This window comes from Yersinia sp. J1 (genome assembly GCF_050586585.1).
Lineage (GTDB): Bacteria > Pseudomonadota > Gammaproteobacteria > Enterobacterales > Enterobacteriaceae > Yersinia > Yersinia entomophaga.
In genome coordinates, this window is the sequence record NZ_JBOBDP010000002.1 from 1 (window position 1) to 230,686 (window position 230,686).

Sequence of the window (230,686 nt, forward strand, 5' to 3'; positions counted from 1 at the left end):
GATAGCAATACCGCAACATTGAGCTGCTTTTTATTGTTGGCTATCGGTATCAAAATAAGAGTATTTGATTAATTCACTTAGGCTTCTGTTGTGGGAGTGAATACGTACCTGTCGGATGCTCAATAATTGGAGCATAGTAACCATTTGCCATGCGCCAGGTAATATACACCGCTGAATGAGGGCTTGATTTTGCGTAAGAAACACTGCCCGTAGATATTATGCTGTTCAGTAATGGCTCCAGTTTTTCACTGCGGCGTAACTTGTTAGGCCCATATTTGATAACGTCGTTCTTTTTAAATGGAATACAACCATTAGACATGAATTTCTGATGAATCCACTGGAAAAGTTCATTCGCATCTTGCTGAAATTTATATTCAGGCGTGAACTGATAAAAGAAAGATGCGGCATGGTTGAGATACCATTCCATTATGGTAGACGCCCGTTCAAGGGTATCGAGTGAAATGATATCAGTCTCCTGACTGGAAAAGTAATGAAGCAATGCTGCGACCCGTAAAGTATTAGCATTCGCCTTCTGCACCATCTCATGAATACAGGACCACTTCTGCCCCTGCGTTGCCAGAAAGGTCCAGTCGTGGCGTTTATGTTCCCAACTCACTGCTGCTTCAGCCGAAAGTGTCAGAGTCTTCTTTTCAGTATTCCCTGAAGAGATTTGTTCCTTTTGCTTGACCAGTAATGTCTGAATCCGGGCATGGAAGTGGTGTAATGCCGTTTCGTCACGGGCAAAAGAATGATGACCATGACGGTGCCCTGTACCGAGAGAAGGGCAATGGTTATTCAGTGGAGAGGCCACCTTTGTAAATAAGAAACGAGATAAAAATCCACTGGCTTTGGCTTTATCTCCGTGCTTATTCATGTAATCGAGAAAAATAGCAGGCTGTAACATTAAAGATAACGTTAGTGTCGGCTTGAAACTACGGGGCTCTCGATGACTGCGGTTGTGTTCATACACATCACCATCCCAGGCTTTATTAAAGAATCCAGGATTATCTTTGATGCTACTTTCAAAAAAAATAATGGCTTCATCGGAAATCAGACCTGCACTTGAATACTGGCCTAATCCCTCAATGAGGGCAGTCAGAGAAGTATCACTGTAGACAAGAACGGGGGCTACAGGCCTGACTGGTTCGATAGCGGAGTGTTGTTCTAACTCAGTTTGCTCTTCATCACCGTGCTGGCCTTTTTTGACAGCCGCACGCAGGTTGCTTTCCAGAGCTTTTTGTCTGGTCTTCCAGATACCATGGTCGCGCTTGTATGCGAATAATGTCTCCTGGTACTCAATGGCTAACTGAGCTTTGAAAGCATAAAAAGGTTTCATCACCTGTTTGCTGATGGTTGATTTGCCCGTGCCTGACTCAGCAAGCGTCATAAGGAAAAGTGAAGACGGTTCTGGCATGTTCGTACAAGGATTTAGTACATCAACATGCGATTGGCAGGCAAGCGATACAGCGGCGAAAACTGCATTAGCGACCAACTCGGGTGGAAATTTCCCCCCATCCAGAAGGACGCTCATTGCATTTTGAATTACCGGTGGGAAGGCATGTGTCGGAAAAGCCGGTATGGGGGCCCATTGCTGCTGAAATGCAGGGGCTGATGGTAATTGCATCATTTCTATCTTTCCTTTTTTCAAATCAAATATGCACAAATACGACATCTCGGATGCGCCTTACCCTGCCGGATAAGGGCATTCCGTGTATGTTCCGTCGTAGTTTTCGTTAATTCAGGGGGAAGTTCACTGGCAGCTACGAACGCTGCTTGGGGTTGGTAACGCGGGTTTGCGCTGAATAACCCATTCATCAAGTTCGGACTCAAGCCAGCCAACAGATTGTTTACCCAGAGGATAAGGTTTCGGGAATGCCGGATCGTGGCGCGGTGATTTGGCATTCAGCCAGTCGTAGATAGTCGATCTTGCGATGCCAATCTTATTAACAACTTCAGGCAAACGTAGTACTTTTACATTTGGTGTGGACATTTTTTGCTTTGCTCCGGTTTGGTTGTATCTGGACAAGGCAAAGACTAGCGATGGCGTCAGCTTGGTGAAATACGTGAGCTAAAAGTAAAAAAATACATCTAGTTCGCGTAGTTTTTTTTTAAAACCTATGGATAACAATGGAATGGACGGATTATTTATAAAAATGAGCAGTGCTTGTACAGCTAAGTTCGAGCGATTAAAAAGAAGGGGGGATTCAGCTGTTGAGCTGCTGAAACTCTATGAGGAACACGCTTGTCGGTGGATTAGTGAAAAACAAAAGGAGCATAGTGAACAAGATTTCTTACAGATGGGGGAGGAATTACTAAAAATTGACTCAGCAGATGCATGGGTTAAAGGGGTGCATAAAGGGAAGTATGATTTTTATCTATATCTATCATTTGGTTATTTTCATCTCGGTATGATTAAGCATAATGCCAACCTTTCGGCTGATGGATGCAGACACCTCCAAGATGCAATGTATTACTGTGGGGCCTGGGATGGGGCTCGTGAACGTGATGAATGGGATACTCACTGGCATTCGGTTCAACTTGAGCAGATTGGGAGAGCTAAAAAGGCAGGGGAAAGCAGAGGGGAGAAATATACGTCAATCAAAGCTGAAGTCGTTCGCCTTTTGAAAGCTAAAGTACCAGAGGGTGGTTGGAAAAATAAGATCACGGCTGTTGATGAAATTACAGCTGATTTGTGGTTTTTCATTCAGAGCGAGAATGAAAAAATAAACAATGAAAATGCCCTACTTCCAAGTTATAACCAAAGAAGACAACCAATTATTATGGAAGAAAACAATTTGGGACGCACAGTACAGGATTGGTCAAGGAAGGATGAAAATATAAAAGAAGCTTTCTTCGTAGTGCTTAAGAAAGGTAGGAAGTGATAGTTATAGCGTTACCTTTTTACTCGACCAGTACGATGAAAATTTCGCGTTAATAGTTGAATATGATTGCGGTTTAAAAAGGAGAAGCCAATGGAATCTGCCCGCGATAAACACACCTGTGAAATTATCGAAGCTGAAAACCTCTGGATGCTTGATGATGTGGATACGGATGGTTATGAATGCTGGGGATGCGGTATTACAATGCAACCAGCCGCATGGGAAAAAGATAAGAAGGTCAGGGCATATTTTAAAAAGAAGCGCCACACCAAGCATCTTCCTGATTGTGACGCAGATGCTGAAAGCGCTATTGTTCGTCAAGGGCAGAAGAAGAGCGTGCGCCACATACTGGACAGTGCTCCAGGCTTATCCCCTTCAGGTTTGAAACTCATAGATAAGCGACCGACTATCGACCTCGATTTAACTGGTGGAGCAAGCAAACCAAGTTCTACACGTCCGGCATCTTCATCGTTGAGTGAAGGCAATGCGCCCACGAGAGAATCACGTCGTCAGGTTAATTCAATACGTCAGATTTGCCGCGCATTTATCCGCTTTCCTCATGACCGCGATATGTCACTTAATGTGCCCGGCGTTGCTGGAAATAACTACATGACTATCTTCAAAAAAATCAAACCTCCGATACAACTTTATCCTGATGCAAAGATTTTTTATGCTCAGCTTTTGTGGCAGAGATTAAGCTACGATGACGAACTGCTCATTATTCCTTTGTCCGGTGAATGGGAAGGCGGCAAACCATCGAAAATTTACCAGATCCATATTGAATGGGCGCACTGGTCTAAAGCTAAACGTACCGTCCTTCGTAAGGAACTGGAGGCCGCTCAAGAAGAAGCGAAAGACGCCAAAGATAAGGGGCAGCAGGATAAAGCCTGGGTCTTTTTCATGGGTGAACAAGACATTGATAATCAGGAGATCTTTTATGTGACCGACTACAGATTAATCTGTTCTATTATGGGGTATATCACTTATTCCTGAAGAGAAAATCTGCTTCGTAAGTGATTGTCGGTAAACAGGCTAACCAACATTAGAATGCAATACTCCGACATTAGCTGTCGAAATAGAAAGTCAGGATTGAGGTCATCTATATACGCTTGAGGTTTCATTGTTATTTTTGACAACTTAATACGCAGGAAGCAGAGCATATGCTAGTTAAAAATATTGAAATAGAAAATTTCCGGCTTCTAAAAAATGTATCTCTTGGGCTTGAAGAAAAAATTACGCTAATCGTCGGTCGTAATAACAGTGGTAAAACTTCAATTGCTGAATTATTTCGTAGACTTTTATCTGATAAAGGCCCTTCGTTCAGGCTTGAAGATTTTTCGCTTGGAAGTCATGAGGGCTATTGGTCTGCATTTGAGGCACTGCGAGCAGGAGAATCACGTGAGGATATTTATCATCATTTGCCGTCAATTATAATTAAGCTTGATGTGGAGTATGACGTTGAGTCCCCGGACTTAGGGCCAATAAGTGACTGCATAATCGACCTTAACCCTGATTGTAACTTTGTACGTATGGTTCTCACTTTTGGACCTAACTCGGTAGCCACTGAATCACTTTTTGCTGACGTTACTGTACTTCCTGAGGGAATGAATATTGAGCGTACAGCTCTATTCCGCGCAGTTGAGACGCGTTTACCCCAGTCGTATGAATGCAAGCTTGAAGCTGTTGATCCAAATGATTCAACCAACCGTAAAAATCTTGACCTAAAAACGATTAAGATTTTGATAAATGGTGGATTTATTAATGCTCAGCGTGGTCTGGATGATGATACTCACCGTGAACGCGATGTACTAGGAAAGATTATTGAAGTTCTTTTTCAATCAGCTTTAACTGATCCGATAGATAGTAATAAACGTACAACTGCGGCACAACTCAAAACGGCTGTTGAGCAGATTCAGACAGAGCTTCATGCTGGTTTCAATGAAAAACTGACCTCCCTATTACCCACATTTGATTTATTCGGATATCCTGGCTTAGCTGATCCTGGGCTTGTAACTGAGACCAGCTTTGATGTCGATAAGTTGCTAAATAATCACACGAAAGTCCGCTATGTCGGTGTTAATGGGATTACTCTGCCTGAGACTTATAATGGGCTCGGAATGCGTAACCTCGTTTATATTTTGCTCCAACTCCTGCGTTTTTTCCGCGAATATCAGGCAACTCCAACCGCTGCGGGAGTGCATCTCATCTTTATTGAGGAGCCAGAAGCCCATATGCATCCACAGATGCAAGAAGTCTTTATTCGCCAACTGAGTAAAATAGCAAAAGCTTTCGAAACACAGCTCAATGAGAACAAACCCTGGCCGGTTCAGTTTGTCATTAGCACCCATTCGCCACATATGGCGAATGAAGCACGTTTTGAGTCAATGCGATATTTTCTAACTCGGGAAGGCAATGATGGTTTCCGACAGTCGGTAGTCAAAGATCTGCGTAAGGGGATGGGGGATGCACCTGTTCCTGAACGTGATTTTTTATATCAATATTTGACTTTGACTAGATGCGACTTGTTCTTTGCAGATAAAGCCGTCTTGATTGAGGGCACTTCTGAACGACTGCTATTACCTGCGATGATTCGTAAAACTGATGCTGCAGCTCCAGGTGAACCACAACTTGGTAGCCAGTATTTGACAGTGATGGAAGTTGGAGGGGCTTACGCACACAGATTTTTTGACCTCTTGTCCTTTCTCGAATTACGCACGCTGATAATTACCGATATTGATTCGGTGAAGCGTAATGCAGACAACAAACGCGTTGCAGCACCTGTTGCAAATGGTGAATTCACGAGTAACGGCTGCATCAAAGCTTGGTTCGCCAATAATGATATTACACCGACCCAATTATTAACTCAGTCTCATGTGAATAAGATTGTTGATAGCCGTCGCCTTGCATATCAGGTACCTGAAATGGATGGTGGGCCATGTGCGCGCAGCTTCGAAGATGCTTTTATCTTAGCTAATTTCGAAAGCTTCGCACTTGGTGACGGTGATCGTGCAACACTTGCTTACGATCATGCCGCTGATCAAAAAAAATCAACTTTTGCATTGACCTATGCAATTGAAAATACCACGTGGAATGTGCCTCGCTATATTTCAGAAGGTTTAAGATGGCTTGCTGAAGGCAATCCAGTCGTAGTGATACCACAAGTGACACCATCAGATATTGTCGCTGCTGTAACTGGGATTGAGATGAGTGGTGAGGGGGCTTAATGACTACTGAAATTCATGAAAGCCCGGCAGATACTGCGGGACGGTTGGCATTAGAACGCATGTTTGATTGCCTTGAACAAGATCGAAGTTTTCGTCTTGAGGCTGGTGCTGGTGCAGGCAAGACATTCTCTTTGGAAAAAGCCCTCCGTTGGCTAATCGATAAACGCGGTAGCGAGTTGATTCGTAAGCGTCAACAAGTTGGCTGCATTACCTACACTAATGTTGCTAAAGACGAAATTATCTCGCGAATTAAATCGCACCCAGCAGTATGCCCTGAGACCGTACATGGATTTTGCTGGTCAATCTTGAAAGATTTTCAGGCAATGTTGCGTGAGTTTGTTCCTCTTCTCCCTGACTGGGCTGAGCGCCTTGAGCAAGTGGATGGCATCGGTGTTCGGCGAGTTCATTATGAATTGGGATATCCGAGTGTGGCTGAGCATCAAGTCTCGATCCGCCATGAAGATGTGTTGGCTTTGATGATTAAAGCAATGGATTTACCAAAATTTCGTACTGTTTTTTGTGCTCGTTACCCAATTTTATTAATCGATGAATACCAAGATACTGATTCTGCGTTTATTACTGCTTTGAAAGATTGGTTTCTGGATCGCCCTGAAGGGCCCGTCATTGGCCTTTTTGGTGATCATTGGCAAAAAATCTATGGAGAAGGTTGTGGTTTAGTCGAACACGCTTCTCTTGTAATCATTGATAAAAATGCCAATTTTCGTTCGGTTGATCCGATTGTACGTGTCTTAAATCGCATGCGTCCGGCTTTACCGCAGATGGTTAGTGAACCTGATGCACCTGGCGAGGCCCGTGTATTTCATACTAACCAGTGGGCAGGTCAACGTCGTAATGGGCAAGGCGGTGGCCACTGGACTGGTGATACGACTCCCGAAGCGGCCAAAGCGTATTTTAACTACCTCAAGTCTCACCTCATTTCTGCGGGCTGGGATTTTTCTGTCGAAAATACTAAAATTCTCATGCTTAGCCACAACGTGCTAGCCCGTGAACAAGGTTATGCCACCATTCCACCTATCTACGGTCAATACAAGGATCCATGGCTCAAGAAGGAAGATCCGCATATCAAGTTTTTGACCGATCAGCTTGAGCCTGCGTGCTCGGCTTTTATTGATCGCCGCTATAGTGACATGTTTGAGTCTTTTGGTACCAGCATGCCACATATTCGCAGGCATCAAGACAAGATCGCTTGGACTGAATCCATGAATTCTCTAATTGAGCTCAGGTTAAGAGGATCAATTGGTGAGGTTGTGGATTTTATCGCGGCACAGCCACACATGCGGCTACCTCGAGCAGTTGAGGAACGTGAGCTTAAGCTGGCGGAGAGCGGTGCCGAACCGGTAGATGAAGAACCCCGCCGAGTAACGCAATTGCGCAAATTGCGGAATGTTTCCTATACCGAAATTATTGCGCTGGACTGCTTTATTGATGGCAACACCCCATTTGCAACTAAGCATGGTGTAAAGGGCGCGGAGTTTGAAAACGTGCTCGTCATTGTTGGACGTGGCTGGAATAAATACAACTTCGTACAAATGTTAGAATGGATTGATGCAGGGCCACCGGCGGATAAGCTCGAGTTTTTTGAGAACAACCGTAATCTTTTTTATGTTGCTTGCTCGCGCCCTAAAAGACGTCTTGCAGTTCTATTTACTCAAGAGCTAACTGCTAACGCTACGATTAAGCTGACAGAATGGTTTGGTAGAGAAAATATTGTGGCGCTTCCCGCTAATCCAGAGTTGCAAGAGTTGCATTAACTAGTCTTCTCAATGAGAGGACAATTATCGGTGATCCTGAGATATTTTTTCATCACGATTTTTTCGTGAAGGCACACGCTGTGTTGGCTTATGGATTAAAACCTAGTTTTAAGTCATGATTTAAAACACCTTTGTAAGTTAATCTGAAGACACACACCATCGTTGGGAACTCTGCTATGGCTGGCGTTAACAAAACTAATCTGACCGAAACGGACATCATCACAAAATTCATCCTGCCTGCGATTCAAGAGGCGGGTTGGGATGTGATGACGCAGATACGCCAGGAGGTAAAACTCCGCGATGGCAAGGTTGTAGTGCGCGGAAAACTGGCGGCACGCCTGACGGTGAAGTCCGCTGATATTGTGCTTTACCATAAGCCGGGATTACCACTCGCAGTGATAGAAGCGAAAGCCAATAAGCATGAGATCGGCAAAGGTATGCAGCAAGGGTTGGATTACGCTCGTTTGCTTGATGTGCCTTTTGTGTTTGCTTCCAATGGCGATGGTTTTATATTTCACGACAAAACCAATCCCTCACAACTCGAATCAGAAATATCACTTGCCGATTTCCCGACACCGCAACAGCTTTGGGAAAAATATTGCGTCTGGAAAGGATTTACCGCTGAGCAGCTACCGGTTATTAGTCAGGATTATTACGATGACAGCACCGGTAAATCACCGCGTTATTACCAGCTTCAGGCGATTAACAAAACCATAGCCGCCGTCTCTGCTGGACAAAAGCGGGTACTGCTGGTGATGGCGACCGGTACCGGTAAAACCTACACCGCTTTTCAAATCATCTGGCGTTTATGGAAGGCAAAAAATAAGAAACGCATTTTGTTCCTTGCCGACCGCAATATCCTCGTCGACCAATCCAAAAATAATGATTTTCAGCCTTTCGGCACAGCAATGGCAAAAGTCACCGGAAGAAATATCGACCCGGCGTATGAAATTCAGCTGGCGCTTTATCAGGCCATCACCGGGCCGGAAGAACATCAGAAAGCTTTCAAACAGGTTGCTCCTGATTTCTTCGATCTTATTGTGATTGACGAATGCCATCGCGGCAGCGCATCAGAAGACAGCGCCTGGCGCGAAATTCTTGATTATTTCAGCAGCGCCACGCAGATCGGCCTGACGGCAACCCCGAAAGAAACTGACGAAGTGTCCAATACCGATTACTTCGGCGAACCGGTTTATACCTATTCGCTTAAAGAAGGGATTGAAGACGGCTTTCTCGCGCCTTATAAAGTGGTGCGCGTGGATATCGACGTCGATTTGCAAGGCTGGCGTCCTACTATCGGGCAGATGGATAAAAACGGTGAGCTAGTGGATGACCGCATCTATAACCAGAAAGATTTTGACCGCACGCTGGTGATTGATGAACGCACGCAACTGGTGGCACAGACCATCACCGATTATTTAAAACGCACTAATCAGATGGATAAAACCATCATCTTCTGTAACGACATCGATCATGCAGAACGTATGCGCAGGGCGCTGGTGAATCTGAACCCAGAGCAGGTCGCGAAGAATGAAAAGTATGTGATGAAAATTACCGGTGACGACGATATCGGCAAGGCGCAGCTGGATAATTTCATCAATCCGAAAAAGCCGTATCCGGTTATTGCCACCACCTCTGAGCTGATGAGTACCGGTGTCGATGCCCAGACCTGTAAACTGGTGGTACTGGACCAAAACATTCAGTCCATGACCAAGTTTAAACAGATCATCGGGCGCGGCACGCGTATCAACGAGAAATTCGGCAAACTGTGGTTCACCATTCTCGACTTCAAAAAAGCCACCGAACTGTTTGCCGATGAACGCTTTGATGGCGTGCCGGAAAAAGTGATCCGCACCACGCCGGAGGACATCTCCGATCCGGATTCTGAGTTTGATGAAATGCTGGAAGATGAATCTACGGATGAAACACCGCTTCCTGATGTCTTCGCAGCACAAGAAACACCGGGGGAATATAACGTTACACCCGATCCGGATTTCGCGCCTTTTGAACAAGATGAAGAGCGTCCAATCCGTAAATTCTACGTGAATGGCGTGCCGGTGAAAGTGCTGGCAAAACGCGTTCAGTATTACGATGCGGACGGAAAACTGGTCACCGAATCCTTCCAGGATTACACCCGCAAAACCCTGCTGAAAGACAAAGACTACGCATCGCTTGATGATTTTACCCGTAAGTGGCAGTCTGCCACCCGCAAACAGGTGATCATTGACGAACTGAAGGAACTGGGTATTTTGTGGGAAGTGCTGGCGGAAGAGGTGGGTAAAGATCTCGACCCGTTTGATCTGCTCTGCCACGTCGTTTACGGTCAGCCACCGCTGACGCGTCGGGAACGCGCGGACAACGTGCGTAAGCGTAATTACTTCACCAAATATTCCGCGCCTGCACAGAACGTCCTGAATACGCTGCTGGACAAATATGCCGATCAGGGTGTGCACGAAATTGAAGATATTCAGGTGCTAAAACTGAAACCTTTCGATACCCTTGGCCGCCCGTTAGAAATCATCAAAAACAGCTTTGGCGATAAAAAATCCTATGAAAACGCCGTGAACGAACTGGAAAACGAAATCTACCAGCCATCGCCACGCTCCGCCTGATTGCACGACACTTTTCTGCCACCGGTGGCTTTGGCTGCCGGTGGCATCATTTTTTGAAGTATGGAAACCACTATGTCTATTAGCTCCGTCATTAAATCCCTTCAGGACATCATGCGTAAAGACGCCGGTGTCGATGGTGATGCTCAACGTCTTGGTCAGCTATCATGGCTGCTGTTTCTGAAAATTTTTGATACCCAGGAAGAAGAGCTTGAACTTGAGCAGGATGATTATCGTCTGCCGATCCCGCAGCGTTATCTGTGGCGCACCTGGGCAGCCAATAATGAAGGGATCACCGGCGATGCGTTGATGGAGTTTGTTAACGACGATCTGTTCCCGGCGCTAAAGAACCTGACTGCGCCGCTTGATACTAATCCGCGCGGTTTTGTAGTGAAGCAGGCCTTCAGTGATGCCTACAACTACATGAAAAACGGCACCTTGCTGCGCCAGGTCATCAACAAGCTGAACGAAATTGATTTTAGCAACAGCAATGAACGCCACCTGTTTGGCGATATTTACGAACAGATCCTGCGTGATTTGCAAAGCGCTGGTAACGCCGGTGAGTTCTATACCCCGCGCGCCGTAACGCGTTTTATGGTGAACCGCATCGACCCGAAACTGGGCGAATCCATTATGGACCCGGCCTGCGGTACCGGCGGTTTTCTGGCCTGTGCCTTTGACCACGTCAAAGAGCATTACGTCAAAACTACCGATGACCATCAGATACTGCAAAAGCAGATTTTTGGCGTTGAGAAAAAGCAGCTTCCACATCTGTTGTGTACCACCAACATGCTGCTGCACGGCATTGAAGTACCGGTGCAAATCCGCCACGACAACACGCTGAACAAACCGCTCTCCTCATGGGATGAGCAGCTTGACGTGATTGTCACCAACCCGCCGTTTGGTGGCACCGAAGAAGATGGCATTGAGAAGAACTTCCCGGCCGAGATGCAGACCCGCGAAACTGCCGATCTGTTCCTGCAACTGATCGTCGAAGTGCTGGCTGATAAAGGCCGCGCCGCCGTGGTGCTGCCGGACGGCACCTTATTTGGTGAAGGCGTAAAAACCAAAATCAAAAAGATGCTGACCGAAGAGTGCAACCTGCACACCATCGTGCGTCTGCCTAACGGCGTGTTTAGCCCGTACACCGGCATCAAAACCAATATTCTGTTCTTCACCAAAGGCCAGCCGACCAAAGACATCTGGTTCTACGAACATCCGTACCCGGCAGGCGTGAAGAACTACAACAAAACCCGCCCGATGAAGTTCGAAGAATTTCAGACTGAAATCGACTGGTGGGGCGATGAAGCCGACGGCTTTGCCAGCCGCGAAGAGAGCCATCAGGCCTGGAAAGTGGGCATCGACGAAATCATTACCCGCAACTTCAACCTCGACATTAAAAATCCCTATCAGGGCGAAACCATCAGCCATGATCCGGATGAACTGCTAAGTCAGTATCAGCAGCAGCAAACTGAAATCAGCGAACTGCGTAACCAGCTGCGCGACATCCTCGGTGCTGCGCTGGCCGGTAAAGGAGCGAACTGATGGCTGTCGAACAACTGATCACCCAGCATATCGATACCTGGACGTCCGCCCTGCGCACCCGCTCCACTGCCGGGCGCGGAACTTCTGGCAAGATTGAGCTGTACGGCATTAAAAAGCTGCGCGAGCTGATCCTCGAACTGGCCGTGCGCGGCAAACTGGTGCCACAGGATCCGAATGATGAACCGGCTTCTGAATTACTGAAGCAGATTGCAAAAGAAAGAGATGAACTAGTTAAGAGTAAAGTGATTAGAAAGCCTAAAACACTTGAAAAAATTACAAACTCCAAAATACCCTTTGAATTACCGGATGGTTGGGAATGGTGTTATTTAAATGACATAGGTAATTGGGGGGCTGGTTCTACGCCAAGCCGCTCTAATTCAGAATATTATAATGGTAATATTCCGTGGTTTAAATCAGGCGAGCTTTCCTCAGATTTCATTTCGGATTCAGAGGAGACAGTTACAGAATTGGCTTTGCAAGAATGTTCACTCCGAGATAATAATATCGGTGATGTATTAATTGCGATGTATGGAGCTACAATTGGTAAGACATCGATCCTAAATGTTCGCGGTACTACTAATCAGGCAGTATGTGCTTGTACCCCATATAGTGGAATTTCGAATGTCTATTTATTAACTCTTTTAAAAGCTTACAAGCGGATTTTTATAGGCATGGGCGCTGGTGGAGCTCAACCGAATATCTCAAGAGAAAAACTTATTGCCACAGTGTTTGCACTTCCGCCTAAAGCTGAACAAAACCGAATTATCTGCAAAGTTCACGAACTCATGTCCCTCTGCGATCAACTTGAACAGCAATCCCTGACCAGTCTGGATGCGCATTATCAGTTGGTTGAAACGCTGCTGGCAACGCTTACCGCCAGCCAAAATGCCGAAGAACTCGCCAAGAACTGGGCGCGAATCAGCCAGTATTTCGACACGCTGTTTACCACTGAAGCCAGTATCGACGCACTTAAGCAAACCATTCTGCAACTGGCAGTGATGGGCAAACTGGTACCGCAAGACCCGAACGATGAACCTGCCTCTGAACTGCTAAATCGTATTGAGCAGGAAAAAACGCAACTGGTGAAAGAAGGGAAAATTAAAAAACAAAAACCTTTGCCGCCGATTAGTGAAGAGGAAAAACCGTTTGAGTTGCCAGTGGGGTGGGAATGGTGCCGGTTTGAAGATATTGTCGATATACAAAGTGGCATTACCAAAGGGCGAAAATTGCAGGGCAGGAAATTAGTCACAGTTCCATATCTTAGTGTTGCAAATGTCCAACGTGGTTATATTGACCTCAGCGTTGTAAAAACCACAGAAATCCCGCTTGAAGAAATGGAAAAATACAAAGTTTACAACAGTGACCTATTAATTACTGAAGGTGGGGATTGGGATAAAGTTGGTCGAACAGCGATTTGGATTGAAAATGACATGTCATATATGGCACACCAAAACCATGTGTTTAAAGCTCGTAAAATCTTGCCAGAACAGGATGTAGTTTGGCTTTCAAATTTTCTCAATGGCCCATTTGCTAGAGAGTATTTTTCAGGCTCAAGCAAACAAACGACTAATCTTGCCTCAATCAATAAAACTCAATTAAGAGGTTGTTTGATCGCCGTCCCTCCTAAAGAAGAAAAAGAAAGGATTGTTGCCAAATTCAATGACCTATTACTTATCAGTGACACTCTCAAGTCTCGCCTGCAATCTGCTCAGCAAACCCAGCTCCACCTGGCGGATGCACTCACTGACGCAGCATTAAACTAAGGAACAGACGATGCCGGTTCATCATGCTATCTGGCGGGTGGGGGATAACCCTCAGCCGCTGACCATCAGCAAACTTTCTAGCGAGCAGTTGCTGGAGAAGATGATCTTAAATGATCCTACCATCCTCTCTGACCAGTGGATGATTATCGGGCATCAGGAAAATACGCTCGATAAAGGGCGTATAGATCTGCTGGCGATTGCGCCGGATGCCTCGCTGATATTAATTGAGCTTAAACGCGACCGTACACCGCGTGAAGTGGTGGCGCAGGCGCTGGATTACGCTTCGTGGGTGGATGATTTAACCGCAGACCGTCTCTCACAGATTTATGAGAAATTTTCTGGTGGCGGTAATCTGGGCGACGCGTTTAAGCAACGTTTCAATACCGAGCTGGAAGAAGAGTCCATCAACCAGTCGCACCAAATCATCATTGTGGCAGCGGAGCTGGATCCGTCGACTGAGCGCATCGTGGACTATCTGAGTAAGAATGGTATCTCTATAAACGTTTTGTTCTTTAAGGTGTTCCAGCACGGCGAAGAACAGTTCCTAAGCCGTGCCTGGCTTATCGATCCGAGCGAAACACAAACCAACGCCGTACAAGCCACCGCAGGGGCCAGTGCCAAAACCAAGGAACCCTGGAACGGGGAGTTCTATGTCTCTTTTGGTGATCCAAACAGCCGGAACTGGGAAGAGGCCCGCCGCTATGGTTTCATCAGTGCAGGCGGTGGAAGCTGGTACAGCCAGACCTTAAAACAGCTTCAGCCGGGTGATCGTGTTTGGGTAAAAATCCCGGCAACGGGTTATGTCGGCGTCGGCATTGTGCAGAGCGCCGTTGAGCCTGCCAGCAGTTTTACGCTCAACACTGAAGACGGCGAAAAACTCGCGATGGACGTGCTGAAGCATGGCGAACTGTATCGCCAGAATGCCGATGATCCCGATAAGTCAGAGTATTTTGTCCCGGTGAAATGGCTTGAAACCCGCAGCGAAAATGAAGCTGTGAATGAGGTTGGATTCTTCGGTAATCAAAACACCGTCTGCAAACCCACTACGCCAAAATGGCGTCATACGGTTGAAAAATTGATGCGTCATTTCAAAAGCTGGGATGCGGAACTGTAATATCCTGTTATAGCTAAAAGGCCTGGCATGGCCTTTTAGCATATTTATGATTACTGTATGAATTGTATCGAGACGCGTAAGGGATTCTCGCGCCAGTCGGTTACAGTCATTCACAGTGGTAGCGGTGAGGCTTGAACATAAAGCACGGGGTTTGCTCAATGAAGAGCTGACTCATGAACGGGCGCTTATTCATGACCAGATGCCTAAATGTACAACGCTTGTAAAACTAGAAAGTGCCTATCAGATCAACCCTGAAAGTGATGTCAGAACTGCTGAACAGGCATTAGAAAAAACGATTCCAATGTTAAATTTACCCTACGAAAATGTTAGCTGGAGTCGCGCCGCAACGTTTTTACCTCAATAATTTTATTTTTAGCCGCGTTCAAATTACCACCTTCACACCTTTGATAAGAATATGAGTGAAGGTGGTAATTATTAAGTTCCAACGAGCCGTAATCCTTTAATGCCACCTTCAATTATACTTCCACTATCAGCTGCACTTACAAAATCTGCCCACCACTGCATCATGGGACGCCGTTGCTCCAGGTAGTCACTGCGGTTATAGGCACGACGCACCTCGTTTTTATCCACATGAGCAAGCGCAGCTTCGATGACATCAGGTGAAAAACCTTGTTCATTGAGTGCGGTGCTGGCAATAGACCGTAGGCCGTGTGAAACGAGTACTCCACCTAATCCGGCACGTTTAAGCGCTGCATTTACTGTTTGGCTGTTCATTGATTGAGTTGGTTTGATACGACTTGGGAATACATACTCCCTAGCACCGTTCAGTGGCTTCATCATCTCCAGAATGGCTAAAGCCTCATCTGATAAGGGGACGATATGCTCCCTGTTCATCTTCATTCTTGCCGCAGGGATTTTCCATTCTTTGGCTTCAAGGTTGATTTCATCCCAGCGGGCTTCTGAGGCCTCGGCTGGGCGCGTTATGGTGAGCAATTGCCACATGAACAAGCAGCGTGTTGAAAGTCCAATGTTTGCTGTACGCATTGTCTGCATTAGCTCGGGCAATTGGTCTGGACGAATACTGGGCATATTCTTCTTTTGAGGCTTTTCAAAGGCTTTACCGATATTAACGCTCGGAACGGCGTCAATGAGCCCGGTATTTTGAGCGTATACCATCACTTCATTAATGCGCTGGCATAAGCGCCTGACCGTTTCCAGGGCCCCTCTGGCTTGAACTGGTTGTATGGCTTTGACCAACGTATGGGCTTTGATGTCGGTAATGCAGATTTCACCAATAACAGGAAAAACGTCTCTCTCCAAAGAACGCCAGATATCTTCAGCATAATTTTCAGTTACGCTGGTTTTCTTCACATTCCACCAACGTTCGGCAATCAATTTGAAAGTGTTGGTTTTGGCTTCTTGTGAAGACCGGAGTTGCTCTTTCTGATGCTCAAGAGGATCGATCTGCTTTGCAAGTAACGCACGCGATTCTGCTCTCAGCTTCCGTGCTTCAGAAAGTGTGACCGAAGGGTAGGCTCCAAAACTCTGCTTAGTGCGTTGTTTCGTGAAAGGGCGATAGTAGCGAAATTGCCAGAGTTTACTGCCGCTCGATTTGATTAGCAGTGACAGTCCATCTCCATCATAGAGAAGATAATCTGCATCTTTAGATTTTGCTGCTTTGATTTCCGTATCGGTCAACGGCTTGGTTTGTCTTGCCATGATCAGTCTCCGCTCTTGTAGGCCCAACGAAAACCATAATAGTTTTCATTGGGCCTATCAATGGGCCCAAAAGGATTGGATTTAATTAGGTGGCTTCAGACTCGAGAGGATACAAAAAAGCCCGCAGGGCTTGCGCCATGCGGGCTTCTAGGACTTCGTTGGATGGCTCTGGTAACCATCAACCAAGAATTTGGTGGAGCTGGGGGGATTTGAACCCCCGTCCGAAATTACTACGCCGTCGGCACTACATGCTTAGTCCAGTCATTACATTCGCCGGTTAGCTGCGGACGGACACGCCACTAACAAACTATCCTGATTGGGTTTAACGCTTTCACCCCAGGCAAGGTGTCCACGCGATCTCTTTTGGGTTTGACCTCTCTTGATCCCCGTCCTAAGAGCGGAGGCTAGGGAGAGAGGGAATCTTCAGTTTCTTAGGCTGATTAAGCTGCTAAAGCAGCAGATTCGTATTGCGAGTCGTTTGCAATTATTTTTTTTGCGGTTTTTTACGAGGCCTCCGCACCTCGGCATGCACCTTGGGTTTCGCGAATCCCGTCGAATCCAGAATCAGCCCCAAAGAACTTCTGTAGTATACCAGAACTATAACCTGTTAAGCCAGAGACTTAACGATTAGAGTGTTTCATAATTCTGGCTTTATCAACCTGCCATTCGCGATCTTTAATATCATCACGCTTGTCATGGTCTTTCTTGCCTTTTGCGACGCCGATTTTAACTTTAACCCAGGCATTTTTCCAATAGACGGAAAGAGCCACTACGGTAAAACCGTCGCGATTAACTTTGCCGACCAGTGAGTCAAGCTCACGTTTATTCAGCAGTAGTTTACGGGTACGCATAGGTTCGCAAACAACGTGTGTAGACGCGACGTTTAGTGGGGTAATGGTGGCCCCAAACAGGAAGGCCTCACCGTTTCTAAACGTGACGTAGCTATCGCTGATGTTGGCTTTACCAGCGCGCAGAGATTTTACTTCCCAACCTTGCAGCGATAGGCCAGCTTCGAATTCTTGTTCGATGAAGTATTCGTGGCGGGCGCGCTTATTTTGCGCAATGGTTGCGGAACCGGGTTTGTATGCTTTTTTCTTTGTCATAGTGTTGATCATTATACTGTATGCGTTGACGAATGAAATCCTTTCCCGTGCGCTGCGGCCTTATTTTGTCGATTTTATTACCGTTTATGCGCCGTTGATTTTTTGTCAGTTGCCAGATAAATGGTATTATCCGTGCGTTTTATGTCTCTCAGGAAATGTTATGCCACAGATTAGTCGCTCTGCATTAGTGCCATTCAGTGCAGAACAAATGTACCAACTGGTTAATGATGTTTGCTCTTACCCAGAGTTCTTGCCTGGCTGCACGGGGAGCCGGGTGCTTGACGCTTGCGATAATGAAATGACGGCGGCGGTAGATGTTGCCAAAGCGGGTATCAGCAAGACGTTTACCACGCGTAATACGCTAACGGATAACCAAAGTATCAACATGCAGTTGGTTGACGGACCTTTCCGTAAGCTGATGGGCGGTTGGCATTTCACGCCATTAAGCCCTGATGCCTGTAAAGTGGAGCTGCATCTGGATTTTGAATTTACTAACAAGCTGATTGAATTGGCTTTTGGCAAAGTGTTTAAAGAGCTAGCGGGGAATATGGTGCAAGCATTCACCCAGCGTGCAAAAGAGGTCTACAGTGCCTGATCTTTACGTTGAGGTCGTTTATGCCTTGCCAGAGCGTCAGTATGTTCGGAAGGTGAGCCTCGCGGAAGGCAGCACGGTTGAGCAAGCGATTGAGGCCTCGGGGCTTTTAGCGTTGCGTACTGATATTGATCTGCAAAAAAACAAAGTGGGGATTTACAGTCGCCCCGTAAAATTGGGTGACAGAGTTAATGATGGCGATAGAGTCGAAATTTATCGTCCGTTAATTGCTGATCCCAAAGAGTTACGTCGAATCCGCGCTGAAAAAGCAAAAAAATAAGGCGCGTTGTGCGCCTCACTTTTTATCAGCCCTGAAGCATGACGGATAAAGCCAGTCTGATTGAAGATCAGCGCCAATGGCATTTATCCGTTAGCGCTATATCGAAGGTGATTCTCTATCTTCCTTCTCTACCACTAGCATGATCGACGAAAAAATTAATTTCCGCTCAGCGCTGGTTCATTTTTAATATCAGTCAGAACACCGCTGCTGTTGAACGTCAGGGTCAGCGTCTGCTGTGTAGCCTTTTCGTGTCCCGGCTGCTGGCGGAATACGTAGAACCAGGTTTGAGTTCCAAACGGGTCCTGCAGCATCGGAGTACCTAGTGTGTATGCCACCTGTTGCTGCGTCATACCTTTATGAATTTTGGATACATCGTTAGGTGACAGGTAGTTACCCTGATTAATATCAGGCCGATAGACCACCTTTTCCAGCGTGGAACAACCCGCGGTAAGCATCATTAGCATTACAGCGGCGGCAGTCAGCATTTTACAGCGCATAGTAATCACATTCCTTTAGGGCATAGGATGACGATGATAATAGACCTTGCAGCAGTTGGAAACCTTTACAAGGCTTCAATATGACCTCCTGAATGCAAAAAAGTTGAGCTTTTTTATGCAGCAAGCAGCTCTTTCGCGTTTGCCAGGGTATTTTTCGTCACTTCGCTACCGCCTAACAGGCGCGCTAATTCTTGCAAACGGGCTTTTTTATCCAGCTTATGCATCTGTGTTTCGGTTTCTGCGCCATCCGTTTGTTTACTGACAAAGAAGTGTTGATGGCCACAACCTGCAACCTGCGGAAGATGGGTCACACACATGACCTGAGTGGATTCCCCCAACTGACGCAACAGTTGACCGACAATCGCCGCCGTTGGCCCGCTGATACCGACATCTACTTCATCGAAAATGAGTGCTGGCGTATCCATTTTGCGAGCAGTAATAACCTGAATAGCTAATGCGATACGCGATAACTCGCCACCGGAGGCAACTTTAGCCAAAGGTTGCAAAGGTTGCCCTGGATTTGTGGTCACACTAAATTCTATACGGCTTGCCCCTTCTGCGCTGAGGTGTTCCGGCTCGAAATGCACACCAATGGCAAATCGGCCATGCGGCATAGAGAGCTGGTGCATGCTTTCGGTAATCAAGGTGGCCAGCTCTTCTGCATAATGCTGACGAGCCTGATGTAGCTGATTTGCCAATGCCAATGCGCGCTGATAGTGAAGATTGACCGTTTCGCTTAACTGTTCCTGATCGCTTTCCTGTTGCGAAAGGAGTTGTTGTTCATCCAGTAGCTGTTGATGAAGCTGAGGAAGTTCTTCCGGCGCAATGTGGTGCTTCCGAGCCAGATTAAGCTGGCGTGATAGTCGCTGTTCCAGTTCATATAGGCGATTCGGATCCATATCCAACTTTTCACCATAATGGCGCAATTCATCGCTTGCTTCGCTAATCTGGATCGATGCTTCTTCCAGCATATTCAATAAATTGTTGAACTGCTCATCCATGCCTGCCAGTTCGGTAATATGCTGTTTGGCGGTATAAAGCTGGCTGAGAATATTTTGTTGTTCATCATCAGAAAGCAACTGTAGAGCCTGCTGGCTGATAGAAATCAACTGACCGCTGTTAGCCAGACGCTTGTATTCAGCATCGATCTGCTCATATTCGCCCTGCACCGGCGCGAAGGCATTCAGCTCTTTAAGATGATATTGCAGCAGTTGATGACGAGCATCACGCTCAAGGGATTGCTTCTGATGCAAGGCCAGCGAACGGCAGCTCTGATGCCACAGTTGGTAGGCCGTTTTCATTTCAGCTAGCAATGCCGGTTGATCGGCATAGGCATCCAGTAGCTGTTTCTGGTGATCTGATTTCAATAACAGCTGGTGAGCATGTTGGCCATGAATTTGAATCAGGAGTTGCCCCAGCTCTCTTAGTTGAGAAAGAGGAACCGCAGTGCCGTTGATAAAGCCCCGCGAACGGCCATCGACCCCAATAGCGCGACGCAGCAGACATTCATTGCTGTCATCCAACTGGTGATGTTCAAGCCATGCGCGAGCAGTTGGGGTGTCTGCTAATGAGAAACGAGCGCAGATGTCGGCTCTGGAAGCGCCTAGACGCACCATGCTGCCATCTGCACGGCTACCCAAGCATAATCCTAATGCATCAATAGCAATAGATTTGCCTGCGCCGGTTTCGCCAGTAATTGCGGTTAATCCGGGCTGAAAATCAATTTCTAACTCGCGCACAATAGCAAAATTACTGATGGTCAGTTGGGCCAGCATGGTAAATCTCCTGTACATAAACACATGTCTGTATTTGAATACAGTATAAACTGGTTTTATATACAGTAAAGTGGCAAAATAACTTTTTAGAATAATTTTTTTGACCAACCCAACTTGGTGCTTAAGGTATTGAAATAGCTGTAGTCCTTTGGATGAATCAAATTCAGGTGGAAATCGCTGCGTCGAACCAGGACTTCTTCACCTTCCTGAATGGGTAGGGCGATCTGGCTGTCACAGCTCACTTCCAGATCGCTGCTAATCTTGGAGAATTTCAATCGAATGGTGCTGCTGCTGTTGATAACCAAGGGTCGCGCGGAAAGCGTGTGTGGAAACATGGGCACTAAAACTATGGCGTCCAGCGTCGGCGTCAATATCGGGCCGCCGGCGGAGAGTGAGTAAGCCGTAGAACCCGTCGGAGTGGCAATAATCAGGCCGTCGGATCGTTGGGAAAACGCAAAACGATCGTCGATATACACTTCGAATTCGATCATATGCGCGACTTTTCCGGGGTGTAGTACCACCTCGTTGATCGCGGTGCTCATTCTGCATTGTTGATTGGCTCGCCGAACCTGAGTTTCCAGCAAAAATCGCTGTTCGCTGAGATATTCGCCTTCCAGAACGTCAGAAAGTTGCTGTTGCGCGTTATCCGGGTCTAGATCAGTTAAAAATCCCAGATTTCCTCTGTTGACGCCAATCACTTTGATATCATATCGAGCTAAGACGCGCGCTGCGCCCAACATGTTGCCATCGCCGCCGACCACCACCGCCAGATCGGCTTTTTGACCAATTTCAGCCAGACTGCCGGTAACGGCGTTGGTTAAATTGAGGTCGCGGGCAATTTGCCGTTCAACCATAACGGCATAACCCTTGGATTTTAGCCAATGGTAGAGCATTTCGTGTGTAGCAAGAGCGGCCGGGTGACGTGGGTGACCGACAATACCAATACAGTTGAATCTTTTATTCATTGCCGTGGTTTTCCTCAGTAGAGCCTGTTTGTGCCCTACATTGTGACCGGTTCCCTTGAATCCCCGGTTTTGATCCCCATAATAAGCCAAGTAGCGAGATTAATGCTAAAACGCGGAGATATCCATGAGTAGTAAAGAACAGAAAACGCCTAACGAGCAAGTCTCGGAAGAAATGGAACAAGCAGTCGAGCAGCAAGCGGGAGCCGCACAAGAGACTAGTGACGGTGTTGATCCGCGGGTTGCAGAGCTGGAAACCCAATTGGCTGACGCCTTGCAGCGTGAGCGCGAAAGCCTGTTACGCGCGAAAGCTGAAGTTGAGAATATCCGTCGCCGTACCGAATTGGATATTGAAAAAGCGCATAAATTTGCGTTAGAGAAATTTTCATCATCCTTACTCCCGGTGATTGATAATCTGGAACGTGCTCTGGAATCAGCAGATCGCTCCAATACCGAATTGACATCAATGATCGAAGGTATCGAATTGACGCTGAAATCCTTACTGGATGCAGTGGGCAAATACGGTATCGAAGTTGTGGGTGAAACCAATGTGCCTTTCAACCCGGAAGTTCATCAGGCGATGACTATGCTTGAGTCTGCCGATCATGAGCCGAACCAAGTGATGATGGTGATGCAAAAGGGTTATACGCTGAATGGCCGTCTGTTGCGCCCGGCGATGGTTGCGGTTTCCAAAGCGAAAGCTTAAGGCTACCCAATCAAGCAAAAGGCACCTTAACGGTGCCTTTTTTACGAGTTCAATCAGGTAGTTGGAAATTTAGGTTGCCAGTCGATAGGCGCTAAATTCTGTTTTATCAATAGTTGATTGGCCTGTGAGAAGTGTTTACAGCCAAAAAAGCCGCGATGGGCGGAGAGTGGGGAAGGATGCGGGGCTTTCAAAATATGATGGCGCTGCGGGTCGATAATTTGCCCTTTTTTCTGCGCGTGAGCCCCCCAAAGTAAAAATACAATTCCTTCCCGATGCTGGTTTAATGCGGCAATCACCCGATCTGTAAAAGTTTCCCAGCCAAAATTGGCGTGTGAATGCGCTTTGCCACCTTCGACGGTGAGAACGGTGTTTAGCAGCAATACGCCCTGTTCCGCCCAGCTTTGTAAAAAACCGTGATTGGGGCGTTCAAAGCCGGGAATATCGGTAGCCAGCTCTTTATACATATTTACCAGCGACGGTGGCGCCGGTACGCCGGGCAGCACCGAGAAGGACAAACCATGGGCCTGATTTGGGCCGTGGTACGGATCCTGGCCGAGAATCACGACTTTTACCTGATCCAGTTCGGTTAACCGAAAGGCATTAAATACGTCTTTTTGCGGTGGATAGACGATTTTCCCCGCGTGACGTTCGGCGGCGACCTGAGCCAGCGTATTTTGGAAGTAGGGTTGTTGCTTTTCCTGACCAATTACGTCGTGCCAAGTGAGGGAGGTGGTCATGAGACTCTCCTTTGTTTTTGCTGAAAATTTATGTTGCTCAGCTTACCGGTTAGCGTTGAGCAGGGAAACTGTTAAAAGTTTACGGTGTAGATGTCGCTTAAAATAGCGCCAATTAATGTAATTTTTGTTGAAAATTTACAAAAATAATTGTTGCGTTGGTATTTGATAAAATTGATATAAAACATAAATTTGCCCACAGCTCGTAAAGTGCTGGGCTGTAAATCTTGATTTAAGTCAAAGAATAACGGTGATTTGACTGGTATATAGAACAATAAGAGAACAATGGTTTTACCAAATAACCAACGTCACTTTTCCATTCCTGGAATTTTAGCCGTATTACGGAGGCACCAAATGATTACTGGTATTCAAATTACTAAAGCTAACAATGAAGCCTTGCTGAACTCTTTTTGGCTGTTAGACGACGAGAAAAACGAACTGCGCTGCGTATGCGCTAAAGCTGACTATGCAGAAGATCAAATCGTTCCTGCTAGCGAATTAGGTCAGATTGAATACCGCGAAGTTCCGCTGGAAGTTCAGCCTACCGTTCGTGTAGAAGGCGGTCAGCACCTGAATGTTAACGTTCTGCGCCGTGAAACTCTGGAAGATGCTGTTAAACATCCAGAAAAATACCCGCAGCTGACCATTCGTGTTTCTGGCTATGCGGTACGTTTCAACGCACTGACTCCAGAGCAGCAACGCGATGTTATTACTCGTACTTTCACTGAAAGCCTGTAATTTATAGGGTTTTAGCCGTGAGAGTTTAATGAAAAGGGAGCTTTGGCTCCCTTTTTTATTGTGCGCCGTCTTTTCTAAGGTAAAGCCTGAGCGGCTTCACACTTTTCGGTATTCAATAAGTCATTCTTATCTTTTCTCATAAAGAACTCATCCGACCTGCCGATAGCCAAGTTACACCCGTTAGGTGTTCGCTTAATTTTGCTGTCGACAAGGAGTCGTAATGACTATGCCACTGAGTCTTTCCGTAGCTTCGCCGTTAAATACTCTGTCTAATCCAATTATTCCATCGAATTCGGTCAGAACGGCGAGCACTTCAACTGAAACTGAGTCAACTTTTTCTGCCGTTGTGACAGCCAAAAATGCGGTGTTTTCTGCTGCAACACGGGAAAGTAACGATCTCTATCAATCAATGGTTTCCGATCTTGGTTTATCCCGGAGCGAGCAGTCTGCGGCGCTAAAATCAGCTGAAGTGATAGGAAAGGGTAAAGCATCTCAGAAAAGCGATTACTCGCTGGCGCTGTTGGCTAAAGATGTTTATAGGCCAACCGGGGCTAATCTGGACGGATTCCAGCGTTTAAGTGATGCTGATCTGCTTAAAGCGGGTATCGATCCTGCTAGTTTGTCTGACCGCGCCTCTGGTTTTCAGGCTGGAATCTATTCGAATCAGCAGCAGTATGTTCTGGCTTTTGCCGGCACCAATGATATGCGAGATTGGCTGAGCAACGTTCGACAGGCCACTGGCTATGACGATGTTCAATATAATCAGGCTGTTGCCTTAGGTAAAACCGCGAAAATGGCCTTTGGCGAAGCCTTGGTGATTACCGGTCACTCGCTGGGCGGTGGATTGGCGGCAACGGCGGCATTAGCGACGGCGACCGTTGCGGTAACCTTTAACGCGGCTGGCGTATCGGATCACACGCTAAATCGTTTAGGGATCAATCCGGCTCAGGCAAAAAGTGAAGCTGAAAGTGGAGCTATTCGCCGTTATAGCGAACAATATGACATGCTCACTGACACGCAGGAATCGACGTCTATAATTCCGAATGCCATTGGCCATAAAATCACGCTGGCGAATAACGACAAGCTAAGTGGTCTGGACGATTGGTTGCCGCATAAACATCTTTCACGCAGTCTGGCTGCTCATAGAATTGATAAAGTTCTGTCTTCCATGAGCGAGCAAAAACCCTGGGAGTTGAAAAATGCCTGATAGAACACCGATGAACAGTTGCCTGCGGTATATTCGCTACACTGTTTGCGGTGTATTGATATCGCTTATGAGTTTTGAGGGATTGGCGATGACTGAGAGTAAAAATGTATTTAACGATCCACAAGTAACGCCGATTGCCGAAGCTATTTATCGTGGTGATGTCGCGCAGATACAGCAGCTCGCTTCTGAAAAAATCTTGCAGCAGCGGGGGGATCAATCGATCACTTTGCTGCAATGGGCGATCTTGAATCAGCAGCCGGAAAGCCTGGCTGCGTTACTGGAACTTCATGCCGATCCGTTCCAGCCCGGCTTGCAAGGCAACAGTGCCTTACATACTGCGGCGAGCGTTAAGGATGCTCATTATTTACAAATATTGTTAGATGGTCGGTTGAAACCGAATGCGCGCAATAGTATTACGTCGGCAACTCCGTTGGCTGCGGCGGTGATGGCTGGGCGAGAAGTGCAGGTGATGATGTTATTGGCTGCGGGTGCCGATCCTAACCTGCCGGATCGCCTGGGAGACACACCGCTGCATTTGGCTGGTAAAATCAATGCGCCAGAATTGGCGCTACGTTTGTTACAGGCCGGCGCGAATGCTGAGTTGCGTAATAAGCAGGGGGCTCATTTTCAGCAGTATTTTGCAATGACGCCGCAAAAACTACAGACCAATGAAATGCAGAGGAAATACCAGCAGTTGAATGAATGGCTACGGGCAAATAAACAGGCTGAATTATACCAGAAACAGCCTTGAGACTGCGCCGCAGCGATAGAGCAACGGCCGTGTGTTAAGTGCCTGTTTTGTAGATAAACAGTGTGGATTTAATTTGCTCGATTTTGGACGGAAATTGGGGATCTTGATGAAATTATCCTTCAGCAAGACAAAATCCGTGGATGAGTTTACCCATAAAAAAAGCCGCTTTAACAAGCGGCTTTTTGCTGTCCAGTGGAATAAACCTGCGCGTTAAGCGTCAGCTTTATTCTTTGGTTTACGGCGCTTACCGACATTTTTAGCATCGCGGTGGCGCACTTTAACCTTGGTTTTTTCTTTGTTGGCCGCCTTCAGCTCTTTACGCTTCGCTAAAACCTTTTTCGACGGTTTGCCGGTAGATTTGGCGCTTGGCTCTTTACTGGTTGGACGCAACTCGTCAATGACCCGAGGTTTCAGTGGTTCTTTCAGATAACGACCAATTCTGCCCAGCAATAAATGATCATGTGCTTCAACCAAAGAAATCGCCACGCCTTTGCGACCAGCCCGACCGGTACGGCCAATGCGGTGCAGATAGACGTCCGCTGTGAGCGGTAGGTCAAAGTTAAATACATGACTGATATCGTCGATATCCAGGCCACGAGACGCCACGTCCGTTGCTACCAATACGTTGACGCGACCATCGCTTAAACGAATAACCGCTTCGGTACGCTTGGCCTGAACCATTTCACCTTCGAGGAACCAGGCGTTAATACCGGCTTCACGTAGCCAGCTCACCAATTGGTGCACCTTTTCACGGGTACGCACGAAGATAATGGATTTCTGCACGTCCGGCTGTTTCAGTAAATGAACCAACAGGGCAGTTTTGTGTTCGATATTGTCTGCGCGATAGTACCATTGCTGGATTTTTTTACGCTCGCGGCGAGACGGATCGGCTTCCAACTCTACTGGCTCTTCGAGAATACGCTCGGCAAACTCGCGAATCGCTTCGCCTTCCAGCGTGGCTGAGAACAGTAATGTCTGCTTACGCCAGCGAGTTTCCGCGGCGATAGTTTCGATATCCTGCGCAAAGCCCATGTCCAGCATACGATCGGCTTCATCCAGAATCAGGGTTTCTACCGCACGGCAGTCAAAGTTCTCTTCTTTGATGTACTGCAGTAAACGGCCAGTGGTCGCAACCACGATGTCCTGGTTCTCGCTGAAGACTTCAGCATGGTTCATGTAGGCCACGCCACCGGTGATGGTCGCGATGTCTAACTGAGTGTGTTTGGCCAGTTCTCGGGCCTGATCGGCAACTTGCATCGCCAGCTCACGGGTTGGCGTCAGAATCAGGATGCGCGGTGGCCCGGATTTTTTGCGTGGAAAATCCAGCAGATGCTGCAAGGCTGGCAGCAAAAAGGCGGCAGTTTTGCCCGTACCTGTGGGAGCCGAACCCAATACGTCGCGTCCGTCCATAGCTGGCGGAATAGCCGCAGCCTGAATGGCGGTAGGGCGCTCATAGCCTTTGTCGCGCAGGGCGTCAATGAGGCGTTCGTCGAGATCGAGTTCGGAAAAATTGGTTACAGTCATGGTCTTCCTCTACTTGGGGCGCCGATTATAGACGGGTTAGCCGAATTCTTCACCTGTTTAAGCGGGAATGATGTCTTTTACCTTCAATCATATTGTCCTATGCTACGCCAGTTAAAGATTCTGGTGATTAATGTGAGCGAACAATTGAAAATAAAACCGAGTTTACGTCGCGGTGGTTTTACCTTTAAACAGTTTTTTGTGGCTCACGATCGCTGCGCCATGAAGGTAGGCACTGACGGAGTATTACTCGGCGCATGGGTACCGTTACAACAGGCTCGGCGCGTGCTGGATATCGGCTGTGGTAGTGGGTTGATTGCTTTGATGATCGCTCAGAGATCGTCTTCGGAAGTTTTGATCGACGGCGTCGAACTGGAAAGCGAGGCGGCGGAGCAGGCTACTGAAAACGCGCAGGCTTCTCCTTGGCACGATCGAATTCGTATTTATAGTGCCGATGTAAATGCATTCGCAGAACACCATCCTCATCAATATGATCTAATCGTCAGTAATCCGCCTTACTTTTCTCCGGCGGTGGCCTGCCGTGATGAAGCGAGAAATACTGCGCGTTATACCGGATCCCTGACTCACGAAGCGTTGTTGCGTAGCGCTGAACGATTGATCACGCCGGAAGGTCGCTTCTGCGTAGTATTACCGCACAGCATTGGTGAGGATTTGGCAGCGTCGGCCGTTCAGCAAGGTTGGTTTGTGCGGCAACAGGTTGATGTGCGAGACAGACCCGGTAAGTCATTGCACCGAATGTTGCTGGTTTTATCTCGTCAGGATGGAGAAAAGCTACATCAGCATTTACCTTTGCGTCAGGCGGAGGATGTGTATTCACCTGAATTTTGTCAGTTAATTGGTGATTTTTATCTTAACTATTAGTTGTGAAATATTCATTGTGACAAATAGATAAAGAAACTAAGGGCACTGAAGTGCCCTTAACAGAATACGGAAATATCAGGGTTGAAGGATGGTCGGGCGCGGATTTTCCAGTAGATCTGGATAATCGAGCGTATAATGCAGGCCGCGACTTTCTTTCCTTTCCATCGCACAGCGCACGATAAGTTCGGCGACTTGCACCAGATTACGCAATTCCAACAGGTTGTTGGAAATACGGAAATTCGCGTAATATTCGTCGATTTCCTGCTGCAAAGTATTGATGCGGCGCAGGGCGCGTTCCAACCTTTTGGTCGTACGTACGATGCCGACGTAATCCCACATAAATAGCCTTAATTCATGCCAATTATGTTGTATTACTACGCGTTCATCGGAGTTATCAACTCGGCTTTCATCCCACTCAGGCAGATGTTTGGCTAATTTGGCGTGGGGTAAACGCATCAAAATATCCTCAGATGCCGACCAGCCGTAAACCAGACATTCCAACAATGAGTTAGACGCCATGCGGTTCGCTCCATGCAGCCCGGTGTAACTCACTTCCCCAATGGCGTACAGCCCGTCCAAATCGGTTCGACCATGCTGATCGACCATCACGCCGCCGCAGGTATAATGCGCTGCCGGAACGATGGGAATAGCTTCCTTGGTCAGGTCGATGCCCAAAGACAGCAGTTTTTGGTAGATCATGGGGAAATGCTGCATCACGAATTCAGTTGGTTTATGGCTGATATCCAGATACATACAATCGGCACCCAGCCGCTTCATTTCATGGTCAATGGCTCGGGCGACGATATCTCGCGGTGCCAGTTCGCCTCGCGCGTCAAAATCAGGCATAAAGCGGGTGCCGTCAGGGCGTTTTAGGTAGGCTCCTTCACCGCGCAGCGCTTCGGTTAACAGGAAATTGCGCGCCTGTGGGTGGAACAGGCAGGTCGGGTGAAACTGGTTAAATTCCAGATTGGCGACGCGGCAACCGGCACGCCAGGCCATAGCGATACCATCACCGGAGGAAATATCTGGATTGGTCGTATATTGATAAACCTTAGCTGCGCCGCCGGTAGCCAACACCACGGCTTTAGCGCGATAAGTTTCCACTTTTTCCAGCTCGCGGTTCCAGACATAAGCACCCACGACCCGCTTGGTTCCCGGCAGGCCAATTTTATTCGATGTGATCAAGTCCACGGCATTGCGGCGCTCTTTCACTGAAATATTGGGGTGGGTGCTTGCTTTACCTACCAGGGTAGTCTCTACTTCTTTACCTGTAGCATCGGCTGTATGCAGAATGCGTCGGTGGCTGTGACCGCCTTCACGGGTTAGATGAAAACGTTCTTCGCCGCTGGCGTTGGTTTCGGTATCAAAGAGTACGCCCTGATCGATAAGCCATTGCACGCAGCTGCGTGCGTTACTGGCAATAAATTCGACGGCATCTTTATCGCACAGCCCGGCCCCGGCAATCAGCGTGTCATCAACATGTGAGCTGATACTGTCGGTTTCGTCAAAAACGGCTGCAATTCCGCCTTGAGCATAAAAGGTTGCGCCTTCGTTCAGCGGGCCTTTGCTCAGAACGGTAACTTTACAGTGTGGTGCAAGGCGCAGCGCCAGTGACAGGCCCGCAGCGCCGCTTCCGATGATCAATACATCGCTAACATGTTCTGATGATGATGACATAACGTATGATGTGTGCAGAAGAAGGGTGATTTTCATGGTAGCCTATCTGCCCGAGCAAAAGCTACGGGTATCAGATATTGAAAGGATATCGAAAGAAAAACAGGGCAATAGGGAACTTTGCTTTTTAATTAAACTCCAAGCAAGTGCTTGCTCAGGAAGGTAATGATATGACTGGCAGTACGATTTTTAGCGTGGGGATATATTTCGGGAGAGTTTGCCTCGGATGAGCGAGCAGTTAACGGATCAAATGCTGGTTGAGCGGGTCCAAAAAGGAGACCAACAATCGTTCAATTTACTGGTTATTCGTTACCAGCATAAAGTGGCGAGCCTTGTATCTCGATACGTACCTCAGGGCGATGTCCCTGATGTGGTACAAGAATCCTTTATAAAGGCTTATCGCGCATTGGAGTCATTCCGTGGCGATAGTGCTTTCTACACATGGTTGTACCGTATCGCCGTCAACACGGCAAAAAATTACTTAGTCGCTCAGGGACGTCGTCCACCATCCAGTGATGTGGATGCAAATGATGCTGAAAATTACGAAAATGCGGGCGCATTAAAAGAAATTTCGAACCCTGAGAACTTAATGTTGTCTGAGGAATTGAGGCAGATAGTTTTTCGTACCATAGAGTCACTCCCGGAGGATCTCCGGATGGCGATTACTTTGCGTGAGTTGGATGGTTTGAGCTATGAAGAAATAGCCGCCATTATGGATTGCCCGGTCGGTACCGTTCGTTCGCGTATCTTCCGTGCTCGCGAAGCTATCGATAACAAAGTTCAGCCGCTGATTCAGCGATAGCGGACACATAAAGGGTATTTAGGCATGCAGAAAGAAAAGCTTTCCGCTCTGATGGATGGTGAAACTCTTGATAGCGAACTGATGAGTTCTTTATCAAAAGATAACGAACTGCAACAAAGCTGGCAGAGTTATCACTTAATCCGTGACACTCTGCGCGGTGACGTTGGTGAAGTCATTCATCTTGATATTGCTAGCCGCGTGGCTGCTGCACTGAAAGATGAACCCGTCCGCTTCGCACCAGCTGCCGTGCCTGAATCTCAACCTCAGCCGCATCTCTGGCAGAAAATGCCGTTCTGGAACAAAGTGCGTCCCTGGGCTAGTCAACTTACCCAAGTTGGCATGGCTGCCTGCGTTTCTCTGGCGGTGATTGTGGGGGTTCAGCAATACAACCAGCCAGCAACAGACACTATGCAGTCTGAATCTCCGGCCTTTAATACCTTGCCAATGATGGGCAAAGCATCGCCAGTCAGTTTTGGTGTGCCGGTTGATGGAACTTTTGGCAACAGTCAGCAAAAGCAGGTTCAGGAACAGCGTCGCCGTGTCGATATGCTGAGCCAGGATTTTGAATTGCAGCGCCGTTTACCGCAGGATCCGCTACAACAAGAACAGTCTGTATCGCCGCAAGCCGCTATTCAGGTGCCTGGAACTCAGTCCTTAGGAATGCAACAGCAGTAATGAAGCAACTTTTGTTATCCGTCTGTTTACTGACGGGCGGCCTGTTCGTGCCAATAATCGCCTCTGCTCAAAATGAACCAGAGGCGTTGTTGCAAGAAATGGGCAGTGCCAGTCAGTCACTCAACTATGAGCTAGGCTATATTAATGTCAATAACCAAGGGATTGATTCTCTTCGTTATCGCCATGCTATATCTGAAGGCAAAGCGTTAGCTCAGCTATTACGCATGGATGGACCTCGCACCGAGGTTCTTCAGCGCGGTACTGAAATTAGCTATTTCGAACCTGGCTTCGACCCTTTTACTCTGGCCGGTGATCACATAGTCGATGCTTTGCCTTCCATCGTGTTTTCTAATTTCAAAAATCTGGCCAAATATTACGACTATATTGCCGTGGGGCGAGCGCGCGTAGCCGATCGCCCCTGCCAGGTTATTCGTGTTGTAGCCAAAGATGGCACGCGCTATAGCTATATTATCTGGCTAGACGAAACGACAAAATTACCGATGCGCATCGATCTCTTGGATCGCGATGGAGAAACGCTGGAGCAATTCAGAGTGATATCCATGGGGGTAGGTACGCCGATTCAAACGGTATTGCAAGGTATGAAAGCTCTTGAGCTACCACCATTGCTCGCTTTACCTGCGAAACAAAAAGTCGATTTCGTCTGGGCTCCAGCTTGGCTGCCTTCGGGAATGGTCGAAGTTTCTCGCAGCCGTCGAACTCTACCGAATCTGGATACGCCAACGGAAACTCGATTGTATACCGACGGATTGTTCAGCTTTACGGTGAACGTAAACCCGGCCGATAAGAATGCTGTGACCGGGCAATCTTTGCGTCAGGGGCGCCGTACCGTTGAAAGTGAAGTACGCAATGGCGCTGAAATTACCGTTGTAGGTGAGATTCCTCCCGCTACGGCGAAACGTATTGCCGGCAGCGTTGTGTTAAAGGCTAAGAAATAATGATGAAGGAATGGGCCACGGTGATTTCGTGGCAACAGGGTATAGCGTTGCTGCGCTGTGAGCCTCATGCCGGCTGCGGTAATTGTCATGCCCGCGGCGGCTGTGGCAGCGACCTGTTGAATAAACTTGGCCCAGAATCTCAACATCAGCTTCAAGTCGCTATCGATCAACCGCTTGAACCGGGTCAACGGGTTGAAGTGGGAATCAGCGAAGGCAGCTTGCTACGTTCGGCGATGTTGGTTTACCTGACGCCGCTTTTCGGGCTGATTGCCGGTGGCGCATTATGTCAGAATATCTTTGTGACCGAGGCAATGACCGCGGTTGGTGCGGTATTAGGCGGAATAGCCGGTTTTTTACTTGCTCGAAGGCTGGCGGCTAAGGTTGAGGAGCGGGCTGATTATCAACCGGTTGTATTGCAAATAGGTTTACCGCCGACGGCGCTGAGAATCCAGCAAGATTGATTTCAAATTAGTGATTTATCGGGCTGTGATAGGCTGGTATGCGGTTTTGAATCATATGTTGAATTAAGGCAATAAACAGATCTGCGCTGATTAATTCCGCATAATTTATCGAAAATAAAACACTCCCTTCATCATCAAGCAGGCGTATCGACTCGTTATTATTGCCCTTACTCCCAGTTTCAATTCTCCGTATATTCTCGATATCAATGACGCGTTGCTGCGTGGTTAAAGTGCGTGCGTTCAGCCTAATGGCATGGGGAATAACCTCAACCAGGTCATGATCAATAAATTGATTAAACCAAGACGGTTTTTTGTTAACCACATCAAAGTTGATTATTTCTCCCTGAAATAGTCGGGTAAGACAGGCGTCGCCAGCATGGCTAACCTGTTGATAAACGATATTTCGCATCAAGGGGTTAGCTCCCATGATATTAGAAACGATAATATTCCATTGCTGGTGGTGTGAGGCGCGAAATGCCATTGCGTTTATCTTTCCCCTTGGATTAATCCCCAAGTGGAAATGGTAAATATGCGTGATTTTATCAAAAGGAATGAAATAAACTTTTTCACTGTAATGATTAAATACCCGAACGCCATTCTCATATAAGAAATAGGTAAAGTCCGGCGTGATATATAACCGGGAATAAAGCAGGACGCTCAGGGATAATGCCGCCAGCAGAATGCACAACACCAATAATATTGAAGGCGTAGAAAATACATTGGTTGCCGTTGCCAATGTGATAATCACCAGTGTCATTACTATAATAAAGGCGACGGAAGCCAGTGTCAGTTTTGAGTTTTTCTTACTAAACTCGTGGCGGCTGAGAATTGGGCCTTCATCGATCATCAGACCTCCTTAATGGCGATAAAACGGTTTCACCATTTAGGTTATTCCAAGGTGATTTTTATATTCTAGGTGAGGCGAATATTGACGATATGAGGTTTTTCCTAAAGTGAATGGGTATTTCTGAAAAGACATCAGTTACCTCAATGAGAAAATAATAAGTGACTTAGGAGGAGAGCCAAGAAGAGAATGACGTAGGTTTCTTTGAGCATATCTCCCAAATCCGCCCAATAACCACTTTATTTAAATGGATTTAAACTCTGATATAAATCAGCAACATAAAAATACGGCGCGTTAAGCTTTAATGCGACTATCCTTTAAGCCGAGCGACTCGCGGTTCCGGTATTCATATTAATGCCAATGATGGGCCGCTATTGCTCTCGAGGAGTGTCCTGACAGAGCGACTTGATTTCATCTGAAAGCAAGGATAATAGTAAGGATTGGCATGAGGATGACTAGGTTTTCATTGTCTTGACATGTAGAATACCGCGACTTAGGCGAAAGACAGCCAACCTAACAACTTACAATACTGACTGTCGCTTTATGTCCATGCGTGTGTCCATAGGCGAATGATTCAGAAATACCAAGGCAGAAAAACTTTTATAATGAAGCATATACGAAATTTCTCCATTATTGCCCATATTGACCACGGTAAGTCGACGCTGTCTGACCGTATTATCCAGATTTGTGGCGGTTTAAGTGAGCGCGAAATGGCCGCGCAGGTTCTGGATTCCATGGATCTGGAGCGTGAGCGCGGGATTACCATCAAGGCACAAAGCGTGACCTTGGATTATCGTGCTCAGGACGGTCAAACTTATCAGCTCAACTTTATCGATACTCCCGGTCACGTAGACTTCTCTTATGAGGTTTCCCGCTCGCTGGCGGCCTGTGAAGGCGCACTGCTGGTGGTGGATGCTGGGCAGGGCGTTGAAGCCCAGACATTAGCCAACTGCTATACCGCGATGGAAATGGATCTGGAAGTGGTTCCGGTTTTGAACAAAATCGACCTGCCAGCCGCCGATCCTGAACGCGTAGCGGAAGAGATTGAAGATATCGTCGGTATCGATGCTGCTGACGCCGTGCGCTGCTCGGCGAAAACCGGTGTTGGTGTACCTGATGTGCTTGAGCGTCTGGTGCGTGATATTCCGCCGCCAGAGGGCGATCCGGAAGCTCCATTACAGGCGCTGATCATCGACTCATGGTTCGATAACTATCTGGGCGTTGTTTCTTTGATCCGTATTAAAAACGGTACCTTGCGCAAAGGCGACAAGATCAAAGTGATGAGCACTGGCCAGACCTATAACGCTGACCGCTTGGGTATCTTCACGCCAAAACGTATTGACCGCGAAGTGTTGAACTGTGGCGAAGTAGGCTGGTTGGTCTGCGCGATTAAAGACATTCTTGGCGCGCCAGTCGGCGATACGCTGACGCTGGCTCGTCAACCGGCGGAAAAATCCCTGCCGGGCTTTAAGAAAGTGAAACCGCAGGTTTATGCCGGTTTGTTCCCAATCAGCTCTGATGATTACGAAAGCTTCCGTGATGCGCTGGGTAAATTGAGCCTGAACGACGCGTCTCTGTTCTATGAACCAGAGAGTTCTACTGCGCTGGGTTTTGGTTTCCGCTGTGGTTTCCTTGGCTTGCTGCATATGGAAATCATTCAGGAACGTCTGGAACGTGAATACGATCTGGAACTGATTACCACTGCGCCAACCGTAGTGTATGAAGTGATTACCACTAGTCAGGAAACCGTTTATGTTGATAGTCCGTCTAAGCTACCGGCACTGAACAACATTGAAGAGTTGCGCGAGCCTATCGCAGAGTGTCATATGCTGTTGCCGCAAGAGTATCTGGGTAACGTTATTACACTGTGTATCGAGAAACGTGGCGTACAGACCAACATGGTTTACCACGGTAACCAGGTGGCGCTGACCTACGAAATCCCGATGGCAGAAGTGGTGCTGGACTTCTTTGACCGCCTGAAATCAACGTCACGCGGCTATGCGTCCCTGGACTATAATTTCAAGCGTTTCCAGACCTCTGACATGGTCCGCGTTGACGTTTTGATCAACAACGAACGTGTTGATGCACTGGCTCTGATTACTCACCGTGACAACGCTCAATATCGTGGTCGCGATTTGGTCGAGAAGATGAAAGAGCTGATTCCGCGCCAGCAATTCGATATTGCAATTCAGGCGGCTATCGGCAACCACATCATTGCGCGTTCAACCGTGAAACAGCTGCGTAAAAACGTATTGGCGAAGTGTTACGGCGGTGATGTTAGCCGTAAGAAAAAGCTGTTGCAGAAGCAGAAAGACGGTAAAAAACGTATGAAGCAGGTGGGTAACGTTGAGTTGCCACAAGAGGCTTTCCTGGCCATTCTGCACGTTGGCAAAGACGGAAAATAAGTTGTAAGGAGTTTGAATGGCTAACATGTTCGCCTTGATTCTGGCCGTAGCTACGCTGGTCACAGGGATTATCTGGTGTTTCGAGCGTTTCAAATGGGCGCCGGCACGTCAGGCAAAAATTGCGGCTATCAATGCCCAAACAGCGGGCACGGTAGATGAGAAAGCTTTATCTAAAGTTGCTCGTCAGCCTGGCTGGATCGAGACCTGTGCTTCGATTTTCCCGGTGCTGGCGCTGGTGTTTATCGTGCGTTCATTCATTTATGAGCCATTTCAGATTCCGTCTGGATCGATGATGCCAACTATGCTGATCGGCGATTTTATTCTGGTGGAAAAGTATGCCTACGGCATTAAAGATCCTATTACCCAGACGACGCTGATCCCAACGGGACATCCGAAACGCGGCGACGTGGTGGTATTTAAGTATCCGCTGGATCCTCGGGTTGATTACATCAAGCGTGTGGTTGGTTTGCCGGGAGATCGGGTTAGTTACGATCCTATTGCCAAACAAGTAACGGTGCAGCCAGCCTGCAATACTGGTCACTCTTGTGATAGCGCGTTAGCCATTACTTACAGCGAATCTGTGCCGAGCGAATTCGTCCAGACTTTCCGCTTCAGCGGTATGGGCGAGTCTTCGGCCGGATTCTTCCAGATTCCGACCAATAAGCCGGTTCCAGATGATGGTGTACGTTTGCGTCAGCGCAGCGAAAGTTTAGGGCCGGTTTCCCATCAGATTCTGATGGTGCCGGGTCGGAACGATCAGATTGGTGCTTATTATCAGCAGCCAGACCAGCCGCTTGGCGTTTGGGTGGTTCCGGAAGGTCACTACTTTATGATGGGTGATAACCGGGATAATAGTGCGGATAGTCGCTTCTGGGGCTTCGTCCCTGAGCGCAATCTGGTGGGTAAAGCCACTGCTATCTGGATGAGTTTTGAAAAGCAGGAAGGTGAATGGCCAACGGGTGTGCGTTTAAGCCGTATTGGTGGAATTCATTAATCTGAGCGGTATCCTGATTGACTGGCGCTGTTGGCTGGCAATAATCCGATAAATCCCGATAAGCTGATCGACATCAGCAATTTGGGCGGTGAATGCCCCAACAACGCCAGAATTTCAATTAATAAGGGTATATATAAACGCAGCATTATGTTTCCACACGTTGTAGAATAACCTTTCGAGCGATAAAAGTTGGCTTCCTGTTGGAGGCACTGCAAACGAAACAGCTTTGTGTTGGCTTGGGCGAAGCAGACCTGTTCCGTATGCTGTAGTTTTTGACGCATTCTTGATCTATTGGTAACTCATGAATCCCATCGTAATAACCAGGCTACAGCGGAAGCTGGGCTATACTTTTCAACAGCAGGATCTCTTGCTGCAAGCTCTGACTCATCGCAGCGCCAGCAGCAAACACAATGAGCGTTTAGAGTTCCTGGGTGACTCAATTCTGAGTTTTGTTATCGCCAATGAGTTGTATCACCGCTTCCCTCGCGTAGACGAGGGCGACATGAGTCGGATGCGGGCAACCTTGGTTCGAGGCAATACTCTCGCCGAAATGGCCCGTGAATTTGACCTTGGCGAATGTTTACGCCTTGGCCCGGGTGAATTGAAGAGCGGCGGTTTTCGTCGTGAATCCATTTTGGCAGATACGGTAGAAGCCCTTATCGGCGGTGTGTTCCTCGATAGCGGTATTCAAACGGTCGAACGGCTGATTTTGGACTGGTATCGTAGCCGGTTAGATGAAATCAGCCCCGGTGACAAGCAGAAAGACCCAAAAACGCGTTTGCAGGAATACCTGCAGGGTCGCCATCTGCCGTTACCTTCTTACCTGGTTGTGCAGGTTCGCGGAGAAGCACACGATCAGGAATTTACTATCCACTGCCAGGTCAGTGGCTTGAGCGAGCCGGTAGTCGGTACTGGGTCAAGTCGTCGTAAAGCTGAGCAGGCAGCAGCGGAACAAGCGCTGAAACAGTTGGAGCTTGAATGAGCGAAGTAGAAAAAACGTATTGTGGTTTTATTGCAATTGTTGGTCGTCCGAACGTGGGCAAATCAACCTTGCTAAACGAGTTGTTGGGTCAAAAGATTTCCATCACCTCGCGTAAGCCGCAGACAACCCGCCACCGGATTATGGGCATCCATACTGAAGGGCCTTATCAGGCTATCTATGTGGATACCCCGGGGCTGCATATTGAAGAAAAACGTGCCATCAACCGTTTGATGAACCGAGCGGCTAGCAGCTCGATTGGTGACGTGGAATTGGTTATTTTTGTTGTCGAAGGAACTAACTGGACCGCCGACGATGAAATGGTCGTGAATAAACTGCGCAGCTTGAAATGCCCGGTTCTGTTGGCTATCAACAAAGTGGATAACGTCACGGATAAAACCAAGCTGTTGCCACATATTCAGTTCCTGAGCCAGCAGATGAATTTCCTTGATGTGGTGCCAATCTCTGCGGAGAAAGGCATGAACGTGGACACCATCGCGGCCATCGTGCGTAAGCATATGCCGGAAGCTGAACATCATTTCCCGGAAGAATACATCACCGACCGTTCCCAGCGCTTTATGGCGTCGGAAATTATTCGTGAAAAATTGATGCGCTTCCTGGGTGAAGAACTGCCTTACTCGGTTACCGTAGAAATCGAGCAGTTTGTGCCGAATGAACGTGGTGGTTACAACATCCACGGTCTGATTCTGGTTGAACGTGAAGGCCAGAAAAAAATGGTTATCGGTAACAAAGGTGCCAAGATTAAGACTATTGGTATCGAAGCCCGTCAGGACATGGAACAAATGTTTGATGCCAAAGTGCATCTTGAACTGTGGGTGAAAGTGAAATCAGGCTGGGCCGATGACGAACGTGCATTGCGCAGCTTAGGCTATACCGACGATCTGAAATAAGACTCGTCGATGGAAGGTTGGCAGCGCGCATTTGTTTTGCATAGTCGCCCTTACAGCGAAACCAGCCTGATGCTGGATTTGTTTACCGAAGGGGAAGGGCGCATGCGAGTTTTGGCCAAGGGTGCGCGTGGCCGACGTTCCAATTTAAAAGGCTGTTTACAGCCTTTTACGCCATTACTGGTTCGCTGGGCCGGTCGTGGGGAAGTGAAAACACTACGTAATGCGGAGCCGGTTTCTCTGGCGCTGCCACTCAGCGGATCGATGCTTTACAGCGGGCTGTACGTTAACGAACTACTGTCTCGCGTACTGGAGCACGGTACTAACTATTCTGCATTATTCTTCGATTATCTCCATTGCTTACAAGCCCTTGCCGCAACGGACGGTTCCCCTGAACACGCTTTACGTCAGTTCGAGCTGGCTATGCTATCCAGTCTGGGTTACGGCGTGGATTTTCTCCATTGCGCCGGGAGTGGGCAAGCCGTCGCTGACACCATGACTTATCGCTATCGGGAAGAGAAAGGTTTTATCGCCAGTTTGGTGGTGGACCACTACAGTTTTACCGGACGGCAGCTACAGGCATTGGCCAGTCGGGAGTTTCCCGATGCTGATACATTACGTGCCGCCAAGCGTTTTACTCGAATGGCGTTGAAACCTTATTTGGGCGGTAAACCGCTTAAAAGTCGTGAATTATTCAGACAATTTGTAATAAAACCTCCTGCCGACCCGACGCAGACATCCTGATTTTATTGATTTTTAATCCGTTCTGTATCAACTTTCCCCGATCCTAACCTATCCGCTGCGCCTGCACTCGGTGTAAACTGCGGGCTGTTAACCTATCTTACTACGGGCTTTTCTGGAGGGCTGTCATGGCTGATTTGCTGCTAGGCGTTAATATCGATCATATCGCTACGTTACGAAATGCGCGTGGTACTCACTATCCCGATCCGGTTCAGGCGGCTTTCATTGCCGAACAGTCTGGTGCTGACGGTATTACCGTTCATTTACGCGAAGATCGCCGTCATATTACCGATAGAGACGTACGGATTTTGCGTCAGACCATTCAGACTCGAATGAACCTGGAAATGGCCGTCACGGACGAGATGCTGGACATCGCTTGCGACATTCAGCCACACTTTTGCTGTCTGGTGCCGGAAAAACGTCAGGAAGTGACCACCGAAGGCGGGTTAGACGTTGCCGGTCAGATCGACAAAATGACGTTGGCTGTTGGTCAGCTTACCGACGCGGGGATTCTGGTTTCGCTGTTTATTGATGCCGATATGCGCCAGATTGACGCCGCGGTGGCGGTAGGTGCACCTTACATTGAGATTCATACCGGCGCTTATGCTGATGCTAAATCCGATCTGATTCGTCAGGCGGAGCTGATGCGTATTGCCAAAGCGGCGGCCTATGCCGCTGGCAAAGGTCTGAAAGTGAATGCCGGACACGGCCTGACTTATCATAACGTTCAGCCTATTGCTGCCTTACCTGAAATGCATGAACTGAATATCGGTCACGCGATTATCGGCCAGGCGGTGATGACCGGCTTGCCGGCTGCGGTTTCCGAAATGAAAACCTTAATGCGGGAAGCGCGTCGCTGATGGCTATTTTGGGGCTGGGTACTGATATTGTTGAAATCTCACGTATGGAAGCTGTGGTGAATCGCAGTGGAGAGCGGCTGGCAAAGCGAGTTCTCAGCCCGGCAGAATGGCAACAGTATCAGCAACATCAGCAGCCGGTGCGGTTTCTGGCTAAGCGTTTTGCGGTGAAAGAAGCGGCAGCTAAGGCGTTTGGCACCGGTATTCGCAACGGACTGGCATTCAATCAGTTTGAAGTCGTCAATGACGTTTTAGGCAAGCCGACGCTGCACTTACATGGCCGCGCTGCGGAGCTGGCGCTGGAGCTGGGCGTGGCATCTCTGCATGTTTCTTTAGCGGATGAACGGCGCTATGCCTGTGCAACGGTGATAATTGAGAGTTAATCAGGATTTAATCGATTCGGATCTTGGCAAGGGCGTATTTATACGCCCTTTGTTGCAACTGCGGCGCGGTTACAGGCGGTCGGCGTGATGCAGCAGAACGTATTTATCCCATAGCTGCTCGTTAGTTTCGACGCAGGCCGGATCGGTAATAATAGTGTTATCAATCGGGCAAACCAATTGGCAGGTAGGCGTTTCGTAGTGGCCGACGCACTCTGTACAGCGCATTGGATCAATTTGATAAATTTCTTCGCCCATCGTAATAGCCTGATTCGGGCACTCCGGTTCGCACATATCGCAATTAATGCATTTACGCGTGATCAACAGGGCCATGAGTTCGCTACCTTTGGTGTGGGGGACATAAATCAGCCGGCGATTATACCGCTATCATCGCCTTAGACCAGTTTTTTCACCAGATTTGCGCTGTGGTTGATGTGGTCTTGCGCCTGATCAAAATCTTGCTGGATGATTGCCATAAAGAGCAAATCGGTGAGAGCAAACTGAGCGGTGCTGGAGGAGATTGCCGCGCTGCGAATGGCCGGTTCTTCCGCAATGGTATACAAACAATGATCGGCGCGTTGCTGTAGGCCATTAGGGGAAAAACTGGTGAGTGCCAGCACCTTGGCTCCCGCAGCCCGCGCTTCCTCCGCCGCCAGATTCACTTCCCTTCGTTCGCCGCTGAAAGATATGGCAAGCAGTAAATCCTGTGGACTCATGGCCTGAACCGTCGCTAATTGTACGTGCATATCCGCTTCGGCTACCGCCATAATGCCGATTTTCAACAACTTATAGGATAAATCCTTCGCCACAAGTCCAGAAGCACCGATCCCCAGTAGGATAACTCGACGAGCATTTTTCAGCATTTCCAGCGCCATGAGCAGGCGTTCTTCACTGTTGATATCCAGCGTGGCGCGTAGAGCGGCCTGCTTTTCTGCCAATAGCTTTTCACCTACGGTTTTTAAACCATCGGTACTGAGAATCTGATTATGTACTTTCACCGCGGCCTGCGGTGTGGCCACCACTTCGCTCAACGCCAGTTTTAGCGCCGGAAAGCCTTTATATCCCAGTTTTTGAGCAAATTTCACTACGCCAGACTGGCTGACTCCGGCCATTTGCGCCAATTTCTGCGAGCTGAGATGCCGCGCCTGTTCAGGATTTTCCAGCAGAAAATCAGCCAGTTTTCGGTCGTTTTGCGCCAATGTAGGGTAGATCTGTCGTATGCGTAGAAGACTGCTCATAACACCATTCCTGAAAGCGGGAAGACATTCTGCCATGTTTAGCGCTAAAAAATCAGATCGGGCGCATGGATAGGGTTAACTTACCGATTTTTGTGATCTCTGCTCTAAAGATAGCCAAAAACACTCGCCTTGTTGAATATAATATTCAATTATAAATATATTAATGTGAATTAAAAATTCAATGAGGTGACGTATGAACTTAGGTACTTTGGTATCAGAAAGCCGTAATCCGGCAACAAGGGATCTGGATAAATTATCCACCCTGGAAATGGTGGAGCGTTTTAACGATGAAGATCGTAAGGTTCCCGATGCGATTCGTTTAGTGTTACCTGAAATTGCGCAGGCGGTTGATTTAGCTGCCGAAGCTTTGAAGGCTGGCGGGCGTCTGATCTATCTGGGAGCGGGAACCAGCGGTCGTCTGGGCGTATTAGATGCATCCGAGTGCCCACCCACTTTTGGCGTGCCTCACGGATTAGTGATCGGCCTGATTGCCGGTGGGCCGGGAGCCTTACTGAAGGCGGTAGAGGGGGCGGAGGACAGCCTGACATTAGGTGCGGAAGATTTACAGGCATTGAAGTTAACCTCCACGGATATGGTGGTTGGCCTGGCCGCTTCCGGTCGCACGCCCTATGTGATCGGCGCTTTGCGCTATGCTCGCGAGTTAGGTTGCCCAACGGTTGCGATTTCCTGTAACCCTGACTCACCTATTGCGCGGGAAGCGCAGCTGGCAATTTCCCCCGTAGTAGGGCCGGAAGCGTTAACCGGTTCAACGCGGTTAAAATCCGGAACTGCGCAAAAGCTGGTGCTGAATATGCTGTCTACTGGCGCGATGGTGAAATTGGGCAAGGTGTATCAAAACCTGATGGTGGATGTAAAAGCCACTAACGTGAAGCTGGTGGATCGCGCCTGCCGCATCGTGGCGGAAGCCACCGGCGCAGGAAGGGAAGAAGCGGAAAATGCGCTGAAACAGACCGATTTTGAGGTTAAACCGGCGATTTTGATGATCCTGAAAGGCGTTGGCGCAGAGCGGGCTCGGCAGGATTTGGCGCAGCATAATGGTTATCTGCGCGCCGCTTTATAGCGCTCAGCCTGAGGATATGTGGTAATGGATAAATCAACCGCTTTAGCGCAGCAAATTTTGGTCGGTATTGGTGGCGAAGCCAATATTCGTAAACTTGAAAATTGTATGACCCGGGTTCGAGTTGAGGTTAAAGACGACAATCTGCTGGATTTATCTCATTTGAAGCAGTTAACCGGAGTCAAAGGCTATATTAAGCAGGGGGAACAGCATCAGTTTATTGTTGGCCCCGGCGCGGCGTCGAAGGTGGTTGAGCGCATGCGGGGCCTGATGGTTGGAAAAACAGAAGACATCGCTGAAACCGATGCGATCGGTCGAAATAAAGCGCAGGCCAAAGCTAAATATGCGGCTCCAATGAGCGGTGCGCTGAAGAAACTGGCTGACGTTTTCATCCCGCTAATTCCTGCATTTATTGCTTCCGGCTTAATTATGGGAATAGTGAATATTCTCAAGCGTCCGGATATTTCTGGCGATTTAGCGCTGCATTACCCGAATATTCTGGGGTTGTTGGCGATCTTTGGCAGTGCAGTGTTTGCGATTATGAATATTCTGGTGGGCGTCAATGCCGCCAGAGTGTTCGGCGGTTCGCAGGCAATGGGCGGCGTAATGGCCGGTATTTTATCCAGCCCGGCGCTGGCGCAAATTACGCTGTTTGGCGAAGCGTTGCAGCCTGGTCGCGGTGGAGTTATTGCCGTTTTACTGGTTGTGGCATTGATGTGCTGGATCGAGAAATGGTTGCGTAATCACCTGCCTGAATCGATAGAGCTTATTGTCAATCCGTTGTTAACTACGCTAATCACCGCCTCTTTGGCTATTTTGCTGCTACAACCGCTGGGCGGGTATATTTCTGAAGTGATTACCCACGGAGTCAATTTGGCTATCGATCGCGGCGGACTGTGGGTCGGCGCGCTGCTGTCCGGGCTGTTTCTGCCGCTGGTACTGTCCGGTTTACATCAGGGATTGGTGCCTATTCACGTAGAGCTGGTGCAGGCTCACGGCGCCAATCCGTTACTGCCGATACTGGCGATGGCTGGCGTAGGGCAAATTGGCGCCGCGTTGGCGGTACTGATGAAAACGCGCAATGCGCGCCTGAAAAAAGTGATTAAAGGGGCTCTGCCGGTCGGCATTTTAGGCATTGGCGAACCACTGATTTTTGGGGTGACGTTACCTTTAGGTAAACCCTTTATCGGCGCTTGCTTGGGGGGGGCAATCGGAGGGGCGTTAATCAGCTATTGGAAAGTGGCGACGGTGATAACCTTCGGGATTTCCGGCCTACCGCTGGCTTTGACCATTATTTCCGGCAAAGTCATGTTGTACCTTTTGGGGATGGCAATCACTATTCTGGCCGGTTTTATATTTACCTGGATTATGGGGTTTACCGATCCAGAAGAATAATAGCGTAACGCTGTTCATGGTAAGGAAAAAGGCGGTAGTATCACTTTAGGATATCGCTCTGTCGACGCGGATTTGGCAGAGCGAAAGACATTTTGAGGAGTGATAAGTTGATGCCAGAATCGACCTTAGCAAACATCGCGCCGCAGGCCGCTGAAGGCAAACGCGTTGTATTTTTTGATTTAGACGGGACGCTGCATCAGCAAGATATGTTTGGCAGCTTTTTGCGGTTTCTTACTCGTCGCTTACCTCTTAATTTACTTCTGGTTATTCCGTTATTACCCGTCGTTGGGATTGGCTTACTGGCAGGAGGCCGCTGCGCCCGCTGGCCGCTTAGCCTGCTGTTGTGGAGCATGACCTTCGGCCGTAGCGAATCTCATCTGAAAGATCTGGAGCGGCGCTTCGTGGGGGCGTTTCGTCAGAAAGTGGTGGGTTTTCCTGTAGTAAAAATGCGCCTGCGGCAGTATCTGGAACAGCAAGATACGCAGGTGTGGCTGATCACCGGTTCACCGCAGCGGCTGGTGGAGCAGGTTTACCATGATTCTCTTTATCTGCCCAAGTTACATCTTGTTGGTAGCCAAATGGCGCGATGCAACGGCGGCTGGATTTTGCCGCTACGCTGTCTGGGGCAGGAAAAAGTGGTACAGCTTGAGCAGCGGCTCGGCTCTCCCTTGAAACTTTATAGCGGTTATAGCGACAGTAGGCAGGATAACCCGTTGCTGTTTTTCTGCGAACACCGCTGGCGGGTGAGTAAGAACGGCGAATTACAGCGGTTAGAGTGATTGTTTTCCTGGAATAACCGCAGGGTTTGCCGCTGTTTTTCATGACTTTAAAGGCTCGGTTATTGAGTTACGTCAGTTGTTGCCTCAATGTGTTACATCGGTATTACTATGGCCTAAACGCCAGATTTTTTCCGCGTAGCGACCGAGTAACCATAAGCTTCCGCCCAGAATCACGAAAAACAGCGTTTTGGGCAGCGAATCCCAAAACAGTTCGAAAAAACGGGTGTACAGATTGATGGCTAAAAAGGTTAAGCCGAAGCCGCGAAGCATGGCGTCATCTCGCTTCAAACCCAGCCATATAGCGGCTCCTGCCGCCAGAGCAAACAGTAGGCTCCAATGAAACAGCGCGATCTGGCGCACCTGATACCAGCCGTCAATATCACCGTAATTGCCGAAGATCGACAGTAACCATAAAGCGAGAAATAGGTATAGCAGCCCCATTGCTTGTGAAACCCGTTCCAGCCGCCGCTGGCGCAGCGGGTTTTGGGCCAGCAGAACGACCGATATCAGTATCAAACCGAAAAGAATAAAGCGCAGCGGGTAGTTCAGGCCCAGCCAATAAGCTCCCCAGCCGGAAAGGTAGCCCGTTTCTGCGCCAAAGGCGTTCCCCAGAGATAACAGAGCAAATAGCCAGACCAAGGGGGAGCGGCCTAGCCAGCCGATTAGTGCATAAATTCCCGCACCGAGCAGCAATAATAGAGAAACGCGGCCACTGCCGTTATCCAGCCAAATGCCTAAGTAGCCTAAAGATGTTGCGGTAAATAATACGCCGAGAAACAGCAGGGCTTCATTGCTGTAAATTTTATCTGGGCTGAGGCGATAACGGCGAAATCCCCAATAATAGAATGTAACGGCAATCCCTGCGCAGATTACGGAAATGGCCGGAGCGTCGAAGCGCAGGAATTGGCTAATCCAGGCAATGAGAACGCTGTCGGCAAACAGGCTGGCAACGGCGGTAGCCAGGCAAGCGAGCGCGCCTAAAAAGGCATAGCTCGCCAGTCTGCGCCAATCAAAAGGCTGAATCACAACGTGCTTTAACAGGCGCTGATGTTCTTCCGGCGCAATGACGCCTTCACTGGCCCAGCCATCTAGGGTTTTCTGTACCACCGCCGCATTTTTTTTGCTGAGTTTCATATCCAGGTTCCCTTGTATGACAGGTTCTCTCGGCGGTTTAAGCCATTGCTTCGGGTCAGCAATGTGAAGGTGACGGCGAGATTTTCTATGTATTCTTCACTTTACTGTATTGATGACTTTTATTGAGTATAAGTAATAGATGAATAGCCCGGTAGCGATAGTCTGAGTACTTCGGGCGGACAAAATCCCCGTTCTGCGCCTGCGCTGTGTATAATGCCCGCCGCAAAAGTGCCTGAGAGGTGAATGTGTCTATTGAATATAATGATGAATACTGGATGCGTCAGGCATTAGAGCTGGCGCAGCGCGCGCAGGAAGAGGGCGAAGTGCCGGTTGGCGCAGTGTTGGTGTTAGATAATCAGGTTATTGGCGTTGGCTGGAACCGACCTATCATCCATCATGATCCTACTGCTCACGCTGAAATCATGGCGTTACGCCAAGGCGGGCAGGCGCTACAGAACTATCGACTGCTTAACGCGACATTATATGTCACGCTGGAACCTTGCGTGATGTGCGCCGGAGCCATGGTACACAGCCGTATTCGTCGTCTGGTTTACGGTGCTGACGATGTGAAAACCGGCGCAGCAGGCTCGTTGGTGGACATTTTGCGTCATCCGGGGATGAATCATCAGGTCGAAATTACTTCCGGCGTTCTGGCTGAGGCATGTTCTGCTACGCTGAGCGCCTTTTTCCGCCAGCGCCGGGAGCAGCAAAAAGCGCTGAAGCAGGCTCGCCGCGCCGCTGCGCAAAACGAGCCAGAATAGTCCTTGAATCGGTCAATTAATCGACCAGCCCGGCCCAACCACCGGATAGGCTTTGCCTAATTCAGCTTCGATAGCCGCACTTTGCGCGGCTTTTTTCTCTTTATCCTGCAAATAACCCACCAAACTGACCTGATAGCGCCGGATGTTTTCCACGTAGTTATAAGCCTCATGCCCACGGGCATAGCCGTAAGTCGTACTCGGGTAATAGCGCTTCTGGCTCAGCATCGGCAAACGCATTTTTACATCTACCCAGCTATCTGGATTACCGTTCTGGCTTTTGGTCAGTTTACGGGCATCCAGCATATGACCATAACCCATATTATAAGCCGCCAATGCAAACCAAATCCGCTCGTCTTCCGGCACCGTTTCCGGGATCTTTTTCATCAAACGTTGCAGATATACCGATCCGCCTTTGATGCTTTCCTCAGGGTCCAGACGGTCTTTTACGCCCAAACCGTCTGCAGTGGCGCGGGTTAGCATCATCAGGCCTCTGACGCCGGTTGGTGAGGTCGCCTCGGGATTCCAGTGTGATTCCTGATAGGCGATGGCCGCTAGCAGCTTCCAGTCGATTTCACCGGCGTGCTTCTCAAACAGCGGCTGGAAGGTTGGCAATACCGTGTCTATGGCTCTTAGGAAGGTTTTGGTATCCACATAATCGAAGCTGCCAACGTGGCCCAGATATTTTTCTTCTAAGCGCGCCAGACTGCCGTCTTCAACCATTTGGCTGTAAAAATCCAGCAGTGCGGCATACAGGCTGTCATCATCGCTACGCTTAAAGTACCAGGTGACCGGTTCTTCATCGGTAACATCGAAAGCTACCGCTAACTGCGGGTGGATGCGCTGCAACAGGGCAATAGTGATGGAATCGCCTATAGTGTAATCCAGCTTGCCATCGGCCACCTGCTCTAAGAGTTCTTTAGCCGAGCGATCGGTTGAGGACTCCCAGCTCAAATTCGGGTACTTGCCCTGTTTTAGCTGTTTTAGCGCCGCCATGTGCGCAGAACCGGCGGCCACGGTCAGTTGCCCTTGCAGATCGTTAAAGGTTTTTGGGCGGGTTTTGCCCAACCGATACACCAACTGTTGGGAAACCGAATAGTATGCGGGGCCGGTGCGCGCCCGATTCAGGCGTTCACTGTTATAAATCAGGCCTGCGGCCAGCAGGTCGGCGTCGTTGTTGTCCAGATCTTCGAACAGGTCATCGATATTGTTACGGGTCGTAACCACCAGCTTCACGCCGAGATAATCTGCGAAGCGCTTTGCTAGTTCGTAGTCAAGACCGGTAGGGCCATCTTTACCTGGGGTGTAGATCAGCGGTGAGTTCATCGTACTGATACGAAGCTCTCCGCGGGCTTTGATCTGGTCGAGTTGTCCCTCCTGACCGTTGCGCCAGGAAATATTCGGCCATAGCGCAAGAGCCAGAAGCAAGGTAACAACACCGATAAAAAAATAATTTAATTTAAGGCGCGTCAAATAGTTGTCTCTCGGCAGCGCGGGGTTGTGCGTTATATATAAGGGCGATTTAACATGGTTAAATCCCCAGTGCGGGGGCATTTTGCGCAACAAAACGCCAGTGTGCAACTTTATTGACACTTTATGATAATTCGACGACTTCTCGCGCTATTATCAATAATAGATACGCAAACGGTTTCGTCGGAGGCCGAGATTCTCTATAATGGCGCGCGTTTTCCCCTGTTGCGCCCAATGAAGTGCTGTTCCAGCTGCTTCGAAGACGAGAGAAACTTAGATTATGGAAATACTGCGTGGTTCGCCCGCTTTGTCGGCTTTTCGCATTACCAAATTGCTGTCCCGTTGCCAGGACGCTCACCTGCCGGTGAGTGATATCTACGCCGAATATATTCATTTTGCCGACGTTAGCGCGCCTCTTCGCGCTGATGAGCACGCCAAACTCCAACGACTTCTCCAGTATGGTCCTTCTCTCCCTGAACATGCCCCTCAAGGGCGTTTGCTGCTGGTCACGCCGCGGCCGGGCACGATTTCTCCCTGGTCTTCCAAGGCGACCGATATTGCCCATAACTGCGGCTTGTCTCAGGTTTTACGTCTGGAACGCGGTCTGGCCTTCTATATTGATGCGCCAGAGCTGACCGAAACCCAGTGGCAGCAGTTGGTCGCTTTGTTGCACGACCGCATGATGGAAACGGTATTTACCGATTTGCAGCAGGCAGAGCAGCTGTTTGCTCATCAGCACCCTGCGCCGGTTCAGCGGGTAGATATTCTGGGCGAAGGCCGCGCAGCGCTGAAGCAGGCTAATATCAAGCTGGGTCTGGCACTGGCGGAAGACGAAATTGATTACCTGCTGAATGCCTTTACCGGTTTGGGGCGCAACCCGACGGATATTGAGCTGTATATGTTTGCGCAGGCGAACTCCGAGCACTGTCGTCATAAAATCTTTAACGCTGATTGGGTGATCGACGGCGTGGCTCAGCCGAAAACGCTGTTCAAAATGATTAAGAACACTTTCGAACAAACCCCGGATTACGTGCTGTCTGCTTATAAAGACAACGCGGCGGTAATGGCCGGTTCGCAGGTTGGGCGTTTCTTCCCCGCGCCGGAAAACGGTGTTTATGATTATCATCAGGAAGATGCGCATATCCTGATGAAAGTTGAAACTCATAACCACCCGACGGCGATTTCTCCTTGGCCGGGTGCCGCAACCGGTTCTGGCGGCGAAATTCGTGATGAAGGTGCCACCGGGCGCGGTGCTAAACCGAAAGCCGGTCTGGTCGGTTTCTCGGTATCTAACCTGCGTATTCCCGGTTTTGAACAGCCTTGGGAAGAAGATTTCGGTAAGCCAGACCGCATTGTGACGGCGCTGGATATCATGACCGAGGGTCCACTGGGTGGCGCGGCGTTCAACAACGAATTTGGTCGTCCGGCCCTGCTGGGGTATTTCCGTACCTATGAAGAGCGGGTCAATAGCCATAACGGCAGCGAACTGCGCGGCTACCATAAGCCGATCATGCTGGCGGGCGGTATCGGTAATATTCGTGCCGATCACGTTCAGAAAGGCGAAATTACCGTTGGTGCCAAACTGGTGGTGCTAGGTGGCCCGGCGATGAATATCGGTTTGGGCGGTGGCGCGGCATCTTCCATGGCGTCCGGCCAGTCCGATGCGGATTTGGATTTTGCCTCAGTACAGCGCGACAACCCGGAAATGGAGCGTCGCTGTCAGGAAGTGATCGATCGCTGCTGGCAGTTGGGCGAGCAGAACCCGATTCTGTTTATTCATGACGTCGGTGCCGGCGGTCTTTCCAACGCGATGCCAGAGCTGGTGAGCGACGGCGGCCGCGGTGGTCGCTTTGAGCTGCGGGACATTCTGAACGATGAGCCGGGGATGAGCCCGCTGGAAGTCTGGTGTAATGAATCTCAGGAACGCTATGTGATGGCGGTAGCGCCAGCGCAAATGGCGCAGTTTGATGAAATCTGCCGACGTGAACGCGCACCCTATGCGGTGATCGGTGAAGCGACGGAAGAACTGCATTTGACACTTAACGATAGCCATTTCGGCAACCAGCCTATCGATATGCCGCTGGATGTGCTGCTGGGCAAAACGCCTAAAATGCTGCGGGATGTCACCAGCCAGCAGGCGCAGGGCGAAGCGTTGAATCGTGCTGAAATTAGCATTGCCGATGCGGTAAAACGCGTGATGCATCTGCCAGCGGTCGCAGAAAAAACCTTCCTGATCACCATTGGTGACCGCACCGTCACCGGCATGGTGACTCGCGATCAGATGGTGGGGCCTTGGCAGATTCCGGTTGCCGACTGTGCGGTGACCAGCGCCAGTCTGGATAGCTATTACGGCGAAGCCATGTCTATTGGGGAACGTGCGCCGGTAGCCTTGCTGGACTTTGCCGCTTCCGCGCGTTTGGCGGTGGGTGAGGCGCTGACTAACATTGCCGCGACGCAAATCGGCGAAATGAAACGCATTAAACTGTCGGCAAACTGGATGTCCGCTGCCGGTCATCCCGGTGAGGACGCCGGTTTGTACGAGGCGGTGCGCGCCGTGGGTGAAGAACTTTGCCCGGCGTTGGGTATCACTATTCCAGTGGGCAAAGACTCTATGTCGATGAAAACCCGCTGGCAGCAGGATGGCGAACAGCGCGAAATGACTTCTCCGCTGTCGCTGGTGATTACCGCCTTTGCCCGAATCGAAGACGTGCGTCATACGGTTACGCCGCAGTTGCGTACCGATAAAGGTGACAATGCGTTGTTACTGATCGATTTAGGCGCTGGTCACAATGCTTTGGGGGCTACGGCACTGGCGCAGGTTTATCGTCAGCTCGGTGACAAAACGGCCGATGTGCGCAACGTGGAGCAGCTGGCTGGCTTCTTTAACGCCATGCAGTCACTGGTAGCCGATCAGACCTTGCTGGCTTATCACGACCGCTCTGACGGCGGCCTGTTGGTGACTCTGGCTGAAATGGCCTTTGCCGGTCACTGTGGTGCCGAAGTGGATATTCAGGCTTTGGGTCAGGATGCGCTGGCTGCCTTGTTCAATGAAGAACTGGGGGCGGTGATTCAGATTCGCGCCGAGCACCGCGCGGCCGTTGAACAACTGTTCGCTAAACAGGGGCTGGCAGAGTGCGTGCATTACTTAGGACGCGCGACCGTCGGAGACGATTTCGTGATCCGCAGTGGAAACGACACGGTTTATCGTGAAAAACGCAGCACTCTGCGTCTGTGGTGGGCAGAAACCACCTGGCAGATGCAGCGCCTGCGCGATAACCCAGACTGCGCCGATCAGGAACATCAAGCCAAGCAGAATGAGCAGGACCCTGGCCTGAATGTGAAACTGACCTTTGAACCTCAGGAGGATATTGCTGCGCCTTATATTCTTAAACAGGTTCGTCCGAAAGTGGCCGTTTTGCGTGAGCAGGGCGTTAACTCTCATGTTGAGATGGCGGCAGCTTTCCACCGCGCCGGTTTTGATGCGGTAGACGTGCATATGAGCGATTTGCTGGCTGGTCGCATCGATCTGCGAGGTTTTCAGACCCTGGTAGCCTGTGGCGGTTTCTCTTACGGTGATGTATTGGGTGCTGGCGAAGGCTGGGCCAAGTCTATCCTGTTTAATAACCGCGTACGCGATGAATTTGCCGAGTTCTTCCTGCGTCCGGAAACCCTGGCGCTGGGCGTGTGTAACGGCTGTCAGATGATGTCTAACCTGCGGGAACTGATTCCGGGGGCAGAACATTGGCCACGCTTTGTACGCAACCAGTCTGACCGCTTTGAAGCGCGTTTCAGTCTGGTTGAGGTGGCTGACAGCCCGTCACTGTTTATGCAGGATATGGTTGGTTCTCGTATGCCTATTGCGGTTTCGCATGGTGAAGGGCAGGTTGAAGTGCGCGATCGGCAGCATCTGGCCGCTTTGGAACAGCACAATCTGGTGGCGCTGCGCTTTGTGAATAATAAGGGTGAAGTGACCGAGCAGTATCCGGCTAACCCTAATGGCTCAGTGAACGGTATTACCGCTGTCACCAGCGCCAGTGGCCGTGCCACGGTGATGATGCCGCATCCAGAGCGTGTTTTCCGCACCGTGAGCAATTCGTGGCATCCAAAAGAGTGGGGCGAAGATAGTCCGTGGATGCGTATGTTCCGTAATGCGCGTAAACAGTTAGGCTAACGATCCGTTGGTTTAAATATCTAAGGGGGGCGAAATGCCCCCTTTTGCTTATCGATATCACTTATCGATATTGATTGACGTTTGGTTTGTCTGAATCGGTCCCAATTTCTTATCACACCGTGAAGCTATAGCTTATTTCTTTCATTTCTTTATTATTATCTAAGACTTCAATAATTAACCTATATGTTCCTGGTTGAATATTGTGCATTTTGATTCTTATTGGTATCTTGTCATTATTAATAAAACCATTAATGCTGATTAGCTCTGCGTTATTGCTGTTGACGACATAAATGTAATAGTTCAGTCTGCCATGGGCTTCAAAGTCGAATTTAATTTTATATTCCGCAGCTTCTTGACTGTAATAATAATGTAGGTCTGTTATTTCAAAGTCAGGAATATAACTGATATGAGATAACGGCCTAATCCCTGAAATGGCCGGTAACATAGCCAATTGCCCGGTACTGATGACGGTCGAGCGAATGTCTTGGCGAGTGCGAGTTACATCATTGGCAAAGGCGGTGGCAGATAAAATGATTAAGGTCGAACACAAAAATCCGAGTTTATTTACCGTCATACATCCTCCTGTGTTATCTGCGTCATGGATAACATGAGTGGCACTTTTATTACTGATAGTGATTTTTTTCGGTGAATATTATGAAGCGTTGCGTTCTATTTCAGGTTTTCATAGCTATGAAAATCCCTATGTAATTTTATGTTAATTAAGATTCAGACTGTCTGGTTATAAAGATGTTTGGCTGTGAAGTAGTATAAAATTCATTGTGTTTTCAAAACTGATATTTTTCGTATTGGAAACTAGCCGAAATCTAATTACAGATGTCCACTCATAGTTCGTCCTCTTGTATTCGACACTGCATTAAGACACTGCATTAAGACACTGTATTAAATTGTTCATTAATCAGTTAACCCTCTGTTGGCATCGGGTTCTCTGGCTGCGAGGTAGAGCAGCCATTTTTTGCCTCGCCGGATGCGGAGCTTTGTTCCGAGCTAGCGATGGGTTCCTTCGTCGACAGCAACCGCCGACAGCAACTCTTTGCGCGGGCATCTGGCTATGATGCTGACAAATTTTCCTTATCTATGAAATATCATTATTTATAAGTAACGAGATTAGGTTTGATGAATTCCCACATGAGATGAAGATCTCAATTTGTTGAAAAATATATATTTTTATTTTTGTGTCGGTAAATTGCGACAACAGCATAAAGCGGTGTCTCAAATAGGAGACATATAACTTCATGATTTTTAATGTTTTTATTATTGATGCTTTTGGGTGTCGTGAATTAGAGACAGAAGGCTAATAACGCGTTAACTGTTTAACCGTTGTTTTTAAGTTATAATTATGAATTATTTAAATAACTGTTTATTTTCAATGTCTTAGTATTTTTATTTTAAAGTTGGCACGGTAACTGCATTATCTTAATCAGTTGCTCATTCACCTTTTTATGACAGCCCCGCAGTTAAGCGGAATATGCGCTTCATAAGCCATCGAATGACGCCTAAGAATGGTGCCTATCGTCCACCTAAACCGATATTGCCGCGCAAGCGCTTTATCAAGCATCGGACGACACGTTGAGTGAGGCACCGCCTATGTCCTACTGTGATGAAGGGTTCATCAATATTGGACATGTTTGGATGCTATTCGTCTCATCCCCCCGATGATTGCTTCGGCTCATCAAACTGGAGGCGATTTTCAGGGCATCCACATATTCTTGCTAATGGGGGCAATAGTGTTATTGCCCCTGTTAAGCAAATCAGCAATACCTTCAGATTCGTTCAAACATCGATATCGCAATCATTTCTCATTCGATTGAGTGTTGATACAACAGGCTGATCGCATCGATGAATCAAAATTGTGGAAACCAGTTTCCTATTAAAATTAAGCACTTTGCTCATAGCAGGTGCTTTTTTTTTGCTCGAAAATCAGCGGTCGATGATTTGTTGATGAAATAGTGCGGGATTTATGCGGTAACAGACATTGTAATCCTCTGAGAGTCGGTTAGCATCAAAGCAGAATAATAGGTAATGAGATGATTTCGTTGAAAAGATGGCGTTTATTCCCTCGTTCGTTGCGTCAGCTGGTACTGATGGCGTTTCTGTTGGTGCTTTTACCCTTGCTGGTACTGGCTTATCAGGCTTACCAAAGTTTGGATCATTTAAGCGAGCAGGCGGCAGATATCAACCGTACCACGCTGGCGGACGCCCGGCGCAGCGAAGCTATGACCAGCATTGCTCTGGAAATGGAGCGTAGCTATCGCCAGTTTTGCGTATTGGGCGATCCGACACTTGCCAAGCTGTATCAACACCAGCGTAAACAGTATGCCCAAATGCTGGATAGCCATGGTTCGATCTTGCCTGACGCCCACTATTATCAGACTTTACGTGGCTTACTCACTCAGTTGGAAGAAATAAAGTGCCAGAACAGTGGGCCAGATGCGCAATCTTCGGAGCAACTGGAAGGTTTTTCTCGCTCTAACGCCGAAATGGTTCAGGCCACTCGTGACAGTATTTTCTCTCGTGGTCAGCAGTTGCAGCAGGATATTGCTGAACGCGGACAGTTTTTTGGCTGGCAGGCGTTGTTGCTATTTTTGGTCAGCGTGATTCTGGTGGTGCTATTCACCCGCATGATTATCGGCCCGGTGAAGGGAATCGAGCGTATGATTAATCGCCTGGGAGAAGGGCGAGCGCTAGGCAATACAGCGTTGTTTAAAGGGCCGCGTGAGTTGCGTTCACTGGCGCAGCGGATTATCTGGCTCAGTGAGCGTCTGGCGTGGCTGGAATCCCAGCGACACGAGTTTTTACGCCATATTTCTCACGAACTGAAAACGCCGTTAGCCAGTATGCGTGAAGGAACGGAATTACTGGCTGACGAGGTCGCCGGGCCGTTGACGCAAGATCAAAAGGAGGTGGTAGCCATTTTGGATAACAGTAGCCGCCATTTACAGCAACTCATTGAACAATTGCTGGATTATAACCGTAAGCTGGCAGACGGCTCTGGCGAGCATGAAAATGTCGAACTGTTGGAAGTGGTTGAAGGGGTTATTTCTGCCCATAGTTTGCCAGCCAGAGCCAAGCAAATTCGTACCGAGGTCGATCTGCAAGCGGATATCTGCTGGGCTGAACCCACATTATTAATGCGAGTTCTCGATAATCTCTACTCCAATGCGGTGCACTATGGCGAGGAATCCGGTACCATTTGGATCCGCAGCCGTCAGGTGGGAAATCGGGTACAAATTGATGTCGCTAATACTGGCACTCCGATTCCGCTAGCCGAAGAAACCATGATATTTGAGCCTTTTTTCCAGGGAAGCCATCAGCGAAAAGGGGCCGTTAAGGGAAGTGGACTGGGACTGAGCATTGCTCAGGATTGCATCAGACGTATGCAGGGCGAACTGCATCTGGTAGAACAGGATGATGCAGCCGTCTGTTTCCGCATTGAATTGCCATTAACCGCCGAGAATGAATAAATAATGTACAAGTGGTCTGTCAGTCGCTTTTTTAAAAAGACCGAATCTTTGCCGCGCTCCGCCCTGGAGGCTGTCGCAACGCCATCTTATCGTAAGGCCGCTTTTTTGGGGACGCTGTTACTTGCCCCACTACTATTGAGTGGATGTATCGATCGTTCCGCCAACGGACGCTTTTCCCATGCGGTGCAGTTGGTGATTCCCGAAAGCAAAATTGTGGATTACCGCACCGCTCAATGTGACACGCTGTGGGATATCGAAGATAAAGAAGTTCTGGAGAATTCGCTTTATTGGCTGAGAGCGATGGACTGTGCCGAGCGTTTAAGCACCGCGCAGTCCAGAGCCTTGGCCAAATCTATGCAAACCCTATCCTGGTCAACGGCGTTTAAGCAGGGCATTTTGATCGGCAGTGCTGATCCATCAATGGCCGAGCGTCGTCAGATCGTTGAGCGTCTAAATAGCTATAGCCAGACTTTCCCCGGTTCTCTGCGCCCGCTGATTCAGCTATGGCGGGAACAGCAAGTGCTGCGTATTGCTCTTTCCGAAGAACGTGCCCGTTATCAACGTTTACAGGATGAATCGGACAGCCAGATTGATCGCCTGAGGGAAAGTCAGGTGCGTCTGCAATATCATTTACAGGACACCACCCGTAAGCTGGAAAACCTGACCGATATCGAGCGTCAGCTTTCTTCACGTAAACAACTGCAAAATGAAATTTCTGAGCCTGAGGCAGAAATCAAAGCCGCCGCTGGGTCCAATCCAGAGCCGGCCAAAGCGGCTGAAATGAAAGAAGAGAAAGCGGCAGAGAAAAAGTCGGTAGAGGCAAGATCGATAGAAACAAAATCGATAGAAACCAAGCCGGTGGAAACCAAGCCAACAGAAACCAAACCTGCGGCAGAAAAATCGGCCAAGCCAGTGGAACCCGCAGCTCAGCCGACCACTCCGGTAACAGCGCCGGAGGCCAAACCGGCAGAAACCTACTCGCCTCCGGCCACCCAGCCGTCACCCGCTTCCAAAAAGGAGTCCGAGCCACATGACACCACGCAAACCGGCCAATCTACTGCTGGTTGACGATGATCCCAGCCTGCTCAAGCTGCTGGGAATGCGTCTGACAAGTGAAGGTTTCCATGTCACCACGGCTGAAAGCGGTCAGGAAGCCCTGCGCTTATTGATGCGCGAGAAAATCGACTTGGTGATCAGCGATTTACGCATGGATGAAATGGATGGTATGGCATTATTTGCCGAAATCCAAAAATATCAGCCGGGTATGCCGGTGATTATTCTGACCGCGCACGGTTCTATTCCTGACGCCGTTGCCGCCACTCAGCAGGGCGTATTCAGCTTCCTGACCAAGCCAGTCGATCGCGACGCACTGTATAAAGCTATTGATGCCGCGCTCGAACTTTCCATTCCTGCCGGTGATGATAGCTGGCGAGAAGCCATAGTGACCCGTAGTCCGCTGATGCTGCGTTTATTGGAGCAGGCTAAAATGGTGGCCCAATCTGACGTTAGCGTGTTGATTAATGGGCAAAGCGGTACCGGTAAGGAAGTGTTGGCGCAGGCAATCCACGGCGCCAGTCCGCGCGCTAAAAAAGCCTTTATTGCCATAAACTGCGGTGCTTTACCGGAGCAATTATTGGAGTCTGAACTCTTTGGTCATGCTAAAGGGGCATTTACCGGCGCGGTAAGTAGCCGGGAAGGCCTATTTCAGGCTGCGGAAGGTGGGACGCTGTTCCTCGACGAAATCGGCGATATGCCCTTATCATTGCAGGTAAAACTGCTGCGAGTGCTGCAAGAGCGCAAGGTTCGTCCTTTGGGCAGCAACCGAGATTTGGATATCAACGTGCGGATTATCTCGGCAACTCACCGTGATTTGCCGAAAGCGATGGCAAAAAATGAATTCCGTGAAGATCTTTACTACCGTTTAAACGTCGTGAACCTGAAAATTCCGGCGCTGAATGAGCGAGCGGAAGATATTCCGCTACTGGCTAATCATCTGCTACGTGAATCCGCCAAACGGCATAAACCTTTTGTGCGCAGTTTCTCCACCGATGCGATGAAACGACTGATGACCGCCAGCTGGCCGGGCAACGTGCGTCAATTGGTTAACGTCATAGAGCAGTGTGTTGCTTTGACCTCGGCGCCGGTTATCAGCGAAGCGTTGGTCGAGCAGGCGCTGGAAGGGGAAAACACCGCTTTACCGACTTTTGTTGAAGCGCGTAACCAGTTTGAGCTGAACTATTTGCGTAAACTGCTGCAAATTACCAAGGGTAACGTTACCCAGGCGGCGCGAATGGCAGGCCGTAACCGCACTGAATTCTATAAATTGTTGTCGCGCCATGAATTGGACGCCAACGATTTCAAAGAATAGTGCTTTCTTTCCTCGGAACCCGATTGGAAAAGGTGTTCGGCGGGTTCTAAACAAATGACCGGGAATGATTTACACTTCGGTCTTTGTTGTGGCATAGCAGAATTGAAACCAATATGAACAGAACACTTTCCATTGCGTTAGCCCAGCTTAATCTGCTGGTTGGCGATATTGAAGGCAACACCGAGCGTATGTTGCAAACCTTACATGAGCAGCAAAAGGCCGGTGCCGATCTGGTCATGTTTTCCGAACTGGCACTGTCGGGCTATCCACCGGAAGATTTACTGTATCGGGATGATTTCTACCTGCGCTGTGAGGCACAGTTAGACCGTTTACAGGCCGCAGCGCAAAAGACGGCGGTTCTGGTAGGGCATCCGTGGCGTGAAGGGAATAAGCTGTACAACGCCCTGTCACTGTTCTCCGAAGGTAAATTGCTTGGTCGCTACTTCAAACAACAGTTGCCTAACTACGGCGTGTTTGATGAAAAACGTTATTTCACTCCTGGCAATGAAAGCTGCGTGGTTGAGCTGAAAGGCTATCGTTTAGGGCTATTAATCTGTGAAGATCTGTGGTTCAACCAGCCGGTAGACGCTGCGAAAGCTGCAGGTGCAGAGCTGCTGCTGTCGATTAACGCCTCGCCGTATAACCGTGAAAAACCTTATATTCGCAAAACGCTGATGGCTTCCCATTGCCAGCGTACCGATTTGCCGCTGATTTATTTGAATCAGGTGGGCGGTCAGGATGAGCTGATTTTCGACGGTTGTTCAAAAGTATTTGATTCTAAAGGTAATATGACGCATCGTCTGGCCGCCTTTGCGGAGCAAACGACGCTATGCCGCTTCCAGGATTTGGTCGTCGAGCCCATGGCGGCACCGGCGGCGGGGTTGTCTCCGCTGGCTGAAGTGTATGAAGCTCTGGTGCTGGCAGTGCGTGATTATGTGACCAAGAACGGCTTTAAAGGCGCGGTACTCGGCCTTTCTGGCGGTATAGATTCGGCGCTTACGCTAGCGATTGCCGTAGATGCGCTGGGTAAAGAGAAGGTTCAGGCGTTAATGATGCCGTTCCGCTATACCGCAGACATCAGTATTGCCGATGCGAAGGAAGAGGCTGAAATCCTGGGTATCGAATTCGATATTCTATCTATCGAACCGATGTTTGATGCTTTTATGGGACAACTGGCGCCGATGTTTGCCGGTACTGAAAAAGACACCACCGAAGAAAATTTACAGGCGCGCTGCCGTGGCGTGGTGCTGATGGCATTATCAAATAAACGCCGCAGCATTGTGCTGACTACTGGTAATAAAAGCGAAATGGCTGTCGGTTATGCCACGCTGTACGGTGATATGGCGGGTGGCTTTGACGTGCTGAAAGACGTACCTAAAACGCTGGTATTTAAGCTGTGCGAATATCGCAATACCGTTTCTTACGTGATCCCGCAGCGGGTTATCGATCGTCCGCCGTCCGCCGAACTGGCGCCGGATCAGTTAGATCAGGACAGCCTGCCGCCTTACGACATTCTCGATGCGATTCTGGAAGGCTACGTTGAACATGATAAGTCGGTAGCCGATTTGGTGGCTGAAGGCTTTGACGAGGCTATTGTGCGCAAGGTCATTCGTCTGGTAGATATTAACGAATATAAACGGCGTCAGTCGGCTGTTGGGCCGCGCATTACCGCTCGTAGTTTCGGCAAGGATAGACGCTATCCGATCACATCCGGCTTTGGCCGCAAAAATTGGTAAAACAGGAATTCGCCATCATGAAGAAAATTGACGCGATTATTAAACCGTTCAAACTGGATGACGTCCGCGAAGCTTTAGCTGAAGTGGGCATTACCGGGATGACGGTTACCGAAGTGAAAGGCTTCGGTCGCCAGAAAGGCCATACCGAGCTGTACCGCGGGGCTGAGTATATGGTGGATTTTTTACCTAAGGTTAAAATCGAAATTGTCGTTGCGGATGATATCGTGGATACCTGCGTAGAAGCCATTATGCAAACGGCTCAAACCGGCAAGATCGGCGACGGTAAGATTTTTGTGTTTGATGTCGCGCGCGTGGTACGTATTCGTACCGGTGAGCAGGATGAAGAAGCTATCTAACTGATACTAAATCGAAAACATTAAAATCAGGTCGTATCATCGAAAAGAACCCCATTTATGGGGTTCTTTTTTTACCACTAATTGAATGCTAATCGACGTTGCGAGTAGCTTGCTGACGATTGTCTGGCATTTATCCGCTGTGCACTGAGTTTTCCATCAGACCGGAACGACGAACAATCCAAGCCAATAGAACAGGTTAAGCAAGATACCCGCCAGAATCACTGCAACGACAGGCGCTGCAATTTTCATTACCGGGCGGCCAATAGCTTCATTCAGGAAGTACAACGCTGTGGTAATAGTGAAACCGGTATAGCCAGCCATTTTGATAGAAGCAAAAATAGCGCCGATCAGTAACGCATATTCCATCAACAGATTCATAGCGTTACGGATATTATCCGAAGCGTTACGCACTGAGGGGAAGCGGCCAAGCCATTTACCTATAGTGCGCAGTAACAGCACTTCTAGCGAGATCACGACTGCACCTACCAACGCCGCCAACAGCGGGTTCGGAATCAGGTAACCGACTACAAAGACGAAGGTGAAACCGGCTACCGCATACACGCCGGTCGCGAGCGCAGTGGTGGCAATCAGTGGCACAAAGCCCAAGCCACGCATAAATTCGGCCAATGAAGCCTGATGAACCAGTGACAGTGACTCTTCCGGCGTAATCCCCGGCGCATAGGCTTTCGCCAGCGTATAAATCGACACTTCGCTGCCGGCAAACAGTTTCATACTGGCGACGGCGGAAATCAGCCCACCGACGATGGCCAATAGCGGCAGGTTCTTGATTATCCTCTGGGTTCGCTCCTCAAATACGGAATGTCCTCCACCACCGCCGAGGTGGGTTTTGGCGCGAAGATCCTGAGCAATAGCTATGCCGATGAGCAATACCATGCCGACGAAGATTTCGATGGATTCAGGGAACAAGCCGGTGAAACGAGTGATAACCAAGCGGGTCATCAGCACGATAATTGCTGAAATTACAGCAGTTTTCCAGCCAAACTGGTAGAAAATAGCGACCAGTGGGAACAGCGCAAAAGCAGAAATAACTGGGCTGCTCAGTTCACCCAACGAACCGATAAAGTTGACTGGCAGAGAGGTTAACGCTGTGTTGACCGCAGGCAGTGAAGTCAGCGCCAGAATGCCCCAGGCGGCACCCAGAGCAAATGCCAGATAGCTGTTGATCGCCAGCACGCCGATGATGTCAGTCGGCAGGAACAGTAACCAGGAGTTCAGTAAACCGGTGGAGAGTGTAAAGGAAATCCCAACCGAAGCGATAAAGCCGACGCTGAGGCCGAAAGCGATACTGCCCGCTTCTCTGCGGCTCATATTACCTTCTACCAACTGCGGTAAAATCGGACGGATACCGTCATGAAATACCGCGACGGAGCGGTGAGAAAGCAGGGCGGTCATCCCGGTTAGCAAAGCAACCACGATGATATGAATGTAATCCACGGTTATCCCCTTAGCGCAGCTGAGTGATCAGCAGCGGAATGGCGTGTTCAATATGCTCCACGGATAAACCAAAGGCGACTTTGCCTTCAGCAATGAATTTCTCGATCTGTTCCGGTTTGGCTTTGATACCCGGTTTGGCAATGGTCGCGCTTTTGTTATAACCAATAATGGCTATTGCCATGGATAATGCTGCACCGGCACCGGTATTACATGCGCCAATATAATAATCCAGCTGCCCATCTTTCACTTTTACCGCTGCATCCATATCGGTCAGAATAAAAGTTTCAAAGCTGGCGGGCGCAGTTTTATCGATCAGTTCTCGTATCAGCTCACGTTGTAACCCGACGATGCCGATCTTTTTCATAGTCACTGTCCTTGCGTAGAGAAGAATTTGTTTGGATTATGGCGCAGCATCATTTCCACCTGCTGGTGTGAAATACCTGCGGCCAAAAGCATTGGAATAAATGAATCAACCAGATAACTGAAACCTGTGCCACCGTTGGCTTTTAAATGAGAACGGCGGGTAATATCCATCGAAAGCATGACTTTATCCAGGACGCCGCGCTCAGCCAGATAAACCAGCATGGCGATGCGTCGTTCATCCGGGAAATAGCTGTTTTTACCAATGGTATCGAACTGGACGTACACACCCTTATCGATCATCTGCAAAATCAAATCCGGCTGTTCTTTTAAATCGCAGTGGCCGATAACCACCCGATCCAGCGGTACGCCATATTGCTCCAGCAGCGCGATTTGCTGCATTCCCATAGTGCTAAAGCTGGTATGGGTCGAAATAGCCAAACCGGTGGCATGGTGCGCCAGTGCGGCGGCGTGAAACACTTTTGCCTCGTTGTCCGTGACACAGTTTTCACTGGTACCAATCTCGGCGATAACGCCGGCTTTCAGGTCGGTGCCATCAATGCCCACTTCGATTTCATCGATCATGGACTGCGCCAATTGTTGCGCCGAGCTGTCACGCACCAATTGAGGATAGAAATGATCGGTGTAGTAACCCGTTGAAGCGATGATGTTTATGCCACTATCTCGCATCAGATTCAATAAGAACTGCGGGTTACGCCCCATGTATTTATTGGTGACCTCAACAATATTGCTAACGCCTTTGCTCACCAGCTCGCGCATTTCCTGACATATCGGCTCGTATTGATCCAAACGACAGTCGATGTTGTCTTTAAAACCAGATAAATCAATATGCAGATGTTCGTGAGCGTAGGTATAGCCATTGGGGTTAATCATTGGGAAAGGCTCCGGGAAACCGATGGACGCAGTTGAGTGAGAAAAGATTGGCCATTTTGCGGCATAGGCGCCGAGAAAAACGCGCAGGCGGTCGCACCTACGTCGGATAAAGTAAGCCGAGTGCCCAGATCGACGGCGGAAAGACCGAGCTGATAAACCAGCAGTGGCACTTGTTCTCGGGTGTGTTTGCCGTGGCCGATGGTTGGGTCGTTACCGTGGTCGGCAATGACAACCAGGACGTCATCGGGTTGCATTGCGGCGATTATCTGATTGAGCGCACTGTCTACCAGTTGCAGCCGGTCGGCGTAACGCAGGGTGTCTTGTTGATGACCAGCCAGATCGGTTTCCTGAATGTTGGTACAGATAAAACTGTCTCCGGGTTTGAGCAATTCGTCGCGCATAATATCAAGAATGGTCTGAGAATCGACAATCCCCGCGTAATTGATTCCATTAGAATTACTTACTATATCGGCAACCTTACCGATCAGTACAGTAGGAATATGTCGCTGCCATAACATGGCTGGAGCCTGCACCTGTTCATCGACACCATAACCCAAATGCGCGACGCGAAAATTGTGTCGATAGACACCGGAATTTGGCGCATTGATACCAATATATTTCCCTTCACGACTTTCCGCCGCCCGCAGCAGATCGGCGGTATCCGGCAAATCGCCGCCAAAAGCGATAACGCGCCCGACTTTAACGGTTTCACGAACCAATTGACCGATGGCTAGCACCTGCTCGAAGGATAATCGATTGAAATCAGCGCTGATGTTATACACCTGGCCTAAATCGGCTTCCAGATTATCGCCGATCGCCGCACCCTGATTCACCCATAAATAGCTCAGATTGTTTAAGGTTATGCGTTCGACCTGATAGCCGTTGCCGGTAAGCTGGGATGCGACGTCATCAATTACGGCGGAGAAGGGCATAGAAAGCGGTGGCAGAGGTAAAGTGCCCATAATTTCCTGATGGCCAATAAAGGTATCGCCACCTTCATGTTGCAATAATATTCGACCAAAGGCGGCGGCGGGATTGGGCTGCATTAAATTCGGAGCGTAGCCTAATGAGTTGATCAGACCGAGTTTTTCCAGCGTGGGTAAATATAATTCGGGAAGGGTTTCAAGAATGTGCCCGCAGGTATTGGCACCGATATCCTGCGGCCGGACGAGCGGGACATCCGGCATTTCTCCAATACCAAAACTATCAATGACCAATACCATGAATTTACTCATGGCAATCTCCTTAGTTCAGGCTATTCCCCTGACTGTCATAGCGGCCGATTAATTTCGGTTCTCCGCGTTGGATCCCCTCGACCAATGCGACGTCGCTGCGTGTGACAAATATTTGGGTGCGGAAACTCATTACCAGCGGGCTGCCGATCGGGAATTTATCGCTCAAACGCAGGCAATAATCGATGCTGCTGTCATCCACTGGCAATACCTTACTGCTGTGGTAAGCCTGGTTGTGCCATATCAGTGCATTGCTTAGGTGGCCACGACGATAGTAACCGCCGCCGAAGAAGTAGCTGGTATCTCCGACATGATGAGAGATTTCGGATAGATACAGCAGCGAGACTTTTTCCGGCTGAGAGCCGTTTTGGTTGGCTGGAATAGTACCGGTTAGCGCATGGCCCGGTTCGGTATGGGTAACGCCTAACTGAGCCAGTTCGGGCATAACCTGAATGCAGGCGGCAGAAGGCGCGTTGACTTGTTCAACATTAACGCCCTGTTTTTCCAGAATCTCTTTAGCCGCCAGCAGAGTAAACATATTGGTGGTTGGCAGGGTTCGCTGTTCCTGAGGATTAAACAGCATGCAAGGGAAATGGGTCACGCCAACCAGTCTTACCGCAGGCATATTAGCAATAGCCTGAATGACTTCCGGCAGTTGATTGAGTTCAAAGCCGCCTTCCTGACCGGCATAGAGCAGATCGCCTGCCTGGTTGACTTTCAACATGATTGGCTGAGTTTTGCCTTGCTTTCGAGCTGCGTCAGAAATTTGCTGCGCTTTCTCCAGCGAGAAAATGGTGATGACTTCAGGTTGCTGGCTGACAATTTCGTCCACCATACCCGACGGCGGCTGGACCAAATGCCCGACGTGAGCCACCGGAATTCCGTGCTGATAGAGCTGCCTGACCTCTTTAAAATCCACTGCCACCACGCCCTGATAGCCGCATGCCAACAGGCGTTTGCAGAGTTCGGGATTACGTCCGAATTGCTTACTCATCAGGTATAGCTTGATATTGCAACGTCTGGCTTCGTCTAGCAGGCTCCGGGCATTGGATAGCGTTTGATCTACATCGATAACGTAAGTATCCGGGCCTATTTTACCCTGTTGCCACAGCATAATGGCTGTATCAATCAGGGTTGGGTTCTGTTTTCTTAAGGCATTCAAAAACATGCTGTTTCCTAGACACTTTCAGGCGTCATTTTATTAATTTAAATTATTATTTTTTTGAATATTTATTATGTAATGAATCAGCGTTGGTGTGTTCTTCAGTGTAGCTGCTTATCTCAAAGGTGGTAGATTACTGGCAAGGTAAAGGCTGTACAAATTAGACAGCAAGTAACCCTGCTCATTATCATCAGGCTTAATATCAAAGTAGGCTAGCAAATCTTGATTAATGTCTCGAATATATTGAATATCTTCGCTTTGGATTAATTCGGACAACAAATCCGCATCCATTCCCTTAATCAGTTCGCCACGGCGGGTTCGCATCAGGGCGTTAGCCATATGCGTCACCGCCATTTCCCCCTGAACGTTATCAATAGATATCTGCCAGAAATTAGCTAATCTATTGATAACTTTGTTCATTCCGAGGAAAACCTCTTCATCAATTACCCCAGCCTGATATAAAATACTGAGGCGCGGATCCATAATATCTCCGGACTATTAATTAATAACGTGGGTCAACTTTACCGAGTTGGACATCACTTTGGTGCTGTAATAATTGCTCTGAATTAATGCCATTCTCCAATAATAGTTTTATTGGGTGATTATCTGGTCTAATCAATATCACGGCCTGAGAGGCTTGAATATAGCGTTCGTCCCCACGTAGCTTGGTTGCCTGCAAATTATCATGGGAAACATCGTCAGTCAGGTTCCAGATCGCAGCGTCAATTTCGCCGCGGCTAATTTGCGCGACGCAGTCACTGTAAGGCACATCGACACGTTCTATATTTTGATTGGCAAACTTAATTTCCGTTAACAGACATTGGTCCGGAGAGCGCGGATCCAGCCCGACGCGGCGAATATCATGTTCTTCGCCTCGACGGCAAATCAGCTGGTGGCCGTCAACGTAGGAACCCGTGCCTAAATTGAGCGCAACGGTAACCTTACCCTGATCAACATAATTCTGTGCCGCCAAACGCGAAACTACCGCCATATCGTAGATGCCGTCGATCAAACACTCGACTCGCACTTCTGCACCACGCATATGGGCAAAATACAGCGGCAAAATGGTAAATTGTTCCTTTAATCCGCTGGCTAGCCCTTCGTACAGCTTGGTATAGGGCAGCGGCATTGCGCAGACCATATTACCCAAATCTGCCTGTTGTAGCAGGCATGACATATTGAGATCCATAAGCTGCGTTCCGTTGCGGCCACGGCGCTCTACGACAATAGCGCCTTCTTGTTCCAATACCTTCAAGGCGTGTTGTACCACGCCTACGGAAATCGCGAAATTATCCGATAACTCGTCGATGGTTTTCAGTCGATTTCCTGGGCGTTCGCCAATTAAATAGCGCGCCATGGATACCAGAGCCAACCCTTCTTTTTTTATGAATTTTCTACTCATGCTGGGTGTATTTAGCCTTATGTTATCTAGGTGCAGATAGTGACTTTAATACTATTGATTACAATGATATTAATTTTCAATTATATGAATATTTAAACATTCATATAAATAATAGATGTTTGCAACGATAAAAGCGAGCGGGGGCGTTATTGATCACAATATAAGAGCAATAATTATCTTAGGAAAGTACAGATTCAATACAATAAAAAACCGGCCAACAATACAGACTGACCGGGAAAGAAACGCAGAAAAACTTATCAATTAAATAACTTTGTGAGGTCCGAAGCATTCATAGTGAATATGTTCTGCCGGGACACCCATTTCCAGTAATTGTTTACCAACAAACTGCATGAAGACCAGAGGGCCGCAGAAGTAGTAATGCATATCGGGATGAATAATTAATGACTGCAACTCAGCCAGATTCATAAAGCCTTTACTATGGTAATGCTGGCCAGGGATATCCTGCTCTTCCGGCTGGCGATACCAAACGTGGCGATTCAGATTCGGCATATTTTTCGCTATTTCAGCGACTTCATCGGCAAAGGCATGAACCCGGCCATTTTCCGCCGCATGGAACCAGTGCACTTCGGCGCTATGTTGTTGAGCGTACAGCGTATGCAACATGCTCAACATTGGCGTTTGGCCCACGCCGGCAGAAATCAGCGCTACCGGGGTTTCCGGTGAAATATCAAGGAAGAAATCGCCGCGCGGTGGCGCAATGCGCACGATGTCGCCTTCCTGCGCGATGTTATGTAAGTAGTTGGATACCGTCCCTTTTTCTTCGCGTTTTACCGCAATACGGTAGGATTTACCGTTAGGCGCAGCGGTCAGGGAATATTGGCGAATTTGACGGTTTTCTAACCGGCTATCTTCGATATAAATACCCAAATATTGACCTGGTTTGAAATTCACTACGCTGCCGCCGTCCTCCGGCACCAGCAAGAAGCTGCAGATAACGTCGCTTTGCATTTCTTTTTTCGCAATGCGGAAACGACGCAGGGTTCTCCAGCCGCCGGTATTTTCTTCCACTTCACGATAAATTTGCTCTTCGCGTTGAATAAACACGTCTGCCAGCACACCGTAAGCTTTGGCCCAAGCATCCAACACTTCCTGACCCGGGCTGAATAATTCATCCAGCGTCGCAATTAAATGTTTGCCTACGATTTGATAATCAGACGGCTGAATATTCAAGCTGGTGTGTTTTTGAGCAATACGTTCAACCGCAGGCAGCATAGCCGAAAGATTTTCAATGTTGGCCGCGTAGGCGCAGATAGCATTAAACAAAGCTTCGCGCTGATCGCCGCTGAACTGATTGCTCATATTAAAGGTATCTTTCAGCTCAGGGTTATGAGCAAACATACGATCGTAAAAATGCGCAGTGAGCTTCGAACCGGTTTCAACCAGCAAAGGAATGGTTGATTTTACGGTGGCGATGGTTTGGCTATCCAGCATGGTGAGGCTCCTATAATTTTTCGAATAATAATGTGCAAATTAATACATGTATTTTAAATGCATCTTATAAAAAACAACACGGCTTGTAAATACACATTCATTAATGAGGGCGATTATCGTTACGCGCCAGTTCACACTTATGAAAAAACCGCATACTCAACATGAGGATAAATCCGTTGATTTGTGTGAACTCTGAGCAGTGCAAAGCCTCATGTGGCTTGAAGCCAATCGTTTGCGTAAAAACCTCTGTCAAGACCTATCTTAACGAGGTGAAAACAGTTTACACTGTGGGCCAGAACCCAAACGGGTGGTCCACTAGGTGTATTTAGTTAGCTGAGTCAGGAGAGCCGGATGTTAAAGCGTGAAATGAACATTGCCGATTATGATGCAGATCTATGGCGTGCAATGGAGCAAGAAGTGGTGCGCCAGGAAGAGCACATCGAGCTGATTGCGTCTGAGAACTATACCAGCCCGCGTGTTATGCAGGCGCAGGGTTCCCAGTTGACGAACAAATATGCTGAAGGTTATCCGGGCAAGCGTTACTACGGTGGCTGTGAGTATGTCGATGTGGTTGAGCAACTGGCTATCGACCGCGCGAAAGAGCTGTTTGGCGCAGATTATGCCAACGTTCAGCCGCACTCAGGCTCACAGGCTAACGTTGCGGTTTATTCCGCGCTGCTGAAGCCCGGCGATACCGTATTGGGTATGAATCTGGCCCATGGCGGCCACCTGACTCACGGCTCTCCGGTAAACTTCTCCGGTAAACTGTACAACATCGTTCCTTACGGCATCGATGAATCTGGCAAGATCGACTATGACGACATGGCGCGTCAGGCTGAACTGCATAAACCAAAAATGATCATCGGCGGCTTCTCTGCCTATTCAGGTATCGTTGATTGGGCAAAAATGCGTGAAATCGCTGATAGCATCGGCGCGTGGCTGTTTGTAGATATGGCTCACGTGGCAGGTCTGGTTGCTGCGGGCGTTTACCCTAACCCGGTTCCTCACGCGCACATCGTCACCACGACCACTCACAAAACTCTGGCTGGCCCACGCGGCGGTCTGATTTTGGCGAAAGGCGGCGACGAAGAACTGTATAAGAAACTGAATTCTTCCGTATTCCCTGCAAATCAGGGTGGCCCGTTGATGCACGTTATCGCCGGTAAAGCCGTAGCGCTGAAAGAAGCAATGGAGCCTGAATTCAAGGTTTACCAGCAGCAGGTTGCCAAAAACGCGAAAGCGATGGTTTCTGTCTTCCTGGATCGCGGCTACAAAGTGGTTTCTGGCGGTACTGAAAACCACCTTTTCCTGCTGGATTTGGTGGACAAAGATATCACCGGTAAAGATGCGGATGCCGCTTTGGGTCGTGCCAATATCACCGTGAACAAAAACAGCGTGCCTAACGATCCTAAGAGCCCGTTTGTGACTTCCGGCGTGCGTATTGGTTCCCCGGCTATCACGCGTCGCGGTTTCAAAGAAGCGGAATCCATCGAGCTGGCTGGCTGGATGTGTGATGTGTTGGATAACATCAACGACGAAGCGACTATCGAACGTACTAAACAGAAAGTTCTGGAAATTTGCGCCCGTTTCCCGGTTTATGCATAATTTCTGCGAGTTTATATAGTTGTTATCAAACCCGCTTCGGCGGGTTTTTTTTCATCAAATATCCGGTAATGAATAAAGCGGAAACGCCAGATAAAAGAGAATTTCTTCACTCGTGATGTGAGGTAGCTTGCAAACTATTTGTTTGGATGATTACCCGGTTGCTAGCGAAGAAGGGCTCTGTCACAGTATCTGGCTGACTCCGGAGGAATTATGGTATTGCAATCAACGCGCTGGCTGGCGCTCAGTTATTTCACCTACTTCTTTTCTTACGGTATTTTCCTGCCTTTTTGGAGTGTGTGGTTACAAGGCGAAGGTATTCCGCCGGAAACCATCGGTATCTTGTTAGGCGCTGGTCTGGTTTCTCGTTTCCTCGGCAGCTTAATTATTGCCCCTAGCGTGAAAAACCCCTCCCATCTGGTTACTGCACTAAGAATTCTGGCTTTGCTGACGCTGGCATTTGCCATCGGTTTTTGGTTTGGCAGTGGCTGGGCGTGGCTGATGATAGTCATTGCCGGTTTTAACCTGTTTTTCGGCCCGCTGGTTCCTTTGACCGATGCGCTGGCTGCGACCTGGCAAAAACAGATCTCAATGGATTATGGCAAGGTGCGTCTGTGGGGATCGCTGGCGTTTGTCATTGGTTCAGCGTTGACCGGCAAACTGGTATCTGTTTGGGGACATAACGCGATTCTTTACAGCCTGACCGTCGCGGTAGCGGCGATGCTGCTGGGCGTCTTATTACGCCCAAATGTAATGCCTAAAGGCGAGATTCGTAGCAATGTATTACCGGCGACCAAGTGGAAAATTTTACTGTCTGAAGGGCCGGTCTGGCGATTTTTGCTGTGCGTGACGCTGCTGCAAGGCGCTCATGCGGGTTACTACAGCTTTAGCGCAATTTACTGGAAAGAAGCCGGTTATTCGGCGGCGACTATCGGTTATCTGTGGTCGCTGGGCGTGGTGGCCGAGATTTTGGTCTTCGCTTTCAGTAATGTGCTATTCCGCCGCTGGACGGCGCGCGGCCTGCTGCTGCTTTCCGCTATCAGCGGGATAATTCGCTGGAGTCTGATGGCATCGACTACCGAGCTGCACTGGCTGTTGCTGATTCAGATTTTGCACTGCGGCTCCTTTACCGTTTGCCACCTGGCAGCAATGCGCTTTATCGCCGCTCGCCGTGGCGCGGATGTTATTCGTCTGCAATCCGTTTACTCTGGCTTGGCGATGGGAGGAGGGATTGCGGTGATGACGGTGATTTCCGGCTTCCTGTTCGAACATATTCAGGGCGGTGTATTCTGGGTGATGGCGCTGGTGGCTGTACCGGCTCTATTTATTCGGCCAGCAGTGGTAGCGAATCCAGAAGACCTGGCGGATTAAGGCGTTTCCAGCCAACGACGAATAGCGATCTGATCTGCTTTTGTTAACGGTAAAAGCACCTGAATTAACGGCGGCGTTGACTCGGGTGTTTCTCGTTTATAGGGAGAAATCACTAGATTGGCACCGGGCGGTGCGCCAGATTTTAGGTATTCAGAATAAGATAAGTATTTGATATAGAGTGGTAGTAGCGTTAGCTCACGCAGTTGCTGTTCTACTCGGTGCTCCAACTCCGGGTTCCCGTTGGTCAGTAGTAAAATCTGTTTTTCTTGTAACGCATTGCCCTGCATCAGCCATGCACCAAAGCTAATGGCAATCAGCCCTAGCTCATCGGCCGAAAATTCAATCTGGTATTCCCGTTCAAAATCGATTAAAGCTTCGCGAGTCGTCCGTAACAAGCGGGGATATTTGCTGCTGATTTCATCCAGTAAAATATTATCCACACCAATATGAAAGCGGCAGCGCTCGATTGCCGGAGCCAAATGAGCAAATAGCTGGCTGATTAACTCATCGTCACTGCTGAATTCCATTCCGGAAATCTGTTGAAAACGTCCAATCAATCGATGAATGGAATCCATCAGGCGAACATCTTCCGGAGAATGGTTGCTGCTGTAGCTATGCGCTTTAATCATGGTCAACGTCAGGATAAACACATCCCTTTCGCTGCTGGCTAAGGGGCGGGAAAGCTGATTATTCAGGGTGCAAAACAGGCTCTCGGCGGCGGTCAGTTCTACCTTTTGGCTCAACCACGTCACCTGCTGCTGCTCTAACTGCGGGTAGTTTTGTTGCTGATTTTCCCAAACCGCGTAGGCCAGATAAATCTGCAAAAAATAGCGGTCACGTTCGTCCAGCGGGCGAGGTAGAAGCTGTTCACATTGTTCCACGATATCTTGTAGCGGCGGTAATACGGCATTTTCACTTTGCCATTGCAGCGCCTGATGTAACGCTGGCACAAAGTTTTTATCGATAAACTCGGGACAATAGCGTAGCCCTCGGCGTAGCCAATGAATCAGACACAGCCGTTTATTTAGTAACGTTCCTTGTAGTTGGCAGTCCTCAGCCGGATTGGTACGAATATCCAGGTGATAGAAACGCTGGATTTCGTTCGCCACCTCAGCTATATCTTGCCGGGTGGTCGGAAGCCCGACGCCATTTAATTGACTGATAGTCTCCAGTTTTACCGGCAATGTCGGAGTAAACAGCAGCAATAACGCATGACAACGGCGCTGTTGACCGGAGAGCTCAGGCACTGGTGTAGTGTCTAGGCTCATAAAACCTTCCGAAGTAAGTTTGATTGGTATTATCACGCTAAGCATAGCAAAAGTGGGAAAACCAGCGCGCTCGCCGCAATAGCTTTTACATCGGGTTACAACTTACATCACAATAATTGCTGTAAATCCAAGGGTTGATAGATGTTCAATGTGTTATGTTATAACAATTATGCGTCGTACAAATATATTTGGGGACTATTTATTGGCGTGGCAGTTTTACTGTATAGCCCCTCAGGGCTAGCGCATCCGCACAGTTTTATCGAGATGGAAACCACTTTTGTGGTGGATGACCAGAAACTGACCGGTATGAAAATGGTCTGGACGATGGATGAAATTACCTCCGCCGATCTACTTTATGACGCAGAAAATGCCAAAAGTGACTCGGAAATCTGGAAGAAACTGGCGGCGGAAGTCATGGCTAACGTCTTGGGGCAGCACTATTTCACCGATATTTACCGCGATGGAAAGCCGGTGAAATACCTGAATTTACCGACGGAATACCATTTGTCCCGCAAAGGACATCGGGCGGTATTGGCATTCGTGATGCCTTTAGCCGATCCGCAGCCGATGGTCGGTAAGCCTTTTATAATTTCGACTTACGATCCAACGTATTTTGTCGACATGACTTACCCGGATCAGGCCGCAATTCATTTACCAGATGAATGGACTAAGCGTTGTCAGGCCACTTTATTTACCCCAAATCCGGACGCATCGTTACAGGCCTACGCCTTGTCGCTAGATAAGGAAGACTCCCCTGGGGAAGATATGGCTTTAGGAAAACAATTTGCCCAACGGATAACTCTACAATGTCAGTAAGTTTTACCCCGGCAACCCGCCGTCAGAAACACTGGTTCGTTCATCTTTGGCCTTTGGCATTGTTCCTGTTGTGTTTGGCGCTGGCGGCGCAATTGGCTTGGTCGTACTGGCCTGAGTTGCTGTTTAAAAGCGTGGTATGGCAAAAAACCATGCACCAGCAAATGGCGCAGCTACTGCAACAGGTAAAAGCAAATCCGCATCAAACGGGATTGGGGCTGATGTTTTTCAGCCTGATTTATGGTGTGTTGCATGCGGTTGGCCCCGGTCACGGAAAAGTGGTGATTGTCACTTATCTGGCTACGCATCCCGCGCGGCTGAAAAGTAGCCTGAAACTGACTTTTCTGGCCTCGCTATTACAGGGCGGAGTGGCAATAGCTTTGGTCTCGCTGATATTAGGCGTGTTCCAATTATCCTCCCGTTATTTGCATCAAAGCAGCTACTGGATGGAAAAGGGCAGCTTTTTACTGGTTATCCTGTTGGGATTGTTACTGTGTTTCCGCGCATTAAAGCGGCTTTATCACCAAATCACTCTACTCAAGCCGAAGAAAATCACTATCCAGCGTCTGCAACCTTTACCGGCCGATCATGTACATAGTGAAAACTGCGGCTGCGGGCATCGTCATCTTCCCAGCGATGAGGAATTGCAGGCGGGTAACGATTGGCGAACCCGTTTGGCGGTGATACTGGCGATGGGAATGCGACCCTGTTCCGGGGCGATTATGGTTTTGCTGTTTGCCAAAGTCATCGGGGTATATGTTTGGGGAATAGCGTCGGCGCTGGCAATGGCGCTAGGAACTTCACTAACCATTTCGCTGCTGGCGCTGTTTGTTCACTACGCCCGTCAGTTAGCGGTACGTTTGAGTCGGGATCGCGCACCGGCGGCGTGGGGCTCCCTCGCCTGGGCCACTTTAGCATTGGCCGGAGGAATCATTTTACTCTTCGCGGGAGTATTGCTTTATCTTTCCAGTCAGCCGTCCATGATGGGAGGCGTTCGCCCATTTGGCCGCTGAATTTCAACCATAAAAAATGCCAGTCAGCGTCAACCGACTGGCATTGCAATTCGGACTGGAGGCTGAAAATTAACGCTTCAGCGCTTCACTCAATTCATCGTTCATTGCCTGCAACATAGATTTCACTACGCGCGGATTACCGGCAACAATGTTACCAGAGCTGAAATGGTTATGGCCGCCAACGAAGTCGGTCACGATACCACCCGCTTCACGAACCAGCAGTTCGCCACCAGCGAAATCCCAAGGCTTCAGGCCAATTTCGAAGAAACCGTCTACGCGGCCAGCGGCAACGTAAGCCAGATCCAGCGCGGCAGAACCCGTGCGACGAATATCAGCACATTGGGTAAACAGCTTACCTAACACATTAATGTAGGCCGGTGCGTGTTGTTTCACTTTGAACGGGAAACCGGTAGCCAGAATAGTGCCATCCAGCTCTTTCGCGTTAGTACCGCGCAGGCGGTAACCGTTCAGCTGAGCGCCTTGACCGCGAGTTGCGGTGAACAGTTCATTACGCATTGGATCGTAAACCACTGCCACTTCAGTGCGGCCTTTGATGCGTACAGCAATGGAAACAGCGAAATGTGGGAAACGTTTGATGAAGTTTGAGGTGCCATCCAGTGGATCGATAACCCATTGAGTTTCGTACTCTTCACCAAGTAATTCACCACATTCTTCACTGATAATGGTGTGTTTTGGATAAGATTTACGGATAACGTCAATGATCAGATGTTCTGCATCACGGTCAACGTTAGTAACAAAGTCGTTACTGCCTTTCTGGCTCGCTTCGACAGCGTCCGGGGTTTCATAATTTTTGGCAATCAGGTTACCGGCCTTACGCGCAGCGCGTATGGCGATAGTCAGCATCGGATGCATGGGTATCTTCCAACTAGGATGTTAAAGAACGAGAAACGGCGCGTAGTATAGCAGGGGATCTGATAAATGCCTACGCTTGTGTTAAGATGTTGCGATTCCCCGCTACCCTCAGAGTTTGTATGTTGCACAATATTCGCATTGTTTTGGTTGAAACTTCTCACACCGGAAACATGGGCTCTACTGCCAGAGCCATGAAAACCATGGGATTAACTAATTTGTATTTGGTCAATCCATTGGTAAAACCTGATTCTCAGGCCATCGCGCTGTCTGCGGGTGCCAGCGATGTTATCGGCAATGCCACCATCGTTGACACGCTAGATGAGGCTCTGGCCGGTTGCAGCCTGGTCGTTGGCACTAGTGCTCGCTCTCGCACGTTGCCGTGGCCGATGCTAGAACCGCGCGAATGCGGCGTTCGCAGCGCACGTGAAGCCGAACATGCACCAGTGGCGCTGGTGTTTGGCCGTGAACGCGTGGGGCTGACTAACGATGAACTACAGAAATGTCATTACCACGTGGCGATCCCGGCAAATCCAGAATACAGCTCGCTGAATCTGGCGATGGCCGTGCAGATTCTGGCTTATGAAGTTCGAGTGGCATTCCTCGATCGTCAGGCAGAAATCGCACCTAAGCAGGAAGAGGAAGAAGCGCCTTATCCACTGGTAGACGACCTGGAGCGTTTTTACCAGCATCTGGAGCAGGTTTTATCCCACACCGGCTTTATTCGTCAGGCACATCCGGGGCAGATTATGAGCAAATTACGCCGTCTGTTTACCCGCGCCAGACCGGAAACACAAGAGCTTAATATCCTACGTGGAATGCTGACTTCGATCGAAAAACAGGATAAACATCAGAAAAGTGCCAATAACGCCAAAATGGCGAAAGATAAAGAATAGTCATATATATCATGTTGATATATGACTGTTTGGCACAAATATATAAGGATGACGAGGCATAAAATACTTGAGTGAATTACTGGGTTAAATAGTTGACTAAAACACTCAAGAATGGCAGACTTCTAGCTCGTTTCACCAACAGGTAATTTTAAGCTATGAGACTGACATCCAAAGGTCGTTATGCCGTGACCGCCATGCTTGACGTGGCATTACATTCCCAGGACGGGCCAGTACCTCTGGCAGATATTTCTGAACGTCAAGGAATCTCGTTATCTTATCTGGAACAACTCTTTTCACGTCTGCGCAAGAATGGCCTGGTTGCCAGCGTACGTGGTCCGGGCGGCGGTTACCTGCTGGGTAAAGACGCTGGCCAGATCGCCGTAGGCGCGGTCATTACTGCCGTAGACGAATCTGTCGATGCAACCCGTTGTCAGGGTAAAGAAGGCTGCCAGGGTGGCGATCGTTGCCTGACCCATACGCTGTGGCGCGATTTGAGCGAGCGTATCAGCAGCTTCCTGAACAACATTACATTGGCGGAACTGGTTAATAATCAAGATATTTTGGAAGTAGCGGATCGTCAGAACAACGATACGCGTCGTACGGCCAACGGCCGACCGCAAGAGACGATTAACGTCAATCTGCGCGCATAAGCAGAGTCTGCGGGATCTTCAGTTTTTGGAAGTGATGTACGGAGCATAAGAGCAATGACCGAATCAAAAGTAAAAACGCCGATCTATCTGGATTATTCAGCCACAACGCCAGTTGATCCGCGTGTTGCTGAAAAGATGATGCAGTATTTGACTTTGGACGGTATCTTCGGCAACCCGGCCTCCCGCTCCCACCGTTTTGGGTGGCAGGCAGAGGAAGCCGTTGATATCGCACGTAACGACATCGCCGCGCTAGTCGGTGCTGACCCACGTGAAATTGTGTTCACTTCGGGTGCGACAGAATCAAACAACCTTGCCATTAAAGGTGCCGCCAACTTCTATCAGAAGAAAGGCAAGCACATCATCACCTGTAAAACCGAACATAAAGCTGTGCTGGATACCTGCCGTCAGTTGGAGCGTGAAGGTTTCGAAGTGACCTACCTGGCACCGCAAAGCAACGGTATTATCGATCTCAAACAGCTTGAAGCTGCGATGCGTGAGGACACCATTTTGGTTTCCATCATGCATGTGAATAATGAAATCGGTGTGGTGCAGGATATCGCTGCTATTGGTGAAATGTGCCGTAGCCGCGGGATCATTTTCCACGTCGATGCGACTCAAAGCGTAGGCAAACTGCCTATCGATCTGAGCAAACTGAAAGTGGATCTGATGTCCTTCTCTGCCCATAAAATCTATGGTCCGATGGGCATTGGCGCACTGTTTGTTCGCCGTAAACCGCGTATTCGTATTGAAGCACAGCAGCACGGCGGCGGTCACGAGCGCGGTATGCGTTCCGGCACTTTGCCTGTGCACCAAATTGTTGGCATGGGTGAAGCTTACCGTATTGCCAAAGAAGAGATGGAAAGCGAATCTAAGCGTTTATCCTCACTGCGTAAGCGTCTGTGGGATGGCCTGAAAGATATCGAAGAAGTTTACCTGAACGGCGATTTAGAGAATGGCGCACCTAACATTCTTAACGTCAGCTTCAACTACGTTGAAGGTGAATCGCTGATTATGGCGCTGAAAGACTTGGCCGTTTCTTCAGGTTCAGCCTGTACCTCCGCAAGTCTGGAACCTTCTTACGTGCTACGCGCGCTGGGCATGAGCGATGAGCTGGCACACAGTTCCATCCGTTTCTCCCTGGGCCGTTTTACCACTGAAGAAGAGATCGACTACACCATTGCGCTGGTTCGCAAATCCATCGGTCGCCTGCGTGAACTGTCTCCACTGTGGGACATGTTCAAGCAGGGCGTGGATATCAACAGCATCGAATGGTCACATCACTAATTCCAGACTTTCAGATTCAGGAGCACTCAAATGGCTTATAGCGAAAAAGTAATAGATCATTACGAAAACCCACGTAACGTTGGTTCTTTCGATAACGAAGATCCAACCGTTGGTAGCGGCATGGTCGGCGCGCCGGCCTGTGGTGATGTGATGAAATTGCAGATCAAAGTTAACGAAGCCGGGATTATCGAAGACGCCCGCTTTAAAACTTACGGCTGCGGTTCCGCCATTGCTTCCAGCTCGCTGGTGACCGAATGGATGAAAGGCAAGTCTCTCGATCAGGCTGAAGCGATCAAAAACACGCAAATCGCTGAAGAACTGGAGTTACCGCCGGTTAAAATCCACTGCTCAATTCTGGCTGAAGATGCCATTAAAGCAGCGATCGCCGACTACAAAAGCAAACATAACGCTAAGTAGTTGTAAATCAGTATAAATAACCTGTCTGTGGTTAGGGCAGGTTCTCAGAAATGAGGTTGTTGTATGTCGATATCTATCAGCGACAGTGCTGCGCAACGTGTCAGCGCCTTCTTGGAACACCGTGGTAAAGGTTTGGGTTTGCGCCTGGGCGTAAGAACCTCCGGCTGCTCCGGTATGGCGTATGTACTAGAATTTGTTGACGAAATGAACGATGACGATATCGTTTTTGAAGACAAAGGCGTGAAAGTGATCATCGACGGTAAAAGCATGGTCTATCTGGACGGTACCGAACTGGATTTCGTCAAAGAAGGGCTGAACGAAGGCTTTAAGTTCAACAATCCAAACGTTTCCGGTGAATGCGGATGCGGTGAAAGTTTTAACGTTTAATCGTTAGTTTTTGCCTTATATCGTAGCGCTATACTGACGTTTGCTGATTTATCTGGCTCTCTTCCATGCCGCTGAGGCGGGAAGGGAGCTGCATAAACCCCTCACTCAGCCACACGACAACTTCCGAGCATGCTATGGATTACTTCACTTTATTCGGGCTGCCGGCTCGCTATCTCGTAGACGCCAGCCAACTCACTTCCCGCTATCAGGAATTGCAACGCCAGTTCCATCCGGATCGCTTTGCCAGCCAGCCAGAACGCGAGCGTTTGCTGGCTTTGCAGCAGGCTGCGACGATCAATGACGCCTATCAAACCCTCAAGCATCCGTTAAAACGCGCAGAGTATATGTTATCTTTGCAGGGTTTTGATTTGAGCAATGAACAGCACACCCTGCGTGATACCGCGTTTCTGATGGAACAATTGGAACTGCGGGAAGAGCTTGATGCCATTGAACGTCAGGCCGATGCCGAAAGCGCATTAGCGGCTTTTAACGCGCGTTTGGCGGTAATGACACAAAAACGTAGCGAGCAAATGGTGCAGGAACTGGATAACCAGCAATGGATCAATGCGGCGGATACTGTGCGAAAACTACGTTTTCTGGACAAGTTACAGCAGCAGGTTGAGCAGTTGGAAGAACGTCTGTTTGACGATTTTGCCTAAGAGTCAGGCCGCGGTTAGCAGGCTTGTGCCCTGAACTGTTAATCTCATGCTTATGATAGTGAACGACCAAACGTATCTTTTAAAGAATCCCTGAATAGGCTGAACATGCCTAAAAAAGCAGGGCGTTGGCGTTTCGCTTGAGAAATTTTTGTCATTTATACCCAATAGATTACCCGCTGTCGTTTTACCCTGCGGCAGCCTGCAAGTTGAAGGGTATAGATTCATGATTGATGGAAGCTCAACATGGCCTTATTACAAATTAGTGAGCCTGGTTTAACCGCGGCGCCGCACCAACGTCGGCTGGCCGCAGGTATCGATTTAGGTACTACCAATTCCCTGGTTGCTACGGTGCGCAGCGGTAAAGCGCAAACCCTGGCGGATAGTCAGAACCGAGATTTGTTACCCTCCGTGGTGCACTATCAGCGCGAAGGCATTGATATCGGTTGGGAGGCACGTCAGCAGGCGGCGCAGGACCCAGCCAATACCATCAGTTCCGTCAAACGAATGATGGGACGTTCGCTAGCGGATATTCAGCAGCGTTATCCTAATCTGCCTTACTCCTTCCAGCCGAGTGAAAACGGCCTGCCGATGATCCAAACTGCGGTGGGGCTGGTCAATCCGGTTCAGGTCTCAGCCGATATCCTCAAGGCTTTGTCGCAGCGTGCGCAGGAGGCCTTAGAAGGCCAGCTCGACGGTGTTGTTATCACCGTACCAGCCTATTTTGATGATGCGCAACGTCAAGGTACGAAAGATGCGGCGCGTCTCGCAGGTTTACACGTTTTACGCTTGCTTAACGAACCTACCGCAGCGGCGATTGCCTACGGTTTGGATTCCGGTCAGGAAGGTGTGATTGCGGTTTACGATCTGGGTGGTGGAACCTTTGATATTTCTATTCTGCGCCTGAGTCGTGGGGTATTTGAAGTGCTGGCAACCGGCGGGGATTCTGCGCTGGGCGGCGATGACTTTGATCATCTGTTGGCTGACTGGTTACGTGAGCAGGCTGGAATTTCCTCCCGCGACGATCACGGTGTGCAGCGGCAATTGCTGGATGCGGCGATTACGGCGAAAATTGCTCTGAGTGATGCTGACGTAGCGGAAGTGAGCGTAGCAGGCTGGAAAGGGGAAATTACCCGTCAACAGTTTGAAGCGCTGATTGCTACGCTAGTTAAACGCACGTTAATGGCTTGCCGTCGTACTCTAAAAGACGCCGGTGTCAGCGCTCATGAAGTGCTGGAAGTGGTGATGGTCGGCGGCTCAACGCGCGTGCCTTTGGTTCGCGAGCAGGTTGGGCAGTTCTTCGGTCGCACGCCGCTGACGTCCATCGATCCCGATAAAGTAGTCGCCATCGGCGCAGCTATTCAGGCTGATATTCTGGTGGGCAATAAACCAGACAGCGATATGCTGCTGTTGGATGTTATTCCGCTGTCGCTGGGGTTGGAAACCATGGGCGGTTTGGTGGAAAAAGTGATTCCACGTAATACCACCATTCCGGTTGCTCGGGCGCAGGAATTCACCACCTTTAAAGACGGCCAAAGCGCAATGATGATTCACGTGCTGCAAGGTGAGCGAGAGCTGGTACAGGATTGTCGTTCGCTGGCTCGATTTACTCTGCGTGGCTTACCGCCGCTGCCGGCCGGCGGCGCGCACATTCGCGTGACTTTTCAGGTTGATGCCGATGGTTTGCTAAGCGTGACGGCGATGGAAAAATCCACCGGCGTAGAAGCTTCAATTCAGGTTAAGCCGTCCTATGGGTTATCTGATGACGAAATTGCCACGATGATCAAAGATTCCATGGCGAACGCGAAGCAAGACATTAATGCGAGAAAACTGGCGGAACAACAAGTCGATGCATCACGGGTGCTGGAAAGTTTGCAGGGCGCACTGGCGGAAGATGCCGCATTGCTGAGCGAACAGGAAAGCGCGGCGATTGCGCAGGCCGTGGAAGTCTTGCAGCAAAGCAGGCAGGGCAGCGACCCGGCGGCGATTGAAGCCGCAATCAAATCGTTAGATGCACAAACGCAAAACTTTGCCGCGCGTCGGATGGATGCCTCTATCCGTCGTGCTTTGGCTGGCCATTCTGTGGATGAGGTTTAATCATGCCTAAAATAGTATTTCTTCCGAATAAAGACCATTGTCCGGATGGTGCCGTATTTGAAGCGCGTCAAGGTGAAACAATTTTGGACGTTGCTCTGCGTAACGGAATTGATATCGAGCACGCCTGTGAAATGTCCTGCGCCTGTACTACCTGCCATTGCGTAGTGCGTGAGGGCTTTGATTCCCTGAATGAAAGCACCGAACTGGAAGACGACATGCTGGATAAAGCCTGGGGACTGGAGCCGGAAAGTCGTCTGAGCTGTCAGGCTCGAGTGGCTGATGAAGATCTGGTGGTTGAAATTCCTCGCTACACCGTCAACCACGCTCGCGAGCACTAATGGATATTATTCGTCGATCCGCTTTGGGCGGCGGCGGATAAAGGAGAAACGAATGAGTTTAACATGGCAAGACACGCGGGAAATCGGTGAAGCGCTGTACGATCAGTTTCCCGATCTCGATCCCAAAACGGTGCGTTTTACCGATATGCATCAGTGGATTTGCGATCTGGAAGAGTTTGATGACGATCCGGCGCGATCAAATGAAAAAGTGCTGGAAGCGATCTTACTAGTCTGGTTAGATGAGTTCGAGTAAATATCTCTGGGGTCGCGTTGGCGGCCCCGTTTCTTTTTGATAAAACTGTTTCCTATAAAAATTTTCTATAAATCTTTTCGTATCAATCGCTTTGTATTCGAGGCTGGTTTCGCAGACCAGTAACTAAGTAGCTGAAATACAGCAATAAAAGAATAACGACGAGGAAAGCTATGACTACAGAAATTATGCAAGTATCCCTATCAACCAATCCGGCAGATGCCCGCTGGGGCGAGAAAGCCCTGTTAAGTACCAACGATCAAGGTATGACTATTCACCTAACGGGCAAAGATGCTCTGGGTGTGATTCAGCGTGCAGCGCGTAAAATCGACGGACAAGGTATTAAAAAAGTGAAGCTGGCCGGTGAAGGCTGGGGTTTGGAACAAAGCTGGGCGTTTTGGCAGGGTTTCCGTGGGCCAAAAGGTGAGCGCAGCGTTGAATGGGCAGAATTGCCAGAGAACGATCGTCAGGAGCTGGAACAGCGTCTGAAAATTATTGATTGGGTACGTCACACCATCAATACCCCTGCGGAAGATCTAGGGCCGAAACAGCTGGCTAAAAACGCCATCGATCTGATGTGCAGCGTAGCCTGTGATGCTGTCAGCTACCGCATTACCGAAGGCGACGATTTACGAGAGCAAAACTATGCTGGTATTCATACCGTAGGCCGTGGTTCCGATCGTTCTCCGGTACTGCTGGCGTTGGATTTTAACCCAACCGGTAACCCTGATGCGCCGGTTATGGCTTGTCTGGTCGGTAAAGGGATTACTTTCGATTCCGGCGGTTATAGCCTAAAACAAAGCGCCTTTATGGATTCGATGAAGTCCGATATGGGCGGCGCAGCGACTCTGACCGGCGCTCTGGCATTAGCGGCAGCTCGCGGTTTGAACCAGCGTGTAAAACTGTATCTGTGCTGTGCGGATAACATGGTGAGCGGCAATGCCTTTAAGCTGGGCGATATTATTCGCTACCGTAATGGCAAAACCGTTGAAATCATGAATACCGATGCCGAAGGGCGTTTGGTATTGGCCGATGGTCTGATCGATGCATCGGAGCAAAATGCGTCGCTGATTATCGATGCAGCGACTCTGACCGGCGCGGCGAAAACCGCTCTGGGTAATGATTATCACGCTTTGTTCAGCTTCGATGATGAATTGGCGCAGGAACTGCTGGAAAGTGCGAAAAGTGAAAATGAACCGTTCTGGCGCTTACCGCTGGCCGAATTCCATCGCAACCAGCTGCCGTCCAACTTTGCCGAATTGAACAACGTTGCCGCGCCGTCTTATCCGGCCGGTGCTAGCACGGCGGCGGGCTTCCTGTCCCACTTCGTGAAAAATTATCAGCAAGGCTGGCTTCACATCGATTGCTCCGCCACTTATCGTAAAGGTGCAGTGGATCAATGGTCCGCTGGCGCAACCGGTCTGGGTGTGCGCACCGTAGCTAACCTGCTGCTGGCGAAAGCCAAATCATAGGTCGCAGCTGAAGCAGTTTTACCAAGTCTGTTTGAATAATCTGGGGCGCCTGCTGGTGCCCCTTTATCGATCTGCATGATTCCTAATTGATTGCTGTTTTGGAGTATGAAATGAGTTTTCCGCATCTTCCCTCATCTGATCATGACTATAGCCATGACCATGAAGAAAATACCGGTGAAAATGAGCTGGAGAAGCTATTAAAACTGGCGGCAAGTGAGTCTATTCACCGACCGGCCTTTTTCCGTGCCTTACTCGATGCCACCGTTTTGGTATTGGGCGATTCCGGGCAGGAAAGTCAGGACGGTGAAATGACTTTCTCCGCCGGTAATGGGGTGAATATTCTGCATTGGGAAAAACAGGGCGGCGAATTGACCATTCCTTTTTTTTCTTCGCTGGAAACTTTGCAGCAAGCGATCAGTCAATCTGAAGGCGAAAAAGAGCAGCCTTTTGTGGCGATGCCGGTACGCGTGCTGTTTGAAATGACGCAGGGAGCCAGCCTGTTTTTGAACCCGAAAACTGAATATGGCAAAGAATTCTATCCGGAAGAAGTGGCTATGCTATTGGCCAACGGTGGTGTAGCTAAACCAACGGAAATGGTGGTGGATAAAGAAACGCAGATTCTGCTTGGACAACCAGAAGAATATCCGTCGGTGATTGTTGATGCGTTAACCAAACTATTCAGCCAGCGCAAGCCGGTGCGCCGAGCATTTCTGGCGTTAATGCATGATAAAAGCGTGGATGAGAAACCGAATTTGCTGATCGGGCTGGAAGTGGATGGTTCAGAAGAAGAAATTGAAATTCTGATTCAGGAAGCCGGTCATATTGCCAGCGAGCACGCGCCAGACGATAGCCCGGTTGATTTTTGCGTGGTATCGGAAAAAGAACGAGGCGTTAGCCATTATTTGACTACGCATACGCAGCCTTTCTACCAACGGAAATGGGGCAGTTGGCTGCGAAATAGCATTCCTTCATCAGGGCAGGCGTAATTTATACTGGACGGAAGCCGCTGAGTTTCCGTCCTATTCTTCGTATTTATCATTACTTCGAAACGATTTCTTCAACTTTTCCTTCACTCTTTGTCCTCAAGTGACTAAATCCCGTAAACATCCCTTTCCTTTTTTAACTTTAATAAGATAATAGCGCCTATGTGCGATGGCTTATTCGCTCTCTCAGCCAGGGAAAAACAGAATGAATCCATACCCTAAGAAGGTATTTCAGTCAGGCAAGAAAATTTGTCAGGGAATGATGTTGGCCGGCGCGGTATTACTGATGGCGGCCTGTGATGAGGGCGATAAAACATCCGCCGTCGCCAATGCCAAACAGACTAACGCGGCTGCCGTTGTACCCGCTGCCGCCAAAAAAACCGATGCCGCCTCGCTGGCGGAAATGGCCAAGCGTTTTGCCGGTAAGCCTTTGACACTGCTTGATGCTTCAGAGCTTCAGCTAGACGGTGCCAGCGGAATGGTATTGACCTTCTCCGTTCCTCTCGATCCCAATCAGGATTTTGGTGCGCAGGTGCATTTGGTCGATACCCAAAGCGGGAAAATCGACGGTGCCTGGGAGCTGTCAGACAATCTGACCGAGTTGCGTTTACGGCATTTACTGCCGGAACGTAAACTGCTGCTAACGCTGGACGCTGGCCTAAAAGGCATTAGCGGCCAAACGTTAACCGTACCGGAACCGCAAAAAATCACCACTCGTAGCATTAAACCGAGCGTAGGTTTTGCCAGCAAAGGTTCGCTTTTGCCAACCAAATTGGCGCAGGGCTTACCGGTAATGGCGCTGAATGTCGATCACGTTGACGTTAACTTTTTCCGCATCAAACCGGCCAATCTGGCTAATTTCATCGCGACCTGGCAGTACCGAAATTCATTCGGTACCTGGGAATCTGATGAACTGCTGAAAATGGCCGATCTGGTGTATACCGGCCGTTTCGATCTTAATCCACAGCGTAATACGCGAGAAAAAATCCTGCTGCCGCTAGGAGATATCAAGCCGTTGCAGGAAACCGGCGTTTATCTGGCGGTGATGCAACAGGCGGGACAGTACAGCTATAGCATCGCGGCCAGCATGTTTACGCTAAGCGACATTGGCGTTTCGGTACATAGCTATCGCGATCGTCTGGACGTCTTCGCTCAAGGGTTAGAGGGGGGGGCCGCGCTGAAAGACGTTGCCCTACAGCTATTGGATGAAAAAGGGCAGGTGCTGGCAGAAGGGAAAACCGATGCTCAGGGCCACGCCCAGTTAGAAAAAAATGCCAAAGGGAAACTGCTACTGGCGAGCAAAGATGGGCAAACCAGCCTGATCGATTTGGTGGCTCCGGCGCTGGATCTGGCCGAATTTGAAATCGCTGGGCCGGAAGGTTATCAAAAACAATTCTTTGCCTTTGGTCCGCGCGATCTTTACCGACCGGGTGAAACCTTGATTGTTAACGGTTTACTGCGGGATGCCGACGGGAAGCCTCTCGCCGCTCAGCCAGTTAAAGTCGACATCGTCAAGCCGGATAATCAGGTGGCCCGCAGCTTTGTCTGGCAGCCACAGGACGGCTTATACCAATACCAATATGCGATTCCGGATAGTGCGCTGACCGGGGATTGGGCGCTGCGCTTTGATTTGGGCGACAACCAGCCGCGTTTATATAAATTCAAAGTGGAAGATTTCCTGCCGGAACGCATGGCGCTGGATATTTCCACCAGTAAACAGCCGTTGAGCACCGATGCCGCGTTGGCCTTTGACGTGACCGGCCGTTATCTGTACGGCGCACCGGCGGCGGATAACCGTTTGCAAGGACAGGCATTTTTGCGTCCGCAGCGAGAGGCGCTAACCGCACTGCCCGGCTTTGAATTTGGTTCAGTGGCGGAAGAGAATCTTTCCCGAACTTTGGATGAATTTGATACCGCATTGGATAAAAACGGCGAACTGGCCGTGCAAATCGATAACAGTTGGAGCGGCGTTAAATCTCCGGTGAAAGTGATTTTACAGGCGAGTTTGCTGGAATCCGGCGGTCGTCCGGTAACCCGTCGCGCTGAGCAGGCTATTTGGCCTGCAAAAGAATTGGCGGGGATTCGTCCATTATTCAGCAAGCGAAACGTTTATGACTATGTTTCCGATAAATATCGTTCGCAAGCGATGGTGGATGTCGATAGTCAGGCCGAGTTTGAGGTGGTTTATGCCAACGCAGCCGGAGAGAAACTGGCGGCAAAAGGCCTGAAAGTTCGTTTGATCCGTGAACGCCGTGATTACTACTGGCAGTGGTCGGAAAGCGACGGCTGGATGTCGCAATACGATAAAAAAGACCTGATGCTGGACGAAAAAAATCTTGATATCGCCGCAGGCAGCAGCGGCAAAGTCAGCTTCCCGGTGGAGTGGGGGGCTTATCGGGTTGAAGTGAGCAATAGCCACAACGATTTGGTGAGTAGCACTCGTTTCTGGGCCGGTTACGATTGGCAGGACAATACCGGTGGCAGCGGCTCGGTGCGTCCGGATCAGGTAAAACTGAAGCTGGATAAACCGGCTTATCGTCCGGGTGAAAAAGTGAAATTACATGTGGAAGCGCCAGCGGCTGGTACCGGTTATTTGCTGGTGGAGTCCAGCGACGGCCCACTGTGGTGGCAGGAAGTTGCGGTGCCAGTCGGCGGTGCTGACGTTGAGGTGCCATTGAATAAGGATTGGAACCGACATGATTTGTATCTGAGCGCCACGGTTATTCGTCCGGGTGATAAAACGGTGCAATCCACGCCTAAACGTGCGGTAGGTATTCTGCATCTGCCTTTGGCAGATGAAGGGCGCAAGCTAGGTCTGACGCTGGATGCACCGGCGCGGATGCGTCCGAATGAGACACTGACGGTCAAAGTCAAAGCTAACCCAATAGACGGTAAGCTGCCGAAGAAAGTGCAGGTGCTGTTGTCCGCCGTGGATAGCGGAATTCTCAGCATTACTGATTTTGCGACGCCAGATCCTTACGATGCTTTCTTTGGGCGTAAACGTTATAGCGTCGATCAATATGATGTATACGGCCAATTGATTGAAGGTCAGGGGCGTTTGGGTAGCCTGCGTTTTGGTGGGGACGGCGATGAGGAAGACGCTCTGTCTCGCGGCGGTAAAAAACCGATAACCGAAGTGACCATTGTGGCTCAGCAGGCGCAGCCGGTGACGCTGAATGAACAAGGTGAAGGCTCTATTCAGTTAGCTATTCCGGATTTCAACGGCGAATTGCGTTTGATGGCTCAGGCATGGAGCGATGAAGATTTTGGTAAAGCCGAAAGTAAAGTGATCGTTGCCGCACCGCTGATCGCGCAGTTAGCCGCGCCGCGCTTCCTGGCGGGTGGAGACCATACCGAACTGGCGCTGGACTTAAGCAACCTGTCCGGTCATCCACAAAATTTACAGGTGAAACTCAGCGCCACTGGTCTGATCGCGTTAAACGGCGCAGGGGAACAGCAGCTTTCTCTGGCCAACGGCGAACGTAAAACTCTGCTGATTCCGGTGCAGGCTCTGAACGGTTTCGGTCAGGGGGATATTGGTTTGGTTATCAGCGGCGTTGCCCTGCCAAATGAAAATCTACCGGATTATCAACATCACTGGAAAATTGGCGTGCGACCGGCTTATCCGGCACAGACTCGCCATTTCGCCAATATTCTGCACAGCGGCGAAAGCTGGATACTACCGCCAGAGGCCACTGAAGGTCTGGAACAAGATACCCTTGAAGGCCAGTTGTTGTTAACCAGCCGACCGCCGTTAAACGTGGCGCGCTACATCAGCGAGCTGTATGCCTACCCTTATGGCTGTCTGGAGCAAACCGTTAGCGGCCTGTATCCGTCGCTGTACAGCAATTATGCCCAGTTAACTTCCATTGGCATTAAAGCCGATAGCGATGAAAAACGCCGTAAATCCATCGATACCGGCATCGAACATCTGCTGAGTATGCAAAAGGATAACGGTGGATTTGCGCTGTGGGACAAACAGGGTTGGGAAGAACATTGGCTGACGGCCTATGCCACCGATTTCCTGTTCCGAGCTAGCCAGCAGGGTTACAGCGTGCCAGCCAGCGCGCTGACGGCGGCCAATAATCGTTTACTGCGTTATTTGCAGGATCCAAGCCAAATTGAGATGCGCTACAGCTCCAATGATCTGCATTCACGCTTTGCGGTACAAGCTTACGCTGGGCTGGTTTTAGCTTCGCAGCAGAAAGCGCCTCTGGGTGCGCTACGTCAGTTGGCCAACCGCAGTAAAGACGCCCGCACCGGCTTACCATTGGTGCAATTGGGTATCGCGCTGAAAATGATGGGTGATATGCCTCGAGCCGAAGTCCTGCTGACGCAGGGGATGACGACGACACGCGCTAAAACCGATTATTGGTTGGGAGATTACGGCAGTGAAATTCGTGACAATGCTTTGATTCTCTCATTGTTAACGGAAAACAACCTATTGCCGCAGCAGCGTGATAGCCGGTTGCTGTCGTTGTCTGAGCAACTCACTGGAAAGCGTTATTTATCGACGCAGGAAAGCAACGCGGTATATCTGGCCGGACGCACTTTAATTAGCGCCAATGAAACGCCGTGGCAGATCGCTTTCGCGACAAATCACGCGGAAGGGGCGGCAGAAACTCATGACAAACCGCTTAGCCAGAATTGGTCTGCTAAGCAGCTGACCGAAGGTTTGGCGCTACAGAATCCGGGGAGCGCGGCAGTTTATAGCCGATTAGATTTAGTAGGTTATCCGCAGATGGCACCAACGCCTTCTAACAATAATCTAAGTATCACACGTACTTATCTGGATATGAACGGTCATCCGGTGGAATTGGATCAGGTTAAAAGCGGCCAGTTAATCGTGGTTTACCTGAGAGTGGGCGCTAACCAACGGGTGCCTGATGCGCTGGTGGTCGATTTACTGCCTGCCGGGTTGGAACTGGAAAACCAGAATCTGGGTGACAGCAGCGCCAGCTTGGGGGAAAGCGCCAGCGGGTTGCCGGAGCTACAGATGAATATGCAGCAGGCGACCATTAAACATCAGGAATTCCGTGACGATCGCTATGTTGCAGCCGTTGATGTCGATGGCTACAACTTCACCACGCTGCTGTATCTGGCCAGAGCGGTCACACCGGGTACCTACCTGATTCCGCCGCCGCAGGTGGAATCCATGTACGTACCGGAATGGCGTGCTGTGGGTTCAACGCCAACGCAGCTACGCGTACTGAAATAAACTTTCTGGCCTCTTTGTTGCGGATTATCTGTGCAAAGGGGCCGAAATCATCGCCTGATGACTCGTTTTTTCCGCTCTCGCCGCCGTTTCTGGCTTGCTTTGCTGTTTATCTCGCTGCTGCTGCCGGCGGCTATCTGGCTGGCTGATAGAGCCTGGCCGCTGCCTCTAACTGATGTACAAATGGCACGGATTGTGGTGGCGGAAGATGGCTCTCCCCTATGGCGTTTTGCAGATGATGACGGCGTCTGGCGCTATCCGGTCAGTATCAAACAGGTTTCTCCGTATTATTTGCAAGCGTTGCTAACCTATGAAGATCGCTGGTTCTATCACCATCCCGGTGTTAATCCATTATCTCTGGCGCGTGCGGCCTGGCAGGATCTCCGTGCGGGGAAAATACTCTCCGGCGGCAGTACGCTTTCCATGCAGGTTGCGCGCCTGATCGATCCACATCCTCGCACTTTAGGTGGAAAACTGCGTCAGGTCTGGCGCACCTTTCAGTTGGAATGGCATCTGTCCAAAGACCAGATTTTGGAGATTTACCTGAACCGCGCGCCTTTTGGCGGGACATTGCAGGGCATCGGTGCCGCCAGTTGGACTTATTTAGGCAAAGCGCCGGACAACTTGACCCAAGGGGAAGCGGCTTTGCTGGCGGTACTGCCGCAGGCACCGAGCCATTTGCGGCCCGATCGTTACCCTTTACGTGCCAAAGCGGCGCGAGACAAAGTATTAACCCGATTAGCGCAGTACGGCGTCTGGCCTACGAGTCAGGTGACTGAAATTCAACAGGAAGATATCTGGCTGGCTCCTCGTCAGGTGCCGCAACTGGCACCTCTGCTGGCTCGCCGTCTGACGCTCGGTAACCAGCGCGAACTTATTCAAACAACGCTGGACGCCGGTTTGCAGCGCCAACTGGAAGATATGGCCGCCGGCTGGCGGCACCAGTTGCCGGAGAAAACCTCTCTCGGTGTGCTAGTAGTAGACCACACAACCATGGAAGTGAAGGCTTACATCGCCTCGGTTGATTTCGGTGATGACAGTCGTTTCGGCCATGTTGATACCATCAGCGCGTGGCGTTCACCTGGCTCGACGCTCAAGCCCTTTTTATATGCGATGGCATTAGATGATGGCCTCATTCACGGCGAATCCTTGTTACAGGACGTTCCGCGTCGGTTTGGCAATTATCGTCCGGGGAATTTTGATACCGGTTTTCACGGGCCTGTGAGTGCTAGCGATGCATTAGTACGTTCGCTGAATCTGCCCGCGGTACAACTCTTGGAGGCTTATGGCTCCAAACGTTTTGCCGCCAATTTGCGCAATGCCGGCCTGATATTACGTTTTCCTCTGCACAGCGAACCTAATCTGGCGCTGATATTAGGCGGAACCGGCGCACGTTTAGATCAATTGGTTACCGCTTTTAGCGCCTTTGGGCGTGGAGGGATGGCCGGACAGCTACGTTTCGAGCCGAAGCAACCGTTGCTTCAGCGGCGGCTATTTTCCCCCGGCGCGGCGTGGATTGTACGACGGATTATGGCGGGAGAAGGGAGGCCGGTGCCCGACGATATTTTACCTGCGGTTGTGCCTTTGGCATGGAAAACCGGCACCAGTTATGGTTATCGGGACGCATGGGCGATTGGCCTGAACGCCCGCTATACGCTGGGCATTTGGGTTGGCAGGCCCGACGGCACGCCGGTTGCAGGGCAATTTGGCTATGCTACTGCGGTACCTATTTTGCATCAGGTTAATGGCGTGCTCATGGCGCGCTTGAATCAGGGAAATCGAGCATTACCGATCGACCCGCGGCCTGAATCAGTGAGTCGGGAAGAGATCTGCTGGCCGGGCGGCCAGCCATTGCCAGCCGGTGACAGTAACTGCCGTCAGCGACGCCAGAGTTGGGTACTGGATGGTACTTTGCCGCCCACACTGGCGGCTCCCGGACAGGAAAATATCCAAGGTAGCCAGATGAATATATGGCTGAATAAGCAAGGTCAGCGAGTGGCGGCAGATTGCCCGGACGCTACGCCGACCCGTTTAACTCTCTGGCCGTTGCCGCTTGAGCCTTGGCTGCCGTGGGCAGAGCGTCGTGCGCAGCGTTTGCCACCGGTAAATGCCACCTGCCCGCCGCTAGCGGAAAATGACAGTCCTCCACTTTTGATTCTGGGTATTCGGGATGGGGCTGTTGTGCGTCGTTTACCGGGTAAGAACAGTCTGGATTTACGATTGGAAGCGCAGGGCGGGCAAGGGGAACGCTGGTGGTTCTTGAACGGCGAGCAGGTTGCTACCACTCAAAATCATCAATCATGGCTACAAACGCTGACGGCTCCGGGGCGTTATCAGCTAAATGTGTTGGATGAAAGCGGGCAAGTCAGCAACGTTGAATTCCGACTGGAGTAAGAAAGTCCAAATTATCTTAATTAAAAAACGCAATGCATATGGAAATACGATGTATTTGTTGTTTTTATATTAAAAAATAGTGTAACCAATAAAATGTTGATTTTATATAATCCCAATTGATTTTTTTTATTATTTTTAACCTCGGCTATTGATGATTTTCTTTCAAAGTGAATTTTTTTTATTTTTATTTTTATTTTTCTTTATCAATAATCAACAATCAACAATCAACAATCAATAATCAATAATCAATAATCAATAATCAATAATCAATAATCAATAATCAATAATCAATAATCAATAATCAATAATCAATAATCAATAATCAATAATCAATAATCAACAATCAATAGCAATATTGGAGTTTTGATGATGAATATAAAAATATTATCAATTATGATTTTTATCACAATATTTTCCTGTTTTAACGTATTGTCCAATGAGCCAAAAGTCTGTTTCTTTATGAATGATAGTTATCGAGGCGAGTCTCTCTGTGCTGGAAAAAATAACTCGGTGGAAAGTATTCCTGAAAGATGGAATGACCGTATATCATCGGTAGTTATTCCTCAGGGATTGTCTGTTAATGTTTATAAAGATATTAATTTCTCAGGCGAAAAATTAGTTATTAAACAAAATACTGACTTTGTTAAAGACGAAACTAAAATAGGTTTTAACGATGAGATTAGCTCATTTGAAGTAAATAGTACGGCATGTTTTTATGAAAGTGATGAGTTTTCTGGAAGTGCAGTATGTCTGGCGGCAAATGAAAGTATCGATCTTTATAGCAATAACTATCATAGCAGGAAAAACTACCACATTCTTAATCCACTTAACGATCAGATAAGTTCTATTACTGTTCCCCAAAATATGCAGGCGGTTGTTTATGAAGACGATGGTTTTCAAGGGGAATATTATGTTTTGACGGAAGACTTTACATATCAGGATTTAGAAAAATTAAATATTAATAATAGAATAACCAGTATGCGAGTTTTTCAAAACAATACCTTTACTTGCGATCAGCGCTGTGTAATCAAAGACGTTATGCGCATTCCCTTAGGGAAGGCTTTTGGTCATTATTGGTTGGATGAACGTTTGAGTTATAAAGAAGTATTGATAAGTTTTATAATAAATAATGATGATGACTATTCTATTTCATTCGTTGACGGTGGTGTTCTTCGAGTAAAGGATAGAGAACTGTATTTTATGCATCATAATAAATACAGCAGTTTTATTTTTCGGGTTAATGATGATAGCGATAGATTGTCATTTCTCTCCAGATTCAATGGTGACTATTTTGAAATACAGTTTGTTGAGTCGAAAGGAACGAGAAGTGCTTATGTTTCCCCGTTGTTTAGTTCACTCTTTAATTCTGGAAAAGAAACCGTTGATTTTAAGGTTAGTAATTTCAACCTTGAAACACCCGTTGTCATTGACAAACTGGTATTAACAGGAGAGCAGGGAAGCAACCGACAAACCCGTAGCGTGATGGGATTATTATCTTGCTGGTCGGTGCCGATGCTCAGTATTTATAATTATGTGATTCAGGGAAGCTGTAATCAGACTGACAGATTTGTCAGCAATGCCAATGAGTTCTTTAAAAAACCGAACGATAAGATATTGCAAATATCGGGTTCGGCAAAACCTTTACCTAAACTGAAATCGAATGAAACCTTTCAGACGGAGCCTCAAATCATAAATTTGCAGTCTGAACCCAAAGGTATTCTCACTCAAGTTCATTCCGATATGAACGGTAAGGCCTTAACGGTTCCTGCGACGGCGCTGGCTTGCAAAGTTTCAATGAAAGATCAGTTACTTCCTCAACTACGCTCTCGCCGTGATTTGTCTCCTGTATGTATTGAATGGACCTTGAATATTCTCACCGATTTTACTTTACTGTTTGGTGGCAGCACGGATAACTGGAATGCGGAGAATTTTGGACAAGTTATTGACCGAATTATACGAAATGGTGATACCGGGCATGCAGTATCTGATATTGAAACTGAAACTCGTCTGATTAACAGAGTCCAGACGTTATTCAGGGAAAGTGCTCAATCTTCTGGAAGCCAGGACATTTTTAATCTGAAAACGGCTTTTGAGTTTTCTCAGCTTAGCTATGCGGCCTATCTGTTTCATGGGAATAGTGAAGATGAAGATAGAGTGCGAACTCCTCAGGCAGTGCAATCACTACCTCTTGGACGATATGAGCTGTCGCTGCAAGATTTTCATTTTGTCGAAACCATTCCCAGAATTCGGCATGGGGAACGCTGGGTAGAACATCCCGAACAGCATTTCGATATTGAAGTGATAAGTGGTACGACTGAAGCGACGGAGGCTGCCAGACAGCGACTTATCCCGATTATTGATGAATGGAGGCAGATTTATCATCAAGTAAAACTGCCTGCCAGAGTTGACCTGCCAACGGAAATTGGTGAGCCTCTTGAACAAGTCAATCACATGGAGCTGCTGCATGAAGCATCGCGCTTGGTGAGCGATGTGACACAAAGCTGGTTAAGAACCAGTCGTGATGACTACATCTATGTGATTGTGCGTTTGTCTGGACAGATCGTCAGTATTACCATGGCGGTAGATATCAATGAATTTGACGTCGGGATCGCCGGTTCTCTGACAAATCCGACCTACGTATTGCATCCGCAGGCTGAGGGGGCAATAAGAGGAGCCGGCACCGCTGCAATCAGAGCGTTGGCCGATTATTTGAGCGAAAAAGGGAAGCGCACATTGGTTTCCAGCGTGATCAGCCAGCCTTCGGCCATAGTGAAGAAAAAAGTTGGCTTTAGGTTTATTGAGGAACTTTGACAATTTTTGGCAAGATAGGAATGATAGATCTGAGCGGGTCGGTAACAGGTTAATACCCTGAGCTTTTTATCCGCTTACTTGATTTTTATGTGAAATGTGATTTGTGCACAAAAATGAGGAATTAAGATAACAGTTTTTTAATAAATTGTTGTCATTCCCATAGGCAAGCGCTTTCGGCACACATATAATCTGCGACCACTTAACAGGGTCGGCGCAAAAATTACTTGAAAGAATCTGCCTGTAAGCCAAGCGGCAACGCTAATTCAGGGTGGTTTCCAAGTCCGGTCAATATTAGAAATCAAATAGAGGTTGTCATGACTGTAGAACGTACTTTTTCCATCATCAAACCAAACGCAGTAGCTAACAACGACATCGGTGCTATCTACGCGCGTTTTGAAAATGCCGGCTTCAAAATTATTGCTGCAAAAATGCTGCACCTGACCAAAGAACAGGCTGAAGGCTTCTACGCAGAACATAAAGGCCGTCCTTTCTTCGACGGTTTGGTTGAGTTCATGACCTCTGGCCCAATCATGGTTCAGGTTCTGGAAGGCGAAAATGCGGTTCAGCGCAACCGTGACATCATGGGTGCAACCAACCCGGATAACGCGCTGGCAGGTACTCTGCGAGCTGATTTTGCCGATAGCTTTACTGCTAACGCTGTTCACGGTTCTGACGCCGTTGAGTCTGCACAACGTGAAATCGCTTATTTCTTCGGCGAAAACGAAATTTTTCCACGCAGCTAATAGGTTGATTTAAGGGAGGTCAGGGCAATTTTCATCGGCTGACACAATAAAAATGCGGCCATGCCCTTTCAACCGTAGAATCCATGCCTTAAAATTCGTACAATGCCGCGCCCCGGATGAGCCAGCTCTACCGGGGCATTTTTATTATTTATCCATCGCCGTTTCTTTAAGTGCCACCCGGTTTAAAGCACAGCGCCGCAAAGTGTAACAACGAGGCCACGACAACTCATGTCTGAACAACAGTTATCTGCAACAATTCAACCCGATGCTTCTCCTGCTGCCGACAGCGCAGTGCAGGTAGCAGCGCCGGCCACCGCCAAAATCAACCTGCTCGATTTGAATCGTCAGCAAATGCGCGAGTTTTTCGCTGAAATGGGTGAAAAACCATTCCGGGCAGATCAGGTCATGAAGTGGATGTATCACTATTGCTACGATGATTTCGAGCAAATGACCGACATTAATAAAGTGCTGAGAGCAAAATTACAGCGCGTGGCTGAAATTCGGGCGCCGGAAGTGGCAGAAGAACAACGCTCAGCGGATGGCACCATTAAGTGGGCGATCAAAGTTGGCGACCAGCAGGTTGAAACCGTGTACATCCCTGAAGCCGATCGTGCCACTTTATGCGTGTCTTCTCAGGTTGGTTGTGCTCTGGAATGTAAATTCTGCTCAACCGCTCAGCAGGGCTTCAACCGTAACCTTCGTGTTTCCGAAATTATCGGTCAGGTATGGCGTGCGGCCAAAATTATCGGTTCGCTGAAATCAACCGGCACTCGCCCGATCACCAACGTCGTTATGATGGGAATGGGCGAGCCGTTGCTGAACCTGAATAACGTGGTTCCGGCGATGGACATCATGATGGATGACTTCGGTTTTGGTTTGTCTAAACGTCGCGTAACCCTCTCTACTTCAGGTGTTGTTCCGGCGCTGGATAAATTGGGCGATATGATTGATGTGGCGCTGGCCATTTCTCTGCATGCGCCAACCGATGATATTCGTGATGAAATCGTACCAATCAATCGTAAATATAATATCGAAACTTTCCTCGCGGCGGTTCGTCGCTATTTAGCGAAATCGAACGCCAACGGCGGGCGGGTAACGGTTGAGTACGTTATGCTGGATCACATTAATGACAGCACCGAACAGGCTCATCAGCTGGCAGAGTGTTTGAAGGACACGCCGTGTAAGATTAACCTGATTCCATGGAACCCCTTCCCAGGCGCGCCTTATGGCCGTAGCTCCAATAGCCGGGTAGATCGTTTCTCCAAGGTATTGATGGAATACGGATTTACGACTATTGTTCGTAAAACCCGCGGCGATGACATTGATGCAGCCTGCGGCCAATTGGCGGGCGAGGTGATTGACCGTACCAAGCGCACGCTGAAAAAGAAAATGGCCGGGGAACCTATAGCGGTTAAGACAGTCTGAACCTTACGGGGCGTTTAGCTCCGTTTAACTGACTGTTATTTAAGTTTTAATCTGCAAGATGTCAGGTGTTACGCGTAGGTAATACAGCAAATATGAGGGCCTGATGCGTCGTCAATTATTCAGGTTCTTGCCATTACGCAACTGGACAATTGGAAGAGCATGAAGCTGAATATACTGTGGGGAGCATGTTTGGCGGCCGTGGTTTTGGCCGGATGTTCGGGTTCATCTCCGAATAAGGTTGACCAGCCGGCGGCAGGTCAAACGCGTTTACAGCTTGGTTTAGCCTATCTGGCGCAGGGAGATTTACCCGCTGCCCGTCAGAATCTGGAAAAAGCCGTGAATGCCGCTCCGCAGGATTATCAAGCTCAGTTGGGCATGGCTTTATACGAACAGCGCGTCGGTGAAAACAGCGCCGCAGAACAGCGTTATCAGCAAGCGATGCAGCTCGCTCCAGGAAATGGCACCGTACTGAATAATTACGGTGCGTTTCTGTGTGGTTTAGGGCAGTATGTATCGGCTCAACAGCAGTTTAGCGCTGCGGCTTTGTTACCTGATTACGGTCAAGTTGCAGATAGTCTGGAAAATGCAGGTTATTGTTTTTTGCGGGCTAATCAAAATGACCAGGCCAAAGTGTTGCTCCGCCGAGCGTTGAAGTATGATCCTGATAAAGGTGGGTCGCTGCTTGCAGAGGCCGAAAGGCAATTTGGAGAAGGGAAACGCGCTCAGGCGCAACTACTACTGGATGTTTATCAACATGTTCTTCCGGCCAGTGCCGAAAGTTTATGGTTACAAATTCGTTTCGCCGCGCTGGCAGGTCGCCAGGATAGCGTTCAACGCTATGGCAAGCAGCTTGCGCGAAGTTTTCCACAATCCAAACAGTACCAGCACTTTCTAGCTAATGAATACTGAAGCCTCCCAAGATCAAACTGTTCCAGAGACGACAGGTGTGCGCCTGCGTCAAGCCCGTGAAGCATTAGGGCTAACCCAACAGAATGTTGCCGAACGTCTGTGCCTGAAAGTATCGACTATTCGGGATATTGAGGAAGATAACGCTCAGGCGAATCTTGCTTCGACGTTTTTGCGTGGTTACATTCGCTCATACGCCAAACTGGTTCGTCTGCCTGAAGATGAGCTATTGCCTATGCTGGCAAAACAGGCACCGATTAGAGCGGCGAAAGTCGCCCCGATGCAGAGTTTTTCATTGGGTAAAAAGCGCAAGAAACGTGATGGCTGGTTGATGATGTTCACCTGGCTCATTGTTTTTGTTGTGATTGGTCTGACCGGTACCTGGTGGTGGCAAAATCATCAGGCCCAACAGGCAGAGATCGCCAATATGGCCGATCAGTCTTCTGCCCAGTTATCGCAAAATGAGGGGCAAACAGTCCCTCTGGCTGATCAAAACGATAACGCGGAAAAAACCGAAGTTCCGTTGTCTGACGCTAATGCGTCAGCTGCGCCTTCGGCACCGGAAACCGCTCCGGTAACAGCTCCAGCCGCGGCAGGGAATGCCCCGGTAGCCACAGGTGAAACGCCGGCCTCGTCAGCGGTAGTTTCGCCAAGTCAGGCGACTTTGCCTGAAGTGTCAAACCCTGCCATTCCTTTGCCGACGGCAGAGGCTGCAGTTAACGCTGCCGCTGCCCAATCGGCCGGGTTGGTGATGAATTTCTCTGACGATTGCTGGCTGCAGGTTGTTGATGCAACGGGTAAATCATTGTTCAGCGGTATTCAGAAGAAGGGCGCGACCCTGAATTTATCTGGCAAAGCACCCTATAAACTGACGATAGGTGCGCCAGGGGCGGTCACCATTTTGTATCAAGGTAACCCTGTTGATTTAAGCAAGTTTGTTAAATCAAGCCGTGTTGCCCGTTTGACCGTCGGCGCTGAGTGATCTTGTGGTTATAAGTGACTACATGACTGCAAAGGAGAGCGTGTAATGCATAATGAATCCCCAATCATTCGACGTAAATCCACGCGTATTTACGTTGGAAAGGTGCCGATTGGTGATGGAGCGCCGATTGCTGTGCAATCGATGACCAACACTCGCACCACAGACGTTGACGCGACTGTTAAACAAATTCAGGCATTAGAGCGTGTTGGCGTTGACATCGTCCGTGTTTCGGTTCCGACGATGGATGCGGCTGAAGCTTTCAAGTTGATTAAGCAGCGCGCCAATGTTCCATTGGTCGCCGATATCCATTTTGACTACCGTATTGCGCTGAAAGTAGCGGAATACGGCGTGGATTGCCTGCGTATCAACCCCGGCAATATTGGTAACGAATCACGTATCCGTGAAGTGGTTGCCTGTGCGCGCGACAAGAACATCCCTATCCGTATCGGTATCAACGGCGGCTCGTTGGAAAAGGACATTCAGGAAAAGTATGGCGAACCCACGCCAGAAGCCCTGCTTGAATCCGCAATGCGTCACGTTGATATCCTCGATCGCCTCAACTTCGACCAGTTTAAAGTCAGCGTGAAAGCCTCTGATGTTTTCCTGGCGGTAAACTCATACCGTTTATTGGCAAAACAAATCAATAATCCGCTGCATCTGGGGATTACTGAAGCCGGCGGCGCGCGTAGCGGTTCAGTTAAATCGGCTATTGGCCTCGGTTTGCTGCTATCTGAAGGCATCGGTGACACGCTGCGTATTTCTCTGGCCGCCGATCCGGTGGAAGAAGTTAAAGTTGGCTTTGATATTCTGAAGTCTCTGCGCATCCGTTCCCGTGGTATCAATTTCATCGCTTGCCCAACTTGCTCACGTCAGGAATTTGACGTGATCGGTACGGTAAATGCGCTGGAAGAACGGCTGGAAGATCTGATTACGCCAATGGATGTCTCTATCATTGGTTGTGTGGTGAACGGCCCGGGAGAGGCTTTGGTTTCAACTATCGGCGTGACCGGCGCGCATAATAAAAGCGGCTTCTACGAAGACGGCGTACGCCAGCGGGAACGTTTTGACAACAAGTTGATGATCGACCAGTTGGAAGCCAAAATTCGCGCCAAAGCAGCGATGCTTGATGAGAAAAACCGGATTGATATCAACCAGCTGGAAGATCAGGCGCCGGTCTGATCCGGCGGTTGTGTCCAGCGTTGAGTAAGCGGGCTTGGCCCGCTTTATATTGTGCCCATAGTGGTGATGAGCGTCCCCATTGAATCACGGGACGGCTAGCCCCTATAATCGGCTTTATTTTTGCATCAAAACTATAGAGAAAAGACGTGGCAAAGAACATTCAAGCCATCCGTGGTATGAACGACTACCTGCCGGCTGATACAGCTTTATGGCAGCGTATTGAAGGCACATTGAAACAAGTGCTGGGCGGCTACGGTTACAGTGAAATTCGCTTACCGATTGTAGAGCAGACCCCGTTATTTAAACGCGCCATCGGTGAAGTGACCGACGTCGTGGAAAAAGAAATGTACACCTTTGACGATCGCAATGGCGAAAGTCTGACGCTGCGCCCGGAAGGCACGGCGGGTTGTGTACGCGCCGGGATCGAACATGGTCTGCTGTACAATCAGGAACAACGTTTGTGGTACATCGGCCCGATGTTCCGCTACGAGCGCCCACAAAAAGGCCGCTATCGCCAATTCTATCAGTTGGGTGCCGAAGTCTTTGGTCTGCAAGGGCCGGATATCGATGCCGAATTGATTTTGCTAACCGCACGTTGGTGGAAAGCGCTGGGTATCTCCGAGCACGTTCGTCTTGAGCTTAACTCTATTGGTTCATTGGACGCACGTGCCGATTACCGCGAAGCTTTGGTCGCCTTCCTGGAACAGCATCAGGAAGTGTTGGATGAAGACTGCAAACGCCGGATGTATAGCAATCCGCTGCGTGTTTTGGACTCAAAAAATCCAGAAGTCCAGCAGTTGCTGAACGATGCGCCGCGTCTTTCTGAATATCTGGATGAAGAATCCAAACAGCATTTTGCCGGATTGTGTGAACTTTTGGATCATGCCGGTATCCCATATAGCGTTAACGAGCGTTTGGTTCGCGGCCTGGATTATTACAACCGTACCGTTTTCGAATGGATAACCAATAGCCTTGGTTCTCAAGGGACAGTCTGTGCCGGCGGCCGTTACGATGGTCTGGTAGAGCAACTGGGTGGCCGAGCGACGCCAGCCGTCGGTTTTGCTATGGGGCTGGAGCGTTTGGTTTTGCTGGTTCAGGCGGTTAATCCTGAATTTTGCGTACCGCCAACGGTTGATGTGTATTTGGTGTCTTCCGGTCAGGGGACACAGAGCGCAGCAATGCAGCTGGCTGAAACTCTGCGTGACGCTTTGCCGTCATTGAAGCTGATGACCAACTATGGCGGCGGCAACTTTAAAAAACAATTCGCCCGTGCCGATAAATGGGGCGCGCGCGTGGCCTTGGTGTTAGGTGAAGACGAAGTGTCTGCACAGCAGGTAGTAGTGAAAGATCTGCGCAAGGGTGAACAAGAAACGCTGGCGCAAGCTGATGTAGCTGCGCGTCTGGCTTCGATGTTAGGTTAAGGAGAGAGACACCGTGGAAGTCTATACCACTGAAAATGACCAGGTTGACGCAGTGCGCCGTTTCTTTAGTGAAAACGGAAAAGCGCTGGCCGTGGGTGTGGTGCTCGGAATTGGTGCTTTGGTGGGCTGGCGTTATTGGCAGAGCCATCAGAATACCGCGCTGACGGAAGCATCTTCTTCCTTCCAGAAAGCCAGTGCGGCATTGGCAGCCAACAACGCTGAAGGCGTTACCGCTGCGGAAAAATTTGTACAAAGCAACAGCAACAACTATGGCGTGTTGGCCGGGTTGGAACTGGCGCATCACTTTGTGGCACAAGGGCAATTTGATAAGGCTGCTCAGCAGTTGAGTCTGGCTCAGGGCAATACCAAAGATGAAAACCTGCTGTCGTTGATCAACCTGCGTTTGGCGCGTGTCCAGCTGCAATTGAAAAAGCCGGAAGATGCATTGAAAACCCTCGATGCGGTGAAAGGCGATGGTTGGACTGCAATGGCGCAAGACGTGCGTGGCGATGCATTATTAAGTAAGGGCGACGTTGCTGGTGCACGCGCAGCTTACACCAAAGGCGTCGAATCTAATGCTTCTCAGGCGTTGCAGGCATTGCTGCGCATGAAATTGAACAATTTGTCCAGCTAAGGGGAATTCCCATGCAACTGCGTAAAACACTCTTAGTAGGACTGGTTTCCGTCGCCCTATTGAGCGGCTGCTCACTGTTTAACAGTGAAGAAGATGTGGTGACCATGTCGCCACTGCCAACGGTTGAAAATCAGTTCACTCCGACCAAGGTGTGGAGCACTTCTGTTGGCAGCGGTGTGGGTGATTACTACTCCCATCTGCGCCCGACCTGGCAGGGTTCTTCTGTTTTCGCCGCTGATCGTAAAGGTCTGGTGAAAGCGATGGATATCGATACTGGTAAACAAATCTGGCAAACCGATCTGTCTGAAAAAACCAATTTCTACTCCAGCAACAGATCAGCCATGCTTTCCGGCGGTCTGACTGTTTCTGGTTCTCACGTGTTTGTGGGTAGCGAAAAAGCGGTGGTCTACGCGCTGAATGCCGACGATGGTAAAGTAGCGTGGCAGACCAGCGTGGCTGGCGAAGCGATGTCGCGTCCGGTTGTCAGCGACGGCGTGGTTCTGATTCACACTACCAACGGTATGTTGCAGGCGTTGAATGAGAGCGATGGCGCGATTAAATGGACGCTGAATCTGGATGTGCCTTCTCTGTCCCTGCGCGGTGAATCTGCACCGACCGTTGCCTTTGGCGCGGCTATTGTTGGCGGTGATAATGGTCGCGTTAGTGCGGTCATGATGGAACAAGGCCAGCTGATTTGGCAGCAACGTATTTCTCAGGTAACCGGTACTACCGAAATTGACCGTCTGAACGATGTTGATATGACGCCAATCGTGGTAGACGGCGTGGTTTATGCGCTGGCTTACAATGGTAACCTGACCGCATTGGATCTGCGTTCTGGTCAGATTCTGTGGAAACGCGAGTTGGGTTCGGTCAACGATTTCATCGTTGATTCTGGTCGCATTTTCCTGGTTGACCAAAATGACCGCATTGTGGCACTGAAATCCGACGGTGGTATTACCCTTTGGAGCCAAAGCGATCTATTGCATCGTAACTTGACTGCCCCAGTTATGTATAATGGCTATCTGGTGGTTGGTGATGCCGAAGGTTATCTGCACTGGGTGAATACCGAAGACGGCCGTTTTGTTGCGCAGCAGAAAGTGGATAGCTCCGGCTTCCTTAGCGCGCCGGTGGTTGTCAGCGATAAGCTGATGATTCAGGCCAAAGGCGGCACGGTCTACGCGTTCACTCGCTAATTATCGGGTAATACACTGGACGAAAGCTAAACTTTCAAGGGTGTGATTACCGAACACATTGGCTCTTAATATGAGTCCCTAAACGGCTCCTGAATAGTTCAGGGGCCGTTTCGTATTCTATAAACTCCGCTGTCCGTGTTGTTCGATAGCGTTGTAACGAATTGAAAAATAAGTAATGAGGCTTCAATAATGATACCTGTCATCGCCCTGGTTGGGCGCCCGAATGTGGGTAAATCCACTTTATTTAACCGTTTGACTCACACTCGGGATGCGTTAGTGGCGGATTTCCCCGGGCTGACGCGTGACCGTAAATATGGTCGTGCCGAAGTTGAGGGTCATGAGTTTATTGTTATCGATACCGGCGGTATTGATGGCACCGAAGATGGCGTTGAAACACGCATGGCTGGACAGTCGCTGTTAGCGATTGAAGAAGCAGACATCGTATTATTCATGGTTGATGCGCGCGCTGGCCTGATGCCTGCGGATCAGGGCATTGCCCAGCATCTGCGTAGCCGCCAAAAAGCCACTTTCCTGGTTGCTAACAAAACCGACGGCATGGAGCCTGAAGCGGCCGCCGCCGATTTCTACTCTTTGGGAATGGGAGACGTTCACCCAATTGCCGCTTCGCACGGTCGTGGCGTAGCTCAGCTGATTGAAGAAGTCATGGCTCCGTATATGGCGCCGGTAGAACCTGAAGTTGAATTGACTGAAGAAGAAGCCAACGCCGCCTATTGGGCAGAACTGGAAGCGCAGGATCAAGATCAGGCAGAAGGGGAAGAACCAGAAGAAGACGATTTCAACCCGCTGGATTTGCCGATCAAGCTGGCCATAGTTGGGCGTCCTAACGTAGGTAAGTCTACACTGACCAACCGCATTCTCGGTGAAGAGCGTGTGGTGGTGTACGACATGCCGGGCACCACTCGCGACAGTATTTATATCCCAATGACCCGCGACGATCGTGAATATATCCTGATCGACACCGCCGGTGTGCGTAAACGTGGGAAAATCACTGAAACCGTTGAGAAATTCTCGGTAATCAAGACCCTGCAAGCGATCGAAGACTCGAACGTTGTATTGCTGGTGATTGATGCTCGCGAAGGTATCTCCGACCAGGATTTGTCTCTGTTGGGCTTCATCCTCAATAGTGGGCGCTCACTTGTTATCGCCGTCAATAAATGGGATGGCATGAGCGAAGAAGCTCGCGCTCAAGTGAAAGACATGCTGGACCTGCGTTTGGGCTTCGTTGATTTCGCACGTATTCACTTTATCTCTGCTCTGCACGGCAGCGGCGTAGGTAATCTGTTTGAATCCATTCAGGAAGCTTACGATTGCTCTACCAAACGTGTTGGTACCTCAATGCTGACGCGTATCATGCAAATGGCTGAAGAAGATCATCAGCCGCCGCTAGTACGTGGTCGCCGTGTGAAACTGAAATACGCCCACGCCGGTGGTTATAATCCACCCATCGTGGTTATTCACGGTAATCAGGTGACTGATTTGTCCGATTCCTATAAACGCTACCTGATGAACTATTTCCGTCGTTCATTGAAAGTGATGGGGACGCCGATCCGTATTCAGTTTAAAGAGGGTGAAAACCCGTTTGCTGGCAAGCGTAACACCTTGACACCAAACCAGATGCGGAAGCGTAAACGCTTGTTGTCACATCTGAAAAAGAAATAAAGTAAGCTAGCAGGGCGCGGATATTCCGCGCCCTTCGTGTTTCTGGCTAATGGCTAAAAGTATTGTTTACGAAATGAGTTTGGGAAGACGTTATGTCATGGGAAACTTGGAGTTTTGCGTTTAGCGTAACAGTACCGAATTTATTGATGATGTTACTTGGCGTCATGTTGCGACGCTGGCGTCTGATGGACGACAGTTTCTGCGACGGTGCCACCCGTCTGGTTTTCAATCTCGCTTTGCCTTGCCTGCTATTCTTTAGCGTTGCCACTAATCACGTTAGTCTGGCCGATCATCTACCATTAGTGATTTACGGTGCAGTCGGCACGTTGATTACCTTTTCGCTGCTGGAAGTGGCCGCTCACTGGCTGGTTAAAGAGCCTCGTGAGCGCGGTGTATTCGTGCAGGGCGGCTTTCGTGCCAATACCGCCATAGTGGGGTTGGCCTACGCGATGACCGCTTACGGTGATGAAGGCATGGCGCTGGGGGCGATGTATCTGACGGTCACGGTAATATTATTCAACGTTCTGTCGGTGATCACGTTAACTCGCAGTCTGAACGCGGCCACCGACGGAAAAATCAGCCAGAGCGCCTTATTGAAAAGTATTGTGACTAACCCGCTAATTATCGGTCTGGTTTGCGGCTTACTCTATGCTCAAACCCACCTGCCGATGCCGCAGGTTATTCAGCAAACCGGTGGTTTTATTTCCGCTCTGGCACTGCCGCTGGCCTTGCTTTGCACCGGAGCCAGCCTGGACTGGAAGGCGATGTTTCGTTCTTCTAACGTGGCGGCTTTGGCATCCTCCGCCAAACTGATTTTTGTACCTTTAATCATGACGTTAGGCGGATGTTTGCTGGGTTTTCGCGGTGCTGCACTGGGAATTATCTTCCTGTTTTCAGCGACGCCAACGGCGGCGGGCAGTTATGTGATGACGCGAGCAATGGGCGGAAATGCCACTTTAGCGGCTAATATTATCGCCATTACTACCGTGGGATCGTTCTTTACTACGGCCTTGGGTATTTATTTCCTGCGTACATTCGGCGTGATTTAAGGAGAAAATAATGGAAGCTCTATGTCCGGTGTGTCATACAGCGATGGATGAGGTAAGTAGTCACTTTCACTGTGCTACATGCAGTAGCGACTATCAGCCGCAAGCGATTTGCCCAGATTGCGAAAAGCCGTTACAGGTGCTTAAGGCCTGCGGCGCAGTTGATTATTTTTGTCAGCACGGGCATGGTTTGATTTCGAAAAAACGCGTGAAATACGAGTATACCCTGCATCTTTAACGCCGCAGCGAGTTGTCAATTGTCTTACTGACACACTGGATAGCATCGTACCTGGTGACGATAAAAACTGAGCTATTTCGCCGCCGTTCGCGGCTTACGTGCTTTTTTCACCGGCGTTAGCTGCGTAATTTCACTTTCCACCCAACCATCCTGCAGCCGGGTTTTCAGCGTATCACCCACCTGTACTTGCTGAGTGGTTTTTAGCAGACTGCCGCTGGGGGTTTGGGTCACGCTATAGCCGCGTGCCAGTGTAGCCAGTGGGCTAACGGTTTCTAACTGAGAACAGGCAATCCCAAAACGTTGACGATAAGCGTTTAGCTGGCGCTCTAGCGCCTGTTTCAGACGATATTCCTGCTGCTGCACTTGTTGACTGTAACGATGGATACGTCCCTGCGGCTGGACGTGACTCAGCCGTTGTTGCAAACGCTCAACCCGGCGAACTTGCAGGCGAATCTGGTTTTGAGCGCATTCTTCCAACCGACGTTGCAGTTTAAACAACAACGTTTGCTGGCGCGCCAAACGCAAATGAGGATGCTGTTGCTGTAAGCGGTGATGCAGTCGGGTAAATTGTTGATTACGCTGCGCCAGATAATAATCCATCGCCATTTCCATGCGCTGTTGCTGCGCTTGAATCTGACGCACTAATTCCAGCTGATTGCGGCTAACAATTTCAGCGGCAGCAGAAGGCGTCGGTGCTCGCAGATCGGCAACAAAATCGGCGATAGTCACATCGGTTTCATGCCCGACGGCGCTGACAATCGGAATCCGGCTGGCAAATATTGCTCGCGCCACCCGTTCATCGTTAAAACTCCATAAATCTTCCAGCGAACCGCCACCACGCCCCACAATCAAGACATCACACTCAGCGCGCCGATTGGCCATTTCAATCGCGCGGACGATTTGCATTGGCGCTTCGGCACCCTGAACCAAAGTAGGATAAATCACCACCGGCAGCGAAGGATCGCGGCGCTGAAGCACCTGTAGCACATCGTGCAGAGCCGCTCCGCTGGCGGAAGTAATCACGCCGACCCGTTTGGCTGGGGCAGGGAGCGGCTGTTTGTGCGCCGCTTCAAATAATCCTTCCGCTGCCAATTGTGCTTTCAATTGCTCAAACTGCTGTTGCAGCAAACCATCGCCGGCAGGCTGCATACTTTCAGCGATTAACTGATAGTCACCTCGGGGTTCATACAGAGTGATTGAGGCTCTGACCAGCACCATCTGACCATTTTGCGGGTTAAAAGTGGTGCGGCGATTGCTATTGCGAAACATCGCGCAGCGTACCTGCGCCCGATCGTCTTTCAAGGTAAAATACCAGTGACCGGAGGCGGGCTTGGAAAAGTTGGATATCTCGGCGGTGAGCCAAATCTGGCCCATTTCCATTTCCAACAGCTGTCGAACCGTCTGATTCAGGCGGCTGACGGTAAATATCGAGGTGGCGGAAGTTAGTGGCATGTGACCTGGATCAAATTTTAAAACAAGTACTTAATTGATCGATATTACCTGCCTCAGAACGGTAAGCAAGAAAATTTATCAGAAAGTGCTGGAGGCAACCGATTACGCTCTGTATAATGCCACGGCAATATTTTATCTTTTCTCAAATCACTCTGGTGAGATATTGCCCATGCTACGTATCACGAAAGAAGCACTAACCTTTGACGACGTTCTCCTGGTTCCAGCCCATTCCACAGTTCTGCCTAACACTGCGGATCTTGGTACTCAACTGACCGCAACTATCCGCCTGAATATCCCTATGCTGTCCGCAGCCATGGATACCGTAACCGAATCTCGCCTGGCCATTGCTCTGGCGCAAGAAGGCGGTCTGGGCTTCATCCATAAAAACATGTCTATCGAGCGTCAGGCCGAAGAAGTCAGCCGCGTGAAAAAACATGAAAGCGGCGTGGTTACTGAACCACAGACCGTTACGCCAACCACCACTTTGCGTCAGGTTAAAGAACTGACCGCCCGTAACGGCTTTGCTGGCTATCCGGTTGTGACCGAAGATTACGAACTGGTGGGTATCATTACTGGCCGTGACGTACGCTTTGTCACCGATCTGGAACAGCCTGTAACGGCGGTTATGACGCCGAAAGAGCGTCTGGTTACCGTAAAAGAAGGCGAATCTCGCGAAATTGTGTTGCAGAAAATGCACGAAAAACGCGTTGAAAAAGCGTTGGTAGTTGATGATAACTTCCATCTACGCGGCATGATCACCGTAAAAGACTTCCAAAAAGCAGAACGTAAGCCTAACGCCTGTAAAGACGAACACGGCCGTTTACGCGTTGGCGCTGCCGTTGGCGCCGGAGCAGGTAACGAAGAGCGTATCGACGCACTGGTTGCCGCTGGCGTTGACGTTTTGCTGATCGACTCATCTCATGGTCATTCCGAAGGCGTTCTGCAACGCATTCGCGAAACTCGCGCTAAATATCCTGATCTGCAAATTGTTGGCGGTAACGTCGCTACAGGCGCAGGCGCAAGAGCATTGGCAGAAGCCGGTGTTAGCGCGGTAAAAGTGGGGATTGGCCCCGGCTCTATCTGTACTACCCGTATCGTTACCGGCGTGGGTGTTCCGCAAATCACAGCGGTATCTGATGCCGTAGCCGCGCTGGAAGGCACCGGTATTCCGGTTATCGCCGATGGCGGTATTCGCTTCTCCGGTGATATTGCGAAAGCGATTGCAGCGGGCGCGTCCTGCGTGATGGTGGGTTCTATGCTGGCAGGTACTGAAGAATCTCCGGGTGAAATCGAACTGTATCAAGGCCGTTCATTCAAATCCTATCGCGGTATGGGGTCTTTGGGCGCGATGTCCAAAGGTTCTTCCGACCGTTATTTCCAGACTGATAACGCCGCAGACAAACTGGTACCGGAAGGTATCGAAGGCCGCGTAGCGTACAAAGGTCTGCTGAAAGAAATCGTTCACCAACAAATGGGCGGTTTGCGCTCTTGTATGGGTCTGACCGGTTGCCCGACCATTGACGATCTGCGTACCAAAGCAGAATTCGTACGCATCAGTGGTGCGGGTATTCAGGAAAGTCATGTGCACGATGTGACTATCACGAAAGAATCACCGAACTACCGCATGGGCTAATTCCAAGAGCTGCGGTCGGTGAGTTTTGTCATCGTCCGCTGCTCGCATTGCTCAATGACTTTGCGTCAATTGCGTATGTGATGCTGCGGGCGTTAACTCACTTTCTGGCTTCGCCGATTGGAATAGGACGTTTATTAACGTTGCTGAAGTCTTTCATTTTTATTTTATTTATTGACCTGTTTCTGGAATACGCCTCACATGACAAAAAATATCCATAAGCATCGCATCCTTATTCTCGATTTCGGTTCGCAATACACTCAGCTAGTGGCGCGTCGCGTTCGTGAGATTGGCGTTTACTGTGAACTATGGGCGTGGGACGTAACTGAAGCCCAGATTCGTGAGTTTAATCCGAGTGGCATCATCCTGTCCGGCGGCCCGGAAAGCACCACTGAAAACGGCAGTCCGCGTGCTCCAGACTTCGTGTTCAACGCAGGCGTACCGGTATTGGGCGTGTGCTACGGTATGCAAACCATGGCGATGCAACTGGGGGGCCACGTTGAAGGTTCTACCGAGCGCGAGTTCGGCTATGCGCAGGTAGAGATCAAAACTGATTCTGCGCTGGTTCGTGATATTAAAGATGCTCTGAACGCGGCCGGTGAGCCAATTCTGGATGTGTGGATGAGCCACGGCGATAAAGTGACGGCAATTCCGTCTGACTTTGTCACCGTTGCTAGCACCGATACCTGCCCGTTTGCCATTATGGCCAACGAAGAAAAACGCTTCTATGGCGTACAGTTCCACCCGGAAGTCACCCACACCAAACAAGGCCAACGCCTGTTAGAGCGCTTCGTATTGGATATTTGCCAGTGTGAAGCGCTGTGGACGCCTGCGACCATCATCGAAGATGCAGTAGCACGTCTGCGCGAACAAATTGGCGAAGATCACGTGATTCTGGGCCTCTCTGGCGGTGTAGATTCTTCCGTTACCGCTATGTTGCTGCACCGTGCCATCGGTAAGCGTCTGACCTGTGTATTCGTGGATAACGGCTTATTGCGTTTGAACGAAGCCGATCAGGTGCTGGAAATGTTCGGTGATAAATTCGGTCTGAATATTGTCCACGTTGCGGCGGAAGATCGTTTCCTGAGCGCACTGGCCGGTATTGATGAGCCTGAAGCCAAACGTAAAACCATTGGCCGCGTATTTGTGGAAGTCTTCGATGAAGAAGCTTGTAAGCAAGAGCAGGTCAAATGGTTGGCACAAGGCACCATTTATCCGGATGTGATTGAGTCTGCGGCCTCTGCCACCGGTAAAGCGCACGTTATCAAGTCACACCATAACGTGGGCGGTTTGCCGAAAGAAATGAAGCTGGGTCTGGTTGAGCCGCTGAAAGAACTGTTCAAAGATGAAGTGCGTAAAATTGGTCTGGAATTGGGTCTGCCGTATGACATGCTGTATCGTCATCCGTTCCCTGGTCCAGGTTTAGGCGTGCGCGTACTGGGCGAAGTGAAGAAAGAGTATTGTGACCTGCTGCGTCGCGCTGATGCGATCTTTATTGAAGAGCTGCATAAAGCCGATCTTTACAATAAAGTCAGCCAGGCGTTCACCGTATTCCTGCCGGTTCGTTCCGTAGGTGTCATGGGCGATGGTCGTAAATATGATTGGGTGGTTTCTCTGCGTGCAGTCGAAACTATCGATTTCATGACCGCGCATTGGGCACATCTGCCCTATGATTTCCTTGGCCGTGTATCTAACCGCATTATCAATGAAGTCAACGGTATTTCTCGCGTGGTGTATGACATCAGCGGCAAACCACCGGCAACCATTGAGTGGGAATAACAGCCCGAAATAAATAATTTTCGATAAAAATCCAACCCCCGTATATTTCGGGGGTTTTTCATTTATTTCATTTAATTAATTTTGTTAAATGAAATAAGATGTTTATTGTTATTTTGTTTTTATATTCTACTTCTCATAATTAATATTTGCTCGTGATACGGACTTAATATATTGAATCTGTTTATTGAATTGATATAGGTCTGGCTATATACTCTGAGCGGTTAGCTACGCTTGGATGCTATTTTGTATTTCTTGTATTTCTTGTATTTCTTGTATTTCTTGTATTTCTTGTATTTCTTGTGTCTTTAACCTTGGTTTTTTATATCCCCATATTGTCTAGGCTGTTTTTTTGAATGAGGGTAAGCTATGTTATTATGAGAATAATAACTAAAGCATGTAATAAAAAAGAATGTTTCAGTATTTTTACTTACGTCGAGTTTCCAGTATTTCCTGATGTTGAAATAATTAAATTTATTCGATTCGAGTATCGGTTGTCATCAATACCAATGGGCGCTCTGATATTAACTATGGTGGAAGGTCTATAGTTATTCGTAAGGATATAAATGAGTTAAGCCTGCACGATTTACAGGAGCGTATAAGCGCTAAGAATAGTTGCCTGAACCCACTGATAATACCGATAATACAATCGATTTTAACCATGCTGTTGGAGGGGCTAAACACTATCTTCATTACTATGGTAATAAAGAAAATAAAGATGGAAATGGTTTTATTGCTGAAGGTTTACCTAAAAGAATAAAAAGGATTGGGTTCATATAATATATTGTACCGATGCAGGCAGGTGATGACGGAATGTGTTGATGAATGTAAATGGTGACATATGTAATCTCATATACTCATAATTATCGTCGTTTACCCTCAGCGCCGTGGATGATCGATCCGGCACCTGCACCTGAAATAATGGAAGCTGCTCCCCACATCATTTATTACATGATGGGATTTGCACCACGAGAGATATTCGTAACTTCTTATTAATAAGTATGAGGGATATGCTGGTAGTCAATAAATAATGTCATTGTCTTAAACACACAATATTGTTTTAAAATTAATAATGCTGTCGTTTTACTTTATGTTACCCGTTGGGGTTGAACACTATCGCCTTGACGAATATTTACCTATCAACTAAATGTTTAAGTTATAGAACACCATAATTTACATCGCTAACAGGCGAGATAATTATTTTTTCACAACAGAACTTTTCACCTCAGCGAGCTGAGAAATACGCTGCGGTTTTGCCAAACAGTCACCCGCATCGCTGAATCAAATCGATGATTACTGTAGGGCGTACTTAGTGTTTTGTGGAGAGAAAACATGTCGTTACATCCCCCATCTATACCTCGCGTTAACGGCGTATCCCGTCGGCGTTTATTGGGATATGTCGGCGTTGGGTTAGTCGCCAGCTTGATGAGTCCACTGTCCCTGAATGTTTTTGCTGCTTCAACCTCAACGATGCCGCTCAATCTGGAGCGATTTATGCTGGTTTCGCGTGCTTTGACCGGTAAGCGTCAACTTAATCCCCATATCGGCCAGCGAATCTATCAGGTACTTATTCTGCGCCTGCCGCAGCTCGATCAACAACTGGCTTTACTCCAACCGCTTCCGGCTGGTGAGCCACAAAATTGGTCGCAGGCACAGCAGGGCATTGCCCGGCAGGTCTTGCAGGCGTGGTATGTGGGCGTCATAGGGGAAGGCTCGAATGCGGCGGTGATTAGCTACGAGAATGCGCTGATGTTTGAGGCCGTGTCTGATGTTTTAGTCATTCGCTCCTATTGTCCTAACCAACCCGGTTATTGGGCTGCCAAGCCTGACGTGGCCATATAATTCAGGAGAATACTTTTATGGCTGATACTTTGCAGGCTGACGTGATTGTTATCGGGTCCGGCGTAGCGGGAGGGCTTGTCGCGCATCAGCTGGCGCTAGCGGGGAAATCGGTATTGATACTAGAAGCGGGGCCGCGTTTACCGCGTTGGGAGATAGTGGAGAACTTCCGCAATCAGCCGGATAAATCAGACAACATGGCCGCTTATCCTTCTACTCCTTACGCACCTCATCCCGAATTTAATCCTGATAATCACTACTTGATTCAAAAAGGGGAACACCCTTACGACGTACAATATATCCGTGCTGTTGGCGGGACAACCTGGCACTGGGCCGCTTCGGCCTGGCGTTTTTTACCGAATGATTTCAAATTAAAAACGCTGTATGGCGTGGGATTAGATTGGCCCATCGACTATACCGCGCTGGAAAAATGGTATTTCCGTGCTGAGCAGGAACTGGGCGTTTGGGGGCCGAACAATGAAGATTTGGGATCGCCCCGCGCGCAGCCTTATCCGATGGAACCATTGCCGCTTTCATGGAACGAGCAGCGAATTAAAACCGTATTAAATGCGAATGGATTTTATGTTGTAACCGAGCCGGTGGCGCGAAATAGTCGTCCGTATGATGGCAGGCCGACCTGCTGCGGTAACAATAACTGTATGCCGATTTGCCCCATTGGCGCGATGTATAACGGGATTACTCACGTTGAAAAAGCCGAACGAGCGGGGGCAATTGTTCGTCCGCAGGCGGTTGTTTATAAGCTGGAAGTGAACGATCGGCAGGAAATTGCTGCAGCCTTGTTTAAAGACGCTCAGGGCGGGGAACATCGGGCTGAAGGGAAATTCTTTGTATTGGCTGCGAATGGCATAGAAATTCCGAAAATAATGCTGATGTCCGTCAGTGAAAAAAATCCTCGCGGAGTGGGCAATAGTTCAGACCGTGTGGGACGAAATCTGATGGACCATCCGGGTATTGGCGTGACTTTCCTGGCTAATGAAGCGCTGTGGCCGGGGCGTGGTCCGCAGGAAATGACGTCAATGGTGGGGTTCCGCGATGGCGCTTTCCGTGCTGAGTATGCGGCCAAAAAGATTCATTTATCGAATTTATCTCGTACGGACGAAGTGACAATCAATTTGCTCAAGCAGGGGGATTTACAGCTAGGGCCGCAGTTGGAGGCAAAAATCCGCGACCGGGCGGCTCGCTACGTGCGTTTTGACAGTTTTCACGAAATTTTGCCTCATATGGAAAACCGCATTATTCCCAGCCTAACGGAAAAAGACGCCATCGGCATACCTAAACCCGAGTTTTATTACGCCATGGATGACTATGTGCGCAAAAGTGCATTGCATACCCAGCAGGTCTATGCTGATGCGGCGCGGCTAATGGGCGGAACCGAAGTGGTATTCCATAATGATTTCGCCAACAACAATCACATTACTGGCACCACTATTATGGGGAACGACCCAAAAGACTCGGTGGTGGATAGTGATTGCCGTACTCACGATCATAAAAACCTGTTTATCGCCAGTAGCAGCGTGATGCCTACCGTGGGATCGGTTAACTGTACGCTGACTATCGCTGCGCTCTCTTTACGCATTGCCGAAACGTTAAAGGCCGAGGTGTGATATGAAAAAGCAAACTCTGGTCTGGCTGGCGTTATGCGGTGCCTTTAGCGCGACGGTGCAAGGAGCGGAAGGTACGGATCTGATTAAACGAGGGGAATATCTGACTCAGGCGGCAGACTGCGTAGCCTGCCATACCACCAAAGGGGGAAAGCCTTTTGCCGGAGGATTAGCCTTTAAAACGCCGATGGGAACCTTATATTCACCGAATATTACGCCGGATAAAGCGACGGGTATTGGGGAGTGGAATGACGAAGAGTTTATTCGGGCGCTGCATGAGGGAAAAGGGAAAGATGGTGAGAATCTCTATCCCGCTTTCCCTTACACTTCATACACTTTACTAACGGATGAAGACGTTAGGGCGATAAAAGCCTATCTGTTTAGCCTGCCTGCGGTACATCAGCCAAATCGTGAAAACGATATGCCATTCCCGTTCAATCAGCGTTGGGGACTGTGGTTTTGGAATTGGGTGAATTTTGAAGGGCAGCGTTTCCAGCCTGATAATAATCAAAGCGCCGAGTGGAATCGCGGTGCCTACTTTGTCGAGGCGCTGGGGCACTGCGGGGAATGCCATACGCCGCGCAATTTCACCATGGGAATGAAAGACAGCAAAGCCTACGGTGGCGCTGAAATTAATGGCTGGACGGCATTTAATATTACTTCCGATCCTAATGCGGGGATTGGCAGTTGGAGCCAGGAGCAGTTGGTTCAATACCTGCGCAGCGGCCATGTTGACGGGAAAGCGCAGGCAGCCGGACCAATGGCCGAAGTGATTGAAAACAGTACCCGTCACCTGACAGAGAGCGACCTTAACGCGATGGCGGTTTATTTACGAACTTTGAAACCGCTGAATCTCGATGATGAAACCAAGAGCCGCTCAGACTGGGGGCAACCGGCAACCGGCGTCGATTCGCTACGCGGCAAGGCGTTTAGCGCCGATGATTACACCGATGGCGCGCGGCTGTATTTGGGGAACTGTGCTAGTTGCCACAGTTTTACCGGCGCGGGAGTTAAGGACGGTTATTATCCTTCTCTGATGAGAAACTCAGTGGTTGGAGCCACGACGCCGAATAATATGGTCAAAGTGATTTTGCACGGGGTGACTCGCCAGACTAACGACGGTGAAGTGTTCATGCCGGGTTTTGCCAACACCCTAAGTGATGAACAAGTTGCGACTCTCAGTAACTATTTGCTGCAACAGTTTGGTCAGCCGACGTTGAACATCAAAGCCGACGATGTGAAAGCATTACGCGAAAACTAGCCTGAGCATAGGGTAATCTGACGCGAAAGGAGCGAAGCGTCCGATTACCCATTGCCGAAATGATTTTTAGCTCGGTTTTACCCAATGCATCAAAATATATTCGCCATCTTCTCCTTTGCCGGTGGCGATTTTCTGCCAGCCATTTTGCTGATAAAACGCCAGCGCTCGCTGGTTGCGGACTAGACACTTTAACACCCCGGTAGCGGTCAATTCCCTCTGTACCGCCTGTAGCAGTAATTTTCCCACGCCAAGACCCTGGCTGCTCGGATCGACAAACAGGTTATGCAGAAAGTTTTCCTCCCGAAAAACCGAAGCAAAGCCCAGCCGGTTACCGTCCTCTACCGCCACCAAAATCTTTTCTCCCAATACCGCTTTATCGAAGTCTTCCAGTCGGAAATTTTCCTGATTAATCCAGCTAAAGGCAGCCTGACGGGAAGCCAGATACAGCGTTCGTAAAAAGGGACGATCGGCTTCCTGATATTCACGAATGTTCATTTTATCCCCCTGAGTAGCGACTTATCACCCTTGAGCCAGAGTTGATCTTATCTTATCAACCGCTGATAATGGTCGTTCTGACTCGGGGTGCCGCGCTAACTCACTGTGTGGCTGAGATTTTACCCGTATTACCTGATCTGGATTATGCCAGCGTAGGGAAGTCTCGGCATCCTCTGGGTACCGCCTTCTTGACCGCCGGTTGGGAGGAATATGTACCTTCGACCTACCGTTTTACTCGCTTCTGCTATCACAGCTTATCTGTTGTCTCCATCGATCGTCTTTTCCGTGGAGATATGCCAATGAAACGTCTCAATGCATTAACCATAGCCGGAACTGACCCTAGCGGCGGCGCGGGTATTCAGGCTGATTTAAAAACCTTTTCTGCTTTGGGTGCTTACGGAACCAGCGTGGTAACGGCTTTAGTGGCGCAGAATACGCGAGGCGTGCAGTCGGTTTATGCGATAGACCCCGCATTTGTGGCCGCTCAATTGGATTCAGTCCTGAGCGATGTACGTATTGATAGCGCCAAATTGGGTATGTTGGCCAATGAAAATATCGTTCAGATAGTGGCAGAAAAGTTACGGCAATACCCACTGGATTTCGTGGTATTGGATACCGTGATGCTGGCCAAAAGTGGCGACCCGCTGTTAGAGCCTGCGGCGGTGGCGGCGCTGCGTCAGCAATTGTTGCCGCTGGTTTCCCTGATTACGCCAAACCTGCCGGAAGCGGCGGCGTTGTTGGATTGTCAGCCTGCGACTAATGAATGGGAAATGTGCGCTCAAGGGCGGGAATTACTGGCTATGGGCTGTCAGGGCGTATTGATGAAAGGCGGACATTTGACCGGTGGGGATAGCCCCGATTGGCTGTTTACGGCTAATGGCGAGTTCCGTTTCTGTTTACCCCGCATTGCCACTCGCCACACGCACGGCACTGGCTGCACGCTGTCGGCGGCGTTGGCGGCGCTACGACCAACACAGGAAAACTGGGCGGCAACGGTCTCCGCTGCTAAATCTTATCTGCAAGGCGCGTTGGAGCAGGCGGATACGCTGGAGGTTGGGCAAGGAATCGGGCCGGTTCACCACTTTTATCGTTGGTGGTAGCCCAGCCAGACTAGCGCTCAGTTTATTCGGCGCTCAGGAATGGGCGGGTGAGAGCGAACAGCGCCAGCGCCCGCTGTAAGTGAACGGCGTCAAAAGGATTCAGAATAAAGTGTTCTGCGCCTTTACGTGGGCGAATGCAGGGTAATAGGCTGATATTACCCTGCTGATCTTTTTTCTGATCAAATACATAGCTGCCGATGTCATGTTCGTTTTCTCGCCATGAAATCATCACCGCCGCGTGAGGATGTTTATCACTTTTTGGCCGTATAGCGAAAAAATAATCTCCGGCCCAGAACCCGCCGAACTCGCCGTCAATCTGTCGGTTTTTACTGCGAAACACCGCGGAATCAGCAACCTGGTCGATGGCTTTCGGCGTAATTTCCTGATGAAGCCGCTGCCACAGCGGACGACCATTTTCCAACTGCCAGCAGGCTTCACCGAGATAATCGTTCAGATCGCGCCAGTCTTGCTCTAACTGCTGGATCAAGGCTTTATCCAGAATATTGCGGTATTGCTGCATGCCGTTAAGCTCGCCTTCCAGCGCCTCGTAGGTAATCAATTCCATCGTCCGCGGGCGGCGGCGGAAGGTCATCCAGAGCACCATTTTAGGAATACGGAATTCGATAGACTGCACGCTCAGCCGATGCCTATTGCCTTTATTCAGCACAAAACCGTTCGCGGTGCCGCGTTTATTCTGATAGTTACGTACCACCATCACGCTGTTTAGTCCCATCCAGCCGGTGACGTAGTGTTCGTCCTCTGAGTTGGCGACATCCAGATCGACCACCATTTGTAGAATCTTGTCGGTGGTGACTGTCTTTAGCGCAGGAGCATCCGTCGCAGAATAATACAATTTGGGTATGTTTTGAGAAAATTCGAGGCTAGGCATAGAGGCAGATCTTCTTGGTCAATAATCTGGTTCATAGCTTAACTCAAGTTGTCATACCGATTGTTGAATAACTGAATTTAGCGTGGAAATTCGTGCTGGGGATCAACTTTTTCCTGCGTCGCTGGTCTTATGAACTGAATAACAGGGCGGTGAAACCACTGTTGAATATCAAATGACATAAAAAGGATTGCGATAATGAAAGGACAGAAAACCCTCCATTGTCTTTTACTGGGGACGTTATTGAGCGTGAGTTCATGGAGTTTTGCCCAGCAAACGTTGACCACGGCAGAGTTAGTTCAGCAGCCGCAGTATAAAAGCAGCTGGCAAAAAATGATTAAAGGACAGAAGAATTTGCCTGCCTGGGCGCGTAAAGGTGCCGGAACCTCTGCGCCACCAGAATGGGCCGAGTGGGAAGGTAAAAAATATCAGGTTGGTAATATTTGTAAGCCTCACGATTGCGCCAGCCATTTCTTGCTGGTGGCTTTCAGCGAGGATAAAAAGCGGGCTTGGGGCGTGCGGATTAGCGTAGAAGATAAGCCAGAAGCCCTGGAAACGCCGAGTCAATTTGCCACATACCAATGGTTAGGCCAGCCGGATGAAAGAATGAAAAACTTATTGATGGCGCAGCTCGAGAAAGATCCCAACTGGAAATAAACGCCCTTTCTGACGCGGAAAAATAAAACGGCGCATTTAGCGCCGTTTTGTTTAGCTTCGCTCTATTGAACTGACTATTTCTGCAGTGAATGGATAAATAAGCGATACCATTCGCTATTGACGGTTGGCAGCGTGATTTCAACCCGTTCTAACCGCTTCAGCGTCTGGCTGCTATCGTAATCGATGGTTGTTTCCTGCAAAGATTGATAGAAGTTATCCAATTCCTCATCGCTGGACGTCATCATGTCCTGAATCAGTGGGGTGATAGGTAAAATCTCCCCTTGTTGATAGCGACGATGCGCCTCACGGAGCCACTGACGATGGGAAACCACGGTCATCGGCTGTGGCAAATGAGCATTTAACTGCTCAATAAATTCACGTCGAGACATTCCTTCCATGGCGGAAAGGTGGAAGATATTCTCCGTCGGATAATGGCTAGAACCGAGATGCGCCAAAGCTTTCGCGGTGTAATCCACCGGAGTCAACTGGATATCGCCGTAGACATCATCGAAGGCCATGCCCATCTGAACGCTGCTCTTAAACAGACGGTAAAATGCCTGTAGCTCGTCATAGCGCGCCAGTTCTGAATCGGCGGTAATCAGGCCCAGGCGGAAAATATTACAGGCAATGCCACGGGCGACGGCCAGATTGACGATTTCCTCGCCAACCCACTTACTCGCCACATAGCCTTGATCTGCAATGTGTTGCTCATCTTGAATTGATGACTGCTCATTCACCACGCGATGGCCTTGCTGCCCAATCGGGCTGAATACGTTCAGAGTCGACGCGAAATTCAGAATTTTGCGACTTCCCTGCGTGGTCAGACGCAGCAGTTCAACCAGACTTGCAACGTTGGCTTTATACGCCATTTCAAATGACTCAAGGTGATTCATGCTTACCGCCGAATGGAAAATAACTCCCACGTCCTGCGCTAAGCGTTGATAAAGCAGGTCGTCGATACCCAAACGCGGCGCTTTTATATCTCCTTGAATAGTGATGATGCGTTGCTCGTCGCCTTTGCGCCACAGCGACCATTCGGTAAGAATATTTCTCAACCGTTGCAGGCTATCCTGCTGGTTATGACCTCGTACCAGACAGTAAATTTTGCTGTCGGTACTATCCAGTAATTCTCGCAGCAGGAAACGCCCCACAAAGCCCGTGGCACCGGTGAGGAAAATAGCATTTCCCTGATTGATAGACTGCGACTGTGGCTGAATATCTTCCGGTAACAACGCCTGTTGACGCAGGTTAATCACGTCGCTGACGCGAGCTTGCTGAGTGATTCGGCTCGCCAATTGTTTTACCGTTGGCGCAATAAAGATGTCGCTGACGCTGACCTTATCATCGATAGCGGCATTGATCAGATTCACCGCGCTAACCGCCAGTAAAGAGTGCCCGCCCAGCTCAAAGAAGTGATCGTGGCGACCGACTTTTTCGCTGTCCAGCAGGCTTTGCCAGATTTCGGCAATCGTGGTTTCCAGCCCGGCCAGCGGCGCTTCATAAGGTTGATGCAGGAAGGCATTTTCCTGCGGAGCCGGTAAAGCCTTGCGATCCAGTTTACCGTTTGGCGTGATCGGCATACTATTCAGCAGCACATAGGCGGCGGGAATCATGTAATCCGGCAGACGGCTTTGCAGGTAGTGGCGCAAAGCCATAGGCTCCGGCGCAGGCGAGTTGGCATCAGCCACCAGATAGGCGACCAGCCGCTTGCTGCCTTTGTTGTCATCCAGCGCCAGCACTGCGGCGTCACTGATATTGGGGTGATCGTTAAGCTGAGTTTCGATTTCGCCCAATTCAATGCGGAATCCGCGAATTTTCACCTGATGATCGTTACGGCCGTGGAACTGTAGCCGTCCGTCTGCAAGATAGCTGGCCAGATCGCCGGTGCGATACATGCGAGCGCCTTCAACCGAACGGAAAGGATCGGGCAGGAAGCGCTCGGCGGTCATTTCTGGTAGGTTCAGATAACCGCGAGTGACGCCAGGCCCGCCGATATACACCTCGCCAATAACGCCTCTCGGCACCAGATTGCCGTGGTTATCCAACAGATAAATACGAATATTCGCCGTTGGACGGCCAATGGAATCAATCTGGCTGATACCCAATTTAGGTGAGTGAGTAGTCGCGGTAATGGTGGTTTCCGTTGGCCCATAGCAGTTCACCAGCTCAGGTTTCTCAGGGTAACGTTTGAGCCAGCGCTCCAGCATTTCCGGCGCGGCGGCTTCCCCGCTGATACATATCAGCCGTAGAGCGTTCGGCAACGGCCCGCGGCTTTCTTCGCACAGTTTGCGCCAGAACTGATACGGAATATCCAGATAGCTAATGCCATATTGCTCACACAGCTGCCAGAAATCGCTGCTACCAGCCAGCCATTGATCGTCCCGCAGCACCAAAGTGGCTCCAGAGGTTAACGCGGAGAATATCTCGGACACTGATACGTCAAAGGTGGTGTTGCAGAATTGCAGTACCTTATCCTGTGGGCCCAGATTCCATTGGCGGCACCAGGTCACCATTTGTTGCACCAGATTGCCGTGCTCGACCAATACGCCTTTCGGATTACCGGTTGAGCCAGAGGTATAGATCACGTAGGCCAGATTCTGTGGAGCCAGGCTCGGCTGCGGATTTACCCCTGTCTCCTGTAATGGAGCGCTTACTGCTGGCAGTAATTCGTGAGGAACGCCGCAGTCTTTAAACAGCGGCAGTGTCGCCGGTTCAGCCAGAATAGCTACCGGTTTGGCATCTTCCAGCATGAATTTCAGTCGTTCAGGAGCAATATCATGTGGCAGAGAAAGATAAGCGCCGCCGGCCTTCAGGATCGCCAAAATGCCGACGATCATTTCCGGGCTGCGATCGGCGCAGATCGCTACCCGATCTTCCGCTTTGACGCCTTGTTCGATCAATAGATAAGCCAGGTGATTGGCTCGATTATTTAATTCGCCGTAACTCAATGAATAGGCGTTATTCACTAAAGCTATAGCGTCCGGGCTGCGCTCTGCATGTTGCTCAAATAAATGATGGATACACAGGTCGGCAGGATAGGACTGCGCCGTCTGATTCCACTGTTCCAGCAGTAATTGCTTTTCTCGATCGGCAATCAAATCAATCTGACCGATGACCTGAGCGTCGTTTTTCACCATTGCTTCCAGCACCGCGATTAAATATTGCTGGTGGCGCTGAACAGTGGCTTCATCAAACAGGGCGCTGGCGTAATTCAGCGAGCCGGTGATGATTTTATTGCGTTCCCCTAAACTCAGCTCTAAATCGAATTTTACCCGACTGACCGGTGGTTCCTGCAACTTCACGTCCAATCCCACCATGTTAACCGCGATATCGTCGATATTTTCCAGAGCAAACATCACCTGGAACAGCGGAGTTTTATCCATGCTGCGCGGTGGTTGGAGGATTTCTACCACTTGCTCGAACGGCAGAGCCTGATGTTCCTGCGCGTCGAGAGTGGTTTTCCGCACCTGTGCCAGCAGATCGGCAACGTTTGAGGTCGTGGATAGATTGATACGTAACGCCAGCGTATTGACGAAGAAGCCAATGACGCCCTCGCATTCAGCCTGGTTACGGTTGGCCACTGGTGTCCCTATTACCAAATCATCCTGACCGGACAGACGCGACAGCACGATCGACCAAGCGCTGAGCAGCGTCATAAACAAAGAAGTACCGTGTCGGTTACTCAGGCGGCGTAGCTCATCAGAAAGCTCGCTGCTGAGTACGATAGGCAGACTGGCGCCGATAAAGGATTGCTGAGGCGGCCGCGGCCGGTCGGTTGGCAGCGTCAGACGTTCTGGCGCACCGGTTAGCAGTTGCTGCCAGAATTTCCCCTGTTCATGCCAGACCGGGCTATTGCGCCATTGCTGCTGCCAAACCGCATAATCTGGATATTGAATTGGCAACGGAGGCAGTGGGTTAGCGCGTTGTTGTAACAGCGCCGAGTAAGTCACTCCCAGCTCGCGCACCAGAATTTCCATTGACCAACCATCGGTAATAATATGGTGCAGCGTTAACAGCAGGATGCTCTGGTTGTCTCGCAGGCGCAGCCAACTGGCTTGTACCAGCGAGTCCTTCGCTAAATCGAATATTCTCCGCTCTTCCTGGCTGTATATTTCCTCTACTTTTTCTGCGCTATTTGCCTGTTCGCGCCAATCATATTCAACGAAAGGAATACCTGACTGACTATCCCGAAGTCTCACCACAGGTTCATTCTGTCCGGATGAAGTAAAGTTACTTCGCAATGATTCATGACGTGCATATAAGACATTTAGCGTTTGCTGCAATACCGGGATATTCACATCGCCGCTTAATGCTAACGCCATCAGCACGTTATAGTTGGAATCACTGTCGCTAAGCTGGGACAAGAACCATAGGCGCTGCTGGGAGAAGGACAGTGGCAGCGGTTTATCCCGCGTAGCCGGAACAATAATGGCAGTCAGCGTTGTATCACCTGTTTGGCCTTCACGGTCGATGACTTCTGCCAGTTGGCTTAGCTGCGGGTTATCGAACAGCGCTGCCAGCGGAATGCTGATATTGAGCAATTGCTGTAGCTGGCTAATGACCCGAACGGCCAGTAGCGAATGCCCGCCTAACTCGAAGAAATGGTCGTTTCGTCCTACTTTTTCTACGTCCAGCAACCCTTGCCAAATTTCTGCTAACGTGGTTTCAATGCCAGCCCGTGGTGCTTCAAAATCGCGATGAATAAAAGCGTCTTCCTGCGGAGCAGGCAAGGCTTTGCGATCCAGTTTTCCATTTGGCGTAATCGGCATTTCGTTCAACAGAACGTAAGCCGCAGGAACCATATATTCGGGTAATAGCGCGGCCAAATGATTGCGCAATATTGCAATATCTGGACGAGGCTGTTCGGTATCGGCTACCAGATAGGCCACCAGCCGTTTGCTGCCTTTACCGTCGTCCTGCGCCAGCACTGCGGCTTCTTTCACCTGCGGATGGGAATTGAGCTGGGTTTCAATTTCGCCCAGTTCGATACGGAAACCACGGATTTTCACCTGATGATCATTACGCCCGTGGAATTGTACGCGTCCATCTGGCAGGTAGCTGGCCAGATCGCCGGTACGATACATACGTGCGCCTTTCACCGTACTGAATGGATCGGGTAGGAAACGTTCGGCGGTCATTTCCGGTAGATTCAAATAACCGCGCGTAACGCCCGGCCCACCGATATACAGCTCGCCAATGGCTCCCTGCGGCAGCGGATCACCGTGCGGATCGAGCACATAGAGCCGGTTATTGGCAATAGGGCGACCAATGCTATCCAGCTGCGTCTCCCCTAAAGTCGGTACGTGAGCCGTCGCAACGACCGTAGTTTCGGTCGGGCCGTAGTTGTTAACTAACTGTGGTTTAACCGGATAACGGCTCAGCCAGCGTTGCAGTATTTCCGGCGCGGCGGCCTCACCGCCGAAGAAAAGGGTTCGCAGCGATGGAGGCAACGGATAGTCACTTTCTTCAGATAAACGGCGCAGGAATTGGTAAGGGAGAACCATACGACTAATGTTGTAGTGTTCGCATAGCTGCCAGAAAGTTTTGGTGCCGGACAGCCATTGATCGTCGCGTAAGACCAGATTGGCACCAGAAGTCAGTGCGGAGAAAATCTCGCATACCGAGGCGTCAAAGGTAGGGTTACAGAATTGCAGGACGTTATCACCCAGCCCAATACCCCAACGTTCACACCAAGGGCTAACCAATTGCACCAGATTACCGTGTTCGACCATCACGCCTTTCGGGTTACCGGTGGAGCCGGAGGTGTAGATAACATAGGCCAGATTTTCGGGACTGACGGCTACCGTCGGATTTGGGATTTCACCATGGTTTTGAGTGATATCAGACATCAGGCACAGTGGAATATTGCAGCCGCTGAAACGATGTTGTCCCTCGCTTTGCGCCACAATCGCCGCAGGTTTGGCGTCTTCTAGCATAAAATTCTGACGTTCTGGTGCCGTATCCGGCGGAATGGACAGGTAAGCCGCACCGGCCTTGAGTGTTGCCAGCATAGCGATAATCATTTCTGGGGTACGATGGCTGCAAATTGCGACCTTATCCTCCACTTTAACGCCCTGAGCAAGCAGGTGATTGGCCAAATGGTTAGCCAGATTATTTAGCTCGGCGTAGGTCAGGGACGTTTGTTGATAGGTGAGCGCAATCGCTTCGGGATGGCGCTGTGCCTGTAGTTCAAATAACTGATGGGCGCAAACATCTAGCGGATAAGGTTCCGCTGTCTGATTCCACTGATTGATCAGTAGGTTGTATTCGCGATCGGAAAGTAGCGGAATACGATCGACCTGTAGGTTATCGTCACGAACCATCGCCCGCAGAACGGTGATCAGATAGTGCTGATGGCGTTCAATAGTCGCCTGATCAAATAGCGCGGTAGCGTAGTTCAGGGAACCCACGATCGAACGATTGCGAGTGCCTAAATTCAGTTCGAGATCGAATTTTACGCGTGTAACCTGCGGATCGATCAATTCTACATTCATACCGGTTAGCGCCGGGGCTACGGCGTCGAAGTTTTCCCAAGCAAACATCACCTGGAACAGCGGCGTTTTATCCATGCTGCGCTGCGGTTGAAGTAATTCAACGACCTGATCAAAAGGTAATTCCTGATGTTCCTGCGCGCTGAGGCTGAAGTCGCGTACCTGTGCGAGAAGCTCTGCCACAGTAGGAGCTTCGGCAAGATTAATTCGCATCGCCAATGTATTTACGAAGAAACCGACCAGCGCTTCGCATTCTGCCGCCTGACGGTTTGCCACTGGCGTTCCGATCACCAAATCTTGCTGCCCGGAAAGGCGTGATAGTACGACAGACCATGCACTCATTAATGTCATGAATAGCGTAGTGTGATGTTTTTGGCTCAGACGACGTAAATCGTCCGACAGCTGTTGATCCAAAACGATGGGAACCGCCGCACCGAGGAAAGACTGCTGAGCCGGTCGCTCGCGATCGGACGGTAAAGTCATGCGTTCTGGTATGCCCTGCAATTTTTGCAGCCAAAATTGGCCGTGGGCATGCCACTCCGGGCTATCCAGCCACTGTTGTTGCCACTGCGCATAATCAGGATATTGCAGTGGTAATGCCGGTAATGGGTTGGTTTCGCCTTGAGACCAGGCTGAGTAAAGCACCCCCAGTTCGCGTGCCAAAATCTCCATTGACCAGCCATCGGTGACGATATGGTGGATAATCAACAGCAAATAATGCTCACTGGCGGCGGTATGAGCCAGACTGGCGCGGATCAACGGGCCGTGGGCGATATCAAATTTATGGGCGATTTCATGCTGATACAGTTGCCAGAAATCCTCATCGGCATGAGATGACGCAGCGAAATCATACTCTTGCAGTGGCGCTTGTGTGCCAACCGGCAGCAGTTGAACGTAGCCGACCCCGTTTTCCGCGTGGAAAACCGACCGCAATGCATCATGACGATCCAGCAAGTGGTTAAGGCAACGCTGTAGAAGTTGGGCGTTAAGTTTACCATTCATTTTCAACAATAACGGAACGTTATAGTTCTCATCGTTGTTCCCTAGTTGCTCAATAAACCACAGTCGGTTTTGCGGGAATGACAGTGGAATCCGCGCATTAGCATCAATTCGTGCAATTTGTGTGGCCGTTTGTTGCTTGGCCTGAGCAACTAATAACGCCAATTGAGCAAGCGTTGGCTGGGCAAAAAACGCCCCCATGGTGATTTTGCTCTGCCAGCGGGATTGCATCTTACTTAAGAGCTTCATTGCCAGCAGCGAATCCCCGCCAATAGCAAAGAAACTGTCATTGCGCCCAATTCTCTCCTGACAGAGCACTTCTCCCCATATTTCATGTAATTCCTGCTCGGTGTCTCCTTGAGGAGCCTCATAGGATTCGTGCACATAGGCATTAAAATCGGGGGCAGGCAGCTGCTTGCGATCGATTTTTCCGTTAGGCGTCAACGGTAAATGATCAACGGAAACATAGGCGATAGGCAGCATGAATTCCGGCAATAACGGGCTCAGGAAATCCCGCAGATGGCGTGGCAGCTCTTCCGTTTCAGTATTTTCCGCCAGTACCAGATAGCTAACGAGTTGCTTTTCCCCTGATGCATTTTTATAGGCAATAACCACGGCTTCATTAACCTGGGGGTGGCTCAATAATTTCTCTTCGATCTCGCCAGGCTCAATACGATAGCCGTTGATTTTCACCTGCTGATCGTCACGACCTAAATATTCCAGAGTGCCGTCGGCAAAATAACGCGCCAAATCGCCGGTACGATACATACGCTGATTTTTCGCACTGAAAGGATCGGCGCTATAGCGTTCTTCGGTTAGCGCAGGTTGATTTAGATAGCCACGGGTCACGCCATCGCCGCTGATATACATTTGTCCCACGGCACCGAAAGGCACGGGTTTTAACTGATTATTCAGCAAATAAATGGCTGAATTGGCAATAGGTCGGCCAATGGTTGGCAGTGAATGGGAAGCGTCAATCAGTGCCACGGTAGCGTCAACCGTGCATTCGGTTGGGCCGTACACATTGAACGCGGTAAAGTGATTTAACGCTGACAGACGCCTCCAGGTCTGAGGAGACAAGGCTTCCCCGCCGATTAACAGAATCAGTTTTTCCACCTGATTAGGCAAATCGGAGAGTAATAACATTTCCAATTGGGTTGGCGTGCAGTCGAACACGTCAATGGCATTGTCTTTAAGAAATTGCACTAACCGGGCTCCATCAACGCGAACATCTTGCGGAACGATATGGAGCTGGTGGCCACTCAGCAGGCTGAGCAGGCTTTGTAATGAAGCATCAAAGGAGATGCTGGAGTTGAGGCAAACCCTTGATTGTTTAGGGTAATAGTGGAAAATTTCCTCGTTTAACGCGTAATACAGGTTCATAACCTGCGCGTGTTCGACCATCACGCCCTTTGGTCGGCCGGTGGAACCAGAGGTAAATATCACATAGGCCAGTTGATTAACCGAAAGCTGAGGTAACTGCAGTGGCGTATCCGGTGTATCTATGGCAAGTAAGGCATCCACGTCATAGGTACGGACATCACTGCTACCGGCTAATATTTCCTGACCCAATGAGTCAACCAACAGCACTGCGGGTTCGGCGTCATGAAGCACATCTTTTAAACGTTCGCTAGGGTAGGCGGGGTCGAGAGGAACGTAACAGCCGCCTGATTTCAGAATCCCGAATAGCGCCGCTATTTGTAAGCAACTACGCTCCATGCACAGGGCAACACGCATATCTGCCTGAATGCCTAAACCAATTAAATGGTGGGCAATGCGGTTAGCCAGCCTATCAAACTCCAGATAAGTTAACTGCCGTTCGCCGTGACAAATTGCGATGGCATCGGGCGTTTTTTGCACCTGTTGTTCAAATACCTGGTGAATACAGCTGTGGTTGTTAAAGTCGCATTCCCTGTGATTCAGTGTCTCCAGTAGCAGTAATTCTTCGGCTTTAGGAATAAAATTAATATTGCCAATAGAGCAGGGAAGGTTCCCAATTTCGACGCTATTTTTTAATCCTTGTAATAGATGACTATTAATTTGAGTGATTCGGTTTTCAGCTAAATAGGCGGCATTATAAATCCAGCGGAATTGACCGTTTAAGGCATTGATTTGTAATGTTAGTAGCGGGAAACTGTCGGGATTTATCCTAGAGTGAATAAGAATGTCGCCATCGGTAATGGCCACTGCTAATGCATATAAAGGTTTGTTCTGTAATAGTTTGGTATTTCTCTTCAAGGTTTCATGGCGCAGTACGATATCTGTCGCATAGCTTTGAGCCTGATTGACTCGCTTTATTTCTTTATTAAGATTTTCTGTAAAATCAACCAAGGATAATTGATCACAGATATCAGCTACATCCATCGGAACCCAAGGTGAAGAGAGTTGAGAACAGATATCTTCGCCCTGACGGAAGGCGTGATAGCCAAGCTGGAAACTATGTTCGCCAGAAAGGCTATGCAGGTAAGCGGCAAACAGACCGATAATTTTCAACCAGGAGTTATCGCCGGAGTTTGGTAACTCGGAATATTGCCATTCCCCAACGGCTAATCTGCTGCCTCCTTCGGTCTTATCAAGAGAATAAGGGAAATCTACCGGGTTGAATCTTTGAAGTTTTTCCAGCCAGAAAGGCTCATGCGTAGCCAAAGTGGCCAGTTCGGTAGATAGCGCTTCGGATTGCTGTTGGCTCAGAATCGGTAGCCGATCGCCAGCGGTCAGATGACCTTGTTCGGCTAAGGCCGTAGCGGGAACCGGGGTGCCGTCCAGCTTGCTGAAAGCGCTAATTCTGATATCCGTAGTGGTGGTCGTTACCTGCCAGCCATCATTTATGCTATCCAGACGCACCAGCGTGCCTGGGGCGAATAATGTTTTTTCTGGTAAGGTTTCAACCTGATTAACGATGAGTAATTCATTGTTAATTAATATTTTTAACTTAGTTATCGCGGGCGGTACACCTGCCTTTTCTGATAACGCCAGTGCCAGATTGGCGATTTGCTGTGCATCCTGTACCTGCCAGTTAATAACGGCGGCGGACAGTGGGTTTCGCATGTTTTCAAACAGCGTTCTGCGAGGGGAATTGGCCCGCGCTTCCATGATTTGACGATCGACTTGCCCAATGGAATTTTGTGGATTGGCCGCCAGCTGCTCGAGGATAACGCTGAATCGACGGTGGTGGTCGAATATATCTTCCAGGCTGTGCAGCCTGTCACTTCCGTAAAAGCTGATGGATAGCCCTTTACCGTAACCTTTATCGTCGAATACGACAGAAAAGCCGTGGGTTTGGGAGCCTTTTGCTTTTATCCATTTGGTCTCGCAGTGTTGGAAGGGCGTACCGCGATCAAATAGCATCAGATTAATCGCTGGGCCGAAACTGAATTCCTGCTTGTTTTTTCGTAATATATTTTCTCCACGATAGCGCTGATGTTTTAATATCTTTGTTAGCTGCTTATTCATGTTTCTGGCAATATCCAGAATATTATCTGTGGGAGTTACTGTAACTTCCAGCGGTAAAGTATTCGATGTCATTCCTATCAGGTTTTTGGATTCTTTACCAATGCCTGTTACCGGGAAACTGAAACTGAGTTCTTTAACTCCGGTCAAGGTATAGAAGTGAGCAGCGACGGCCGCAATATAAATATGCGTTGGCCTTAGATTATTTTTCTCTGCAATGATCTCTATCGATTTATTAACAGACTCGTCGATATATTGTTCTTCTTTTAATATACTCCGATCGTTAGGACTGTGACTAAGGAATGAAAGACGGTTAGCATTGCTAGCCTTCTGCAAGAAAGTATCCCAATAGGCTTTATCCAGAGTGAAGCGTTTTGACTGTAGATATTCAATATCTTTTCTAGCCAGCAAGTCTGGTTCGTCAGGAATAATAGTCTCCGGTTCTTTTCCAGAGATTAATTCATCATATCGGTCGCTAATGCGTTTTGAGATGAGACCCAGACTCCGACCATCCATAAGGATATGGTGGCAGCGCTGATAGTAAATAAATTTATTTTGCGGTAAACAAATCAATGAAAAGTTGAGTAGGTTTTCATCTTCTGGCGAAATCAAAGTAGTGATATCAGCCTGTATCCAGGCGTCCAAATCGAAGCTTTCATCCAAATTATCAGTTTTATCAATTATATGTAAATTTGTGTCAAGAGTGTTATCTACATATTGATATAACTCGCCGTCGATGGCCTTGAAGCGGCTTTTCATCGCAGGGGTTTCTGCAACAATGCCACGGAGTGCTGTTTCGAAAACAGAGATGTTTAAATTTCCAGTAATTTCCGCATATTCGGAAATATTAAAGGGTAGGTCTGGCGATAATTGCTGTATCAGCCAAACTTCTTTTTGTCCTAATGTTGCTGGGGAGTAAACACAGTTTCCGTTATTCTGCTTAATGCTGTCCATCTTACTTTTCCCTACTGGATAAATGCCAATTTGTCATATTCATCTGAAAATGAATGCGGAAAATAAATAGCACAAATTTATTTTATTGTCACAGTGAGATAATCAAACTCTAATTATTATGTCTTAAGAAACTAACCTTATGTTTTAAATGATTTTATTTTCAGAATAGGCGTGGTGGACACCCATTATTTGATTTAAGTCGAGTTCATCATTTAAGTAAATGGGCGGAAGTCTGTTGATGCTAATGAATCGCTATTCTTATGACTTGAGACAATCTTTAACTTGTTAGATATCACGTATTAATCTTTATCTTATTTACGCTTAATTAGTATCCTGATAAATTAGTAAATGAATAATATATGGTTAATATACTAGGTAAAAATATCTACGGTGATAAATTAATTATTTAACGTGTAATTTAACTTAAAGAGGACCAATCCATGTTGGTTGGATATGCCCGTGTCTCTGCGGATGATGAAAAATTGAATTTACAACGCGATTTTTTAAATCAGGTAGGGTGCGAAAGGTTATTTGAAGACCATTTCAACGGAGCAAAAGTGGAACGGCCCGGTTTACAACAAGCACTAAACTTTGTTCGTGCTGGCGATACACTCGTAGTGTGGCGATTAGATCGTCTGAGTCGTTCACTTAAAGATCTGATTGGAATGATGGCATTATTGGAAACAAAAGGCATCGCGCTAAAAAGTATTGAAGATGGTATTGATACCTCGACCAGCTCGGGGGAGCTTATTTTTCGACTTTTTGGCGCTCTGGCTAAATTTGAACGTAATGTGATCAAGGAAAGGAATCAGGCAGGATTAAGGGCTGCGCGCGCCCGGGGCCGTAATGGCGGCAGACCAAAAGCGCTGAGTCAGGATAAACAGGATTTGGCGGTAAAACTTTATGATGAGAAAAATTATACCGTGGCGCAAATTTGCCAGATGATGGGGATCTCTAAGCCTACGCTGTATAAATATCTTGGTGCCGCCAGAGGTGGCCGCACGGAATAGGATCCATGTCTCTTGGTCGATCCTTGCAGCGTTCAGCGGATTGTATGTTAGGAATTGATTAATTTTAATCACGCCTTGATCACCGTAGAAACCAAGCGTCAGATCTGGATACAGGGAGGGAAGTCTTGGGGCGCAGATGTTCGCCCCAATCCAATAAGGAAAGAATCAGCCTAATAATGCGCAGTTTGGCGGTAGACGACATAAGAGTGCCGCAGGCATCACTTCAATTCGGAACTGGCTACCAGACAGGGGTTCGCCATCCAGATTGAATCTGATGTCATGGGGTGCGCTGATTTCCAGCCAGGGTAGCGTGGCGTCGATGACATTTTTGTTTTCTTCGCCGCTGAACAGGCTGGTCAGCAGTGCGGGCAGAAGTTCGGTAGCCGTAAGCAGTCGCAGCTGTAGTAAGCCGTCATTAATCAATGCGTTCGGACAAAGTTCTTGCCCGCCTCCGGCCTGCTTACCGTTCCCAATTCCGATCACCAGCGCTTCACCAGACCAATGAAAATCCGGGCCGCGGATCTCGCATTGATCGGCTTTTAATGTGTCCATACGCATTAAACCGTGGACAAAGTATGAGGCACCGCCCAACGCCGATTTCAGCATCGCAGGCGTTTCGGTAGTAATGCGTGCGCCAAATCCCCCGGTTGCCATATTGATAAAATAACGGTCGTCATTAACTTTAGCGATATCAATAGGAACGGCGCGGCCTTTTATCGCCAGCTGCAAGGCATTATCGATTTGCAGAGGAATACTACAGGCGGTGGCGAAGTCGTTAGCCGTACCGAGAGGCAAAATGCCCAGGCTGGGAAGCGTATGGCCAGGTGGTAAAGCCGCTAACGCTGCCGCGACTTCATTGATGGTGCCATCTCCACCGCCGGCAATCACGGTATCGACCCCCAGTGCGATAGCCTCGTTAACATAACGGGCGGCATCTCCCTGTTCCCAGGTGGTACGCACATGTAGGGTTAATCCCTCATCTCGCACGTTTTTTACTGCATTACGCACTTCTGGATTTCCGCCTTCTTTACCGTTGAGAATAAGAAGGCTGGGTGGCGTTTGAGTCATAACATGCTCCGGAGGTGGTAGGTTATATCACTAACAGTAAACCATAACGCTTTGCTCTGACTATCAGAATATTTGAGTAAAATCGCAGAAAATAAAAAGTAAGATCGGGTCGGTTGATTCCTATAAATAGGGGATAGCGTAGAGTTATTCTGGATTAGAATTAAACTGGATTCGGAGTATTATTACGTTAATTCGGGTTAATAAATTAAGTGAAATTGATTGGGTTATTAGCGATTATTTTAACGCGTTAGGTTAATTATTTAGTGGTGAAAAATAACTTAAAATTCAATTGGTTAAGAAATTAAAAAGAAAAGGCCGGCCCAAGGGAGATTGGGCCAGCCAAGGAGGTGGTTCCTAGTCTTGCTGTCTAACTATTTTAGTTCTTTATTGTACTCGAGCTATAGTACCTTGCAGACATTATAATAGATGTGATCTATTTCTAATATTTGTCAAAAATGCCACTCATTGAGTGGCATTAGATATTAAGTCTAAATACTACTGTTTTTCATGCGGATTACGCGTATTAGTTCCATCCAGATTACGGATTAGCAATGCATATTCCACATCGATTTCTTCGGGAATGGGCAAATACATGATATGTCCATTTCCCGGAGCAACCTCAGCAGCCTGGCCTTTTTTATCCAGCATGCTTTCCAGCGTAAACTGAATATTGCCGGTTGGGGTCATTAATTCGACGCTATCTCCGACGGAGAATTTATTTTTAACCACCACTTCCGCCAGCCCATCCCGCCGGTCGCCGGTAAATTCTCCAACAAACTGCTGCCGCTCGGAAACTGAGTAGCCGTAGTCATAGGTTTGTTGGTCTTCATGGACGTGGCGACGCAGGAATCCTTCGGTATAACCGCGGTGTGCCAAGCCTTCTAGCGTGGTGAGCAGCGAAGGATCGAAAGGTTTTCCGGCAACTGCATCATCGATAGCGCGGCGGTAAACCTGAGCGGTGCGAGCGCAATAGTAGAAGGACTTGGTACGGCCTTCAATTTTCAACGAGTGAACGCCAAGCTGAGTCAAACGCTCTACGTGCTGGATTGCCCGTAAGTCTTTGGAATTCATGATATAGGTGCCGTGCTCATCTTCTGAGGCGGTCATGTATTCCCCCGGACGCATGGCTTCCTCAATCATAAAGACTTTATCGGTCGGTGCGCCGATACCCAGCGTTGGTTCGACATTTTTCACCGGAATTGGCTGGTGAATATGCACGATATTGCCGATATCGTCCTGTTTGCCTTCTTCAACTTTATATTCCCAGCGACACGCATTGGTACAGGTGCCCTGATTCGGATCACGCTTATTGATATAGCCGGAGAGCAGGCAACGGCCGGAATAGGCCATGCACAGTGCGCCATGGACGAAGACTTCCAGCTCCATTTCTGGCACTTGTTCGCGGATTTCAGCAATTTCTTCCAGAGATAGCTCGCGGGATAAAATCACCCGAGTCAGCCCCATTTGCTGCCAGAATTTCACCGTCGCCCAGTTAACTGCGTTGGCCTGCACCGACAGATGAATATCCATCTGTGGGAAAGCTTCGCGCACCATCATGATCAGGCCGGGATCGGACATAATCAGCGCGTCCGGCCCCATATCGATCACTGGTTTCAGGTCGCGTAGGAAGGTTTTTAGCTTTGAGTTATGTGGGGCGATATTCACCACAACGTAGAAGCGCTTGCCTAAAGCATGGGCTTCCTGAATCCCTAAAGCCAGATTTTCATGATTAAATTCATTATTGCGAACGCGCAGGCTGTAGCGAGGTTGACCGGCATACACGGCATCGGCACCGTAAGCGAAAGCGTAGCGCATATTCTTCAGCGTACCGGCTGGAGACAGTAATTCAGGTATAAACATGGGAGATTCTCAGTCTGAGTTCAAGTCAGAACCACGCCCTGGGGAGTGGCAAAAGCCGATGATTGTAGCGCCAGAAAAGCGGAAAATCAGCCCTTGCACAATTTTTGTAGGGTTTAAATGATCTGGATCAAAATAGCCAAGAAGAGCGCGGCCTGTTACTGCCGCGCAGTCGTTAGTAGGGTACAAATTAATCTACAGCGTCAGGTCTTTAATGGTGGTGGTGGGGCCGTTTTTCGTTACAGAGGCAATGCCATTTTTAGCTGCGGCTTCAGAACTATAAGATTCGCTGACGCCGATAACTTGATGATTCTTGGCTTTCAGCACAAAGTAAGGTTCATTTTTAACGTTGTGCTTTAATTCGTATTGAGCTTCCAGGGGAGAATTGCTTTGGACTGATGCGATACCATTTTCAGCGGATGCTTTACTGGCGTACATCTCGCTGGAGAGAATAACTTCATTATTGCCGGCTTTCAGATTGAAATAATATTGACCGTTCTTCGCTTTTTTAAGCTCATAGTAGCCGATGGCCATAGTGTTTCTCCTGTTGGTTGAGTAGTCTCCTAATCAGTGTAGTCAACGCTATCCATAATGGAGATTCGCGTACCTGACTCAGCCAACATAACGCACCTTTGGCATAAAATACATTAGAGCAAACGACCCATTTCAGCCTCCCAGCGGTAGCCCATTCCATATACTGCGCGGATAAAGGGCTTTTCTTCATCGAAGGACTCCAGTTTTCGTCGCAGATTTTTAATATGACTGTCGATGGTACGATCGGTCACGACCCGGTAGTCGTCATACAGATTATTCAGCAGTTGTTCACGGGAAAATACGTGCCCCGGCTGCATTGCCAGAATCTTGAGTAAACGAAACTCTGCTGGAGTGAGATCCAGGGTGTGACCCTGATAGCTGGCGTGGAAGCGTGACTCATCAATTTGTAGCGGTGCCATGTCACTGGGCATTTCTCGCGGGCTATAGCAGCGGCGCAAAATAGTTTTCACCCGAGCCACCACTTCACGCGGGCTATACGGCTTGCAGATATAATCGTCAGCGCCGATTTCCAGCCCGAGTAAACGATCGATTTCCTCAGTTTTCGCTGTGACCATCACGATAGGTACATCGGAAAAACGACGTATTTCGCGACAGATACTGATACCGTCGCTGCCGGGCAGCATCAAATCCAACAGGATAATCGCTGGCGGAGCTTGCCGTACCGAGGCGACGACTTCAGCACCATTGGTCACCCATCGGGTCTGGTAACCCGCGGCCTGTAGATAATCCACCAACAGTTGCCCAAGCTTAGGCTCGTCTTCAACGATCAGTACCGGGCCATGTTGGCCTGGGGCGAAAATAGCTTCATTCATGGATATTTATTTTCCTGGTGAATGTGACAACGGAAAGTCTACCTTAATCAATACGCCGCCCAAAAGTGAATGTTCGGCGGCGATTTTTCCGCCGTGGGCTTCGACGATATTATGACAAATGGCCAGACCCAGCCCCGATCCGCCACTCGCTCGGTTACGTGAGGTTTCCGCGCGATAAAAGCGTTCAAAGATCCGCTGTAGCTGTTCGTCGCTGATACCGGGTTTGCTGTCTTGCCAGCACAGCGTGAGGGCATTGTCATCGAGACTCATGCTGATATTCAGTTGCCCACCGTTGTTGGTATAGAGCAGGCTGTTTTCCATCAGATTATGGAATAGCTGGGTGAGGCGATCCGGGTCGCCGAATATCATGGCCTGTCCGGGTAAGTGAGTTGTTACCGTCAGCCGTTTTTCCTCGATGCGACTTCGGAAACTGGCGAGCGCTACCTGCAATAAATGCACCAAATCCAGCTGAGTTTTACGGTAAGCCAGTGCCCCGCGATCGGACATGGAAAGCTGATGCAAATCGTTGACTAGTTTGGTTAACATCGCCACTTCGGCTTGCAAGGAACTGAGTGATTCCGGCGTAGGTTGGCGAACGCCGTCCTGTAAGGCTTCCAGCTCGCCGCGTAGCACGGCCAACGGCGTCCGTAATTCGTGAGAGACGTCGGCCATAAAGTCGCGGCGCATTTGCTCATTTTTTTCCAGCGAGCTGGCTAACTGATTGAAATCTTGTGCCAGTCTTCCCAGTTCATCGCGGCTACTGACGGCTACTCTGGTGCTGAAATCCCCGGCAGCCAGTCGATGGGTGCCTTCCACCAAACGTTTTACCGGAGCCAGCATCCCTCGCGATAGTAGCCAGGTTACGGCGGCGGCTAGCAAAGTGGAGAGGGCGACAATCATCCAACTGGTACGGCGTTGTTGCAGGTCAAAATTGATATCGGCATCGCGAGTGAGTTTTTCCGAGGGGGTGGCGATCACCCAGCCGACGATCTGATCGTCATATTTTATGGGGAGGCGTGAACCCTCTTTAGGCACTGCTCCGGTGTGGCCAACCAACAGCTTAAAGTGACTGTCTACTACCCAAAACTGGGTGCGCCAGCCGCGTGGCGGAAGATTATGGCTATTATCGCTGTTTTGCTCGAAGGATCGCATGATTTGATACACCACACGATCGTTATTACGCAGGAAATTCCAATTGCCGTAGTGCTTGTATTGTTCTTCCAATGCGTCACCCAGCATGGCGATACGTTGCTCATTGCTGTGTTTGATATAATCGATAAAACCGCGCTCAAAGCTAGCACGCATTCCCCAATGCATGGTGATTAACACCAACATACAGGTGGCGAAAATCGCCATAAATAACTTACTGGTAATGCCAATTCTCATGCTGTCCTCATTTCTGGCCTGTTGTATCCAGAGTGCGGTTTTTACGAATATCCTGCGGTACTTTGGCAAAGATTAACGCCGGTAAGGCAATGACAATCGCCATGCAGAGATAGCTGTAAAGGAAGGCGCTGTGGGTCGCCGGTGAGTTAGTGACGACCTGATTGTGGGCAAACATACCGAGAACGATCCCGGCGATGCTAACGCCCATACTCATAGCCAACTGCATGACCATGGATAACAGACTGTTTCCACTGCTTGCCAGCCTGTCGGGCAAGTCTTTCAGGGTTAGCGTATTCATAGTAGAAAACCGCAAAGCGTTGAGCATTCCCTGAAAGAATAAAACCACTGGCAGCAGCCATAGCCAGCCCATCAGAGCGACTAACGGGAAGCTCAGGCTAACCACCGCCAGTAGCAGAGTGGCGCTGACCAATACCTGACGATAGCCGAAGCGGTTAACCACTTGCACGATAATTCGTTTAATTCCCATGCTACCAATAATCATGGGAATCATCATCAGACCAGCGTGGAACGGAGTAAAACCCAGACCAATCTGTAGGAAAATCGGCGTCATAAAAGGCAGCATTCCACTGCCGATACGCCCCGTCATACTGCCAATTAGCCCTAAAGTGTAAACTTTATTCTTGAACAATCGCAGCGAGAATAGGGCTGAAGGATTACCTTTGGCGTGCCACCCATAGCCCAGCAGCGCCAGCAGCCCGCAAATAATTAATCCAACAATGGCGGCGGGGTGCAGGCCAAGTCCTTTATGGCCGTCGAGCGCCAGTGTCAACGTAGCCATACCGACTGCCAACATCAAAAAACCGCTGATATCAAACCGGCGAGTTTGCATGGTGTAATTAGGCATTAACATCAGAGTGGCAATGGCGCCTATCAATCCAACCGGCAAATTAATCAGGAAAATCCAATGCCAACTGGCGTACTCCACCAGAAAACCGCCGAGCGCTGGCCCCATCAGCGGGCCAACCTGTCCAGGCAGAGTCACAAAGGCCATCGCCGCCATATATTGTTCGCGTGGAACGATTTTCATCACGGTTAAACGACCAACTGGCACCATCATCGCGCCGCCGATACCTTGAATGACGCGGGAGAAAACTAGCTCATTCAGGGACGCGGATCGAGCGCACATCAGTGAGCCAATGGTGAACAGGATAATCGCGGAGAAAAACACCCACTTCACGCCAACTCGATCCGCCAGCCAGCCGCTGGCAGGGAGCATAACTGCCACGGTCAGCACATAAGAAACAATCACCGACTGCATACGCAGCGGGTTTTCCCCCAGACTGGCGGCCATTGACGGCAACGCAGTGTTGACGATAGTGGTATCCAGCGCCTGCATGAAAAAGCCAAAGGCGACGATCCACAACTGCCAGCGAACCGACGTGGACCGAAGCGGCGTTAGCGTTTCTGGGGACATATTACTCAATCCTCTGTAGGGGCTGACGGCTAAAACGGCTGCACAGGCGATCGAAACACAGGTAAACCGCCGGTGTAGTATAAAGCGTCAAAAGTTGGCGCATAATCAGGCCGCTAACGATGCTCATCCCCAAGGAGGGGCGCAGTTTCGCGTCGTCGCCGCAGCCTAGAACCAAGGGCAAGACGCCAAATAGCGCCATCAGCACGGTCATCATAATCGGGCGGAAACGTAGCAAACTGGCCTGAAAGATAGCCTCTCTGGCATTGAGATTGCCGTTTCGCTGCGCTGCCAAAGCCAACTCCACCATCATGATGGCGTTATTTTTCACTATGCCAATCAGCAACATAATACCGATCAGGGCTTTCATACTGAAAGGCGCGTCAAGCACCGCCAAAGCCAACAACGCGCCGACGCCAGCGGAAGGTAACGTGGACAGAATTGTCAGTGGATGGACGTAACTTTCATTTTATCCAGCGAACTGACGTCCTGCGTATATTGCCGGGCGACTTCCATCACGACTTTGTATTGATTTAACGGCTGATAATGATAAATAGTGGAGATCTGTCGTTGCCCAAAAGCGTTATTTAGCAATGTATTGGCATCGGAAACGCGGGTGCCCAAGCGCGCCAGCCTTTCACGATCGACAGTCAGCCCCAGCTTGGCACCTTTGTGTTGTTGAGCGGCGTTAACGTCCGCCAGCTCTGGCGGTTTGGCAAATGCGGCGCGAATTTTGGCTCCCCAGATGCGCCAAGCGCTCAGATCGCCCACCTGTAAAGTGTCGTGGTTACTGGCGTTAGATTGCCTGCCGCCAATGCGGATATCCTGTGCTGCGGCTAAAAACAGGCTGGCTCCCGGCTCTTTGGTACCGCTTGCTTGGCCGCCGGTGTGAAGTGGCGCCAGACGGTAATGGCGATAATCACGACGGCCACCAGATCTGCCAGAATTACCGAGCGGGAAGTGCGTATAGGTTTGGCATTCATAGTGGCGAAGGATTCTCTTTTATGCTTGTGATTTTACGTGGAGACGATCCGTAATAGGCGTTAGCCAGATAACTTATATTTTATTAGTTTAGCTGTCTTTTCACGGAGAATAATGAAGGAAATATGGAATAGAAAGCTGATTCTTTTCAGTTTTGTCTGGGTAACGTTCTGTTTTGTAAAAAATACGGCATTTTAAAGGATGGCGGCGCGGAAAAAAGCCATTGTGTCAATGAGTCACGGAAAGGAAGAAGGCTGCGGATAGGTGTCAATGAGGCAGGAAATAACCGTTAGTTAACCGGTGCATCCTGCCTCAACACATTCACTATTTTTAACGATACAGCGTTTGCGCCCAGCGTGCCAGACCAGCGGTAACGGAGCCAAAATCATTGCCCCCAACCAGCGGAATGCCCGGTAACTGTTGCTGTAGTGCGCTGCGTAACAGTGGTGAACGGGCGCTGCCGCCGGTCAGGTAGATCACGTCTGGCTTGACGTTGCTGGTGGACAGCGCCAGGTTGACTTGTTCCTGAATGCGTTGCAACGGCTGAGTGATGGCATCGGCCAATTGCTGCTGACTGATCATTTGCCCCAACTCAGGTTTGACGAAGTCCAGCGCCGTGGCGATCTGCTCGTGCTGAGACAGCGCAATTTTGCTCTCTTCTGCCGCTCTTACCAAACGGTAACTCAAACGCTGTTGGTAGACTTTCAACAGCATTTCTACCTGTTGCGGGTTAGCCGCATCGCGAATCAAATCACGCAGGAAACGGCCGTTGGCCGTGCTGTAGAAATCGCTCTGCGCCGGAACATCGTTGGTGGCTACCGCATTCCAGTAAGGCAATGAAGGCATTGCGATGCCTTTTTCGGTTTCGCTACCCATACCAAACAGCGGCATTAACTGTTTAAACGCCAGCATGATGTCCAGATCGTTACCACCAACTCGACAGCCGCTGTGACCCAGCAGGCTTTGCTGACGATCCGCCATGCCCTGCCAGTTTGGTCCCATCAGTAACACCGAACAGTCGGTGGTTCCGCCGCCGATATCGACGACCAGCACGGTTTTTTCTTCGGTCAGCGTCGCCTCAAAGTCCAGACCGGCGGCCACCGGTTCAAATTGGAAAGCGATATCGCGGAAACCGGCACGCTGTGCGGCGCGCAGTAAAATGCCTTCGGCCTGACGGTTAGCGTCTTCGCCGCCAGAGCCCTGGAAGTTAACTGGACGGCCAATGACGGTCTGGCTGATTTCGGTTTGTACGGCAGATTCCGCCTGACGTTTGATGTGGAACATCATGGCGCAGACCAGATCTTCAAACAGGGCGATTTGCTGAGGTTTTAAACCGGTCGCCCCGAGGAAGGATTTGGGGGATTTAACGAAGTAAACTTCTTCCGGATCTTCGATGTATTGAGCCAGCGCCGACAGGCCAAAATGCAGGCTGTCCGCATTGACTGGAATATCTTCTTCACGGTTAAAAGCGATGGCCCGCCGTAACAACTGTTGGTTTTCATCGCTGCCGGTGGGCACCTGCCAGTGACGATGCAGGCATTCACTTACCGCCTCTCGCGTGGGCGCGCATAACATGGAAGGCAAATAAACGTCGTTATTTTCCAATACCAGCAGTTCGGGAGCATCGTCCCGCATTATGGCCACAGAACAGTTCGCCGTGCCGTAGTCAAAACCAATGAACATAATTGCTCCCAGGCCAAATAAAGGGGGGCGACTTTACCTTAGAGTGCGCAGAGGAGCAATCGACAAATCAGAGTCATTGGCGGGAATAATTCGGGTATCGGTTCAGGTTTTCTCTAAATGACATTTTTGAATCTGCCGTAGGCTATTTATTGCTTAAATAACCGCAGCCTAAAATATCGGTCAGACGTGCGGTGCGGGCAATACTGTCACCGTCGACCAAATCGACGCCAATATGACTAAGTTTATCCAGGATCGCCAACTGATCGGCAGGCCCCGCGAGGGTTTTGACCCCGGCTTGGTGAGCGGCGCCGTTGATAATCGAGACCATCACTTCGTCCATTTGATTGGTATGAATATTGGCGATCAGACCGACGTCGAGTTTTAAATAATCCATCTTGAGGTGATTTAACCTACTGAAACCATTCATGTTGGCTGAAAAATCCGTCAGGATAAGTTTGCCGCCCAGCCTCTGCAGGCGAGTGATAAAATTATCGATAGTGGACGAATGGCGCAGCAGCGTAGATTCCTGTATCAACCAATGCAGATCGGAGGCTGGAATGACGGATTGTTGCAGGCTATCCAGCAAAAAGTGGCGAAAGCTTTCTTCCTGTAGCGATTCTTCGGATAAAGCCACGGCGACCTTGAGCGCCTTACTTTGAATATTTTCGCCCTGTATACATAACAATTGGTGGCAGATCCATTTATCTACCTCCGGGCGCAGGCCATAAAGCAAGGAGGCCGAGAGAAAATCGTCCTGGCTCACGGCCTGTTTGTCATTCGGGATAACCGACGGGACCAGTTGGTAGAAAGCCACGTTATTCGGTATGAGCGGCGGAGCGGCGGCGGTAGCCAAAAGCTCTAGCTGATTCTCTTCCAGAATATGCAGAATTTCATCTTTGCTCAGTAGCTCATGCTGGCGTGCCAACAGCTGTTTTTGCCGTGGCTGGTAGAGATACACCTGCCCACGACCACTGTGTTTGGCGGTATAGCAGGCAATGTCCGCCTGCTCCATCAGTTCACTACGCTTGCTGTTTTGACTATTGATTTGGGTTATACCGGCGCTGGCGCCGATACGGTATTGCTTACCTTCCCAGTAGAACGGGTAGTCATTAATCAGCGAAACCATTCCCTGCACCACGGTTTTAGCTCTGGTGACGCTGCAGTTTTGCAGTAACAGGCCAAATTCATCGCCGCCAAGACGGGCAACGCAATCGCTAGTACGTAAATACTTACGCATCAACGCGCTCAATTCTGTTAACAACGCGTCTCCGGCGGCATGTCCGGCTGTATCGTTAACCGCTTTAAAGCGATCCAGATCGAGGAAGCCTAATGCGTGCTGTTGATTATGTTCGATGCTTTTTTGAATCGCATTTTTCAGCTGATACTCAAAATTCGCGCGGTTAGGCAAGCTGGTCAAATTATCGTGCGAGGCGCTGTAGCTGAGTTTACGCATCATTTCGCGCGATTCGCTGACGTCCTGGAAGACCATAACGGCACCGACGGTTTCCCCTTCCAAGGTTTTCAGCGGCGCGACGGAATCCTTAATGTCATAACGTTCGCCGTCCCGATTGTGCAAAATCAGCGAAAGGTTATTTTGCGGCGGTGAAACCCCGTTAAGACAGTACCAGACCGGATTTTCCACGTTTAAACCGGTGCTGCTATCGGTTAAGTGAATGATTTGATCGATAGGTTGGCCAAGGGCGATGGTATTGGCCCAGCCGGTCATTTTTTCTGCCACCGGGTTCATAAAGGTAATATGCATTTCCCGATCGGTACTGATTACCGCTTCACCGATGGCGTCCAGCGTGATATGCAGGCGTTCCTTCTCTTCGTGCAGGGCTTCTGTCAGGCTTTTCACTTCGGTTAAGTCCAGCGCAGTGCCGATTAAACGCAAAATATCGCCTCGACTATCGCAAATCATATTGGCCTGATTACGAATATGGCTGATTTGGCCGCTGCGAGACACAATGCGATATTCCAATCGATAGGGCTGACAGTGAGTCAGCGCCGCGGCAAATTCGCGGTCAATGCGCGCACGGTCGTCGGGATGGATGCGATCTCGCCATGCCTCTATGCTAGGAATCGTATTCGGCGGCAGATCATACAGTTCGAACATTCGTTTATCCCAACTGATGGTGTTCTCTTTCAGGTTCCATTCCCAAATTCCCACTCCACCGGCTTCATTCGCCAGGGTAATGCGTTCCATCAGCCGACGATTGACCATTTCGGTTTTTTTCAGGTCATTAATATCTTCAACCTGAGAAATAAAATAGAGCGGACGCTGCTCGTGATCTCGAACCACGCTGACGACCAATAGCGCCCAAACCACCTCGCCGTCGCTGCGAATATAGCGTTTCTCCATGGTGTAGCTGGGGATCACGCCGTCAAACAGGTCTTCCAATAGCTTGAGATCGGCGGTGAGATCTTCCGGGTAGGTGATTTCCTGAAAGGTTAAATTGAGCAGTTCTCCTTGGCTGTAGCCGAGTAAATTGCACAAGGCTTTGTTGACCTGTATCCATTTACCTTCCGGCGACACCAGTGCCATACCGATGGCCGAATATTCCATCGCGTTCCGAAAACGGTTTTCGCTCTCGATAATATGATCTTTTTCAGTGCGAAACGCGTGCATCACCATCGACATCGCGTGTGGCGGCACTAACACCAGTAATAGCGGAATAAACGTAAAAGCCTGAATAAATAGCTGACCGCTCACCTGATTGGTGAACAGATTGAAATTAATCATCAGCGCAATCAATACCGCGGTGAGACAGAAGATGATAAATGCTTCCAATCGGGGCAGCCGAATAGCGACCCAAATCAGCGCCATCACGATGAAAGTAAAGGGGAAGGGTAGGTAAGTCAGCGCCAGATAACAGCAAGTTAAAGATAAAATTAGCATCCAGATCATTTCAAACAGAGTTTGCGATCGCAGGGATGATCTGAAATAGCCTTGCTGATAAAGCAACCCAACGGGTGCCAACGCCAATATGCCAATGGATTCAGACATAAACCAAAGGGTGAATAGCTGGCCGAAATCGCGGTGGTCCGGAGCCAGATAAAATGCTGCCGCGAAGCCGCTGAGTATGGGGATCAGCAGAACTGCCGTCAAAACAAATTTAAGCCAGCTAAACAGGCTGTGTAGCGGATCTTTCGGCATTAACAGGCGGCGTAGCAGCCAGGCACCGGCGATAGACTCCACCAGATTGATTAGTGTCAAAGGGACAGAAAACCAGCTAGGGCCGTAGAGCGTGATATTCGCCAGAATAATAGCCACGCCAGCGACAAGCAGTTGCAGCGGCCAATAACGTAACCGCAGATGAAATAAAGCCACCATCAAAATAGCGGTAGGGAACCACAGCGGCGCGAGGTTACGTGAAGTTTCCGACAGTTGGATGCAAAAAAGCGCGAGCAGGTAAATCAGGCCGCTGATAAGCGCGATGTTCAGAAGAACATGATATGAATGATTTCGTGCTATCGCTCTGATTCTCATGGCGAACCTTATGTGTAACCTGCGAATTGCCAGCGGCATAGGAAAAATGCCGCTGGTTTTTGAATCCTAGTACAGAAGGGCGATACTGACCATTGTTCCGCGCGTTATCATGGTTGATATCGCCGCGAGAATAAGCCCTCGTTTCACATGGGTTCCTAAAAATGATAGTGAGATCAGACCAAAAATAACGTTGCCAGACCGAGGAAAATAAAGAAACCCCCAGTATCGGTAATCGCGGTGATCATCACACTTGAGCCAATCGCCGGATCTCGCCCCAGCCGCGCCATGGTCATTGGAATCACGACGCCCATCAGTGCCGCAACCAACAGATTAAGCATCATTGCCAGCGTCATGACGCCGCCCATGGCTAAATCGCCGTACAGGATATAGGTCACAATGCCCATAATACCGCCCCATACTATGCCGTTGATCAGCGCGACACCCAGTTCTCTCATCATCAGGAATGAAATGTTGCTGTTGCCTAATTGGATATGGTGCAACGCCAGCGCACGGACAATCATAGTAATGGTCTGATTGCCGGTATTGCCGCCAATGCCGGCCACAATGGGCATCAATGCTGCCAGTGCAACCAATTGAGAAATGGTATGTTCGAATAAACCTATTACTCGTGAAGCGATAAAAGCGGTGCACAGGTTAATGGCCAGCCAGGACCAACGGGTGCGAACCGCGCGTCCTACCGGAGAGAACACGTCTTCTTCCGGGCTTAACCCCCCCATACGACGTAAATTGGTGTCGCTTTCTTCATTCACCACGTCAACGATTTCTTCGATGGTCAGTCGTCCCATCAGCTTGCCTTTGGCGTCCACAACGGCGGCGCTGATCAAGTCATAACGTTCGAACGCCCCGGCGGCGTCTTCTGCCTTTTGTTCCGGCTGGAAAGTGGTCGGCTCACTGTTCATCACTTTGAACACCTGAGTATCCGGTGAGTGCAGCAGAATGGTGGTGAGGGGCAATTCGCCCAGCAGCGTATTCTTCCGATCGATCACGAAAATTTTATCGGTGGCATCGGGAATGCTCTTACGATAGCGCAGATAGCGCTGAACGGTTCCTAGCGTGATGTCGGCACGGACCGTGACCAGCTCGAAGTCCATCATCTGGCCGACGGTATCTCGGCCATATTGAATCACTTCTCGCACTCGCGCTCGTTGAGCCGGATCGAGTGACGTCAGCAAGCGCCCCATCAGGTTGCGCGGCAGGTATTCGGCCAAATAAGCCTGCTCGTCCACGTGCAGATTGCGCATGGCTTTCAGCAGGTCTTTATCGCTCATTTCTTCGATCAGGCTGTCCCACACCGTTTCGGAGGCTTCAACCAGCGTATGGCCGCGAGAGTTGTTATCCACCAGACGCCACAGCGCCAGACGTTCATCTTGCGGCAAAGCTTCCAGTAAATCGGCGAGATCCGCGGCGTGTAAGTCGGCCAGCAAATGCTTAATCTCGGCGGTTTGATCCAGCAATTGTTCATCGCTGAGTTTTTCCCGATCGTCCAGGCGACCGAGAATACCGTCAACCAGCGCTTTATTATTCAGTAATAGCGAAAGAATACGGTGACGAATAGCGGCCAGTTTTTTAGCGTCAAATTTGGCGGACGTTGGGTGCTGATGTACGTCGGAAACGGTAGGGGCTGACATAGTGGTCCTTAACTCAATGCATTATGGGGGGATAACCCCGCTTTTTATTTGTTCGCGTCATGTCAGGGTGACAGAGGTGTTCGGCAAACGGTGGCCGCTATGCAGCCAAAATTTTTGTCACGGTTATTTATGATTATGGGTTTTATCCGCGTAGCGCGATTCGCCACGCTCAAGACTGTGGGATAGGTAAGAGGTCTGCGGCAGACATCTTACCTATCTTAAGAGGCAAATCAGCTATTAAGGCGTTAAATCAGGCTGAGGCGGCGTGTATTCCCGATCCACCGGTTGCTCAATCTGTTCTGATTGATTACGTTCCTGATGATGAGGAATCGCCGCGATTGCCGCGTAAAGTAAACGGCCAAACAGAATGATAAAACTGACCAGTAATATGATTTTGGTTAACTGCGTCGATTTTTTGTTTCTCATACTCGTTTTTGCACTGTGTTGTCCGTTAGAGATAAGCATCAGGGGCCAGCTGCGACCCCTGAATTCGGAGAGCATCGGCGTTAATCCGTCTCGTTTTCTGCTTCTGGCGCGTCTTCTTCCTCGATAATCAGCTTCCAGCCGATTACGTCATTCCAATAAGCCTGTTCCCGTTCAACATCGAGCTGCACCAGACTGTTTTGTGAAAAGTAGCCGTAAGGGAAGCGCAGAGTCCAATGATTATCATCGGTGATCAGCCGTAAGCTTTCTGGCTTAGTGGTGGACTGGCGTTGGTTGTTCAGTAAGGCACCCAAGCGTAGCAACTGGATCAGCGGCAGGTAGTATTTCTTTTTAAACAGGTTAAGACGCGGTAATTCATCCAGTTTCATGGCTTTACGATGGAATCGCACCAGTGACGCCAGTAATAATTGCTGTTCCTGATTAAAGCCCGGTAAATTGGTGTTTTGCAGAATATAGGCTGAGTGGCGATGCATTCCGCTGTGATTGATACTCAGCCCGACCTCATGCAGCATGGCGGCCCATTTCAACAGCGCTTCGAGCTGCGGCTGCACCAATTTCGGGTTTTGCTCCATCCACTGGGTATAGAGTAGCTCGGTGGTTTCCAGCACCCGGCGCGCCTGTTCGCGATCGATATTGTAGTGATCGGCCAGACTTTTTGCCGTCCGCTGACGAATATCCTGATGGCGGAAACGGCCTTCCATTTCGTACAGCACGCCTTCACGCAGCGCACCGTCGGAAAGACGCAGATCTTTGATCGCTAACGCATCGAATACGCCGCACATAATCGCTAAACCTGGCACAAATACTGATTGGCGATCTTCAGATAAACCCGGCAGGCTCAGCGCGCTAAACTGCTTGAATTGCAACACCTGCTCAACCAGCATTTCCAAACGTTCTGGCGTAATCAAACCGTCTTTTTCACCCATTTCGACCAGCACTTCATGGGCGGCTTTAATCGTACCCGAAGCCCCAAGAGCGTACTGCCAACCTTGAATGCGATATTGCCATGCCAGCGTTTCCAACTTTTGCGCCGCTGCCAGACGAGCGCGCTTAAAGTTAGCCTTACTGATTTCACCATTCGGGAAAAATTGCTGAGCGAAGCTGACGCAGCCCATGCGACGGCTTTCTGCCAATAGTGGTTCAAAATCTTCGCCGATAACCAGTTCGGTCGAGCCACCGCCGATATCGATCACCAGTTTGCGACCTTTCTCCGGCTGAGTGTGTTCCACGCCCATAAAAATCAGACGAGCCTCTTCCTGACCGGAAATGATCTCGATCGGGTAGGGAATCACTTCGGCGGCGCGTTTCAGAAACACTTCGGCGTTGGCGGCCTGTCGCAGGGAGTGCGTCCCCACGATACAGACGTTATCCGGCGAGAAACCTTGTAGCCGTTCGGCAAATAGAGCCAGACAGGCCAGACCGCGTTCCATCGCTTCTTCGCTAAGAATATTGTTACTGTCTAATCCATCAGCCAAATGTACGCGCTGTTTTAAGCGACCTAAAACCTGAAGTGCGCCGTTAACGACGCGGGCAATCACCATATGGAAACTATTGGAGCCAAGGTCAATGGCGGCAATTTCCTGCGGTTTAGTGGTGGAGTTACTGGTTAGCGGCATAGTTTTAGGCCTATTGCTCTGGTTGTTCCAGCGCTTTTAAATAATCATAAATGGCAATCTGTGCACGTACTTTGCGCCGATTTCCGCGCGGTACATAACGATTACTCAGTTCTTTATCAATATAACGGGCTTTTACCGTGTCGTTGAACAGTAGCTCTAAGATATCCAACACTCGCTGTTTCAGTTTCGAATCCAGCAGGGAAACGGCCACTTCGATACGATAATCAATATTTCGGGTCATCCAGTCCGCTGATGAGAGATAAACCAGCTTGTCGCCTTTATTCTCAAATACGTAAACGCGGTCATGTTCCAGAAAGCGGTCAACGATGCTGGTGACCTGGATATTTTCACTGATGCCCGGCATATTGGGGATCAAAGAACACATTCCGCGTACCAATAAACGAATCTTCACGCCAGCACTGGAGGCGCTATATAACCGATCAACCAGTCCTTTATCTACTAAATTATTAATTTTCAGCGTGATCCCGGCGCTTTCTCCCGCCTGTGCATGGATGATTTCCTGATCAATCAATTGATACAACATCAGGCGCGAGTTTTGCGGTGATACCATCAAATTGTCGAATTTAACTGGCCTATAAGGGTTCTCAATAAAGTTAAATACCCGGCGAACCTCATTGGTAATGCGTGCATCGGCAGTTAACAGCGAGTAATCGCTATAAATACGCGCGGTTTTCTCGTTAAAGTTACCCGTCCCTATATGAGCATAACGGACGATTTGGTCGCCTTCCAGGCGGGAAATCAGGAATAATTTGGCGTGAATCTTCAGCCCTGGCGCAGAGAAAATAACGTGTACGCCCGCGGCGGTGAGGCTTTTGGCCCAGTGAATGTTGGCTTCTTCATCGAAACGCGCCTGTAGCTCCACCACCACCGTGACTTTTTTACCGTTATGGGCGGCGTGAATCATAGATTCAATAATGCGTGAGTCTTTGGCGACGCGATAAATATTGATTTTGATTGCCAGCACGCTGGGGTCGAAAGACGCCTGACGCAGTAATTCCAGCACGTGTTCAAAGGTGTGATAAGGATAATACAGCAGCACATCCTGCTCGCGGATCGCGTCAAAACCGTTGCGGAATTTATCAAACCAAATATGGCGTAGGCGCGGCATCGGGCGATTCACCAGATTGCTTTTCCCTACGTTAGGGAAGCCGATGAAGTCTTTGAAATTGTGATAACGGCCACCGGCAATGACGGAGTCATCATTGGAAATACCGAGTTTATTTCGAAGTAATTCCACCATTTCATCGGGCATATCTCGCTGATAAACAAAACGCACCGGCTCGGCGGTTAAACGCTGCTTCAGACTGGATGACATCAACTCCAGCAGGCTGGACTCCATTTCCGTAACCAGATCGTATTCCGCATCGCGGGTCATTTTCATCGAATAAGCGTTGAGCGCATCGTAATCGAAGAAGCCTTTAAAGATTTCATCGAGACAATAACGCAGAATGTTATCCAATAAGATCATTGGCTTGCGACGGCGCGGAGCTTCTGGTGGCAAATTAACGAAGCGCGGCACTTTATCGGAAGGAATTTCCAACAGCGCATAGGCGATTTCCTGCCCGCGGATAATCTCAACCGCCAGATAGGTGTAATCGTCTTTGAGAAATTGCACCAGATTGGTGTCGTGATTGATCAGTATCGGCGTAATGTGCTGACGCAAATGCTGTTTGAAATATTGTTTGAGCCAAATCTGCTGGTTCTCAGAAATCTGGCGTTCATTGATCAGGAAAATCTGATTCCGCGCCATTTCCAACAGAAGTTCGTTATACAGGCTGTCGAATTCCTGATCGGCTTTGACCACTTTGGCCTGAATTTTCTTTAGCAAATGGCGAGAGGACACGCCAGAGCCTTGCTCTTCGCTAATAAGAATTCGCCGCTTTAAGTCGGCAAAACGAACTTTATAAAATTCATCCAGATTATTGGAGTAAATGCCAAGAAAGCGCATCCGCTCTATTAGCGGGTTGCTCTTATCCGCAGCTTCCTGCAATACCCGTTCGTTAAAGGATAACCAGCTGAGTTCTTTCTCGGTGTAGAGCTTTTCCTGACCCATTGCAACTCCATTCAGATTTTTGTGGGAGTATTTAGTGTCCGTAGACATTATTGCGAGAGATTGACAGGAAAGTCCAACAGATATCATTAGTTAACATTGTCATGCAAACGCCATAAAACTGACATAAGATGCTCGGTCATCTCAGCGCGCAAGGGCGAATGAGTTATATAAATCATCTATAGGATCTAGTGTAGGGCATGGGGCAAAGCAGAGTAGTACCACTTTCAGGCAGAGATCGCCGCCGGGCTATGATTGACCGCGTGGTAGGCAGGATGGTGAGCGGTAGCGGCCTGCTGGTGCTACTGACCCTGATGCTAATTTTTGTCTACCTGCTGTATGCGGTGCTGCCGTTATTTAAACCGGCGGCGATTAGCCTGCACGCTCAATTTCCCGTGACCCCCAGCGCCTCCACCTTAAGTATGGGAATGGATTCCCGAGGGGAAAAGCTGTGGCGCATCGATGCTCAGGGCAACGGCGCTTTTATTCGCCTCCAGCCGGAAGGTGAGCAGGCTGAAGGGACGTTACTGGCAACTCAGGTACTTTCCGCTCCTCCTACTTCATTGGGACAGGCTTCGGGATTGCAGGCGTTGGGATTGAGTAACGGTAGCCTGATATTGGTTCGGCCGGATTTTAGCGGCGGCGCTCACTGGCATTTCCCTTTGGGCGATCAGCCGCAGCCGCTGGATGAAAAAGGACGTCCGTTGCGACATATCGCCGTAGCGGAGCCACAATCACAGCAATTCACGCTGGCAGCCAGCACTGATGACGGGCGGGTTTTGCTCGGGAATTTCACTGAAACCGAACGAAAAATCACGCCGCTGCCGGAATCCCCGACGCGGATAGATCAACTGTTGTTAAGTCCCGATGGCCACTGGCTGTACTTACTGTCAGCGACGCAGGTTTATCTTTACCAGTTGGATAATCGCCCCAAACTGCGGGAAATAGTCGCGCTGGATCAGCAGGAGCCGCTGCACTTAGCGCTGTTAGCTGGCGGGAAATCGCTATTGGTACAATCGCCGCAGGGGCGTTTGTCTCAGTGGTTTGACGTGCCACATACCCGGGAGCCTCAGGATAAACCGCCACATCTTACTCGTATTCGCGAGTTCTCTTCGGCAATGGGGCTGCTGAGCGTGGAAGATCACCGCCGGGTTTTTGCCACAGTGACTCCAGCGGGAGAGTTAACGCTATTTTCCAGCATTCAAACCTCTCCTTTATTGCAGGAAAAAGTGGCTAAAGGCATCAGTCATGCCGCATTTTCCCCGTGGGGTAACGCACTATTGCTGGAAAACGGCGCTAACTGGTCTTATTACCGCGTTGATAATGCCTATCCGGATATCACCTGGCGTAGCCTGTGGCAGAAAGTATGGTACGAAAACTACCCGGAACCTGCCTATGTTTGGCAATCTACGTCGGCGAATGATAATTACCAGCCTAAATTCAGCCTGATCCCGATTATCTTTGGCACGCTAAAAGCTGCGGGTTACGCCATGTTATTCGCCGTGCCTTTGGCATTGGCCGGTGCGATTTATACTGCGTATTTTATGCAGTCTGGACTGCGGCGAGTGATTAAACCGGCGATTGAAGTTATGGGAGCATTGCCTACGGTAGTGATTGGTTTGATTGCCGGTATCTGGCTAGCGCCGGTGATTGAGCAATATCTAGCGGGCATTCTCCTATTACCGTTCTTACTGGCGCTGGCTATTCTGCTGTGCGGTTGGAGCAGCGCAAAACTATCTGAGCGAATTAAATGGCGCCTAGCTGCCGGTTGGGATGTTGTGGTGTTGCTGCCGGTTATTTTAGTCACTGGCTGGCTGACTTTGATGCTGGGGCCGCATTTGGCACAGTGGACGCTCGGCTTACCGCTCAATGAATGGCTGGGAGATAATTACGATCAGCGTAATGCGCTGGTGGTCGGCATAGCGATGGGCTTTGCCTTAATTCCCATTATTTTTTCTCTGGCAGAAGACGCGCTGTTTAGCGTGCCGCCGTCCCTGACTCAGGGGTCACTGGCCTTGGGTGCGACGCCGTGGCAAACCGTGGTGAGAGTGGTTCTGCCTTCGGCCTTTGCCGGTATTTTTTCGGCGTTAATGATTGGTTTTGGCCGGGCGGTGGGGGAAACCATGATCGTGTTAATGGCTACCGGTAATACGCCAATTATTGACGGCAGCGTTTTCCAAGGGCTGCGCGCGCTGGCGGCGAATATCGCCATAGAAATGCCGGAGGCGGTAGTGGGCAGCGGCCATTATCGGGTGCTATTCCTTACCGCTCTGGTGCTGTTTATGTTCACTTTTGTGGTTAATACCCTGGCCGAAGCGATACGGCTTCGGCTGCGGGAACGCTATCAAACGGAGCGGGATGCGTGATGAAAAGCTGGTTTAAATCAGGCTCGCCCTGGATCTGGCTGACGGCCGGTTCGGTCAGCATCAGCCTGTTGGCCTTGCTGGGTATCATATTGTTGCTGGCAGGGCAGGGAATGCGTTATTTCTGGCCTGCGCCGGTTTATCAGTTCGAGCTGAAACAAAGCGGTGCCGGGCTGGTCAGCTTGATCGGAGAAATCTATCAGCAGCAGCAGATCACACGGGAACAGCTGGCAACGGCGGGGATTCCTCTAGCGGACGGACGTGACTCTGTGACGCGTTATCTGATTAAAACCGGTAATCGGGAGTTTCAGGGGCACGATTTTCAGACCTTGCTTGACAGCGATATTGTACAGCGGCGCCAGCCGAAAGATTTGCTGGTGCTTAGCCGTTTGAATCACGGTACAGCCTACGGTTTTATGGCCGGGATGCTGGATAACGGGCAGCCGCTGGTGGGGGATAATATTCCGCTGGAGCTGCAAAAACGGATCCCGCAGGTGCAGGCGTTGGTCAGGCAAGGGGATGATATTCAGTTCCGCCAGATGAACATACTTAACCAACAGGTTGAGAATTTGCGTTTGCAGGAGAAACATCTGCAAACCGCCGGTAAGCTGGACGGACGAGCGCAAGATCGCCTACGCGCTGAACGCGGAGAGGTACAGCGTCATTACGATGGATTGGCGACAACTTTGCAGGGCCTGCGCGCGGAACAAAACCGCTATACGCTGTTGCTCAAAGATATGCAGGGTCAGATACACCCGATTTCCCTCAGCCAAATCAGTAAAGCTTGGTATCCCAACAATATGACTTTCTGGCAAAAAGTCAGGCATATGGCGGGGCAGGGACATAAATTTCTGACCGACAGTCCGCGCAATGCCAATAGCGAAGGCGGCGTATTCCCAGCGATTTTTGGCACGGTGCTGATGGTTATATTGATGTCAATTATGGTGATGCCGTTTGGGGTTATCGCCGCGGTTTATCTCCATGAATATGCCAAACGCAATTGGTTAACGCGTACAATCCGCATTGCGGTTGTGAATCTGGCGGGCGTGCCCTCTATTGTTTACGGTGTCTTTGGGCTGGGCTTCTTCGTCTATTTTATCGGCGGTTCGCTGGATAAGTTATTTTATCCGGAGGCATTGCCTAATCCGACCTTTGGCACGCCTGGCGTACTGTGGGCGGCATTAACCTTGGCGTTACTGACACTGCCGGTAGTGATTGTTTCTACCGAAGAAGGGTTATCGCGCATACCTGCCAGCCTGCGTCAGGGGTCACTGGCGCTAGGAGCCAGCAAAGCCGAAACGCTGTGGCATATTGTGTTGCCGATGGCGGCTCCGGCGATGATCACCGGCCTGATTTTGGCCGTGGCTCGTGCGGCGGGGGAAACCGCGCCGCTAATGCTGGTTGGCGTGGTGAAATCCGTACCGGTATTGCCGGTAGACGGTGTATTCCCTTTTCTGCATCTGGAACGAAAATTCATGCATTTGAGTTTCCAGATATACGATATGGCATTCCAAAGTCCGAACGTTGAAGCCGCGCGTCCGCTGGTATTTGCAACGGCGTTACTGCTGGTTGTTATTGTGGTTGGGCTGAATTTAGCCGCGATGGGAATACGCCATCATTTACGTGAAAAATACCGTGGCCTGATGCTGTAATGACATTATTTAACTCGCAGGAAACCTTATGGGACTGATGATACCGGACGCCTTGCCCGTACTGGATGTACGGCACCTGAGCGATGAAAATACCGCGCTGGCGGTAGAGCATCTCAATCTGTTTTATGGTGAAAAACAGGTTTTGCACGATGTTTCTCTGCGTATCCCTAAAAATCGGGTCACTGCGCTTATTGGGCCTTCCGGTTGCGGTAAATCGACGTTATTGCGTTGTTTTAACCGAATGAATGACCTGTTGGAACATTGTCGAATGGACGGCGAAATCAGAATTGGTGCTGAAAATATCATCGGAAAAAAGGTCGATGTTGCGGCGCTGCGCCGTCGTGTGGGTATGGTGTTCCAACGGCCAAATCCTTTCCCTAAATCCATTTATGAGAACGTGGTTTACGGCCTGCGTTTGCAAGGGATTCGCGACAGACGGGTTTTGGATGAAGCTCTGGAGCGTGCTTTACGCGCCGCGGCGTTATGGCACGAGGTGAAAGATCGATTGCGGGAGAATGCTTTCCGTCTTTCCAGCGGCCAGCAACAGCGTTTGGTCATTGCTCGAGCGATTGCCATCGAACCGGAAATTTTACTGTTGGACGAGCCTACTTCGGCGTTGGATCCTATTTCGACCTTGACCATAGAAGAGTTGATTACTTCGTTAAAACAGCACTATACCGTGGTTTTGGTCACTCATAACATGCAGCAGGCGGCGCGGGTTTCGGATTACACTGCGTTTATCCATCAAGGTTGCCTAGTGGAATACAACGATACCGATGGATTATTTACCTCACCGGCCATGCGGCGGACGGAAGATTATATTACCGGACGTTATGGCTAAGATTCGATTGGTTAGGATTATCTGCGCAAAATAACACCGGAGCCCATGGCTCCGGTATAGCGGTTAAGGCGTTTTGATCGCCGGAGTTTTATATTTTGTCAAATATTGGGGTTGGAAAATACACATACGGATAACCGTGCGGTATTCGCCGTTGATAAAGAACTCGTCGATTAACTCGCCTTCGCTTTTAAAGCCCAGCTTGCTGTAAATGTGAATGGCTTTTTCATTTTCTTTATCAACAATCAAATACAGTTTATACAGGTTCAATACGGAGAAACCGTACTCCATTGCCAGTTTGGCTGCGGTGCCTGCATAACCTTGGCCCTGATGGGCGGGATCAATGATGATCTGAAATTCTGCCCGACGGTGAATATGGTTGATTTCCACCAATTCCACCAGCCCGACTTTTGTCCCCTGACTTTCGATAATAAACCGGCGTTCGCTCTGGTCATGGATATGTTTATCGTACAGGTCAGACAGTTCAACAAAAGCCTCGTAAGGCTCCTCAAACCAATAGCGCATAACGCTGGCATTATTATCTAACTGATGAACAAACGGCAGGTCATCCCTTTCCATCGGACGTAGCCTGACGCTGGTAGTGCTAGACATGCGGATTCCTCGAAATAATAAATAAAACAGCGGACGCTGCGAGGGAATTATAACCACATAGGGCGTGGGAGAGGAGATATTCCTTTAGATGTTGGGGTAAGGTTTATCATCAATAATGATTTGAGTCTCTACTGACGGCGTACCGCGATTCGTTCCCGCTCAAACGCGGCTCGCTTGACGAGGAGTGTACGAGAGGCGTTTTCAGACCCCCATTTGCGCGTCAACCTTGCTCGGGAACCGTTATGGCGAGTGAGAATAAACCGAAAGATTTAGCTTTCGCAACCCACACCAATCTTGTCGTGGAAAAGCTCAAATACGTTCTTTAAAGTCAAAATCAGTTCACAGCTGTAATCGGAGCAAGTTCCGGTTGATATTCGATAAGTGAATACCTCGTTCTATGGTTTAAACTGACTCATTGCCTTGAATCAAGCAATAAACCGCTTTCCTGCCATCAGCCATTGATCCTGCTAAGCTTTCAATGATGCTCATCCATTTTTAACTGAAAATGATTGGATAAATACAGCCAGTATTAGCTGATAAATCTTTAAGGGGACAGAGGTGATTAAAGCTTTTTCTCAAGAAATAACCAAGGCGGTAGTTGATCCAGTGGTTGGTATTGGTATTGCGGAGTTGGCGAAAGGGAAGGCGCTGAATAGTTTCGGTACGCGTATCGCAGCGGGTAAAAAGGTGGGATGCCATGCCCATTTTCACGGCGAGGAGTGGTATATCATTCTGGCTGGGGAGGGGCGAATGTACCTGGGGGATGTGGAAAACCAGAAGCTGGTTAACTTAAGAAATCATGATGTTAAGCAAGGGGATATCTTTTGTATACCGCTGGGAACAGCCCATCAGTTACAGGCTGAATCGCAACTGGATTTAATCTTTTTGTGCCCAAATAGCCATCTGGTGACGGATAGAATACTGTTCCCCGATATGTGCTAACCCTTGATTACCGGCGGCCAGAAAACAACACTGGAACGTTGGGATCAAAAAAGGGCCATATCACATGGCCCTTTTAGCATAAAACCGGCGGTAGCTTTTATTCGTCGGCTGCGTAACCCTGTAAGGGCAGCTTTTTACCATCCAACCAGGCGGCGTTCTCACGCATTTCCAATCGTCCTTCGGTAAACCAACTGACCACCAACGGATAGATATTGTGCTCCTGCGCCTGCACTCGCTCAATCACATCATCTTCGCTATCTTCAGAAAAAATGGGCACTTTTGCCTGTAAGATAACCGGCCCGCCGTCCAGTTCCTCGGTCACGAAATGCACCGAAGTGCCGTGTTCCGTATCCCCGTTTTCGATAGCCTGACGGTGAGTGTGCAAACCCGGATACTTAGGCAGCAGCGATGGATGGATATTCAGCATTCGACCAGCGTAATGCTGTACGAATTCCGGGCTAAGGATGCGCATATAGCCAGCTAGCACCAGCAAATCCGGCTGATAGGCATCAATAGCCTGAGCCAGCGCTAAATCAAAGCTGACACGGTCAGGGAAAGTTTTGGCATCTAGCGCATGAGCAGGAATCGCGGCCTGCGTCGCGCGCTCCAGACCGTAAGCCTGCGGATTATTACTGAAAACCGCACAAATCGTACCCGCCAGTCGCCCTTGTTGCTGTGCGTCCATCAGAGCTTGCAGATTGCTGCCTTGACCAGAAACCAAAACCACGATTTTTTTCATAGAAGCTACCGCTATCCGTCTTTTTGTTGATCCGTTACGGATTGATGACAACCTGCTCTGCTGCTTCTGGCAATGCAGCAATCGTACCGATTTTCCATGCTTTTTCGCCGGAAGCGGTCAGCAGTTCAACCGCCTTATCTGCCAGTTCGGCAGGTAAGGCGACAACCATACCCACGCCACAGTTAAAGGTGCGGTACATTTCGTGGCGGCTCACGTTGCCGGCCTGCTGCAACCAGCTGAATACTGCTGGCCATTCCCAACTGGATTCATCGATTACCGCCTGCGTGCCTTCTGGCAGAACCCGTGGGATGTTTTCCCAGAAGCCGCCGCCGGTCAGGTGGGCAATGGCGTGAATCTCCAGTTGCTCGATCAGACTAAGGATAGATTTTACATAGATTTTTGTTGGTTCCAGCAAATGGTCCGCCAGAGATTTGCCTGCCAAGTGCGTTTGCTCAGGATCGGTTTTGCTGACTTCCAGAATTTTACGTACCAGAGAGTAGCCGTTGGAATGCGGGCCGCTGGCGCCTAACGCAACCAGTGCGTCGCCGGGAGCCACTTTGCTGCCGTCGATAATTTCGGATTTTTCGACAACGCCAACGCAGAAACCGGCAACGTCGTAATCTTCGCCGTGGTACATGCCCGGCATTTCAGCGGTTTCGCCGCCTACCAGCGCGCAGCCAGACTGTTTACAGCCTTCGGCAATACCGGTAATCACGCTGGCTGCGGTATCCACATCCAGTTTTCCGGTAGCGAAATAATCGAGGAAGAACAGCGGCTCTGCGCCCTGAACGACCAAATCGTTAACGCACATCGCGACTAAATCTATACCAATGGTATCGTGACGTTTCAGGTCCATCGCCAGACGCAGCTTGGTGCCAACGCCGTCGGTGCCTGAAACAAGAATAGGTTCACGGTATTTTTGCGGTAATGCACACAGGGCACCAAATCCACCCAATCCACCCATAACTTCCGGACGACGAGTCTGTTTTACTACGCCTTTAATGCGATCAACAAGGTCGTTGCCGGCATCGATATCTACACCTGCGTCTTTATAGCTGAGAGAGGTTTTGTCGGTCACTGCGAGGTCCCCACGGAGGTTGGCTGTTTGAGCTTTGGAAGAAAACGCGGCAATTCTAACAGTCTAGGCAAACGTTTGCGAGTGGCTTGTGATGGAGTCGTTGTTTTCCATGTTCTAGAATTAAGATCCAGTTTCTATTGATCTGAATCAGGCTATTGGTTGTGGCGTTCAAAAAAAAAGGCGGTATAATCTCGCGATTTTTTTGGCCGTCAACCGCCTTAATAGGAGAAAAATAATGAAGATCGTTGAGGTGAAACACCCGCTGGTAAAACATAAGCTTGGCCTGATGCGTGAAAATGACATCAGCACCAAACGCTTCCGTGAGCTGGCTTCTGAAGTGGGTAGTTTGCTGACCTATGTGGCGACCGCCGATCTGGAAACCGAAAAGGTCACTATTGATGGTTGGAATGGCCCGGTTGAAATTGAACAGATTAAAGGGAAAAAAATTACCGTTGTGCCTATTCTGCGTGCCGGTCTGGGCATGATGGAAGGCGTGCTGGAAAATGTTCCTAGCGCGCGTATCAGCGTTGTCGGCGTGTACCGCGATGAAGAAACCCTGAAGCCGGTTCCTTATTTCCAAAAATTGGTTTCGAACATTGACGAGCGCATGGCGCTGGTGGTTGATCCAATGCTGGCGACCGGTGGTTCTATGATTGCAACCATCGATCTGCTGAAAAAAGCGGGCTGCCAGAGTATTAAAGTATTGGTTCTGGTTGCTGCACCTGAAGGTATTGCTGCACTGGAAGCCGCTCATCCGGACGTTGAGCTATACACCGCTTCCATCGATCAGGGATTGAATGAACAGGGTTATATCATCCCAGGTTTGGGTGATGCCGGTGATAAGATTTTTGGTACTAAATAGTTTTACCAGCCGACTGAGAAGTCGGCTTTTTTTTGCTCCGCAGCCTAAGAATATCAATCACCTAGTCAGAGGATAGAGAAGATGAGCCGTCGCACTATAGGGGTCAGCGAACGTCCGCCGTTATTGCAAACGATTCCCTTGAGTTTTCAACACCTGTTCGCCATGTTTGGTGCCACCGTTTTAGTTCCTATTCTGTTTAAAATTAACCCGGCTACGGTATTGCTGTTTAACGGCGTCGGTACGCTGCTGTATTTATTTATCTGTAAAGGTAAAATTCCGGCCTATCTCGGTTCTAGCTTTGCGTTTATTTCACCGGTATTACTGTTATTGCCATTGGGCTACGAAGTGGCGCTGGGCGGATTTATTATGTGCGGCGTTTTATTTTGCTTGGTTGCAATGATTGTGAAAAAAGCGGGGACTGGCTGGCTGAACGTCTTATTCCCACCGGCGGCGATGGGAGCCATTGTGGCGGTTATCGGGCTTGAACTGGCAGGGGTTGCGGCCGGTATGGCTGGATTGCTGCCAGCGGCAGGCGCGACGGCGGATTCTACGACCATCATTATTTCGATGGTAACCCTGGGTGTGACTATTCTCGGTTCAGTATTGTTCCGCGGCTTTTTTGCCATTATCCCGATTCTGATTGGCGTGCTGGTAGGATACGCGCTGTCGTTCGGCATGGGTGTGGTGGATTTAACGCCCATTCGGGAAGCCCACTGGTTTGCCTTACCGACTTTCTATACTCCGCGTTTTGAGTGGTTTGCCATTTTAACGATCCTACCGGCGGCATTGGTCGTGATCGCCGAGCATATCGGCCATTTGGTCGTGACGGCGAATATTGTTAAAAAAGATTTGATCCGCGATCCTGGTCTGCATCGTTCGATGTTTGCCAACGGTATTTCCACGGTGATCTCCGGTTTCTTCGGCTCTACGCCAAACACCACATACGGTGAGAATATCGGCGTGATGGCCATTACCAAGGTTTACAGCACCTGGGTGATCGGCGGCGCGGCAATTCTGGCAATTATGCTTTCTTGCGTGGGCAAGCTGGCTGCGGCAATTCAGGCGGTGCCTGTTCCAGTGATGGGCGGCGTTTCCCTGCTGCTGTACGGCGTGATTGCCGCATCCGGTATTCGTGTACTGATTGAATCTAAAGTTGACTACAACAAAGCGCAAAACCTGATCCTGACCTCGGTGATCCTGATCATTGGCGTTAGCGGCGCGAAGATAAACATCGGCGCGACCGAGCTAAAAGGTATGGCGTTAGCAACGGTGGTGGGGATTGGCCTGAGTCTGCTGTTTAAAGTCTTTAGCCTGATCCAGAAAGATGAAGAAGTGATTGAATCTGCCGAAGACCAAGCGGCGAAATAGTAGCTAAGTGCCGGTGCCACTGAGGGATTATTCGGCGGTACCGGCCAGTGATATCAGGGAAAGGCGAGATTGATCCCTTTGGCGCTTTTTTCAGGATCTAAATGGTTTTTATGAAGCTTTTGATTTTTGTGGTAAGCTCTCTCGGTTTTCTTGCCCGTTTTGGTTGAGGTGCTTCTGAATACGCCGGCACAGCTTTCACTGCCACTTTATCTTCCCGATGATGAAACTTTTGCGAGTTTTTATCCGGGGGAGAACCCATCCCTATTAGCTGCGATTCAGGCTGCTGTTCATCAGTCTCACGGTAGTTATATCTACTTTTGGTCGCGAGAAGGCGGCGGACGTAGTCATTTACTCCATGCAGCCTGCGCCGAACTATCGCAGCAAGGGGAAGCCGTCGGCTACGTGCCGCTGGATAAGCGCGCCTATTTTGTCCCTGAAGTGCTGGATGGCATGGAACAGTTGGCGCTGGTTTGCATCGATAATATCGAATGTATTGCTGGTGACGATGAGTGGGAAATGGCGATGTTTAATCTGTATAACCGCATTGTTGAAACCGGACGCACTCGTTTGTTGATCACTGGCGATCGGCCACCGCGTCAGCTTAATTTGCGTTTGCCGGATCTGGCTTCTCGCCTGGATTGGGGGCAAATCTATAAGCTTCAGCCGCTCTCTGACGATGAAAAACTCCAGGCGTTGCAACTGCGAGCAAAACTACGTGGATTTGAACTACCGGAAGACGTGGGCCGTTTTCTGTTGAAACGACTGGATAGGGAAATGCGCACTTTGTTTATGACGCTGGATCAGTTGGATCGTGCCTCTATCACTGCTCAGCGTAAGCTGACGATTCCTTTCGTAAAAGATATTCTCGGGCTGTAGCGACTGAACGAGAATGGACCCGAAAGGTGCCCATTCTTGTACTGAATATCGTTACCTATCTCAATGGATTATAAAATCTCAAGCACCTGCTCCGGCGGGCGACCCAGTCGCGCCTTACCCTGATGAATAACGATCGGGCGTTCAATCAGTTTTGGGTTATTCGCCAAGGCTTGCAACAGTTGCGTTTGAGACAGGCTGCTATCGGCCAGATTTAACGTTTTATATAACTCATCTTTGGTACGCATTAGCAGTCGGGCATCGCTGAAACCCAGCTGTTGCAGCAGTTCTGACAACGTTGCAGCGCTTGGCGGCGTATCCAGATACAGCACCACCTGTGGCGTAATGCCTCGTTGTTCCAGCAAAGTCAGAGTCTCACGGCTCTTGGAGCAGCGCGGGTTATGGTAAATCGTGACGTTGTTCATTATTACATTCCTTGAAAAAATCATCCTAAACGCATCAGGATTTCTGGTATTTACGAAAACGTTCGTTCAATTGGCGCAATTGGTCGATGCGAGCATCGTAACGCGCCTGCTTCAGACTGCCCAATTTTACCCGTGCGCTGGCATCGCCAAGTAAGCCAATCGCCTGTGGTAGTTTGCCACTCAGCGCCAGACTTTCTGCCCGCGCAGAGAGTTCTTCATCTCGCAAACCTTGTGCTGCAGAGGCTTGAGCCAGCAAATCCCAGCCGTTGGGATCGTTCGGATGGGCGAAAGTGTAGCGATACAGAATTCGGCTAGCCGCCGCTGGCTGCTCGCCCTGTACGTAAGCATTGGCGAGGTTAAGCTGTAAGACTGGCTCGTTATTTTGGCTGGCAATGGCTTTCTCTAACCGGGCAATCGCCTGCGCGTTTTTATTCTGCCCCAAATCAATGTCGGTCATTAAATCGATAAACCAGATATTGTTTGGCTGTTGGGTCAGCAATGGCTGCAGCATATTACGGGCGCTATCATATTTCTTAGCCTGATAGAACAAGATTGCCTGACCGTATTTGGCCGCGAGCTGTTCCCGCGTGGTGCCTTTGCTTAGCGTGTCCAGCAAATCCGAGCTAAGGCTGTACTCGGTGGAACCATACATCCCCAGAATACGGACTTTGGCAAACAGATAATCCTGTGATGAGGCCACTGGGTGCGGCTTCATTTGGCTGGCGCGGTTACGTGCGTCGGAGAGACGGCTATCCGGCAAGGGGTGAGTCAGCAGCATTTCCGGCGGTTTGGAGGCATAGCGTGATTGATCCGCCAGTTTCTGCATAAAGTTCGGCATGGCCTGCGGATCGAAGCCGGCGCGCTGTAACACCACGATACCGATGCGGTCAGCTTCCTGTTCGTTACCCTGAGTAAAGCTGATGATACCCTGCTGGGTACCCGCCAGCGTGCCGCTCAGCCCTGCCATACCGGCCTGCGGGCTGGCCATGGTCAAAAGTATCGAACCCAGTACGCCCACCCAGGTCAGCGGAGCCATTCGCTGCTGTTCTTCCATCGCACGCGCCAAATGGCGTTGAGTTACATGGGAAATCTCATGGGCCAACACCGATGCGAGTTCGCTTTCGTTATCCGTATAGCGAAACAGCGCCGAGTGGAGCACCACGTTGCCGCCAAAGAAGGCAAAGGCGTTCAGTTGATCATTATTGACGATAAAGAAGTGAAAAGGGGTGCGCACCGAGTTGGCGTTGGCCACCAGTCGGTTTCCCAACTGATTGATATATTGAGTCAGTAGTGGATCGGCGATCAGCGGCGTGCTGGCACGCATCTGGCGGACGTAAAAATCGCCCATCGCCAACTCCTGATTAATACTGAGAGTGCCGCCGGCGGTGGTGCCGATATCCGGTAACAGATCCTGCGGCGTTTCGGCAGAAACGGGCGCGATCCCAGAATAGAGCAGGGTAGTGAGCAATGTGGCGATCACTGTTTTACTTAACAGACGTGTCATAAACGAGACTGCCCCTACTGAGGTAATGACGATTTTGACGCCTGTGATGCGTAAGAGTTCTTCTTCCCTGCTCTGCTCTCCAGTACAATCATCACGAACGCGTGTTGGATCACAAATAAGCGATCAGAAATCTCAAAAGCTCTGTCCTTGGCTTTGTGTCGAGATTGTCTGTTATCTTAGCTAGCCCGCCAGCACAATGGAACTTTTGCCTAGCAATATTCTTAGTTTTACTCATTAATGCTCTCCCCTGTGCTTAAAGGGCCGCAAAAGAAACCTGTATTTCGCAGGTTCGTCATGGTTTTCAAGGAGCAATCTCTGATGTTAGAGATGTTATTACAGTGGTATCGCCGACGTTTTACTGACCCACAAGTCATTGCATTGCTGGTTATTTTACTGGCCGGATTCTGCATTCTTTATTTTTTCAGCGGCATTTTAGCTCCGCTGCTGGTGGCTATTGTGTTGGCGTATTTGCTGGAGTGGCCAACGGCTCGTTTGCAACGCATCGGCTGTTCGCGACTGTGGGCGGCCAGTATAGTGCTGATTTTGTTTGGCGGTATCGCCATGCTGTTGGTGTTGGTGGTTGCGCCGACCGCGTGGCAGCAAGGGATTAATCTGATTTCGGATATGCCGAAAATGTTGAATCAATTCAATGCGTACGCTCAGACCCTACCGTCACGCTACCCGGCACTGGTGGATGCTGGCATCGTGGATATGATGGCGGAAAATATGCGCGGTAAGCTTTCCGGCATGGGAGACTCGGTCGTTAAATTCTCGCTGGCTTCGATAGTTGGCCTGCTGACATTGGCTATCTATCTGATTTTAGTGCCGCTGATGCTGTTTTTCCTGCTTAAAGATAAAGAACAGATGCTGAATGCGGTGCGCCGGGTATTGCCACGTAACCGTGGCCTGGCGGGGCAGGTATGGAAAGAGATGAACCAACAGATTACCAATTATATTCGCGGCAAAGTGATGGAAATGGTGATTGTGGGTATTGCTACCTATCTGGTGTTCTTTATCCTGGATATGCGCTACGCGCTGCTGTTATCGGTTTTGGTGGGTTTCTCGGTGCTGATTCCCTATATTGGCGCGGTGATTGTCACTATTCCTGTGGTGCTGGTGGCGCTGTTCCAATGGGGTATCGGTGCCGATTTCTGGACGCTCATCGTGGCCTATCTGGTGGTTCAGGGGCTGGATGGCAACCTGCTGGTGCCAATTTTGTTCTCGGAAGCGGTGAATCTGCATCCGTTGGTCATTATTCTGTCCGTGATTATTTTCGGCGGAATGTGGGGGTTTTGGGGCGTATTCTTCGCGATTCCTTTAGCGACGCTGGTGAAAGCGGTGATTCATGCCTGGCCAGAAGAGTTTATTCCTGACGCTGATTAATGTCGGCGAATACCCAATATTACCCATAAAAAAGAGCGCCTGGGCGCTCTTTTACTTTATCTGAATCCTATTTGTTGGCAGACAAATCAGGCATTTTGCTGTAGGTAAGCCATCACGATATCGTGGTGATTGGTGGTTTTGAAGTTATCGAACACGTGTTCGACCTTACCTTCGCTGTCAATCAGGAAACTGATGCGATGGATGCCGTCATAGGTTTTCCCCATGAAGCTCTTTTCGCCCCACACGCCAAACTGTTCAGCAACCTGATGATCTTCATCAGAAAGCAAAGTGAAGTTCAGCAACTCTTTTTCTGCAAAGCGAGAAAGTTTCTCGGGTTTATCGGTACTGATACCTAGCACTTCTACACCGGCGTTTTTCAATGTATCCATGTTGTCACGCAGGCCACAGGCCTGGACGGTGCAACCCGGCGTCATCGCTTTCGGGTAGAAATAAACCAATACGCGTTGTCCAAGGAAGTCGGCCAAACTAATTTGCTCACCGTCTTGATCGGGCAAACTGAATTTTGGCGCAATATCACCGGCTTTCAATGGGCTCATTACTAACTCTCCATTCGGTCGTCATGCTGTGGGTAGTTCACAACGCTAATACTGCCCTGCGCATTGAGTTCTGTACATAGCTGATGAAAAGCTTGTTCAATAATAGAACTGTTTTGGCTGGCAGGGCTGTGGGCGCTGATCTGAATATGTAGCAAAGGCGAATTATTGCCCTCTGCCGGCTGGGTTTTTGAGACCAGTTCCGCAATGTTCATATTGTGACAATGGAACAGGTTAGTGAATCGCTCAATAATATGTGGGGAATCTTTAACTTCAACCTTTACCCAGACGGTAGCAGGCATGGCTTGCTGATCCTGCGCGTTAGTGCGTTTCATCACAATCAGTAAATCCAGCTCGGCCCCTTTCTGCGGCAAAGTGGACTCAATCAGAGTGATGGCGTTCCAACTACCGGAGAGCAACATGATGAATGTGAACTCTTCACCGAACATCGCCAAGCGGCTATCTTCAATATTACAACCGCAACTGCTCACATGGCGGGTGATAGTGTTTACGATACCTGGGCGGTCTGCACCCAGTGCGGTTATGACCAGATAATGTTCATCAAGCTGCGGCAAAGTCGCTCTTCCTGTGTCGCTCTATGGGGTTACCATGGTAAACATAAAAAAAACCTGCTGCCAAGCGCTTACAACACAGTTGTTTACTTGCTTTTGGATAGAGGTCAAAAGTACCATGAGGAACTTGTTTGTGGAGGAGATGGCCGATGTTTACGGGAAGTATAGTTGCGCTGGTAACGCCGATGGACGACAAAGGTGCTGTCGATCGTGCGAGCCTTAAAAAACTGATTGATTATCATGTGGCCAGTGGAACTGCCGCTATTGTCTCCGTCGGCACGACGGGTGAGTCTGCAACGTTGAATCACGACGAGCATGCGGATGTGGTGATGATGACTTTGGATCTGGCCGATGGCCGTATTCCGGTCATTGCAGGAACCGGCGCAAATGCTACCTCGGAAGCCATTTCTCTTACTAAACGTTTTAACAATACGGGCGTCGTTGGCTGTTTGACCGTTACGCCGTATTATAATCGTCCGATGCAGGAAGGTTTGTTCCAGCATTTTAAAGCTATTGCTGAAAGTACCGATTTGCCGCAGATTCTCTATAATGTGCCTTCGCGTACCGGTTGCGATATGTTACCGGAAACGGTTGCACGTTTAGCTAAAATTAAGAATATTGTTGCGATAAAAGAAGCCACGGGGAACTTATCGCGGGTAAGTCAGATCCAAGTGCTGGTTGATGATGAAGATTTCATCCTGCTAGGCGGCGACGATGCCAGCGGGTTGGACTTTATGCAACTGGGTGGTAAAGGCGTTATCTCGGTGACTGCGAACGTAGCAGCCCGTGAAATGGCACAGCTTTGTGCCTTGGCGGCCGCAGGCGATTTCGCTGAAGCACGCCGTTTAAATCAACGCTTGATGCCGTTGCATCAGCATTTATTTGTAGAAGCAAATCCAATTCCGGTGAAATGGGCCTGTAAGGCGCTGGGGTTGATGGCAAATGACACTCTGCGTCTGCCGATGACGCCGCTGACTGACCCTGCCAAGCTGGTAGTGGAAAAAGCGTTGAAAAGCGCCGGTTTGCTGTAACTCTTAGGGAAATTTGATGGCAATATCATTGCAAAAGTCGATGGTGGCAAAGGTTGTGGGTGTTTCGTTGGTCATGCTGCTGGCAGCTTGTACAACGGATCAACGCTATAAACGTCAGGTTAGCGGAGATGAAGCCTATCTCGATGCGCCGGCGCTCAAGCCGCTTAACGCACCTGCTGGTATGATTCTGCCGTTGCAAAACGGTGATTTTGATATTCGTGAAGTTCGTTCTACTGGCAACGTCGGCAAGGCTCTGGACATTCGTCCTCCGGTGCAGCCGTTGGCGCTGTTGAGCGGTTCGCGCACGGAATATACTAGCGATACCAGCAAGCTGTTGTTAGAAAGTAGCCCGCAGAATCGTAACCTTTGGAGCCAGGTCACCCGCGTGATTCAGGATAAGAATCTGCCGGTTGCCAGCCGTCAGGATGCGAATCAAACGCTGACTACCGACTGGATCAAGTGGAGCCGCGGCGATGAAGACGTGCAGTTCGAAGGCCGCTATCAGGTGAGCGTCGTAGAGCAGGGTTATCAGTTGTCGCTGGTGGTGAAATCACTGGAACTGCAGCAGGGGGGGAAACCCGTCACCGAATATAGCGCTATTCAGCGTTATAACGGCGCAATGCTGAACACCATTATTGAAGGTCTGGATAAAGTCCGTACCGACGCTGAAAACAATCAGGCCGCTCGCAAAGTGGGTTCTCTGGATGTTCAAAGCGGCAGTGACGATACCGGCTTGCCGAACCTGATCGTTCGTGTACCTTACGCCACGCTGTGGGAACGTCTACCAGCTGCGCTGGAGAAAATGGGCATGAAAGTGAGCGACCGCAGCCGTCCACAGGGTACCGTGGCCGTGACCTACAAATCTATGAGCAGCAGTAGCTGGGATGCGTTGGGTGCGAAAGATCCGGAGCTGAAAGAAGGCGATTACAAACTTCAGGTCGGCGATCTTGATAACCGCAGCAGCTTGCAGTTTATTGATCCTAAGGGCCATACCTTAAGCCAATCGCAGAACGATGCGTTGGTGGCGGTGTTGCAGGCCGCGTTCAGCCAGACGAGCGCAAACTAAACAAAGGGGCTTCGGCCCCTTTTGTCTTTGTGTTTATTAGCTATATCGGGCGGTGCTGGAACGATGCGGCGCGGCTCTGTAGGTAAAGTTAATTTTGTTAACATTCGTTTTGTTAATGCCAGTTTTGTCAACATAGTCATTCTTTATCAAAGATTGTCACACTATTGGAGTAATAAGATGCAAAAGCTAGCTGAGTTGTATCGTGGGAAGGCGAAGACCGTCTATACCACCGAAAATCCTGACCTGTTGGTACTGGAGTTCCGTAACGATACGTCAGCACTGGATGGTCAGCGCATTGAGCAGTTCGATCGTAAAGGCATGGTCAACAACAAGTTTAACCATTTCATTATGACCAAACTGCAAGAAGCCGGTATCCCGACCCAAATGGAGCGCCTGCTTTCTGATACCGAAGTGTTGGTGAAAAAGTTGGATATGATTCCCGTAGAATGCGTGATTCGTAACCGTGCCGCCGGTTCTTTGGTTAAGCGTCTGGGCATTGAAGAAGGTCTGGAACTGAACCCGCCGCTGTATGATTTGTTTCTGAAAAACGATGCCATGCATGACCCAATGGTCAATGAATCTTACTGTGCAACCTTTGGCTGGGCTAGCGAAGCGCATTTGGCTCGTATGAAAGAATTGAGCTACAAAGCGAACGACGTACTGAGCAAAATCTTTGACGACGCCGGTCTGATTTTGGTGGACTTCAAACTTGAGTTCGGTTTGTTCAACGGCGAAGTGGTGTTGGGCGACGAGTTCTCTCCGGATGGCAGCCGCCTGTGGGACAAGAAAACCCTGAATAAGATGGACAAAGACCGTTACCGTCAAAGTCTGGGTGGTTTGATTGAAGCCTACGAGGAAGTTGCGCACCGTATCGGCGTTAAATTAGACTAACCGCGCAATCGATTACGTTGTTTTTCCAATCTCGTTAATCAGGGGAGAGCGTTCGTTTCTCCCCTCTATTTCTGTGTTTTTGATTAAAATCCTGCCATTTCTTTCTTACGACACTATTTTTAATGGTATTCATCCATATGATTTTCTACGATGAGTGGAAAGTCTGTTCTGGAGTAAAGCTATGCGTTGGCAAGGTCGTCGTGAAAGTGACAATGTGGAAGATCGTCGGGGAGCTTCATCTGGCGGCGGCGGTGGTTTTCGCCCACCGATTGGAGGCAAGGGCGGGCTGGTAATCCTGATTGTGGTGCTGGTAGCCGGTTATTACGGTGTGGATCTCACGCCGTTGCTCAACGGCAGCGATCCGACGCAGCAAACCACCCAGCAATCCAGTGCGCCAATTAGCCCGAAAGATGAGCAAATGGCCAAGTTTACCAAGGTTGTGCTGGCCGATACCGAAGATACCTGGAAACCTATTTTCCAGAAGATGGGCAAAACCTATCAGGATCCGAAACTGGTGATGTATCGCGGCGCAACGCGTACCGGTTGCGGTACTGGGCAATCGGTTATGGGGCCATTCTATTGCCCGGCGGACAGCACCGTATATATCGACTTATCGTTCTACGAAGAGATGAAAAATAAGCTGGGTGCTGGCGGTGATTTTGCTCAGGCTTATGTTATTGCTCATGAAGTAGGGCATCACGTTCAACATTTGTTAGGGATTGATGCCAAAGTACGCCAGCAACAGCAGGGAGCCTCTCAGGTTGAAGCTAACCGCCTTTCCGTGAAGATGGAACTCCAGGCCGATTGTTTTGCCGGCGTGTGGGGCAAAGCGATGGATGAGCAACAGGTACTGGAAGAGGGTGATTTACAGGAAGCTCTCAATGCTGCGCAGGCCATCGGCGACGATCGTCTTCAGCAAAAGAGTCAGGGGCGAGTGGTGCCGGATAGCTTTACCCACGGCACATCCCAGCAACGTTACACTTGGTTCAAGCGCGGTTTTGACAGCGGTGACCCAAACAGTTGTAACACTTTCGCCAGCCGCTAAAATACTTCATCGCTGCGTGACAGCATGATTCTCCGATCCTTGCCGGCGCATTAGCGACCGGCATTTGTTTTTTGAATATTTTACTTTTTGACTACATTGCACTTTGACTAAAAGGTAGGGATGACCATGGCTACACTCGATCCTACATTGCTAATCCTGCTGGGATTGGCTGCGTTGGGTATTATCAGTCACAACATGACGGTAACGCTGGCGATTTTAACCTTGCTGGCCATCCGTATTACGCCGTTGAACCAGTATTTTCCGCTAGTGGAAAAATACGGTTTAACCATAGGGATACTGATTCTGACTATTGGTGTGATGACGCCTATCGCCAGCGGACGAATTAGCGCCAGCGAGGTACTTAACTCCTTTGTTCACTGGAAATCGATTCTGGCGATAGCTGTCGGTATCGGAGTGTCCTGGCTGGGTGGGCGCGGGGTGTCTTTGATGACGCATCAGCCTTCGGTAGTTGCCGGACTATTAGTCGGCACAGTATTGGGCGTAGCGCTGTTTAAAGGTGTGCCGGTTGGCCCGTTAATCGCCGCTGGCTTGCTGTCACTGGTTATCGGTAAACAATAACGTGATTGACACTCTGGTTGCCTTACAGCCGCAGATGGTGCAGCAGGGCATACGCCGTTTGGTGGTATTGAGCGGTTGCGCTGACTGGAGCCGCCAACAGGCGAAAGCGCTGTATCAGCGATTAGGCAGTGGCGTTTGGCTGGCTGAACAGGGGCCGGATTCCGCTGAAATGATTGCTCCATTATCGGCAAAAACCTTATTGGGACAGGAACGCCTGCACGGCTTTTTCGATGCTACCCAAGGGTTGAATATCGATGCGTTGGCGATTTTGGCTGGAACGTTGCAGGCGGGAAGCTGGTTGGTTTTGCTGGTGCCAGAGTGGGAAAACTGGCCAATGCAGCCGGATGAAGACAGCCTGCGCTGGAGCGAGCTTACGCAGCCGATTGCCACGCCGAATTTCATTCGTCATTTGCAACGGCATATGTTGGCTGATGCGGAAACCATAGTGTGGCGGCAACATCAGGTGGCTCAACCGCCGCAGTTTGCCAAGCGTGCAACCTGGCAACCGGCAACGGGCGCGCCTACTCAAGAGCAGCGGGCGATTTTGTATGCGCTGTTGCGTTCTGAGGCTGATATTTGGGTTGTGACCGCGCCTCGTGGCCGTGGCAAATCGACGCTGGCTGGAATGCTGGTAAACCAGTGGCCAGGTGCCTGTTGGGTTACGGGGCCGACTCGGTCAGCCACTGAAATACTCAATCACTGCGGCGATAGAAAAGCACAATTCTGGGCTCCGGATGCATTATTGCAACACCTTGAAACTGAAGCCAATCATGACGCAGACTGGCTGATTGTCGATGAGGCCGCTGCGATCCCGACGCCGCAGCTATCCGCCATGTTAGTTCATTTCCCACGTGTATTATTGATCAGTACCGTACAGGGTTATGAAGGTACTGGACGTGGATTTTTGCTGAAGTTCTGCGCGTCGTTACCTCACTGGCAAGGTTTCACTTTAAAAGATCCTATTCGTTGGGCAAATAACGATCCGTTAGAAAATTGTTTGGACCGCGCGTTGCTGTTTACCGATCCGATCGCCACTGACTCAGCCGGTTTGGTAACGATCCGTCGTTGCCAGCAGCAGGATTGGCTCAACGATCCCGATCTTTTAGCCGAGTTTTATGGTTTGTTATGTAGCGCTCATTACCGAACTTCTCCGCTGGATTTACGACGTTTGATGGACGCGCCGGGAATGCATTTTTCCGCTGCGGTGAGTGCTGGGCAGGTGATTGGCGCGTTATGGTTGGTGGATGAAGGTGGATTAACGGCGGAATTAGCTTGGGAAGTTTGGGCGGGACGGCGTAGGCCGCGAGGCAGCTTGGTAGCGCAGTCTCTGGCGGCTCACGGAGGACTGTGGTGGGCGCCGACGCTGCGTTCTCGTCGGGTGAGTCGGGTGGCAGTGCTGGCGCAACGGCGGCGTGAGGGCATTGCGCGACAAATTATCGCTGAAGAAACTCGGCGGGCAAAAGATCAAGGTGTGGATTTTCTCTCCGTCAGTTTTGGTTTTACCGAGGATTTATGGCAATTCTGGCAGTCCTGCGGTTTTGAACTGGTGAGAATCGGTAGCCATAAAGAGGCAAGCAGCGGTTGCTACGCAGCAATGGGAATTTTACCGTTAACATCTGACGCGGTAGCACTATGTTTGGCGGCAAAGGAGCAACTGGCTCGCGACTGGCGCTGGTTGCGTCGTTGGATAGATTTGACGTTGCCTTTCCCCGATTGCGCAGATACGGCTCTCGATGAAAATGACTGGCAGGAACTGGCTGGATTTGCCTTTGGTTTCCGCCCGATAGAAGCCAGTCTGGCGGCGTTGAACCGATTGTTACTGCACAGTATTTTGCCGCTACCGGCATTGCGACAATATTTACAGGAAGGGGTGTCTACTGCGGAGATTAGCCAAAACCTGAAACTTAGCGGACGAAAAGCGCTGGTTGCCCGTTGGCGGGAAGAAACTGCGCTTGGATTGAGTGAATGGGATGTGGCGTTGACGGGCCGGTGGCAGGAAAGGGTAAAGGGGGAGTAGGTTTTGATCTTAGTCCGGCGAGCCAGAGCTAGATTCACCTGCGGGCGTTATCAGAGCGCCATGCCATTCCCATCATTGCAATAAATGGAATAACTCATTCAAGAAAACCCGATATTCATCTCGTCGCAGCGGCGTATAGTATTTCTATCGCTACCTGAATACAGGGGCGTAGAGCCAGTATTTATTGAATTAAGGAGTATCCTATGAACCACGAGCATTTCGTTGTACAAAGCCCCGCGACACCGGCTGAGCAGCTGATTTTGCTCTTTCACGGTGTAGGAGATAATCCAGTCAATATGGGGCAGATCGGCAGCTATTTTGCTAAAGAATTCCCGCAGGCGCTGGTGGTCAGTATCGGCGGACCTTTCGCCAGCGGCCTGGTTAATGGACGCCAATGGTTTTCCGTGCAGGGTATAACGGAAGATAACCGGCAGGCACGTATTGATGAAGTTTTACCGCAGTTTGTCGCGGTGGTACGCCACTGGCAGCAACAAAGCGGACTGGGCGCGCAGGCCACGGCGCTGGTCGGTTTTTCTCAAGGGTCAATTATGTCCCTCGAAGCGGTTAAAGCGGAACCTCAACTGGCTGGGAGAGTAGTGGCATTTAGTGGACGTTTTGCTACCTTGCCGGAGCAGGCGCCAAAAGATACGGTTATCCATCTGATTCACGGCGAAGATGACAATGTTATCAACGTTGAACAAAGTAAAGCGGCGGCGACTCGTTTAGCCACTTTAGGCGCAGATGTCACGCTAGATTTGGAGGAAGATAATGGCCATGCGATTAATCAGGGCATGATGGATTCCGCACTGGAACGCCTGCGTTACTATGTGCCCCAGCATTATTGGGATGAGGCTTTGTCCGGTAAACGCGGTGAACTCATCGCTTTCCGATAAGCTGCCAAAAAAATAGGGCAAGCGTCTGAGAATATCGCGCTTGCCCTTTTTTATGCTTAATAATCAGAACGCTAGCTGTTTTATCCTATATAAAGAATGATCGCAGGCTACTTTTTGTTCTTATTATCCGGCCAGTCATCGTCGTCGTCCCATTGAGCATTATTATCTCGGTGTGGCGGTAACTCCGGCTTATTGCTCAAAAACTTCTTATGGTCGAGCCGACGCAGCTCTTTGATCCCATTCAAAATAATCCCTACCAGCAGGATCAGTACAATCCACCAGTAATCTGCTAACCATTGCATGGGCGCACTCCTTTGGTTGTGGATATGAAACGCGAGAATACCAGTGGTAAATGGCTGGCAAGCCACTCAATACCGGCAACGTCCTGTTGTTGCCAGGCTTCAAGCAGCAGTTCTGGCGTGAGTAAATGCTCAGCCTGGTCCGCCAATGGTCGGTAGCTTAAATGCCATGGCTCTACCGCTACGCCGCCGCTGTCTTCAACGAAGGGGCGATAGAAGCCAAAATTGGCCATATTGGCGCTAAGCCATTGGGTTAAAGAATAAAAATATCCGCCAGCTTCATATTCCCAAGGCTCTAACTGTAGTTTTTCCCCTTCGGGCAGCAGGGTCGGATCGTAAATATCCAAATCGCTGCCCCAGTGATGACGACTGGCACCCGGTAATGCTGACCAGCGCAGAATGGCCTCACAGCGTTCGCCCGCACTCATTCCTGAAATATCCAGCGGCTGGCTGTTGTGATCTAATACTGGCCGCTCACCGCGGAATTTACCATTCCAGATTGCTAATTGTCGTTCAAAATCCCGAAAGGTACTAGCGGGTTGCAGATTCAGACCAGCGTCTTTAGCCGCCTGCTGCATAGCGAGAAACGCTTTTACGGCCTGAGGTTGCAGACGGTGATTCCCACTGAGCGGAACCAGATGCTCACAGGTTTTGCCGGTCAGCATTTCCGGGGTCATCATGCGATCAATTGCTCCATAATGCGTTGATACATGCGGCTAAGTAACTGCAAATCAGCCGCGTTAACGCATTCATTTACTTTGTGAATAGTGGCGTTAACCGGGCCTAGTTCAACCACCTGTGCGCCCATCAGTGCGATAAAACGCCCATCGGAGGTGCCGCCGGTGGTCAATAGTTGAGGCGTCACCTCATTATACAACTCTACCGCGTTCACCACCGCATCCACTAAAGCTCCGCGTGCGGTCAGGAACGGCTGACCGGAAAGCACCCAATCGATGCTGTAATTGAGTTGATGGCGCTCCAGCAAAGCTTCGACACGCTGCCGGATGAGCGCATCGGTCAATTCGGTGCTGAAACGGAAGTTAAACTGAACGTAAAGTTCGCCTGGGATAACGTTGTTGCTGCCGGTTCCCGCTTGCACGTTGGCAATTTGCATACTGGTCGCCGGGAAGAATTCGTTGCCTTCATCCCATTGAGTGGTAACCAGTTCCTGCAATGCAGGCATCGCGCGATGCACCGGATTATCCGCCAGATGAGGATAAGCGACGTGACCTTGAACGCCATGAATACGCAGATTGGCGGTGATTGACCCGCGGCGGCCATTTTTCACCACGTCACCGACGCGTTCAGTGCTGGATGGTTCACCAACCAGACAATAGTCCAGCCGCTCGTTACGTGCCATCAGCGTGTTGACCACTTTCACCGTGCCGTTAATCGCCTTCGCTTCTTCATCGGAGGTGATCATAAAGGCCAGACGCCCTTTATGATTCGGATTAGCGGCGACGAAACGCTCAGCGGCCACTACCATTGCGGCGAGTGAACCTTTCATGTCGGCAGCACCACGGCCATAAAGCATACCGTCCCGAATGACCGGATCGAACGGCGGATTAGTCCAATGGCTTTCATCGCCGGTGGGCACCACATCGGTATGGCCGGCAAAAGCCAGGGTTTCGCCTTCACCGCGCCACGCCCAGAAATTTAGCGTATCGCCAAAATTCATCGGTTCGACGGTAAAACCAATCGCCTGTAGGCGCTGGATCATCATCTCCTGACAACCGGCATCTTCTGGGCTGAGAGAGGGGCGACGGATTAACTGTTGGGCAAGTTCAATAACGGGGCAGCTCATCTTAACGCACCTCTGCAAAAAACTGTTGATAGCTCTCAGGTTTGAAACCGAGCAAAATGCCGCCGTTTGCCGCTTCCAGCACCGGGCGTTTAATGATTGCCGGTTGTTCCAGCATTAGAGCCTTGGCGGTATGCGCATCGACCACGGCGGCGCGCTGCGCTTCATCCAGTTTACGCCAGGTGGTGCCGCGAGTATTCAGCAGGGATTCCCAGCCTAAATGTTCGATAAAACCTTGCAAAAGCGTATCGGTTAATCCGTCAACGCGGTAATCGTGAAACCTATAGGGAATCGCGTTGTCTTCCAGCCAGCGGCGGGCCTTTTTAATCGTGTCGCAATTTTTAATGCCATAGAGGCTAATTGGGGGATTTTCCGGGCTATCTGACATAAATAACAATGGCCTCTACAAAATTATGGGCAAATGAGTGCGGGTAAACCCAAAAGTTGTATGGAACCTCGGATTTAGGCTACATCACATAATGCGGCAAAATGCCCTGTGAATCCAGACGGCTATTGTCGTATTCCCTCAATGGGGTATTTCGCGCAGGTTGAGCCGGAGAGGGTTGCCATTTCAGTTTATGTCCTGATAACGTAGATCCTTATTTCGGTGCTTGTTTAGATAGGGATATTAATATGCAGGGAATATTACGCTTTTGTGTTTTTTTCGGATGTTGTATGACGATGTTTACAGCCAGTGCTGCCGGGCCAGATGGCGTATTTTCGCTGATTGATCAGCGTTTATCTTATATGAAAGATGTCGCGGGCTATAAGGCCGCCCATCATCTGCCCATTGAAGATTTAGCGCAGGAAAAACGGGTATTGCAGCAGGTGATGGATGAGGCTGAAAGAAAGGGGATTGATCCTGAATCGATTAAACCCTTCTTTATCGCTTCGATGGATGCGGCTAAGGCGATTCAATATCGTTATCGGGCCGAGTGGTTATCTAAACCGGCAAAGGGATGGGAACTACGCAGCCTAGATAAAATCCGGCCTGAAATCGCCAATTTAAGTAAGCAATTGATCGCAGAAATTTATTCGCTACTGGCTTCCGGTCAAACCATTGAACAGAGCGAACGGCCACGTTTTATGGATATCGTGCATCAGATGAATTTGAATGATAATGATAAAATGCGTTTATTCTCAACTCTACGGTTAATTAAACTGAGTCAGAAATAATGCAATTGCCACCCCGTTGCGGGTGGCGTTTCTTAGATTAGCCATTTATTCTCTGCATCAGCCAATCCGATCCAAGTCTGCTGCGTACTGTCGAATTGCCCGTTGATATAGGCTGATTTCTTTATGGTTAGAGGTTTCTGCCAGAAGCAATAGCAATGAGGCGACAGCGTCTTTGGTTTCGCCCAGATTATATAACGTCATGGCGCGAAATAGCGTTATCTCTTTGGCATCAGGGAATTGCGTTAATGCCTTTTCGAATACATCCAGCGATTCTTTATATAGACCCAGAGTACGGTAGGTACTGCCTAATCCCAGATAAACTGCCTGTAATTCTTCTGCGGCCAGATGGTTGTCAATGGCGGTCAGATAAAATGGAATCGCCTGCATTTCTAAACCCTGAACGTCGTACAACGAGGCAATTTTATGCAGCAGGCTACCGTTATGGGGATCTTCAACCAGTAATTTGAATGCCAAAGCCATGGCATCGTCATAACGGCCCAGTTTTTCCAGAGAATCTATGGTGTGTTTCATGGCATATGGCGCGTTAATGTGAGAATAACCCGCACGCTACTCTGTCGGGCTGAAACAGGCAAGCCTGCATGTGTAATAACCTGAGTTATTTCAATATCTCCGCCAACGAAATTATATCCTAAAGGATCAGTCTATTATTTCGCCTTTATTTGTTCGAAAACTAATCGTATAATCACGGCGGTTATTAGAGAGGACATTATGGTTGATGTAGAGTTAAACACATGGAAAGAGTTTATCGAGTCAATGCTGCGTAAGGCATAATTCGATAAATGAGTAATAGCGGTTGATGCTATTTTGTATGACTTAGATTTATCCAGGGAGCGAGTGACTCGCTCGCAAAAAGGCAGGTTCTCAAAGAATCTGCCTTTTTTATTTGGGTCACGGCACGTTTGATATGAAAGCTATTTTAGATGTCGTCAATATTATTCACGTTATCCGATGAATAACTTATCAAATAACAATAACTTTTTAGTCGACATTAATAATGTGGTTTTCTCCGCTGAATGTATTACTTCCTCTATTTATTAGGAAATAATTTAGCAGGGGATTGTTAAGAAAAATTTAATATTGATTAATCATTCACTCATACAATATCGTTATTTTTTTCTGAAGATGTGGCGCCAATCAATTCACTGAAATAGTGAACGATTGGCGCAATCATTGTGAATGAATAAAGGATTAGTGCTCATCAGCCTGATTAGGCTGGCTCCCACGAATCGGCCTTCCCGGGAAACGACGGCGAACCAAAACAAAGAATAATGGCACGAAGAAGATGGCTAGAACCGTCGCTGAAATCATGCCGCCCATGACGCCGGTACCCACAGCGTGCTGGCTGCCAGAGCCTGCGCCCTGACTGATAGCCATAGGCAATACGCCGAAGATAAAGGCCAATGAAGTCATCAAAATAGGTCTGAGGCGTTGACGCGAGGCCTCCAGCGTGGCTTGAACCAGATCTTTGCCTTTGTTATTCAATTCATTGGCAAACTCGACTATTAAAATGGCGTTTTTGGCCGATAGTCCGATGATAGTCAACAATCCGACCTGGAAATATACATCGTTTTCCAGCCCGCGCATCCAGGTCGCCGCGACGGCACCAATCACCCCCAAAGGCACTACCAGCATAACGGAGAACGGAATAGACCAGCTCTCATACAGCGCTGCCAGACACAGGAACACCACTAATAGCGAGATAGCGTAAAGCGCTGGAGCCTGTGAACCGGACAGGCGTTCCTGATAGGACATGCCTGTCCATTCCAGCCCGAAACCATTCGGCAACTGGCTCACCAGCTTTTCCATGATGTCCATTGCAGCGCCGGTACTGACGCCTTGGGCGGCTTCCCCGACAATTTCCAGTGCGGAATAACCGTTGTAACGCTCGAGACGCGGCGAGCCAAATTCCCAGCGGGTAGTGGCAAAGGCAGAGAATGGCACCATGCCGCCGCTATTATTCCGGACATACCACTTATTGATGTCTTCCGGCAGCATTCGAGCGGTAGCTTCAGCCTGAACGTAAACTTTCTTCACCCGTCCGCGGTCGACAAAGTCATTCACATAAGTTGAGCCCCAGGCGGTTTTCAGCGTGTTATTAATATCATCCAGCGATACGCCCAGTGCCTGAGCCTTGCGTTGATCGATATCGATTTGCAGCTGCGGGCTGTCGTCCAGACCGTTATGACGAACTCGCGTCAGCTCTGGCTGTTTGGCCGCTAGCTGTAACAGTTCATCCCGCGCGGCCATTAATTTATCGTGCCCTTGACCGCCGTGGTCCTGCAATTCCAGATCAAAGCCAGAGGAGTTGCCCAGACCTGAAATTGCTGAGGGACTACTGGCTGAAACCTTGGCTTCAGTAATTTTGTTAAAAGCCTGGGTTGCCCGCTCAATAATGGCAAAAGAAGAATCCTGACTGTTGGATCGCTGATCCCAGCTTTTCAAACGGACAAACAGGCGAGCAACGTTTTGCCCGTTACCGCCGGGGCCTGAACCCACGGTAGAAAACACCGATAGCACGTTATTTTTTTCTTCCGTCAGGAGGTAATTCTCCACTTTTTCCACTACTTTCAGCGTTTGTTGCTGAGTGGAACCGACGGGCAACTGAACCTGAGCCATAAATACGCCGCGGTCTTCCTGCGGTAAAAACGAAGTCGGTAACTTGAGGAATAAAAACGCCAGGCCGCCGAGTAAGAGTAAATAAACCAGGATATAGCGCAGGCTATGATGTAAAACCCGAGCGACGCCGTTTTCATAGCGTTTCGCATTGCGGTCAAACATACGGTTAAACCAGCCAAAGAATCCACGTTTACCGTGATGATGCCCGGCTACGACCGGTTTGAGTAAGGTGGCGCACAGCGCTGGCGTCAGGATGAGAGCGACTAAAACCGACAGAACCATGGCAGAAACGATAGTAATAGAGAACTGACGGTAAATCGCGCCGGTCGTGCCGCCAAAGAAGGCCATAGGGATAAATACCGCTGAAAGCACCAGTGCGATACCGACTAACGCCCCTTGTATCTGCCCCATAGATTTCCGTGTGGCTTCTCTTGGTGGCAGTCCTTCTTCGCTCATGACGCGTTCGACGTTTTCCACCACCACGATGGCGTCATCTACCAACAGCCCAATGGCTAATACCACGGCAAAAAGGGTGAGGGTGTTAATGCTAAACCCGAAAGCCGACAAAATGGCGAACGTCCCCAATAACACTACCGGAACGGCGATGGTCGGAATTAAAGTAGCACGGAAATTTTGTAAAAACAGATACATAACCAGAAACACCAATAGCACCGCTTCAACCAGGGTTTTGACTACGTCTTTGATTGAGGCTTGTACGAAAGGGGTAGTTTCGTAAGCGATTTTGGCTTCCAGCCCGTGGGGGAAGAACGGAGCCAGTTCGGCAATACGCGCTTTCACGAGCTTATCGGTTTGTAATTCATTGGCACCAGAGGCCAGTTTGATACCCATTCCTGACGCGGGCTGCCCGTTAAACCGGCTGAGATAATCATATTTCTCTGCACCCAGCTCAACTTTTGCGACATCGCCTAAGGTCACCAATGAGCCGTCTTGATTCACCCGTAGGGTAATTTCACGGAACTGTTCTGGGGTTTGCAATTGGGATTGAGCGTTCATGGTGGCATTCAGTGCTTGATTATCCACCGAAGGCGTACCGCCAAGCTGCCCGACGGCAATCTGACTGTTCTGGGATTTGATGGCATCCACGACATCCTGAGTGGTTAATCGGTAGTTAGTCAGCTTGGAAGGATCGAGCCAAATGCGCATAGCATATTGGGAACCAAAGGCATCCACGCTGCCGACGCCTTCAATACGGCTGATTGGATCTTGCAGGTTACTGGCCACATAATCGGCAATATCCTGTTTATCCATGCTGCCGTCGGTAGAGACAAACGCGAGCATCATCAGGGTATTATCACCAGATTTAGAGACGTTAACCCCTTGTTGCTGGACATCCTGCGGTAACTTTTTAACCGCAGACTGTAACTGGTTCTGCACCTGCTGCATGGCTTCATTTGGATCGGTGCCGGCCTGGAAAGTCAGCGTGACGCTGGCACTCCCGGCATTACTGCTCTGGGAGGACATATACAGCAGGTTGTCCAGGCCTGTCATGCTCTGTTCGATTACCTGAGTGACGGTGTTTTCGAGCGTTTGAGCCGACGCACCCGGATAACTGGCAGAAATCCGCACATTTGGCGGAGCCAGATTAGGATACTGTTCGACGGGTAAAGAGAAAATGGCCAACATCCCGGTCAGGCAGAGAATTATCGCTAACACCCATGCAAAAATGGGGCGATCGATGAAGAAATTTGCCATGTAGCGGGAACCTCGTTAAGCGTGACCTTATCACTGGAATAGGAAAAATATTACTTTTGTGAATCTGTCGCTACTTTACGTGTGAATCAGTGATGAAACGTGGAGAAAAAAAGGAGATAGTGTAAAAAAACACAAGGTCGCTTTTTTTTGCTGCCTTATTGCTCATAACTCGCGATATCCAGAGGTTATTTCTCATCGCGCAGATTGATGTCCGGCGGTTTGGCGTCGAACAGCAATGTCGCCTGAGAACGTCCTTGAACCAAAATAGTATCTTTAAACAGGATATAACTATGGAACTCAATCCGGTATTCGCCCGGCGACTTTATCTGTGCTGGTTACTTAGTGTAAGTGATAAGCCCAATGTGCCGCGATTAATGGCGTTAACCGGCTGGCCGCGGCGCACCTTGCAGGACGTGTTGAAAGCCTTGCCGGGGCTGGGCGTCACTTTAACCTTTGTTCAGGACGGGATAAGAAATAATGACGGTTTTTACTGCCTGGAAAGCTGGGGGCCGCTGAATAAAAAGTGGGTGCTGGAGCACCATAAAGTCATTTTAGCGGCCATAGAGTAGCCCCGGTTGACCGGGGTTAGTCTCAGTGGCGCTTGTTTTCCAGATACAAAATGGTGGCGGCGACCCGTGAACGCACATTCAGTTTACGTAACAGGTTACGAATATGAACTTTCACCGTTTCTTCGGAAATATGTAGCTCGAAAGCTACCTGTTTATTGGACATGCCGCGCGCAACTTCCTGAAGAACATCCAATTCACGCTCGGTTAGTTCTGCAAAGGGATTAATCTGTTCGTGGCGAGAGGAGAGATACTCTTGCACTTCTTCGCTGAACACGCTTTCTCCCTGAGCGGCCTGCCGCAAATGCTCCAGCAGAATTTCTGGCTCGCTGTCTTTTAACAGGTATCCGTCGGCGCCGGCGTCAATCATGGCGTACACGTCGCTGCGGGCGTCCGAAACGGTTAATACGATAATTCTGGCGCCAATGCCGTCGTTACGTAACGCTTTCAGCGTGTCTAAGCCGTTCATTCCCTTCATATTCAAATCGAGCAAAATAACGTCGGGTAGAGTTTGACTGGCCAATTCCAATGCTTCTTCGCCGTTATTGGCTTCGGCGACTACGGTAAATGCCGTTTCCAGTTCTAACAGCTGCCTGATGCCGCGACGCATTAACGGATGGTCGTCAACAATCATAATGGTGTGATTTGTCGTCATGATAGGTAATGCTCCCTGTAGCCAGTAAAACGTACCGCAACAGGCAAGGTTATGCCGATTCCGGTAGCAAGATTATGGTGGAATTACGTGGTGATAGCCGAAAAACCTTTAGCCAACCTAAAGTGGATTCTTTTTATTGCGTAACCTGGAACCCATTACGCTCCGTTAAAACGGTACGATCCGCTATTTATTGTACCGCAACCGCCCTGAATATTATAAACCTGTTCTGCTTTAATTCATGATTTCTGTCTATATAACACGGTAAAACGGTTATTAGGTGATTAATTTTATATGCATACAGTTATGCGAATTATTTAATAAATAAGATCACCTTGATTATTCTATTTGATAAATAAAATAATCATGAAAATACTGATCGTGCTCATCTTGGCTTAATCTTGATTCAGCCGTTAGTTAAATCGTTATGTAAAAATATAAATAACGCAAATCGGTTAAAGCAGGAGGGAAAGGACAAATAACGCTGGAAATAATTGATCTGGCGCAATCTTTCCCTCTGATTAACTCTAAAGGGTAATTATGTTTTTACCAATAATTGGGTATCTACTGTTACCAAACTAGGGAAACCATTTAGTGGTAATACGAATAATAATAATTATCACCATTTTGATTTTCCGGCCAGAGCAGCCGGGTCCTATTTGCTAAACCACATAATAATCTGGAAGCAATTAGGTATTTAAATAAATGGCAAGCAGTGTTGCCAGCAATGTCAAGGGTATCAGTATGGCCGATTTGTCCCGACGCCGATTGCTTTCAGGGCATTGGCGGCGCAATGCTGACCATTCGTCTTCCGTTATCCGGCCGCCCTGGTCGGTTGCCGAAGCTGAGTTCACGGCTGGCTGCACGCGCTGCCACGCTTGTATCCACGCCTGCGAAACCGGAGTGCTTATTGCCGGCCGCGGGGGGTTCCCCGAGATAGATTTCCAACGTGCCGAATGTACTTTTTGTACTCATTGCGTAACCGCCTGCGAGGCACCGGTTTTTACCTCGCCGGATCGCGAACCGTGGCAGTTGAAAGCCACATTCTCGGCAAGTTGTCTGCCTTTTAAAGGCATCGAATGCCGTAGCTGTCAGGATAGCTGCGAAAGCCGGGCGATCGGATTCCGCCCGCGTTTAAACGGCATTGCCCAACCAGAATTAGAGATCGACGCCTGCAACGGATGCGGAGCCTGTGTGCCCGGATGTCCGGTACAGGCCGTGACTCTTACCCGGAGCGAAGATGGAAGATAAAGAATGGCATGTTTGCGGTCTGGTGGTGCAAGCCAAACCGGAACGCATTCCCCGGTTAATCGACGAGTTACTCGCGATTCCGGGAACAGAAATACCCACCAGTGACGCCCAACAGGGAAAACTGGTGGTGGTTATGCAGGCAGCGCGCTCAGACGTGCTCCTGAGACAAATTGAGTCAGCGCGTAATTTGACCGGCGTGCTGGTTGTGTCGCTGGTATATCACCAGCAGGATGAGCAAGGTGAGGAACAACCATGAAACTCAGTCGTCGGGACTTCATGAAAGCCAATGCCGCAGTGGCCGCCGCCGCCGCTGCGGGGATGACCATACCCACCGTGGCCAAAGCCGTGGTGGGTGGTGCAGATACGATTAAATGGGACAAAGCACCTTGCCGATTCTGTGGTACCGGCTGCGGTGTACTGGTGGGGACGCAAAATGGCCGTATCGTGGCGTCGCAGGGCGATCCGGATTCACCCGTCAACCGTGGGCTGAACTGTATTAAAGGGTATTTCCTGCCGAAAATCATGTACGGCAAAGACCGTTTGACCCAGCCGCTGCTGCGTATGAAAGATGGCCAGTACGATAAAGAAGGCGAGTTTACTCCGGTAAGCTGGGAAAAAGCCTTCGATATCATGGAGCTAAAATTTAAAAATGCGCTGAAAGAAAAAGGCCCTACCGCCGTGGGAATGTTCGGCTCCGGCCAGTGGACAATCTGGGAAGGCTACGCCGCGTCTAAGTTAATGAAAGCCGGTTTCCGCTCGAATAACCTCGATCCTAACGCTCGTCACTGCATGGCATCGTCCGTAGTGGGTTTTATGCGTACTTTTGGTATGGATGAGCCAATGGGGTGCTATGACGACATTGAGCAGGCCGATGCATTCGTGCTGTGGGGCTCGAATATGGCGGAAATGCACCCCATTCTGTGGTCGCGGATGACTAGCCGTCGTTTAACCGATCCAAATGTTAAAATTGCCGTCCTTTCGACCTTCGAACATCGTAGCTTTGAGCTGGCTGACAATCCGATTGTCTTCACGCCTCAAACCGATCTGGTGATGATGAATTACATTGCCAATTATATTATTCAAAATAACGCGGTAGATCAGGATTTCCTCGATCGTCACGTTAATTTCCGTCGCGGTGCCACCGATATCGGCTACGGTTTACGTCCGACTCATCCACTGGAAAAAGCGGCGAAAAATCCAGGCAGCGACGCGTCGGAGCCGATGAGTTTTGAAGACTTCAAAGCCTTCGTGGCGGAATATACGCTGGAAAAAACCTCTAAAATGAGCGGCGTGCCGGAAGATCAACTGGAAGCGCTGGCGCAGCTGTATGCCAGTCCAAAAGTGAAAGTGGTTTCCTACTGGACCATGGGCTTTAACCAGCATACCCGTGGCGTGTGGGCGAATAACATGTGCTACAACCTGCACCTGTTAACCGGGAAAATCTCCAAGCCGGGCTGCGGGCCGTTCTCTCTCACCGGCCAGCCTTCCGCCTGCGGCACTGCTCGTGAAGTGGGCACTTTCTCTCACCGTTTACCGGCCGACATGGTGGTGACCAACGAGAAACATCGCCAAATTGCTGAAACCAAGTGGCAACTGCCAGCCGGTACGATCCCAGAGAAAGTCGGTTTGCACGCCGTGGCTCAGGATCGCGCGCTGAAAGACGGCACTCTTAATGCGTATTGGGTGATGTGTAATAACAATATGCAGGCCGGGCCGAATATCAACGAAGAACGTATGCCGGGCTGGCGTGATCCACGTAACTTTATCGTGGTTTCCGATCCTTATCCGACCATCAGCGCGCTGGCCGCAGACCTGATTTTGCCGACGTCAATGTGGGTAGAAAAAGAGGGCGCATACGGTAACGCTGAGCGTCGTACCCAGTTCTGGCGTCAGCAGGTACCATCACCGGGTGAGGCCAAATCCGACCTGTGGCAAATGGTTGAGTTTTCCAAACGTTTCAAAGTGGAAGAAGTATGGCCTGCTCAATTGTTGGATCAGAAACCGGAGTATCGCGGTAAAACGCTGTTTGACGTGCTGTACGCCAACAACGTGGTGAATAAATTCCCATTAAGCGAAATTCCGGCTGATCAGTTGAACGATGAAGCGCGTGATTTTGGTTTCTATATCCAGAAAGGGCTGTTCGAAGAGTATGCCGATTTTGGTCGCGGCCACGGTCACGATTTGGCACCTTTCGATCGCTATCATCAGGAGCGAGGTCTGCGCTGGCCGGTGGTGGACGGCAAGGAAACCCTGTGGCGCTACCGGGAAGGTTTCGATCCTTTCGTAAAAGCCGGAGAAAGCGTGCGCTTCTACGGTAAACCTGATGGCAAAGCGGTGATTTTTGCGCTGCCTTATGAGCCAGCGGCAGAAAGTCCTGATGAAGAATATAACCTGTGGCTGTCAACGGGTCGCGTGCTGGAGCACTGGCACACCGGTTCTATGACGCGTCGGGTTCCGGAGCTGCATCGTGCTTTCCCTGAAGCGGTGCTGTTTATTCACCCGCTGGATGCGCGAGCGCGGGATCTACGCCGAGGGGACAAAGTGAAAGTCATTTCCCGACGTGGTGAAGTGATTTCTCTGGTGGAAACCCGTGGCCGTAACCGTCCGCCGCAAGGATTGGTGTTTATGCCGTTCTTCGATGCGGCGCAGTTGGTCAATAACCTGACCTTGGATGCCACCGATCCGTTATCCAAAGAAACCGACTTTAAAAAATGCGCGGTGAAATTGGAAAAGGTTTAACCCTGATACCCAGCCTGCTGTCGGAGCCGTTTTAAGGCACGCAGGCCGATTTAGGGAAAGATGAAGTGTCTTTCGGGAGCCAAATAATGAACAACAAAATGTTTAAGTCGTTTAGCCGCTGGTTGGTGCTAGTGGCACTGATTTTGGGCGGAGCGGCTTATGCCGCCAGCAATGTCGAAATGGATTTGAGCCAATCGCCGGAGGTGTCCGGAACTCAGGAAGGCAAGGTAAAAATGCCTAAACAACAACAGCGTATGGCGCTGAACTATGTTAACCAACCACCGATGATTCCTCACAGCGTGGAGGGTTATCAGGTCAGCAAAAACACCAATCGCTGCTTACAATGTCACGGCGTGGAACATTATCGCACCACCGGTGCACCGCGCGTCAGTCCGACCCACTTTATCGATCGTGATGGAAAAGTATCGAGCGAAGTTTCGCCGCGTCGATATTTCTGCCTGCAATGCCATGTGCCGCAAACGGACGCGGCGCCCATTGTAGAAAACACCTTCCAGCCTGCACCGGGCTTTGGTAAATAACCGAGGTAGTTATGACAGAGGAAAAAAAACCGGGTGTGATCCGGCGGTTATGGCAGTGGTGGCGCAGGCCGAGCCGATTGGCGCTAGGGACGTTACTGCTGATCGGTTTTGTTGCTGGGATTATTTTCTGGGGTGGTTTCAACACCGGAATGGAAATGGCTAACACCGAAAAGTTCTGTATCAGTTGTCATGAAATGAAAGACAACGTGTACCAGGAATATTTGGGCACTATTCACTACAGTAACCGCAGCGGCGTCAGAGCCACTTGTCCGGATTGCCACGTTCCGCACGAATGGGGCCCGAAAATGTTGCGTAAAATCAAAGCCAGTAAAGAACTGTACGCGAAAACCTTTGGTTTGATTGATACGCCGCAGAAATTTGAGGCGCACCGGCTGACGATGGCGCAGAGTGAATGGGCGCGTATGAAAGCCAATAATTCGCAAGAATGTCGAAACTGTCATAACTTCGACAATATGGATTTCACCGCGCAGAAAACCGTGGCGGCCAAAATGCATAATAGCGCGATTACCGAAGGCAAAACCTGCGTAGATTGCCATAAAGGTATTGCCCATAAACTACCGGATATGCGGGAAATTCCTAACGGCTTTTAATTCCCTCCTCGTATCTGAGTGCTGTATTTTTCAACACCTCGCTGGCTTTTGCTGACGAGGTGTTTTTTTATTGCAAAGTTATCTCCACTAGCGTTAGCTAGCGCCAGGAAAAAAAACTTCAATTACATGATACGGACTGAATATATGTCAGCAAAAATCGAGAATATCCAACGCACGTTATTATCTGATAATTGGTATGTGCTGAATAAATATTCTTACGACTTAAAAAGAAAAAACGGTGAGTTAGTCCATCAGGAGCGTGAAGTCTACGACCGAGGCAACGGTGCCACTATCTTGTTATATAACCGCGCCAAAGGAACCGTAATATTAATCAACCAATTTCGTATGCCTACATATGTTAACGGCAATGAAAGCGGCATGTTATTAGAAGCCTGCGCTGGTCTGTTGGATGCGGATACTCCGGAAGACTGTATTCGCAGGGAAGCGATAGAAGAAACCGGTTTTGAAATTGGCGAAGTGGAAAAACTATTTGCTGCGTATATGTCACCCGGCGGCGTCACCGAACTGGTGCATTTCTTTGCTGCGGAATATCTGCCGGAACAGCGTATTTATGCCGGTGGCGGTATTGATGACGAAGATATAGAGGTTCTGGAAATTCCCTTCAAAGAAGCGCTGGCGATGATTGCCGATGGTCGCATCAAAGACGGCAAAACCATCATGCTGCTACAGCATGCGCAGATTAAGGGCTGGTTTGAATGACCGAGGCACTTTTCAACAAATTCATCTTATGTAAGTAACTAAAGCGTAAAATGTTGCGAAGAGTTTGGGCTGCTTCATGGTTTAGGCCTATTGACTCACTATACTGGTTCTGTTCCTGATTTTACCTCTCAACATATAAAAGCAAAAGGGATCCTATAATGGACGAACAGTTGAAACAAAGTGCCCTGGATTTTCACCAATATCCCACTCCGGGTAAAATCCAGGTCTCGCCAACCAAGCCGCTGGCCACGCAACGAGATCTGGCGCTGGCGTATTCTCCTGGCGTAGCGGCACCTTGTCTGGAGATTGCGGCCGACCCTTTGGCTGCCTATAAATATACTGCGCGCGGCAATTTGGTTGCGGTGATTTCTAACGGCACTGCGGTGCTGGGGCTAGGTAATATTGGCGCTTTAGCCGGAAAACCGGTTATGGAAGGCAAGGGCGTTCTGTTTAAAAAATTCTCAGGTATTGATGTTTTTGATATTGAAGTTGACGAGCATAATCCCGATAAGTTGATCGACATTATCGCCTCACTGGAACCGACCTTCGGCGGTATTAATCTGGAAGATATTAAAGCGCCAGAGTGCTTCTATATTGAACAAAAACTGCGCGAACGGATGAACATTCCGGTATTCCACGACGATCAGCACGGCACTGCGATTATTTGTACTGCAGCTGTTCTGAACGGTCTGCGCGTAGTTGAGAAAGATATTTCTGATGTTAGGCTGGTGGTTTCCGGGGCAGGGGCTGCATCCATTGCCTGTCTGAATCTGCTGGTTGCACTGGGGCTGAAACGTCACAATATTACGGTTTGCGACTCAAAAGGCGTTATTTATCAAGGTCGCGAACCCAATATGGAGGCGACCAAAGCCGCGTATGCCATTACGGATAACGGCCAGCGTACTTTGGGAGATGCCATTCCAAACGCCGATATTTTCCTTGGCTGCTCCGGCCCCGGCGTATTGACGCAGGACATGGTCAAAACCATGGCCCCTAATCCGTTGATTATGGCGCTCGCGAATCCAGAGCCGGAAATTTTACCGCCGCTGGCGAAAGCCGTGCGTCCTGATGCGATAATCTGTACCGGCCGTTCGGATTATCCGAATCAGGTGAATAACGTTCTGTGTTTCCCGTTCATCTTCCGCGGCGCACTGGATGTGGGTGCCACAGCCATTAACGAAGAGATGAAGCTGGCCTGCGTTCACGCTATTGCCGATCTGGCTCTGGCGGAACAAAACGACATAGTGGCTTCAGCCTACGGCGAACAAGACCTGTCCTTCGGCCCTGAATACATTATTCCTAAGCCCTTTGACCCACGCCTGATCGTCAAAATCGCCCCTGCGGTAGCCAAAGCGGCCATGGACTCTGGCGTAGCCACGCGTCCAATCGAAAATTTCGATGCTTACGTCGAGAAACTTTCAGAATTCGTCTACAAAACCAACCTGTTTATGAAGCCGATCTTCTCTCAGGCTAGAAAAGAGCTGAAACGAGTAGTCCTGACAGAAGGGGAAGAAGAAAGAGTATTGCATGCGACTCAAGAGCTTGTTTCTCAAGGGCTCGCATTCCCTATTCTGATTGGTCGGCCAAGCGTTATTGATATGCGACTGAAGAAACTGGGGCTGCAAATCGTTGCGGGTAAAGACTTTGAAGTGGTGAATAACGAATCCGATCCTCGCTTTAATGAATACTGGCAAGAGTACTACCAGATCATGAAACGCCGGGGTGTTTCTCAGGAGCAGGCGCGTCGTGCCGTGATTAGCAATACGACGGTGATCGGTTCTATTATGCTGCACCGCGGCGAAGCCGATGCCATGATTTGCGGCACCATCGGCAATTATCATGAGCACTATTCGGTGGTGGAGAAAGTCTTCGGTTTCCGTGATGGCGTACACGTGGCTGGCGCGATGAACGCCTTGTTGTTGCCAACCGGTAATACTTTTATCGCTGATACCTATGTTAATGACGATCCAACCCCGGAAGAACTGGCTGAAATTACTTTGATGGCGGCAGAAACCGTGCGTCGTTTCGGTATTGAGCCAAAAGTAGCGCTGGTTTCTCATTCTAGTTTCGGTACTGCGGATTGCCCATCAGCCCGTAAAATGCGTCGTACTCTGGAATTGGTCAACCAAATGGCACCGCAGTTGGAAATTGACGGCGAAATGCACGGCGATGCGGCTTTGGTGGAAAGTATTCGCCATGACCTGATGCCGGACAGTCCGTTGAAAGGTGCGGCTAATGTGTTGATTATGCCGAATATGGAAGCAGCGCGTATCAGCTACAACCTATTGCGCGTGACCTCATCTGAGGGCGTAACCGTTGGTCCGGTATTGATGGGCGTGGCGAAACCGGTGCATATTTTAACGCCGATCGCGTCAGTACGTCGTATTGTGAACATGGTGGCACTGGCGGTCGTCGAGGCACAAACTGAGTTGCTGTAATACTTAATCACGTTGTTGAAAATCAGAGCCTTTGTCTATCGAGACAGAGGCTTTTTTATCGATTTTATTTTTCCACATCAATGAAACATTCTTGTTCTATTATTGGTACGCAACAAATTGTAAATGATTATCATTATCTATATTATGCGGACGATTAAACCGCTAAATGGATAACGCCTGCTAATGAGAATCTTATTATTATTCAGTATGTTTTTAATGATTAGCTGTACTTCTACGCCTCCTAAAAATATTCCGAGCGATAAATCCGATATTACCGCCTTCGGAACCATTACCGATCTTCATACCGGAAAAGTCCTGACGGCCTCCCAGTTAGTGGATGAGCTGGCGGGTGCTCCTCAAGTGATCGTGGGTGAGAAACACGATAATCTTTATCACCATCAAATCGAGCGGTGGTTGATAGAAAATCTGGCACAGAAACGGCCACAGGGCAGTGTATTGCTGGAAATGTTGAATCCGAACCAACAGATCAAGGTGGATAAGGTTAAGTCCTGGCTACAGCAAGAGCCTCGTGTTAGGGAAAGTCGAATTGTGGAGCTGCTGGCTTGGCAGCCGGGCTGGAGTTGGGCGCTGTACGGCGATCTGGCAATGACGGTGATGCGTGCGCCTTATCCCGTGTGGTCGGCGAATTTGGATCGAGATGAAATCATGGCGATCTATAAGGAAAAACCGCCGTTAGAGGGCAAACTTTCTACCACGCCAGAAGTGCGCGCGGCGCTGGAAAAGCTAATTCGTGCGTCTCACGATAATAAAATTGATGCTTCGCAATTAGCTTCAATGGTGGCCATTCAGCAGCAGCGCGACCGCCGTATGGCTGAACGTTTGCTGGCCGCGCCCACTCCAACACTATTAATTGCCGGCGGTTATCATGCGGCGAAAAATATTGGGGTGCCTTTGCATATGCAGGATCTTAAAGCGGCTTCACACCCGTTGGTGCTAATGCTGGCTGAAGAGGGCGCTAACGTAGGGCCAGAAAATGCAGATTATCTGTGGTCTGTACCGGTAAAGACTTTACCGCGCTAAGAATGTCGCCGAGCGAAAAAACATCGCCACGTTAAGAATTTTTCCTTATCCCCGCGCAACAAATGCGACATTTTATGTCGCATTATTCATTTATTTGCACTGAATCTGAAAAGAGACTGTTAATTTCATTTACAAATGATTATCATTGTCAAATATAATTGATAATCATTTGCATTCTAATCATTCCATGCATTCACTGTATTTATACGATCAACCTTTACCAAAGCCGAAAGTTGGCCAAGGTTTTGTTCTGGCTATCGCTGCTCATCTCGCAGTGTCGTGGTTGATCTTTCGCGTTGCTGAAACCTTGCCTCCGTTACCTTTGCCGCCTCCCGCAGTGATGATGCAATGGTCGGCGCACATTGAAGCGCCAGCTACGCCGAAACCTTTGCCAATCGGTGAGCAGCAGACAGTCTCATCGGCGGCTTCTGAACCCCAGAAAAGCGTAGAGAAGCAGCCGGAGTTACCGAAGCTGGCCAGAGTTGAAAAAGCCAAAATTATCGTGGCTGAAAATAAGCCTGAGCCTAGAGTGCGGCAAAAACAGCCCAAGCCGGAGAAACCTCAGGCTATTACCAGCCCAGCTGCGTTGGCGTCTGCTGCCAGCAGTGCTGCCCCAGTGGCACAAAGTCAGCCTTCTGAACGCGTTGCCGCGCCGATAAATAGCGATGCCAACGCAAAAGTGGAAGCCAAAATTTCCTGGGAAAGTTTGGTAAGAGGGCATCTTAATCGTTTTAAACGTTATCCTGCCGAAGCGCAGGTACGTAACCGAACTGGAACCGTCTTGGTTGAATTTACTCTTGATTATCGTGGCAATATTCTTAGCAGCAAAAAAATAAACTCATCTGGTACACAATCCCTCGATCGTGAGGCGATGAGAATGCTGGAAAAAGCGCAGCCACTGCCGATACCGCCAGAATCAATATTGTATCAGGGGAGACTTACCGTCACGCTTCCTATTGATTTTAGTTTAATTAATCAACAGTAATATCACTGATTCTAATTGTTAAATAACCCTAGGTGAGGTCATTTGTCTTTTGATGACCCGGTTAGCTACAGAATTTGTAGTAAATAAAATAGACAGTATTTAATTATATCAGAGGGACTATGAGATATTTTATATCACCTAAGATTAATGCGGGTAATTGCTTAATACCTTCGATTATTTATCTCGGTTTATTCAGTTTCTCCTTATTTGCAGGTGCGGCTGAGATGACTGAGCCAACGCCACCTATTGCGGAAAAACATCCACATCAATTAACTCTACATTCAGAAACTCGCGTCGATAATTACTATTGGCTGCGAGATGACGACCGCAAGAATAAAAAGGTTATTGATTATCTGAAGGCTGAAAATAGCTACGCTGAATCTATACTTAAAACAACCACTACCTTGCAAGATACGCTATATCAAGAAATGCTGAAGCGAGTAAATCAGCAGGATCAATCGGTACCTTATAGTCTTAATGGATATCGTTACCAGGAAATCTATCAACCGGGTAAAGAGTATGCGCAGTACCAACGGCAGAGGGAAGTGCCTGATGCTGAATGGGAAGTGTTGCTAGATGCCAATCAGCGTGCGCAGGGGCATGATTACTATAAGCTGGGTGGGCTGAGCGTCAGCCGTGATAATCAGCGTATGGCTGTGGCGGAAGATACGCTGTCTCGTCGGCAATACAGCATCCATTTAAAACAGATTGCCGACAAACAATGGTCTGATGAAGTGATTCATGACACTTCGGGCAATATGGTGTGGGCAAACGATAATAACACTCTGTTTTACGTACGTAATCATCCGCAAACTTTATTGCCGTATCAGGTTTTTCGCCATCAATACGGTACGCCAGCAGAAAATGATGTCTTGGTTTACCAGGAGAATGACGATAGCTATTACCTCAGTTTATCGCCCAGCACTTCTCGCCAGTATATTTTGATAAATATCAGCAGCACCGCGACTTCGGAAACCCGGTTACTGGATGCCAATCAGCCACAGCAGGCACCAACGGTTTTCTCCGCCCGCCAAACGGGACGTGAATACTACATCGATCATTTTAACGACCAATTTTATATTCGCTCTAATCATCAGCATCCTAATTTTGGCTTGTATCAGACTGTATCCGGGGAAGCCTCTTGGACAACGCTGATTGCACCGGAAGATTCTAAAGACGTAGAGAATTTTGTGTTATTCCGCGATTGGCTGGTGGTCGCTGAACGGGAGCAGGGCTTAACTCATATTCGTAAAATCAATTGGCAGAGTCAGCAACAGCAGCCGTTGACCTTAGAAGACCCGACTTATATGGCGTGGCTGGCCTATAACCCGGAGCCAGATAGCCACGTTCTGCGCTATCGCTATTCCTCAATGACCACGCCGACCTCAACTTATCAATGGGATATGATTAGCGGAGAGAAAACTCTGCTGAAACAACAGGAAGTAAAAAATTTTAATCGCGATGAATACCAAAGCCAGCGTATCTGGGTTACGGCCCGCGATGGGGTGTTGGTTCCGGCGTCGCTGGTTTACCGTAAATCATTATTTAAAAAAGGCCATAATCCACTACTGGCTTACGCCTATGGGGCCTACGGCATGAGTATGGACCCTTCGTTTAGCGCGAACCGGCTGAGTTTATTGGATCGCGGTTTTATCTTTACTTTGATTCATGTGCGCGGCGGCGGGGAGCTGGGGCAGGGGTGGTATAAACAAGGTAAACTGGCGAAAAAAGAAAACAGTTTCAATGACTTCATCGATGTTACTCAAGGTTTGGTACAGCAAGGCTTTGGCCAGCCGGAGCGGTTGTATGCCATGGGCGGTAGCGCCGGGGGGCTGCTGGTTGGGGCGGTCATTAATCAGGAACCCACTTTATTTAACGCAGTAGTGGCGCAGGTGCCTTTTGTTGATGTTGTGACGACTATGTCAGATTCCTCGATACCGTTAACCACCAATGAATACGGGGAATGGGGGAATCCTGAAAAGTTATCTGATTATAAGGTCATGCGAGCCTATAGCCCTTACGACAATATCTCTCCTAAAAATTATCCTAATTTATTAGTCACTAGCGGATTACATGATTCGCAGGTGCAATATTGGGAGCCAGCCAAATGGGTGGCTAAATTACGAGAGTTTAATCGGGGAGATAATATTATTTTATTAACCACGGATATGAGTGCCGGGCACGGTGGTAAATCTGGTCGTCTCAGTAGGTTGAAAAATAGTGCCCAGGAATACGCCTTTATTTTAGCAATGGACGAAAAAGTAAAATAATTCCACATAAAAATGTGGGGTAAACAAGTAAGAAAATAATAAGAATAAAATCCAGAGTATTCATATTGGGTATGAATGCTGCACGGCTATTTGAACGCTATAACACGAGCAAGTTTTTAATACGGAATTTTAAATTAATTTCTTGAGGGATTTATGAGAGTTAATCTAGTGGTAAAAATAATGGGAGCCGGATTGGTTTTTATCGGATTGTCAGCAATAACTCAGGCTGAAACTGAATCGGCCAATACCAAGGAAAGAATGGTATTCAGCCCGTTAACGGTGTCAGGAGCAAAAACATCGCCTGAAAACAGTGCGTTGGAAAAGCCAGGCGCATTCAGTTCTCGCGGAGAAAGCAAAGACCTGCAATCAATAGATTCGGTGATTAGAAGCATGCCGGGCACCTCAACGCAAATGGATCCCGGTCAGGGAACCGTTAGTGTGAATATCCGTGGTATGACCGGCTTTGGTCGGGTGAATACGATGGTGGATGGTGTAACGCAGAGCTTTTATGGCAGTGCGCCTAACCCCTATAACCATGGACAGTCCCCGACCACCCAATTCGGTGCACTTATCGACCCTAACTTTATCGTGGGCGTTGATGTGGTTAGAGGCAATGCCATCGGCGCTGACGGCGTGAATGCGCTAGCTGGTAGCGCCAATTTCCGAACTATCGGCGTGGATGACGTTATTTTCTCTGGTAATCCCTTTGGCATCAGAAGCAAATTCTCGTTGGGTAATAACGGTATTGGTCGCAGCGGAATGATTGCTATTGCGGGTAAAACAGATGCTTTTACCGATACCGGCAGTATTGGCGCGATGTTAGCAGTGAGCGGCAGCAGTATTGACGCCAGTTATAAAAATGGCGATGGGGTGATGAGTCAGGAATTTGGTAGTGACGAAACCTTTAAACAAAATCCGCAGTCTCAGTTAATTAAGCTGAATATCAAACCGAATGAGTTTAATGACATCGAGCTATCTGGCCGAGCTTATAACAATAAAATCAGCCGCCGCCACATTAACAGCGATGACTTTTATATTAAATACAACTATACACCGTTCTCCGAGCTGATTGATTTGAGCGTATTGGCCAGCGTCAGCCGCGGGAATCAAAAATATGACTCCGACGCATTGAACAAATTTACCAACTCAAGTGCTAAAAACAGTTCAGACGCGATTGATATTAATAATGTCAGCAAATTCAGCTACGCTGATACGGATTTTGCCGTCAAAATCGGCGGTAAATTGATGAATACTGAGTATTACAAGCATATTGAAACTACTGAGCCGGATAATAAAACAGCAGGAGAAATACTGGAGAACAACGTGTTCGCACCGGGCGGCAGACAGAATATCTCTAGTCTGTATACCGGACTGCAAATAAATCGCGGTATTTATCAGGCTAATTTTGATCTCAATTACACTGAAGCTAAGCTTAAAGGTTTCAAACCCGCCTGCGACGATCGCATCCGCTGTTTCCCGCAGGGCAGCGCGAACATTAATTTAAGTGAACATGGCTTTAATCCGAGCGTGCTGCTGTCGGCGGATATTGTGAATTGGTTCCAGCCTTTTGTCAGCTATACCCAATCAATGCGTGCGCCAAACGTGCAGGAAGTGTTTTATTCCAATGAGGGAGGGGCTTCGATGAACCCATTCCTGAAAGGTGAAGAGGCAGAAACTTATCAGCTAGGTTTTAACTCCGCCAGCCAGGGGCTGATATTTAAAGATGACTCGCTGCGTTTTAAAGCGGTTTACTATCGCAGCAAGATTAAAAACTATATTTCCAGCCAATCTTATATGCTGTGTGGGACGGGCCGAGTTTGTACGTTGGATCAAATGACTAGCGAGGATTGGAGTACAACCGACGGTAACTTTAATCTTTACATCTACACCAACTCACTCACGCCGGTCAGAACTCACGGTTTTGAGCTGGAAGCTAATTATGACGCCGGATTCTTATTTAGTCGTCTGTCCTTCAGCAAAGAGAATACCGACCAGCCGACGTCTATCGCCAGCGGTGTTTTCGGCGCAGGCGACAACGCTGAAATGCCGGATAAATTCTTGACGCTGGATACCGGACTGCGCTTCTTGAATGAAAAATTAACGGTTGGCACCATTGTTAAATATACCGGCAAGACCCGCAGGATGAGCCCCGCGTTAGATTACGACGAATATGACGGAAGATTGATGAAAGAAGAAATGTCGAATATTCCAACCATTGTGGATATTTACAGCAATTATCAATTAAATAAAAATGTGATGCTGAAAGTTTCGGTGCAGAATTTGATGAACAAAAGCTATTCGGATTCGCTAAATAAACTGAACGCGATGCCGATGCAGCAACGGGAAGAAAACCCAAATAATACTGCCAGAGGAAGAACCTATTTGTTTGGCGGCGAGATACGCTTCTAACATAATTAGCCCTGCGGTTGGCACCGAGCGCAGGGCGATTATTCAAACGCCTAGCCGTTTTTTTTCTTTGCCTGCTGTAGCCACTTATCCAGTTCATTGGCAAACTGCTGGCGATCCCGTTGATTTAAAGTATTAGGCCCGCCGGTTTGAATACCGCTGGCGCGCATGGTATCCATAAAATCGCGCATATTTAGCCGTTCACGAATAGTATCCGGCGTATAACGCTCACCGCGTGGATTTAAGGCTATTCCCCCTTTTTCAATGACCTCTGCGGCTAACGGAATATCGGCGGTAATCACTAAATCACCAATTTCAACTCGTTGTACGATTTCGTTATCAGCTACGTCAAATCCTGATGCAACCTGTAGGGTACGGATAAATTTTGACGGCGGTGTTTTCAACGGCTGATTTGCGACCAAAGTTACCATCATGCCAACGCGATCTGCCGCGCGGAAGAGTACTTCTTTGATAACGTTCGGACAGGCATCTGCATCGACCCAAATTTGCATCAGCAGGTTTCTCCGTTTGTTTCATTTGCCCATTCTCTGACCGGCAGAAAATCGCGGTAAAGCACGGCTTCCGGGCTATCAGGCTCCGGTTGATAATTATATTCCCAACGCACCAAAGGCGGCAGAGACATTAAAATAGATTCGGTCCGTCCGCCGGTTTGCAGCCCAAACAGCGTGCCACGATCCCACACCAGATTGAATTCGACGTAACGACCACGACGATAAAGTTGGAACTGACGCTCACGCTCACCCCAAGGCAGGGTTTTACGACGTTCGACAATCGGCAGGTAAGCATCGGTAAAACCTTTGCCAACGGCCTGAGTAAAGGCAAAACAGGTCGAAAAATCTGGAGTGTTCAAGTCATCAAAGAACAGCCCGCCGATGCCACGAGCTTCGTTCCGATGTTTGATATAGAAATAGTCGTCGCACCATTTTTTATACTTGCCGTACAGATCTTCCCCAAAAGGCTGGCATAACGCTTTAGCCGTTTGATGCCAATGCACCGCGTCTTCTTCAAAGCCGTAGTAGGGGGTTAAATCGAAACCGCCGCCGAACCACCAAACTGGCTGTTCACCGGGTTTTTCGGCAATAAAGAAGCGAACGTTGGCATGACTGGTTGGGATGTAAGGATTGAGGGGATGAATGACCAGCGAAACACCGAGCGCCTGAAAGCTACGGCCCGCCAACTCTGGGCGGTGCGCGGTAGCGGAGGCGGGTAAGGTGGCACCAGACACATGAGAGAAATTCACGCCGGCCTGTTCGAATACTGTGCCATTAACCATTACCCGGCTGCGTCCGCCGCCACCTTCCTCTCGTTCCCACTGTTGTTCGGTAAAACTGGCCTGACCGTCTGCCTGCGCGAGTTTGGCGCAAATGTCATCCTGTAGTGATAAGAGAAAGGTTTTGATAATGTTTATGTCTGGTGTATTCATCAAAGTTATATTCACTGGCTTGGGAGTGTTTTAGGCCGCTAAGTATACCCTGATTCCAGCCTATAGTTGTACCGTCAGTGTGGGTTCGGTTTATGACTGCTAAGGAAACCGAATATCGTTGCCTACTACGAAAATTCTGCCTGAATCCGTTATTATCGTCGGTATCGACCTCGGATAATAGGTGCGTCAGCCTGAGCCAACTCTCTTAATTATGTGTATCCGTATCAATTTATTATTGCGCGTGTAGATAATCCCGCGATAATCAGAACATCAACTTTAATTAACAGCGGCGAACACTGATGGAAATTCGCGTATTTCGACAAGATGATTTTGAAGAGGTAATAACTCTGTGGGAGCGCTGTGATTTATTACGGCCGTGGAACGACCCAGAGATGGATATTGAGCGCAAACTGAACCACGATCCGGATTTATTCCTAGTGGCAGAAGTGAATGGCGCTGTCGTGGGCTCGGTGATGGGGGGTTATGACGGCCATCGAGGTTCCGCATATTACCTTGGCGTTCATCCGGACTTCCGTGGCCGCGGCATTGCCAATGCGCTGATCAGTCGCCTTGAGAAAAAGCTCATTGCCCGCGGCTGCCCAAAAATAAATATCATGGTCCGCGACGATAATGATGCGGTGCTGGGTATGTATGAAAAGTTGGATTATGAGATTCAGGACAGTATTAGCCTTGGCAAACGGCTGATCGTCGATCAAGAGTATTAGCGGTGAGTAAGTCGGAAGCTTAAAAATACCCTATCCCGCTGAATTGATCTGAGGGATAGGGCGTTCAATTATGGCAATTTGGTAATATTTCTCACATCAACTTCTACTGAATTCCAGTCTTTATCCACCTTTCCTTCGATTTGTACTTTATCTTTCGGCGTGATGGTCTGGCCTTTCCAACGTTTGGCGTCAATATCTACGGTGATCGTGCCGGTATTGTCGCGGAAAGTGTAGTTATCGTGGCTCAAACGCTCTTCGATATAACCTTGTAAAGTGACGCGAGTGTCGTCACGCATGGATTTGACTTTATCTACGGTTGTGATTGCCGCGCTTGGGCCTTGGAAACCGCCTTGGGTTGCGGGCTGAGTTTGGGTTGTTGACGGGCCCTCAAAGCCACCGGTAGTTGGAGTAGTGGTGGTTTGTGCTAATGCCGGAGTGCTACATAAAGCCAGAAATGTTGCTGCTGTGATGAACTTCTTCACGTTATCGCTCCTTCAATCAATAAATGATTATGTCCGATAGCCGGGGAAATCTCGTCCTTTGAGTCGCCGATAATAACCAGACCGCAAAAAATGCTTAAATATCGCGACCTGAGCGGTCATTATAGTTTAGGAATATAGGTTGGCAATAATCCGATGGCTGCAAAATGAAGAGCATCTGTGAAGATAAGTGGCCGATTAATATGGCGGGATTACGAAAATATGAGCTTCTTTGGTGCGACTGTCATACCGAGGGGCTGTGACTACGGCACTTTTTTAGCAAACTGAACTCCAACCAGTGAATCATTGAGCGCTGTTCTACTGAAACGGGCTTTGTCTGTGGGCCGAAAGCAAGTGATTATCGGTATCACCGTTTTTGTCAGTTAATTTTAAGGAGCTATACCATGAATTTACGCCCGTTATTGCTTGGGTTGCCAATATTGCTGACGGGGTGTTCTGCGCTCTCAAATTTTTCTTGGTCGAGCCTGTCTCCCACGAATTGGTTTGGTAGTAGCCTGCGGGTGACCGAGGAAGGCGTAGGGAGTATTACTGCCGCCACGGCGATGAATCAGGATGCGATTAACGAAGGTCTGAACGGCGATTACCGCTTACGCAGCGGCATGGCTGGCAATGGCGATAGATTAATTTCTTTTTATCAGGCGATGAAGGACGCTCAGGTTAAACTGATTATTTCAGGCCAGCCTAAAGGCACTGTCGAACGCATTGACGTTATGGACAAAAATATTTCCAGCCAGTGGGGCGTAAAACTGGATACACCATTTAGCGATATCTTTGAGCAGGCTTATGGTGCCTGCCAGAAAGCTACCGGTGATGATGCCGAAAGCGTAGAGTGCGTGGCTCCAGAAAGTAAACATGTTAGTTACCTGTTTACCGGCATTTGGCATGGTCCGGAAGGATTAATGCCATCAAACGACGCACTGAAAAACTGGAAAGTGAGTAAAATAATCTGGCGTGCTCAGGCTCATTAATCTTAGCCGTAATGGGATTATTTTAACGTCGTAAAGGCTCCTCTGTCGGAGCCTTTATTATTTCTGGGGAAAAATCACGGTGGTAGCCGCCTGCTAGCATTGGGGCTATTCCTGTTTTATTTTGCGCTGACGCAATGTAATAATTAAGGCGTCGCGTATGATGTCGAACAGAATATAAAGTTGGGGGAAGAACCCCAACTCCCAGTTTTTATTGAGGAAGAAATCATGTCTCAGGTTCAGAGCGGTATTTTGTTGGAACATTGCCGTTTTGCTATTTTTTTGGAAGCAAAAATTCAGGGTGAACTGGATGACATCCGTAGCGGTTCTAAAATATTCTGCCAATCGTTGGTGGAGTTACAACAACAATACCCTGATGCACATTTAGGCGCGGTTATTGCCTTCGGTTCTGACGTATGGCATGACCTCTCCGGCGGGCAGGGCGCTGCTGAACTGAAGCCTTTTGTGCCGTTGGGACGAGGTTTGGCACCGGCGACCCAGCGTGACATGCTGATCCACATTCAGTCTCTGCGCCATGATGTGAACTTCTCTCTGGCTCAGGCTGCACTGGCCGCATTCGGTAAAACTATTGCTATTGAAGAGGAAACCCATGGTTTCCGTTGGGTGGATGAACGAGACCTTACCGGCTTTATTGACGGTACTGAAAACCCGCAGGGTGATAACCGGCCTGAAGTCGCGGTCATTGCCGAAGGTGAGGAAGACGCTGGCGGTAGCTACGTTTTGGTTCAGCGCTATGAGCACAACCTGAGCACCTGGCAGCGCCAACCGCAGGAAAAACAAGAGCAAATCATTGGCCGCACCAAGTCGGATAGCCAGGAACTGCCACCGGATCAGCGTCCTGATACCTCGCACGTTAGCCGGGTTGATTTAAAAGAAAACGGTAAGGGGCTGAAAATTCTGCGTCAGAGCCTGCCTTATGGTACTGCCAGTGGGAAACACGGTCTGTATTTCATCGCTTATTGCGCACGTTTACACAATATCGAACAGCAATTGCTAAGCATGTTCGGAGATCTGGATGGCAAGCACGACCAGTTGCTGCGTTTTAGTAAGGCCGTTACCGGCAGCTATTATTTCGCGCCGTCGCTGACTAAACTGCTGTCGCTATAGTTATAGTATTTTCTGCAAAAAAACGTATAAAAAAGCCGGATTGCTATTTAGCACCGGCTTTTTTTATAGCTCAATGGCAGTGGTCTACATATTTCTTGGGAAGATTACAGCGCCACTGCGTCACGCATTCTGTTCAGCACAGTTTGTTTTTGTTCTTTAGTTAGAGCACGTAACGGCAACCGCGGATTACCAGCATCAATACCGTGTAATTGCATCGCAGCTTTACCTGCGGCTACGCCACCCAACTCTACTAGTACACGAATTAGCGCAATGACCTGATCCATACTTCTTTGCACCGCAGCATGGTTACCAGCGTTGAAGTCCGCAATGATTTTATGGAACAGTGGAGCCGCGTAATTATAAGTGCTGCCAACGGCACCAATAGCGCCAACAGCCAATCCGCCCGGCAGATGTTCATCCACGCCAAACGGAATATCAAACTTGCCACCGCTAACCCGTAGGCAGCGTTGGAATTCATACAGATCAGCATTATTGAATTTAATGCCGGACAGGTTAGGAATTTTAGACTCGGCTTTAATTAAGAACTGTTCCATATCCAAATTCACGCCAGACATCCCGGAATGATAATAGTAAAAGCCTTTTGACGGAGCCGCCGCTGCAATTGTCTGACAATAGGCAATTAAATCATCCAGATTACCTGGCTTGAAGAAACAGGGGCCAATGGCTGAGGTCGCGAAAATATCCAGTTCTTCCGCATGGCGAGACAAATCCACCGCATCTTTAATACTGAGAGCGCCTGTGTGCAGCGTAATGCTCAATTGTCCCTGTGCGGCAGCAACCCAGCGCTCGGCAATTTTTTTACGTTCTTCAACGGAGCAATGAATACCTTCTCCCGTGGTGCCGCAAACGTAAACACCTTTTACGCCATCATTAATCAGATGCTCTGCAATCTGGTCAATGACCGGGTAATTGACTTCACCGTGCTCATCAAACGGAGTGTGCGGTGCAGCGATAAGGCCGGTTAACTTTTTCATACTTATCCTTAAACTCGAAGAGATAGCAGGGGGGGAGTTTGTTTATGGAGGATAACTCCGCCGTTAAAATTAAGCACGTCAGGAAGACTAACGCTGCTTGATGGCATCGGTGAACCAGCCGCAGATATGTTCAATGCGGGTGATGGCGGAGCCGACGGTAACGGCATAGGCTCCCGCCTTAATCGCGGCGGCGGCGAGCGCCGGTGAATTATAGCGACCTTCGGCTATCACCCGGCAACCGACCTGAGCCAGTTGGTTTACCAGCGCTAAATCCGGCTCAGACGGCGTATTTTTCGAGGTATAGCCGGATAACGTGGTGCCGATAAAATCGACGCCCAAGCGGTGAGCGCTGATACCGTCGGTATAGTCAGAAGCGTCGGCCATGGATAAACGACCAGAAGCTTTAATTCGTTCAAACAGCATTTCCACCGAAACGGGGCGCTCTCGGTGGGTTACATCAAAAGCGATAATGTCGGCTCCGGCGGCAACCAATGCATCCACATCTTCCAGCCATGGGGTTATTCTGACTGCGCAGCCCGGCAGATCTCGCTTAACAATGCCAATAATGGGCGCATCGGTCACTTCACGCACCGCTTTCACGTTGGCGGCACCTTCAATACGCAGGCCTACGGCACCGCCGTCCAGCGCGGCTTGCGCCATGGCGGCAATCATTTCGGGGCGATCCATGGCGCCGTTGGGAACCGGTTGGCATGAAACGATTAATCCGTTCTGGAGCTGATGGCGGAGGTGGATTGGATTGCTCACGGTTTTTAACTCCGGTATTTTATCTTAAATGAAGTTTTACTCCGTCATGTTAGATCTTTTATTCGACGGGCGCAACGACTGAACGAGCAAAATGTGAACCCGTAGGAAAGGGTGCCAGTCCCTTTTCCTTTGGCCGCATTTTCTGTTTGCCTATTAGAGTGAGTTGAGATAGTTTCATTCGAAGTAAAACTCCATTTTACTTTATTTTTCGGAGTGTGATCGGTGGGCGTAGAGGCTGAGGCACAGAGAGGCAGCGGTATGAAGCAGGGCTTGGTACTGGATATTGGTGGCACTAAAATCGCCGCCGCGCGAGTGAATCACAAAGGCGAACTGAGTCAACGGCAGCAAATTGCCACTCCGCGAGGAGACGCAGAACGGTTGCAAAGAACGCTGGAACAATTGATTGAACCCCATCGACAACATGTTGATTTTGTTGGTGTGGCTTCAACGGGGATTGTTAGTAATGGTTATCTCACGGCGCTAAATCCTGCCAACCTCGGTGGCTTAGCTCATTTTCCACTGCAAGCTTGTATTGAAGGCATCGCGAATGTGCCTTGTGTGCTGCTAAACGATGGTCAGGCCGCGGCGTGGGCGGAATATCAGACTTTGTCTATTGCCGTGAATAATATGATGTTCGTGACGGTTTCAACCGGCGTGGGTGGCGGTATTGTCCTGAATAATAAGTTACATACCGGTAATCAAGGATTGGCCGGCCATATTGGTCACACCTTGGCCGATCCTCACGGGCCGATGTGCGGCTGTGGTCGACGCGGCTGCGTAGAAAGCGTTGCGTCCGGTACGGCCATTGGCGCAGCCACTGCTGCCTGGGCTGAGCCGGTCACTGCCGTTGAGGTATTTCGCATGGCAAAAAATGGCCAGCGGCAGGCAGAACAGATTATTGACGATTCAGCGGCAGCCATTGCCCAAATGGTGGCGGATATGACCATGGCTCTGGATCTGGAAATGGTGGTGATCGGCGGTAGCGTGGGGTTAGCCGAAGGCTATCTCGATAGAGTGAGGCTGGCGCAGAAAACGTTACCGGCCATCTATCGTGCGCCTTTGCAGGCGGCTCATTACCGCCAAGATAGCGGTTTATCGGGTGCAGCGCTGTGGGCCACAGCCACGCTGTAATCAATAGTGCAACCTAGTGACGAATAATTAAGATTATCCGTTGGGATATAAGGCATAAAAATGATTCACGGTAACTTAAATCAGCCCGAATTTTTTGGCGGCTATCCGGAAAGTATTCAAATGATACTGGCGTATTTGTCGGAAATACCGGTTAACGAATTGTCCTGCGGTCGTCATGATATTAACGGCGAGGATATTTTTATGAATGTGATGGAATTTGACACTCAGCCAGCGGAAAGTAAAAAAGCAGAAATGCATCTTGTTTACGCCGATGTACAGCTGCTCATTCGCGGTGTGGAAGGGATTGAATATTCAACCCAAACGCCATCAGAACATCTGGAGCCTTATCAGGCTGAGGATGATTATCAGCTTATTGCCGAAATTCCGGATAAAAGCCAATTACGTATGTTCCCCGGTATGTTTGCGGTATTCCTACCGGGTGAGCCTCATAAGCCGGGCTGTCAAATTATCGGTTCTGGTACGATTAAAAAACTGGTGGTGAAGGTGCATCGCCGCCTGCTGGACGACACTCTATTATCCTGATTTCCCTATAATAAGAACCTTAGTTATCTTTGACATTTTCCCCGGCCCCCCGGGGTTTTTTATTGTTTCTACCGCCGCTCTCCGGCCTCATTTGTCTTCACGAAGCCTGCCAACTATGTAATCATGCCCACCAAATTTAAACTCACCCTGAGGTGTTTGTGATGAAAACGGGTACTCCACGTTTCCAGCCTGGAAAAATTCTTGATGCCTTGGGGGCGATGCAAAATAGCCTGACTCGTTCTGCTCAGCGTATTGCGGCCTATATTCTGACGGAGCCGGCTAAAGTGACTCAGGTTTCTATTGCTGAATTATCCTCATTAACTCAAACCGGCGAAGCCACCATTATTCGTTTCTGCCGCACGCTGGGCTATAAGGGATTCCATGATTTCAAAATGGATTTGGCCATCGAAGTTGCAACCAGCAATGCGTCAAATAATGAAAATAGCCTGTTAGACGCGGATGTTCAGGATAGCGATAATACCCTGACTATTGGTAGTAAATTGCAGGTGGCAATTAATAATGTGTTATCAGAAACCCTGAATTTGCTGTCGCTGGAATGTGTTGAAAAAGTGGTTAGCTTGCTGCGTCCGGCAGACAGAATCTGTATTTTTGGCGTAGGGTCTTCCGGTATTACTGCCGAAGACGCCAAGGCAAAATTAATGCGTATCGGCCTGCGAGTCGATGCCGCAACCAATAATCATTTTATGTATATGCAGGCTTCATTAATGAAAGCCGGTGATGTCGCTATTGGTATTAGCCATTCAGGTACTTCTACAGAGACCGTAGAGGCATTGCGGCTGGCAAAACAGGCCGGAGCGACAACCGTTGCCTTAACTCATAATATGGGGTCGCGCATTACCGAACTGGCCGATTATGTATTAATCAATGGCAACCGTCAGGGGCAATTACAAGGTGACTCTATCGGCACCAAAATTGCCCAGTTATTTGTGTTGGATCTGATTTATGCCTTATTGGTGAAAGCTGATCCTGAGCAGGCGGAGAGTACGAAGCGTAAAACCACTCTCGCCGTTAGCCAGAACGGATAAGCTGCAAAAAAATATAATCTCCTTTGCAAAACGCACTTCTCCCGTGAATAAGCCATCTCTACGTTATATCTACGGTGGCTTATTTGGTTCTTCCCGGTAATACAAACATTTCGCCATCTTTGTCACGTTTTCTACACATTGTGATTGAAAAGAGAGAGTGATCTTATACACTCAAGTGGAGTTTTACTCCTTTTTGTGTTTTATTTCGGGGTTTAACTGCGAAAAACATAAGCGTAGCTATCAGCGCAATTAGCTGCTTTAAATATGCGTTAAAACAATGAGATGCTGATTGTTAAACGCGTGGCCGGGATAATAGATTTCCGTCAGAGGCTTATCAATGACGGGGGAGAACGCCTTAATATGAATACTTCAATACAGCAGCGCTGGTATAAACAGCTGACGCCTGCTCAATGGAAGGCATTTATTGCCGCATGGATCGGTTATGCCCTGGATGGCTTTGACTTCGTACTGATCACGCTGGTGCTGACCGATATAAAGCAAGAGTTTGGTTTATCCCTTATTCAGGCCACCAGTTTAATCTCTGCGGCATTTATTTCCCGTTGGTTTGGCGGATTAGTGCTGGGTGCTATGGGCGATCGTTATGGTCGTAAATTAGCCATGATTACCAGCATCGTCCTCTTTTCCTTTGGTACGCTGGCATGTGGTCTGGCTCCGGGTTATACCACCTTATTTATTGCCCGACTGATTATCGGTATTGGTATGGCGGGAGAATATGGCTCCAGCTCGACTTATGTCATGGAAAGCTGGCCGAAACACATGCGGAATAAAGCCAGCGGCTTCCTGATTTCCGGTTTCTCCATTGGCGCCGTATTAGCCGCTCAGGCCTATAGCTATATCGTTCCTGCTTTTGGCTGGCGGATGCTGTTTTATATTGGGTTGTTGCCGATTATTTTCGCTTTGTGGCTACGAAAAAACCTGCCAGAGGCCGAGGATTGGGAAAAGGCGCAGAATCAATCGGCTAAACAGAAACCCGCTAAATCGCTAAATATGGTGGATATCTTGTACCGCAGTAACCTCAGTTACCTGAACATTATTCTGACGGTGTTTGCCGCCGCAGCGCTATATTTCTGCTTCACTGGTATGGTTTCGGCACCCGTTGTGGTGGCTCTGGGAATTTTATGCGCGGCAATATTTATCTACTTTATGGTGCAAACCAGTGGCGATCGCTGGCCGACGGGCGTGATGCTGATGGTGGTGGTGTTCTGCGCCTTCCTCTATTCCTGGCCGATTCAGGCGCTGTTGCCAACTTACCTGAAATTGGAGCTGGGTTATGATCCACATACTGTAGGTAATGTGTTGTTCTTTAGTGGCTTTGGCGCGGCGGTTGGTTGCTGCGTCGGCGGTTTTCTGGGCGATTGGCTGGGGACGCGTAAAGCCTATGTAGCCAGTTTACTCGTTTCCCAATTGCTGATTATCCCGCTGTTTGCCATGGGTGGCGGGAATATTATGCTGCTTGGCGCGGTGCTGTTTTTACAGCAAATGCTGGGGCAGGGCATTGCGGGACTGTTACCGAAATTATTGGGCGGCTATTTCGATACCGAGCAACGCGCAGCCGGTTTAGGCTTTACTTATAACGTGGGGGCGCTCGGCGGTGCACTGGCACCGATTCTGGGCGCGTCTATTGCTCAACACTTGAGTCTGGGAACTGCGCTGGGATCTCTATCCTTCAGCCTGACTTTCGTGGTGATTCTGCTCATTGGTTTTGATATGCCATCGCGCGTTCAGCGCTGGATTCGTCCGAAAGGATTGAGAATGGTCGACGCCATTGATGGTAAAGCTTTCAGCGGAGCCAAGGGCAATGCCACGGCGCAGCCAGTCACGCTGAAATAATCCCTCGCGCGTGAGGTTAACCACGGCGCTTTCACAAAGTCTGGCTGATATCAGCCAGACTTTCTTATTTTTGTCAGTCGCGGGGAAGAGGCGGTTTTGCTGCCTTAGAGCATTTCATACTTGCACATCACTAAACGGTATATAAAAGCGTTACAGCTATATGCCTAGTTATAAATACACTGATCATCATTAAGGCGTTATCAGCCCGGCGAACTCAGTGACTAAGGTGCAGAATGAAACAGAACTTGATGAAAAATGGCAGGCTGGCCGGATGGTCAAAAGCGGCTCTGTTGAGCGCTTTGGTATTGGGCAGCGCCACGGTTTCTGCCACCGAGTTACTGAACAGCTCTTATGATGTTTCCCGCGAATTGTTCTCCGCGCTGAATCCGGGTTTCCAGAAACAGTGGGAAGCTCAGAATCCCGGCGATAAGCTGACCATCAAACAGTCTCATGCCGGCTCATCCAAACAGGCATTGGCTATTTTGCAAGGTCTGAAAGCCGACGTAGTCACCTACAATCAGGTTACAGACGTACAAATCCTGCATGATCGCGGCAATTTGATTCCAGCCGATTGGCAAGCGCGCTTGCCGAATAACAGTTCACCTTTCTATTCCACTATGGCGTTTCTGGTTCGCAAAGATAATCCGAAAGGAATTCACAGCTGGAATGATCTGGTGCGTGAAGACGTCAAGCTGGTGTTTCCAAATCCGAAAACCTCGGGCAATGGCCGTTATACCTATTTGGCCGCTTGGGGCGCAACCAGTCAGGCCGACGGCGGTGACGATGCTAAAACCCGCGACTGGATGAAACGTTTCCTGAAAAACGTGGTGGTATTTGATACCGGTGGCCGCGGCGCAACTACGACTTTTGTGGAGCGCGGGCTGGGCGATGTGCTGATTAGCTTCGAATCAGAAGTGAACAATATTCGGAAAGAATACGGCAGCGACAAATATGAAGTCATCGTCCCGCCGGTGGATATCCTGGCGGAGTTCCCAGTGGCGTGGGTAGATAAAAACGTCGTGAAAAACGGCACGGAAAAAGCCGCGAAAGCTTATCTGACCTACTTGTACAGCCCTGAAGCGCAGCAGGTTATTACCAGCTTTAACTATCGCGTTTATGACAAAACCGCCATGGCTGCGGCGAAATCGCAGTTCCCGGAAACCCAATTATTCCGCGTGGAAGAACAGTTCGGCAGTTGGCCGCAGGTGATGAGCACCCATTTTTCCAGCGGCGGCGTATTGGATAAATTGTTAGCGGAAGGGCACCAGTAATGTTGTCGGCGTCCAGCAAGCGGGTTCTGCCCGGATTCACTCTTAGCCTCGGGAGCAGCCTGCTTTATACCTGCCTTATCCTGCTGTTACCTTTGAGCGCTCTGGTGATGCAACTGGCTCAAATGAGTCTGGCGCAATACTGGGAAGTGATTTCCAATCCGCAGGTGGTCGCGGCTTACAAAGTCACGCTGTTGGCCGCCGGCGTTGCCAGCGTGTTCAACGCCGTTTTCGGTATGCTAATGGCGTGGATTTTGACCCGCTATCAGTTCCCCGGCCGCAGTATTCTTGACGGTCTGATGGATTTGCCTTTTGCCTTGCCGACGGCGGTTGCTGGTTTAACGCTGGCCACGCTGTTCTCCACTACCGGTTGGTACGGTGGTTGGCTGGCACAGTTTGATATCAAAGTTTCCTTTACCTGGCTGGGGATTGCAGTAGCCATGGCTTTTACCAGTTTGCCATTTGTGGTGCGAACCGTGCAGCCGGTGTTGGAAGAGTTAGGGCCGGAATACGAAGAAGCGGCAGAAACCCTGGGTGCCACTCGTTGGCAGAGTTTCCGTCGGGTGGTCATGCCGGAGCTGGCTCCGGCGCTGCTGGCCGGTACTGCGCTATCATTTACCCGCAGTTTGGGGGAGTTTGGCGCCGTGATTTTTATCGCCGGTAATATCGCGTGGAAAACCGAAGTGACCTCGCTGATGATTTTTATCCGCCTGCAAGAGTTTGATTATCCGGCGGCTAGCGCCATTGCCTCGGTGATTCTGGCCGTGTCATTGGTGTTGCTGTTTAGCATCAATACCTTACAGAGCCGCTTTGGTCAGCGGATTGGGGGGCACTGATGGCGGATATTTCAGAATTTAACGGTGGTGCTGTTCGCCCGCCTTTCAACTGGGGAAAATGGACGTTAATCGCCATCGGCGCGGTGTTTTCCATTTTGCTGTTAGTGATTCCAATCGCCTGGATTTTTATCACCGCGTTCTCCAAAGGAATAGAGGTGGTAGGGCAGAATTTAGCCGATCCAGACATGCTGCATGCTATTTGGCTGACGGTGTTAGTCGCGCTGATTACCGTTCCGGTGAATCTGGTGTTTGGCGTCGTGATGGCCTGGCTGGTGACGCGTTTTCAGTTCCCCGGTCGCCAATTATTGATGACGCTGATTGATATTCCCTTTGCTGTCTCGCCAGTGGTAGCGGGTCTGATGTATTTGCTGTTTTACGGTTCCAACGGCGTGGCTGGCGGCTGGCTGGATGCCCATGATATTCAACTGATGTTTTCATGGCCGGGAATGGTGTTGGTGACGGTATTTGTCACCTGCCCATTTGTGGTGCGGGAACTGGTACCGGTGATGATGAGTCAGGGCAGCCAGGAAGATGAGGCTGCAGTATTGCTGGGTGCTTCCGGTTGGCAGATGTTCCGTCGCGTCACCTTGCCGAATATCCGCTGGGCGCTATTGTACGGTGTGGTATTAACCAACGCCCGCGCCATTGGTGAATTTGGCGCAGTCTCCGTGGTATCCGGCTCAATTCGCGGTGAAACCTACACCTTACCGCTGCAAGTTGAATTGCTGCATCAGGATTACAACACCGCCGGTGCTTTCACTGCAGCGGCGTTACTCACCCTGATGGCGATAGTTACCCTATTTCTGAAGAGCGGTCTGCAATGGCGCTTAGCGCGTCAGGTTGTTCGCCTCGAACAGGAGGAAAAGCATGAGCATTGAAATTAACAATATCAGCAAATATTTTGGTCGTACCAAGGTATTGAACGACATCGCGCTGGATATTCCTTCTGGTCAGATGGTGGCACTGCTGGGGCCTTCGGGATCGGGTAAAACGACGTTGCTGCGAATTATTGCCGGTCTGGAAAACCAAAATGCCGGACGGCTGAGTTTCCACGGTACTGACGTTAGCCGGCTACACGCGCGGGAGCGCCGGGTGGGTTTTGTGTTCCAGCATTATGCGCTGTTCCGCCATATGACGGTGTTCGACAATATTGCGTTCGGCCTCACGGTATTACCGCGCCGCGAGCGCCCAAATGCGACGGCCATTAAGCACAAAGTCGAACAGCTACTGGAAATGGTACAGCTTGGTCATTTGGCGAATCGTTTTCCTTCCCAGCTTTCCGGCGGTCAAAAGCAGCGAGTCGCTTTGGCTCGCGCGTTGGCGGTAGAACCGCAGATTCTGTTGCTGGATGAACCTTTTGGCGCGCTGGACGCGCAGGTACGTAAAGAATTACGCCGCTGGCTGCGTCAGCTGCATGAAGAGCTGAAATTCACCAGCGTTTTCGTGACCCACGATCAGGAAGAAGCGATGGAAGTGGCGGATCGGATTGTGGTGATGAGTCAGGGCAATATTGAGCAGGTGGGCACGCCGGATGAGGTATGGCGCGATCCGGCCACGCGTTTTGTGTTGGAATTCCTCGGTGAGGTTAACCGATTAAGCGGTGAGATCCGCGGTTCGCAGCTTTACGTTGGCGCTCACCACTGGCCGCTGGATCTGGCTCCTATGCATCAGGGGCGCGTCGATTTGTTCCTGCGCCCGTGGGAAATGGAAATCAGTACTCAGGCCGGCGCTCGCTGTCCGCTGCCGGTTCAGGTACTGGAGGTCAGCCCGCGCGGCCACTTCTGGCAGTTAACCGTGCAACCGATAGGCTGGCATCAGGAACCTATCAGCGTGGTATTACCGGAAGGTGGCGTAGCTGCGCCAGTGCGAGGCAATCGCTACTACGTTGGCGGATTGAACGCGCGACTTTATTCTGGCGATCAATTACTGCAACCCATTGCTATGGCGCAAAGCGCCTGATAGTTTTTGCTCACCGCATATAATCAGGTGGCCTATTGGCCGCCTTTTTGCTTTGTCCGAACGTGGCGTAAAACTCATGCCATCGGGCACTTTTATTCGCTTAATAGGTTAATAATGTGACAACCCTGGAACAGTGTATCGGTAATACCCCGTTGGTGAAATTGCAGCGTCTGACACAAGGGCTGAACGCCGATGTGTGGGTCAAACTGGAAGGGAATAATCCTGCCGGGTCGGTAAAAGATCGGGCAGCGCTGTCCATGATTCAGCAAGCGGAATTACGGGGTGATATTCATGATGGTGATGTATTAATTGAGGCGACCAGTGGTAACACCGGCATTGCTCTGGCTATGATTGCGGCGATGAAAGGCTACCGAATGAAGTTACTCATGCCGGAAAATATGAGCCAGGAGCGTCAGGCGGCGATGCGAGCCTACGGCGCTGAATTGATTCTGGTCAGCCGTGAGCAGGGAATGGAAGGCGCGAGAGATCTGGCGCTGGAGATGGAGCGGCAAGGGCAGGGCAAGGTATTGGATCAATTCAATAATCAGGATAATCCTCTGGCTCATTTTACTGGCACTGGGCCAGAAATCTGGCAGCAAACGGCAGGAAAAATAACCCATTTCGTTTCCAGCATGGGTACCACCGGCACCATCACCGGTGTAAGTCGCTATTTGAAAAGCCAGAATCCGCAGGTGGAAATTATCGGTCTGCAGCCGGCGGAAGGCAGCAGTATTCCCGGTATTCGTCGCTGGTCTCCGGCTTATTTACCGGGGATTTTTCGTCCAGAACTGGTCGATCAGGTTTTGGATATTGGGCAGACTGACGCGGAGAAAACCATGCGTCTTCTGGCGGAGCAGGAAGGGATTTTCTGCGGTGTCAGTTCCGGCGGTGCGGTGGCTGGCGCTTTGCGCGTTGCGGCAGAACGTCCGGGCGCGGTGATCGTGGCGATTATTTGCGATCGTGGCGATCGCTATCTTTCTACCGGCGTTTTTGATTAGTGACACCGTTAAATATGGCATCCGAAGTTAGCGCTACACTTCGGATGCGTTTCAGCTACTGCTGGCGTAACCGGTTGCCATCCCAAGATAATTGTCTAATGGACGCCACTGCCGCGCCGTTATCGGTTTCCCCGCCAATCAGCCAGATATTATCTCCATCCTGAATAGAAACGCCGTAACCCAAAGGTTGAGGTAATTTCCCGACGATTTTCCATTCCCCGTTCACCAATCCATAGACTTCGTCACGCCAGTTTTTTTTCAGTCCTTGATGAGCATAAAGCTGACCGGCGTTAAATTGTGCTCTGGCACCGGGGAAGTTGGCTCCGCCCGCTACCAATATGGCCTGATGGCTAATACCAGCAAAAGCTCCGGCCAACCCTTCCTGTTGCATTTTATCGCTGGCTGGAATCAGATCGGGCAACCGCTTCCAGTGCATCTGATCTTGTTGCCATGTCCCTTCTAGCGCTTCGGCGGTTCGTAATCCTGGTTTGACTTCTCCGTTAATCAAAATGACTCGGTTTTGCCGAGTCGCGATAGCAGAGCCTGCGCGGCCAAATTGAGGCAACTGGCCGCCGGATCGCCATTGATTATTCGTCGGGTTATAAATCATGATTTCCCGATTGAAGAAATAGCTCTCCGGTGCCTGATTGAAATAAGTCTGAGCCACGGCATCTTTTTGTTGCGCCGTTTGAGCTGCGCTTAAATCCTGAAAATAGCCGTCAAATACCTGCTTATTCACCCCACCTATAACCCATGCCCGCTGACCATCAAGGGAAGCAATAGCGGTGCCAACCAATCCCTGAGGTGCGCGGGTTGGCACTTTTTCCCAACGATTGTCCGATGGATCGTAGCGATAAACTTCGGTTAAAGCTTGTGGATTGGCCTCGTTTTCCGTGGCTTTACCGACGCCACCGAAAACATAAAGCTTGCCATCAAGCATAACGGAAACCGCCTGTTCTCGCGGCTGAGCGGGGAATTCAGCTATTTTTTCCCAGATTGGTGATGTATGAGCAATATCTATCCGAAACCAGTTCTTACCTGCGCTACCTAAACCCACGTAAATGACCGAACCATTTATGGCGCCAGTACCGTTCTTGAATGACAAAGGAACATCAGGTAAAGCCGCTGCCTGACTAAGGGAAACAGAGCCTATTGCCAGCAAAGCGTAAAGAAAACCTCGAGTTGCCTTGAACATGATGCCATTCCCTTATCTAGAGTTTGAGTATTATTAGAATGTCTAACTCCATTATCAAAAATAAAACGGAGTTAAACTATTATCAATAACATACCCAGTCCGTCGATAAAATCGCAATGGGAAAGCGCATTTTTGTGACCGCTTACCGAAATTACTCTCGCTCAAGGGCACGGATCGGATCCATTTCGGCGGCACGTTTCGCCGGGAAAAAGCCAAAAACCACGCCAATCAGGCTGGAACAGAGAAAGGCGCTAATCATGGAGGTCGCGGAGTACACCATAGTAAAACTGGTGCTGAACTGACTGAATAACCCGCCGATCGCCAGCGACAACAACACGCCGAGGCAACCGCCTAAAAGACAGACCAATACCGCTTCAATGAGAAATTGCTGCATGATATCGCTGGAACGGGCGCCAACGGCCATGCGCACGCCAATCTCTTTGGTTCGTTCACTTACGGAAACCAGCATGATATTCATTACGCCAATGCCTCCGACAATGAGCGAAATTACCGCAATCATAGATACCAATAGCGTCATGGTTGCTGTGGTTTTCTCGATGGTTTGACGGATACTATCGGTATTCATCACGAAAAAATCCTGATTGCCGTGACGCTGAGTAAGTAGTTTTATGACGCCCTGCTCAGCGTTAGCTAAGTCAATATCATCGTTTACCCGAACGGTGATGCTCTTTAAGTAGGACTGACCGAGCATACGCTTCATCGCCGTGGTATAGGGAATCCAGACGTTCAGATTTTCATCACTGCCAAAACCGCTCTGTTTTTTAGCCGCCACGCCGATAATCCGACAGGGGAGGGAACCGAGTAAAATCACCTTTCCCAATGGATTTTCTCCGTTTGGGAACAGTTTGTTACGCGTGTTCTGGTCGATGACAACTTCTTGCAACAGGTTGTCCACGCTGGTGCGGGTGAAGGCCATTCCCTGATCGATTTGGTAGCCGCGCACGGTGAAGTATTGCTCGCCCACGCCGTTGACGGTACCGGATACCGATTGGTTGCCGTAGCGGAAAATCACGCTGGTAGACAGCGTGGGCGTAACGCTGTGAACGTAACCTTGCTGGGCTAATGCATCAGCATCGGTGGCGCGCAGCGTTTGAATCGCTGCCGAACGCCTATCGCCAAAATCCTTGCCAGGGAAAATCTCCAGCGTACTGGTGCCCATCGCGCTGATATTAGCCAGCACTTGTTGCTGAGAGCCTTTCCCCAGAGCAACCACTGAAACCACCGATGCGATACCGATAATAATACCCAGCATGGTGAGAAACGTGCGCAATCGTTGGGCGGCCATCGACAACAGCGCCATTTTAAAGGCTTCTTGCAGTCGATCGCGTTGCCTCAGCCAGCGAGAGGGCTGAATCGATGTTTCGATCGTGGCTGGCAGGTTTTTCTCCAGATTTTCTAGCGTATCAGGTTCCAGACTACTTTGTGAGTCGCGGTCAGCGATGATTTCTCCATCACGCAGCTCAATAATTCGCTGAGCATGTTCGGCGATGCGCATATCGTGGGTAACAATGACCACCGTATGTCCCTGAGCATGTAGGCCTTTGAGAATACTCAAAACCTCATTACCACTGTGGGTATCCAGCGCGCCGGTGGGTTCGTCTGCCAGAATGACTTCGCCGCCGTTCATCAGCGCGCGGGCAATGCTAACTCGTTGCTGCTGGCCACCGGAAAGCTGGCTGGGATAGTAATCCAACCGTTCGTTTAACCCCAAACGGCCAAGCAAAGCCGCCGCTCGCCGACGTCGTATTTCCCGTTGACTACCGGCATAGATAGCTGGAATTTCAACGTTGCCCTGGGCGGTTAAATCTCCCAGTAAGTGATAGCGTTGGAAGATAAAGCCGAAGTGTTCTCGACGTAGCCTCGCCAGCTCGTCATTACTCATCAGTTGCGGGGCTTGTCCTGCCACCCAATATTCGCCAGAACTGGGTTTATCCAAGCAGCCAAGAATATTCATCAGCGTTGATTTTCCTGAGCCGGAAGCCCCGACAATCGCGACCATTTCGCCCTGATGAATTGTCAGATTGATGTTTTTCAGTACCTGAACGTGCTGTTCGCCGTTGATGAATTGACGACAAACATTATCCAGATGCAGCAAGATCGTTTTTGATTGGGCGCTATGCATTATCGCATCCCCATCGGTAGGCCCATGCGCTGAACCTTACTGGTCATTGCAGTGCCGCTGGATTGGCTGATAATCACCTTCTCGCCGGCCTGAAGTCCGGAAATCACCTGTGCGTCCACATTGTTATTCAATCCAATGGTGACATCACGCAGACTAATATTCCCTTTTTCATCAACCACTTGAACCTGATTCTTATTGCCCCGATGTTCAATGGCGGTAGAAGGAATGACAATGGCGTTTTCTGCTTTGTCCAACAGAATATATACCTGTGCAGTCATGGAAATCCGCAGTTCGCCATTGGGATTGGCCACGTCAAACAGGCCATTGTAATAAATGGCTGTGTTGGTGGACGATGTACTGCTGGCGCTGGATGAGGTGCTGGTATCGTCGTCGTTGATTGAGTCGGGAGCCGGTTCTACGGCGCGTAGCGTGGCGCTGAAACGTTGCTGCGGCTGACCGAGAATAGTGAAATATACTGGCATACCGGTTTTGACTTTGATCACGTCGGCTTCGGAAATTTGCGCTTCAATGGTCATGGTATCCAGACGTGCAACTTTAATGATGGTCGGTGCGCTTTGTACCGCGTTAACGGTTTGGCCTTCTTCCACGGGAATAGCTACCACGGTGCCTTCAATTGGCGAGGTGATTTTGGTGTAACCCAGATTGAGCTGCGCGGTGCTCACGGCGATTTTGGCTTGAGCGATTTGAGCGTCCAGCGCTTCAATTTCGGATTGAGTGGCAGTCAGAGTGGCTTTGGCGCTGTCATAATCGGCTTGAGTGCCCACCCCCATTCCGAGGATTTTCTGTTGGCGCTGATAGGTTTGGCGGTTATTTTCCAGCGTAGCCTGTTTGGCGGCGCGCTGCGCCTGCACGTTTTTTAAAGCGGCTTCCGCGTCTTTCAAAGCGTTTTGTTGAGTCAGATCGTCAATTTCGGCCACCAACTGGCCTTTTTGCACTTGTTGACCAAGACTGACATGTAGGGCTTTGATTTGCCCAGAAACTTGCGCACCCACGCTAACCTGTTTTTTCGCTTTGATGGTGCCATCAGCCAGAACGGTTTGCTCCAGATTGCCGATTTGAGCGGTGGCGGTGATGTAAGCGGGCTTTTCTGGCGTAGAGAAAAATAAAAAATAGAGAACGAAACCTGCCGCCAGTAGTGCCACGAGCAGCCATAGCGCCCGTCGTTTGGTACCAATGAGTTGTTGCATAATTGACCAAATTTCCTTGAGTCATTCTAAGACAAAATCTACAGAGAAATACTGAGTCATAATTTACCGCCAAGCACCGCCGTTAGGGGTAAAGCGGATTTTAGGAATATGTAAGGATTCAGTAAAACTGGCTGCGCTGGCGATAAATTGGCAGGAAAATAGGTGAAATCAGTTAAGGGAGAAATATATGAAAATTCTATTAGTCGATGATGATATTGAGCTTGGCTCAATGCTGAAGGAGTACCTGAGCGGCGAGGGTTTTCAGGCTGATTTGGCCGTTACCGGTAAATCCGGTATTGATGGCGCATTATCCGGCAATTATACCGCGCTGATTCTCGACATTATGCTGCCGGATATGAGCGGAATTGACGTTTTACGACAGGTGCGCCAGAAAAGTCGATTGCCGATCATCATGCTCACCGCCAAAGGGGACAATATCGATCGGGTGATCGGTTTGGAAATGGGCGCAGATGATTATATGCCGAAACCTTGCTACCCAAGGGAGCTGGTGGCGCGGCTGCGGGCGGTATTACGTCGCTTCGATGAGCGGCCAGAGCAAAGCAGCGGTGACTCCCTGCTGACGCTGGGAGCGCTGACGTTGAATCCCGCTACCCGCAGCAGCCAGTGGCAGGGTAAAGCTTTTGATTTAACCGCCTCTGAATTCAATCTGCTGGAATTATTGCTGCGTTCGCCGGATCGGGTAGTGACTAAAGACGAACTGTCGGATAAAGGTCTGGGGCGACCGAGAGAAGCCTATGATCGCAGTGTAGATGTGCATATCAGCAATATTCGGCAAAAACTCAGCCAGTTGCCGAATAATAACCTCAATATTGAAACCGTTCGCAGCATTGGCTATCGCATTAAATAACGGTTTTTCAGGATATGATTATGCGTGGACGCCTGTTTTGGAAAATCCTATTGGGTTTCTGGTTTACCTTTATTTTGATGACCCAACTGCTTTGGGTGATTTTTTCTTTCTATGGCAACCGACACGAGCCGCCGGAAAACGGCATGATGCGACAGATTGTGGCCCAGCAGATGAAATCCGCCGCCTCGGTGCTGAGCAGCGGCGGTTTGTCCGCGCTGGAAACGATGATGTCCGGCTGGACGGAACCGGAAAAAACCTTGTTTTCAGTGCGACCTGAATCTGCGGTTCCGCCGGTTTCTGCTGCAAAAACACTCACCGATTCACCGTCACACCTCGTTAAGTGGGCTACAACACCTGAGGGCGATAAATATCAGCTAAGTTATGATTTTGACGGTATGCGGGCGGTTTATCATCCAAAAGGGAAAAGGGATCAGATTCTGAACATTCCTAAACCCTTATTCTGGATGGGCGCATTGGGCGGGCTATTTTTCAGCACTTTTTTGGCATGGAATCTAACCCGTCCCATGCGCCAGCTGCGGGATGGCTTTGAGCGAGTCGCGCAGGGCGATCTTGCGGTTCGCTTATTACCGATGATGCGTCGCCGCCATGATGAATTGACCGAAGTGGCACGTGACTTTGACTCAATGGCTGAGCGTTTACAGGCGCTAGTGAGCGCCAGAGAGCAACTGCTGCACGATGTTTCTCACGAATTACGCTCGCCTTTGGCGCGTTTGCAACTGGCGATTGGATTGGCTCATCAAAACCCAGGAAACGTGAATACTTCATTGCAACGCATTGAACATGAAGCTGAACGTCTGGATAAAATGATTGGTGAGTTACTGGCGCTTTCTCGCGCGGAGAATCAAACGCTAACCCATGACGAAGAATATTTCGATCTGTACGGATTGGTAGAAGCGGTGGTGAATGACGCACGCTATGAGGCGCAGGTGCCGGGCGTGGAGATTGTGTTACAGGCGGAGCCTGAAAGGGAATATACGGTGAAAGGCAATGCCGAGCTGATGCGGCGCGCCGTCGATAATATCGTGCGTAATGCGCTACGTTTTTCTACCCAGGGCCAGCAAGTAACGGTCAGGCTTTCACAGATAGAAAAACAGTATCAAATCGAAGTGGTCGATCAGGGGCCGGGCGTGGAGGAAAGCCGCTTATCCAGCATTTTTGATCCCTTCGTACGTGTGAAATCGGCTATGTCAGGCAAAGGTTATGGCCTGGGATTAGCGATAACCCGAAAAGTGATTCTGGCGCACGGTGGGCAGGTAGAGGCTAAAAATGGTGAGCAGGGCGGCTTGGTGATTCGTTTACGTGTCCCGCAGTGGTCTACGCACTAGCGGTAAAATACTAAGAGCGTAGCATCCGACAATAAAAAACGGCGCCTAAGCGCCGTTTTCTCATCCGCAATATTATTACTTCTTGATACGGATAATCGGTGTTTCACCGACGGTCACGCTGCCGGAAAGTTTAATCAGTTCTTTGATCTCGTCCATGTTAGAGATAACAACCGGAGTCAGGGTAGACTTGGCTTTCTCTTCCAGCAGGGCCAGATCGAACTCGATAACCACATCACCTTTCTTCACTCGTTGACCTTCTTCAGCGATGCGTTTGAAGCCTTCGCCTTTCAGTTCAACGGTATCAATACCGAAGTGGACAAACAGCTCGATGCCGCTGTCTGATTCGATAGAGAATGCATGGTTGGTTTCGAAAATTTTACCGATGGTTCCGTCAACCGGAGCAACCATTTTGCTGCCTGATGGTTTAATAGCAATGCCATCACCAACGATTTTTTCGGCAAAAACAACGTCTGGCACATCTTCGATGTTGACAATTTCGCCAGACAACGGCGCAACGATTTCGATAGTGCCGCTGTCTTTCTTATCATCTGAAACAAATGATTTCAGTTTATCGAACAAACCCATGATCTTCTCCTAAGTATTTATATTGGACAGCGTTCCAGTCTCATGGAATTAGCAGAGTGTTTTCTCTTCGATGAACGTGTTAACCAAGTCCATCAATTCTTGCGCCGTTGGTTTAGATAACGCTTCAGCAGCCAACGCCTTCACATCTTCGAAATTCGTGTTACGGATAATTTTCTTGATGCGCGGGATCGAGATTGCACTCATGCTGAATTCATCCAGCCCCATGCCCAATAACAACAGTGTAGCACGTTCATCGCCAGCAAGTTCACCGCACATACCGGTCCACTTACCTTCAGCGTGAGATGCATCAATAACCTGTTTGATCAGGCCCAATACCGCAGGCGACATTGGATTATAGAGATGAGAAATCAGCTCATTGCCACGATCTACTGCCAGAGTATACTGAGTTAGATCGTTTGTCCCAATACTAAAGAAGTCAACTTCTTTTGCTAAATGGTGCGCGATGGTTGCCGCCGCTGGCGTTTCCACCATAACACCCACTTCGATAGATTCATCAAAGGCTTTATTTTCTTCACGCAGTTGAGCTTTCAGCATCTCCAGTTCTGCTTTCAGTGCCCGCACTTCTTCAACAGAAATGATCATCGGGTACATGATGCGCAGCTTACCGAAGGCAGAAGCACGCAGAATGGCACGTAATTGCGCATGAAGGATTTCTTTACGATCCATGGCAATACGGATTGCACGCCAGCCCAAGAACGGGTTTTCTTCTTTTGGCAGGTTCATGTACGGCAGGTCTTTATCGCCGCCGATGTCCATGGTACGGACGATAACTGCCTGAGAGCCCATGGCTTCCGCAACGGCTTTATAAGCCTGGAACTGCTCTTCTTCCGTAGGAAGAGAGTCGCGGTCCATAAACAGGAATTCGGTACGATACAGACCAACGCCTTCAGCGCCGTTACGTTCAGCACCGGCGATATCGCGAACGGTACCGATGTTGGCAACCACTTCAACCTGATGACCATCTAAAGTGATAGCCGGCAGATCTTTCAGTTTAGCCAGATCGTTTTTCTCGGTGATGTACTGAGTATTCACCGCTTTCAATTGGTCGATCACATCGCTGGTTGGGTTAACGTAAATCTTGTTGTTCACCGCATCGAGGATCAGATAATCGTCGTTCTTCACCTGTTTGGTTACGTCGCTGGTGCCAACAATTGCAGGCAATTCCAGGGAGCGCGCCATAATCGAGGTGTGGGAAGTACGGCCACCGAGGTCAGTAATGAAGCCCAGAACTTTATCCAGGTTCAACTGCGCGGTTTCAGACGGCGTCAGATCCGTTGCAACCAGAATCACTTCCTCTGAAATTGCCCCCAAATCGACGATGGTCAGGCCGAGAATGTTTTTCAGCAGGCGTTTACCGATGTCACGTACGTCAGCTGCACGTTCTTTCAGGTACTCGTCATCCAGTTCTTCCAGCGCTTTCGCCTGGCCTTCAATGACGGTATATGCGGCAGCGTCGGCTGAAGCATGTTCGTCTTTGATTAGGGCTATGATTTCCTGCTCAAGCTCTTCGTCTTCCAACAGCATGATGTGGCCTTCGAAGATGGCAGCTTTCTCTTCGCCTAGGCTCTCGCCAGCTTTGGTCTTGATCGCTTCTAACTGTTCAGATGCTTTCGCCCGGCCAGATTTGAAACGCTCGACTTCCTGCTCTACCTGGTCAGCAGAGATTTTTTTCCGGTTGATGACAATCTCATCTTCTTTCAGTAAAAGTGCTTTACCAAAAGCAATACCCGGTGAAACTAAAATGCCTGAAATCATAACCCTACCTTACTCTTGACTGGTTTTAACTTAAAAGACTGGGCTTCTTTTACTCAAGCTCTGCCATCAGTTTTACCAGGTGTTCAACGGCTTTCTGTTCGTCATCACCTTCAGCAGAGATGGTTACTACAGTACCTTGGGTCAGACCCAGAGTTTGTAGTTTGAACAGGCTCTTAGCGCTGGCGCTTTTGCCATTGGAAGTAACGGTAATTTCAGAAGCAAAAGCTTTGGCTTCTTTAACAAACTGTGCAGCAGGACGGGTGTGTAGGCCATTCGGTGCGGTAATAGTAACTTCTTGCTGGAACATTGTGTTTCCCCAACTTATTTTGGATTTATGTTGTGGAGCTAAAGTCTAGTGTAATTTCCTAACTTTAGCCTGTATTGGCTAGCGCCAGACTATGGAACAAAAAAGACAAGCTCTGATGCAACAGGAAACCAGAGTCATCGCCAAGGAGGATAACCTTCTCTTCGCGTTGTGTCTCCAATCCACATTATGTATGTCGCATATTACTCTTTTCAGCAAAATGATTAAATCGATTCAGCTAAAGTAACACACGTTGTGGGATTAATTTCACGCATCAAAATAATTGACCGGTTAAATACTAAACCCAGAGGGTAAAATCAATCGTTATGTAGTGAAAAATTTGACGTACACCACAAAAAAAAGCACCGCGAGGGTGCTTTTTTAGCATTTAGTGCGACCGTAAGCCTTACTGTTGCAGTTCTTGTTCCGTGAACAAATCTGCGAACAAAGCGGTGCTCAAATAGCGTTCACCCGAGGAAGGAAGAATAACCACAATTTCCTTGTCAGTAAAGCCAGCTTCTTCAGATAGCTTCACTGCGGCAGCAACGGCTGCACCGGAAGAAATACCGGCCAGAATGCCTTCTTCTTCCATCAGCCTGCGCGCCATGGCGATAGCTTCATCGTTGGTAATCAGTGCAACACGGTCGATTAAGGATAAATCCAGGTTGCCTGGAATAAAACCGGCGCCGATGCCTTGGATTTTGTGTGGCCCAGGTTTGATTTCCTGACCGGCCAGCGCTTGGGTAATTACCGGGGAATCCGTTGGTTCTACCGCTACCGTGGTGATGGCTTTGCCTTTGGTTTTTTTGATATAACGGCTAACGCCGGTCAAAGTGCCGCCGGTGCCCACGCCAGCAATAAATACGTCTACGCCGCCGTCGGTATCTTCCCAGATTTCCGGGCCGGTAGTTTTTTCATGGATTTCAGGGTTAGCGGGATTATCGAACTGTTGCAGAATCAGATAACGCTGCGGGTCGGTAGCCTGAATCTCTTCAGCCTTGGCAATCGCACCTTTCATACCTTTCGCGCCTTCGGTCAGTACCAAATTGGCACCTAGCGCTTTCAGCAGTTTACGGCGTTCAATACTCATGGTTTCAGGCATGGTTAGCGTCAGTTTGTAACCACGAGCGGCGGCAACGAAAGCTAGCGCCACGCCGGTGTTACCGCTGGTTGGCTCAACGAGTTCGATACCCGGCTTCAGCACGCCACGTTTTTCTGCGTCCCAAATCATGTTTGCCCCGATGCGGCATTTGACGCTAAAACTTGGGTTACGCGATTCGACTTTTGCCAGAACACGACCGTTGCCGATACGGTTCAGTCTAACTAACGGCGTATGGCCGATTGTTAAAGAATTGTCTTCATATATCTTGCTCATAGCCTGTCCTTTAACTCTATGAAAATGTAGGAAACGTTCAAAGCATACGCTAACAGGTCGGCTATGGAAGTAAAGAATTGGTATATCTATATGTGATTAGGAAATAAGTTTTTCCATCAATGAAAAGGGCGCGAAAACCGCGCCCTGACAGGCTTTAGCGACTAGGCTGAACAAACTGGTGACGGTAACGATCCACCCACATCGCGGTGGCTCCGCACACGGCAACGGGCATAATCATCAGATTCAGAAACGGAATCATGGTGAATACGCTGACCAATGCGCCAAACTGCAAATTATCGACTTTATTTTGCCGTAGGGCGCTGCGCATGTGCTGAAAGCTCACTTTATGGTTATCAAAAGGATAATCACAGTACTGGATTGACAGCATCCAGGCGCTGAACAGGAACCATAGCACCGGCGCCGCCGTCTGGCCTATGCCGGGCACCAGATACAGCAACAACAGCACTAAGGCACGGGGCAGGTAATACATCAGCTTGCGCCACTCTCGCGACATAATGCGCGGAATATCTTTAACGATGCCGAGGATTCCAGTGTCTGGCAGCGGTTTTCCGGTTAGCTCGCCCTCTAAATGCTCAGCGAGTAAGCCGTTGAACGGTGCAGCAATAAAGTTGGCTACCGTGCTGAACAAATAGCTGAATACCAAGAGCACTGAAATAACCATCACTGGCCACAATAGATAGCTGAGCCATTGTAGCCAGTCCGGCACGTAGCTCATTAACTGTGGCACCCAAACGCTAATTCGATTAAACAGCCACCAAAAAGCGCCGCCCATCAGTAAAATGTTGACCAATAGTGGCAAAATAACGAAGCGTCTAATACCTGGGCGAATAATTAACCGCCAACCTTCCACAAAATAGTGAAACCCGCTGGTGGTTTTTGTGTCTTTTTGCACGAGTGACATGCCTTCCATTTCTCTGTAACTGAATCGTCCAGCCTATCATATTGCTATCAATTTTCTCTGCCTAGTGCCATATTGGTTAATAAACGAACGAAATAGCTAGCATAATCATCTTTCTTAACAGAAAATCGAGCACGGACTTGCACTTGTGAACGTTGAGAAATAGAGTTAAAGGGTGAATGTTTGCCGCGGTGGCAATGTATTGGAACAACAGAGATAGTAATGATGCAGGATTTGCGTCTGATATTAATCGTTGTTGGCGCGATCGCCATAATAGCGTTGTTATTGCATGGTTTATGGACCAGCCGTAAAGAACGCTCTTCCCTATTTCGCGATCGCCCAGTTAAACGTCCGAAACAAGAACGTGATGAAACCCCGATCGAGACCTTCGATGAAGGGGTTGGAGAAGTGCGGGTACGGACTTCTCATCCACAGGATAAGCCTTCGTTAAGTCACGTTGATGACAACGATGAGGTGCCTATCATTCAACATACTGAGCCTAAACCGGCTTCGGTAAACGTAGCGTCTCGTCAAGCGCCGGTAGCCCCCGTGCAGCCAGAGTATGACGATCCGTTGCTGGGCGGATTCTCGCCTGAACAACCACCGCATGCCACATCGGGTGATCCGCTGTTGGGGTCGGCGACTGAATCCTATTCAGCCCCGGAACCAGCGCCAGAACCACAGCACGTTGAGCCTAAGCAGGCTGAACCGCAGCACGAACCTGTAGCTGCATCCGCTCCGGAAGTGAAGCAAGTTGCGAAACTGAAAGAAACGGTACTGGTTCTGCATGTTTCTGCCCACCACGGTGGTTCTATCGGCGGCGAAGTGCTATTGCAAAGCGTATTGCAGGCTGGTTTCCAGTTTGGCGAAATGGGCATTTTCCATCGTCATCTCAGCCCGGCAGGCAGTGGCCCAGTTCTGTTCAGTTTGGCGAACATGGTCAAACCGGGATCTTTCGATCCTGACACCATGTCTGATTTCTCAACGCCTGGCGTCTCCATGTTTATGATGGTGCCGTCTTATGGCGATGCGAATCAAAACTTTAAGTTGATGCTGCAATCGGCTCAGCGTATTGCCGATGACGTCGGTGGTGTGGTGCTGGATGATGAGCGTCGCATGATGACGCCGCAGAAGCTGGAGACCTATAAAGCCCGTATCCGTGAAGTTCTGGATGCGACTGCCGAATAGTAAGCTTAGATAGCGAAACGAATTAACCCGAACCCCCGCATGCCGGGGGTTTTTTATCTTTGATGGTGGGCCATGGAATCGATAATCCAACAACTTAATCAACTGCGAGCCTCACTGCGCCATCACGAACATCAATATCATGTGCTGGATGCGCCAGAAATTCCCGATGCAGAATATGACCGTCTGATGGGCGAACTGCGGGAGCTGGAAGCGCAACACCCCGAATTGATTACCGCAGATTCTCCTACCCAGCGTGTCGGTGCTGCACCTCTGGATGCCTTTGATCAGGTACGCCACGAAGTCCCTATGCTGTCTCTGGATAACGTATTTGATGAAGAAAGCTATCTGGCTTTCAATAAACGGGTTAATGACCGGCTGAAAATCGCAGAGCCGCTGACCTTTTGCTGTGAGCTAAAATTAGACGGTCTGGCGGTCAGTTTGCTGTATGAGGACGGCGAGTTAGTCCGCGCTGCTACCCGTGGTGATGGTACGACCGGTGAGAATATTACCGCCAACGTTCGCACTATTCGCGCGATTCCTTTGCGTTTGCACGGTGACAATATTCCGCGTCGCGTGGAAGTCCGTGGCGAAGTCTTTATGCCGCAGGCGGGTTTTGAACAACTGAACGAAGAGGCGCGACGTAAAGGTGGCAAAATTTTTGCCAATCCGCGTAACGCCGCCGCTGGCTCTTTACGGCAGCTCGATCCGCGAATTACGGCCAAACGGCCATTAACCTTTTTCTGTTATGGCGTCGGTTTGATGGACGGCGGCGAACTGCCTCGTAGCCATTTTTCACGCTTGCAGCAATTTAAAGCCTGGGGTTTGCCGGTCAGCGATCGCGTCAAACTTTGTACCGGGGCTGAACAGGTTATTGATTTTTATCATCAGGTTGAGCAAGATCGTGCCACTCTGGGGTTTGATATCGATGGCGTAGTGATCAAGGTTGACTCGCTGGATTTACAGGAACAACTGGGCTTTGTTGCCAGAGCGCCACGCTGGGCAACCGCGTTTAAATTCCCGGCGCAGGAACAAGTTACTCAGGTCCGCGAAGTGGAGTTTCAGGTTGGCCGCACCGGTGCTATCACGCCGGTAGCTCGTCTGGAGCCGGTGCAGGTGGCGGGGGTGATTGTTAGCAATGCGACCTTGCATAATGCAGATGAAATTGAGCGTCTGGGTCTGCGTATTGGCGATACCGTTATTGTGCGTCGCGCCGGTGATGTTATTCCGCAGGTAGTCGGCGTGGTGCTGGATGAACGGCCAGCCAATGCGCGGGAAGTGATATTCCCCGATCGTTGCCCGGTATGTGGCTCTGATGTCGAACGCGTTGAAGGTGAAGCCGTGGCGCGTTGCACCGGCGGTTTGTTCTGCGCCGCGCAGCGTAAAGAAGCGCTGAAGCACTTCGTTTCTCGTCGCGCGTTAGACGTAGACGGTATGGGCGATAAAATTATCGAACAATTGGTGGAGAAAGAATATGTCACCAATCCAGCCGATTTGTTTACGCTGACGGCCGGAAAACTGACCGGTTTGGATCGTATGGGGCCAAAATCGGCACAGAATCTGGTCGCCGCCTTGGAAAAAGCCAAGGAAACTACCTTTGCCCGCTTCCTCTATGCATTAGGGATTCGTGAGGTTGGTGAAGCAACTGCTGCCAATCTGGCCGCGCACTTCCGCACGTTGGATAATCTGCGTTCAGCGGATGTTGAAGCGCTGAAAGCCGTACCGGACGTGGGTGAAGTGGTCGCTAAACACGTGCTGAATTTCCTATCGGAAGAACATAACCAGCAGGTTATCTTTCAGCTTGAACACGTGGTGCGCTGGCCGGAGCCACAGCGGATTATTGCGGAAGAGATCGACAGTCCTTTTGCTGGAAAAACCGTGGTATTGACCGGCTCTCTGAATATTCTTTCCAGAGATGAAGCCAAGGATCGCCTTACCGCGTTAGGCGCGAAAGTTAGCGGCAGCGTGTCGAAGAAAACCGATTTGGTGATAGCCGGTGAAGCCGCGGGCTCAAAGCTGGCAAAAGCGCAGGAATTGGGCATTAAGGTGATCGATGAAGCCGAGATGATCCGTTTGCTGGGCGAATCAGAATAAACCTGAAACCCGCCGTTGCCGCGGTGGGTTTGGCCTGAATGGCTGAGAGGTGTGGAGTAGGGTGTGGAAAAAGAAAACCTGATTGAAATAGCCAATACCCGTATGCCTTTTGGCAAATACCAAGGGCGAGTTTTGATCGATTTACCGGAAGAATACCTATTGTGGTTTGCCCGTAAAGGAGAGTTTCCTCAGGGTAAATTGGGCATGCTGATGGAGCTCACGATGACGATCAAAATGGAAGGGCTAGAAGGCCTGGTTAAACCTCTTAAAAAAGACTGACATACCATGATGGCGACACTATTTTTGCTTCAGTGCTCGCCATCATTAATTCATCTATCTTATCCAACCCATTAAGAAATAAACGTTAATCTGATTCTGCTCCGTCGGGCGATTAATATCGTCTCCAGCCGTTGGGCTGTTGTCGGGGCTGTCTGATTGCTGCGTGTTTTCCGCTTCTTTAGCCTGAATCCGGGCGACTTCGGCCTGCAATGTCTTAATTTTATTTGGAATCAGCTGTTGCTGCTTTTACTTTTCATCGGCGCTGAGATCCGAATCTTTAATGGTACTGAGC

General features: G+C 49.5%; 188 protein-coding genes, 1 other RNA gene, 6 pseudogenes and 1 riboswitch (1 of these 196 cut by a window edge). Of the genes and pseudogenes, 120 read left to right on the top strand and 75 right to left on the bottom strand.

Features of this window, described 5'->3' with window-relative positions; all coding sequences use genetic code 11:
• Positions 1–73: 73 nt before the first annotated feature.
• Positions 74–1,627 (bottom strand): YfjI family protein, encoded by a 1,554-nt coding sequence (locus ACQ4OC_RS04735; protein WP_430970981.1) that lies wholly within the window; start codon positions 1,625–1,627, stop codon positions 74–76.
• A 123-nt stretch (positions 1,628–1,750) separates the two neighbouring features.
• Positions 1,751–1,990, bottom strand: a complete 240-nt coding sequence (locus ACQ4OC_RS04740) for a helix-turn-helix transcriptional regulator (RefSeq protein WP_430970982.1) — start codon at positions 1,988–1,990, stop codon at positions 1,751–1,753.
• A gap of 142 nt (positions 1,991–2,132) precedes the next feature.
• Between ACQ4OC_RS04740 and ACQ4OC_RS04745 the strand changes: the two genes are divergently transcribed.
• The 9 genes from ACQ4OC_RS04745 (at position 2,133) to ACQ4OC_RS04785 (ending at position 15,270) form a co-directional block, all read left to right on the top strand.
• Positions 2,133–2,882: a hypothetical protein gene (locus tag ACQ4OC_RS04745; RefSeq protein WP_430970983.1), complete on the top strand. Its 750-nt coding sequence runs from the start codon at positions 2,133–2,135 to the stop codon at positions 2,880–2,882.
• A 90-nt stretch (positions 2,883–2,972) separates the two neighbouring features.
• On the top strand, positions 2,973–3,872 hold the full coding sequence (locus ACQ4OC_RS04750) for a hypothetical protein (RefSeq protein WP_430970984.1): 900 nt from the start codon (positions 2,973–2,975) through the stop codon (positions 3,870–3,872).
• Between the two features lie 167 nt (positions 3,873–4,039).
• Complete coding sequence (locus tag ACQ4OC_RS04755; RefSeq protein ID WP_430970985.1) at positions 4,040–6,103, top strand: ATP-dependent nuclease; 2,064 nt, start codon at positions 4,040–4,042, stop codon at positions 6,101–6,103.
• Positions 6,103–7,875, top strand: coding sequence for a UvrD-helicase domain-containing protein (locus tag ACQ4OC_RS04760; protein WP_430970986.1), 1,773 nt, complete (start codon positions 6,103–6,105; stop codon positions 7,873–7,875). Before ACQ4OC_RS04755 ends, ACQ4OC_RS04760 begins: the two co-directional genes overlap by 1 nt.
• Before the next feature lie 176 nt (positions 7,876–8,051).
• Complete coding sequence (gene hsdR, locus ACQ4OC_RS04765) at positions 8,052–10,487, top strand: EcoAI/FtnUII family type I restriction enzme subunit R (protein ID WP_430970987.1); 2,436 nt, start codon at positions 8,052–8,054, stop codon at positions 10,485–10,487.
• A gap of 72 nt (positions 10,488–10,559) precedes the next feature.
• Positions 10,560–12,029, top strand: a complete 1,470-nt coding sequence (locus tag ACQ4OC_RS04770) for an N-6 DNA methylase (RefSeq protein ID WP_430970988.1) — start codon at positions 10,560–10,562, stop codon at positions 12,027–12,029.
• Entirely contained in the window at positions 12,029–13,792 is a 1,764-nt protein-coding gene (locus ACQ4OC_RS04775; RefSeq protein WP_430970989.1) for a restriction endonuclease subunit S, read from the top strand. The genes ACQ4OC_RS04770 and ACQ4OC_RS04775 overlap by 1 nt, the downstream gene beginning before the upstream one ends.
• 10 nt (positions 13,793–13,802) lie before the next feature.
• A complete protein-coding gene (locus tag ACQ4OC_RS04780) occupies positions 13,803–14,906 on the top strand; it encodes a nuclease (protein ID WP_050881667.1) in 1,104 nt (367 codons plus the stop codon).
• Positions 14,907–15,030: 124 nt separating this feature from the next.
• A complete protein-coding gene (locus tag ACQ4OC_RS04785; protein WP_430970990.1) occupies positions 15,031–15,270 on the top strand; it encodes a hypothetical protein in 240 nt (79 codons plus the stop codon).
• A gap of 71 nt (positions 15,271–15,341) precedes the next feature.
• On the opposite strand, the gene ACQ4OC_RS04790 is transcribed toward ACQ4OC_RS04785, so the two are convergent.
• The 3 genes from ACQ4OC_RS04790 to smpB all read right to left on the bottom strand — a co-directional run bounded on the left by ACQ4OC_RS04790 (position 15,342) and on the right by smpB (position 17,689).
• A complete protein-coding gene (locus ACQ4OC_RS04790) occupies positions 15,342–16,586 on the bottom strand; it encodes an integrase (RefSeq protein ID WP_430970991.1) in 1,245 nt (414 codons plus the stop codon).
• 191 nt (positions 16,587–16,777) lie between these two features.
• Positions 16,778–17,158, bottom strand: a transfer-messenger RNA (tmRNA) gene (ssrA, locus tag ACQ4OC_RS04795).
• Between the two features lie 48 nt (positions 17,159–17,206).
• Positions 17,207–17,689: an SsrA-binding protein SmpB gene (gene smpB / locus ACQ4OC_RS04800; protein WP_064516757.1), complete on the bottom strand. Its 483-nt coding sequence runs from the start codon at positions 17,687–17,689 to the stop codon at positions 17,207–17,209.
• A 160-nt stretch (positions 17,690–17,849) separates the two neighbouring features.
• Here smpB and ACQ4OC_RS04805 point away from each other — a divergent pair, with 160 nt between their 5' ends.
• Positions 17,850–18,284 (top strand): type II toxin-antitoxin system RatA family toxin, encoded by a 435-nt coding sequence (locus tag ACQ4OC_RS04805; protein ID WP_064518471.1) that lies wholly within the window; start codon positions 17,850–17,852, stop codon positions 18,282–18,284.
• Entirely contained in the window at positions 18,277–18,561 is a 285-nt protein-coding gene (locus ACQ4OC_RS04810; RefSeq protein ID WP_049601881.1) for an RnfH family protein, read from the top strand. The genes ACQ4OC_RS04805 and ACQ4OC_RS04810 overlap by 8 nt, the downstream gene beginning before the upstream one ends.
• A gap of 155 nt (positions 18,562–18,716) precedes the next feature.
• On the opposite strand, the gene bamE is transcribed toward ACQ4OC_RS04810, so the two are convergent.
• The 3 genes from bamE to nadK form a co-directional block, all read right to left on the bottom strand.
• Complete coding sequence (gene bamE, locus ACQ4OC_RS04815; RefSeq protein ID WP_064516759.1) at positions 18,717–19,058, bottom strand: outer membrane protein assembly factor BamE; 342 nt, start codon at positions 19,056–19,058, stop codon at positions 18,717–18,719.
• Positions 19,059–19,171: 113 nt separating this feature from the next.
• Entirely contained in the window at positions 19,172–20,833 is a 1,662-nt protein-coding gene (gene recN / locus ACQ4OC_RS04820) for a DNA repair protein RecN (RefSeq protein ID WP_064516760.1), read from the bottom strand.
• An 86-nt stretch (positions 20,834–20,919) separates the two neighbouring features.
• Positions 20,920–21,798, bottom strand: coding sequence for an NAD(+) kinase (gene nadK / locus ACQ4OC_RS04825; protein WP_064516762.1), 879 nt, complete (start codon positions 21,796–21,798; stop codon positions 20,920–20,922).
• 124 nt (positions 21,799–21,922) lie between these two features.
• Here nadK and grpE point away from each other — a divergent pair, with 124 nt between their 5' ends.
• Positions 21,923–22,501, top strand: coding sequence for a nucleotide exchange factor GrpE (gene grpE / locus ACQ4OC_RS04830; protein WP_064516765.1), 579 nt, complete (start codon positions 21,923–21,925; stop codon positions 22,499–22,501).
• 53 nt (positions 22,502–22,554) lie between these two features.
• On the opposite strand, the gene ung is transcribed toward grpE, so the two are convergent.
• The gene (ung, locus tag ACQ4OC_RS04835; protein ID WP_064516767.1) at positions 22,555–23,238 is read right to left on the bottom strand and encodes a uracil-DNA glycosylase; all 684 of its coding nucleotides are present in this window, start codon (positions 23,236–23,238) and stop codon (positions 22,555–22,557) included.
• Positions 23,239–23,589: 351 nt separating this feature from the next.
• On the opposite strand from ung, the gene grcA reads away from it, so the two are divergent.
• The 3 genes from grcA to ACQ4OC_RS04850 all read left to right on the top strand — a co-directional run bounded on the left by grcA (position 23,590) and on the right by ACQ4OC_RS04850 (position 25,931).
• Positions 23,590–23,973, top strand: coding sequence for an autonomous glycyl radical cofactor GrcA (grcA, locus tag ACQ4OC_RS04840; RefSeq protein WP_064516769.1), 384 nt, complete (start codon positions 23,590–23,592; stop codon positions 23,971–23,973).
• Between the two features lie 220 nt (positions 23,974–24,193).
• Complete coding sequence (locus tag ACQ4OC_RS04845) at positions 24,194–25,180, top strand: DUF2974 domain-containing protein (protein ID WP_064516770.1); 987 nt, start codon at positions 24,194–24,196, stop codon at positions 25,178–25,180.
• An 88-nt stretch (positions 25,181–25,268) separates the two neighbouring features.
• The gene (locus tag ACQ4OC_RS04850; RefSeq protein WP_064516772.1) at positions 25,269–25,931 is read left to right on the top strand and encodes an ankyrin repeat domain-containing protein; all 663 of its coding nucleotides are present in this window, start codon (positions 25,269–25,271) and stop codon (positions 25,929–25,931) included.
• Between the two features lie 210 nt (positions 25,932–26,141).
• Here ACQ4OC_RS04850 and srmB read toward each other — a convergent pair whose 3' ends face one another.
• On the bottom strand, positions 26,142–27,455 hold the full coding sequence (srmB, locus tag ACQ4OC_RS04855; protein ID WP_064516774.1) for an ATP-dependent RNA helicase SrmB: 1,314 nt from the start codon (positions 27,453–27,455) through the stop codon (positions 26,142–26,144).
• Between the two features lie 132 nt (positions 27,456–27,587).
• Here srmB and trmN point away from each other — a divergent pair, with 132 nt between their 5' ends.
• Positions 27,588–28,334, top strand: a complete 747-nt coding sequence (trmN, locus tag ACQ4OC_RS04860) for a tRNA(1)(Val) (adenine(37)-N(6))-methyltransferase TrmN (RefSeq protein WP_430970992.1) — start codon at positions 27,588–27,590, stop codon at positions 28,332–28,334.
• 75 nt (positions 28,335–28,409) lie between these two features.
• Here the strand turns inward: trmN and nadB are convergent, their stop codons facing one another.
• Positions 28,410–30,011 carry an L-aspartate oxidase gene (gene nadB, locus ACQ4OC_RS04865; protein WP_179207930.1) on the bottom strand — a complete coding sequence of 534 codons (1,602 nt, stop codon included), beginning with the start codon at positions 30,009–30,011 and terminating at the stop codon, positions 28,410–28,412.
• A 223-nt stretch (positions 30,012–30,234) separates the two neighbouring features.
• On the opposite strand from nadB, the gene rpoE reads away from it, so the two are divergent.
• The 4 genes from rpoE to rseC are packed head-to-tail and all read left to right on the top strand — an operon-like array spanning position 30,235 to position 32,902.
• On the top strand, positions 30,235–30,810 hold the full coding sequence (gene rpoE / locus ACQ4OC_RS04870) for an RNA polymerase sigma factor RpoE (protein WP_004718098.1): 576 nt from the start codon (positions 30,235–30,237) through the stop codon (positions 30,808–30,810).
• 24 nt (positions 30,811–30,834) lie between these two features.
• Positions 30,835–31,485, top strand: coding sequence for an anti-sigma-E factor RseA (rseA, locus tag ACQ4OC_RS04875; protein WP_064516778.1), 651 nt, complete (start codon positions 30,835–30,837; stop codon positions 31,483–31,485).
• Positions 31,485–32,441, top strand: a complete 957-nt coding sequence (gene rseB / locus ACQ4OC_RS04880; protein ID WP_064516779.1) for a sigma-E factor regulatory protein RseB — start codon at positions 31,485–31,487, stop codon at positions 32,439–32,441. The genes rseA and rseB overlap by 1 nt, the downstream gene beginning before the upstream one ends.
• Positions 32,441–32,902, top strand: a complete 462-nt coding sequence (rseC, locus tag ACQ4OC_RS04885) for a SoxR-reducing system protein RseC (RefSeq protein ID WP_064516781.1) — start codon at positions 32,441–32,443, stop codon at positions 32,900–32,902. The genes rseB and rseC overlap by 1 nt, the downstream gene beginning before the upstream one ends.
• Positions 32,903–32,909: 7 nt before the next feature.
• Here rseC and ACQ4OC_RS04890 read toward each other — a convergent pair whose 3' ends face one another.
• Entirely contained in the window at positions 32,910–33,749 is an 840-nt protein-coding gene (locus ACQ4OC_RS04890) for a hypothetical protein (protein ID WP_064516783.1), read from the bottom strand.
• A 602-nt stretch (positions 33,750–34,351) separates the two neighbouring features.
• Here ACQ4OC_RS04890 and lepA point away from each other — a divergent pair.
• Positions 34,352–36,151 carry a translation elongation factor 4 gene (gene lepA, locus ACQ4OC_RS04895; RefSeq protein ID WP_064516786.1) on the top strand — a complete coding sequence of 600 codons (1,800 nt, stop codon included), beginning with the start codon at positions 34,352–34,354 and terminating at the stop codon, positions 36,149–36,151.
• A 16-nt stretch (positions 36,152–36,167) separates the two neighbouring features.
• The gene (gene lepB, locus ACQ4OC_RS04900) at positions 36,168–37,145 is read left to right on the top strand and encodes a signal peptidase I (protein WP_064516788.1); all 978 of its coding nucleotides are present in this window, start codon (positions 36,168–36,170) and stop codon (positions 37,143–37,145) included.
• Here lepB and ACQ4OC_RS04905 read toward each other — a convergent pair.
• Entirely contained in the window at positions 37,142–37,426 is a 285-nt protein-coding gene (locus ACQ4OC_RS04905; protein ID WP_064516790.1) for a hypothetical protein, read from the bottom strand. The two genes, lepB and ACQ4OC_RS04905, sit on opposite strands and share 4 nt — an antisense overlap.
• A gap of 20 nt (positions 37,427–37,446) precedes the next feature.
• Between ACQ4OC_RS04905 and rnc the strand changes: the two genes are divergently transcribed.
• The 5 genes from rnc (at position 37,447) to acpS (ending at position 41,013) form a co-directional block, all read left to right on the top strand.
• Entirely contained in the window at positions 37,447–38,127 is a 681-nt protein-coding gene (gene rnc, locus ACQ4OC_RS04910; RefSeq protein ID WP_049601836.1) for a ribonuclease III, read from the top strand.
• Positions 38,124–39,035 (top strand): GTPase Era, encoded by a 912-nt coding sequence (gene era, locus ACQ4OC_RS04915; protein WP_049601833.1) that lies wholly within the window; start codon positions 38,124–38,126, stop codon positions 39,033–39,035. Before rnc ends, era begins: the two co-directional genes overlap by 4 nt.
• A 9-nt stretch (positions 39,036–39,044) precedes the next feature.
• A complete protein-coding gene (gene recO / locus ACQ4OC_RS04920; RefSeq protein WP_064516792.1) occupies positions 39,045–39,776 on the top strand; it encodes a DNA repair protein RecO in 732 nt (243 codons plus the stop codon).
• A gap of 125 nt (positions 39,777–39,901) precedes the next feature.
• Positions 39,902–40,633 (top strand): pyridoxine 5'-phosphate synthase, encoded by a 732-nt coding sequence (pdxJ, locus tag ACQ4OC_RS04925; protein WP_064516794.1) that lies wholly within the window; start codon positions 39,902–39,904, stop codon positions 40,631–40,633.
• Complete coding sequence (gene acpS / locus ACQ4OC_RS04930) at positions 40,633–41,013, top strand: holo-ACP synthase (RefSeq protein WP_064516796.1); 381 nt, start codon at positions 40,633–40,635, stop codon at positions 41,011–41,013. The genes pdxJ and acpS overlap by 1 nt, the downstream gene beginning before the upstream one ends.
• Before the next feature lie 69 nt (positions 41,014–41,082).
• On the opposite strand, the gene ACQ4OC_RS04935 is transcribed toward acpS, so the two are convergent.
• Both ACQ4OC_RS04935 and ACQ4OC_RS04940 read right to left on the bottom strand, forming a co-directional pair.
• Complete coding sequence (locus tag ACQ4OC_RS04935; protein WP_064516798.1) at positions 41,083–41,343, bottom strand: YfhL family 4Fe-4S dicluster ferredoxin; 261 nt, start codon at positions 41,341–41,343, stop codon at positions 41,083–41,085.
• A 62-nt stretch (positions 41,344–41,405) separates the two neighbouring features.
• Positions 41,406–42,248, bottom strand: coding sequence for a MurR/RpiR family transcriptional regulator (locus ACQ4OC_RS04940; RefSeq protein ID WP_064516800.1), 843 nt, complete (start codon positions 42,246–42,248; stop codon positions 41,406–41,408).
• Positions 42,249–42,441: 193 nt separating this feature from the next.
• Between ACQ4OC_RS04940 and murQ the strand changes: the two genes are divergently transcribed.
• The 3 genes from murQ (at position 42,442) to yfhb (ending at position 45,500) form a co-directional block, all read left to right on the top strand.
• Positions 42,442–43,329, top strand: coding sequence for an N-acetylmuramic acid 6-phosphate etherase (gene murQ, locus ACQ4OC_RS04945; RefSeq protein ID WP_430970995.1), 888 nt, complete (start codon positions 42,442–42,444; stop codon positions 43,327–43,329).
• 24 nt (positions 43,330–43,353) lie between these two features.
• Positions 43,354–44,721, top strand: a complete 1,368-nt coding sequence (locus tag ACQ4OC_RS04950) for a PTS transporter subunit EIIC (protein ID WP_064516804.1) — start codon at positions 43,354–43,356, stop codon at positions 44,719–44,721.
• A gap of 110 nt (positions 44,722–44,831) precedes the next feature.
• Complete coding sequence (gene yfhb, locus ACQ4OC_RS04955) at positions 44,832–45,500, top strand: phosphatidylglycerophosphatase C (RefSeq protein WP_064516806.1); 669 nt, start codon at positions 44,832–44,834, stop codon at positions 45,498–45,500.
• Positions 45,501–45,584: 84 nt separating this feature from the next.
• On the opposite strand, the gene ACQ4OC_RS04960 is transcribed toward yfhb, so the two are convergent.
• Complete coding sequence (locus tag ACQ4OC_RS04960) at positions 45,585–46,634, bottom strand: DUF2157 domain-containing protein (RefSeq protein ID WP_430970996.1); 1,050 nt, start codon at positions 46,632–46,634, stop codon at positions 45,585–45,587.
• A 239-nt stretch (positions 46,635–46,873) separates the two neighbouring features.
• On the opposite strand from ACQ4OC_RS04960, the gene tadA reads away from it, so the two are divergent.
• Positions 46,874–47,395: a tRNA adenosine(34) deaminase TadA gene (gene tadA / locus ACQ4OC_RS04965; protein ID WP_120806688.1), complete on the top strand. Its 522-nt coding sequence runs from the start codon at positions 46,874–46,876 to the stop codon at positions 47,393–47,395.
• A 12-nt stretch (positions 47,396–47,407) separates the two neighbouring features.
• Here the strand turns inward: tadA and mltF are convergent, their stop codons facing one another.
• Positions 47,408–48,865, bottom strand: coding sequence for a membrane-bound lytic murein transglycosylase MltF (mltF, locus tag ACQ4OC_RS04970; RefSeq protein ID WP_430970997.1), 1,458 nt, complete (start codon positions 48,863–48,865; stop codon positions 47,408–47,410).
• A 277-nt stretch (positions 48,866–49,142) separates the two neighbouring features.
• On the opposite strand from mltF, the gene purL reads away from it, so the two are divergent.
• On the top strand, positions 49,143–53,033 hold the full coding sequence (purL, locus tag ACQ4OC_RS04975) for a phosphoribosylformylglycinamidine synthase (RefSeq protein WP_120806687.1): 3,891 nt from the start codon (positions 49,143–49,145) through the stop codon (positions 53,031–53,033).
• A gap of 112 nt (positions 53,034–53,145) precedes the next feature.
• Here purL and ACQ4OC_RS04980 read toward each other — a convergent pair whose 3' ends face one another.
• A complete protein-coding gene (locus ACQ4OC_RS04980) occupies positions 53,146–53,607 on the bottom strand; it encodes a hypothetical protein (protein WP_064516815.1) in 462 nt (153 codons plus the stop codon).
• A 1,471-nt stretch (positions 53,608–55,078) separates the two neighbouring features.
• On the opposite strand from ACQ4OC_RS04980, the gene ACQ4OC_RS04985 reads away from it, so the two are divergent.
• From ACQ4OC_RS04985 to glnB, 5 genes are all read left to right on the top strand, one after another.
• Entirely contained in the window at positions 55,079–56,515 is a 1,437-nt protein-coding gene (locus tag ACQ4OC_RS04985; protein WP_064516817.1) for a sensor histidine kinase, read from the top strand.
• Positions 56,516–56,518: 3 nt separating this feature from the next.
• Positions 56,519–57,583: a two-component system QseEF-associated lipoprotein QseG gene (gene qseG / locus ACQ4OC_RS04990; protein WP_120806685.1), complete on the top strand. Its 1,065-nt coding sequence runs from the start codon at positions 56,519–56,521 to the stop codon at positions 57,581–57,583.
• A complete protein-coding gene (gene glrR / locus ACQ4OC_RS04995; RefSeq protein WP_064516821.1) occupies positions 57,546–58,883 on the top strand; it encodes a two-component system response regulator GlrR in 1,338 nt (445 codons plus the stop codon). Before qseG ends, glrR begins: the two co-directional genes overlap by 38 nt.
• Before the next feature lie 113 nt (positions 58,884–58,996).
• On the top strand, positions 58,997–60,619 hold the full coding sequence (locus ACQ4OC_RS05000) for an NAD+ synthase (protein WP_064516823.1): 1,623 nt from the start codon (positions 58,997–58,999) through the stop codon (positions 60,617–60,619).
• Between the two features lie 17 nt (positions 60,620–60,636).
• Positions 60,637–60,975 (top strand): nitrogen regulatory protein P-II, encoded by a 339-nt coding sequence (glnB, locus tag ACQ4OC_RS05005; protein WP_004718065.1) that lies wholly within the window; start codon positions 60,637–60,639, stop codon positions 60,973–60,975.
• 156 nt (positions 60,976–61,131) lie between these two features.
• Here glnB and ACQ4OC_RS05010 read toward each other — a convergent pair whose 3' ends face one another.
• From ACQ4OC_RS05010 to hmpA, 8 genes are all read right to left on the bottom strand, one after another.
• Entirely contained in the window at positions 61,132–62,430 is a 1,299-nt protein-coding gene (locus ACQ4OC_RS05010; RefSeq protein WP_071925602.1) for a YhfT family protein, read from the bottom strand.
• A gap of 10 nt (positions 62,431–62,440) precedes the next feature.
• Positions 62,441–62,794: a DUF2620 domain-containing protein gene (locus ACQ4OC_RS05015; protein ID WP_049601783.1), complete on the bottom strand. Its 354-nt coding sequence runs from the start codon at positions 62,792–62,794 to the stop codon at positions 62,441–62,443.
• A 2-nt stretch (positions 62,795–62,796) separates the two neighbouring features.
• Positions 62,797–63,684, bottom strand: coding sequence for a phosphotriesterase-related protein (locus tag ACQ4OC_RS05020; RefSeq protein ID WP_064516825.1), 888 nt, complete (start codon positions 63,682–63,684; stop codon positions 62,797–62,799).
• Positions 63,681–64,919, bottom strand: a complete 1,239-nt coding sequence (locus ACQ4OC_RS05025) for a phosphopentomutase (protein ID WP_064516827.1) — start codon at positions 64,917–64,919, stop codon at positions 63,681–63,683. The genes ACQ4OC_RS05020 and ACQ4OC_RS05025 overlap by 4 nt, the downstream gene beginning before the upstream one ends.
• Positions 64,920–64,929: 10 nt before the next feature.
• A complete protein-coding gene (locus ACQ4OC_RS05030) occupies positions 64,930–66,084 on the bottom strand; it encodes a YhfX family PLP-dependent enzyme (protein ID WP_120806684.1) in 1,155 nt (384 codons plus the stop codon).
• A gap of 108 nt (positions 66,085–66,192) precedes the next feature.
• A complete protein-coding gene (locus ACQ4OC_RS05035) occupies positions 66,193–66,561 on the bottom strand; it encodes a PRD domain-containing protein (protein ID WP_064516831.1) in 369 nt (122 codons plus the stop codon).
• A 19-nt stretch (positions 66,562–66,580) separates the two neighbouring features.
• Positions 66,581–67,480: a GntR family transcriptional regulator YhfZ gene (yhfZ, locus tag ACQ4OC_RS05040; RefSeq protein WP_064516833.1), complete on the bottom strand. Its 900-nt coding sequence runs from the start codon at positions 67,478–67,480 to the stop codon at positions 66,581–66,583.
• A gap of 261 nt (positions 67,481–67,741) precedes the next feature.
• Positions 67,742–68,932 (bottom strand): NO-inducible flavohemoprotein, encoded by a 1,191-nt coding sequence (gene hmpA / locus ACQ4OC_RS05045; protein ID WP_064516835.1) that lies wholly within the window; start codon positions 68,930–68,932, stop codon positions 67,742–67,744.
• Between the two features lie 351 nt (positions 68,933–69,283).
• Here hmpA and glyA point away from each other — a divergent pair, with 351 nt between their 5' ends.
• Together glyA and ACQ4OC_RS05055 are read left to right on the top strand one after the other, a co-directional pair.
• The gene (gene glyA / locus ACQ4OC_RS05050) at positions 69,284–70,537 is read left to right on the top strand and encodes a serine hydroxymethyltransferase (protein WP_064516837.1); all 1,254 of its coding nucleotides are present in this window, start codon (positions 69,284–69,286) and stop codon (positions 70,535–70,537) included.
• Positions 70,538–70,747: 210 nt separating this feature from the next.
• The gene (locus ACQ4OC_RS05055) at positions 70,748–71,905 is read left to right on the top strand and encodes a 3-phenylpropionate MFS transporter (RefSeq protein WP_064516839.1); all 1,158 of its coding nucleotides are present in this window, start codon (positions 70,748–70,750) and stop codon (positions 71,903–71,905) included.
• Here the strand turns inward: ACQ4OC_RS05055 and csiE are convergent.
• Positions 71,902–73,173, bottom strand: coding sequence for a stationary phase inducible protein CsiE (gene csiE, locus ACQ4OC_RS05060; protein WP_064516841.1), 1,272 nt, complete (start codon positions 73,171–73,173; stop codon positions 71,902–71,904). The two genes, ACQ4OC_RS05055 and csiE, sit on opposite strands and share 4 nt — an antisense overlap.
• A gap of 141 nt (positions 73,174–73,314) precedes the next feature.
• On the opposite strand from csiE, the gene ACQ4OC_RS05065 reads away from it, so the two are divergent.
• Together ACQ4OC_RS05065 and ACQ4OC_RS05070 are read left to right on the top strand one after the other, a co-directional pair.
• Positions 73,315–73,989, top strand: coding sequence for a DUF1007 family protein (locus ACQ4OC_RS05065; protein ID WP_064516843.1), 675 nt, complete (start codon positions 73,315–73,317; stop codon positions 73,987–73,989).
• Positions 73,980–74,999: a nickel/cobalt transporter gene (locus tag ACQ4OC_RS05070; protein ID WP_064516845.1), complete on the top strand. Its 1,020-nt coding sequence runs from the start codon at positions 73,980–73,982 to the stop codon at positions 74,997–74,999. Before ACQ4OC_RS05065 ends, ACQ4OC_RS05070 begins: the two co-directional genes overlap by 10 nt.
• A gap of 69 nt (positions 75,000–75,068) precedes the next feature.
• Here the strand turns inward: ACQ4OC_RS05070 and suhB are convergent, their stop codons facing one another.
• On the bottom strand, positions 75,069–75,872 hold the full coding sequence (suhB, locus tag ACQ4OC_RS05075; protein ID WP_064516847.1) for an inositol-1-monophosphatase: 804 nt from the start codon (positions 75,870–75,872) through the stop codon (positions 75,069–75,071).
• 119 nt (positions 75,873–75,991) lie between these two features.
• Here suhB and trmJ point away from each other — a divergent pair, with 119 nt between their 5' ends.
• The 25 genes from trmJ to ACQ4OC_RS05200 all read left to right on the top strand — a co-directional run bounded on the left by trmJ (position 75,992) and on the right by ACQ4OC_RS05200 (position 107,166).
• A complete protein-coding gene (gene trmJ / locus ACQ4OC_RS05080; RefSeq protein WP_049601751.1) occupies positions 75,992–76,765 on the top strand; it encodes a tRNA (cytosine(32)/uridine(32)-2'-O)-methyltransferase TrmJ in 774 nt (257 codons plus the stop codon).
• Between the two features lie 155 nt (positions 76,766–76,920).
• Positions 76,921–77,415, top strand: coding sequence for a Fe-S cluster assembly transcriptional regulator IscR (iscR, locus tag ACQ4OC_RS05085; RefSeq protein WP_049601747.1), 495 nt, complete (start codon positions 76,921–76,923; stop codon positions 77,413–77,415).
• Positions 77,416–77,469: 54 nt separating this feature from the next.
• Complete coding sequence (locus ACQ4OC_RS05090) at positions 77,470–78,699, top strand: IscS subfamily cysteine desulfurase (RefSeq protein WP_064516849.1); 1,230 nt, start codon at positions 77,470–77,472, stop codon at positions 78,697–78,699.
• A 30-nt stretch (positions 78,700–78,729) separates the two neighbouring features.
• The gene (gene iscU, locus ACQ4OC_RS05095) at positions 78,730–79,116 is read left to right on the top strand and encodes a Fe-S cluster assembly scaffold IscU (protein WP_049601742.1); all 387 of its coding nucleotides are present in this window, start codon (positions 78,730–78,732) and stop codon (positions 79,114–79,116) included.
• 63 nt (positions 79,117–79,179) lie between these two features.
• Positions 79,180–79,503 carry an iron-sulfur cluster assembly protein IscA gene (gene iscA / locus ACQ4OC_RS05100; RefSeq protein WP_049601740.1) on the top strand — a complete coding sequence of 108 codons (324 nt, stop codon included), beginning with the start codon at positions 79,180–79,182 and terminating at the stop codon, positions 79,501–79,503.
• Between the two features lie 134 nt (positions 79,504–79,637).
• Positions 79,638–80,162, top strand: a complete 525-nt coding sequence (gene hscB / locus ACQ4OC_RS05105) for a co-chaperone HscB (RefSeq protein ID WP_064516851.1) — start codon at positions 79,638–79,640, stop codon at positions 80,160–80,162.
• Positions 80,163–80,405: 243 nt separating this feature from the next.
• Positions 80,406–82,256, top strand: a complete 1,851-nt coding sequence (hscA, locus tag ACQ4OC_RS05110) for a Fe-S protein assembly chaperone HscA (RefSeq protein ID WP_064516853.1) — start codon at positions 80,406–80,408, stop codon at positions 82,254–82,256.
• 2 nt (positions 82,257–82,258) lie between these two features.
• Positions 82,259–82,594, top strand: a complete 336-nt coding sequence (gene fdx, locus ACQ4OC_RS05115) for an ISC system 2Fe-2S type ferredoxin (RefSeq protein WP_042525582.1) — start codon at positions 82,259–82,261, stop codon at positions 82,592–82,594.
• A gap of 52 nt (positions 82,595–82,646) precedes the next feature.
• Entirely contained in the window at positions 82,647–82,847 is a 201-nt protein-coding gene (iscX, locus tag ACQ4OC_RS05120) for a Fe-S cluster assembly protein IscX (RefSeq protein ID WP_049601731.1), read from the top strand.
• Between the two features lie 170 nt (positions 82,848–83,017).
• Positions 83,018–84,316, top strand: coding sequence for an aminopeptidase PepB (gene pepB / locus ACQ4OC_RS05125; protein WP_064516855.1), 1,299 nt, complete (start codon positions 83,018–83,020; stop codon positions 84,314–84,316).
• 110 nt (positions 84,317–84,426) lie between these two features.
• Positions 84,427–85,302 carry an enhanced serine sensitivity protein SseB gene (gene sseB, locus ACQ4OC_RS05130; protein ID WP_064516857.1) on the top strand — a complete coding sequence of 292 codons (876 nt, stop codon included), beginning with the start codon at positions 84,427–84,429 and terminating at the stop codon, positions 85,300–85,302.
• A gap of 202 nt (positions 85,303–85,504) precedes the next feature.
• Positions 85,505–90,517 (top strand): alpha-2-macroglobulin family protein, encoded by a 5,013-nt coding sequence (locus tag ACQ4OC_RS05135; protein ID WP_064516859.1) that lies wholly within the window; start codon positions 85,505–85,507, stop codon positions 90,515–90,517.
• Positions 90,518–90,574: 57 nt separating this feature from the next.
• Complete coding sequence (gene pbpC, locus ACQ4OC_RS05140; RefSeq protein ID WP_064516861.1) at positions 90,575–92,908, top strand: peptidoglycan glycosyltransferase PbpC; 2,334 nt, start codon at positions 90,575–90,577, stop codon at positions 92,906–92,908.
• A gap of 366 nt (positions 92,909–93,274) precedes the next feature.
• Positions 93,275–95,719 carry a peptidase inhibitor family I36 protein gene (locus ACQ4OC_RS05145; RefSeq protein ID WP_430970998.1) on the top strand — a complete coding sequence of 815 codons (2,445 nt, stop codon included), beginning with the start codon at positions 93,275–93,277 and terminating at the stop codon, positions 95,717–95,719.
• Positions 95,720–96,033: 314 nt separating this feature from the next.
• Positions 96,034–96,462 (top strand): nucleoside-diphosphate kinase, encoded by a 429-nt coding sequence (gene ndk / locus ACQ4OC_RS05150; protein ID WP_049601718.1) that lies wholly within the window; start codon positions 96,034–96,036, stop codon positions 96,460–96,462.
• Between the two features lie 228 nt (positions 96,463–96,690).
• Positions 96,691–97,887 carry a bifunctional tRNA (adenosine(37)-C2)-methyltransferase TrmG/ribosomal RNA large subunit methyltransferase RlmN gene (locus tag ACQ4OC_RS05155; protein ID WP_064516864.1) on the top strand — a complete coding sequence of 399 codons (1,197 nt, stop codon included), beginning with the start codon at positions 96,691–96,693 and terminating at the stop codon, positions 97,885–97,887.
• A gap of 159 nt (positions 97,888–98,046) precedes the next feature.
• Positions 98,047–98,796: a type IV pilus biogenesis/stability protein PilW gene (gene pilW, locus ACQ4OC_RS05160; RefSeq protein WP_064516866.1), complete on the top strand. Its 750-nt coding sequence runs from the start codon at positions 98,047–98,049 to the stop codon at positions 98,794–98,796.
• A complete protein-coding gene (gene rodZ, locus ACQ4OC_RS05165) occupies positions 98,786–99,775 on the top strand; it encodes a cytoskeleton protein RodZ (protein ID WP_064516867.1) in 990 nt (329 codons plus the stop codon). Before pilW ends, rodZ begins: the two co-directional genes overlap by 11 nt.
• Positions 99,776–99,820: 45 nt before the next feature.
• Positions 99,821–100,954: a flavodoxin-dependent (E)-4-hydroxy-3-methylbut-2-enyl-diphosphate synthase gene (gene ispG / locus ACQ4OC_RS05170; RefSeq protein WP_064516868.1), complete on the top strand. Its 1,134-nt coding sequence runs from the start codon at positions 99,821–99,823 to the stop codon at positions 100,952–100,954.
• A 146-nt stretch (positions 100,955–101,100) separates the two neighbouring features.
• Positions 101,101–102,375, top strand: coding sequence for a histidine--tRNA ligase (gene hisS, locus ACQ4OC_RS05175; protein WP_064516872.1), 1,275 nt, complete (start codon positions 101,101–101,103; stop codon positions 102,373–102,375).
• A gap of 13 nt (positions 102,376–102,388) precedes the next feature.
• The gene (locus tag ACQ4OC_RS05180) at positions 102,389–103,009 is read left to right on the top strand and encodes a YfgM family protein (RefSeq protein ID WP_064516874.1); all 621 of its coding nucleotides are present in this window, start codon (positions 102,389–102,391) and stop codon (positions 103,007–103,009) included.
• A gap of 11 nt (positions 103,010–103,020) precedes the next feature.
• Positions 103,021–104,202, top strand: a complete 1,182-nt coding sequence (gene bamB, locus ACQ4OC_RS05185; RefSeq protein WP_064516876.1) for an outer membrane protein assembly factor BamB — start codon at positions 103,021–103,023, stop codon at positions 104,200–104,202.
• Positions 104,203–104,391: 189 nt separating this feature from the next.
• A complete protein-coding gene (gene der, locus ACQ4OC_RS05190) occupies positions 104,392–105,882 on the top strand; it encodes a ribosome biogenesis GTPase Der (RefSeq protein ID WP_064516878.1) in 1,491 nt (496 codons plus the stop codon).
• 92 nt (positions 105,883–105,974) lie between these two features.
• Positions 105,975–106,931, top strand: a complete 957-nt coding sequence (locus ACQ4OC_RS05195) for an AEC family transporter (RefSeq protein WP_430970999.1) — start codon at positions 105,975–105,977, stop codon at positions 106,929–106,931.
• Between the two features lie 10 nt (positions 106,932–106,941).
• Positions 106,942–107,166: a zinc ribbon domain-containing protein gene (locus ACQ4OC_RS05200; RefSeq protein WP_064516881.1), complete on the top strand. Its 225-nt coding sequence runs from the start codon at positions 106,942–106,944 to the stop codon at positions 107,164–107,166.
• Between the two features lie 72 nt (positions 107,167–107,238).
• Here ACQ4OC_RS05200 and xseA read toward each other — a convergent pair whose 3' ends face one another.
• Positions 107,239–108,618: an exodeoxyribonuclease VII large subunit gene (xseA, locus tag ACQ4OC_RS05205; protein ID WP_120805803.1), complete on the bottom strand. Its 1,380-nt coding sequence runs from the start codon at positions 108,616–108,618 to the stop codon at positions 107,239–107,241.
• A 169-nt stretch (positions 108,619–108,787) separates the two neighbouring features.
• On the opposite strand from xseA, the gene guaB reads away from it, so the two are divergent.
• From guaB to ACQ4OC_RS05230, 5 genes are all read left to right on the top strand, one after another.
• The gene (gene guaB / locus ACQ4OC_RS05210) at positions 108,788–110,251 is read left to right on the top strand and encodes an IMP dehydrogenase (protein ID WP_064518479.1); all 1,464 of its coding nucleotides are present in this window, start codon (positions 108,788–108,790) and stop codon (positions 110,249–110,251) included.
• 198 nt (positions 110,252–110,449) lie between these two features.
• The gene (gene guaA / locus ACQ4OC_RS05215; RefSeq protein ID WP_064516884.1) at positions 110,450–112,027 is read left to right on the top strand and encodes a glutamine-hydrolyzing GMP synthase; all 1,578 of its coding nucleotides are present in this window, start codon (positions 110,450–110,452) and stop codon (positions 112,025–112,027) included.
• A gap of 1,329 nt (positions 112,028–113,356) precedes the next feature.
• Positions 113,357–113,866 (top strand): sugar dehydrogenase complex small subunit, encoded by a 510-nt coding sequence (locus ACQ4OC_RS05220; RefSeq protein WP_064516887.1) that lies wholly within the window; start codon positions 113,357–113,359, stop codon positions 113,864–113,866.
• 17 nt (positions 113,867–113,883) lie between these two features.
• On the top strand, positions 113,884–115,488 hold the full coding sequence (locus ACQ4OC_RS05225) for a GMC family oxidoreductase (RefSeq protein ID WP_064516889.1): 1,605 nt from the start codon (positions 113,884–113,886) through the stop codon (positions 115,486–115,488).
• 1 nt (position 115,489) lies between these two features.
• On the top strand, positions 115,490–116,746 hold the full coding sequence (locus tag ACQ4OC_RS05230; RefSeq protein ID WP_430971000.1) for a cytochrome c: 1,257 nt from the start codon (positions 115,490–115,492) through the stop codon (positions 116,744–116,746).
• Positions 116,747–116,812: 66 nt separating this feature from the next.
• Here ACQ4OC_RS05230 and ACQ4OC_RS05235 read toward each other — a convergent pair whose 3' ends face one another.
• Positions 116,813–117,241, bottom strand: a complete 429-nt coding sequence (locus ACQ4OC_RS05235) for a GNAT family N-acetyltransferase (RefSeq protein ID WP_064516893.1) — start codon at positions 117,239–117,241, stop codon at positions 116,813–116,815.
• Positions 117,242–117,314: 73 nt separating this feature from the next.
• A riboswitch (TPP riboswitch) is annotated at positions 117,315–117,417 on the top strand.
• 123 nt (positions 117,418–117,540) lie between these two features.
• Here ACQ4OC_RS05235 and thiD point away from each other — a divergent pair.
• Positions 117,541–118,341 carry a bifunctional hydroxymethylpyrimidine kinase/phosphomethylpyrimidine kinase gene (gene thiD, locus ACQ4OC_RS05240; protein WP_120805918.1) on the top strand — a complete coding sequence of 267 codons (801 nt, stop codon included), beginning with the start codon at positions 117,541–117,543 and terminating at the stop codon, positions 118,339–118,341.
• 22 nt (positions 118,342–118,363) lie between these two features.
• Here the strand turns inward: thiD and ACQ4OC_RS05245 are convergent, their stop codons facing one another.
• Entirely contained in the window at positions 118,364–119,230 is an 867-nt protein-coding gene (locus ACQ4OC_RS05245) for a hypothetical protein (RefSeq protein WP_430971001.1), read from the bottom strand.
• A 195-nt stretch (positions 119,231–119,425) separates the two neighbouring features.
• Here ACQ4OC_RS05245 and ACQ4OC_RS05250 point away from each other — a divergent pair, with 195 nt between their 5' ends.
• Positions 119,426–119,884, top strand: coding sequence for an inhibitor of vertebrate lysozyme family protein (locus ACQ4OC_RS05250; RefSeq protein WP_064516897.1), 459 nt, complete (start codon positions 119,426–119,428; stop codon positions 119,882–119,884).
• 74 nt (positions 119,885–119,958) lie between these two features.
• Here the strand turns inward: ACQ4OC_RS05250 and ACQ4OC_RS05255 are convergent, their stop codons facing one another.
• The gene (locus ACQ4OC_RS05255) at positions 119,959–131,778 is read right to left on the bottom strand and encodes an amino acid adenylation domain-containing protein (RefSeq protein WP_430971002.1); all 11,820 of its coding nucleotides are present in this window, start codon (positions 131,776–131,778) and stop codon (positions 119,959–119,961) included.
• Between the two features lie 440 nt (positions 131,779–132,218).
• Here ACQ4OC_RS05255 and ACQ4OC_RS05260 point away from each other — a divergent pair, with 440 nt between their 5' ends.
• Positions 132,219–132,788: a recombinase family protein gene (locus ACQ4OC_RS05260; RefSeq protein ID WP_064516901.1), complete on the top strand. Its 570-nt coding sequence runs from the start codon at positions 132,219–132,221 to the stop codon at positions 132,786–132,788.
• Positions 132,789–132,953: 165 nt separating this feature from the next.
• Here ACQ4OC_RS05260 and yegS read toward each other — a convergent pair whose 3' ends face one another.
• The 14 genes and pseudogenes from yegS to ppk1 all read right to left on the bottom strand — a co-directional run bounded on the left by yegS (position 132,954) and on the right by ppk1 (position 151,835).
• Positions 132,954–133,856, bottom strand: coding sequence for a lipid kinase YegS (gene yegS, locus ACQ4OC_RS05265; RefSeq protein ID WP_064516903.1), 903 nt, complete (start codon positions 133,854–133,856; stop codon positions 132,954–132,956).
• Positions 133,857–134,351: 495 nt separating this feature from the next.
• Entirely contained in the window at positions 134,352–135,716 is a 1,365-nt protein-coding gene (gene yegQ / locus ACQ4OC_RS05270) for a tRNA 5-hydroxyuridine modification protein YegQ (protein ID WP_064516904.1), read from the bottom strand.
• A 192-nt stretch (positions 135,717–135,908) separates the two neighbouring features.
• Positions 135,909–136,247 (bottom strand): YegP family protein, encoded by a 339-nt coding sequence (locus tag ACQ4OC_RS05275; protein WP_064516906.1) that lies wholly within the window; start codon positions 136,245–136,247, stop codon positions 135,909–135,911.
• Positions 136,248–136,360: 113 nt separating this feature from the next.
• Positions 136,361–137,080 (bottom strand): two-component system response regulator BaeR, encoded by a 720-nt coding sequence (gene baeR / locus ACQ4OC_RS05280; RefSeq protein WP_064516908.1) that lies wholly within the window; start codon positions 137,078–137,080, stop codon positions 136,361–136,363.
• Positions 137,081–137,086: 6 nt separating this feature from the next.
• A complete protein-coding gene (gene baeS, locus ACQ4OC_RS05285; protein WP_064516910.1) occupies positions 137,087–138,466 on the bottom strand; it encodes a two-component system sensor histidine kinase BaeS in 1,380 nt (459 codons plus the stop codon).
• 7 nt (positions 138,467–138,473) lie between these two features.
• On the bottom strand, positions 138,474–139,901 hold the full coding sequence (locus ACQ4OC_RS05290) for an MFS transporter (protein WP_120805809.1): 1,428 nt from the start codon (positions 139,899–139,901) through the stop codon (positions 138,474–138,476).
• A 1-nt stretch (position 139,902) separates the two neighbouring features.
• Positions 139,903–140,762 (bottom strand): annotated as a pseudogene (locus ACQ4OC_RS05295) (efflux RND transporter permease subunit); the annotation flags it as partial.
• Positions 140,735–140,881, bottom strand: coding sequence for a hypothetical protein (locus ACQ4OC_RS05300; protein ID WP_235600981.1), 147 nt, complete (start codon positions 140,879–140,881; stop codon positions 140,735–140,737). The pseudogene ACQ4OC_RS05295 and the gene ACQ4OC_RS05300, both read right to left, overlap by 28 nt.
• Positions 140,882–141,209: 328 nt before the next feature.
• Positions 141,210–142,562, bottom strand: a complete 1,353-nt coding sequence (yegD, locus tag ACQ4OC_RS05305; RefSeq protein ID WP_064516918.1) for a molecular chaperone — start codon at positions 142,560–142,562, stop codon at positions 141,210–141,212.
• Between the two features lie 142 nt (positions 142,563–142,704).
• A complete protein-coding gene (locus ACQ4OC_RS05310; protein WP_120805811.1) occupies positions 142,705–146,052 on the bottom strand; it encodes a diguanylate cyclase in 3,348 nt (1,115 codons plus the stop codon).
• 173 nt (positions 146,053–146,225) lie between these two features.
• The gene (mgtE, locus tag ACQ4OC_RS05315) at positions 146,226–147,701 is read right to left on the bottom strand and encodes a magnesium transporter (RefSeq protein ID WP_064516920.1); all 1,476 of its coding nucleotides are present in this window, start codon (positions 147,699–147,701) and stop codon (positions 146,226–146,228) included.
• A gap of 237 nt (positions 147,702–147,938) precedes the next feature.
• Positions 147,939–148,127 (bottom strand): YfgG family protein, encoded by a 189-nt coding sequence (locus ACQ4OC_RS05320; protein WP_064518482.1) that lies wholly within the window; start codon positions 148,125–148,127, stop codon positions 147,939–147,941.
• Between the two features lie 80 nt (positions 148,128–148,207).
• Positions 148,208–149,761, bottom strand: a complete 1,554-nt coding sequence (gene ppx, locus ACQ4OC_RS05325; RefSeq protein WP_064516921.1) for an exopolyphosphatase — start codon at positions 149,759–149,761, stop codon at positions 148,208–148,210.
• Between the two features lie 10 nt (positions 149,762–149,771).
• Positions 149,772–151,835, bottom strand: coding sequence for a polyphosphate kinase 1 (gene ppk1, locus ACQ4OC_RS05330; RefSeq protein ID WP_064516923.1), 2,064 nt, complete (start codon positions 151,833–151,835; stop codon positions 149,772–149,774).
• Positions 151,836–152,032: 197 nt separating this feature from the next.
• Here ppk1 and ACQ4OC_RS05335 point away from each other — a divergent pair, with 197 nt between their 5' ends.
• From ACQ4OC_RS05335 to pstB, 3 genes are read left to right on the top strand one after another with little or no spacing between them, the layout of a single operon-like run.
• Positions 152,033–154,198 (top strand): ABC transporter permease subunit, encoded by a 2,166-nt coding sequence (locus tag ACQ4OC_RS05335; protein WP_430971003.1) that lies wholly within the window; start codon positions 152,033–152,035, stop codon positions 154,196–154,198.
• On the top strand, positions 154,198–155,847 hold the full coding sequence (gene pstA, locus ACQ4OC_RS05340; protein WP_430971004.1) for a phosphate ABC transporter permease PstA: 1,650 nt from the start codon (positions 154,198–154,200) through the stop codon (positions 155,845–155,847). The genes ACQ4OC_RS05335 and pstA overlap by 1 nt, the downstream gene beginning before the upstream one ends.
• A gap of 28 nt (positions 155,848–155,875) precedes the next feature.
• The gene (gene pstB / locus ACQ4OC_RS05345; RefSeq protein WP_064516929.1) at positions 155,876–156,688 is read left to right on the top strand and encodes a phosphate ABC transporter ATP-binding protein PstB; all 813 of its coding nucleotides are present in this window, start codon (positions 155,876–155,878) and stop codon (positions 156,686–156,688) included.
• 63 nt (positions 156,689–156,751) lie between these two features.
• On the opposite strand, the gene speG is transcribed toward pstB, so the two are convergent.
• Positions 156,752–157,297 (bottom strand): spermidine N1-acetyltransferase, encoded by a 546-nt coding sequence (speG, locus tag ACQ4OC_RS05350; RefSeq protein WP_064516931.1) that lies wholly within the window; start codon positions 157,295–157,297, stop codon positions 156,752–156,754.
• A gap of 558 nt (positions 157,298–157,855) precedes the next feature.
• On the opposite strand from speG, the gene ACQ4OC_RS05355 reads away from it, so the two are divergent.
• Complete coding sequence (locus ACQ4OC_RS05355; protein WP_430971005.1) at positions 157,856–158,239, top strand: cupin domain-containing protein; 384 nt, start codon at positions 157,856–157,858, stop codon at positions 158,237–158,239.
• Positions 158,240–158,336: 97 nt separating this feature from the next.
• Here ACQ4OC_RS05355 and purN read toward each other — a convergent pair whose 3' ends face one another.
• Positions 158,337–158,978: a phosphoribosylglycinamide formyltransferase gene (gene purN, locus ACQ4OC_RS05360; protein WP_064516934.1), complete on the bottom strand. Its 642-nt coding sequence runs from the start codon at positions 158,976–158,978 to the stop codon at positions 158,337–158,339.
• 34 nt (positions 158,979–159,012) lie between these two features.
• The gene (gene purM, locus ACQ4OC_RS05365; protein ID WP_064516936.1) at positions 159,013–160,056 is read right to left on the bottom strand and encodes a phosphoribosylformylglycinamidine cyclo-ligase; all 1,044 of its coding nucleotides are present in this window, start codon (positions 160,054–160,056) and stop codon (positions 159,013–159,015) included.
• 235 nt (positions 160,057–160,291) lie between these two features.
• Between purM and upp the strand changes: the two genes are divergently transcribed.
• From upp to hda, 3 genes are all read left to right on the top strand, one after another.
• Positions 160,292–160,918 carry a uracil phosphoribosyltransferase gene (gene upp, locus ACQ4OC_RS05370; RefSeq protein ID WP_120805817.1) on the top strand — a complete coding sequence of 209 codons (627 nt, stop codon included), beginning with the start codon at positions 160,292–160,294 and terminating at the stop codon, positions 160,916–160,918.
• Positions 160,919–160,999: 81 nt separating this feature from the next.
• A complete protein-coding gene (uraA, locus tag ACQ4OC_RS05375) occupies positions 161,000–162,286 on the top strand; it encodes a uracil permease (RefSeq protein WP_064516940.1) in 1,287 nt (428 codons plus the stop codon).
• 168 nt (positions 162,287–162,454) lie between these two features.
• A complete protein-coding gene (gene hda / locus ACQ4OC_RS05380) occupies positions 162,455–163,162 on the top strand; it encodes a DnaA inactivator Hda (RefSeq protein WP_049597169.1) in 708 nt (235 codons plus the stop codon).
• A gap of 68 nt (positions 163,163–163,230) precedes the next feature.
• Here hda and arsC read toward each other — a convergent pair whose 3' ends face one another.
• Both arsC and ACQ4OC_RS05390 read right to left on the bottom strand, forming a co-directional pair.
• Entirely contained in the window at positions 163,231–163,584 is a 354-nt protein-coding gene (arsC, locus tag ACQ4OC_RS05385; protein WP_064516942.1) for an arsenate reductase (glutaredoxin), read from the bottom strand.
• 34 nt (positions 163,585–163,618) lie between these two features.
• On the bottom strand, positions 163,619–165,088 hold the full coding sequence (locus ACQ4OC_RS05390) for a beta-barrel assembly-enhancing protease (protein ID WP_430971006.1): 1,470 nt from the start codon (positions 165,086–165,088) through the stop codon (positions 163,619–163,621).
• Positions 165,089–165,406: 318 nt separating this feature from the next.
• Between ACQ4OC_RS05390 and ACQ4OC_RS05395 the strand changes: the two genes are divergently transcribed.
• A complete protein-coding gene (locus tag ACQ4OC_RS05395; RefSeq protein WP_064516946.1) occupies positions 165,407–166,471 on the top strand; it encodes an AI-2E family transporter in 1,065 nt (354 codons plus the stop codon).
• Positions 166,472–166,557: 86 nt separating this feature from the next.
• Here the strand turns inward: ACQ4OC_RS05395 and bcp are convergent, their stop codons facing one another.
• Together bcp and ACQ4OC_RS05405 are read right to left on the bottom strand one after the other, a co-directional pair.
• Positions 166,558–167,028: a thioredoxin-dependent thiol peroxidase gene (gene bcp, locus ACQ4OC_RS05400; RefSeq protein ID WP_064516948.1), complete on the bottom strand. Its 471-nt coding sequence runs from the start codon at positions 167,026–167,028 to the stop codon at positions 166,558–166,560.
• A gap of 2 nt (positions 167,029–167,030) precedes the next feature.
• Complete coding sequence (locus tag ACQ4OC_RS05405) at positions 167,031–167,600, bottom strand: glycine cleavage system transcriptional repressor (RefSeq protein ID WP_064516950.1); 570 nt, start codon at positions 167,598–167,600, stop codon at positions 167,031–167,033.
• A 146-nt stretch (positions 167,601–167,746) separates the two neighbouring features.
• Here ACQ4OC_RS05405 and dapA point away from each other — a divergent pair, with 146 nt between their 5' ends.
• The 7 genes from dapA to ypfH all read left to right on the top strand — a co-directional run bounded on the left by dapA (position 167,747) and on the right by ypfH (position 175,119).
• The gene (gene dapA / locus ACQ4OC_RS05410) at positions 167,747–168,628 is read left to right on the top strand and encodes a 4-hydroxy-tetrahydrodipicolinate synthase (protein WP_049596881.1); all 882 of its coding nucleotides are present in this window, start codon (positions 167,747–167,749) and stop codon (positions 168,626–168,628) included.
• A 16-nt stretch (positions 168,629–168,644) separates the two neighbouring features.
• On the top strand, positions 168,645–169,694 hold the full coding sequence (gene bamC, locus ACQ4OC_RS05415; protein WP_064516952.1) for an outer membrane protein assembly factor BamC: 1,050 nt from the start codon (positions 168,645–168,647) through the stop codon (positions 169,692–169,694).
• Positions 169,695–169,871: 177 nt separating this feature from the next.
• A complete protein-coding gene (gene purC / locus ACQ4OC_RS05420; RefSeq protein ID WP_064516954.1) occupies positions 169,872–170,585 on the top strand; it encodes a phosphoribosylaminoimidazolesuccinocarboxamide synthase in 714 nt (237 codons plus the stop codon).
• 181 nt (positions 170,586–170,766) lie between these two features.
• Positions 170,767–171,630: a KPN_02809 family neutral zinc metallopeptidase gene (gene ypfJ, locus ACQ4OC_RS05425; RefSeq protein ID WP_120805819.1), complete on the top strand. Its 864-nt coding sequence runs from the start codon at positions 170,767–170,769 to the stop codon at positions 171,628–171,630.
• 126 nt (positions 171,631–171,756) lie between these two features.
• On the top strand, positions 171,757–172,209 hold the full coding sequence (locus ACQ4OC_RS05430; protein WP_064518484.1) for a DUF441 domain-containing protein: 453 nt from the start codon (positions 171,757–171,759) through the stop codon (positions 172,207–172,209).
• A 1-nt stretch (position 172,210) separates the two neighbouring features.
• A complete protein-coding gene (locus tag ACQ4OC_RS05435) occupies positions 172,211–174,226 on the top strand; it encodes a tRNA(Met) cytidine acetyltransferase TmcA (RefSeq protein ID WP_064516958.1) in 2,016 nt (671 codons plus the stop codon).
• A 203-nt stretch (positions 174,227–174,429) separates the two neighbouring features.
• Positions 174,430–175,119, top strand: coding sequence for an esterase (gene ypfH, locus ACQ4OC_RS05440; RefSeq protein ID WP_064516960.1), 690 nt, complete (start codon positions 174,430–174,432; stop codon positions 175,117–175,119).
• A 107-nt stretch (positions 175,120–175,226) separates the two neighbouring features.
• Here ypfH and ACQ4OC_RS05445 read toward each other — a convergent pair whose 3' ends face one another.
• From ACQ4OC_RS05445 to ACQ4OC_RS05460, 4 genes are read right to left on the bottom strand one after another with little or no spacing between them, the layout of a single operon-like run.
• A complete protein-coding gene (locus ACQ4OC_RS05445) occupies positions 175,227–175,421 on the bottom strand; it encodes a YpfN family protein (protein ID WP_064516962.1) in 195 nt (64 codons plus the stop codon).
• On the bottom strand, positions 175,409–176,083 hold the full coding sequence (locus ACQ4OC_RS05450) for a M15 family metallopeptidase (protein WP_064518487.1): 675 nt from the start codon (positions 176,081–176,083) through the stop codon (positions 175,409–175,411). Before ACQ4OC_RS05450 ends, ACQ4OC_RS05445 begins: the two co-directional genes overlap by 13 nt.
• 11 nt (positions 176,084–176,094) lie before the next feature.
• The gene (dapE, locus tag ACQ4OC_RS05455; RefSeq protein ID WP_064516964.1) at positions 176,095–177,222 is read right to left on the bottom strand and encodes a succinyl-diaminopimelate desuccinylase; all 1,128 of its coding nucleotides are present in this window, start codon (positions 177,220–177,222) and stop codon (positions 176,095–176,097) included.
• A gap of 1 nt (position 177,223) precedes the next feature.
• Complete coding sequence (locus tag ACQ4OC_RS05460) at positions 177,224–177,607, bottom strand: ArsC family reductase (protein WP_064516966.1); 384 nt, start codon at positions 177,605–177,607, stop codon at positions 177,224–177,226.
• Between the two features lie 245 nt (positions 177,608–177,852).
• On the opposite strand from ACQ4OC_RS05460, the gene ACQ4OC_RS05465 reads away from it, so the two are divergent.
• A complete protein-coding gene (locus ACQ4OC_RS05465) occupies positions 177,853–178,395 on the top strand; it encodes a chorismate mutase (RefSeq protein WP_064516968.1) in 543 nt (180 codons plus the stop codon).
• Positions 178,396–178,452: 57 nt separating this feature from the next.
• On the opposite strand, the gene ACQ4OC_RS05470 is transcribed toward ACQ4OC_RS05465, so the two are convergent.
• Together ACQ4OC_RS05470 and acrD are read right to left on the bottom strand one after the other, a co-directional pair.
• On the bottom strand, positions 178,453–178,926 hold the full coding sequence (locus ACQ4OC_RS05470; protein ID WP_430971007.1) for a tetratricopeptide repeat protein: 474 nt from the start codon (positions 178,924–178,926) through the stop codon (positions 178,453–178,455).
• Between the two features lie 678 nt (positions 178,927–179,604).
• A complete protein-coding gene (acrD, locus tag ACQ4OC_RS05475) occupies positions 179,605–182,745 on the bottom strand; it encodes a multidrug efflux RND transporter permease AcrD (protein ID WP_064516972.1) in 3,141 nt (1,046 codons plus the stop codon).
• A gap of 290 nt (positions 182,746–183,035) precedes the next feature.
• Between acrD and ACQ4OC_RS05480 the strand changes: the two genes are divergently transcribed.
• Entirely contained in the window at positions 183,036–183,314 is a 279-nt protein-coding gene (locus tag ACQ4OC_RS05480) for a winged helix-turn-helix domain-containing protein (protein WP_064516974.1), read from the top strand.
• Between the two features lie 22 nt (positions 183,315–183,336).
• Here the strand turns inward: ACQ4OC_RS05480 and narL are convergent, their stop codons facing one another.
• The gene (gene narL / locus ACQ4OC_RS05485; protein ID WP_064516976.1) at positions 183,337–183,966 is read right to left on the bottom strand and encodes a two-component system response regulator NarL; all 630 of its coding nucleotides are present in this window, start codon (positions 183,964–183,966) and stop codon (positions 183,337–183,339) included.
• Between the two features lie 741 nt (positions 183,967–184,707).
• On the opposite strand from narL, the gene napF reads away from it, so the two are divergent.
• The 11 genes from napF to ACQ4OC_RS05540 all read left to right on the top strand — a co-directional run bounded on the left by napF (position 184,708) and on the right by ACQ4OC_RS05540 (position 198,966).
• Positions 184,708–185,214 (top strand): ferredoxin-type protein NapF, encoded by a 507-nt coding sequence (napF, locus tag ACQ4OC_RS05490; RefSeq protein ID WP_064518489.1) that lies wholly within the window; start codon positions 184,708–184,710, stop codon positions 185,212–185,214.
• On the top strand, positions 185,204–185,470 hold the full coding sequence (gene napD / locus ACQ4OC_RS05495) for a chaperone NapD (RefSeq protein WP_064516979.1): 267 nt from the start codon (positions 185,204–185,206) through the stop codon (positions 185,468–185,470). Before napF ends, napD begins: the two co-directional genes overlap by 11 nt.
• On the top strand, positions 185,467–187,953 hold the full coding sequence (gene napA, locus ACQ4OC_RS05500; protein WP_064516982.1) for a nitrate reductase catalytic subunit NapA: 2,487 nt from the start codon (positions 185,467–185,469) through the stop codon (positions 187,951–187,953). Before napD ends, napA begins: the two co-directional genes overlap by 4 nt.
• A gap of 86 nt (positions 187,954–188,039) precedes the next feature.
• Positions 188,040–188,492 carry a nitrate reductase cytochrome c-type subunit gene (gene napB, locus ACQ4OC_RS05505; RefSeq protein WP_064516984.1) on the top strand — a complete coding sequence of 151 codons (453 nt, stop codon included), beginning with the start codon at positions 188,040–188,042 and terminating at the stop codon, positions 188,490–188,492.
• An 11-nt stretch (positions 188,493–188,503) separates the two neighbouring features.
• Positions 188,504–189,103 (top strand): cytochrome c-type protein NapC, encoded by a 600-nt coding sequence (gene napC, locus ACQ4OC_RS05510; protein ID WP_064516986.1) that lies wholly within the window; start codon positions 188,504–188,506, stop codon positions 189,101–189,103.
• 144 nt (positions 189,104–189,247) lie between these two features.
• Complete coding sequence (nudK, locus tag ACQ4OC_RS05515) at positions 189,248–189,823, top strand: GDP-mannose pyrophosphatase NudK (RefSeq protein WP_064516988.1); 576 nt, start codon at positions 189,248–189,250, stop codon at positions 189,821–189,823.
• Positions 189,824–189,981: 158 nt separating this feature from the next.
• Complete coding sequence (gene maeB / locus ACQ4OC_RS05520) at positions 189,982–192,261, top strand: NADP-dependent oxaloacetate-decarboxylating malate dehydrogenase (RefSeq protein ID WP_064516990.1); 2,280 nt, start codon at positions 189,982–189,984, stop codon at positions 192,259–192,261.
• A gap of 183 nt (positions 192,262–192,444) precedes the next feature.
• Positions 192,445–193,302: a ChaN family lipoprotein gene (locus tag ACQ4OC_RS05525; RefSeq protein WP_120805831.1), complete on the top strand. Its 858-nt coding sequence runs from the start codon at positions 192,445–192,447 to the stop codon at positions 193,300–193,302.
• Positions 193,303–193,447: 145 nt separating this feature from the next.
• On the top strand, positions 193,448–194,287 hold the full coding sequence (locus ACQ4OC_RS05530; protein ID WP_430971008.1) for a TonB family protein: 840 nt from the start codon (positions 193,448–193,450) through the stop codon (positions 194,285–194,287).
• Between the two features lie 224 nt (positions 194,288–194,511).
• Complete coding sequence (locus ACQ4OC_RS05535) at positions 194,512–196,557, top strand: S9 family peptidase (protein WP_430971009.1); 2,046 nt, start codon at positions 194,512–194,514, stop codon at positions 196,555–196,557.
• A 153-nt stretch (positions 196,558–196,710) separates the two neighbouring features.
• Positions 196,711–198,966 carry a TonB-dependent receptor domain-containing protein gene (locus ACQ4OC_RS05540; RefSeq protein WP_430971010.1) on the top strand — a complete coding sequence of 752 codons (2,256 nt, stop codon included), beginning with the start codon at positions 196,711–196,713 and terminating at the stop codon, positions 198,964–198,966.
• Positions 198,967–199,016: 50 nt separating this feature from the next.
• Here ACQ4OC_RS05540 and ACQ4OC_RS05545 read toward each other — a convergent pair whose 3' ends face one another.
• Positions 199,017–199,475 (bottom strand): YaiI/YqxD family protein, encoded by a 459-nt coding sequence (locus ACQ4OC_RS05545; RefSeq protein WP_064517000.1) that lies wholly within the window; start codon positions 199,473–199,475, stop codon positions 199,017–199,019.
• Positions 199,475–200,407, bottom strand: a complete 933-nt coding sequence (gene hemF, locus ACQ4OC_RS05550) for an oxygen-dependent coproporphyrinogen oxidase (RefSeq protein WP_064517002.1) — start codon at positions 200,405–200,407, stop codon at positions 199,475–199,477. The genes ACQ4OC_RS05545 and hemF overlap by 1 nt, the downstream gene beginning before the upstream one ends.
• 299 nt (positions 200,408–200,706) lie before the next feature.
• Here hemF and ACQ4OC_RS05555 point away from each other — a divergent pair, with 299 nt between their 5' ends.
• The gene (locus ACQ4OC_RS05555) at positions 200,707–201,132 is read left to right on the top strand and encodes a GNAT family acetyltransferase (RefSeq protein ID WP_064517005.1); all 426 of its coding nucleotides are present in this window, start codon (positions 200,707–200,709) and stop codon (positions 201,130–201,132) included.
• Positions 201,133–201,200: 68 nt separating this feature from the next.
• Here ACQ4OC_RS05555 and ACQ4OC_RS05560 read toward each other — a convergent pair whose 3' ends face one another.
• Positions 201,201–201,614 (bottom strand): YgiW/YdeI family stress tolerance OB fold protein, encoded by a 414-nt coding sequence (locus tag ACQ4OC_RS05560; protein ID WP_064517007.1) that lies wholly within the window; start codon positions 201,612–201,614, stop codon positions 201,201–201,203.
• Between the two features lie 401 nt (positions 201,615–202,015).
• On the opposite strand from ACQ4OC_RS05560, the gene ACQ4OC_RS05565 reads away from it, so the two are divergent.
• Both ACQ4OC_RS05565 and ACQ4OC_RS05570 read left to right on the top strand, forming a co-directional pair.
• Positions 202,016–202,600 carry an RpoE-regulated lipoprotein gene (locus ACQ4OC_RS05565; protein WP_064517009.1) on the top strand — a complete coding sequence of 195 codons (585 nt, stop codon included), beginning with the start codon at positions 202,016–202,018 and terminating at the stop codon, positions 202,598–202,600.
• A 225-nt stretch (positions 202,601–202,825) separates the two neighbouring features.
• Positions 202,826–203,725 (top strand): Dyp-type peroxidase, encoded by a 900-nt coding sequence (locus ACQ4OC_RS05570; RefSeq protein WP_064517011.1) that lies wholly within the window; start codon positions 202,826–202,828, stop codon positions 203,723–203,725.
• Between the two features lie 104 nt (positions 203,726–203,829).
• Here ACQ4OC_RS05570 and ACQ4OC_RS05575 read toward each other — a convergent pair whose 3' ends face one another.
• Both ACQ4OC_RS05575 and ACQ4OC_RS05580 read right to left on the bottom strand, forming a co-directional pair.
• Entirely contained in the window at positions 203,830–204,720 is an 891-nt protein-coding gene (locus ACQ4OC_RS05575; RefSeq protein WP_064517013.1) for a dihydrodipicolinate synthase family protein, read from the bottom strand.
• 87 nt (positions 204,721–204,807) lie between these two features.
• The gene (locus tag ACQ4OC_RS05580) at positions 204,808–205,485 is read right to left on the bottom strand and encodes an N-acetylmannosamine-6-phosphate 2-epimerase (protein ID WP_071925603.1); all 678 of its coding nucleotides are present in this window, start codon (positions 205,483–205,485) and stop codon (positions 204,808–204,810) included.
• A 258-nt stretch (positions 205,486–205,743) separates the two neighbouring features.
• Between ACQ4OC_RS05580 and ACQ4OC_RS05585 the strand changes: the two genes are divergently transcribed.
• From ACQ4OC_RS05585 to cysM, 9 genes are all read left to right on the top strand, one after another.
• Positions 205,744–206,616: an N-acetylmannosamine kinase gene (locus tag ACQ4OC_RS05585; protein ID WP_064518494.1), complete on the top strand. Its 873-nt coding sequence runs from the start codon at positions 205,744–205,746 to the stop codon at positions 206,614–206,616.
• Between the two features lie 60 nt (positions 206,617–206,676).
• Complete coding sequence (nanQ, locus tag ACQ4OC_RS05590; RefSeq protein ID WP_430971011.1) at positions 206,677–207,159, top strand: N-acetylneuraminate anomerase; 483 nt, start codon at positions 206,677–206,679, stop codon at positions 207,157–207,159.
• 161 nt (positions 207,160–207,320) lie between these two features.
• Positions 207,321–208,205 carry a MurR/RpiR family transcriptional regulator gene (locus ACQ4OC_RS05595; RefSeq protein ID WP_064517017.1) on the top strand — a complete coding sequence of 295 codons (885 nt, stop codon included), beginning with the start codon at positions 207,321–207,323 and terminating at the stop codon, positions 208,203–208,205.
• A 360-nt stretch (positions 208,206–208,565) separates the two neighbouring features.
• Positions 208,566–210,056, top strand: a complete 1,491-nt coding sequence (locus ACQ4OC_RS05600) for an MFS transporter (RefSeq protein ID WP_064517018.1) — start codon at positions 208,566–208,568, stop codon at positions 210,054–210,056.
• 233 nt (positions 210,057–210,289) lie between these two features.
• Positions 210,290–211,327 (top strand): sulfate ABC transporter substrate-binding protein, encoded by a 1,038-nt coding sequence (locus tag ACQ4OC_RS05605; protein ID WP_064517020.1) that lies wholly within the window; start codon positions 210,290–210,292, stop codon positions 211,325–211,327.
• Positions 211,327–212,160, top strand: a complete 834-nt coding sequence (cysT, locus tag ACQ4OC_RS05610) for a sulfate/thiosulfate ABC transporter permease CysT (protein ID WP_049596920.1) — start codon at positions 211,327–211,329, stop codon at positions 212,158–212,160. The genes ACQ4OC_RS05605 and cysT overlap by 1 nt, the downstream gene beginning before the upstream one ends.
• Complete coding sequence (gene cysW, locus ACQ4OC_RS05615) at positions 212,160–213,038, top strand: sulfate/thiosulfate ABC transporter permease CysW (protein WP_064517022.1); 879 nt, start codon at positions 212,160–212,162, stop codon at positions 213,036–213,038. The genes cysT and cysW overlap by 1 nt, the downstream gene beginning before the upstream one ends.
• Positions 213,028–214,119 carry a sulfate/thiosulfate ABC transporter ATP-binding protein CysA gene (gene cysA / locus ACQ4OC_RS05620; protein ID WP_064517023.1) on the top strand — a complete coding sequence of 364 codons (1,092 nt, stop codon included), beginning with the start codon at positions 213,028–213,030 and terminating at the stop codon, positions 214,117–214,119. The genes cysW and cysA overlap by 11 nt, the downstream gene beginning before the upstream one ends.
• Before the next feature lie 116 nt (positions 214,120–214,235).
• Positions 214,236–215,117: a cysteine synthase CysM gene (cysM, locus tag ACQ4OC_RS05625; RefSeq protein WP_064517024.1), complete on the top strand. Its 882-nt coding sequence runs from the start codon at positions 214,236–214,238 to the stop codon at positions 215,115–215,117.
• 55 nt (positions 215,118–215,172) lie between these two features.
• Here the strand turns inward: cysM and ACQ4OC_RS05630 are convergent, their stop codons facing one another.
• The 4 genes and pseudogenes from ACQ4OC_RS05630 to ACQ4OC_RS05645 form a co-directional block, all read right to left on the bottom strand.
• Positions 215,173–216,312: an N-acetylneuraminate epimerase gene (locus ACQ4OC_RS05630; protein ID WP_120805841.1), complete on the bottom strand. Its 1,140-nt coding sequence runs from the start codon at positions 216,310–216,312 to the stop codon at positions 215,173–215,175.
• 151 nt (positions 216,313–216,463) lie between these two features.
• A pseudogene (locus tag ACQ4OC_RS05635) lies at positions 216,464–217,675 on the bottom strand (ABC transporter permease); the annotation flags it as partial.
• Between the two features lie 87 nt (positions 217,676–217,762).
• Positions 217,763–218,455: pseudogene (locus ACQ4OC_RS05640) on the bottom strand (ATP-binding cassette domain-containing protein); the annotation flags it as partial.
• A complete protein-coding gene (locus ACQ4OC_RS05645) occupies positions 218,455–219,663 on the bottom strand; it encodes an efflux RND transporter periplasmic adaptor subunit (RefSeq protein ID WP_120805844.1) in 1,209 nt (402 codons plus the stop codon). The gene ACQ4OC_RS05645 and the pseudogene ACQ4OC_RS05640, both read right to left, overlap by 1 nt.
• A gap of 187 nt (positions 219,664–219,850) precedes the next feature.
• On the opposite strand from ACQ4OC_RS05645, the gene ACQ4OC_RS05650 reads away from it, so the two are divergent.
• The 3 genes and pseudogenes from ACQ4OC_RS05650 to ACQ4OC_RS05660 all read left to right on the top strand — a co-directional run.
• A complete protein-coding gene (locus ACQ4OC_RS05650; protein WP_064517032.1) occupies positions 219,851–220,531 on the top strand; it encodes a response regulator transcription factor in 681 nt (226 codons plus the stop codon).
• Positions 220,532–220,551: 20 nt separating this feature from the next.
• Positions 220,552–220,806: pseudogene (locus ACQ4OC_RS05655) on the top strand (sensor histidine kinase); the annotation flags it as partial.
• Between the two features lie 57 nt (positions 220,807–220,863).
• Positions 220,864–221,877: pseudogene (locus ACQ4OC_RS05660) on the top strand (ATP-binding protein); the annotation flags it as partial.
• A gap of 75 nt (positions 221,878–221,952) precedes the next feature.
• Here the strand turns inward: ACQ4OC_RS05660 and crr are convergent.
• The 5 genes from crr to cysZ form a co-directional block, all read right to left on the bottom strand.
• Positions 221,953–222,462: a PTS glucose transporter subunit IIA gene (gene crr, locus ACQ4OC_RS05665; protein WP_064517034.1), complete on the bottom strand. Its 510-nt coding sequence runs from the start codon at positions 222,460–222,462 to the stop codon at positions 221,953–221,955.
• Between the two features lie 48 nt (positions 222,463–222,510).
• On the bottom strand, positions 222,511–224,238 hold the full coding sequence (gene ptsI / locus ACQ4OC_RS05670; RefSeq protein WP_049596928.1) for a phosphoenolpyruvate-protein phosphotransferase PtsI: 1,728 nt from the start codon (positions 224,236–224,238) through the stop codon (positions 222,511–222,513).
• Positions 224,239–224,287: 49 nt separating this feature from the next.
• Positions 224,288–224,545 carry a phosphocarrier protein Hpr gene (ptsH, locus tag ACQ4OC_RS05675; RefSeq protein WP_049596929.1) on the bottom strand — a complete coding sequence of 86 codons (258 nt, stop codon included), beginning with the start codon at positions 224,543–224,545 and terminating at the stop codon, positions 224,288–224,290.
• 403 nt (positions 224,546–224,948) lie between these two features.
• Positions 224,949–225,917, bottom strand: coding sequence for a cysteine synthase A (gene cysK, locus ACQ4OC_RS05680; protein WP_064517035.1), 969 nt, complete (start codon positions 225,915–225,917; stop codon positions 224,949–224,951).
• Positions 225,918–226,071: 154 nt separating this feature from the next.
• Entirely contained in the window at positions 226,072–226,839 is a 768-nt protein-coding gene (gene cysZ, locus ACQ4OC_RS05685; RefSeq protein ID WP_064517037.1) for a sulfate transporter CysZ, read from the bottom strand.
• Positions 226,840–227,058: 219 nt separating this feature from the next.
• Here cysZ and zipA point away from each other — a divergent pair, with 219 nt between their 5' ends.
• From zipA to ACQ4OC_RS05700, 3 genes are all read left to right on the top strand, one after another.
• On the top strand, positions 227,059–228,024 hold the full coding sequence (gene zipA / locus ACQ4OC_RS05690) for a cell division protein ZipA (RefSeq protein ID WP_064517039.1): 966 nt from the start codon (positions 227,059–227,061) through the stop codon (positions 228,022–228,024).
• 72 nt (positions 228,025–228,096) lie between these two features.
• Entirely contained in the window at positions 228,097–230,115 is a 2,019-nt protein-coding gene (gene ligA, locus ACQ4OC_RS05695) for an NAD-dependent DNA ligase LigA (RefSeq protein WP_064517041.1), read from the top strand.
• Between the two features lie 63 nt (positions 230,116–230,178).
• Complete coding sequence (locus ACQ4OC_RS05700; protein ID WP_064517043.1) at positions 230,179–230,394, top strand: DUF3820 family protein; 216 nt, start codon at positions 230,179–230,181, stop codon at positions 230,392–230,394.
• A gap of 54 nt (positions 230,395–230,448) precedes the next feature.
• Here the strand turns inward: ACQ4OC_RS05700 and ACQ4OC_RS05705 are convergent.
• Positions 230,449–230,686: pseudogene (locus ACQ4OC_RS05705) on the bottom strand (FlxA-like family protein); it runs 107 nt beyond the window's last position.

Excerpts from the sequence above, each read along its gene's own strand:
- ACQ4OC_RS04740 (WP_430970982.1), bottom strand. The coding sequence starts at position 1,990 with ATGTCCACACCAAATGTAAAAGTACTACGTTTGCCTGAAGTTGTTAAT.
- ACQ4OC_RS05460 (WP_064516966.1), bottom strand. The coding sequence starts at position 177,607 with ATGTCAGATAGCCCGGAAAATCCCCCAATTAGCCTCTATGGCATTAAA.
- ACQ4OC_RS05070 (WP_064516845.1), top strand. The coding sequence starts at position 73,980 with ATGTCAGTAAGTTTTACCCCGGCAACCCGCCGTCAGAAACACTGGTTC.
- murQ (WP_430970995.1), top strand. The coding sequence starts at position 42,442 with ATGAACTTAGGTACTTTGGTATCAGAAAGCCGTAATCCGGCAACAAGG.
- pstB (WP_064516929.1), top strand. The coding sequence starts at position 155,876 with ATGGGACTGATGATACCGGACGCCTTGCCCGTACTGGATGTACGGCAC.
- ACQ4OC_RS04850 (WP_064516772.1), top strand. The coding sequence starts at position 25,269 with ATGACTGAGAGTAAAAATGTATTTAACGATCCACAAGTAACGCCGATT.
- hsdR (WP_430970987.1), top strand. The coding sequence starts at position 8,052 with ATGGCTGGCGTTAACAAAACTAATCTGACCGAAACGGACATCATCACA.
- glnB (WP_004718065.1), top strand. The coding sequence starts at position 60,637 with ATGAAGAAAATTGACGCGATTATTAAACCGTTCAAACTGGATGACGTC.
- ACQ4OC_RS05570 (WP_064517011.1), top strand. The coding sequence starts at position 202,826 with ATGTCTCAGGTTCAGAGCGGTATTTTGTTGGAACATTGCCGTTTTGCT.
- ACQ4OC_RS05630 (WP_120805841.1), bottom strand. The coding sequence starts at position 216,312 with ATGTTCAAGGCAACTCGAGGTTTTCTTTACGCTTTGCTGGCAATAGGC.
- ACQ4OC_RS05300 (WP_235600981.1), bottom strand. The coding sequence starts at position 140,881 with ATGAATGCCAAACCTATACGCACTTCCCGCTCGGTAATTCTGGCAGAT.
- baeS (WP_064516910.1), bottom strand. The coding sequence starts at position 138,466 with ATGAGAATTGGCATTACCAGTAAGTTATTTATGGCGATTTTCGCCACC.
- recN (WP_064516760.1), bottom strand. The coding sequence starts at position 20,833 with ATGCTGGCCCAACTGACCATCAGTAATTTTGCTATTGTGCGCGAGTTA.
- ypfH (WP_064516960.1), top strand. The coding sequence starts at position 174,430 with ATGAACCACGAGCATTTCGTTGTACAAAGCCCCGCGACACCGGCTGAG.
- ACQ4OC_RS04735 (WP_430970981.1), bottom strand. The coding sequence starts at position 1,627 with ATGATGCAATTACCATCAGCCCCTGCATTTCAGCAGCAATGGGCCCCC.
- ACQ4OC_RS05555 (WP_064517005.1), top strand. The coding sequence starts at position 200,707 with ATGGAAATTCGCGTATTTCGACAAGATGATTTTGAAGAGGTAATAACT.
- yegS (WP_064516903.1), bottom strand. The coding sequence starts at position 133,856 with ATGACTCAAACGCCACCCAGCCTTCTTATTCTCAACGGTAAAGAAGGC.
- yegD (WP_064516918.1), bottom strand. The coding sequence starts at position 142,562 with ATGTTCATTGGTTTTGACTACGGCACGGCGAACTGTTCTGTGGCCATA.
- bamE (WP_064516759.1), bottom strand. The coding sequence starts at position 19,058 with ATGCGCTGTAAAATGCTGACTGCCGCCGCTGTAATGCTAATGATGCTT.
- pdxJ (WP_064516794.1), top strand. The coding sequence starts at position 39,902 with ATGGCTGATTTGCTGCTAGGCGTTAATATCGATCATATCGCTACGTTA.
- ACQ4OC_RS04845 (WP_064516770.1), top strand. The coding sequence starts at position 24,194 with ATGACTATGCCACTGAGTCTTTCCGTAGCTTCGCCGTTAAATACTCTG.
- pepB (WP_064516855.1), top strand. The coding sequence starts at position 83,018 with ATGACTACAGAAATTATGCAAGTATCCCTATCAACCAATCCGGCAGAT.
- ACQ4OC_RS05290 (WP_120805809.1), bottom strand. The coding sequence starts at position 139,901 with ATGTCCCCAGAAACGCTAACGCCGCTTCGGTCCACGTCGGTTCGCTGG.
- recO (WP_064516792.1), top strand. The coding sequence starts at position 39,045 with ATGGAAGGTTGGCAGCGCGCATTTGTTTTGCATAGTCGCCCTTACAGC.
- bamC (WP_064516952.1), top strand. The coding sequence starts at position 168,645 with ATGGCAATATCATTGCAAAAGTCGATGGTGGCAAAGGTTGTGGGTGTT.
- zipA (WP_064517039.1), top strand. The coding sequence starts at position 227,059 with ATGATGCAGGATTTGCGTCTGATATTAATCGTTGTTGGCGCGATCGCC.
- sseB (WP_064516857.1), top strand. The coding sequence starts at position 84,427 with ATGAGTTTTCCGCATCTTCCCTCATCTGATCATGACTATAGCCATGAC.
- upp (WP_120805817.1), top strand. The coding sequence starts at position 160,292 with ATGAAGATCGTTGAGGTGAAACACCCGCTGGTAAAACATAAGCTTGGC.
- srmB (WP_064516774.1), bottom strand. The coding sequence starts at position 27,455 with ATGACTGTAACCAATTTTTCCGAACTCGATCTCGACGAACGCCTCATT.
- napC (WP_064516986.1), top strand. The coding sequence starts at position 188,504 with ATGACAGAGGAAAAAAAACCGGGTGTGATCCGGCGGTTATGGCAGTGG.
- ACQ4OC_RS05545 (WP_064517000.1), bottom strand. The coding sequence starts at position 199,475 with ATGCAAATTTGGGTCGATGCAGATGCCTGTCCGAACGTTATCAAAGAA.
- ACQ4OC_RS04950 (WP_064516804.1), top strand. The coding sequence starts at position 43,354 with ATGGATAAATCAACCGCTTTAGCGCAGCAAATTTTGGTCGGTATTGGT.
- rseB (WP_064516779.1), top strand. The coding sequence starts at position 31,485 with ATGAAGCAACTTTTGTTATCCGTCTGTTTACTGACGGGCGGCCTGTTC.
- ligA (WP_064517041.1), top strand. The coding sequence starts at position 228,097 with ATGGAATCGATAATCCAACAACTTAATCAACTGCGAGCCTCACTGCGC.
- bcp (WP_064516948.1), bottom strand. The coding sequence starts at position 167,028 with ATGAGCCCATTGAAAGCCGGTGATATTGCGCCAAAATTCAGTTTGCCC.
- purN (WP_064516934.1), bottom strand. The coding sequence starts at position 158,978 with ATGAAAAAAATCGTGGTTTTGGTTTCTGGTCAAGGCAGCAATCTGCAA.
- thiD (WP_120805918.1), top strand. The coding sequence starts at position 117,541 with ATGAAACGTCTCAATGCATTAACCATAGCCGGAACTGACCCTAGCGGC.
- cysW (WP_064517022.1), top strand. The coding sequence starts at position 212,160 with ATGGCGGATATTTCAGAATTTAACGGTGGTGCTGTTCGCCCGCCTTTC.
- ACQ4OC_RS04980 (WP_064516815.1), bottom strand. The coding sequence starts at position 53,607 with ATGACGGTAAATAAACTCGGATTTTTGTGTTCGACCTTAATCATTTTA.
- yhfZ (WP_064516833.1), bottom strand. The coding sequence starts at position 67,480 with ATGAGTAGAAAATTCATAAAAAAAGAAGGGTTGGCTCTGGTATCCATG.
- ppx (WP_064516921.1), bottom strand. The coding sequence starts at position 149,761 with ATGCCGCTAACCAGTAACTCCACCACTAAACCGCAGGAAATTGCCGCC.
- ACQ4OC_RS04755 (WP_430970985.1), top strand. The coding sequence starts at position 4,040 with ATGCTAGTTAAAAATATTGAAATAGAAAATTTCCGGCTTCTAAAAAAT.
- narL (WP_064516976.1), bottom strand. The coding sequence starts at position 183,966 with ATGACGACAAATCACACCATTATGATTGTTGACGACCATCCGTTAATG.
- der (WP_064516878.1), top strand. The coding sequence starts at position 104,392 with ATGATACCTGTCATCGCCCTGGTTGGGCGCCCGAATGTGGGTAAATCC.
- ACQ4OC_RS05540 (WP_430971010.1), top strand. The coding sequence starts at position 196,711 with ATGAGAGTTAATCTAGTGGTAAAAATAATGGGAGCCGGATTGGTTTTT.
- hmpA (WP_064516835.1), bottom strand. The coding sequence starts at position 68,932 with ATGCTGGATAGCCAAACCATCGCCACCGTAAAATCAACCATTCCTTTG.
- cysA (WP_064517023.1), top strand. The coding sequence starts at position 213,028 with ATGAGCATTGAAATTAACAATATCAGCAAATATTTTGGTCGTACCAAG.
- ndk (WP_049601718.1), top strand. The coding sequence starts at position 96,034 with ATGACTGTAGAACGTACTTTTTCCATCATCAAACCAAACGCAGTAGCT.
- ACQ4OC_RS05335 (WP_430971003.1), top strand. The coding sequence starts at position 152,033 with ATGGGGCAAAGCAGAGTAGTACCACTTTCAGGCAGAGATCGCCGCCGG.
- smpB (WP_064516757.1), bottom strand. The coding sequence starts at position 17,689 with ATGACAAAGAAAAAAGCATACAAACCCGGTTCCGCAACCATTGCGCAA.
- pstA (WP_430971004.1), top strand. The coding sequence starts at position 154,198 with ATGAAAAGCTGGTTTAAATCAGGCTCGCCCTGGATCTGGCTGACGGCC.
- ung (WP_064516767.1), bottom strand. The coding sequence starts at position 23,238 with ATGACCACCTCCCTCACTTGGCACGACGTAATTGGTCAGGAAAAGCAA.
- mgtE (WP_064516920.1), bottom strand. The coding sequence starts at position 147,701 with ATGTCAGCCCCTACCGTTTCCGACGTACATCAGCACCCAACGTCCGCC.
- ACQ4OC_RS05260 (WP_064516901.1), top strand. The coding sequence starts at position 132,219 with ATGTTGGTTGGATATGCCCGTGTCTCTGCGGATGATGAAAAATTGAAT.
- ACQ4OC_RS05320 (WP_064518482.1), bottom strand. The coding sequence starts at position 148,127 with ATGAGAAACAAAAAATCGACGCAGTTAACCAAAATCATATTACTGGTC.
- suhB (WP_064516847.1), bottom strand. The coding sequence starts at position 75,872 with ATGCATCCGATGCTGACTATCGCCATACGCGCTGCGCGTAAGGCCGGT.
- ACQ4OC_RS04775 (WP_430970989.1), top strand. The coding sequence starts at position 12,029 with ATGGCTGTCGAACAACTGATCACCCAGCATATCGATACCTGGACGTCC.
- ispG (WP_064516868.1), top strand. The coding sequence starts at position 99,821 with ATGCATAATGAATCCCCAATCATTCGACGTAAATCCACGCGTATTTAC.
- ACQ4OC_RS04935 (WP_064516798.1), bottom strand. The coding sequence starts at position 41,343 with ATGGCCCTGTTGATCACGCGTAAATGCATTAATTGCGATATGTGCGAA.
- ACQ4OC_RS05230 (WP_430971000.1), top strand. The coding sequence starts at position 115,490 with ATGAAAAAGCAAACTCTGGTCTGGCTGGCGTTATGCGGTGCCTTTAGC.
- ACQ4OC_RS05135 (WP_064516859.1), top strand. The coding sequence starts at position 85,505 with ATGAATCCATACCCTAAGAAGGTATTTCAGTCAGGCAAGAAAATTTGT.
- napD (WP_064516979.1), top strand. The coding sequence starts at position 185,204 with ATGGAAGATAAAGAATGGCATGTTTGCGGTCTGGTGGTGCAAGCCAAA.
- ACQ4OC_RS05035 (WP_064516831.1), bottom strand. The coding sequence starts at position 66,561 with ATGGATCCGCGCCTCAGTATTTTATATCAGGCTGGGGTAATTGATGAA.
- crr (WP_064517034.1), bottom strand. The coding sequence starts at position 222,462 with ATGGGTTTGTTCGATAAACTGAAATCATTTGTTTCAGATGATAAGAAA.
- lepB (WP_064516788.1), top strand. The coding sequence starts at position 36,168 with ATGGCTAACATGTTCGCCTTGATTCTGGCCGTAGCTACGCTGGTCACA.
- arsC (WP_064516942.1), bottom strand. The coding sequence starts at position 163,584 with ATGAACAACGTCACGATTTACCATAACCCGCGCTGCTCCAAGAGCCGT.
- uraA (WP_064516940.1), top strand. The coding sequence starts at position 161,000 with ATGAGCCGTCGCACTATAGGGGTCAGCGAACGTCCGCCGTTATTGCAA.
- ACQ4OC_RS05155 (WP_064516864.1), top strand. The coding sequence starts at position 96,691 with ATGTCTGAACAACAGTTATCTGCAACAATTCAACCCGATGCTTCTCCT.
- grpE (WP_064516765.1), top strand. The coding sequence starts at position 21,923 with ATGAGTAGTAAAGAACAGAAAACGCCTAACGAGCAAGTCTCGGAAGAA.
- dapE (WP_064516964.1), bottom strand. The coding sequence starts at position 177,222 with ATGAGCTGCCCCGTTATTGAACTTGCCCAACAGTTAATCCGTCGCCCC.
- cysZ (WP_064517037.1), bottom strand. The coding sequence starts at position 226,839 with ATGTCACTCGTGCAAAAAGACACAAAAACCACCAGCGGGTTTCACTAT.
- ACQ4OC_RS05255 (WP_430971002.1), bottom strand. The coding sequence starts at position 131,778 with ATGGACAGCATTAAGCAGAATAACGGAAACTGTGTTTACTCCCCAGCA.
- ACQ4OC_RS05390 (WP_430971006.1), bottom strand. The coding sequence starts at position 165,088 with ATGACACGTCTGTTAAGTAAAACAGTGATCGCCACATTGCTCACTACC.
- maeB (WP_064516990.1), top strand. The coding sequence starts at position 189,982 with ATGGACGAACAGTTGAAACAAAGTGCCCTGGATTTTCACCAATATCCC.
- fdx (WP_042525582.1), top strand. The coding sequence starts at position 82,259 with ATGCCTAAAATAGTATTTCTTCCGAATAAAGACCATTGTCCGGATGGT.
- rnc (WP_049601836.1), top strand. The coding sequence starts at position 37,447 with ATGAATCCCATCGTAATAACCAGGCTACAGCGGAAGCTGGGCTATACT.
- rseA (WP_064516778.1), top strand. The coding sequence starts at position 30,835 with ATGCAGAAAGAAAAGCTTTCCGCTCTGATGGATGGTGAAACTCTTGAT.
- ACQ4OC_RS05445 (WP_064516962.1), bottom strand. The coding sequence starts at position 175,421 with ATGCAATGGTTAGCAGATTACTGGTGGATTGTACTGATCCTGCTGGTA.
- ypfJ (WP_120805819.1), top strand. The coding sequence starts at position 170,767 with ATGCGTTGGCAAGGTCGTCGTGAAAGTGACAATGTGGAAGATCGTCGG.
- ACQ4OC_RS05600 (WP_064517018.1), top strand. The coding sequence starts at position 208,566 with ATGAATACTTCAATACAGCAGCGCTGGTATAAACAGCTGACGCCTGCT.
- ACQ4OC_RS05450 (WP_064518487.1), bottom strand. The coding sequence starts at position 176,083 with ATGCTGACCGGCAAAACCTGTGAGCATCTGGTTCCGCTCAGTGGGAAT.
- ACQ4OC_RS04770 (WP_430970988.1), top strand. The coding sequence starts at position 10,560 with ATGTCTATTAGCTCCGTCATTAAATCCCTTCAGGACATCATGCGTAAA.
- ACQ4OC_RS05605 (WP_064517020.1), top strand. The coding sequence starts at position 210,290 with ATGAAACAGAACTTGATGAAAAATGGCAGGCTGGCCGGATGGTCAAAA.
- ACQ4OC_RS05090 (WP_064516849.1), top strand. The coding sequence starts at position 77,470 with ATGACCGAATCAAAAGTAAAAACGCCGATCTATCTGGATTATTCAGCC.
- ACQ4OC_RS05565 (WP_064517009.1), top strand. The coding sequence starts at position 202,016 with ATGAATTTACGCCCGTTATTGCTTGGGTTGCCAATATTGCTGACGGGG.
- dapA (WP_049596881.1), top strand. The coding sequence starts at position 167,747 with ATGTTTACGGGAAGTATAGTTGCGCTGGTAACGCCGATGGACGACAAA.
- ACQ4OC_RS05000 (WP_064516823.1), top strand. The coding sequence starts at position 58,997 with ATGAACAGAACACTTTCCATTGCGTTAGCCCAGCTTAATCTGCTGGTT.
- ACQ4OC_RS05235 (WP_064516893.1), bottom strand. The coding sequence starts at position 117,241 with ATGAACATTCGTGAATATCAGGAAGCCGATCGTCCCTTTTTACGAACG.
- glyA (WP_064516837.1), top strand. The coding sequence starts at position 69,284 with ATGTTAAAGCGTGAAATGAACATTGCCGATTATGATGCAGATCTATGG.
- ACQ4OC_RS04960 (WP_430970996.1), bottom strand. The coding sequence starts at position 46,634 with ATGAAACTCAGCAAAAAAAATGCGGCGGTGGTACAGAAAACCCTAGAT.
- pilW (WP_064516866.1), top strand. The coding sequence starts at position 98,047 with ATGAAGCTGAATATACTGTGGGGAGCATGTTTGGCGGCCGTGGTTTTG.
- guaB (WP_064518479.1), top strand. The coding sequence starts at position 108,788 with ATGCTACGTATCACGAAAGAAGCACTAACCTTTGACGACGTTCTCCTG.
- glrR (WP_064516821.1), top strand. The coding sequence starts at position 57,546 with ATGACACCACGCAAACCGGCCAATCTACTGCTGGTTGACGATGATCCC.
- ACQ4OC_RS05225 (WP_064516889.1), top strand. The coding sequence starts at position 113,884 with ATGGCTGATACTTTGCAGGCTGACGTGATTGTTATCGGGTCCGGCGTA.
- ACQ4OC_RS04905 (WP_064516790.1), bottom strand. The coding sequence starts at position 37,426 with ATGCGTCAAAAACTACAGCATACGGAACAGGTCTGCTTCGCCCAAGCC.
- ptsH (WP_049596929.1), bottom strand. The coding sequence starts at position 224,545 with ATGTTCCAGCAAGAAGTTACTATTACCGCACCGAATGGCCTACACACC.
- xseA (WP_120805803.1), bottom strand. The coding sequence starts at position 108,618 with ATGCCACTAACTTCCGCCACCTCGATATTTACCGTCAGCCGCCTGAAT.
- bamB (WP_064516876.1), top strand. The coding sequence starts at position 103,021 with ATGCAACTGCGTAAAACACTCTTAGTAGGACTGGTTTCCGTCGCCCTA.
- iscA (WP_049601740.1), top strand. The coding sequence starts at position 79,180 with ATGTCGATATCTATCAGCGACAGTGCTGCGCAACGTGTCAGCGCCTTC.
- napA (WP_064516982.1), top strand. The coding sequence starts at position 185,467 with ATGAAACTCAGTCGTCGGGACTTCATGAAAGCCAATGCCGCAGTGGCC.
- ACQ4OC_RS05595 (WP_064517017.1), top strand. The coding sequence starts at position 207,321 with ATGAAAACGGGTACTCCACGTTTCCAGCCTGGAAAAATTCTTGATGCC.
- ACQ4OC_RS05575 (WP_064517013.1), bottom strand. The coding sequence starts at position 204,720 with ATGAAAAAGTTAACCGGCCTTATCGCTGCACCGCACACTCCGTTTGAT.
- acrD (WP_064516972.1), bottom strand. The coding sequence starts at position 182,745 with ATGGCAAATTTCTTCATCGATCGCCCCATTTTTGCATGGGTGTTAGCG.
- nadK (WP_064516762.1), bottom strand. The coding sequence starts at position 21,798 with ATGAATAAAAGATTCAACTGTATTGGTATTGTCGGTCACCCACGTCAC.
- ACQ4OC_RS05025 (WP_064516827.1), bottom strand. The coding sequence starts at position 64,919 with ATGAGTAAATTCATGGTATTGGTCATTGATAGTTTTGGTATTGGAGAA.
- ptsI (WP_049596928.1), bottom strand. The coding sequence starts at position 224,238 with ATGATTTCAGGCATTTTAGTTTCACCGGGTATTGCTTTTGGTAAAGCA.
- lepA (WP_064516786.1), top strand. The coding sequence starts at position 34,352 with ATGAAGCATATACGAAATTTCTCCATTATTGCCCATATTGACCACGGT.
- trmJ (WP_049601751.1), top strand. The coding sequence starts at position 75,992 with ATGTTGCACAATATTCGCATTGTTTTGGTTGAAACTTCTCACACCGGA.
- ACQ4OC_RS05650 (WP_064517032.1), top strand. The coding sequence starts at position 219,851 with ATGAAAATTCTATTAGTCGATGATGATATTGAGCTTGGCTCAATGCTG.
- rpoE (WP_004718098.1), top strand. The coding sequence starts at position 30,235 with ATGAGCGAGCAGTTAACGGATCAAATGCTGGTTGAGCGGGTCCAAAAA.
- ACQ4OC_RS04750 (WP_430970984.1), top strand. The coding sequence starts at position 2,973 with ATGGAATCTGCCCGCGATAAACACACCTGTGAAATTATCGAAGCTGAA.
- nanQ (WP_430971011.1), top strand. The coding sequence starts at position 206,677 with ATGATTCACGGTAACTTAAATCAGCCCGAATTTTTTGGCGGCTATCCG.
- ACQ4OC_RS05525 (WP_120805831.1), top strand. The coding sequence starts at position 192,445 with ATGAGAATCTTATTATTATTCAGTATGTTTTTAATGATTAGCTGTACT.
- iscU (WP_049601742.1), top strand. The coding sequence starts at position 78,730 with ATGGCTTATAGCGAAAAAGTAATAGATCATTACGAAAACCCACGTAAC.
- nudK (WP_064516988.1), top strand. The coding sequence starts at position 189,248 with ATGTCAGCAAAAATCGAGAATATCCAACGCACGTTATTATCTGATAAT.
- ACQ4OC_RS04890 (WP_064516783.1), bottom strand. The coding sequence starts at position 33,749 with ATGATCGATGAAGGCCCAATTCTCAGCCGCCACGAGTTTAGTAAGAAA.
- ACQ4OC_RS05145 (WP_430970998.1), top strand. The coding sequence starts at position 93,275 with ATGATGAATATAAAAATATTATCAATTATGATTTTTATCACAATATTT.
- hscA (WP_064516853.1), top strand. The coding sequence starts at position 80,406 with ATGGCCTTATTACAAATTAGTGAGCCTGGTTTAACCGCGGCGCCGCAC.
- ACQ4OC_RS04985 (WP_064516817.1), top strand. The coding sequence starts at position 55,079 with ATGATTTCGTTGAAAAGATGGCGTTTATTCCCTCGTTCGTTGCGTCAG.
- guaA (WP_064516884.1), top strand. The coding sequence starts at position 110,450 with ATGACAAAAAATATCCATAAGCATCGCATCCTTATTCTCGATTTCGGT.
- purL (WP_120806687.1), top strand. The coding sequence starts at position 49,143 with ATGGAAATACTGCGTGGTTCGCCCGCTTTGTCGGCTTTTCGCATTACC.
- hscB (WP_064516851.1), top strand. The coding sequence starts at position 79,638 with ATGGATTACTTCACTTTATTCGGGCTGCCGGCTCGCTATCTCGTAGAC.
- ACQ4OC_RS04805 (WP_064518471.1), top strand. The coding sequence starts at position 17,850 with ATGCCACAGATTAGTCGCTCTGCATTAGTGCCATTCAGTGCAGAACAA.
- ACQ4OC_RS05310 (WP_120805811.1), bottom strand. The coding sequence starts at position 146,052 with ATGAGAATCAGAGCGATAGCACGAAATCATTCATATCATGTTCTTCTG.
- ACQ4OC_RS04760 (WP_430970986.1), top strand. The coding sequence starts at position 6,103 with ATGACTACTGAAATTCATGAAAGCCCGGCAGATACTGCGGGACGGTTG.
- purC (WP_064516954.1), top strand. The coding sequence starts at position 169,872 with ATGCAAAAGCTAGCTGAGTTGTATCGTGGGAAGGCGAAGACCGTCTAT.
- acpS (WP_064516796.1), top strand. The coding sequence starts at position 40,633 with ATGGCTATTTTGGGGCTGGGTACTGATATTGTTGAAATCTCACGTATG.
- ACQ4OC_RS05015 (WP_049601783.1), bottom strand. The coding sequence starts at position 62,794 with ATGAAAAAGATCGGCATCGTCGGGTTACAACGTGAGCTGATACGAGAA.
- ACQ4OC_RS04790 (WP_430970991.1), bottom strand. The coding sequence starts at position 16,586 with ATGGCAAGACAAACCAAGCCGTTGACCGATACGGAAATCAAAGCAGCA.
- grcA (WP_064516769.1), top strand. The coding sequence starts at position 23,590 with ATGATTACTGGTATTCAAATTACTAAAGCTAACAATGAAGCCTTGCTG.
- qseG (WP_120806685.1), top strand. The coding sequence starts at position 56,519 with ATGTACAAGTGGTCTGTCAGTCGCTTTTTTAAAAAGACCGAATCTTTG.
- ACQ4OC_RS05055 (WP_064516839.1), top strand. The coding sequence starts at position 70,748 with ATGGTATTGCAATCAACGCGCTGGCTGGCGCTCAGTTATTTCACCTAC.
- era (WP_049601833.1), top strand. The coding sequence starts at position 38,124 with ATGAGCGAAGTAGAAAAAACGTATTGTGGTTTTATTGCAATTGTTGGT.
- ACQ4OC_RS05245 (WP_430971001.1), bottom strand. The coding sequence starts at position 119,230 with ATGCCTAGCCTCGAATTTTCTCAAAACATACCCAAATTGTATTATTCT.
- ACQ4OC_RS05465 (WP_064516968.1), top strand. The coding sequence starts at position 177,853 with ATGCAGGGAATATTACGCTTTTGTGTTTTTTTCGGATGTTGTATGACG.
- ACQ4OC_RS05030 (WP_120806684.1), bottom strand. The coding sequence starts at position 66,084 with ATGTTTTTGAATGCCTTAAGAAAACAGAACCCAACCCTGATTGATACA.
- pbpC (WP_064516861.1), top strand. The coding sequence starts at position 90,575 with ATGACTCGTTTTTTCCGCTCTCGCCGCCGTTTCTGGCTTGCTTTGCTG.
- ACQ4OC_RS04780 (WP_050881667.1), top strand. The coding sequence starts at position 13,803 with ATGCCGGTTCATCATGCTATCTGGCGGGTGGGGGATAACCCTCAGCCG.
- rseC (WP_064516781.1), top strand. The coding sequence starts at position 32,441 with ATGATGAAGGAATGGGCCACGGTGATTTCGTGGCAACAGGGTATAGCG.
- baeR (WP_064516908.1), bottom strand. The coding sequence starts at position 137,080 with ATGAATGAAGCTATTTTCGCCCCAGGCCAACATGGCCCGGTACTGATC.
- yegQ (WP_064516904.1), bottom strand. The coding sequence starts at position 135,716 with ATGTTTATACCTGAATTACTGTCTCCAGCCGGTACGCTGAAGAATATG.
- ACQ4OC_RS05250 (WP_064516897.1), top strand. The coding sequence starts at position 119,426 with ATGAAAGGACAGAAAACCCTCCATTGTCTTTTACTGGGGACGTTATTG.
- ACQ4OC_RS05470 (WP_430971007.1), bottom strand. The coding sequence starts at position 178,926 with ATGAAACACACCATAGATTCTCTGGAAAAACTGGGCCGTTATGACGAT.
- speG (WP_064516931.1), bottom strand. The coding sequence starts at position 157,297 with ATGTCTAGCACTACCAGCGTCAGGCTACGTCCGATGGAAAGGGATGAC.
- ACQ4OC_RS05480 (WP_064516974.1), top strand. The coding sequence starts at position 183,036 with ATGGAACTCAATCCGGTATTCGCCCGGCGACTTTATCTGTGCTGGTTA.
- ACQ4OC_RS04940 (WP_064516800.1), bottom strand. The coding sequence starts at position 42,248 with ATGAGCAGTCTTCTACGCATACGACAGATCTACCCTACATTGGCGCAA.
- ACQ4OC_RS05430 (WP_064518484.1), top strand. The coding sequence starts at position 171,757 with ATGGCTACACTCGATCCTACATTGCTAATCCTGCTGGGATTGGCTGCG.
- ppk1 (WP_064516923.1), bottom strand. The coding sequence starts at position 151,835 with ATGGGTCAGGAAAAGCTCTACACCGAGAAAGAACTCAGCTGGTTATCC.
- ACQ4OC_RS05395 (WP_064516946.1), top strand. The coding sequence starts at position 165,407 with ATGTTAGAGATGTTATTACAGTGGTATCGCCGACGTTTTACTGACCCA.
- ACQ4OC_RS05535 (WP_430971009.1), top strand. The coding sequence starts at position 194,512 with ATGACTGAGCCAACGCCACCTATTGCGGAAAAACATCCACATCAATTA.
- ACQ4OC_RS05645 (WP_120805844.1), bottom strand. The coding sequence starts at position 219,663 with ATGCAACAACTCATTGGTACCAAACGACGGGCGCTATGGCTGCTCGTG.
- napF (WP_064518489.1), top strand. The coding sequence starts at position 184,708 with ATGGCCGATTTGTCCCGACGCCGATTGCTTTCAGGGCATTGGCGGCGC.
- nadB (WP_179207930.1), bottom strand. The coding sequence starts at position 30,011 with ATGTCATCATCATCAGAACATGTTAGCGATGTATTGATCATCGGAAGC.
- napB (WP_064516984.1), top strand. The coding sequence starts at position 188,040 with ATGAACAACAAAATGTTTAAGTCGTTTAGCCGCTGGTTGGTGCTAGTG.
- ACQ4OC_RS05585 (WP_064518494.1), top strand. The coding sequence starts at position 205,744 with ATGAAGCAGGGCTTGGTACTGGATATTGGTGGCACTAAAATCGCCGCC.
- cysK (WP_064517035.1), bottom strand. The coding sequence starts at position 225,917 with ATGAGCAAGATATATGAAGACAATTCTTTAACAATCGGCCATACGCCG.
- hemF (WP_064517002.1), bottom strand. The coding sequence starts at position 200,407 with ATGAATACACCAGACATAAACATTATCAAAACCTTTCTCTTATCACTA.
- ACQ4OC_RS05275 (WP_064516906.1), bottom strand. The coding sequence starts at position 136,247 with ATGGCCATCGGCTACTATGAGCTTAAAAAAGCGAAGAACGGTCAATAT.
- ACQ4OC_RS05220 (WP_064516887.1), top strand. The coding sequence starts at position 113,357 with ATGTCGTTACATCCCCCATCTATACCTCGCGTTAACGGCGTATCCCGT.
- rodZ (WP_064516867.1), top strand. The coding sequence starts at position 98,786 with ATGAATACTGAAGCCTCCCAAGATCAAACTGTTCCAGAGACGACAGGT.
- iscX (WP_049601731.1), top strand. The coding sequence starts at position 82,647 with ATGAGTTTAACATGGCAAGACACGCGGGAAATCGGTGAAGCGCTGTAC.
- iscR (WP_049601747.1), top strand. The coding sequence starts at position 76,921 with ATGAGACTGACATCCAAAGGTCGTTATGCCGTGACCGCCATGCTTGAC.
- ACQ4OC_RS05020 (WP_064516825.1), bottom strand. The coding sequence starts at position 63,684 with ATGATTAACCCCAATGGCTATACCTACGCTCACGAACATCTGCATATT.
- ACQ4OC_RS04745 (WP_430970983.1), top strand. The coding sequence starts at position 2,133 with ATGGACGGATTATTTATAAAAATGAGCAGTGCTTGTACAGCTAAGTTC.
- ACQ4OC_RS05200 (WP_064516881.1), top strand. The coding sequence starts at position 106,942 with ATGGAAGCTCTATGTCCGGTGTGTCATACAGCGATGGATGAGGTAAGT.
- csiE (WP_064516841.1), bottom strand. The coding sequence starts at position 73,173 with ATGAGCCTAGACACTACACCAGTGCCTGAGCTCTCCGGTCAACAGCGC.
- yfhb (WP_064516806.1), top strand. The coding sequence starts at position 44,832 with ATGCCAGAATCGACCTTAGCAAACATCGCGCCGCAGGCCGCTGAAGGC.
- cysT (WP_049596920.1), top strand. The coding sequence starts at position 211,327 with ATGTTGTCGGCGTCCAGCAAGCGGGTTCTGCCCGGATTCACTCTTAGC.
- ACQ4OC_RS05195 (WP_430970999.1), top strand. The coding sequence starts at position 105,975 with ATGTCATGGGAAACTTGGAGTTTTGCGTTTAGCGTAACAGTACCGAAT.
- ACQ4OC_RS05065 (WP_064516843.1), top strand. The coding sequence starts at position 73,315 with ATGTTCAATGTGTTATGTTATAACAATTATGCGTCGTACAAATATATT.